Genomic DNA, 230686 nt, shown 5'->3' on the forward strand with positions numbered 1-230686 from the left:
ACTCTCGAACGATCCGCCCAAGGATTTCTGCCCCACTCACCCGCACCGTGCCATCCCCATCCACGATGGCGATCTCGGCCAGCTCCAACAGCCAGGCCAGGTTGATCTCCGGTTGTTCCGCCAGTCCGGAGAGAATGCTGCAGCGCACGAGCCAGGCACCATCAGCCTCAAAAGCAGTGCGAAGCAACGGCCAGGAGCGCTCCACGCCGTAGCTCACCAGGGCATTGGCTGCCTCAGCCCTCACATTGGCATCCTCATCGCTGCCAAGGAGCTGCTCCAGCACCATCCACCCCTGCTCGGTGCGTTTGTAGCCAAGACCGCTGCAGCTGAGAGAACGCACCAGAAACGCCTGCTGCTGCGTTCCCAACACCAGCAGGGGCACCGCCTCCTCGTCGCTGCAGAAGCGCAGCTTGGTGAGGGCGGGCATCGCTCGCGTGGGATCCCCAGAAGCAATGGCATTCCTGAGGGCCTCGAGATCAGGGGCGTCCCCTTGGGACGGTTCAGATGTGGATGCCATCGGATCAGGTTTCCTCGAATCGACTATCGCGGAGAGCAACCAGCAGCCGATGGCGCCGCCGGCGACGGCCCACCACCGCATGGATCACCAGGCCGGTTCCCACCAGAATGGCAGGGAGAGACTGATATTTGTCAGCTCCCTCTCGCTGAAACAGAGCAACCACTCCAAGAAGCACCAGCAGAGGCGCTGCCAGTGAGAGAAGCACATACAACCGGGTACGGGGGGGTTGATTCATGCCGGTGGCTCCCAGGCCAGCATCGCCGCTGTCAGTACACGAATCCCCACGCCCAGACAGGCCTCATCCGGCAGGAAATAGCCGTTATGCAGCGGTGCACAGCCCTCGGGCCCAGCCACTCCCAATCGGAACATCGTGCCTGGCACGTCCTTGAGCAGCTCGGCAAAATCCTCGGCCCCCAGGGAAGGCTGCTCCAGCCTCTGCACCTGACTCTGACCCAGGTGCTCGATGGCACTGCGTTCCAAGAGAGCCGTGAGGGTCGAGTCGTTATGAACCGGAGGTGAGATGCATCGGTAGTGCACCTGAGCGGTAGCGCCGAACCCCGCGCACAGGGCCTGCACCGTGTCCTCGATCCAGGCAGGCAGTCGGTCATGCACCTCTGTGCAGAGGCAACGCACGGTGCCAAGCAATCGCACCCGATCGGCGATCACATTGAAGGCCTTCCCCCCCTCGATGCGTCCGAAACTCACCACCACCGGATGCAGCGCATCCAGCCTTCGGCTGATCGCCTCCTGCAACCCCGTCACCACCCGCGAGGCGATCCAGATTGCATCTACCGATTGATGGGGACGGGCGCCATGCCCCCCCTCACCGATCACTTCGATCTCCAGCTCACCCGCTGCGGCGGTCAGGCTGCCGCTGCGCACACCGATGCTCCCCGCCGGAAGGGACGGGAACACGTGCACGCCGAACAACCCATCCAGCCCTTCAGTGGCTCCGGCCTCCCGCATCCAACGAGCCCCCATGGCCAGTTCCTCAGCGGGCTGAAACAGCAGGCGAAGGCCCACTGGCCTCTCGGGCTCACCAGCCAGTAGCCGGGCCACCCCGAGGCCGATGGTGCTGTGCAGGTCGTGCCCGCAGGCATGCATCACCCCCTGGCGCAAGGAGGCGTAAGGCAGCCCCGTGTGTTCCTCCACCGGCAGAGCGTCCATGTCCACCCGCAGACCGAGCTTGGGGCCCTGCTCCGGGCCGAGATCCGCCACCACACCGGTGCGACCCACGCCTTCGCGCACCCGCCAGCCGGCCTCCCGCAAAGCACCCGCAATCAAGGCGGCGGTCTGGTGCTCCTCACCGCTCAGCTCGGGATGGGAGTGGAGATGGCGGCGGAAGTCGATCAACTCCGGCAGCATCGCCTCCAGGCGCTCAGTCCAGGGCAACACAGAGGTCATGACACCTCCAGGGCGAGAAAGCGCTCGAGATCAGCGATCGGCGTCGGCGGCCAGCGCCGCACCTGCGCTAGCCAGGCGGAATCCCGGTAATTGGGATCCAGTCCGGCAGCCGCGGCCCAATGGCTTTCGGCTTCACCACGAGAGCCTTCGCGCCAGAGCAGTGCGCTGAGTGCGGCGCGGGCATCAGCGAACAAGGGATAGCGGCGGATGAGGTTGCGCAGCTGACGTTCGGCTTCAGGAAGATCTTCGAGCTGATAGAGGGCCAGAGCATCGCTGGAGCGGGCCATGGCGAAGCCTGGACGGGCATCGGCGGCCTGGCGATACAGACGCTGGGCTTGGGCCCAGTCGCCCTCAGACCCACGCACATTTCCGAGGTTGTAAAGGGCCGAGGCATCGAGGGGATCGCGCTGGAGGATCCAGTCGTAATCAGCCGCGGCCTCAGGCCATCGCTGCAAGGCTTCCTCAGCAGTGCCGCGATTGAGGTGGGGATCGGCATCCTCCGGTGCCAGGGCGATCGAGCGGGTCTGATCGGCAATCGCACCCTCAGGATCCCCCAGCATCAAGCGGATGTTGCCGCGGTTGCTCCAGGCAGCAGCATCCCGCGGCGCCATCTCCAGCACTTCATCCCAGAGGGGCAGCGCCGCCTCCGGATCGCCCTGGCGGCTCAGGCTCAAGGCCCGCTCGAACAGACGCGGCAAGTCTCCGGCCTCAGGATCGCCTGCCGCCATTACCGGCCCGGGCAGAAGCAGCAAGGCGAGCAGCACCAGCAAGGTCAAACAATGGCGCAATCGCGTCATGCCACCTGCTCCTGACCCTCTGGCCAACCGAGATGACCCCGACCCGCAGCGGTCACCACCCGGCCTCGGGGGGTGCGCTGCAGAAAACCGAGCTGCAGCAGGTACGGCTCCACCACCGACTCCAGGGTGGACGGGTCCTCACCCAAGGCGGCCGCCAGGGTGTCGAGGCCGGCGGGACCACCGCCATGGGACTGCAGCAGAAGTTCCATCAAGCGGCGATCACTGGCATCCAATCCCCGGCCATCAACGCGATGCAAGGTGAGGGCTTCATCCACGAGGTGTTGATCGATGCAGCCCTCGCAAGCCCGCACGCAGGCCACGTCGCGCACCCTGCGCAGCAGACGGTTGGCGATTCGGGGGGTGCCCCGGCAGCGGCGGGCAATCTCCGTGCAGGCCGCCTCACTGAGTTCGAGATTTAGCAGTCCAGCGGCCCGTTCCACGATGGCCTGCAGATCCTCCAGGCCGTAAAACTCGAGCCGTTGAATCAACCCGAAGCGATCGCGCAACGGCGAGCTCAGAGCACCGGCCCGGGTGGTGGCCCCCACCAGCGTGAAGGGAGGCAGATCGAGGGCTCGGGTGCGCGCCGTGCTGCCCTTGCCCACGGTGAGATCCAGGCGGCGGTCTTCCATGGCCGGATAGAGCAGCTCTTCGGCCACCCGGCTCAGCCTGTGAATCTCATCGATGAACAACAGATCCTTGGGCTGCAGGTTCACCAGCAGCCCCACGATGTCGCGGGGACGCTCCAACGCAGGCGCACTGGTGATCCTGCAGGTCACGCCCAGCTCTTCGGCGAGCACCATGGCCATGGTGGTTTTGCCCAGGCCAGGGGGGCCGTAGAGCAGCACGTGATCGAGGGCCTCGCCGCGGCCGACGGCCGCCTGAACAGCGATGCCCAGCACCTGCTTCAGTTCTCGCTGGCCGATGTAATCCGCAAGCCGCTTGGGCCGCAGGCTGTCCTCCTTGACACCAGCCCGTGCGAGATCGACGTCATCCCCATCCTGACGGGCCCCATCCACCACCCGATCCGGGACCCGATCCGGCCGCGGACACTGAGATGCGGCGTTAGAGGAAACGATCGCCATGATGGAAGGGTACCGACCTCTGGATAGGGTCGGGGAATCAAGCGGCTGAGAGGCCTAAAGGGGGATGGCCAAAGGAGGAGGCAAGAAGAGTGCCGCTGCAGCGCGCGCCGCAGCCAACCGGCTGCTGGCGGATAACCGCCTAGCCCGGCATCAGTACGACATCCTCGAAACATTGGAAACCGGCATCGAACTGGTGGGCACCGAGGTGAAATCAATCCGGGCCGGGCAGGCCAACTTGCGCGACGGGTTCTGCCTGATCCGCAATGGAGAACTGCAGCTGCACAATGTGCACATCTCCCCCCACACCCATGCCAGCGGGTACTTCAACCACGACCCACTGCGGGTGAGGCGCCTGCTGGCGCACCGGCGGGAGATCGACAAACTGCGCGGCCAGCTGGACCAGAAAGGACTGACGCTGATTCCCCTTAACCTGCATTTGCAGGGCTCCTGGATCAAACTCACCCTGGGCTTGGGCAAAGGACGCAAGCTCCACGACAAGCGTGCCGCAGAAAAAGACAAGCAAATCAAAAAAGAGACCCGAGCAGCACTGTCGCGTTACTGAATCGACGCAAAATCGTTACTAGTTCGTGTCAGAAGACGTGGACTGCGCGTCTGCGTCCACCAACGGCTCTGACTCCTCCGCTGCCGATGGCTCCTCCACCCCTGCCGGTTTCGGCCCTGGCGGTTCCGGCAAGGCCTCCACGGGCCCCTCGGCCCCGGTGGCCGGATCGGGAATGGGATCGGGATCCACAGCGGGCAGGGGCTTCGACGCCGGGCGATCCGCCCGGCAGGACAGCGTGAGCAAACCGGAGGACACACCGTCATTGGTCACCAGCACCTGCAACGGCGATCCGGCGTCTTCCGGAAGGGTCACCACCCGCAACGGCCCGCGATCCGCCGCCACGTCCCCGTCGGAGCCATACACCGTCATCTGCATCAGCGGTGTGCCGTTGATCCCCAGCACCAACCGGCGTCCGGCGGGAACAGTGATCGAAATCAGGCGAGCCCCACCTGCGGGCACCCGGCTCGAGAGCACCGTTGGCGCCCCTGCACGGGCTTTCACCGATTCGATGCGCACATCCTCCAGGCTGCGCAGTGCCGCCGCAAACCAGAGTTGCCGGAATGGCTCTGGCGGCTTCACACCCGTAGCGACACCGGGCAGGAGCGTCTGGGCCGACGCACTCACCAATTGCTCCACCACCTTGGCATTCACCCCCTGCTGCACGAGCGTCTGTCGCTGTTTCTGCCAATCAGAATTGTTGAGCCGGCCCAGTCGGCCGCGAAGCATGGGAGGAAGCTGCTCAACACGGGCCAGCCATTCCTCCGCCAATTCATTCCAAACACGCCTAAGGGGTGCATCCTCAAGTGAATCGCTGGGCAGGCGTCCGCCACGCTCTGGGAAACGAGCCAGCAAACTGGCATCCACAAGCTGCAGAAACCAGCTGCGATCCACCTGCAGGGCCCTCAGGCGGCTCAGCAGCAGCTGACGCTGATCCACCTCTGCAGGCGGAAGGCTGGCCGTGGGGGAGCGCCCAATCACATCGGGCTCCGTTGAGGGTGCACCTCCAGGGGGATTGCTGCGGCTGAGAAGAAACCAGCCGATCGCCGTACCCACCAGCGCAGACACCAACAGAGCTCCCACAACCGGCCAGATCCCGCCCTCAGCCGCCTGCAGGCGCTGTTCAGCACGAGGACGCGTCCGGTCGTCACCCCCCCGGGACGCAGTCGCTTGAGGCTGAGGCAGCAGATCCGGAACTGGTTGCGGAGCCTGAGGAGCCACCACCACCGGCGCCAGCACCACGGTGCGGTCGATCCGAGGCTGGGGACCAGTGGACTCGGGCATGGTGACTCGCTGAAGCGCCTGAAGTGCCTCGCTAGAGGTGGAAAAGCGTTGATCGACCTGCTCCGAAAGCAGGCGACCCAACACCTCGCGATAGGACGGCTCAAGATCCAAATCTGCCGGAACGCTCCATTTGTCCCCTTGAGCCGCCAGCAACTTCTCGGGTGGACGTCCACTCAAGAGCGTGAGAGCTGTCACCCCCAGGGCATGCAGGTCCATCCAGGCCTCAGCGGGCTCTTGCCGACCCTGAGCTCTCGGGGCATAGCTTGCCGAAGCCCCGGGAACCGGCTGCTCACCGCTGCGCTGAAGCAAACCGAAATCAATCAGCACCGGCAGACCGTCCTGGTCACGCCGAAGCAGATTGCGGGGGTTGAGATCACCATGCACCAGCTGCTGTGCATGCAGCACGGCCAGAGGCGACAGCAGCTGACGCAACAGCAGCAGCACTTCTCCCGGCCCGAACACCAGCTGGCGCTCCAGGCGCTGCTCTTGGATCTGAAGCAGACTTGATCCTTCCTGCCATTCCCGCACCAGCCACAGGCTGCCTTGCTCTTCAAGCAATCCGCCGAAGCGGGGGATCTGGGGATGCAGAACCGACTGCATCGCCGGCCAGAGCGCACGGATGCGCTCCGAGGCCTCAGCATCCTGGAGCCGACGGACCGCAACCGGTACTCCGCCAGCCATCTGATCCTCCGCACACCAAAGTGCTCCCTGGGGATGGCTGGGATCGGCGGTCAGGCAGCGATCCAGGCGGTACCGGTCAGCCAGCAGGGTGCCGATCACAACATGGAGGCGATGGTTGGCTGATGGTAAAGGCTGTGTCCTGCTGACACCTGGGTGTGTAGCCCCTAGGGTCACCGCCAGTGCGCCCACCCGCTATGGCCTCCGGCACGCTTCTGAACCGGTTGATGGCCGTGCGGCATACCAGTGAAGCCCTGATCGAACCGCTGGACACTGAAGATCTCAACCTTCAGGGGATGGCCGATGCCAGCCCCCCCAAATGGCATCTGGCCCACACCACCTGGTTCTTCGAAACCTTTGTGCTGCGGCCCCACCAGCCGAGCTATGAACCGGCCGATGCCCGCTGGAGTTACCTGTTCAATTCCTATTACGAAGCCGTCGGTCCGCGCCAACCACGTCCCCAGCGGGGCCTGTTGAGTCGTCCGCCGATGCGGGAGGTGAGCCAATGGCGGAGCCGGGTCAACGCGGCTCTCGAACGCCTGCTGGAGAGCTGCGACGACGCGCCCTGGGTAGACCTGGTGGAACTGGGACTGCAGCACGAGCAACAGCATCAGGAGCTGATGCTGATGGATCTGCTGGACGGCTTCAGCCGCCAACCCCTCGAACCGGTTTATCGAAGGGACTGGCAGGAGCCCGCATTAATCCACACCGATGACGTCAGCCCCACCTGGCTGGCCTGCACAGGCGGCCTGGTGGAGGTGGGGCATGCGGAAGCCAGCTTTCACTTCGACAACGAAACGCCCAGACACAAGGTGTGGCTGGAACCGTTCCAGATCGCCGATCGCCTCGTGACCAACGGCGACTACCGGCAGTTCATCGACGCTGGTGGCTACGACCGCCCCGAGCTCTGGATGAGCGAAGGCTGGACGGAATGCTGCCATCGTGGCTGGAGGGCACCCCGCTACTGGCGAGGGGATCCCACCGGCGAGGGTCCCTGGCACTGGGAGTTCACCCTTGGAGGACGCTGTGCCCTGGCAGAGCACAGGCCAGTACGTCATCTCAGCTGGTTTGAAGCAGATGCCTACGCCCGCTGGGCCGGGGCTCGCCTGCCCAGCGAGGCGGAATGGGAACGAGCCAGCCACACCCATGGCGAGCAGCTGCAGCAAAGCCACGGTGAGCTCTGGCAATGGACGTCGAGTCCTTACCGCCCCTACCCGGGATTCCAGGCGGCCAGCGGTGCAGTAGGCGAATACAACGGCAAGTTCATGACCTCCCAATTCGTACTGCGGGGCAGCAGTCAACTCACACCCAGGGGCCATTCCCGCGACACTTACCGCAACTTCTTTCCCCCGGCCAGTCGCTGGATGGCGGCAGGTCTGCGCCTGGCTCGATGACCACCCTCACGCCCTCGAGACCAGAGCTGATCGACCTACATCCACCGGCGGCGGACATGCTCCGGATGGTGCGGCACGGCCTGCGACAGGAGCCACGCCAGCTCCCAGCCTGGTTCCTCTACGACACGGAGGGGTCGCGGCTGTTTGATCAGATCTGCGAGCAGCCCGAGTACAGCCTCACGCGCACGGAAATTGGGCTGCTGGAGCGCTCGGCGGCAGCGATCGCCGCCGCCCTGGGAGACGGGGTGATCGTGGAGTTCGGCGCTGGCAGTGCCCGCAAGGTCGGCCCCCTGCTCAACGCCCTCCAACCTTCCGCCTACGTCGCCCTCGACATCAGCGCCGCCCATCTCCGCCAGGCCACAGCCGCACTGCAGAGCCGCTATCCAGGCGTGCCCATGCTGGGCATCTGCTGCGATCACAGCGAACTGGAAGCCCTGCCGGAGCATCCTCTGCTGCAGAACCAGCGCCGCATTGGCTTTTTTCCGGGCAGTTCCCTGGGAAACTTCACCCGCCTGGAGGCTGTTGCGCTGCTGCGGCGCTTCCGGCAGCTTCTTGATGGCGGGCCCCTGCTCCTGGGCCTGGATCAGCCCAAGACACCCGCACGGCTCGAGGCGGCCTACGACGATGCCGCCGGCGTGTCCGCCGCCTTCGCCCGCAACCTGCTGCATCGGCTGAATACGGAGCTGGGGGCCACATTCGACCCGGAGTGTTTCCGCTACGAAGCGCTTTGGCAGGCTGCTGAGCACCGGGTACGCATGGCCCTCGTGAGCCGGGAGCCTCAGTCGGTGACGATCGCCGGTGAATGCTGGGGTTTCGCTGCCGAGCAACCGCTGGTCACCGAATACAGCGTGAAATACACCCCGGCCATGGCCCGCGCCCTGGCCGCGGAAGCGGGCTGGTGTTGGAGGCAGCGCTGGCACGACCCGGCCGACGATCTCTCCCTGCACTGGCTGGAAGCGGCAAACTGAGCCCAGAAACCGAGCGAGGCACCGCCATGAGTCGAGAAGAGCAACGGCGCACGGTGCGACTGCAGCGGGAATCGCTGATGGAGGAGCTGGAGACGGTGTACCGGCAAGCCTTCGAGCGCCTCAGTGAGCTGGAGCTCGGGGACGGATCGGTGGCCCGACTCACCCAGCTGCTGCTGCGCTCGCGGGATGGGGCGATCACCCCCCTGCAGGAAGAGATTGAAGCGCCCCTGATCACCCGTGCACCGGATGAGATCGTCGACGAGGCTGTGGACTGATGGCTCCGACCTGGCTGGATCAACTGGAACGCAACCTGGAGGATCGGCTCAATGCCTTCCTTCAGGCGAACCCGGATCAGGATCGCTTGTTGCGCGAGCAGCATCTCCAAGACCGCCAGCATGACCTGAACCGTCGCCGGGATCAGATGCAGAGTCAGGCCAAAGACCTGCGCCGGCAGCTGTTATCCCTGGCGGAACAAGTCCAGGCCTGGGGTGAACGCAGCCGCAAGGCTCACGCCGCCGGGGAGCAGCAACTGTCGGTTCGAGCTGAACGCCACGTGCAGACGTTGATGGAGCAGGGCCGAGCTCTCTGGAGTGAACTGGAGACACTCGGACGCGATTTTCAAGGCCTGGATCAGCAGATCAGCGATCTGCGCCGGCAGGCCACAAGTCAATCCAAAGGACGCAGCCTTGATGAAGACTGGGCCCTTTTCGAAGCCAGACAGGAGCTGGAAGAGCTCCGGCAACGCCAAGGTCTCAACTGACCGCCGTCTTGAGCGCTTCCTTAATCAGGCCTTGGGAGCAGGAGGCACCAGGCTCACATTTTCCGGCGGAGGGGTGGGATCGGGATCGGCGATCAGCATGTGCTGGAGCACAATCTCAGGGCGCTCACTGTCGCGCCAGCGAATCCGATAGGCGGGCATCTTGGTGCCCCGGCTGGTGGTCTGCTCCACAGGCTCCATCACCCAGCCGCGGCGGGAACGGCCTTGGGGATTGCGCTTGACCACCGCATCGGCGTGCTTGAAGCGGAAACCTACGCGCTCACCACTCATTGGAAAGGGACCATGCCACTGTTGACCATTATCCACCCCGAGGGTGCCCAAACGCTCGCCCGGTGGTCCAGCTTGATACTCACCCCTCCGGACGCAGCAGCGGGAAGGCGATCACATCACGGATGGAGGGACTGTCAGTGAGAAGCATCACCAGGCGATCGATGCCGATGCCAAGGCCTCCTGTGGGAGGCATGCCCACTTCCAGCGCCTGCAGAAAGTCCTCATCCACCCCCTGGGCTTCCTCATCGCCAGCCGCCCGGCGGGCCTGCTGATCCTCCAAGCGCCCGCGCTGGTCGACCGGATCAATCAACTCGCTGAAAGCATTGGCAGTCTCCCGTCCAACGATGAACAACTCGAAACGCTCCACCAGGCCGGGCTTGCTGCGGTGTTTGCGGGCCAGAGGTGAAATCTCCTCGGGATAATCGAGCACGAACGTGGGCTGGGTCAGGTTGGCTTCCACGGCATGCTCAAACGCTTCATTGAGCAGACGACCTACGGAATCGGCCTTCTCTGGAACGGGAAGCCCCTTGGCCGCCATGGCCTCAGCCGCCGCCTCACGATCGGAGAAGGTCGTGAAGTCGAGGCCTGTGGCCTCTTCCACCAACTCATGCATCGTCGCCCGGCGCCAGGGCGGGGTGAGATCGATCTCCGTACCTTGATAGGCGAGCCGCGTGCTGCCACAAACCTGCTGGCAAACCGACGCAATCATCGACTCGGTGAGGTCGATCATTCCCAGGTAATCGGTATAAGCCTGATACACCTCCACCGAGGTAAACTCAGGGTTGTGGCGGGTGCTCATCCCCTCGTTGCGGAAGATACGACCCAGCTCGTACACCCGCTCAAAACCGCCCACCACCAAGCGTTTGAGATGCAACTCGGTGGCGATGCGCAGGTAAAGCGGCAGATCCAGTGTGTTGTGGTGGGTGATGAACGGGCGCGCATCAGCTCCACCCGCCTCCGCCTGCAACACGGGCGTTTCAATCTCCAGGAACTCGCGCTCGTCGAGCCAGCGCCGGATCGCACTCACGGTCAACGCCCGGCGACGGAAGGTCTCGCGCGACTGGGGCGTGACGATCAAATCCAGATAGCGCTGGCGGTAACGCTTCTCCACGTCCGCCAAACCATGCCACTTATCCGGCAGGGGCTGCAGGGACTTGGCGAGCATGGTCCACTCCGCCACCTTCACCGACAACTCCCCCCTGTCGGTACGGCGCAACGTGCCACGCACGCCGATCAGATCGCCGGCGTCGACAAGAGACGTGATCTGAGCAAAGGCCTCGCCGAGCGCCGCCTTCTCCAGAAACAGCTGGATCGTGCCGGTTTCGTCGGCAAGGGTGAAGAAAGCAAGCTTGCCCATCACCCTCCGGGTCATCACCCGACCGGCAACAGCCACAGCGCAATCCCTCTCCTCTCCCTTGGGCAAATCGGCATGATCGGTCTGCAGCCGAGCCATCCGGTCGGTGGGGTCAAAGGTGAGGGCGTAGGGCTCCCGGCCCTGGTCGCGCAGGGCAGACACCTTCTCAAGGCGGGTCTCACGCAGATCAGACACGGAGCAGAATGCAGTCGGCGCCATCCTGCCGGTCGACGGGACCCAGGTCGATAATCAGCCTGCGACTGCTACCGGTGCGTTATCACCCATCCGCTGGGATGAGTAACCAATTCCACGCACAGTGAGAATCAGCTCAGGATTGCGGGGGTCGGGCTCGAGTTTGCCCCGAAGGCGAGCCACATACACATCGACAACGCGCAGGTCGGCGGATCGGCGGGGAGGATAACCCCAGAGTTGTTCAAGAATTTCAGCACGGGGAACCACCCGCCCTGGCTCACGGAACAGCAGTTCCAGCAGGCTGAATTCGGTATAAGTCAGCGCAATACGCTCGCTGCCTCGGGTGACTTGCCGGCGATTGGTGTCCACGACCAGCTCTCCGACCCTCACAACGCCTTGACCAGTCGGTAGTTCTCTCGGCTCTGCACTTGCCGAACCGCGGCCTACACGACGAAGGATGGTCGCGATCCTCGCTTCTAGCTCTTTTGGGCTGAAGGGCTTAGGTAAGTAATCATCGGCACCGAGGTCTAGGCCGGCCACCCGCTCTGAGATGGCTTCGAGGGCCGAGAGGAAAATGATCGGCACACAGGATTCAGCCCGCAAACGGCGGCACACGGCGAAACCGTCAAGCTTTGGAAGCATCACATCGAGCACTACCAAATCGGGAGACTCCCGATGGAAGAGTTCAAGTGCTTCTTCACCATCCTCAGCGCAGACCACGCGATAACCAGCCAACTGGAGACGCATCACCAAGACGCGACGAACAGCAGGCTCGTCATCCACCACCAAAAGGGTTGCTTTGTCTGCTGCCGGTCCGCTGTTGACGGGGCCCTGGCCACTTAAAAGCTGGGATGGCCCGTCTGACATCAAATGGTCAATGAAGAAACGCAACCCTACCGTTCAACCTGAACGGATTGAGGCCAAACCCTCTCCCCAAATCCAGCCTTTGGGTTCTTTTAAGAATCTGACGACACAGGGCGCTCCCTATCAGTGGGTCGCGGATCAAGGCCAGCGGGAGCTGGCGTAGCGATTCCATTGTTGCTCCGCTTCCAGCAAAGCCTGCTCACTGCTGATCTGAGCAAGCATGGCCCTCTGCAGCTGCGTGTAAATGATGCTCTGCAGCCGTTTGATGCCTGGCGTGGCCGGCACCAACACCCGTGCGCGTTTCAGGGTGTCGGCGGACAGCAAACGGGCTTCACGGATCTGTGCCTCGTCCGCACTGGCCGGTTGCTCGGACTTCAGCTCAGCTCGCACTTGTTCAAGGGCCTTCAGAGACGAGGGCAGCACTCGCGCTTCCTTAGCGAAACGGGCCTGGTTGGGGCCATTGGTGAGGAACAGAGCTAGCTCCACAGCCTCTTTTGCCTGGTCGCTCTGGCGCGGCACCGCCAGGGTCATCAACGCCACATTGGCCGTTCCATCGGCACCGGTGAGCGGCGGTTGAGGCAGGGTGACCGCCGCCACCCCAGGAGCATTGGTCTGGATGCTGCGCAGAAACTCAGCACCACTGGCCAGCAGCGCCAACTCCCCGCTCTGATACAGCTCGATCGCCCGTCGCTGCCCTTGGCTCACCACTTCCCTCGGCAGCAGGCCTTCCCGGTAGAGATCCGTCCAGAACGCAAAAGCCTTGCGGCCGGCCGGGGTGTTGAAGGCCGCACGCTGGCGATCATCGAGCAGGGTCACACCCATCTGCACCATCGACTCCAAGAGCTCAGCGGAGTCATCCGGCACCACGGTCACAAACAGCCCATAACGCCCAGTCCGCTCGCGGATCGCCCTGGCATAGGCGGGTATTTCCTCCCAGCGCCGGGGTGATTGGTCCAGGCCTGCTTCGCGCAGCAGGTCGCGGTTCACCAGGCTCAGGCGCACCGTGAGGTACCAGGGGATTGCGATCTGTCCGGCCTCTGGATCCCGAGCCGCATCCCAGACCGACGGCAAGTAGCGCTCTGCCGCACCATCGGGCAACAGCGGCGTGAGATCCGCAAGCCCTCCCTTACTGGCCAGATTGGCGGCAAAGGGGGGGTTCAAATTCACCACATCCGGGGCCGTGCGCGCGAACACTGCTGCCAGCAGCTTGCGTTCCACCGATCCCCAAGGCAGATCGGTCCAACGCACCGGTGCTTCAGGGTGGCTCGTGTCCCAGGCCTTGATGACCGAGGTCATATATGGATTGAATTTGGGTGCCAGCTGCAGGGTCCAGAGCTGAAGCGTCCCCTCCGGTGCCGCCGGCCTTCGGCATCCCCAGCCGAGCGTCGCCACACCGGCGAGAGCCAGGCCCACCAGCCATTGCCGCGTCCGCCGTCGTCGTTGCTTAAAGGTCATGCAGGTGCGCGGCGTCGCCAGAGGAGCAGTTGCCAGGATCCGACCATCGGCGCCAACAGTCCAGTGATCAGGGCTTGGGCCAGGGTGGTGTGCAGGGCCCAGGCCTGAAGCAGCGCGTCGGCCGATCCCAGCATCAGCAGCTGCAACCAGAGGCTTAACCCCAGCACCAGGGTGCCGATCCAAGCCAGCAATCCGATGTTGAGACTGCGCTGGATCGGCTGACCGCGTCGCCCGAGGCGGCCCCACCACCATCCCATCAGCACCAATGCAGGAATCTGGCTGCTATCCCCCAAGCTGAGGCCATCGAGCACCAGACCGAGCGCAGCACCTGCAATCCCACCGGACACCGGGCCATCCACAAGCGCCCAAGGCAGCAACCAGAGCATCGCCCAGCTGGGCCCTACCCCATCCAACACCAACCAGGAGGGAGCCACCAACTGGAACAGGGGAACCAGGAGGGCGGAGGCCACACAGATCGGTTGACGGTGCAATCGAGCCATGAATCAACGCACCTGCACCTGCACCCAGTCGATGGCATCGGGAGGAGCAATCAACTGCACCAGGGCGGTCGGAGCGGGAACGCCGCGCAGGTTGATGGACTGCACGACGGCCACCGGCAGATTTGGGGGGAGCAGGGTGCTGGCCGGGGATGTGCTAACGAGATCACCAGGCCGCACCTGCACCTCTTTGTCCAGAAACTGCAGCTGTGGGCGTGCCGTGCCAAGGCCTGCCAGCAGACCGTGCTGACGGGTTCTCGGCAACCAGACGCCGATGCGGCTCCCCGGTGCCGTTAGCAAGCGCACCCGACTGGTGGCCGGGGTCACGCTCTGAACGCGGCCGACCAATCCACCGGGGCCAATCACCGCATCATCCTTAGCGATGCCGTTGAAGGACCCTTTACCAAGCTCCAGTTGCTGCCACCAGCCCGATGGCGTGCGTGAAATCACGGCCGCCTGCACCCGATCGCCCGAGGACAACCGGTCGAGCTCCAGCAGGCCGCGCAGCCGTGCATTGTCCTGTTCCAGCAACTGAAGGCGGGACGTAGCGTCTTGACGGACGGCCGACTCAATCCACTCCCGCTGCGCTGAGCCAGGCCAGAAAGGCCGGCTGAGCAGAGCAAAGGCGTCAGCGAACCCGGCGCCCTTGCTCAGCCGCACCAGGCCGAGAACCACAAGAAGGATGAACCAGGGCCAGAGCCGGCGAAAAGAGCGCAATCGAGACCCCTGAGGCCTCTGGGACAACCCCATGACGATCAGACGGCAGCCGCTGCTCTCACGAATTCAGGGGTATCCAACACGCGCTGCAGACGTTTGTAATCCTCGAGCACCTGCCCGCACCCCTTCACCACGCAGAGCAGAGGGTCTTCGGCGATGTGGGTAAAGATACCGGTCTCATGGCTGATCAGGTCACTGATGCCACGCACAAGTGCTCCGCCTCCGGCCAGCATGATGCCGCGATCCACAATGTCGGCTGCGAGCTCCGGAGGGGTGCGCTCAAGTGTGCGCTTGACGGCTTCCACAATCACATTCAAAGGCTCGGCAATGGCCTCGCGCAGATCACCGGCCTGCAACTGAAGGGTGCGGGGAAGCCCGGAGAGAAGATGCAGACCACGCACATCCATCACGGTCTGATCGAACTCGTTGTCAGGGAAGGCCGAACCGATCCGAATTTTGATGTCTTCAGCAGTGCGTTCACCCACCACCAGATTGTGCACTTTTTTGAGATAAACACCGATGGAATCGCTGATTTCATCACCAGCCACCCGCACCGACTCGCTCAGCACCGTGCCGCCAAGACTGAGAACAGCCACCTCGGTCGTGCCACCGCCAATATCCACAATCATGGTGCCAACGGGCTCGGTGACCGGCAATCCGGCACCGATGGCAGCCGCCACTGGCTCGTCAATCAGATGCACTTCCCGAGCACCGGCGAGACCAGCCTCCCGGACGGCACGGCGCTCAACCCCGGTCACACCGCTGGGGATGCCGACCACGAGCCGAGGGGCCACAATGCCGCGCCCCTCATTGCCCTTCTGAATGAAGGTTTTGAGCATCTGCTCAGCGGCGTCAAAGTCGGCGATCACGCCATCGCGAAGCGGACGCACAGCTCGAATGTTGCCTGGGGTGCGCCCAAGCATCAACTTGGCTTCATCGCCCACGGCGAGCGTTGCACCCCGCTCGAGATCCAGCGCTACCACCGATGGTTCCTGGAGCACAATGCCTTTGCCTGAAACGTAAATCAGGGTGTTGGCTGTGCCGAGGTCGATACCGATGTCGCGGGACAGTTGGAAGCGACGGAAGAGCACTGGCTGAGACATCGTTCGAAGAATCATAGGGGCAGTTTCCAGGCCCATCTGTTACATCAACCGATGAAGGTGGAACTCCTTGAAGGCAGCCACGACAACCGTCAGTTCTGACAGCCGTGGCGCATCATTGACCCACTAACAGGAGAGATTCAATGGGAGTCAATTCCGTGACCCTGGTCGGCCGTGCCGGCCGCGACCCCGAAGTCCGTTATTTCGAATCGGGCAGCATGGTCGCCAACCTCACCATCGCGGTGAATCGCCGCAGTCGTGATGACGAACCCGACTGGTTCAACCTGGAGATCTGGGGCAAGCAAGCCCAGGTGGCCGCCGACTACGTGAAGAAAGGGTCCCTCCTGGGGATCATCGGCAGCTTCAAGCTCGACCGCTGGACCGACCGCAACAGCGGAGAGGAACGCAGCAAACCCGTGGTGCGAGTGGATCGGCTTGAGCTGCTCGGCTCCAAGCGTGACAGCGAATCGGGCGCTGGAGCCTTCGGTGGTGGGAACAGCTTCGGTGGTGGCAGCGCTAGCGACGAGGACGTTCCCTTCTGAGTCGCGGTTCAGTCGGCGGCGTTGCGCCGCCGCCAGACCCTCAGGCCCAGCCAGATGCCACCGGCGATCACCGCGATCACCAGCAGCACTTTGATCACCTTGCTGACGGGATCAATCCACAGCTCAACATTGCTGTACCCCTCTCCCAAAACCATGCCGGCAATGGTGAGCAGCAAGGTCCAGATCAGGCTCCCTGCTGTGGTCCAGATCAGAAAGGGCGTGATCGGCATCAGTTCAATTCCTGCCGGAACTGAAATCAGTGTGCGAATGCCTGGAACCAAGCGACCCCAGAACACGAGTGCTGTGCCGTAACGGCTGAACCAGCGTCGGCTGCGGGCCAGTTCTTCCGGGCTGATGCCGATCCAGCGGCCATGGCGCCCGAGCCATTGCTCGATGCGCTCCTCATTGATCAGCCTGCCGATGCCGTACCAAGGCAGTGCACCGATCACGGTGCCCAGAAGCCCGGCAAGCACAACGGGAATGAACTGCAGCTGGCCCTGCTGCACATAGAACCCCCCGAGGGGCATGATCAATTCGGAGGGAATGGGCGGAAACAGGTTCTCGAGGAACATGGCCGCAAAAATCGCTCCATACCCAGCCAAAGGATTGGCGGCAACGGCCTGACCGATCCATTCCGGAAGCTGGGTGACGAATTCAGAAAGCCCCATGGAGCCTGCGCAAGCTCGCGCAAGTCTTCCATGGGGCACGCGGGCAACCGAGCAGAAGGATCAGTAGCGGTAGTGGTCGGGCTTGTAGGGACCCTCCACCGGCACATTGATGTAATCGGCCTGATCCTTACTCAACTCGGTGAGCTTGGCGCCGATGCGATCAAGGTGCAGACGGGCCACCATCTCATCGAGGTGCTTGGGCAGCACATACACCTCCTTGCCGTACTCATTGCACTTAGTGAAGAGCTCAATCTGAGCCAGCACCTGGTTGGTGAAGGAATTGCTCATCACGAAGCTGGGGTGACCGGTGGCGCAGCCGAGATTCACCAGACGGCCTTCGGCCAACAGGATGATCCGGTTGCCGCTGGGCAGGGTGATGTGATCCACCTGGGGCTTGATGTTCTCCCACTCGTACTCCTTGAGGGAAGCGACATCGATCTCATTATCGAAGTGGCCGATATTGCAGACGATGGCTTCGTCCTTCATCTTCTTGAGGTGCTCATTGCGGATCACCTGGTAATTGCCGGTGGCAGTCACGAAGATGTCCATTTCCCCGACCACGTCCTCGAGACGGACCACGCGGTAGCCCTCCATAGCCGCCTGCAGGGCACAGATCGGATCCACTTCAGCGATGCACACAGTGGCGCCAAGACCGCGCAGGGACTGGGCTGAACCCTTACCCACATCGCCATAGCCCATCACCAGGGCCTGCTTACCGGCCACCATCACGTCGGTCGCCCGCTTGATGCTGTCCACCAGCGACTCGCGACAGCCGTAGAGGTTGTCGAACTTGCTCTTGGTGACCGAGTCGTTGACATTGATGGCAGGGAAGGGCAGCTCACCGCTCTTCTGCATCTTGTAAAGACGGGCCACACCTGTGGTGGTCTCCTCGGTCACGCCTTGAATCTGAGCCTTGGTGCGGCTGTAGAAGCTGGGGTCCTGGGCCAGCTTCTTCTTGATCGAGGCGAACAGGAACGTTTCTTCCTCGTTACCAGGGTTATCGAGCACGGTGATGTCCTGCTCGGCCTTGCTGCCCAGCATCACCAGCCCGGTGGCATCGCCGCCGTCATCCAGAATCATGTTGGGTGAGCCACCGTCGCTCCACTCGAGGATGCGGTGGGTGTAATCCCAGTACTCCTCAAGGGTCTCGCCCTTGACGGCGAACACCGGGATATCTCGGGCAGCCATGGCGGCCGCCGCATGATCCTGGGTCGAGAAGATGTTGCAGGAGGCCCAGCGCACCTCGGCGCCGAGCTCCACCAGGGTCTCGATCAGACAGGCCGTCTGGATGGTCATATGCAAGGAGCCGGCGATGCGGGCGCCCTTCAGGGGTTTCTCCTTGCCGTACTTCTCACGCAAGGCCATCAGACCAGGCATCTCGGTCTCAGCGATGTCCAGCTCTTTGCGGCCGAACTCCGCCTGATTGATGTCCGCGATAACGAAATCCGCGCCGAGCTTCAGTTCCGTCGCGGTTGTGGGCGCTGCCACCATGAGTTGTTGCTCCCTGGGAAACGTGGAGGTGAATCTCTGCAGAGACGCCGAGGCTTCGGGCTCGCTCGATTTGGACTTTACACAGAGTGTTTGGGACCTTGAGACCCTTGAGACGACGCAACGGCTTGGACAGCACTTGGTCAAGCATTTGCCCAGGGGAAGCATCTTGCTCTTGCAGGGCCAACTGGGAGCGGGCAAAACCTCTCTGGTGCAAGGCCTTGCGAAGGCCTGTGGCATCACTGAACCAATCACCAGTCCAACCTTTGCCTTAGCCCAGCACTACCAAGACGGGAATCCGCCCCTCATCCATCTGGATCTCTACCGACTGGAAGCTCCAGGGTCAGCCGATGAGCTGTTTCTGCAAGAAGAAGAAGAAGCCCGCGCGATAGGAGCCCTGATGGCGGTGGAATGGCCGGAACGCCTCAATCTTTCCCTTCCTGAAGCCTGGCGCTTGGACATCACCTATGCACCAAGCGGCGGACGCAGCGCCAAGTTGCATCACCCGACGTTGCCCATGGATGCTGAATCGAAGAACAGCATCTAGACCGACAGCAGGAGTTGTCCAAAAAATATGCCCCCTGAAGCTCTTGATGAAAAGCGCGTACATGGTCTGCGCTGGTTGTTACTGACTGGATGGCTGGGTTTGCTGTTGATGATGGTGCTTCCCACTGGCTATGTGGCACGCCCTGCGATTTGCAGCGACCTCAGCATCTGCAGCGACAGCGTTGCCAATGACATTTTCTGGAATATCGGCCTGCCTGCCGTGTTGCTCTGCGTGGTGTTCAGCCACGCCCTTTGGCGTCGACTTTGCCCACTGTCCTTCGTCTCTCAGCTGGCCAAAGCCCTTGGGATTCAGCGCACCGTCACCGATCAGCGCGGCAAAAAAAGGCTGGTCTTCGTTGACGAATCATCCTGGCTTGGCCGCCATCACATCCAGTTGCAGTGGAGCCTGCTGATCGCCGGTCTGAGCATGCGCATCCTCATCGCCAACAGCAATGGCATCGTCCTTGCCGTGATGAGCGGAGCTGTGCTTCTCGGTGCCCTCGTCACTGGATGGGCTTATGCAGGTAAGTCGTGGTGCCAATACATCTGCCCCTTTGGAGTGGCACAGCAGGTGATTACCGGTCCGCGAAGCCTGCCCGGCAGCGATGCCCATCTCAACCCAACATCACGAACGACACAATCGATGTGCCGTACAAAGGCAGACGACGTTGGGCAAGCCGATGCCAGTGCCTGTGTGGCTTGCATCAAACCATGCATGGACATTGACTCTGAGCGTCATTACTGGGCCAATCTCCAAAGGAAGCGAGGCCTCAACTGGGCCTGGTATTCGTATCCAGGCTTGGTAATCAGCTTCTTTCTAATCATCGAAAGCTATGCGCCAACAGACCCATCAATCAGTTATCTCGACTACTTAAAAAGTCACCTTTATTCCTACGACAACCGTCTGGCCTCAATGGCATGGGAGTCGATTCTTCCGGATGGCTGGCCCACAGTTCCGAGGCTGATCGCCGTTCCGATCATTATTTCGGCCGCTGCCTTGATCTCCCGGCTCCTGTTTCAGCAGATCCAACAGTGGCAGGAAAACTACTTCCTGCATAACGATCTTCCAGATGCCAAAACAACCGCAATTCATCGAACCCGATTGCTGAGCACCGTCATCGCGGTGAATAGCTATTTCCTTTTCAAGGGCAGTCCGTTGCCGTTGACCGGACCACGGGGACATGCGGTCTTCAAGCTGGGAGTCATGGCGATCATGGCCATGTGGCTCTACCGGGGTTGGAACCGAAATCAGCAGCTTTATGAACGCGAAAGCACAAGTACAAGCCTGCGCAAGCAATTGACGAAACTTGGCGATCAGCTCTCCGAGTGGCTCGGAGGGCGTCGTCTCGACGATCTAACTCCCTCTGAAGTGTTCACCTTGGCGAAGGCACTGCCTGCTAACGCCAAAAGCGACAGACGAGCCATCTACAGCAACGTGTTGAAAGAGCAGCTGGAGCAGGGGCGCCTGGATCGCCGCACCGCCTTCGTAAAACTCGAAGAACTCCGACTAAGTCTTGGTCTTAGCCAAGACGAACACCGCGCGGCCATTGAAGTGCTGGAGGCAGAAAATCCAAGGCTGCAGCAACTCAGCGCAATGGATCTTGCAGGACTGAAGCTCCGCCGCAGTGCCGCCGTGGAAGAAATTGAACATCTGCTTCGCATCAGCCACTGCAGAACGATCACACCCGACTTGATCCCAGAGGCTGTCAGTCAAGAACTCGAGCGCATCCGAATCGAAAGCGGCCTCGACAACGAGAGCTGGCAGGAAACGATCCTTGAGTTCTCCCCTGACTCAATCCGTAGTGAACGAGAGCTGGATCAGCTTTACCAAGCCATTGAGGGCCATCTCAGCGAACGCTGGGTTCTTCGCCAAAAAACGAAGAACAGTCCCTTTTTACTTCCGTTGCTCCTCAGCATTGACAACCACATTGCGAGGCTGATGCCGCCCTTGGTCGAGCTTCAGCAACGCTTCCTCAATGCCAAGTCTCTGGAGTGGCCCAAAGAGGATCAACTCAACCTGCTGGCCTCGATCCCAGACACCGTCTACACCTTCCTCAGCAGTGAAGACAACACGACCCTTGCACTCAGTCATTGGTTAAAACAACGACCACAGGCCACTCTCAATTTTCAAAACCTTCCCTCGCCTGAAGGAGTGCTCGAAAGCGTTGCCAAGTCATCGTTTGATCCCTCAACGCGGCGTTGGGCCACCGCAGTGCGCCTTGGACAAACTCCCGACGAGAATGAAGAACTGACCCGATTGGCGAAACGACCAGCGGGACAAAAACTCCTGAGTCTTCTGGAGCCAAGAACACTGAGCAGACTGCCCACACTCAGTTCGATTCAGGCCTGGAAACAAGGCGAAGAAATCACACTTTCAGAAGACGGCGTCTTTATTTTGCTCAGCGGTGGTTGTGAACTCAATAACCAAACAGTGCTTTTAGCACCAACAACCAACGACTCACCCCTGAGATTTCTCGGATTGCTGGATTACCTAGGTGGTTCAGGTACCAGTGGTGGCCGTGACAATATTCACGCCTGTGAGCTTGGCCTTGTGGCCTTAACCTTTCATGGCTCAGACTTTCGAGAACTGCTTGATGTCGCCCCTGTGCTTGAGGCTGAACTGACCCGACAACTGGCCTGGGCCTGCAGTCCTAAAAAAACGCTTCAACTTCACTAAGATCCGATCAGATTTCAGCAGAACTTACAGAGCGGGTGATTATGTAATCCACTCCTAAAATCATGCATGCCACAACAAGTGCTGGGATTAGAGGAAGGAAACCTCCTTGTATCGATTCAGGAATTAAGCCTGTTGCAAGCCCCAACAGAATCAATTCCCCCGAAATCACCGACGCGATGGCAGCGAAGGTGGACCATCGCAAGCCATAAACAGCACCCACAAGCATCGGGAACAGCACTGCGAGACCTGAAAAGGCATGGGTTGCCAGCGACAGAATCGCCTCTGGCGGACGCAGAGCGATCGCCAGACCAGCAACAGCAAGGCCAATCACCACAAGCTGGCCGACACGCACCTGCTCCTGCAATGAAGCTTGCGAACGCCAATACCTTTTGTATAGGTCGCGCGTGAGCATCGATGAGAGTGCCAACAACTGCGAGTCCAGGGTGGACATAAACGCAGCCAAGGCGCCCACCATCACCAGTCCTGTCAACCACTCCGGGCTGTAACGACCCAACATCAAGGGCATGATCTGATCGGAAGCGCGACCCACAAGATCAGGAAAAGCAAGATGCCCCCACATCCCGATCATCACAGGACAAATGAACAACACTCCCGCCACGACGGGGTAAAGCACCATCGATTGCTTCAGCGAGCGGTCATCGCCAGCAGCGAAAAAACGCATCTGCATCTGCGGAAACATCGGCACACACAAAGGCCAAAGCAGCAGGTAGCTCACCATCACGCGGGACCTCAAAAAATCATTGCGTCCAGCAGCGCTAAACAGATCAGGAAGCTTTTGCAAAAGCGTGCGATTTGCAGCTTGAACTCCACCCACACCGTTGGAAATTGCCACAAAAGCCATGAGCATCAGTGAAAACATCAAGACGCCTTGAAGCACATCAGTCCGCGCTACAGCTCGCATTCCGCCGCCCACGACATAGAGCACAATCACGACCGTCAGCAGCACGGCTCCCACTTCGAAAGGCACGACGCCTCCAGTAAGACTCTCCAGCAAATAACCGGCACCCAGTGGTTGGAGAGCTAGATAGGGAAGGGTGAACAACACCATCACCACAAGCACCAACAGGCGCACTCCCTCCCCCGGCAAGAGATGGCCAATCAATTCGGAAGGAGTAATCAGGCCATGTTGAGCGCTGAGTTTGCGGAGCCGACAGCCAAGACTGCCAAAGCTCAAAGCCGCGAAACTTGTCCCAAAAGCCATCATTGGGTAATACGCGATCCCGATGCGATACCCCGCGCCGGCAAAACCAAGAAAAAAGAAAGCACTGAAATTCGTGGCGATCAGCGTAAAAAACAACACACCAGCACGCAGACGGCGATCGGCCAAAAAATAGGAGTCGGCGCTGTTGGTTTGGCCTCCAAGACTCTGAGCACCAAGCCAGAGCAATGCAAGGAGATACACAGCAAGAGCGATCAGCGCGGAGATCAGGGTGATGCTCATGGGCGGACGATCCAGGCAGCGATCATGGTGAGTACTGCCGGCAGAACGATGAACATCCGCACCGAAGCCGGCACGCCGGCCCAAGACAGCACAGTTGATAGTAATCAATTGTCTTCCTCCGAGACAGCTTCAAAGTGCACATCTTGCAGTTATTGATCAATTTTTCGCCGACAGCGGCAGGCCTGGATACAGCAACGGAGTTTTTATGCACAGGCATGATTGATTGACTCAATACCTACGCCATCAAGATCATCAGTTTATTGCTTCCCCACCAAGGCTATTCACGTCATACTGACAGCCTTTGCACCGCACTTATTTCGCAGCGATGATCCATTGATTTCGCAGCATTACTGCGAAAGTCGGGGCCTTTCATTTTCATTGATCTCAACCGAATCATCGAGCTTGGACCACTTGGAACAGTAGCCTCGAAAGGACGGATGTCCGTGCTCGATCCAGAGAAAATCACGATCCTTCCAAGCTGGTTTCAACACCAAATACCGACGCAAAACCGTCAGCGTTGCCGCTGTTTCCAGTGGACCAATAAATCCATGCACAGGTTGCTCCAGCGTTGCCAATTGTTTTGCTTGTACTCCACTGATACAAAAGAGTCCCGAATGTGGATTGTCAGATTGATCAAAAATGACGCCTCGGCCTTTAAATGTCCCTTGGGCAGCATTACATTTCGGTGTATAAAATCGCTCGATAAACTCTTTTTTTAATGGTCCATCTACGAGTAGTCGTTGCCCATTTCCATTGGGAACCCATTCTGTGCGGTGCGGCATTAGCACAGCTCTATGTTCGCTTTCTTTGATGAACCAGATTTGCTTATCCAAAAATTCGCTGTCGCGAATGATCAGGTCATCTTCCATGTACAGGCAGAGGTCATAGGCATGTCCGTTCTCAATGAGATGATCTCGGGCTTTTAGGGGTAGGTGGCGACTATTGGCAAGCTCGAATGTATGCACGTTGATGCCCTCTTTGTATATGTTCAGGACGGAGTTGATCATATTGATCCCGTCCGTAAACACATGAATCTCGAGAGTGACTTCACGACGTTCAGATAACGAGCCTGCACTCTGTAGCCCCTCGGCACTTATATTTAAGATCAAGTCGTCTGCATTCTTTTGCATCGCAAGCAAGCTGTTGAAGCATTGGAACAGTGCAATGCTTCGTGCTTGGCGCTGGCCCCGTCGGTCTGATCCATAGGTTGCTTGGTCAACTTCTTTGAAGTAGTGCGGAAGAGCGATAAGGACATTCATAAATTAATAATTAAAGAAACAATTCTCAGCTGCTTTTAACTCTAATAGTCAAGCACAGCGCTCGTCATGTGTATGTTGTCAACAGCCATTCTTTAATATTAGCCGAGATTGCCTCAATTCACAAAAGAAACTACCTTGCTATTGTGAGCTAAGGCACTAATCGTAGCAACCCAACAATGAAGCCACTTGTCGTATTTTTATTAACCGAATATCCACAGCTCTCTCAAACCTACAAAGAGAACGAAGCCAGAGCTCTCATGCCATATTGTGAGGTCAAAATCATAAGTCTTGCTAGTCACGACACTCCCTACCAAGATCACCTGCCATTTGAGCATGCGAAAAGCAAACAAGAAGCATTACGAATATGTCAAAAACTTAAACCACATATCATTCATAGCCACTACTTGCACCTAACCCACCTCGCACACCAAGCCGCTTTATTGTGTGGCTGCAAATACAGTGTCAGAACACACTCATTTGATGTGATCGGGAAGCACATCGACTACCTTTCACAGTACAAAGATGCCATCAATTCAGACCGATGCTGTGGAATCATTTGCTTCCCATTTCTGAAAAAAAAATTCGTGGACGCCGGGATAAAAAGCCATAAAATATTTACCTCCTACCCAGTTGTCGATGTCAAACGATTTGCCAATAGAGGCGAAAACGGACAAAGCATTATGAATGTGGGCGCAGCCACACCCAAGAAGAACATGCAAGAATTCTTCCTCATTGCCGACAAAAATCCGAGAATGACTTTCAATCTCTACGCGGTAGGATATAATATTGAAGAATTAAAGCAACAAAATAATTCAATCCGAAACAAAGTTAACATCAAGAAATGCGTCGAGCCCTGGCTGATGGCAAGGGAGTACAAACAACATCATTGGCTTTTGTATACAGCATGCCCTTATCTCAAAAATGTTGGCTGGCCAATGGCCATTGCGGAAGCGCAAGCTTCCGGACTTGGAATCCTAATGCGCAACATTCGACCAGACTTGAAGGACTATATTGGCGGTGCTGGCTTTCTTTACAATACTCCAGACGAAGCAAGCAAAATTTTGCGAAATAAATATCCGGAAGACATGCGCGAAGAGGGATTCAAGCTCGCTGAAAGGTCTAGCCTCAACACACATTTGCAATTGCTGCAAACAATATGGTCGCAATAGAAAGCAACCACTAATTATTGATTAACAGTCGGGCTTCGACCAAAGTATCAGGCCCTTCATAAACACACGTTCGACGATCACCCGTCAAACAATAATCAGGAAATTTCTGTAGAGCCAAATGTATTAATTTGTACTCCATAGAATTACGATAATATTGAGACTGCTGAATAGCGTCAACAACTTTGTGTATAAAGCCAGGAAAAAACTTGAAATGCACTAAAGCCAATCCTTGTGGAATGGAGGGAGGACGGGTCGCCTCATGTTTCATAATTCTTTTCACACCTTGACCGTGCTTCAGCAAAGGCACTTTCCACATTTTAGGTGGCTGATAGCGATAGCCCGCCGATACAATTTGCTCAAAATGCTCTGGATACTGGCTTTGAACTTTTTCAAAGAGTCTTTGTCTAATTCCTGCGTAGATAGGTTTTGGACTTTGCTGATCAGGAGACCATTCATAGTAAGGACCACAGTCAAAATATTGACATGCAGAAAAAGGATCGACACTAGAATCCAAATGATCCAATTGAGCTAAAGTTTCCGAATAAAACTCAATCATTGGAGCACCAACATGAACAACATCCAATCCATCGAGATAGTGGCAATAGTGGTCTAATGTTAAAAACCGACCAGGGAGCACTGCAAACTCATCAACATCAACAGATAATGTCCATTTTTTAGAAAAAAGCTTTTCGGTAAGCATGTCATTCAGCAAATGATGCCAACGGAAAAGCGCTCCATTGGAGTATTTGCCCATGACAGTCCCAAAGGACATTTTTGAGGTGAACGCCGTTACATCTGGCTGATTAATGACGTATTGATAGAGGTCCTCACTTGGACGATCTAAATAAAATATGAATCGTGAGGCCCCTAATTTTCGGTAATGCTTCAAAAAGTGGGGCACGAAATAAGGTTCATTTCCCACCACCGAAAATACTTTGCAGTCTTCTCCCTTCAAGGACTTCAACGTGCCACAGAGCAGTTCAATGGGAACTTGTCCCCGTGGGGTGGTGACGGTGAATGCGTATGGCACGTCCAAGTCCAATCAGGAGCGATCATGGTCGGGCCTGAAGGAACCGTCCACAGGCACGTTAATGTCATCGGCCGGATTGATGTCCGCGATGGCGTAACCATGAGTTGAAACGTCCTGAGAAACGTGGAGGTGAAACTTTGCGTAGTCTCCGAAATTTCTGGCTTGCGTGAAGCGAACGAGGGCGCGTATCCCGCTCAAACAGGGCAGCACAGCATGTCGTTGTGCCAGCAGCCCAGTAGCTGATACAAGTGAACAAAGTGTCAGGATCCACCGTGCTGTGATCACCCCCGCACGTGGATTGCCTCTGCCTCGGCCTGCTGTGTGCTGATTTGGTCTGTCATCCGGTTCCGGCGCTGCCCAACCAGGGGCAACTGATGGAAACAGAACGCATGGAGCTCAGCCTGGGGGGCTGCGCCGCCAACACCGCCTTCGATCTATCCAAGCTGGGCGTGAACACGGGGATCAGCGGCTGCGTCGGCAACGACGTGCTGGCTGACTTCATCGTTCAAACCCTGAATGCTGCAGGGGTGGACACGCGCGGTGTGGTGCGCTCAAACGAGGAGGCCACCGCCTCCACCGCGGTGATCAACGTGACCGATCAGGACCGGCGCTTCATCTCCTATGCCGGCGCCAACAAAGCGATGACCGCCGCATTGATCCCAGACGGACTGCTGGAAGCGGTCTCCGTGCTCTATATCGGCGGATTTCTGATGCTGGATGGCCTCGAAAGCGAAGCCATGCTCCAGCGCCTGGCCCAGGCAAGGGAAGCAGGAACCCGCATTCTTCTCGATGTGGTGCAGGTGGGCGATGCCAATGCCATGGAGCGCCTGCAACGGTTTCTTCCTTTCACCGATGTGTTTCTTCCCAATAACGACGAAGCCGCCCTGCTCACAGGCTTCAGCAATCCCTGGGAGCAAGCCGAAGCCTTCCGCTCCGCCGGCGCACGAACCGTTGTGATCACCGAAGGAGATCGGGGCGCCCATCTGCTGAATGATCAGCTGAAGCTGCGTGCCAGTGCGTATGCCACCGATTTCCAGGGAGGCACCGGCGCCGGAGATGCCTTCGACGCCGGCTTCATCGCCGCTCTGCTTCAGGGCCATGATCTCCCCACCTGCCTGCGCTGGGGCAGCGCCCTCGGAGCCAGTTGTGTACGCAGCACATCAGCCACCGGCAGCGTGTTCAATCGGGAGGAAGCCCTGCAGTTCATGGGGAGCCACGCGATCACGGTTGAATCCTGCTGATCTGGCAGAACAACGGATTGAGTGCTGGATAAAGCTGCTGATAGAACACATGTCTGGCCTGCAAGCCTGGCTCCTCAGGTCCCGGCAACAGTGGTGCTACGTAAGCCGTGGCATCCACCACCAGCCCTTTCGTGGAACTTGTGCCCAGATCAATGCCAAGAACCGCCGTCGCTACACCTGCTCCAGAAACTCCAGCACCCGGGACGGCAGCGGCTGGGGATCAATGCCACCGGCACCGGTACAAACCAGAGCACCGCAGGCGGCGGCGTAGCGCACCACCTCCTTCACCGCGGCATTATCCAGCTGATGGGGTTGACCTGTCCCCGGCGCCAGGCACACCAATTGATGCAGCAGGCCGGCGGTGAACGCATCACCCGCACCGGTGGTGTCCACCACCTGTGGCGGCGCCAGAACCGACATCGAGCCGCACTGTCCGGCGATGCACCACTGCACGGGTTCACCACCATCAGTGACGACCACATCCGGGTGCCGAGGCAGGGCCGAACTGATCTGATCCGGCGTGTTGGTGTGGAACAGCCACTCGGCCTCTTCCCGGGCCAACTTGAGCAGATCGGCCTGCTGCACCAGAGGCTGCATCAGAGCGAGGGCCTGGGCATCGGGTCCAGCCGCGGGATCGGCGCCAGGGTCCCAGAAGGTGGGTCGCCAGTTCACATCGAGGGCCACCCGCACGCCATCCCGCTGCGCCTGAGCCAAAAGCGATCGCAACGCCGCCGCCGATGCAGCGCTGGCCAGTGGAATGGTCCCGATCAGCAGCCAGCGGGCTGCTTTCGCCAAAGACGACCAGTGCGGATCCAACACGGCCTGATCCAAAGCCTGGTCGGCGAAGCCGGCACCACGATCGCCTGCGAATCCTTGAAACACCCTTTCACCACTGGCGTCGCGTCGCACCAGCACCACCCGTGACGGCCGCTGATCGTCGTGCTGCAAACCGCGCAGATCCACCCCTCGATCATTCAATAACTCCAGAAAGCTGTCACCGATCGCATCACGACCCAACCGTCCGATGAAGGCCACAGGCGTCCCCAAACGAGCCAAGGCACAGGCCACATTGGCCGGAGCACCACCGAGGCGATCGTCGCAATCACTAGGCGCAGCGGTGTCCGGATCGCCCCCCAGAGGACCAAGCCGATCCACCAAGGCCTCTCCAACGCAAAGAACCTGAGGAGGCGAGCTCACCATCAAACATCCTGCAGATCTCTGCAGGATGGCCATGGCTCATGTTGCTGCCAATTCTTTGAAATGCCCATGCAGCGCCTCAATGATGCAGGCATTGGCTGCTGGAAAGGGGTACTTGCCGAGCTCTTCGGGCTTCACCCAGAGCACCTGCTGACTGGCCAGAGGCTGGGGCTCACCCGACACCCAGCGGCAGAGATGCACGATGAAGCGCAACTTCTTGTGGCTGTAGGCGTGGTCAACGGTGATCAACTCTTGATCCACCGCCACCTCAATGGCCAGCTCCTCCCGCAGCTCTCGGGCAATGGTGTCCGTAATGACCTCCTCAGGCTCCTGTTTCCCCCCAGGGAATTCCCAAAGCCCACCGAGCAAACCTTCGTTGAGGCGCTGATCAATCAGCACCTCCCCCGCCTGGTTAAGCACCACACCCACACCAATCACGGAGAACGGAAGGCTACGGGGAGCGTCGGTCACGGGATAAGCCTCAGAGGTGCCGGCAGCGTAAGCAGCGCAATGGTCACTCCAAGGACAGATCCCACAACTGGGATTGCGGGGCGTGCAAAGCGTTGCCCCCAGATCCATCAAGGCCTGATTGCAGTCACGGGCGCGGCCAGGTGCAGCTGCAATCAACGCCTCACTCCAGAGCCAAAACTGCGCCTGAGCCCGCATCGGTGGCATGGAATGGGCTTGCAGCCGAGCCAGCACACGCCGCACATTGCCATCCAGAATCGCCATAGGAGTGTTGAAAGCCGACGAGAGGATGCCGCCAGCGGTGCTGCGGCCAATCCCCGGCAAGGCCAACCAGCTGTCGAGTGCTCGCGGCCAACCACTGGGGTCAGCACCGCTTGCTCCCATCGCCACGAGCATCCCAGCGGCAGCGTTCAATCGTCGGGCTCGGGAGTAGTACCCAAGCCCCTGCCAGCGCAGGAGCACATCCTGCTCATCCGCCTCGGCCAGAGTGTCGAGCTGGGGAAACCGCTCCATCCAGCGAGTCCAGTAAGGAAGCACCACCTGCAGCTGGGTCTGCTGCAGCATCACCTCAGCCACCAGAACGCCGTAAGGATCCAAGGGCTGCGACGGTTCGGGCCACCTGACGTCCTTGGTGAACATCCACGGCTTCAGCGCAGGGTCCTTGCGGCCATGCACCTCCCACCAGGCCAACAAAGACTTGCTGAGTTCAGGCGCTATCGCATTGAGGTCGCAATACTCAGCCTCTCTACGTTGCCCCATCAGGCAGCAACCCAAGCCTGATCACTGACCAGAAACTTTCCCGATAAGCCGAAGCGCTGGAGGATCCGACCGATCTGTGCCGGAGCGAGAGGACGACGTCCTGTACTGCTGAACTTGCCGACAACTGCGCGCGCATCAGCCATGGCCCCGTAACTCAAACCAGCACGCACCATTGGCTCAAGGACTCCACACAAACCGTCAGTCTCAGCAATGGACTTCTGCTTAAGCTCCGAAGCCTTCTCAGCAGCACCTTCCCGAAACCCCCAAGACAAACTCCTCTGGCCTTTGCAGCCGCCAAGACTTCCTTAGTGCGCTCGCTGAGCCAACGTGTTTCAAACTCAGCAACATTGGCCATCATCGTGAGCACCATCCGACCAGCACTGGTAGTGGCAATAACTTAAAACAAGTCAATAAGCATCGAACAACTCGCAAGGTCATTGCCGAGTTGGAAGCCCGCAATAGCTTCGAGAGCTTCAACAACAGTTGGTGCCTACGTGGCCGCCGTCAAGAAGATGATTATCGCTTCCGCGCTCTAAAGGAACTTGAGCACCAAAGCGCTGCAAGAAATCGAACAGGGTGAAGCATTACTCCTAGAGAACGCTCGCTGGAAGCAGGAGAAACCTTTTGATCGAAAGCTCTACATCGTCTAGCACTAAGAACCTTGGATCTCGCCAACGAGCAACATGAAGCTAAACGACTGATTACAGGAGAGTAATTTCTTGATTTTGCAGAAGTCGATCTGAGCGAGATTTACTCAAATTTTATAAGAGTTAAAACGCAAAGATCTGAACAGAGCAACCATAATCTCGAACCACAACACAATGCTCAGAACAGTCTGGGAATAACTTCAATCCTTGGATCCATCCGGCGTGAAGTTAGTTACCTGGGCACTGGGATAGAGAGCAGCGACTTTCAGGCCCGATGAACTAAATCGACATACGCAAGATTTAGCCCTTGATTAGAAAACTAGGTCTTAATGAGCAGTGAAGACCCCAAACAAGACACGACGGCAAGATCTGGTCGATTGAATCAATCGACGTCAGCCAGAAATCACCATCATTGATCGGGTATGAAGTTGTATACCCTCGTCATGTCAGACGGTCGCCCATCTGAATCTGTCGGTCACGGTTGACACCAACTCAATCTGGGTGTCGCTTTAATATGATCCAAACCTGAAATCAAATTTTCGGGGTATTTCTTATCACCATTCGAAAAATCCAAGATTTAGCATTTAGCTTGCGCTTGATTCTGGGATTTGGGTTAAACCTTTTGGCGTAGGGCTCCGGCAGGAGCTGTGTGACCTATTTTCTGTTTTTGGATTCCCCCGCCTGCGCCCTACAGCTACAGATCGAACTCCAATATCCCCACCTGACCATAGGCTGTAATGATAAAATTATTTTTAGCTAAAGTCATGAATTTTGGTTATCAACGACAATTATAAATTTATTTTTGTACACGTCCCGAAGGTTGCAGGATCAAGCCTTACTCATGTTCTTAGGAGTCTTCCGGGAGATAATCGTTTCCTTTTGGCGAAGACTAAGCATGAAACCCTTCAAGAGTTTTGCTCCATGCATGAGTGTCGCTTTTCGGGAAAAGGTAAAGAGCCGTCTAAAGAAATCAGTAGCTATTTTAGGTTTGGATTCGTTCGAAATCCATGGTCTCGCATGTATTCGCTCTATCGATACCTTGACGAATCACGCCCCAGGAAGGAAATTGATACAATTAAAAGCTTCAAAAATTTTCTTGTTCTCAGCGAAGCAGGGGAAAAATGGATTAACAAGCTGCATTCCATGCGCTCTCAATTAGATTTCTTTGTTGATGGGAACAACACGATCAATGTTGATTTTTTAGGGCATTATGAATTTCTAAAAGAAGACTTTAATTACGTCTCTAAACTCTTGCTTTTACCGGAGTATTTATCGCTTCCCAGAAAGAATTCTTCATCTTCTTCAACGGCTAACTACATTGATTTCTATGACGATGAAATGATCTCTATCGTTCAGAGAAGGTTTGCATATGAAATAGATTTATTTGGGTATAAATTTAATTCACCTTTTCCTACCAATCGCTTTAGCGGAGCCGTGGCACCTTGAAGCTCCGGGGTGACATTTTCTTTGGCATTCGACTTGTACTGCATTTGCCGATCTTTAAATGTTCGAGACCAGCCCACACATACTTGTCGCAAGAGCTCGTCGCTGTCATACCTGCAGGCCAGGTATGTCGGAACTAAAGCAATACTGAGGTGAGAAAATATTTACTTGCTGGAGGAAGGCAAGTTGGTCCTATGTGCCCGAATAATTGCCGACAAAGAACCGCCGACATAAAAAAGTAACCCCAGCATAAGTGATCTAAAGATCAGCAACTCCTCAAGTTCCATAATTTTCTCAGGGTGCAGGGAGAGGAAGAGAAGAGTTAGCAGGGGTCGCCTTTGCGTCCTCAAATCATCGACCAATTTCTTGATTTATTTTTTCCCTAATCTTTTGATGTGAAGGAACAGCAGGAATCCTATGGGTCTCCTCTAATTCATCCGCCTCCAGTTCTCCACAGCATCAGCCCTCGAGTGAGTGATCTCTTGCTTGTTCCTATCCCCTTTACTGATTTCCAGTACGCAGACGATCACCTCTGTCTTGGAACCATTCCACTCTGATTCGTGGGGGAGTTCTTCTTCCCAAAGACAAAAGAACCACATGGGGTTCAAGCAGACGAAGACATCAATCCAGTTCCTCTGGTTCTAGTTGTTCACTTTGGAGAATTGAAGGTCCTGGTATTGCGAGACTAATAGATCTGTTCGTGCTCCTCCTTTAAAAAGTTCCATCACCTTCTTCAACAGTCGGTCCCATTGCTTCCTGGTGAGGTATCGGACCTAGTGCTTCTAAAGGGAGGTATTCGGGGTAGAGAATCGAGAACGTCCGACTTCTTCAGTCCCATTTCACGGACCACATTGAGGGTGTTGAGCATCCCGTTAGTCCATTCGTCGGGTAAGTCCTTCGCCAGCTGTTTCCCCCCTGCTTATTCATCGCTACTCAGGAGTGAGCCTTCGATAAGTTTTAATCCGACAAGTAAGGCATGAGCTTAAAAAAATCATCTGGCTTGTATCAGTTAGCGAAAAACATGGAGGTTTTTGGATGTCTTTGGCGGTTTTTACCAGATCTTCTCCAATTGGAATGCACGGAAACGAGCGATCTCTTGGAGACCAGCAGAAGCTTCTGGGGGGAAAGATAGGCCGCAGGAACTTGCCACGCTTTTTCCGTACACTTGCCTTGCCTGTCATCATTTGATTGAACTTATTCTTGCCAGCAAACAAGAAGACAAAGCCGCCCTCATAACTCAATCATACGAAGGGCATGCTGCTCTTCAAAAGCAGTCCCCTAGGAATCCGTCGGGAACCCGTTGGGAACAGGCCCGTTGGAGTGGAGCTGAATCAGCGTCACCACCCATGACCCACGCGATACCGAGATGCTGCTGCCAGGACAAGAACTGCATCCATTTGGGAGCCTCTTGACGCCCATGTTGAAGAAACTGAGACACCCTCGACAGTGTCGTGCGCCTTCGGCACAGGGTCTTGTGGGCATAACTCACGGAGCCTCTAGACCATCTCAGAGATCTCTCTCTCAAGTTCTATAACTTTCTCCAGAGGCTGAAACATGGCATCAATCAGAACAATTTGAATTCTGCAAACCCTATGGGGTGAATTATCTGTGTGGCGTCGTGAAGTCGCGCAGAACCGTGCCGATCGCATCCACGGCTCCACTGGCCCCTCCAGCCTCTGCAGCCTCCTTGGCTAGTGCAGCCGCTGCAAGGCTGAATGATGGGTCATCGAGAACCTGGCGAACAGCCGCACGGATGGATGCCGGCTCAGGATTGGCCGTCGCCAGATCGATCGAGGCGCCGGTTCGCAGCAAACGCGCACAAACCTCGGGTTTGTCTTCACTCTCACCAGCCGTAACCATCGGGATCCCATGGGACAGCACGGCCTGCACACCCTGAAACCCGCCGTTACTCACCACCAGCGATGTTTTGGGCAGCAAGGCGGCATAAGGGATGTAGCCGGCCGCCCTGGCATTCGCAGGCAAGGGGCCCAGCGATGCGAGGCCACCATCAAGCCGCCCCGTGCAAGCCACGACCAGGACAGGCTCATCAGCCAGTGCGTCCAATGTGGGGCGCAGCAATTGGGCGGGATCATTGCTGATCGTGCCCTGCGTGACATGTACAACCGTGGCGTGGTCGAGGTCAGTCCACCACGCTGGAGGCGTGAATGCTTCATCGCTGTTCTCCAGCAAAGGGCCGGCGAACAGGACCTGCGGCGGACAGTCGGGCCTGGGGTACTCGAAGCTCCGCACCGTTCCGCTCAGCACGAGATGAGGCGACACAACATCAAACAGCCAAGGACGGACCGAAGGCAAAGACAATGCCTGCCGAGCCTGATCGGCGCGCTTGCGAAGCGATCGAAACAACACCGATCGCGTGATCCGCTGCAACAGGCGATTGCGAATCCGACCCGACCAAGAATCATCCGGAGGCAGCGCAAGCCCGAACGGCGCCAAGGCACGACTGGGCAAGGTCAGCACCGTGCAGCACAACTGAACCCAAGGTCGACCGGTCTTTTCCGCCCACCAGGCACCGGCCATCAAAAAGCTGTCGCACACCAGCAGTTCAGCGGGAGTCTCCTCATGGAGGCGGAGCAAATCCTTGCAATACCCTTCGCATGGCCCGATGAAAAAAGTGGCGAGATCGAAGCGCAACTTGTTCAGGCCATGCAGGCAGTCACGATCAGCCTGCAGGTGATCAGGCACCAGCTCGGGGCGTGAGTAATCAAAGCCCTCCTGAAAAGCGCAGTAGTCCGCACCGGTTCCCTCGACACGCTCCCGGAAGGCAGCGCCTGTCAGCCAGCGCACACGATGACCACGCCTGACGAGCTCTCTGGCAATCGGCAGCATGGGCTTCACGTGACCGAAAACCGGAACTGATAACAGCAGAATCTCAGCCACAACTGCTTGATCCAAATGCAGTCGATCCTGGCTCAGCGATTGATGCAGCGCCTGGCTGGACGAGCGCTGCCGGCCTTAATTCCAGTTGCCCTGCATGCCGTGGTCACCCCTAAAGAACATCGCAAACAGTTTTTCGTGGCGAACGAGCTGCTGGGCTCTTTCCGCCAAAACCTGAAACAACGAACCGAAAGCACTTTCTCAAGCGTTGGATTGGAACAGCCAAGAACAGAAAGAAACTACCAAATTCAACATCTTTTTAGTCAGCTCGACCGCAATCGTGATGGCAATCTTAGTCTTGAAGAACTGCGTCATGCACTGGCAATAAACGAGGCAAGCAATGGCACCCAACCACGACGGACATCAGCCCTGAATGATCAATTAGAGGCAACGATAGCTTCGATGGATCTCAATGCTGATGGACGAATCGACCACAATGAATTCAATCTACTCATCCAACGACGTCAACGACTGCGACAGGAAGAGGAGCGCTTACTGCTGTACTTAATGCCAGTAGATACCAATGGCAACGATCGTCTCGACTACGACGAACTCGACCGACTCCTGACGAGCATCGGCCAGTCACCACTCACGTCAAAAGAACAAGCATTTGTTTTCATGGGCGACAAGCAAAGCATAAGCTGGCATGATTTTGTCGATCGCCTTCTATTGAGCTAAATCGTGGAAGAGCCTAAAACGTTGAGCGATTGCTCGCAGAGCCTGGACCTGCGAGCGCTTCATTGCGAAGCTGCTGGACCAAACCGTTGCGCTTGAGCTGGCTAATCGAAAGGTTGATGCGCTTCACCGTTTCAGGATTAAGCTTGGGGGACAAGGCAAATCCCTGAAGTTCTGGGCGAATGCCAGACATCGACAAAACAGGGATGATTCCGGAAGAATCCCCATGCGACTGGAGATAACGAAGTTGCAACTCATCTGCCAGCACCGCATTCACGCGACCCTCTTTGAGAGCAAACAAGGAATCACGAATTGAATCAATCGGAACACGTGAAGACTGGGACTGACGCGAAGAATCAGCCAACTGCATTCCAAGCTCTTTCAATAATTCCTCGCTGACAGTTCCAGACTTATAACCAACGCGCATCGCTGATAATTCATCAAAAGAGTTCAAACGACGACTCGCCAAACCTTGCGCTTCCTGAACCAATTCAACAGTGAGAAATCCCACCAGAACCGCACTAGAAATATTCCGAACAACATAAGCCGCCATCAATACAGCGCGACCTCTCGTCGTATCAACAATCTCCGCATCACCCTCACCAGTAAGAATAATCGTAAAGACTTTGACAAAGCGATGCAAGGGACTCTTCCCCCGAGGCTCAACCAAACTCGAGTAATCCTCAACCCACCAAACCAGTGCACTCATCACAAACAACAAAAGCATCAAAAGAGCGACCATTCGCACCAACGAAGGACTGAGCATCGCCGCAAGAAAAGCTCGACTCAAACTGAAAGGATCATTGGCGACCATGACAGCCTGACCATCCTCCTGGAAAGGCAAACTAAATTGATATTCACGAAGCCGACCAGGACTTAAATTGATACATTCAACAGCGACATCAAGTTCATTCAAGCGTGTCGCTTCCAACATCGACTGAATAGAAGACATCGGCAACAGCCTGTAATGCAGATTTTCGCGTTGCGCAACTTGCGTCCAAAGCTCAACAGCCAGTCCCTTCCAAACACCAGCTTCGCGATAACTACAAGGCTGGCTCCCCTCAACCACGCCAACCCTTAAAACACGAGGCTTTGCCAATGCAACGGCTGGAGCGCAAAAACCCCAACCAATCAACAGCAGATTAGCAATCAAGAAAAGACGCTTACAGCGCTGATTCCTTCGCAGCAAACCAGTTACTTTCCCATTCATTATCATGGCTGAAAAACTCTAAGCTGCAAAACATTCATGAACGCAGTTCTTCGCTAAAACCTCACAATCCGCGTGATCGCCTCATCAACGGGCATCACAGCGATGCACTTCCTCAGCAGTGTGAGCCCCCGTCACCATCCAAACAATGGCGAAGCAAGATCGTGGATGTCGATACCCTCCCTTCGGGATCTCAAAACTCAGCGAGGACTATCGATTGTGGGATCGACGTGCTGCGAGGGTTCGGGCCAGCCGCCGTCCTCGGTGAACATCTACAGCTTCAGAACAGGGTCCATGCGGCCATGAACCTCCCACCAGACAGCATCGTGCGATTGGGTTCAGGCGCGATCACACGGAGAGACGCCCTCCCTACCCCTGCACGCCGATGCATTGAAGCCATCCGCTCACTGACATACACCGCCCATGGGCGCATGAGTGCGGTGCTGTGCAAAGCCGGACGATCAACAAGGTCCCCCAGTGCCGGGGCCGCGCACGTTGCCGAACAAGCAGATCTCTTTCGTCATTCCTATGGCTACGCAGGGCGCTACAGCCTCACGGCTGCAGGCGTTGTCCATCACGTGGAGGTTGCTGCTGATCCGAACTGGATCGGCACAAACCAGCACCGCATCACCCACCTCGAGAATGATCAATTGACCATCACCACAACAGCCATTCCCAGCGTTGTTTCTCCAGATCCTGTGTCCTACGAGGCGATCTAGAGAAAACTTCCATCCGCCCAGGCCGCCATTGCCACCCCGAGGTAGGTCCCCAGTCCATATCCCAGGAGGCCAAGGGCCACGCCTGCCACCGCAAGATCATTCCGATGGATGGCCGTGGCCAAAGCGAGGGCAGTACTGGGGCCCCCGATCGCAGCCTGGGAAGCCACAAGCATGTCTGCAAGCGGAACGCGCCAGCGCGCTAACACCAGCACGAGGACACCATGCATGCCGACCACAATGGCGGCGTAAAGAAGAATCCAGACGCCCTCCGTCAACACCCCAGCGAGTGGCGTCCCCAAGCCCACCACAGCGAAAAACGGTTGGATCAGAAACTGACCAAATTCGCTGCAAGCACGCCGCGACTCTGCGCCTGGACCCTGGGCCAGCACGACAGCAACCGTGGTGAGCACAAGGATGGAGGGGGCCGCAAACCCAATGCCAGCCAGACCCTTGCTGAACAGATCACTCAGCCCGAGGGCGACCAGACCCCAGAGCAGTGCCGCTGGCCAGACCCACCCTGCAGGCTGCGCCGGAGAGGCTGACGGAGAGAGCGCCAACGACGGCGGCCGACCGACCGATCGCTTCAGACGATCACTGCGGCCGAACCCAACGCTCAACGCGAACCAGAGCGTGAACACAATCTGATCAGCAGCTGTCGCCAAGGCCAGCAACGCATCCGGCGGAGACAAGATGCGCCCCACCGAGACAAGGTTGAGGCTTCCACCAGAAAACGTTGCGGCATACAGGCCCATGAGCTCAGAACGCTGATCTCCAAGGGGTTGCGCCAGCGCGACCGCACCCACTAGAACACCCACCACGGTGGCCAGCACAGCAAGGCCAAAGAGGAGCAGCAAAGGCCGAGCCCGCTGAAGCAGGGACTTCAGCCTGATGGCGAGCAACAGCTCAGCGATGGCCAGCGACGTCAGTGGACCACTGACCCAGCCTGAAACCCGCGCGTCCGGTTGCCAGCCGAGCCCATTGCGGACCGCCACACCGAGCAGGAGCACCAGCATGGTGACACCCAGCCTTTGCCCCCAAACCCAACGATGCGACAAACACCAGGCCAGGGCCACGATCCCGGCGATTCCAATCAAAGACAGAAACAATGGATCGACCTGGGTCATGGCTCAGGCTGCTCCTTCCAGGTGTCAACGTGGCAGCGCGTCATCACCGACGCCATCCTCGTGTCAGCAACGAAGACCCGACCGACTCTCCCCCTGCTCGAGTGGTAAGAGTTCGCCATTGACGGCCATCTCGCGCAAGCGCTCGGCGATGCCTTCTTCCCTGCTGAGTCCAGCTCTGCAGCACTGATGGTGATCCTGGGCAGCCAAGGATTACTGGGGGTGACCATTGCTCCGCTGGAGCAACGCTGCAGAGTCTTTTCGTTCGCCTAGTCCATGTCGGTAGCGCTCTGCGGAGGAACAGCTCCATTCATCGCAACCTGGATGGTGGATCAAAGCGTTCCCTACGGAATGATTGCGCTGTATCCCCTGCCTTTTGCGGCAGCAAGCTGTTGGGCACTTTGGCAAGAAAGGACACGAACTTCATCTGAATTTTGAGTCATTTCAGCAGGAGGGTTCCACCCGATGGGAACTGGCGTCACGCCGGAACAGACCTCCCAGGTAGTGGCGAACAACCGCGCGGTCCTTGCAACCCTGTTGAAAGAGGAAGCCGGCAATGGCGGCCTGAACCAAACGGTACTGATCCCACTGGGGGTGCTCCTCGATGAACACCCCCATGGCGTGATGCAAATCCTCAGGCATTTGGTTTTCCACACTCACGTGGACAGGCATCGCATCAGGGGTCTCGCGCAACTCAGGCTTTCGCTGTCAACCCATCCATCACGCCATGGCAACCGCGGCGATGTCAAAAAAACGGAACAACTTCGACTTAGCCCCTTAGTGATTCAGCAAAGCCTGTGCACCACAGGGTTATCACGGATAAAATGTGTCTTGCGTTACAACACCTAGAGGTCGTCCAGCCCGTCGTCAAGGGGAAAAAAGCTTTTCCCCGTCAGGCAGGCCTAGGCCTCATCTGGCGGAGGATTCGCACGAACAGGCCTGTGGAAAAGCTGTGAAGAACGTTGTTGTCAGCGTGGATACAACGTCTGTTCACAGCTGCTGATCAATCACGAATCACTGACGAGCAAGTCCCATCAACCAACGCTTGCCAAAGCACAAACACAACAACCGACGGCCCAAGAAAAAACCAGTAGGTTCCGAGCAGCTGGGACATCACACTGTGCGGCGAACACTGGCGCTGACCCTCACCACTGCAACGTTGCTGGCTGCCTGTGGAGCGCCCAAGCCAGAGGCAGGACAAATCCTGACGGTCAAGACGGCCCGTATCGCCGAAGCCAACTTCCAGCCGAGCATTGAAGCGATCAGCATGCTGGAATCCACCACCACAGTGTCGCTAAGACCTGAAACCGATGGTCGTGTCGTGAAGGTGCTGGCCAAAGACGGTGAACGGGTAGAGGCCGGGCAGCCGATCCTCGAGCTCGACAATGTGCAACAGAGTGCAGCTCTGAACGCTGCCCGGGCCCAAGCGCGCACCGACAAGCTCAACGCCGAGCGCTACGAGTTTCTCTTCAAGAACGGGGCCTCTTCCGCCAAACAGCGTGATCAGTACGTCACCCAGGCGATCTCCTCCCGCGACAAGGTCCTGGCCGATGCCGCCACCCTTGGCTACAAGTTTGTGCGCTCACCGATCGATGGCGTGGTTGGCGACCTCGACTCAGTCAAGCTGGGCGATTACGTAAAGGCCGGTCAAGCGATCACGGGCATCGTGGACAACTCCACCCTCTGGACCCTGATGCAGATCCCCGCCACGAGAGCGGGCGAAGTCAAAATCGGCCAGACCGTGAACGTGACCTCCCAGACCAATCCTCCGGTCAAAGGGGAAGGGGAAGTGTCCTTTATTTCCCCCTATTTCGGCGTCAGCGGCTCCAACAGCTCCCCCAACGCACTGATGGTGAAGGCCACCTTCCCCAATCTCACCGGCCAACTGAAGACCGGTCAGTTCGTGAAGAGTCAGATTGTCGTAGGGGAACAGCAGGCCCTAGCCGTGCCTGTGCAGGCGGTGTTCATGCAGGCTCAGCAACCTTTCGTTTACGTCACGGTTCCCTTGAGCCAGGCCCTGCCGAAGATCAAGGCCTCCGCCTCTGTTCCAGACAAGCAGAAGAAAAAGCTCGAGAAACTTCCCCCCACCACTCCGATCGTGGTGCAGAAACCGGTGCAACTGGGTGAGTTGCAGAACAATCTCTATCCCCTGAAGTCAGGACTGAAGAAGGGTGACACCGTCGTGGTGAGCAACACAGCCCTGCTGAGCAACGGCATTCCTGTGAAGACCGCGCACTGAACGATCCATGGCCTTCTCCGACAAGTTCATCAAGCGGCCTGTTCTCACTACGGTCTGCAGCATTCTGATCGTGCTGATGGGCGTGATCGCGATCCCCACCCTGCCGATCGCCAATCTCCCCAACATCGCCCCGCCCCTGATCCAGGTCACAGCCAGTTACGGCGGTGCCAATTCCCTGGTCACCGAACAAGCGGTGACCAATCCGCTTGAACAACAGATCAATGGAGTTCCTGGAGCCTCCTACATCTCCTCTACCAGCAACATGGAGGGGCAAAGCATTATCTCGGTCTACTTCGACGAGACCACCGACATCGACATCGACCAGGTGAACGTGCAAAACCGCGTATCCCTGGCGATGCCCCAGCTTCCCAGCCAGGTGTCGGATACGGGCGTCTCCGTGAAGCAGTCAACCCCTTCGATCCTGCTGGCTTATCAGGTGTCATCGACGGATGGCCAGTTCGATGCGGCCTATCTCAATGGGCTGGTGTATCAACAGCTGTATTACCCCCTGGAACGGGTTCCCGGCGTTGCCACAGTGAACATCCTGGGGGGAACCAACCCCGCCTACTGGCTGTTCATCGACCCCGACAAGCTCGCGGCGAACAATCTCACCGCCAACCAGGTGGTGGATGCTGTGCAAGCGCAGAACACGACCGCCATCGGTGGTCTGGTGGGAGGACCGCCCGCGTCCGGTGACCAGGCCTACACCTACCCGCTACTGGTGCAGAACAACGGCAATCTGCTCAGCCTGGAAGACTTCGAGAATCTGATCATCAGCCGCACCGAAACAGGCAATCTTCTGCTGCTCAAAGATGTGGGCGAGGTGCAATACGGCTTCAACAACTACACAACAGCAGCAGTTGATGTCTCGAACCACGACACGGTCTCCGTGGCGGTGTTCCAGACCCCGGACAGCAATGCTCTGGATGTGGCGAATGCCGTCGTGAAACAGATCGATGCCTTTGCCGCCACCGCGCCTCCAGGCGTGACCGTGTCGCAGGTGTACAACATCGGCCAGTTCATTGAGTCCTCCGTGGAGGGCGTTGTGGATGCTCTCGGCTTGGCGATCGTGCTGGTGCTGCTGATCCTGTTCATCTTTCTGCAGAACTGGAGGGCCACGGTGGTGCCCAGCCTGGCCATTCCAATTTCCCTGGTGGGCACCTTCGCCTTCATCAAGGTGTTCGGGTTCTCCATCAATCAACTCACCCTGCTTGGTCTGGTACTGGCCACAGGCCTAGTGGTGGACGACGCCATCGTGGTGATTGAAGCGGTGTCGAAGAACATCGAATCAGGCATGAAGCCCAGGCAGGCAGCGCTGGCGTGCATGGGAGAGCTGTTTGGCGCCCTCGTGGCCACGGCTCTTGTGCTGATGGCGGTGTTTGTTCCTGTGGCGTTCTATCCGGGAAGCATCGGCATCATCTACCAGCAGTTTGCGCTCACGATCGCCTTTTCAATCGCCATCTCCGCCTTCAACGCCCTCACCTTCTCGCCCATGCTGTCGGGCCTGATCCTCAAACCGGGTGAGACCGCTCCGCCGAAGGGCTGGATCTGGCCCGTGGCCGGAGTGATCGTTGGTCTGGCCTTCGGACGTTTCAGCTCCGCCGCCTTCGGCAACTGGACTTATGTTCTGGGCGTGGTGGTGGGAGGCATCGCAGGAGCGAACCTTTCCTTGATCTTCAGGGTGTTCAACACCAATTTCTCCCGGCTCCAGAACGGCTACGCCCGGCTCATCCGCACCTTGATCAAGGCCCGGCGCTGGGTGATGGTGACCCTGGCCGGCGGCATTGTGCTCACGGTTTTGGCCTTCACGGCCCTTCCCTCAGCGTTCATTCCCGATGAAGACCAGGGCTATCTGGCCGGCTTCTACCAGCTGCAGAACGGTGCATCGCTCAGCCAGACCGAAACAATGGCCAAGCAGATTGCGGCAATCCTCAAAGAAGAAAAGGATGTGCTCAATGCCAACGTTGTCAGCGGTTACGGCTTCAACGGGTCCAGCCCCGACCAGGGAACGATCCTGATCGGTCTGAAGCCGCTCAGCGAACGACCTGGTGCAGCGAACAATTCCTTCGCCATCGCTGATCGACTGAACGCCAAGCTCTCGTCATTGAGCAGCGGCTTGGCAGTTGTAGGCCAGCCTCCTGCCGTTCCAGGGTTCTCAGCCCAAGGTGGTTTTTACTTCCAGTTCAACGATCTCACCGGCAATTACAGCTTCAACCAGCTCGATGATCAGGCGCAGACGCTGATCAAGGCCGGAAAAGCCAGTGGTAATTTTTCGAGTCTGTACACCCAGTTCATTCCCAGTGCCCCGGCCTTCGGACTGAAGGTGGATCGGGCCGTGATGGGAGCGCTGAATGTGGATTACAAGGAGGCAATGAGCACGATCGCCGTACTGGCCGGTGGCTCCTACACGGGCCTCACTTACGAGAATGGACAGGTGCGGAATGTGTACGTACAGGCCGGCGAAGAGCGGCGCGACACCGTTGAAAAAATTCTCAGCTATTACGTGAAAAATCGCGATGGCGATCTCATCCAGGTGTCACAGTTCGCCAAGTCGGAACTGTCAAGTGCACCGCCGATCATCAGTCACTACAACCTCTACCGCACCGTTTTGATTCAGGGTGCCCAGGCAGTCGGCAAAAGCTCCGGGCAAGCTCTGAGTTCAATTCAAGCCTTGTTTAAAAAAGAGAACTTCAACAACATCGGCTACGCCTTCACGGGCCTTGCCGCCCTGCAACTCTCAGCCGGCAGCGCCAGTGTGCTCGTGTTCGGCTTCGGCATCCTGATCGTGTATCTGGTGCTCTCAGCGCAATACGAGAGCTACGTCACCCCGGTGATCATCCTGATGACCGTGCCCCTGGCCATGCTTGGCGCCCTGGTGTTCCTTGCCATCCGCTCCATCGACCTCAACATCTACGCCCAGGTTGGACTCGTAACCCTGATTGGTCTAGCAGCCAAAAATGGCATCCTGATTGTTGAGGTGGCCGAGCAACACCTCGAGGAGGGCATGAGTGCCAGCGATGCAGTGATTGCATCAGCTGAATCAAGACTGCGGCCGATCCTGATGACGGCCATCGCTGCTCTCGCGGGCTTTCTACCCCTGGTGGTGGCCAACGGCGCCGGCGCTCAAAGCCAGCAATCCCTGGGCACCGTGATTTTCGGCGGATTGGTGGTCGCCACCGTGCTCTCCCTCGGCGTGGTGCCGCCTTTCTATGTGGTGATCAAGGGTCTGGAAGAACGCTTCTTCGGCAGAAAACAAGGAGACGGTGATGAGGATGAATCCTTTGCCAGTGCCACCTGACTCGGCCCACTGGACCTGGCAGCAGCCCGATGGCTGCGATCTCGACGTGGCCTGGTGCCGGCAGGGCCAAGACAACAGTGCATCGCCGGCTGTGGTGCTGGTGCATGGTTTCGGTGCCAGCAGCGGCCACTGGCGTCACACCATGCCGTCGCTGGCAGAGCGAACCCCCACCTTCGCCCTCGATCTGATCGGCTTCGGCGGCAGCAGTCAGCCAAGGGCCGTGCTGCCCAGCGATCCCGATGCCGACCTCCAGGCACCGAGCGATGAAGCGCTTGTGTATGGCTTCGATCTCTGGGCTGAGCAGGTGGAGGCCTTCTGCCGGCAGATCGTGCAGCGCCCGGTGCTGCTGGTGGGCAATTCGATCGGCGGTGTAGTGGTGCTTCGCGCAGCCCAACGGCTGGGGGTGCACTGCAAGGGCGTGGTACTGATCGACTGCGCCCAGCGGCTGATGGATGACAAACAGCTGGCCAGCCAACCGGCCTGGATGGCTTGGATCCGGCCGTTGCTGAAAGCCCTGGTGAGCCAACGCTGGCTGAGCACAGCTCTGTTCCGCAACGCGGCCAGGCCCCGGGTGATCCGCAGCGTGCTCGGCCAGGCCTACCCGAGCGGAGCCAATGTTGACGACCAACTGGTTGACCTGCTGTACCAACCAACGCAGCGACCCGGGGCCGCCGAGGCTTTCCGAGGCTTCATCAACCTCTTCGATGACCACCTGGCTCCAGAGCTGCTGGCGAACCTTGAACAGCCGGTGCATCTGATCTGGGGGGAACGGGATCCCTGGGAACCCGTGGCAGAAGCCCGCGATTGGGCTGAGCGCTTTGCCTGCGTCGAATCACTCACGGTGCTTCCTCTGGTGGGACACTGTCCGCACGACGAAGCACCGCAGGCTGTCAACGACCGGTTGCTGGAGATTCTCCAGGCGCAGGGAGCATGACCGACACCACCACCCAGGCTCGCCTGGATCAACTGGCTGTCCAGTGGAACGAAGCGGAAATTCCCCGACCATCCCTCGACCGTTGGCTCGCGCAATTTGAAGCGGACGACCACAGCATCGCCCTGCGGCTGCTGGAGTGCATCGAGATGCACAGCTGGGCCAGGCTGCTGCGTGAATGCCGGCTGCTCCACCAACGGCTTTGCAGGGATCTGGCCAGCGATGGCTTTGACGTGGCCAGCTTCCATGACATCGACTTCACGCGAGTCTTCGTGTGCAAAAGCGGTGATCTGATTGCCTACGCCTATCGCAAGGCCAACCGCTTGCCGGTGACCTGTTTCCGCAGCATGGAGTCCTTACTGGCCCATCCGCCAGAAGACCACGAACGTCGGGTCCTGGTGGTGCTGGATGACTACATCGGCACCGGATCGCAGTTCCTGTTTCATTTCCTGGCGCGGAAACCGGCCCATCTCAACCTGCTGCAGCGCTACGCCAAGGTGCGGGTCGGGGCGATCGTGGTACACGACGATGCTCGGCACAAATGGAAGTTGCTACAGCACCGCTGCTTCCACGATGTGATGGCCATTGAAGAGCGAGAGCTGGCCTGCATCGATTTCTCTGGCGAACGGGAGCAACTCATCGAGGCCTTGGCTCAGCTCGACTGGACCAATTGCGGATTAGTGGCAGCCCAAAAAGACTTTCCCGTCACCGCCCATCCCTGCCTCACACAAAACGAACGGCGTTCCTTGCAGCACTTCCTCAGGAAGCAACAACAAAAGGATGGAACCGGCACCACCGAATTTCTGTTGGGCCACCACTCATTTTTTTATGGAGCTCCGAACGCTCTAGCCCGAGTGCTCCTCCCCCTGTTCAAACGGGTGGAGGATTTCACCGCTTACGACAACAGCACTCTGGTGGGATTGCCCGCAGCGATCATCGATTACGACATCGACAATGTTCAGGCAATCTCTTATCTCAGTTGAAACCGAAGCGAGGAGGAATCCTCAGCAAGCGACATACGCCTCAACTTGATCACTGAGACGGCGCAGTCCAGCGAGACCATCTCGCTCAAGATTGCGAACGCGATCCCGGCTGATTCCGATGACACGGCCGATGCCGGTGAGACTCATCGGCTCCTCGCCATCCATCCCATACCGCATCCGCAGCACACGCTCCTGCAATTCAGGCAGTTGGCCCAGCAGATCCCTCAGATCTCCCTTCAGGCACTCGCCCTCCACCTGCTCACTCGGCAGTTCTCCATCGCCAGCCAGCAGATCCAGCAGCTCCGTATCATCTCCATCCCCAACCTTCATCTCCAGGCTCACTGGCTGACGGGCACGGCACATCAGCTCTTTCACCTCATCCTCCGGCAACTCCACAAATGACGCCAACTCCGTCACTGATGGCGTTCGCCCCAGTTCCTGGCTCAACTCACGCTGACCTTTCTTCAGTTTGTTCAGCATCTCGGTGATGTGGATCGGCAGCCGGATCGTCCGGCTCTTCTCCGCAATTGCCCGGGTGATTCCCTGACGGATCCACCAGTACGCATAGGTACTGAACTTGTAGCCCCGCGTTGGGTCGAACTTCTCCACACCACGCACCAGGCCGATCGTCCCTTCCTGGATCAGATCCAGCAGCTCCATATTCCGCTTCGTGTATTTCTTCGCGACGCTCACCACAAGCCTCAAGTTGGCCGCCACCATCCGCTCTTTGGCGCGGCGACCGGCCTGCAACTTGCGCTTCAGTTGCACAGCACTCAATCCCGCAGCCTTGGCCAACTCCGCTGCAAGCACCGATTCACCACCGCGTTTCTCCTGCAACTCGGCTTCCACGGACTCCAGCTCCATCAGCTCCTGCACCTGACGGCCCAGGGTGATCTCCTGCTGATGACTCAACAACGGCACACGACCGATATCACGCAGGTAGGAGCGCACCAGGTCAACATCTGTGCCGGATGGGCGAGACGCAGTCGTCTTTGCAGGACTGCTCTTAGGTGACTGATTTTTTGAGGAAACCGTCTGAAGGACGAGTGTCGAAACAGGGACGGAAGCTTCGGCAAGGGCGGGGGCCATAGTGCTTCGTTTAGTTGTGTGAAGCGTACTCCTAAGAAACGTAAACGAGCTCTCAGAAAAGGGTTGCCGCCAAGAAATGAGCAGAAATACCTGTGGACTGAAGCAGCTGGGGCATATGCACGAGCAACCACTGCGCTGTTTTTAAATAGATCAGGGTTCCCACCACATCCGTGCAGGTGGTGATGAAGGGTGTGGACATCAAGGCCGGATCCAACCCCATCCGATCGAAGAGCAACGGGAAGCCTGCTCCAGCCGTGGCGGCCAGGGTGGTAATCGCCAGAAGGCTGGTTCCCACCGAAAGGCCCACCAGCGGACTCTCGCCTCGCCACCAGGCAAAGGGCACCACCAAGATCATCATCAGTAATCCCAACAGCAATCCCGCCGTGGCCTCACGCACGACAGCCTTGATGCGCCCGAGAGAGGCAATGCTCTGGGTGCTCAAGCCGCGGATCACCACAGTGGAGCTCTGGGCACCCACATTGCCTCCGGTGCCAGCCAAGAGTGGAATAAATGCCGCCAGCAGCACCACCTCTTTAAGCACCTGCTCATTGAGAGCAATCACTTCCGATGTAAAGAAGCTGGCCACCACCAGCACCGACAGCCACACCACCCGGCGCCGGGCCACGGTGAACAGATTGCTCTGGAAATAATCGTCTTCATCCCCGGCTTCCACAGCACCGGCGGCATAAAGGTCGCGGGTGGCCTCCTGCTCGATCACATCGATCACGTCATCCACGGTGACGATCCCCACCAAGCGTCGCTCACGATCCACCACCGGCACTGCCAGAAAGTCGTAACGCTGAATCGCCCGCGCCACGTCTTCCTGATCCGTGTCAGTGCCCACGCTCACCACCTCCCGAGTCATCACATCACCGATCCGGTCTTCAGGGTCGGCTGTGACCAGATCACGTAGCGACAGGATGCCCGTGAGATGACGCTCCCCATCGGTCACATAAAGGCTGTAGATCGTTTCGGTCTGACGCGCCCGGCGTCGAACGATCGTGAGGGCCTGGGCCGCACTGTGAAAATCTTTGAGATCGATGTATTCCGTCGTCATCAGACGGCCGGCGGTTTCCGGGGCATAGCCCAGCAACTGGGCGGTGACTTTGCGCTCCGCAGGACTGAGCTCCGCCAGGAGACGCCGCACCACCTTGGCGGGGAGTTCATCGAACAACCGAACCCGGTCATCCGGAGACATCTCCTCGACCAGCTCCAACACCTCGCCGGAGCGCAGCCGTTCCAGAAGGCTCTGCTGCACCGCTGGATCGAGATACTCGTACACCTCGATCGCTTCATCCTTGCTGAGCAGCCGGAAGGCCAGGGCCTGAAGGGTGCGCGGCAGGCTGCCGATCGCTTCGGCGACGTCCACGGGCTGCACTGGCGCCAGCAGCATTTTGACGCCGTCGTAATTGCCCACGCTGAGCATGGATTCCAGCTGACGGGTCACCACCTCCGCCAGCATCGGATGGGCCAGCGTCGTTCCACTGCCGGCATTGAGAGTGCGGCTGTCCGGTGCTTGATCCATGCCCCGTACCCAGCAAATCCAAGTGTATGTCGATTCCAGAGGGTTATCGTCTGCGCCGAATGCTTCGTTCAGCCATGGCTCCCAGCGTCAGCAACGTGTCCGTCCGTACCCCAGACGGCAGTGAAAAATCCCTCGGCAGCTATGCAGGCCAAGTGCTGTTGATCGTGAATGTGGCCAGCCGCTGCGGATTCACCAAGCAGTACGCCGGTCTGCAGAGCCTGCAGGACACCTTCGGGCCCCGCGGCCTGCAAGTGCTGGGCTTCCCCTGCAACGACTTCGGCGCCCAGGAGCCCGGCACCCTCGACGAGATCAAGAGCTTCTGTTCCACCACCTACGGCGCCAGCTTCGAGCTGTTCGACAAAGTGCATGCCACCGGCAGCACCACCGAGCCTTACACCACCCTCAACCAGACCGAGCCGGCCGGTGATGTGGCCTGGAATTTCGAAAAGTTCCTGGTAGGCAAAGACGGCACAGTGCTTGCACGCTTCAAGAGTGGCGTGGCCCCTGAGGACGCCGAACTCAGCGCCGCGATTGAAGCGGCTCTGCAGGCCTGAGCCAGCGGGCGCTCACGCCGCGGCCAAGCACAAGCCCAAGGGCTGCGCCACCCAGGCCCAGCCCGAGGGTGGCGCCGATCAGACCGATGGCGGCCGCAGCTTGCCCCGCTGCGATCAAACTCACACAATCCACCATCCAGCTGCTGAAGGTGGTGAGCGATCCACAGAAGCCGATCCCGATCAGCAGCTGCAGCCGCGGCCGAAAGGGAAGCCCAAGCAGTAACCCCAGCACAAGCGATCCGAGCACATTCGCCAGCAGGTTGCGATCTGGTGCCAACACCGACAGCTGCCAACGCAATAAAGCCCCGGGAATGGCACCAAGGGCTACCAGCAGCAATTCCTGTATCTCCTGACGGGCCGTAGGCTGGAATTGTTCAGCCATGAGCCAATCCCAGGCCGTAGCCAGCAGCAGCCACCAACAGACCGGCCAGCACTGAACCGGCCGTGAGCAAGAGCGCTTCACCCCACTGGCGATCCCGCAGGGTGACCAGCACCTCTACAGCAAAGGTGGAGAAGGTACTGAGGCTTCCGAAGAAACCAACGCCGATCAAAAGAATCAACGACGACGTCGAGCCAGGAGGAGTGCAGCGGACGGACGGCTGCAATCCCAGCACAAGGCCCAGAGCGAAGGCCGCCACCAGGTTCACCAGGAAGGTGCCCCAGTGCTTGCGAGGCACCATCGGCTCGAAGTGGTTCACCACCCGCAGACGCAACCAGGCACCGGGAACTGCACCCAGACCCACCAGAAGCGCCTGGGAGGGAACGATGTCAGCCATGAATCCAGCCCCGTTGCCGGTCGGTCACCCCAGGAAACGCTGGATGAGAGGACACCTGCACCTGAATCCAATCGCGGCCATCGGCGCTGCGCCAGTGACGCAACAGCTGCAGGGGGGTACCGATTTCCAAGCGACGCAGCGATGGAGCCGCCAGGCCAGGACCGGCTTGCAACAGACAGTCACTGCCGCTGAGCAGGGGCCCTTCGCCATCCTGACGGCGGATCTGGGGCAGACGCCGTTCGGCTCCACCAGCCGGCAGTGCTGCAGGACCGAGCAGGGCCACACCCAGCAGCCAGCCCCAGCGGAGCACGGAGGAAGCGGAACGCGGCATCAGATATCAAGGGCCGCCATATCGAGCTCGGCGCTGTGGGTTTCGATGAATTCGCGGCGAGGGGCCACCTTGTCACCCATCAGGATCGTGAAGATTCGATCGGCCTCCAGGGCATCCTCAATCTCCACCCGTTTCATGGTGCGAGTGGTGGGATCCATGGTGGTTTCCCAGAGCTGCTTGGGCATCATTTCACCAAGTCCCTTAAAACGCTGGATGTTGTAGTTGGCTTTCTCGCCAAATCCTTCCAGAGTTTTCTGTAGCTCTGATTCGTTGTAGCAATAGGTGTGGTTCTTGCCGCGCTCCACTTTGTAAAGGGGCGGGCAGGCGATGTAGATGTAACCACCTTCCACAAGTTCTTTCTGGTAGCGATAGAAGAAGGTGAGCAAGAGGGTGCGGATATGCGCACCATCCACGTCAGCGTCAGTCATGATCACGACCCGGTGATAGCGCAGGTTTTTAACATCAAAATCCTCGCCTTTAATCCCGAGGCCTAGCGCCGTGATCAGGGACTGAATCTCTGTATTCTTGTAGATCTTGGCATCATCAGTTTTCTCAATATTGAGAATCTTTCCGCGTAGGGGAAGAATCGCCTGGAAGCGTCGATCACGACCCTGTTTGGCCGAACCACCAGCAGAATCACCCTCAACGATATAAATCTCCGATTCGCTGGGATCTCTGGAGCTGCAATCAGCGAGCTTGCCGGGCAGGGTTGAACTTTCCAGAACACTCTTGCGCCTCACCAACTCGCGAGCACGACGGGCGGCTTCGGCAGCATTGAACGCCTGAATCGCCTTCTCCAGGATCATGTCAATCACACCCGGATTGAACTCCAGGTACTGACTCAGAGACTCGCCCACCAGGCTGTCAACAATGCCGCGCACTTCGGTATTGCCGAGCTTGGTTTTGGTTTGACCCTCAAACTCCGGCTCGGGCACTTTCACAGACAGCACGGCCGTGAGGCCCTCGCGGATGTTTTCACCGGCGAGGTTGGAATCCGACTCCTTACGCTTGCCGCGCTTTTTGGCAAACGTGTTGAGCGTACGCGTGAGCACAGTTTTCAACCCCTCAATATGCGTTCCCCCATCAACCGTTCGAATGTTGTTGGCAAAACCCAGGATGCTGTCGGAATACGCATCCACACACCACTGCAACGCCGCTTCAACAGACACCCCGTCTTTCTCGGCATCCACATAAATGATCTCGGGGTGAAGGGCATCCTTCTCGGCGTTCATGTAGGCGACGTATTCCTTAATGCCGCCCTCGTAGAAATAGATCTCCTCGTGAGGATTGCCCTCGGCATCGCGGGCGTTCTCGCGCTCATCACGGAAAACGATGCGCACCCCACCATTGAGATAAGCCAGCTCGCGCAGACGAGCCGAAAGGGTGGCGTAATCAAAAACGATGCCGACGGTGAAAATCTCAATGTCGGGCTTGAAGCGCACGCTGGTGCCGGTGCGACCTTCCTCCTCGGCCGGCTGGGGCTCGGACACCAGGCTGCCGATCGGAGCACCCCGCTCAAAGCGCTGACGGTGCACCTGAGCCTGACGGCGCACGGTGACGTCCACCCATTCACTCAGGGCGTTGACCACCGACACGCCCACCCCGTGAAGGCCCCCGGATACCTTGTACCCACCGGCGCCAAATTTGCCGCCAGCATGCAGCACGGTGAGCACGGTTTCCAGAGCACTCTTGCCAGTGCGGGGGTGAACATCCGTTGGAATTCCACGTCCATTGTCGGTGATGCAAGCGGAGCCGTCCTCCCCCAGCACCACCTGGATCTCCGTGCAATGCCCCGCGAGGGCCTCATCCACCGAGTTGTCCACCACCTCATAAACCAGGTGATGAAGTCCACGCGGCCCTGTTGAGCCGATATACATGCCCGGCCGCTTGCGGACGGGCTCAAGGCCCTCAAGAACTTGAATCTGTTCGGCACCGTAGGCCGCTTGAACTTTCGCGGCTTCGCTCATGCGATTTAGGTCGGCCAGGCTTCCTGTCAGGCTGAATCTACCACCGGCGTGCCAGAGGCGCTCACAGAGGCCTCTGAGGCGTCATTTTTCCTGGGGGTGCACCCCCTTTGATGTGCGATGCCCCATACCAACTCTGAAGCGGAGGGCAGCAGCGATAGCAGCGCTCCCCTCGTGGTGGTGCTGCTTGGCCCCACCGCAAGCGGCAAAACCGCCCTGTCTCTGGACCTGGCGGAGCGATTCAATCTGGAGATTCTCAACGTGGATTCCCGCCAGCTTTATCGGGAGATGGATGTGGGCACGGCCAAGCCCAGCCCAGATCAGCAGGCGCGCATCCGCCACCATCTGCTCGACCTGCGTGACCCCGACCAACCCATCACTTTGCAGGAGTTCCAGCAGGAGGCACTGAAGGCTGTGAATCACAGCCTGACCAAGCGTGGCGCCGCTTTTCTAGTCGGCGGCAGCGGGCTCTATCTGAAAGCGCTCACCGGTGGGCTGCGTCCCCCCGCCGTGCCCCCCCAACCGGCACTGCGCAGGGAACTGGCGAATCTGGGCCAACCGGTGTGCCACCAGCTACTGACGCATGCCGATCCAGATGCGGCCATGCGCATCGCCAGCGCTGATGCGGTGCGTACCCAACGCGCTTTGGAAGTGCTCTATGCCACGGGAGCACCAATGAGCAGCCAGACCAGTGCCAGCCCACCGCCCTGGCGCGTGCTGGAGCTAGGCCTCAACCCCGCCGATCTGAAACAGCGCATCGGCCAGCGCACCCAGTCGCTTTACAGCGGTGGTCTTCTAGAGGAAACGCAACGCCTGCGGGAACGCTATGGCCCCGACCTGCCCCTCCTCCAAACCATTGGCTACGGGGAAGCCCTGCAAGTGCTCGATGGCACTCTGAGCCATCAAGCAGCAATCGCCCAAACCACCCGGCGCACCCAGCAATTCGCGAAGCGGCAACGCACCTGGTTCCGGCGCCAGCATCAGCCCCATTGGTTGCCCGATAACAATCCCCTGAGTGAAGCCGGACACCTGATCGAGGCGGGTCTAGGGTGAAGAATGCAACCGCAGCGGGTTCTCTTTCCAACGGCCCGCGGCCCCTTCCCTCACTGAATGCCACCACGTCCCCGTTTTGATCGCCGTGCTCCCGTCCGGGAGCTCCCCAACATCAACGACCGCATCAATTACCCCCAGCTTCGGGTGGTGGATGCCGACGGCACCCAGTTGGGAGTCATCGACAGGGAGAAAGCGCTGGAGGTAGCGCAGGAGAGGGAACTCGATTTAGTGCTGGTCAGCGAGAAGGCCGATCCGCCGGTATGCCGGATCATGGATTACGGCAAATACAAGTTCGAACAGGAGAAAAAAGCCAAGGAGGCCAAGAAGAAATCGCACCAGACCGAAGTCAAAGAGGTCAAGATGCGTTACAAAATCGATCAACATGATTACGACGTGCGTATTGGTCAGGCCCAGCGTTTCCTTAAAGCTGGCGACAAAGTGAAGTGCACGGTGATCTTTCGCGGTCGGGAGATTCAGCACACCGCTCTCGCAGAAACGCTGCTGCGGCGCATGGCCAAGGATCTCGAGGAACCTGCTGAGATCCAGCAACCCCCGAAGCGGGAAGGCCGCAACATGATCATGTTCCTCACACCGCGGAAGACCCCGCTGGCGAAAAAAGACGACAAAGAGCAGAGCGCCACCAGGGCCGTGCGCACGATCACGGCGCCGCCCCGGCCCACATCCGCCCGACTAACGAACAAACAGGGTTGAATCGAGAGGTACTCAGACCTGAGGCTTAATTATTTTCTGCAAGCTCCAAGGTGAATCAAGAAACATCACCCTTACCCCTTACTTTGCTGTTAAAACGTAATGCCTTTCAGCTCGATCCAAACAAGCCCTTGGGTCGTCAGTCAGCCGGAAAGTCATTCCTAGAAGCTTATCTCCATTACTCCGGCAATACGAATCACAGCCTGGTTGTAAAAAATCGATCTGACGCCGAATGGTTTCACAACGAAGCATGTTCAGTTCATGTCGACCCGCTCACGGAAGCAGTAAGCGAGGAGCAATGGGGGAATGCGGCGAGCACTACCGGCGCATTCCATGTTCCAGACCCCCGCATCAATAACTGGGCCTGGAAGCGGATGCCATGGGGAGACGGGGCCTACTCCATCATCGGCATTGTTCATACTCTCTGCAGCTACGGCGTTCAGTACGCGTTGGGTCAGTACGCCAGCGCACCCGTTCGGTCCTGGGATGCCCTGATCTGCACCTCCCAGGCAGCTCGCCAAGTCGTCGAGGGCTTCCTGGATCGTCAAGAAGCTTGGCTTCGAAGCCGAAATGAAGCCTGTCGCTTCGAACGGCCTCAACTTCCCGTGATCCCACTGGGCATCCACTCTGACGTCTGGGCACCTCCGGTGAGCAAAGCAGATGCCTGCCGAGCCTCCCGCAGCCGACTTGGAATTCGCCCAGAGGCCCAAGTTGTTCTCATCGCAGGCCGCCTGGACCTGCTCACAAAGTTTCATCCAGCACCACTGATTCAATGCCTGGGAGAGCTGCAACAAGAGCAACACCCCGAACTTGAACTGCTGGTGTACGGAGAGGCTCCAAATGATCGAATGCTCCAGCTTTGGAAAGAAGCCACAAGAGAGCTGGCCCCATCTCTAACAATTCACTGGGTGCCTGGCCGAGAGATTGACTTGGCCTGCCCTGTTCGCTGGGCTGCTGATGTCTTCGTCAGTTTGTCGGATAACCCTCAGGAAACCTTTGGAATCACTCCTTTGGAAGCGATGGCAGCAGAACTTCCCTGCCTCGTAAGCGACTGGAATGGTTACCGGGAAAGCGTGTTGCAGCCGGGCGAGAACGGCGAGGCCACTGGCCTGAGGGTCACCACACGAATGGTTTCGGGCCTTGGGGAGCACGAGGCACGGTGCTTGCTGATTCAAGAAAAGAACGAGTACAGCCAAATCATGGGACGCGTGGCCCAAGGCATTGCCGTCGACCCTGATCAGTTCAAAAGACACTTATCCACACTTCTTAACTTTCCGGACTTGCGCGCTGCCATGGGGGCTGCGGGACGCAGACGGGTGAAAGCGCACTACGAATGGCGGCACGTGATCGAACAATGGCGCTCTCTGATTACGGATCTGAGAGCACGACGTCATCAAGCCATTGGAATGGGACTGCAAACACCACCACAACTCCCCCCCTGGATGCCCAACACCAGCACAGCGTTTGGATGTTTTGCCAGCGAAGTCCTGCCCGCAAGCTGGGGGCCCACTCCCCCGGCTGCCGATGTTGAACGACACCTAATGAGAAACCGATTCCAGTCTTGGGACAAAGATTTGCTGAATCACAGCGATGCTCGACGGCGTGGCTGGTGGCTGAAGAATGGACTAATCAAGTTCCAATAGAGCCCAGCAGCACCTGCCAACCCTGCGCAGCAGCCTCCGGCTGATACGCAGCGCGCGCATCACACATGAAACCGTGATCGGCGTCGGGAAAGCTGACGCAACGCAACCTCGCACCGGACGGATCCGCCTGGCGCAGAGCTGATTCGATGGCATCCCGATCCACCTTGGGGATCAAAGGATCGTCCAAACCGAAAAGACAAGTGAGCTCCCCTTGCACCTGGGGCAGACTGTCCAGGGTGGGCGCACCACCTCCCGGACGGCCCTGCACCACACCGGCACCATAGAAATCGAAGGTTCTGGTTACCTCAGGCAGGGAAGCCATGAGCAGGGCCACATGCCCTCCGAAACAAAATCCCACCACAGTGATCTCCGCCTGAGGATCGTTGAGTTGTCTGCGCAGCCAACTGATCGCGGCCGTTCCATCGGCCAGAAGCGCAGCCGCGGTCGTGGCGATCTTGTGACCACGGCCTTCGGCCAGTTGCATCTCGCCATAGCTCAGATCGAGCTCTGGAGCCGTGCGGGCGAACAGAGGCATCGCCAGAGCAGGCACTCCCGTAGCGGCGATGCGATCAGCCACCGACCTCACCCAGGCGTTGACGCCAAACACTTCGGGCAGAACGAGAACAGCACGTTTTCGCTCCTGATATGACTCAGTTTCGTTACGGTTACGTGCATCCCGACCGACTGCACCTGTTTCGATTCCTTTGGGTGCCCACCAGCAGCGCAAGGGCACAGGCCCGTCATTGACGTAACACCAACCCCGCACTTGAGGCTCAGCCGAAGAAATTGGCATAAGGACACGGACCACCCGGACAATTGTCACCAGGCCATCCTGTCCTTAAGGTGGCCGCATTCAGACCTGGCCCACCGGCGTGCGATTCCACATCCAACAGGAAAGCGACATACCGGCATCGACCCAGCTCTACAACCAGATCTGCTTTGCCATTGCCGCCCGGCACTATCCGCCGGGACATCGCCTACCAAGCACCCGCCAACTGGCGATGCAGACCGGACTGCACCGCAACACCATCAGCAAGGTGTATCGCCAGCTGGAAACCGATGGAGTGGTGGAAGCCATGGCCGGCTCGGGCATCTACGTGCGCGACCAGCAGAAACCCCGGGAGATCCGCACGCCGATGACGCCACGCAACCGCGGGGTGACAGACCTCGACCGGGAGGTGCGCAAATGCGTTGACGGACTGCTGAACGCCGGATGCACCCTTCAGCAGACCCGGGATCTGCTCACCCGCGAGATCGACTGGAGGTTGCGCTGTGGTGCCCGGGTCTTGGTCAGCACTCCTCGGGAGGACATCGGCGCCTCAATGCTGATCGCTGAGGAACTCGAGCCAAGCCTGGATGTGCCGGTGGAGGTGGTGCCAATGGAGGAACTGGAGAGCGTCCTGGATAGCGCCAGCAATGGCACGGTCGTGACCAGCCGCTATTTCCTCCAGCCCGTGGAAGAACTCGCCAAGCGACACGGAGTGCGCGCCGTGGCGGTGGACCTCAACGACTTCCGGGCCGAACTAGCGATGTTGAAAGAGTTACGGCAGGGAAGCTGCGTGGGCCTGGTCAGCATCAGCCCAGGCATCCTGCGGGCCGCCGAAGTCATCCTGCACAGCATGCGCGGCAACGAACTGCTGCTGATGACCGCCACTCCAGACGTGGGCAGCCGCTTGCTGGCTCTGCTGCGGGCCTCCAGCCATGTGCTCTGCGATAAGCCCAGCCTGCCACTCGTTGAGCAAAGCCTGCGCCAGAATCGCTCCCAACTGATGCGCATGCCCCAGGTGCACTGCGCCGAGAGTTACCTGAGCGGCGACACGATCGAATTGCTGCGCAAGGAAATCGGTCTGCAAACCGCTTGATGAAGACCAACTGCCAAAATGACGCCCACGAGCGCTGAGGGCGCGGCGAGCAGGCATGTTGAACCACATCCGCGCCGACCTGGCGATCATTCGTGAACGGGATCCAGCAGCCCGTGGCCCCCTGGAGATCCTCCTCTGCTATCCAGGCTTTCAAGCCCTGAGCTTGCACCGGTTAAGCCACAGGCTCTGGCGCTCCAAGCTGCCCCTGAAACTGGCGGCCCGGCTGCTCAGCCAAATGGGACGCAATCTCACCGGTGTGGAGATCCATCCGGGCGCCAGAATTGGCCATGGCGTGTTCATCGACCACGGCATGGGCGTGGTGATTGGCGAGACTGCCGAAGTGGGTGATCGCTGCCTGCTCTACCAGGGGGTGACCCTTGGTGGAACTGGCAAGGAGCACGGCAAACGTCATCCCACTCTTGCCACCAACGTGGTTGTGGGGGCAGGCGCCAAAGTTTTGGGGGCAATCTCAGTCGGCCCCAACACCAGAATCGGCGCTGGGTCCGTCGTTGTCCGCGACGTGGAAGCCGACTGCACCGTTGTGGGAGTTCCAGGAAGGGTCGTCCATCAGAGTGGCGTAAGGATCAATCCATTGGCCCACTCCGCCCTTCCGGATGCCGAAGCCAATGTGATTCGCAACCTGATGGAGCGCATTGACCAACTGGAAGGACAGGTACGCAACTTGCAAGACCATCTCCGAGCCATCGCCACGATCAAGGGAGAGCCGATCATTGACAAGCGATGCGGCGAGGCTCAGAGCCTCAAAGATCGAGAAATTCTCGAATTCATTGGCGACCAATCAAATTCAACTTATTGACCGAGAATGTTTATTTTAGGCTGCCATCGATCGGGCACTTCTCTGCTCACAAACATACTCAAATCAGCACTTGAGCGTCATAACACTGAAGAAGCTAGAACCGCACAACAAACCATTGAATCAAATATCGACAATCCAGAAGGCCACCATGAAAGCGTTGCCATCGTTGACCTCAACGAACGATTACTGACAATCACGAATGCAAGCTGGAATCACCCATTCCTACTCACTCCCGACTGGACCGATCTCGAACACTATCTATCACTGAATGAAACGCGACAAACGCTGAGGCCATGGGCACTCAAAAGCAATTGGATTGACAAAGATCCGCGCTTATGTCTAACAAGAGAAGCCTATTTCCATCTCCTGCTCAAGGAAGTTCCATCGATAGCCATTATCAGACATCCCTTCGCAGTGGCCAACTCACTCCTGGCCAGAGACGGGATGCATTCCGACCGCGCTTTAGCACTCTGGATGTGCTACAACCATCATCTATTCAATAGCTGCAGAAGCCTGCCAAACGACGTTCTCAGCTTCGCATTTTTAAGGCATTATCCAAAAGAAAGCTCTCAGAGATTGAGCAATGCCGTGGCCAGCACGGCCACAATTCCAGACTGGGCGATCGAACAAGAGCTCGAGCAAAAGTTCGTCGGAGACCTCATCCGATCCAGACCGGACCAGCTTCTGTCAGATCGTGCTTCGAATTCACTACGCGAAAGCTGCATAACTCTTTACGATTTTTGCCAGAATGCATCGAAATCGAAACAAGAAATCCAAGACATTGCCAATGAATTCAAAACGCATTTTGCGGCAAACTTAGATGAATTAAATATAATTTTTCCTGCTAATAAGATTTCTGAAATAAAAACTATTCATTTAGAACGTTTAAACCTCGAAAACCAAAGACTGCACCAGGAGTTGCAACATTCGAGAACGAGGTACAGGCGAAAAGCCGTTGAGCTCATACGCTCAGCATCACATTGGCTGAACAGATCTCACAAGCAATCGCACTAAGCGATTGCTTCGGACACTGACTGTGGCTTCGCAGGCTGGAACATGAACATCGAATAGATCACGTTGCGGCGCATGTTGGTCATCATGTCGAGGAACATGTCATAGCCCTCGTTCTTGTATTCGATCAGGGGGTCTTTCTGGCCATAACCACGCAGGCCCACTGACTCACGCAGGGCATCCATCGATTGAAGATGCTCGCGCCAGAGGGTATCAATCTGCTGAAGGATGAAGAAGCGCTCAGCTTCACGCATCAGGCCAGGACGCTGCTGTTCAATCTGGCCTTCCTTGAGGTCATAAGCATTACGCAATTGCTCCTGCAGAAAAGCTTTGAGCTCCTCCATCGACAATCCCTGGAGCTGATCAGGCTGGAGGTCGTCGAGCAGATACACGAACTCCTGCACCTTGCTCACCAGCTGGGTCACATCCCATTCCTCTGGAGGCAGGTCCGGATTCACATAGGCCTCAACGATCTCGTTCATAGTGCGCTCGCCGTAGCCAATCACCTGCTTCTTCAGTTCGCGACCCTCCAGCACCCGGCGCCGTTCGGTGTAAACAGCCTTGCGCTGATTGTTCATCACCTCGTCGTACTCGAACACCTGTTTACGAATGTCGTAGTAATACGTCTCGACCTTCTTCTGAGCCCCCTCCAGGGAGCGGGTGAGCATGCCCGATTCGATTGGCATGTCTTCCTCGACCCGGAAGGCATTCATCAGTCCGGCCACCCGGTCCCCACCAAAAATGCGCAGGAGGTTGTCGCCCAGGGAGAGGAAGAAGCGGGTGGAGCCAGGGTCTCCCTGACGCCCGGCCCGACCACGCAATTGGTTATCCACCCGACGGGATTCATGGCGCTCGGTGCCGATCACGTGCAGACCACCGGCCTCCCGCACCCGTTGTTCTTCCTGCTTCACCACCTCGTCGTATTCCCCCTTCACCCGGGCGATGGCCGCGCGCAGAGCCGCAATCGCAGGATCGTCGGTGGGGGCCTTCTCCGCCGCCGTAGCGATGTGATCTTCCAGTTCAATCACCGTGAGTGCCCGGTCACCCCAGGCCTTCACCAGATCCCTGGCCAAATCGGCCAGAGCCTGATCAGTGCCCTCAGTGAGCTGGCAGGGATAGAGGCTGCCGATGGCACGGGCTTCGCTGGGGGCATGGCCATGGGGGCCACTGGCGGGGGCTGCCTTGGCAGCAAAACCTCCACCACCCTCAGCGCCGCTGCGTTGCAGAGGCACGGGCGGACGATGGCCCTCCTCCGGACGCACCAACCGAGACAGCAACACCTCGCGCAGTTTCAAGCGAGCCATGTAATCGCTGTTGCCACCAAGGATGATGTCGGTGCCACGACCCGCCATGTTGGTGGCGATGGTCACCGCCCCGGAGCGTCCGGCCTGAGCCACGATTTCGGCTTCCCGCTCCACATTCTCGGGTTTGGCATTAAGGAGGTTGTGAGGAATGTTCTCTTCTGCCAGAAGGGCACTGAGTAGCTCACTCTTCTCCACACTGGTGGTACCCACCAGCACTGGCCGGCCCTGCTGGTGCACCTCGGCGGTTTCCTTGGCCACGGCTCGCCACTTGGCCTCTTCCGTTTTGTACACCTGGTCCACCCAGTCCTGCCGGGCCCGGACCCGGTTGGTGGGCACGATGGTTGTTTCGAGTTTGTACGTCTTCTCAAACTCGGTTTCCTCTGTTTTGGCCGTGCCGGTCATCCCGGCGAGGCGGGGGTAGAGCAGGAAGAAGTTCTGGTAGGTGATGGACGCCAGGGTCTGGGTTTCGGGCTGAATCGGCAGGGCCTCCTTGGCCTCGATCGCCTGGTGCTGGCCATCGCTCCAGCGGCGTCCTGGCATGACGCGGCCGGTGAACTCATCGACGATGACCGCTTCGCCGTCGCGCACGATGTAGTTCACATCGCGGGTGAACAGATCCTTGGCCTTGAGGGCGTTGGTGATGTAGTGGGCCCAGGGATCCTGAGGGTCATAAAGATCGGCCACACCGATCATCTGCTCAGCCTTGGCAAAGCCCTCATCAGTAAGGGTGCAGCTGCGCTGCTTTTCATCCACTTCGTAATCACCCTCGGGATCGATCCCGTCCTTGCCCATCTCGGCCGCCCGGGTGAGTGCTGCAGCCACTTCCGCCGCCTTCTGATACTTCTCTTGAGGCCGCTCCACCTGACCAGAAATAATCAGTGGCGTTCGGGCTTCATCAATCAGGATCGAATCGACTTCATCGATCACGCAGTACTGGAACTGCCGCTGCACCACCTCATTGATGTCAGCAGCCATGTTGTCGCGCAGGTAGTCGAACCCGAGCTCTGAGTTGGTGGCATAGGTGATGTCGCATCCGTAATTACGGCGACGCTCGGCGGGGGTCATGTCCTGCTGGATCAGACCCACGGAGAGGCCGAGGAAACGATGCACCTGCCCCATCCACTCCGCATCACGGCGTGCCAAGTAATCGTTCACGGTCACCACATGGACACCGCGACCGGTCAGGGCATTGAGGAAGCTGGGCAGCGTGGCAACCAGCGTCTTGCCTTCGCCGGTTTTCATCTCAGCGATTTGCCCCTCATGCAGCACCATGCCGCCGATCAACTGCACATCAAAGTGGCGCATGCCCAGCACTCGCTTGCCAGCTTCTCGCACCACAGCGAAGGCCTCCGGCAGCAACTCATCAAGCACGGGTCGCTGATTTTCGAGGCTTCCGGCGTTATCAAGGCGCTGACGGAACTCGGCGGTACGCCGGCGCAGGTCCTCGTCGCTTAGAGGAGCCACCTCCTCTTCGAGGAGGTTGATATCGGACACGATCGGCTGATAGCGCTTCAGCTTGCGGGCATTGGGGTCACCCAGCAGCAGCTTGAGCATGGAAAGCGCTAAATCAACTGGGGGACAGCCTACTGAGGCCGCCAAGGGGCGATGCGCCGGCGATCCGTACCACTGGCTGCATCCCTACAAAGACAGGTGCCCGAACCTCTGCAGAGGCTTCAGGCAAGCGCTACACCGGCACTCATGACAGCCAGAAGCAGCATCGATCGAGGCGACGGATCAATCGGACCTATTAACGAAGGGTGAGCACCCTTCGGGATCGCAGGCAAATGATCAATCAGACATTCCTCACAGCTCTGCCAAAAAGCTTCTCGGAATTAAAACGTTGTCTTCAGCACGAGCCAAGCAAAATACGCACTTGAACTTGAAAACTAAATCTGCATTAATTCGATCACTTTTGAAAAAAATAAAAGAAGAGAATCAAGACAAAAGAAAAGTAATGATGTAGCGCAAGACACACGTTATTAATTGATTATCTCAATGATAAAAAAGGACAAAAAAACTTTAAACCAGCCTTAGCCGCAAATCAGACTCTCAATTTTAGGTTAAATATGTTATCGAATTAATTCTTTCATGGCTTCCGAGACAGGATCCCACGCCGTTGAAGAAAATTTCACCTTTGAGTTGTTTCACCTGGGCGATCAAGAGCCTCTCAATGTTGGAGGCCTGACTGATATCACAGGTGCATCGGCGGTCCTGAATGCCTTGAGAAATCAAGATCTCGGCAATGACGGCATTGAAGACAACACTCTGGTTCTTTCCTCTGGAGATATCTTCATCCCCGGGAACTTCTACAGCGCCTCGGAAGCCGCTTTCGGTTCCAGTGGCATCGCCAGCATCACCATTCAAAATCTGCTCGGCATTCAAGCCAGTGCACTCGGCAATCACGAATTTGATGATGGCACGGCCAATCTGGCAGGCCTGATCGATGGTTCAGCACCCGGCGAGATTCTGGGTGCTGATTACGCCGGAGCAGACTTCACATACCTGGCCACCAATCTGGACTTCAGCACCGATATCAATCTGGCACCCCTTGAAGTCGCCGCTGGACAGGCACCAATCCCACGCACCGTCACATCCTCGGTGGTGTTTGATGTCAACGGTGAGCAAGTCGGTGTCATTGGCGCCATCACACCCACCCTTGCATCTATTTCCAGCCCAGGAGATCTAGCCATCAGCCCTGGTGGTTTTGACACCAATCCAACGCCCGAACAGTTGGATGCTCTGGCCGCTGTAATTCAAGCCGGCGTTGATGAGTTGCTGGCAGCCAATCCCGGCTTGAACAAGGTTGTGCTGCTGTCACACTTCCAGCAAATCAGCATCGAGCAGGCCATTGCAGAACGGCTGACAGATGTTGACATCATTGTTGCCGGTGGATCCAATACTCGCCTCTTTGATAACAACGATCGCATTCGCGAAGGTGACACCAGCCAAGGCGAGTACCCCACCTTCATCACCAATGCTGGTGGAACGCAAACCGCATTAGTCAATACTGACGGCAGTTACAAGTACCTCGGACGTTTAGTTCTTGAATTCGATGCCGATGGCAACATCATTCCTGAGAGCTACAACCCCGAGGTGTCCGGTGCCTATGCCACTGATGCACAAGGCGTTGCCGATTTGGGCGCCGAAGATCTGGTCGATCCTGGCATTCAGGAGATTGTCGATACCATCGAAGAACAGATCATTCTTTCAGAATCCAATGTTCTCGGCAATGCTGATGTTTTCCTAAACGGCAACCGCTCTGGTGATTTCACCGCCGACAACACCGACGGAGTCCGCACCCAGGAAACCAACCTCGGCAATCTCACCGCCGATGCCAATCTGGCCGCTGCACAAGAGTTGGATGAAACCGTTGTTGTCTCCCTCAAAAATGGCGGCGGCATTCGCGCCTCCATCGGCGAATCAGTTGTGCCAGCAGGTGGGGGCGCTTTCGTACGAACTCCCAATCCGGAAATCGTCGATAGCAATGGAAACGTAGTGAAGCCTGAGGGCGGTATCAGCGAAAACGACATTGCTGCAACCCTCGCCTTCAATAACGGGCTCACCCTCCTGACACTGACGAAGCAGGAACTGGTGGATCTTCTCGATTACGGCGTTTCCATCCTTCCTGAGATTGGTGGACAGTTCCCACAGATATCAGGTGTCAAGTTCTCCTTTGATCAAGACGCTCCAGCAGGAAGCAAAATTCAGAGCGCCGCAATTGTTGACAGCGACAACAATCTCATTGCTGAACTCGTACGCGATGGTGCACTTGTCGGTGATCCCAACCAGGAATTCCGGACCGTCACTCTGAACTTCCTGGCCGAACCACGATTCGATGAAGAAACCGGTGCATTCATCGGTGGTGGTGATGGCTATCCATTCCCCAACATTGACGATCCTGCCATTGCAGCACGGGTGAATCCTGTCTTCCTGGAGCAAGAGGGAGTTCGCACCGGTGATGCCACCTTTGCCGATGACGGCACTGAGCAGGATGCTCTGGCCGAGTTTCTTCTCGATAACTTCGCCACAGCAGAAACCGCTTTCAACCAGGAAGACGTTGGTCCAGCCCTCGATGAGCGCATTCAAAACCTGGCATTCCGGGACGACACCGTTCTGGATAATGCCGAACCAGTCGTGGGTGAGATTTCAAGCAACGACAATGGAAGTGTTGTGGCAGTGACCCGGGGGGGTGACTTCAATTTCACAATTCGTGCCAATGCCAATGCCGCGGCAACGCAAGATTTGGTCGCAGTCTCCACCACTAGGGGAGAAAGCCGATCAATCATCCTCTCGACATTGGGAACAGCCTCAGGCACACCGGCTGGCTTCGACTTTGACTACTCATCAACAGAAAATCTGGAGGCAGACAGCTACAACTTTGCCCTACGCGATAGCATCACAGGGGATCTGAACTTCCTCACAGCAACAGCAGTAGATGATGGAGAATTTGAATTAAATGGCGATGGTATTGCGGTTACCACAACAACCGATCTTCTTTCCAGCACGACCGAAGAGTTGACGCTCTTGGGTGAAACCGCTGAAGCCATCGACTTGTCTGACTTGGCTAATCCCAGTGGAGACTTCACACTGCAGCTGGATGCGACCCTATTCCGTGAAGCAGCCTTCGACAATCAAGTGGGCTTCTATCTCGCCAATCGCGCTGGGAGCGTTCTTGATCCCTTGACCGGAGAAGAAGTGGCAACACTCGAGGGCGATCGTTCAACGTATCTCGATGCAGTCGTCAACAACACTTTGTTCTCCGGGCAAATTGCCAACAACAACAGTGGCGGCCTCGATACTTCTGAAGCGACGATCAGTGGCAACATCGACTTCAACGATGCAGTTCTCCTGCCCTTCCTGGTCAGAAACGGCACTTTGAGCGATGTCGCTTCGAACTTCAACAACCTCTATGTTGCACCAGCCAGCCTCAACGCTGACAACGGAACAGACCATATCCGCCTGCTGGGTGGCAACACCTTCGGGTTTGAAGATCAACGCAATGCTGGCGACTCTGACTTTGATGATGTGGTGGTAGTGATCAACAACCTCAACATCGTCTAAGCCGGTTCGTCGACAACAAAATTTGGGAAACCCACTGCCTGTGATGTCGATGTCCATCGCAGGCAGTTTTTGTGTCTTCAAGTCACCCCATGGCACAACGCATTGATTGAACAATGTCACCATCTCAACCGCTGCACACACTCTGCGGCGATTGTTGAGCATCAATGTGCGCGATCTGAGCCTCAACGTTCAACGACCGTGCCACAGCAAGGCCTGCACGCGACAAGGGAAGCAAATCCCAGCTCTCAGTTAGAGGCATAGGGATGTCACAGCCGTGATTGCTGCACCATTCCGCCAGCGCCATGTCCCTTGCAGGGTCAAACCTACCGACAAGCCCAGGAAGCGGTGCACCTGGCCCACCCACACCGCATCACTGCGAGTAAAATAATCTTTCACGTCAACACGTGAACGCCACGGTCCATCAAGGCATTGTGAAAACTGGGAACCGTAGCCACCAGGGTCTTGCCCTCGTTCGGCACCATGCCGCCGCTTAGCTGCACATCAAAGTGGCGCATACCGAGCACCCATTTGCCCGCTTCGCGCACCACCGCAAACGCTTCCGCCAGTCGCTCATCCAGCCAGGGACATTGATTGTCAACCGTTCCCGCTGATCAGAAAACAAGTGATGTTGAATCTGCCCTCACTCGATGGCTTAAACACCAACCCACTGACCGAACGCAAAGAGCACCTCACCACAGCGGAGCCAGACCTGCTCTACAACGTTGAAGAGCTGCCGCGATCGAAACTCATGAGTACTTGATATCGTCAGCAATCCACCGTTCAGGTACGTGCATCTCTCGATTCTGGCGTTATCACTCACGGCCGACCTGGGGAACAGGCTTTGTTCAGGGCTAAATCAAGCGTCAAACTTTACGCCTGCCCATAAAGCTGAAATCCTCTGCTTCTGGAATGGGTCCAAGGACGATGAGCAGCGTCTTAATCACACCAACCGCTACGACTGCCACGTTACCCAACATAGAGCAAGTCATTTCATTTCTCCGGCAACATGAATGGATTGGCCAACAAAGCGACAGGAGATGTGTTAATTTTTGCGAAAGACGACCTATTCATATATCCAGGCTGCGTCGATGAGATCATCGCCGTGTTTGCAAACCAACCAAATGTGGCTCTGGTCGGTACAAGGCTGCGCGATAAAAACGGACTACTCACCCAGGCAGGGATTCAGTTCGACAGCCAAGATTCCATTTATCACCCTCTCGATCGACTGGTCGAATCATCTAAACCCAGGTCGAGCCCGAGGAGCCCGCTGGCAGCTGTCACAGGAGCCTTGCAGGGGATCCGGCGCGGAGCATTTCTGAAACATCCCCTCCACACTCGCCACCACATCTGCGATGAAGATGTCAAGCTCTGCCTTGATATTCAGCAGTTCCTAAACCAAGTGGTGTTGAAGTGCAATCAGGCAACAGCAATCCATGAGTGGGGTACAACCCGCAGTCAACAACCTGACCAAGAACAAAACAGCGAAGACTTGCTCAGGCTTAGAGCATGGACAGAAAAACTTCTCAATCAGGCGTGCGCCGATTAATTGAGAGTGCTTCTAGAACAGCAACAACGAGAATTACAAACCCTCAGAGACCCGGTTCGCAATGAGCTCCCGAGACTTAAAGCCCAGAAGGCCGAGTTTTTTAAGCAACGCCAGTTCTATGACAACATGGTGAACACCCGAGACCTTGAGCAAGAAGGGAAACAAGTATTGTTTGATTTACCCGAAAAGCGATTGCGACTGAAGCAAGACCTGGAACTCCTACCCGGAGATCATCAATGACACGCCCTCTGAAAGGGCTTCGCCTGGTCGTCAGTGGATATGAATTTGAGCAGCAAGAGCATCGCGGCATTGCTGTTTTTAGCAAAGGACTGCTGCGAGCCCTGAAAGAATCCGGAGCCGAAATATGGCTACTGACGGGATTCCAGGCTCCCATGCAAGATATTGCGAAAGCACAGCTTCCAAAAAACGTTCAAAAACGCATCAGAGCCGCACGAATCCTGGACACTCTGAACAGTGCAGAATCAATGGATGATGAATCAGGCCTCCTGATTAAGCTGCTTCAACTGCTCCCATTGACCAAGCAAATCCTTAATACACTCAAACAGATCCACCGCCTAAAGCAAAAACTCTTTCCAAAACGATGGATCACACGTCAAGAATTGCAATTGTTACCACGCTCTGAACTAATCAACAGTCCCTACCAGCGTTGTGAACGACTGTCCTATCTGAGTGAAATCGACGGCTTGATCTGTGCCAACAACTGCTTTCTAAATTCGATCGAATTAGCCAAACGAAAGCACCCCCACACCTTACACATCGATCTGCGGGGATTCGATGGGCTCATCACCACAAGTCCGTTGAACATCAAGCCTGTGAATACCCGTCTGTTTGTTCAAACAGTTCACGACCTGATTCCCCTTGATTATCAGCGTACCCGCGATCACCTGCCCTGCTTCACACGCAGGCTGCAGGCGGCAGGGCCAGCTAGGCGATTCTTCGTGTCTGAGGACGCAAGGCAACACTATGAACTAAGCATCCTTGGGACGCTGTCGAATCCGAATCGGTTGCAACGCGTCGTGACACAGTCTCCCTCGCTGCAATTCCCGGGAGATTGCCTTGACTGGGAAGCCCGCACCCGACAAGTGCGCGTGCTGTCGAGCAATCAAAGCCAATTGCATGCTCTCAAACCATGCAGCTACTTCTTGTTCAACTCGTCGGTTGTACCGCACAAGAATCTCTTGTTCGCACTCAAAGCATTCATGGAGTCGGACCTTGAGCAAAAAAATATTCGGTTCTGCATCACCGGCAAACCTCAGAATGATGAATACAGCGAAGCGGTTCGAAGTGTGGCTGCAAAACACAAGAGTGTGATTTTTACGGGATATGTGGACGAAGCCACGAAACGACAGCTCTATCTGAATGCTCTTGCTCTTCTCAGCCCGTCCCTGATCGAAGGATTCGGAATCCCAGTGCTGGATGCTGCTTGCCTTGGACTTAGCGCCATCGCCAGTCCACTCGGCTCACACCGGGAGATTCAGGCCATGCATGACTTCAAAGACCATGTGATGCTGTGCTCAACACTGGTCACCAGCGACTGGGCAAGTGCCATGCGTCTGATCGCTCTCAAAAACGAACTCTCGTTATCTGAATTGTCGCCAAAGCGTCAACGCAAGAGACTGAATCAAATGCGTGCCAAACGCATTCAGCGCTACCGCCACTACCAGACGCTGATCGACGAAGCTTTTCAATCAACAATCTGCGATCTACTCACTTCAGAAGAAATAACGGTCGCGTAGAGCAATCCTCCACTTCATCTCACCAAACTGGCGAGCTGACTAACAATGGCCGACTGCTGAGCATCCACAGACAATCGCTCCGCCAAAGTCCATCCATCGCGCGACAACTGGCTCCAAAGACTGGAGTCAACCAACAGGGTGCGCACTTGCTCAGCGAAGCCAACTCCATCATCAACACCGGAAAACAAGAGGGATGAGGTCTCGTGAAACTCTCGATGAACAGGGATGTCGCTGACGATGGTGGGAATGCCCTCAGCCTTCGCCTCAAGAACGGGATAATCGAATCCTTCCTCACTGCTGGCAGAAATCAGGGCCAAAGACGACCGCATGCAGGCCATGAGCTCTTGCAGGGGCATTGAATCGATCAACTTCACTTGCGCTGGAGCAGGCAACTGCCTATGCAGACGCTGTATGAGTGATGACTGCCGACCGCTCCTACCAACAATCCGCAGTACGCCTTTCCACTGGGGGCACAACGTCTGCAACTGCCCCACACCTCGCAACAGCGCCGGAATATTCTTGTTCACATCGTGGCGAGCCAGCGCTAGAAGATCCTCACTTCCTGGCGAAAGCACACGAGGGCGTTCAATGGTGATGCCGTTTGGAATCACCTCAATACGCTCTGCCTCCACACCGAACTGCACCAGCTGATCGGCCACATAGCGACTGATCGCGATCAGCCGGGTGGCGACCCTGCAATGGCGCGGCTGCCAGAGGCGGTAGCGCAACCAAGCCTTGCGGCTGTTGGAAGCCACCAGCGGTGTTAGGTCGTGGCAGGTAATCAGTTGCGGCACTTGAGGCCAGCAGAGCAGGGCATCAAAGAAGGGGGAATAGATCGCCTCCAGCTGATCCAGCTTGATCCCATTTCTGTGGAGCAGAGCCGGCAAGTCGAGCCCATGCTGCACCAGGCTGTACCTCTGCAAAAAACGCATGCGCCGTCCTGGCGCCCAAGCCGGAGGATCGGCCAACCACTGCTCAGGCCTCAGCAAGGCGCCTTGGCCATCCGCTCCAAGCTGCAGGCGCATTCCGTCCAGACCAGGCACCACCCGCTGCACATAGCTGCCGAAACCTGAATGCCCGGGCAGCCAGGAGAGCAGGTTGATCAGATGCATCAGATCAGGAAGGGAAGAGTGCGGCGTTCACTGCTGAGCAGCCGGATCGCGATCCAGATGCCCAGTGCATTCGCAGCCAAAAGCACAAAACCAACACCCCACTGCACCTCTCCAACCATCAAGCTATGGCGAATTGGAGACAGAACCCGGTAAAGGGGATTGATGTTGGCCGTCCAGGCCATCGCCCCAAGGTTCTTTTTCTCATAGAGAATCGGGGAGAGCAGAAACACCAACTGCAGCACAATCGGCACCAGCTGATAGAGATCCCGAAAACGAGCCCCCAGAAGACAGGTAAGCATCGGAAACCAATAGAGAAACAAAAACAGATTCAGCAAAGGCAACCAACCACAAAGAATCAGATTGAAAAGCAGGTTGTGTTGAAAGAAACTCAGCGCCAACAACACCATCAAGAACGATTGAAGAAACGTTTGCAACTGAAAAGCCCATTCCTCCAAGGTGTAAAAGATCGGATGCAGGTTAATGTTGTGCAGGTGATCACGATTATGCTCAAACAGATTAGGAGCACCACTCACCGCCCCACTGATGGTGTTCCACACCACTAATCCCAAGCCGAGATAAACCACATAAACAGTGAAGTTCTGCACCTTGAACACCGTGCCATACACAGCAGCCAGAACAGCGATTGAAAACAAATTGGACAGTCCAAGCCAGAAGCTCCCCAAGGTGGTTCGTGCGAAACGGGCTCGGGTCCGTGCCGTTGCAGTGAACCACCACACCCTGCGGCTCTCCCAGGCATGACGCAGGATGCGGCGCACCGACTCACGCCGGGGACGAATAGAGGCAGACATGTCGGACACGCTCATCAACGCCGGGTCGCGTGATAGTGATTGAGAGCCTGGTCGAGGGGCCCGTCAAAGACGATGCTGCCCTCACTGAACACCAGCCCACGTCGGCAAAACCGCTTCAGCAGTGCGTCTGAATGAGATGCCAATAACAACGTGCCAGCAGAGGCCAGGAATGACTCCAGGCGAACTTTGGCCTTCTCGTAGAAGCTGCTGTCTCCAGCACCAAAGCCCTCATCCATGGCCAGACAGTCGTGGCGGGATCCTGTGAGCACCGCAAACATCAATCGTGCCGCCATCCCTTGGCTGTAGGTCTTCACAGGGAGATGCACGAAATCACCGAGGCCGGAGAAGGTCACCACGTCATTGCAGAAGGCCTCAAAGCCACGAAGATTGCCGTGGGTGAGCAGGTAGTGGGCTTTGATCGCTTGCTGACCACTGAGTTCAGGACTGGTGATGAAGCTTTTATGGATCATCGGATGCACAGTCACATGGGCCCGAAAGACCCCCGCTGAATGCTGGTAGATCCCGGAAACGAGGCGAAGAAACGTTGATTTGCCGGCGCCGTTGTGACCGATCAAGGCCACGCGCTCACCTTCCCGCACGGTGCAGCTCACATTTGCAAGGGCCGTAATCACCGCGCCACCACGCCTGCGATTCAAGCGCCCACCTGTCACCGAACGAATCAGAGAAGCCTTCAAACTACGGGTTTCCGTGGTGGCCACAGGGATATCAAGACGCACATTCTCCAAGTGCAAAACCAGATTAGAGTTCTCACCGGTGTCGCAAGCCTGAGTGGTGTGGACTGTGTCAATCATAGAGTGATACTACCGTTGACTCCAAACAAAGAGATTCTCTGGCCAGTGCCAGCAAGACGCAAACGGCAAAACGTTCATCAGGAATTAGGGTCAACACATCACAGGCATCAGCGAAGCTGTCCTTCCTCGAGCAAACATCCCCTTCTAAAGCCCTCCAAATAGGGATACCAATAAGACCCTGTCATTTCATCCCAAAACAAGAATGCGATGAACGTACTCTTCATTCACCAGAACTTTCCAGCACAATATCTACACATTTGCCAACAACTGCTTCGACAGGAATGTCATACGATAGTTTCAATTGGGATGGGGAAAAGCCCCTTCAAAAATAGCCAAAACTACGCGCACATACAATACTCGGCTGAACGTTCAAGCACCAGGGGGATTCATCCTTGGGTCACTGACATCGAAACGAAAAGCATCCGCGCTGAAGCCTGCGGAAAAGTATGCCAAAAATTGAAGTCACAGGGCTTTGTTCCTGACATTATCTGCGGCCATCCTGGCTGGGGAGAGCTCCTTGGCATCCCCTACGTTTGGCCCCAATCACCAATCCTGATGTATCAAGAATTTTATTACAATGAATACGGATTCGATAGTGATTTCGACCCAGAATTTGCAAAGCAGCAAAGCGATTGGTCAAAAAAAACGCAAACGCATCTGAAAAATGCCAATTCACTACTTAACCTTCAACACGCAACTTGGAATGTCACACCAACAAACTTCCAACGGAGTTCTTTCCCAATCCAGTTTCACCAACGATTCTCCACCATTCATGATGGAATTTCCAACCATGCACAACCCGCACCAGACAAAAGCAACATCAAAGTCCAGGCAGGAAAGCAGACCATTCTCAGTGATCAGGATCAACTCATCACGTTTGTGAACCGCCGCGTCGAGCCTTACCGCGGTTGTCACTCCTTCATCCGTTCTATTCCTCTCATTCAGGAAAGAAACCCCAACGCCATCATCGTGATTGTTGGCATTGCCAAGGGCGTGAGCTACGGGAGCCCCTGCCCCCAGGGCGAGTGGAAAGACGTTTTCCTCAAGGAAATCGAAGGTCACTACGATCCTGAAAAGGTTCTTTTTGTGGGTCAGCTTCCCTACCAAGACTTTTTAAACCTGCTGAAGCTGAGTCGCGTTCATGTATATCTCACCTATCCATTTGTGCTCAGCTGGAGCCTGCTCGAAGCCATGAGCACAGGATGCGCGATTGTCGGATCCTCCACTGCTCCGGTAACAGAAGTGATTGAGGACAACGTGCACGGTCTTCTCGTCAACTTCTTTGACCCCAAGGCCATCGCTGCAGGCATCACTGATCTTCTTCACGATGGCGACCGCGCAGCCAGACTGGGAAAAAACGCCCATCAGCGTGCTGTTGAGCAGTACAGCCTTGAGCGATGCCTACCGCGCCAGCTTGAGCTGATCAATCTGGTGGCCAGAAAGGTAATCGGAGCCTGAATTCAGCGGCCACCAGCTTTGAGAACAGTTTTAATTGTGCGGAAAAGGATCACCAGATCCAACCATGTGCTGAAGTGCCTTAAGTAGTAAAGGTCGTACGACAATTTCAGGTCGGAGTCTTCGATGCTGCTGGCATAGGGTGCACAGACCTGAGCCCAACCACTCAATCCCGGTCGCATCCAATGGCGTTTGCGATAGTGGGGGATGTGCCGCTCCAGCTCGTGCTCCAGCTCCGGACGCTCCGGACGCGGACCGATCAGGCTCATCTCACCGTTCAGCACATTCAGCAGCTGTGGTAACTCATCGAAGCGCAAACGGCGCAACCACAGCCCCACCCGGGTGATGCGCTGATCACCGGGCTGAGTCCAGAGCGCTGGTGCATGAGCCGGTTGGACAGACATGGTGCGCAACTTGAACACGCGGAAGGGTCGACCCAGCCAACCACTGCGCCACTGCACATACAGCACGGGCCCGCGATCTTCCAGCCAGATCAGCAAGGCAGCCAAGCCCACAAAGGGAATACTCAGCAACAGCAGACCACCAGCCACCACCAAATCGGCCATCCGCTTGAGCTGGGCCTGCACGCTGAAGGCTGCAGCCCAGGGAAGATCGTCGTAGCTAAGGCCGCCCTCGGGCAGAAAGGCCGGTGGCAACCGTTCCTGCTGCTGTTCAAACAGACTCAGAGGTGAAACCACCCTGACCTGGCGCGGGTCGAGGGTCTCCAGTGTTTCCTGAAGGGAAACCCAGCGGGGATCGCCCTCCAACCCGGGCGCCAGGGCCACCAGGAAGGGACGATCCACGTCAGTCAACACCAACTGCAAGTGCTCAACACTGACCAGCTCCAGGCGCTCTCGCTGCGGCACCCGTCGCCAGCTCACCAACATCGCTTCTTGATCGTCCGGGCCAGCCAGCAACAACACACGAGGCCGGTCAGGCATCAGCACACCACGTCGCAGGCCCACGCGCACCAAGAGCGACCAAACGAACAGCAGACCCAACCAAAGGAACTGCACCCGCCGCTCCACCAGCCACACCTCCTCTCCAGGGTTGATCAGCCAGCGAGCGATCGCCACCACCATCAGGGTCACCACGCTGGTCAGCAGCAGCCGCTGCAGCAACACTGGCAACGCCAGCTGTCGCCAGCGCAGCACGGTGTACCCACCAAATAACCAACCCAGGAGGGGATAGAGCAAAAAACTAAACACCAGCCAGGCCCTCTGACCCTCCAGATCCGAGCTGCCCGTGGGGGCCGCCGACAGTGCATCAGGGGCTACCACGATCACCAGCAGAATCAGCAGCTGTCCAAGCCAATCGAGCAGAACTGCCCGCAGCAGCAACGAGCGAGGATCACATCCCCACATAGCGATCACCTCCTGCACAGCGGCGCAACAAAAGCCACTGATCATCCAGCAGACATGGCCACAGCCTCCATGGGGTGAAAGGATCGTCAGTCAAGACTTTTGGTTCAGAAACATCAGCCTCCGCCCGCTGAATGAGGCACTTGCGGGCCATGGCAACCCAGTTCCGGATTGCCATTGTCTCAGTGTGAACGTTCAGATCGACTCTCTCATCAGATCCCACACGGCAACGCTTGAGGCAAGCGTTTGAAGTTGTTGTTAAGAGTGCGTTGAACGCCAAGACCTTTGCCCAGGCCCATGGCCGCCACGATTTACCTGCACTGGACTGCCACCGGCTACGACTGGATCCGCCCTGGTCACTATCACGCGATCATCAGCGGTGATGGGCGGGTGCACAGGCTGCATGCCACAAGCGTGGATCTTCCGGCCCACACCTGGGCGCGCAACAGCAATGCCGTGGCCCTTTCTTGCGCCTGCATGGGCGGCCAGCCCGACCCCTGGACTCTGCCGCCCACGCCTGCGCAGCTCATGAGCCTCTGCGCTGAAACCGCCTCGATCGCGGCCAGCTGGGGCTGGACAGCAGCGGACATCACGGTCCAGCGGGTCATGACCCACGCCGAGGCGGCCTCCAACAAAGACGGACGCATGATGCACGACAACTACGGGCCGGTGGTCTGGGGTGGCACGGGCGAGCGCTGGGATCTGCTGCAGTTAGCCAAAAACGGCCCCATTGATGGCGGTGAACAGCTTCGAGCCCGGATCCGGGCACTCATGGATGGACATTCAGTGAGCGACGCCGTCAGCGATCGTTTGGGTTTCAAAGGGGAAACCACGATCCAGGCCCGGAGCGAAGCGCTAACCGTGACGATTGACGGCGAAGGCCGCTCCTGGGCCCCGGCAACCGATCTCCTGGAACGCTATGGCATCCCCTATGCCTGGAACGCCAGTGAGCGACAGATCATGATCGGCGCCTTGGATGTTGCGCCCACCTACCGGGACGACAGCGTGCAAGCCTCGGTGGGTTGGCCCCTATTCACCATGACCATGCAATCGGGCAATGCACCGGTGATCCTCACAGGCATCGTGCGGCCATCGGAATCAGGGGATCGGGCCTGGTGCCGGGTGCTGGAGTTCGCCGAAGAGTTCGGCATCTCCATTCACTACAACCCGTTCACGCTGCTGGAGCGGCGGGGCGGCTGAAGGCCGAACTGCATCAGAGGATGACCGAATGACCCGCTACCGCCTGGTGGAACATGCGTCCGGAGCACCTGGGCTGCGATGGTTCGGAATGGGCCCGGATCTGAAGCCGACCCGCGGCTTACTGAAGCTGCAGCGTCTGTTTGACAAACACGCCTTCTGGGCTCAACAACGCAACCAACGGCAACTCAAACGCATGCTGGCGGGCAGCACGGTGGTGGTCAGCCTCTGGAGAGGCAAACGTCTCGTTGGATTCGGCCGGGCAACGAGTGACGGCATTCACCGTGCGGTGCTCTGGGATGTGGTGGTGGCCGGCGACCTTCAGGGCCGTGGGCTAGGACGACGGGTGGTGGAAGCTCTGCTCAGCACACGATCCATTCGTGGCGCAGAGCGCATTTATCTGATGACCACCAATAGCGCGGGCTTCTATGAACAACTGGGATTCGAAGCTGCTCAGCAGCAGAAGCTGTTGATCAGAAAACAATGATCAATGCAAGCGGATGAAGAGATTCGAACTCTCGACCCTCTCCTTGGCAAGGAGATGCTCTACCACTGAGCTACATCCGCATGTCAGTCGCGTGGGATGTGTCCCTTGCGACCTGGCAAGCATGCACTACAAGGGGGCCCTGGGTCAATCCACTGACAACGAGGTGGGCAGAGTCTTCATCAAGGACCCCATTTCCAGGGCCTGCAAGCCATAACTCCAGCCCAGATTGCTCTTGATGCCCGCCCGCTCAAGCGCCTGTTGCATGGTGTCGGTGGTCAGCACTCCGAAAATCACCGGCACACCGGTGTCCCGCGCCACAGCCGCAATCCCTTTGCTGGCCTCCGACACCACGACATCGAAATGTGGAGTATCTCCGCGGATCACAGCACCCAGGGTGACCACCACTTGATAGCGCCCACTCCGCGCCAGTTGCTGCGCCACCAAGGGCAACTCGAACGACCCCGGCACCCAGGCAACATCCAATTGCTCACTGTCAGCAGCCGTATTCACGCCATGCCGACCGAGACAGTCCAAGCAACCACTTAACAATTTGCCAGTGACAAGGTCATTGAATCGAGCAATCACGACTGCGATGCGCAGTCCCTGCACATCAGTGAAACGCCCTTCAAAAGTGGCCATGGAGTGGCAGTCGGCTCATTCAATGCTCCCATTGAGCGTGACCGCCAGCAGGTTCAGACCACGAAGAAGCTCATGCCCCAGTTCACTAGAACCAAAGCCACCCAGACAATGCCACCCAAAAGGATCAAACGATTGGAGCGGCCGCTGTCCTCATTGGAGGCATAAAGCACAGGAACGGCCACAATCAGGGCAAACGACATCACCACCAGCGCCAGAACGGTGAGTGTGTTGAGGATCTGCATGGGGTTTCGGTCGACGCCTGGTCGGTCGGCCAGATTCTCCCACGACGATGACACCCCTGTTCACGATCACTGCACCAACCTTCACAGCCTGTGGTGATCCTCGCGGCGACAGGACCAACCGACCATCGGTACGATCCCGAGCAGGGTGAATCGTCCAATGCCGCGCTCCGCTGCCCAATCCGAAGCGCAAACCCTTCAGGGAAGTCTGTTCGGAGCTCCTGAATCCTCCGAGACCTCAAAAAGGCGTTCGGCGCCGTCCGCTGCAACAGAGCTGGATGACCTGACGGATGCCAGCCTCAGCGCCGATGCCGCCGCCCGGCCCCGGCAACGCCAGGAGCGCGATGCGTTCACCAACGATGGAAACGAACAAGACGCAGATGGCTCGGATCCAGACGACAACGACGATGAACCGGCCTGGGCCCACCACAACCAAGTGGATCTGGCCCAGCTCACGCCGATGCTGCGCCACTACGTAGAGCTCAAAATTGAGCATCCTGAGCGCGTTCTGCTCTACCGCCTCGGTGACTTCTTCGAGTGCTTCTTTGAGGATGCTGTTGAGCTCTCACGGGTTCTGGAGCTCACCCTCACCGGCAAAGAAGGGGGCAAAGCGATCGGCCGCGTGCCCATGGCCGGCATTCCCCATCACGCCGCTGAGCGCTACTGCGCCGACCTGATCCGACGCGGCTATTCGGTGGCCCTTTGCGATCAGCTCGAAACAACCCCCAGCAAGGGTGCCCTGCTCAAACGCGGCATCACCCGCGTGCTCACTCCCGGCACGGTGCTGGAAGAAGGCATGCTCAGCGCCCGCCGTAACAATTGGCTGGCCGCCGTGGTGGTGGAGCCCTCCACCAGTAAAAAGCCCTTCCGTTGGGGACTGGCCAGTGCCGACGTGAGCACCGGCGATGTGCTGGTGCTGGAGCGCAGCGGCAGCGATGCCCTTCACCAGCAGCTGGCCCAGCTCGAAGCATCTGAACTGCTTTGGGCCGCTGAGGACGACACCGAGCCAGCGCGACCGGCCTGGTGCCCCGATCGCCTGCGGCTCAGCCCCATGGCCCGCACCCCCTTTAGCGCTCCCGAGGCGGAACAGACCCTCAAGGCGCACTACAAACTGACGAGCCTTGATGGCGTGGGCCTGCCGGAGCTACCCCTGGCCCTGCGGGCCTTCGGAGGGTTGCTGCAGTACGTCAACGACACCCAGCCCCTGGAAGACAACGCCCGTGTACCTCTGGATGTACCCCGGATCGTGCACAGCGGCGAGACCCTGGTGCTCGACGCCCAGACCCGCCGCAACCTGGAGCTCACAGCCACCCAGCGGGACGGACAGCTGCAGGGATCGTTGCTTTGGGCCATCGACCAGACCCTCACGGCCATGGGCGGCCGCTGCCTGCGCCGCTGGCTGGAGGCGCCACTGATGGACCTCACCGCCATCCAAAAGCGCCAGGCGGTGGTGAGCCTGCTGGTGGATCAGCGTTCTCTGCGCCAGGTGCTGCGCCGCCTGCTGCGCCCCATGGGCGATCTGGAGCGCCTGGCAGGGCGGGCCGGTGCAGGCCATGCCGGTGCCCGCGATCTGGTGGCCATCGCCGATGGCCTCGAGCGGCTCCCCCAACTAACGGCCCGCCTGCAAAGCAAGCTGACGCACTGGCCCGAGGAGCTCACAGCTCTGCATCAGCCTGAACCAGCTCTGGTCGAGCTGGCCGCTGACATCCGCCAGACCCTCATCGCCGCCCCTCCCCTCTCACTCAGCGAAGGCGGCCTGATCCACGACGGCGTCGACCCCCTGCTCGATGGCCTGCGCAACCAACTCGACGATCAGAACGCCTGGCTGGCCGAGCAGGAGCGTCTGGAGCGTGAGCGCAGCGGCAACAACAACCTGCGCCTGCAGTACCACCGCACCTTCGGTTACTTCCTGGCGGTCAGCAAAGCCAAGGCTTCATCGGTACCGGACCATTGGATCCGCCGCCAGACCCTGGCCAATGAGGAGCGCTTCATCACCCCAGAACTGAAAGAGCGGGAAGGACGCATCTTTCAACTGCGAGCTCGGGCCTGCCAGCGGGAATACGAATTCTTCTGTGGCCTGCGTGAGCAGGTGGGGGCGATGGCCGCACCGATCCGCCAAGCGGCCCGAGCAATAGCCAGTCTCGACGCCCTCACCTCGCTGGCAGAGTCAGCCGCCACAGGCGGCTGGTGCGCCCCAGTGCTCAGTGACAATCGCCAATTGGAGATCCGCGCAGGTCGTCATCCGGTGGTGGAACAGCTGCTGGTTGAGTCCGCCTTCACCCCCAACGACCTCGCCCTGGGCAATGGCACTGATCTGATCGTGCTCACAGGCCCCAATGCAAGCGGCAAGAGCTGCTATCTACGCCAGATCGGTGTCATTCAGCTGCTGGCCCAGATCGGCAGCTGGGTGCCTGCCGCCTCAGCCGCCATCGGCCTGACCGATCGCATCTTCACCCGGGTGGGCGCCGTGGATGATCTCGCTGCGGGCCAGTCCACCTTCATGGTGGAGATGGCGGAAACCGCCAACATCCTGCACCACGCCAGCGAACGCTCCCTGGTGCTGCTCGATGAGATCGGCCGGGGTACGGCCACCTTCGATGGCCTTTCCATCGCCTGGGCCGTGAGCGAACACCTGGCCGGCGATCTCAAAGCCCGCACCGTGTTCGCCACCCATTACCACGAGCTCAACAACCTGGCCGCAGAGCGCTCCAACGTGGCCAACTTCCAGGTCATGGTGCAGGAAACCGGCGCCGATCTGGTGTTCTTGCATCAAGTGCAGGCTGGCGGAGCCAGCCGCAGCTACGGCATCGAAGCCGCGCGCCTCGCCGGCGTGCCCGCACCCGTGGTGCAACGCGCTCGGCAGGTGCTCGATCAGCTGGCGGCCTGAGCGGCCCGCAGCAATGCATTCACGGCTGCAGCCACCAAACCGGCGCCGCCACGGGTGCCCTCTAAGCGGATCTGGGCCAGACCACTGGCGGCCAGGCGTCGTTTGCTTTCCGGCACTCCCACAAACCCCACCGGCATGCCGATCACCAGCGAAGGGGTATCGGCCCCTGCCTGCACCTGATCGAGCAGCTGCTCCAACGCGGTGGGGGCACTGCCCACCAGCACCAACGGCAGGGCAGAGCCGGATGCGCGAGCCGCTGCGCTGAGTTCAGGCCAGGCTCTTTGCATCGCCGCTGCTGATCGAGTGGATCCCTGCGGCGCGAGCGGCGGAGCCCAGTCGAGCAGGCAACGCACTGCGCTGCCCAGGGTTCGAGCCGCCATCGGTGACACCGCCGCCGCGGCCATGGCCGTGTCCGTGAGAATCACAGCCTTACCCGTAAGCGCCTCCACACCGCGAGCGCAGGCGCCATCACTGAACTGAAGCAGGGACATCAGGCCGGGATCACCGCTGCTGTGCACAAGCCGCTCCAGCACCTGCTGCTCCAGGGTGTCCAAATCCGTCTCCCCCAGCAGGGCACGAATGCGCCGAATGCTCTCCGTGAAGATCGGGTGATCGGCCATGGCGGCGCTCTCCTCAGACAGGCACTGCCCACACAGGGCAGACTTCAGCATCCTCTGACGCCCCGTCACCATGCCGATCCAGCTGCTGTGGGGCGATGATTCCGCGGCATTGCAGCGGGCCATTCAGTCAGTGATCAACAGCGCGCTGGATCCAGCCTGGGCCAGCGTGAACTTGAGCAGGCTGGATGGCAGCGAGAGCGGGCAGGCCCGACAGGCTCTGGAAGAGGCACGAACGCCGCCGTTTGGCGGCGGGGCGCGGGTGGTGCTGCTACAGCGCTCACCCTTTTGCAATGCTTGCCCCAGTGAGCTGGCCGATCGCTTTGAAGCGTCCATCGACGCCATCCCCGACAGCACCCAGTTGCTGCTCTGCAACCCCACCAAACCCGATGGCCGGCTGCGCACCACCAGGGCCCTGCAGAAACGGGTGAAGGCAGGGCAAGCCAAGGAACTCAGCTTCAAACTGCCGGCTGTCTGGGATGGCGCCGGTCAGCGGCAGCTGGTGGAGCGCACTGCTGACGAGCTCTCTCTGACCCTGGAGCCCAACGCAGTGGATGCCCTCATCGATGCCATCGGCAGCGACAGCGCCCGGCTCACAATGGAGTTGCAAAAACTGGCCCTGCACGCCGAGAGCACTGGCAGCGATCGCATCAGCGCTGCAGCCGTGCAAAGCCTGATCGACGGGCTGAGCACCAATGCCCTGCAGGTGGGCGATGCCCTTCTCGCCGGCGATCCCGGGGAAGCAATCGCCCTGCTCGATGCTCTGATCGAAAGCGGCGAACCAGCCCTGCGCATCGTCGCCACCCTCTCTGGGCAGATTCGCGGCTGGCTCTGGGTACTGCTGCTGGAACAGGAAGGAGAACGGGATGTGGCCGTGATCGCCAAGGCCGCCGGCATCGGCAATCCCAAGCGGATCTACGTGATGCGCAAGCAGCTACAGGGCCGCAGCCCGGAGCGCTGCCTCAAGCTGCTCGGCCGGCTTCTGGATGTGGAAGCAGCGCTCAAACGCGGCGCTATTCCAGGCGATGCCTTCCGTGATGGGCTGCTTGGTTGAGAAACCTTTTCAGTCCAATCAAGCCTGACAAAAGAATCAAAAAGCTAGCAATTTTCGCAATTATCCAATAACAATCAATGAAAATGCCATCCGACTTAGCAGAAAAAGGCACACGATTCACGCTCAACCGTTACCAGCGTTTTTTCAATAGAAAATTAACAATCAAAAAGCCCACAACATTCACAGAAAAAATACATCACTTCATCATAGCCGCCCATTGGCAAGACATTCAAATTGTGACCGAAATGACTGACAAAATCAATGTACGCACGTATGTAGCCTCCCAAATTGGCCTCGAATACCTCAACGAAGTAATTTGGACAAGCAGCAAAATAGACGATGCTCCATTACAAAATTACGCCTGTGGCAATTGGATTCTCAAAACTAATCATGGCTGTGGTGGTCATCAAGTGATCAGGCAGAATCACCTGAACGAGATTCGACAAGCGATCAAGAATTTACTTACAAAAAACTACTACTTTGCCGCAGCTGAACCACAATACTTTTTTATCGAACCCAAAGCTTTTATTGAAAAACTTGTCAAAAGTGACCGCAATAAGCCTCCACTCATGTTTCGTCTTTGGTGCTTCACAGGATCAGTGGCACTCATCCAAGCAGACGATGGCAATCCAGTCAGTCCCTTCTACAATCGTCAATGGCAAGATATGCAGATCTCAAGAGTTAACGGAAAGCCCCCAGAAATTCAGATCAAAAGACCCGAAAATTTAAACGAGCTAATTCGAATCGCAGAAAAACTAAGCAAGCCTTTCAGATTCGTGCGCGTTGATTTATACAATGAAAATGGGATAATCCGCTTCAGCGAGTTAACATTTACGCCCCTTGCAGGGAATATATTTTTTAATCCAAAAATCTGGGATCTTATACTTGGCAAACTCTGGCAATAAGCTCCAATATTTCTCATTCTAAATCGCTTCGTCTTTCTAATGTCCCCGGCAGTCGACGACTCAATGAGACAATCGCCTCCGGTATGAAGCGGCAAGGATGGCTCTGCTGGTGCAGAAATTTGGCGGCACCTCCGTTGGCAGCGTTGAGCGCATTCAGGCCGTTGCCCAGCGCATCGCCGCCTGCAAGGAAGACGGCAATGACCTCGTGATCGTGGTGTCGGCCATGGGCCATACCACCGATGAACTCACCGCCAAGGCTCGTGCCATCAACAGCAACCCGCCCCAGCGGGAGATGGACATGCTGCTGGCCACTGGCGAACAGGTGTCCATCGCCCTGCTGTCAATGGCTCTGCACGCCCTAGGCGTGCCAGCGGTCTCGATGACCGGCTCCCAGGTCGGCATCGTCACCGAGTCAGCCCATGGCCGGGCCCGCATCCTCGATGTACGCACCGACCGTCTGCGCAGCCGCCTGGCCGAAGGGCAGGTGGTGGTGGTGGCCGGCTTTCAGGGCACCAGCCTGAGCAGTGGCGGCACCGCCGAGATCACCACCCTGGGCCGCGGTGGCTCAGACACCTCGGCGGTAGCCCTGGCGGCAGCCCTCGGCGCCGACGCATGTGAGATCTACACCGATGTACCCGGAGTCCTCACCACCGACCCGCGCAAGGTGGTGGATGCTCAGCTCATGCCGGAGGTGAGCTGCGATGAAATGCTCGAGCTGGCCAGCCTCGGGGCTGCCGTCCTCCATCCCCGCGCCGTGGAGATCGCCCGAAACTATGGCGTCACCATGGTGGTGCGCTCCAGCTGGAGCGATGACGCCGGAACCACCCTGACCAGCCGCAGCTCCCGGCCCATTGGCCGCGAGGGACTGGAACTGGGGCGGCCGGTGGATGGAGCCGAATTGGTAGAAGAGCAAGCGGTGCTGGCTCTTTCTCATGTGCCGGATCAACCCGGCGTGGCCGCCCAACTCTTCGAAAGCCTCTCCAAAGGCGGGGTGAATGTGGACCTGATCATCCAGTCCACCCACGAGAACAACAGCAACGACATCACTTTCACCGTGGCCGAATCCGAACTGGAAAAGGCCCGCTGCATCTGCACCGCCCAGCTCCAAACCCTGGGCGGTGATCTCGTTGCAGAAGCCGGCATGAGCAAACTCAGCATCAGCGGCGCGGGGATCATGGGTCGGCCCGGCATCGCCGCCGGCCTGTTCCAGACCTTGTCACGGGTAGGCATCAATCTGCGTTTAATCGCCACCAGCGAAGTGAAGGTGAGCTGCGTGATCGAGGCATCCGCCGGTGCTAAGGCCCTGCAAGCCACCCAGGAAGCGTTCGAACTCGACAGCGCTCTGATCAGCCTTAATCCCCTGCCCAGCGGCGAGGGCGAACCGGAAGTGCGTGGTGTGGCCTTGGACAGGGATCAGGCCCAGGTGAGCGTGCGACACGTGCCTAACAAACCCGGCACTGCCGGTGCTCTCTGCCATGCCTTGGCGGACGCAGGCATCAGCCTCGATGGCATCGTGCAGTCGGAGCGGCAGCACGCCGATGGCAGCCGCGACATCAGCTTCACGCTCAAGCGTGACGACCGCGCAGCCGCCGATCGCGCCCTGAGAGGCCTGCTGGCCCAATGGCCCGGAGCACTGCTGGAGGATGGTCCCGCCATTGCCCGCGTCAGCGCCGTGGGTGCGGGGATGCCGGCAACGGCCGGCACCGCTGGACGCATGTTCCGCTACCTGGCGAACGCGGGGCTGAACATTGAGATGATCGCCACCAGCGAAATTCGCACCAGTTGCGTTGTGGCTGAGTCCGACGGCATTGCCGCCCTTCGGGCTGTACATACCGGATTCCAGCTGGGTGGATCAACCCACCACGAAGCCCAGGGAACGGAATCACCTCTGGAGAAATAACTTTTAGAGGCGCGAAAAATCGACCAAGTTCACGATTAAAGCCTGCAGTCGATCATTAAGACGACCCGATTTGGCTCATGACTAATGACTAATTACTGAGGTTTGCAATCTTTACTTGAGCCTGATCCAAAAGGTAAGACGCCGTATGAGACTTCTCAGCAAGCAATGAGCGATGATAGTCAGAACAGTAATCCTGCACTTTATCAAGCGAAGTATTTGAAGACGACAGGCTTGATACATTCCGCTGCTCTGATTCCAATGGAAAATCCTCTTGCCAATCAGACTTCAAATTTAAGAAGCTTAACCGACCAGAGCTTGCATATACATAAAAATCATTATTCAATGTTGACGTCCTAATAACAACCTCTGGCAAAAAAGGATTCAAAGCTTTAGCCATAGAATCGTAAGACAAATTGCCTGAAATTGTTTCATTAAATTCGGGCAGCTTCTCCGCAGGGACGAGCATAGTTAGTATTCTAGAAGTATAAACATCGCACGAAAATGGTAAACGCGTATTTTGATTCGACGCGGGACTGATTAAATTATGAGAGAGGGTGAAATCAAGAAAATACGAGAAACTATCTTTTGACTTTGAACCGTAAGCGAGACTAGCAGACTTGGGATGTAGTTTCGTGAACGATCGGAAAAACTTGCCGCATCCATCCAATCCATAAGACCAAAGCGAAAAATACCACAAAAAGGGTTGTCGAATTGTCAGAATTTTTGGGCTACTATCAACAACTTTTGGGCGTGAGTGCTTTTTTTCTTTCACAAATTTTGCACCCTCGCATATTCTTCGCAGCTTACGAGTCAGAAAAGAGCATCCGGTTTTTTCTAAATCTAAGTAAGTCCAATCAGCTGTTCTAAGCATAGAAATACGTAATTACCAGTCAGACTTTAAACGTCCAACACACCTCGACGCAAACCCCCAAAATCAAGATTCGATTAAACACCTCTGCAACAAAATGTTGTTTAATTTTGACCCACCAGCTTCTGACGCAGCCGCTTGATGCGATCCCGCAAGTTCGCCGCCTCTTCGAAGTCGAGCTTCTTGGCTGCGTCCTTCATCTTCAGCTCCAACTGATCGATCAGCTCCGGTAAGGCATCCAAAGCCATGCCATCGGCATCGTCCTCAAGAGCTTCCACCGCCTTGCTGGCCACCTTCACTAGATCGGCATCCGGGCCGTCAGTCTTGAGCTTGCGGCTCAGCTCCAAGAAGCTGAGGATCGAATTGCTGGCCTTCTTGCCCGCAGCCGTCGGCACAATGCCGTGCTTCTCGTTGTAGGCCTGCTGGATGCTGCGTCGGCGCTCGGTTTCGCTGATCGCCTTGGCCATCGAATCAGTGAGATTGTCTCCGTAAAGCAACGCCTTACCCTCCACGTGGCGCGCCGCCCGGCCGATGGTCTGAATTAACGACCGCTCAGCCCGCAAAAAGCCCTCCTTATCCGCATCGAGAATCGCCACCAGACTCACTTCCGGTAGGTCCAGGCCCTCCCGCAGCAGGTTCACCCCCACCAGCACGTCGTATTCACCCAAACGCAGGTCCTGGATGATCTCGATGCGCTCGATGGAGTGAATCTCCGAGTGCAGATAGCGCACCCGCACGTCGTTCTCCGCCAAATAGTCGGTGAGATCCTCCGCCATCCGCTTGGTGAGGGTCGTCACCAGCACCCGTTGCTGTTTGCTGGCCCGGTCACGGATCTCCCCGAGCAGATCATCCACCTGGCCGTTAGTGGGCCGCACCTCCACAATCGGATCGAGCACGCCAGTGGGCCGGATCACCTGCTGAGCCACCCCATCGCCGCTTACCTCCAGCTCCCAGTTCCCCGGCGTAGCACTCACAAACACGGTCTGGCGTGCCTTCGTCCAAAACTCTTCCCCCTTCAACGGGCGATTATCCGCTGCACTGGGCAGGCGGAAGCCATGGTCAATCAGAACTTTCTTGCGGGCCTGGTCGCCGTTGTACATCGCCTGCAACTGGGAGCAAGTCACATGGCTTTCATCCACGATCAACAGCCAATCGTCGGGGAAATAATCAATCAGGCATTCCGGTGCTGAGCCCGGCTCACGACCGGCCAAATGGCGGGCGTAGTTCTCCACGCCATTGCAGTACCCCACTTGCCCCAGCATCTCCAGGTCGTACTTCGTGCGTTGCTCAAGCCGTTGAGCCTCCAGCAGCTTGCCCTCGGCATTCAAAAAATCCAGACGTTCGTTGAGCTCCGAGCGGATCGCCCGAACCGCAGTGTCCAGACGGTCTTTGGGGGTCACAAAGTGTTTGGCCGGATAGATGTTGATCGTCTCCAGGCTCTGAAGAATCTCCCCGGTGGTGGGGTCCACATAGCGGATCGCCTCCACCTCATCGCCAAACAGCTCCACCCGCACCAGCCGGTCTTCATAGGCGGGGCCGATTTCCAGCACATCGCCCTTCATGCGGAAGCGACCACGGGCAATTTCAGTGTCGTTGCGGCTGTACTGGTTATTAACCAGCTCCCGCAACTGACCGCGGATGTTCAGCGTCTCGCCCACCTCAAACTTCACAGCAGCCTTGAGGTATTCACTCGGTATTCCCAGCCCGTAGATACAGCTGATCGAGGCCACCACAATCACATCGCGCCGTTCAAACAACGACCGCGTTGCCGAGTGGCGCAACATATCGATCTCTTCATTGATCGATGCCGTTTTAGCGATGTAGGTGTCGCTCACCGGAACGTAAGCCTCCGGCTGGTAGTAGTCGTAGTAGGAGATGAAATATTCCACGGCGTTGTGAGGGAAAAACTCCCTCAACTCGTTGCAGAGCTGGGCCGCCAGGGTTTTGTTGTGGGCCAACACCAGGGCCGGCCGGCCGGTTTGGGCAATCACATTGGCCATCGTGAACGTTTTGCCCGTGCCCGTCGCGCCCAGCAGAGTCTGATAACGCTGCCCGTCATTCACCCCCGCCACCAGCTGCTTGATCGCCGTCGGCTGATCACCCTTGGGGCTGTAGGGAGCTGTGAGGTCGAAGGCGGGCATGGTCCTTGCGTCTGTCGCCCGGAATGGCCAACTACCTTACGGAGAACTGCCTTGGCTTCGAGAAAGCGGGCAGCAGACCTACGCACCAGGCCCCAACAAAGCCCGCACCGCCACGGTGCCGATCAGGCTGTACACCCCAGCGCCGAGAAGGGCACTGAAGAATCCGCGCTTGAGGGTGAATCCATCGATCAGCCAACTCGCCAGGGCGAACAGGATGGTGGCGATCAACCAGTTGAACAGGAACGACACAGGAAAAATCAAACCGCCCAGGGACGTCACCACCCACAGCGGCCCCAGCAGCAGTTTCAAGGGCAGGATCAGCAACGTGCCCAGCAAGCCGATCAGCACTGCGGCCCACAACGCTGTGCCGAAATTGGCCACTTCAACACCGAGAGGCAGAGCTGCCACCACCAGCAGCACCACAGCTCTCACGGGCCATTGGAGCAGCCAGGCGAGGGTTCCCATACCGAATGGATTGATCAGAGTTTCAACCTAGAAACCCTCGCCCGAACTGCCAAGGGCATGAATCACACGCGACTTGTGGCCGGGCTCGCAGTGAGAGCCTCACGCAGACTGCGCACCACAGCCACCATCGCCAACTCATCGCTGAGGCGATTCACCGCCGACCCCACACCCACACCGGAAGCACCGGCAGCAATGGCCATCGACACGGTGACGGCCGACAGTCCAGACGCGCAGAGCACAGGTGCACGCAGAGCGGCCTGTTGCAAGGCGACGCTAATGCTGTGGGCAGCAGCCAGGGTGGGTGCGGCCTTTTCAATCAAGCCAAGGCTGCCGGCACTGAAGGGCTTGGCGCTAGTACCGCCTTCGGTTTGGATCAGATCTGCGCCGGCGGCTACCAGCTCCACTGCCAGCTGTTCCTGCTGATCCATCGGCAGGATGTGGGGCACCGTCACGCTCATCACAACATCTGGAAGCAGAGCGCGGGTGCGGCGGGTGAGCTCCAGAACCTCCTCGGCACCGAAGACCCGACCCTTGGGATAGAAGGCGTCGTAATTGCCGATTTCCACCATCGCCGCACCGGCGGCCACTGCAGCCGGGAACTGCTCAGGTTCCACCGACGACACACACACCGGCACGCCACCGGACACCTCCAATGCCAGCGCCACCAGCTCTGGATCACAGGCCACATCGATCAGATCAGCCCCGCCCAGCCCCGCGGCGCGGGCCACGCGGGCCACCGAGGCCGCATCAAAGTTCATCAAGCCAGCAATCACTTTGAGCGTGGACCGCTGGTCCAGGCTGCGGCGAAGAGCGGCAGACAGCAGTGAAAGGCGGGTCATCCAGCTGAATGATCAGATCCAAGCATTCTCCCACCGCATGCGCAGGCAAGATCAGAAAGCCACTGCTCCAGCCCGATGACCGCCAGCGAGCCCTGGCTGCACTGGCACGACCGGCTGCATCGCCAGCTGCTTCTGAAACCCACACTTCTGCCCCGGGGCACCACTCTGCTGCTGGCGCTGTCCGGCGGACAAGACTCGATGGCCTTGCTGGGGCTACTGCGCGATCTCAGAAAACACCACCACTGGACCCTGCAGCTCTGGCATGGCGACCATGGCTGGCATCCCGGCTCAGCGTGCGTCTCCAAGGATCTCGCCAAGTGGTGCGCACAAGAGGCCCTGCCCTTGCGGGTGAGCCGCAGCACAGCCGAAATCACCGGCGGCGAGGCGGCAGCACGCGCCTGGCGTTACAGCGAGCTCAGCCAGTACGCCCAGCAGCTGAACCAGACGTGCGCATCCAGCAACTCCTGCACGGTAGTGACTGCCCACACCGCCAGCGACCGTGCCGAGACCCTGCTGATGCAGCTCAGCCGCGGCACAGATTTGGCAGGCCTGGGCAGCCTGCGTCAGAGCAGACCATTGCAGGCCAACGCCAGCAACGGCCCTCGGCTGGTCAGACCCCTACTCGATTTCACCCGGGAAGAAACAGCAGCGATCTGCCAAGACCTGCAACTGCCGGTCTGGCACGACCCCAGCAACAGCGATCTGCGCATCGAACGCAACCGCATCCGCCTGGAGCTGCTGCCCGTGCTCGAGTCCCTTCATGCCGGCTGCAGCCGGCGCATGGCCCTGCTGAGCGAACGGATCTCCCACGTGCACGACACGCAAAACGCCCTGGTGGATCTGAGCCTGCAGAGCATCAACAGCCCCGGCAACGGGCTGCAACGTCCTCCATTGCAGGCTCTGGCTCCTGATCCCAGGCGCACTCTGCTGCAACGCTGGCTTCAGCAGAGGGGAGTGCGATCTCTTCAAGCACGGCAGCTGGAGGAACTCAGCCGCGCCATCGGGCCCCAGCAGCCGCCTGGAGAACGCCATCTTTCCAGCGGCCATCGCCTCCACTGGTGCCGGAACTGGGTACAACTAAACAACAGAGATTAAACAGCGTGGACGCCGACTTTCAGACGCGCTATGTGGCGGCCGAGCAGGCTTACGGAGCAGGAGATTTTCAGACAGCCCAGGCCATCACCAGCGAATTGATGGCAGAGCTGGAGCCGCTGCTTGAGGCAGCTGAGGAACGAGATGCGGCGCTGGCCTGGCAAGCCTTCGTGGCCCTGCTCGCGGGCCATATCCAGCTCTATGGCCTGCATCAAACGGATCAGGCCCGCGCTTTTTACAACCTGGTGCTTAACAGCCATCCCCCCGACACACTTCAGGAATTAGCGGAGCAGGGGCTCGAGCGCCTATCGGAACAGACCACAACGCAGACAATTCAAACTGCGGAACCGGAGACGGCTCAAACCTCACTGATCAGAGACCCCTTTCTGTCAGCACCATCGGATCTGACAAATGCACCGGATTTCCAAGCGCAGACAACTTCCACACCCTGGCTCGACACCAGCTCACCTGACGTCAAGGGAAGAGCTCCCGACCTGATTTCTGAGCCTGGAGGCCCACCACTCTCTCTCCCTGAGGACGAAAAACATCTGGAAGAGAAAATTCTTGGAAAGGGAGAAAACCCCGACGAAGAAGCGATTCTTGAATCAGCGACTAACAAACCAGAGTTGATCTGCAGCACGTCCAATCCAGAAGGCCTGCTGCAGAAGCTGAAAGCTGGACGCTTGCGGGTCGACCTCTGAGATCAAACCGCAGCCGAGCGGCGGCGGCGGGTGCGTCCAGCGGGCATCTCCTGATCAACGGATGCAGGGGCCGGGGCGGACACAGCAGTCGTCGCTGCAGCAGGAGCTGGTGCTGAAAGCACAGAGGTTGACGCGGATGCAGGCGTGGCAACCGGAGACTTGGCTACCCGAACGGGTGCCGTATCGCGATTACGACCACCGCCAGCTGCGGCAGCGTTGCGTCCACCACCTCCATGGCCACCGCCACCATGGCGACCTCCGCGACCGCGGGGCGCCGGACGGTTGTCAGGTTCGGCATCAGCCCGGCCCTTGTACACCGGAGTGCCAGCCGGAGCCGGCTGCACCAAGCAGAGAATCAAGGGTTCCACCTGCAGCTCACGCCGCATGCGGCGACTAAGGCCCACTTCCACTTCACGCTGCACGCCCATCCAATCCACTTCGGGCGCTTTGCCGCCGGTATTGCGGGTGAGCTGCTTCCAGCGGTTCTCCAGCACCCAGTTGATTTCACGCTCGGTCCACAGCGACATCTTGCGGGCATCGGCTGTGGTCACAACACCGCGCAGATTCACCCGAGGGGGGGCCACCATCGCCCCATCGGTGCTGATCGCCGCCAAGATCGTAACAACGCCGTCTTCAGCGAGCTGCTGACGCTCCTTCAGCACCCGAGCGTCAACGATGCCATTGCGCGACTGATCCAGGAGCTCGATGCCGGCCTTCACCGGATCGCCTTTGCGCAGGGAATCTGGGGTGAGTTCCACCACATCACCGTTATCGATGATCAGGGTGTTGTCTTCAGGCACACCCATGGAATGCCCGGTGCGGGCATGACGCACCAGCATGCGGTGCTCTCCGTGCACGGGCACGAAGAACTTCGGACGGGTGAGCGCCAGCATCAGCTTCTGGTCTTCCTGGAAGCCGTGGCCGGACACGTGGATGCCCTCGCCTTTGCCGTACACCACCTTGGCGCCCAGCATCATCAGTCGGTCGATGGTGTTCACCACCGAGATGGTGTTTCCAGGAATGGGGCTGGCCGAGAAAATGATTGTGTCGGAGCTCTTCACCTTCACCTGAGGGTGATCGCCGCGAGAAATCCGGCTGAGCGCTGCCAGGGGCTCACCCTGGCTGCCGGTCATCAGCAGCAGGGTTTCCCGGTCGGGCACATCGTTGATCTGCTTGATCGGCACAAACAGCTCATCGGGGGCCCGCATGTAGCCCAGCTCGCGGGCCTTAGCGATCACATTCAGCATTGAGCGGCCCAGCAGGCCCACTTTGCGGCCGTTCTTGAGCGCAAGCTCAAGAATCATCGACACCCGGTGAATCGAGCTGGCGAAGGTGGTCACGATCACCCGACCCTCGGCATCAGCAATGTGGCGATCGAGATTCGGAAACACGGAGCGTTCAGGTGGGCAGAAGCCAGGCACCTCAGCGTTGGTGGAGTCACTGAACAGACAGAGCACCCCCTGATCACCGTGGTGGGCCAGGCGCGCCAAATCGAAGTGCTCCCCATCCACGGGGGTGTGATCGAACTTGAAGTCACCCGTGAAGATGATCGTGCCCACCGGGGTGCTAATGGCCAGCGAGAAGCTGTCGGCCATGGAGTGGGTGTTGCGGATGAACTCCACGGAGAAGTGCTGGCCGACTTTCACCACATCCCGCGGACCCACGGTCTGCAGGGTGGTGCGGTCGGTGACGCCTGCCTCGTCCATTTTTCCGGTGAGCATCGACAGCGCCAGGCGCGGGCCGTAGATCACCGGGATGTTGAAGTGCTTGAGGTGGTGCGCGATGCCACCGATATGGTCTTCGTGACCGTGGGTCACGATCATGCCGCGGATGCGCCTCTGGTTCTCGCGCAGAAAGCTGGTGTCCGGCAGCACCACGTTCACACCATGCATGCCGTCGCTGGGGAAGGCGAGGCCGGCATCCACCAGCATCAGGTCATCGCCGTACTCGAAGACGCAGGTGTTCTTGCCGATCTCATGCAGACCCCCGAGCGGAATCACGCGAAGACAGGGTTGCTTGGCATTGGCGGTGGAGGCGGTCATGGATTCAGTTCAGAAAAGGGAAGAAATCAATGGAGATGGCGCGCGCAGCGCTGTCAGCAGCCGTGGCGTCAGGTCGGACGCAGGGCAGCGAGGGTGTCGGAGAGGGCAGCGCGCATCGCGGGATCGAGGGGAAGAAGGGGACAACGGGGAGAACCCACCGGCCAGCCGCTCAGCTCGAGCGCCGCTTTCACCGGAATGGGATTGGTGGTGGCGAACAAAGCCTTGAACAGGGGGATCAATTGTTCGTGATGGCCGAGCGCCACAGCGGGCTGACCACTCAAATAGGCCTCCACCATGGCGCGCATCCGGCGGCCCACCAGATGGCTGGCCACACTCACCACACCCACGGCACCCACCGACAACATGGGCAACAGCAGACCGTCGTCACCGCTGTAGATCGCCAGTCGCGCACCGCAGGCCAGACGTAGCGCCGTGACTTCTTCAGTGGAGCCGCTGGCAGCCTTGAAACTAACAATGTTGCTGCAATCCATCAGGCGCGCAACGGTGGCAGGGTCGATGGAGCAACCCGTTCGACCGGGGATGTTGTAGAGCATCAGCGGAAGCTCGGGAGTGGCCTCGGCGATGGCACGGAAATGAGCCTCCAGGCCTTCCTGGGGAGGCTTGTTGTAGTAAGGCACCACAACCAGAGCCCCATCGGCACCAGCCGCAGCCGCCTCACAGGTGGCTTTTACGGCTTCCTGGGTACAGTTACTGCCTGTGCCTGCGAGCACAGAAACCCCGGGGCCAACGGCTTGACGCACTGCCTCCAGCAACTGGACCTGTTCACCCCAGCTGAGTGTGGGGGATTCACCGGTGGTGCCGCACACCACGAGACCATCCGATCCCTCATCTACAAGATGACGTGCCAGACGTCCGGCAAGGGCAAGATCCACCGCTCCCTCTGCATCGAACGGGGTCACCATCGCCGTCAGCAAACGGCCAAAAGGGGTGGGAGAGAGTTCTGCGGCAGGGCTCATAACGATTCAGGCGGGTAGCAGCAGTTCGGCGATCTGGATGGCGTTGAGAGCAGCCCCCTTGCGGATTTGATCCCCACAAAGCCAGAACTCGAGAGCCTTGGGCTCGCTGATGTCTTCACGCACACGGCCCACCATCACGGGATCTCGGCCGGCTACATCCGTGGGCATCGGGAAGCGATTTGCAGCGGAATCCTCCATCAGCTGCACCCCCGGAGCTGCAGCGAGCAGATCTCGGGCTTCCTGGACAGGGAAAGGGGCATCGAACTCCACATTCACAGCTTCCGAATGAGCCCGAAGCACGGGCACTCGCACACAGGTGGCCGTAAAGCGCAGATCCGGCAATCCCATGATCTTGCGTGTCTCGTTCACCATCTTCATTTCTTCCTCGCAGTAGCTGTTCGCCTGAAGCGGTGAATTGTGAAGAAACAGGTTGAAAGCAAGGGAATGGGGAAGCACTGCGGGGATGGGTGTCGTCCCAGCGAGCACTTGATGGGAGTGCGTCTTCAGCTCTTCCATGGCCTGGGCCCCCGCACCGCTGGCGGACTGGTACGTGCTCACCACCACGCGACGCAGCGCCCGTCGGGCCGCCAGAGGTGCCAAAGCCAGGGTGAGCAGGATCGTGGTGCAGTTGGGATTGGCGATCACACCCCGATGCTTGAACGCTTCCTCCGGGTTCACTTCAGGCACCACCAGGGGGACGTTGTCATCCATGCGGAAAGCACTGGAGTTGTCCACCATCACGGCCCCTGATGCCACGATCGCATCACGCCAATGCCGCGACACGGAACCACCGGCCGAAGCCAGCACGAGATCCACACCCTCGAAAGCGGACTCGCTGACCTCCTGAACCGTTAAATCCTGACCGTTCCATGAGCAGCGGGTTCCTGCAGACCGGGCTGAGGCAAGCAGGCGGAGCTCCTCGACAGGGAAACGACGCTCATTCAGCAATTGGAGGAGTTCCTGACCCACTGCTCCGCTCGCACCAAGAATGGCCACCGTGAGAGGTCGATTCGGCAGTGAGGCGGCAGTGGACAAGTGGGCGCGTATCGAAACAATTGAATCCAGCGATTCATCGCCGGGTGATTCAGCACCGCCTAAGCGGACTTGCAGCTTTTGCTGATCGTTCTGTCAGCTTACGCGGCAGAGCATGGTCAGGCACTTATTTAAGGTATTGGGCTGCTTGTACTGCGACCCGCCAATGAGTGCCGCCAGCCTGAAGGTCACCACCGCTTCCCGACCCGGCAGCCGCCTGGCCGTGGAGATGGCCGTTCCAGCGGAACGGAGTCAGGCAAGCTACGAGGAAGCGATCAATCGCCTGAGCCGCAGCGTGAACCTGCCCGGCTTCCGCAAGGGGAAAGTACCCCGCACGGTTCTGGTTCAGCAGCTCGGCGCCCTGCGCATCCGAGCCACAGCTCTGGAAACGTTGGTGGAAAGCATCTGGCGTGATGCCCTGGCCCAGGAAACGATCGAAGCCCTAGGCCAACCGGAACTGAGCGGCGGTTTCGAGGAGCTGCTTGACACCTTCAAGCCCGGTGAAGCCCTCACCGTGACGATGGAAACCGATGTGGCGCCGTCACCAAAGCTCAAGAGCACAAAGGGGCTGAAGGCGGAAGCGGAAAGCGTTGCCTTCGATGCCGCCAAGGTGGACGAGATGCTGGAACAGTCCCGCCGGCAAATGGCCACGGTGGTGCCTGTGGAAGGTCGCAAGGCTGAAAAGGGTGATATCGCCGTGGTGGGCTTCAAGGGCACCTACAGCGACGATGGCAGCGAGATCGAAGGCGGCAGTGCCGACTCGATGGATGTGGATCTCGAGCACGGCCGCATGATTCCCGGCTTCGTTGAAGGCGTCGTGGGGATGGCCGTGGGCGACAGCAAAACCGTGGACTGCACCTTTCCCGAGGATTACCCCAAGGAGGATGCCCGCGGCCGCAAGGCCAGCTTCGCCATCGAGCTCAAGGATCTCAAGACCCGCGAACTGCCCGAGCTGGATGACGCCTTCGCCAAGCAGGCCAGCGAACAGGAGACCCTGGCTGATCTGCGCAGCGACCTGGAGCAGCGGTTGAAAGATGACGCCGAGCGTCGCTCCCGCAGCAACCGTCACGACGCCCTCCTCGCGGCTCTGGTGGAGCAGCTCGAAGTGGAACTGCCTGAAAGCCTGATTCAACAGGAAGTGCGCAACCTTGTGGAACAGACGGCCGGCCAGTTCGCCCAACAGGGGATGGATGTGCAGTCCCTGTTCACCCCCGAATTGGTGCGCAATCTGATGGAGTCCTCCCGGCCTGAAGCCGAAGAACGCCTGCGCCGCAGCCTCGCCCTCACTGCTTTGGCTGAAAGCGAGAAGCTCAGCGTGGATGACACGGAGCTCAACACCAAGCTCAAGGAGGTGAAAGGCCAGCTCTCCGGTGAGCGAAACATCGACCCTGAACGTCTGCGTCAGGCCGTTCTCGACGATCTGCTTCAGGAGAAGCTCCTGGGATGGCTGGAAGAGAACAGCACAATCACCGAAAAAGCGGCAGAACCCGAAACAGCGGAACCCAAAGCCAGCAAGCCATCAGCCGCCAAAAAAAGTGCCAGCAAGGAAAAAACGGCAAAAGCCGACAGTGAAAACGCCGAATCCTGATCGGCGCCCATAGATTGCAAATCAAGAACAGCCCGCCAGTCGCCGCGTGATCGACGCCCTTACTTCCCATCCCATTCAGAACCGCTGGCGGGGCACTCAGCCCATGTCGGTCCATCCCCAGGCCGCACCGGGTGTGCTTCCAACAGTGGTTGAACAGTCCGGCCGCGGTGACCGGGCCTTCGACATCTACTCACGCTTGTTGCGTGAGCGGATCATCTTCCTCGGCACCGGCGTCGACGATGCCGTGGCTGATGCCCTAGTGGCTCAGTTGCTCTTCCTCGAAGCAGAGGATCCTGAGAAAGACATCCAGGTGTACATCAACTCCCCAGGCGGATCGGTGACGGCCGGCTTGGCGATCTACGACACGATGCAGCAGGTGGCTCCTGATGTGGTGACCATTTGTTATGGCTTGGCCGCCTCCATGGGCGCCTTTCTCCTCTCAGGGGGTACCAAGGGCAAACGCCTGGCCTTGCCTAACGCAAGAATCATGATCCACCAGCCCATGGGAGGAGCCCAAGGGCAGGCCGTGGACATCGAAATCCAAGCCAAGGAAATTTTGTTCCTGAAAGAAACGCTCAATGGCCTAATGGCAGAGCACACGGGCCAACCGCTCGACAAAATCGCCGAAGACACTGATCGTGACTACTTTTTGTCCCCCTCCGAAGCAGTTGATTACGGCCTGATCGACAGGGTGGTGGACAGTTTGAAGGACGGAGGAATCATTACGGGGGGCTGACATTGCTCTGTTCCGCCGCGATCCTTAGTGTTCCGAGCGATGATCCATCGAACGGGTTCTCTGTACTGACTGATCTGCGAAGCGCCCGATGGCCAAATTCGACGCCCATCTGAAGTGCTCGTTCTGCGGAAAGTCCCAGGAGCAGGTGCGCAAGTTGATCGCCGGTCCTGGCGTTTACATCTGCGACGAGTGCATTGATCTCTGCAACGAGATCCTTGATGAAGAACTGATTGATACCCAGGGCGGAAGCCGCCAGGGAGGGGAACCCTCCCGAAAAGGTGCTGCATCTCAGGCTCGCAAGAGCACAAAACCTGTCCCCACACTTGCGTCCATTCCCAAGCCACACACCATCAAGGGAGTTTCTTGATCAGCAAGTGGTTGGACAGGACGCAGCCAAAAAAGTGATGTCGGTTGCCGTGTACAACCACTACAAACGCCTGGCGTGGCAAGGCGATGGCAAAGGCGAAACGGAAGAAACCGCCACCCGTTTGCACAAATCCAACATTCTTCTAATCGGGCCGACTGGCTGCGGCAAAACCCTCCTGGCTCAGACGCTGGCAGAGATGTTGGATGTGCCCTTCGCCGTGGCCGACGCCACCACCCTCACCGAGGCCGGTTACGTGGGCGAAGACGTGGAAAACATCCTGTTGCGGTTGCTGCAGAAGGCCGACATGGATGTGGAGCTTGCTCAGAGGGGCATCATCTACATCGATGAAATCGACAAGATCGCCCGTAAGAGCGAGAACCCGTCCATTACCCGGGATGTTTCGGGCGAAGGGGTTCAGCAAGCGCTTTTAAAAATGCTGGAAGGCACCGTGGCCAACGTTCCCCCCCAAGGTGGCCGCAAGCATCCATACCAGGACTGCATCCAGATCGATACCAGCCAGATCCTGTTCATCTGCGGCGGAGCCTTCGTCGGGCTCGATGACGTGGTGCAGAAGCGTATGGGCCGCAATGCCATCGGCTTCGTACCCGCCGATGGCCGAGGACGCGGCAAAGCAACCCGTGACCTGCAGGCTGCTCAGGTGCTGCGCCATCTCGAGCCCGATGATCTTGTGCGCTACGGGCTCATTCCGGAGTTCATCGGCCGCATGCCTGTGAGCGCCGTGCTCGAGCCCCTTGATGAACACGCTCTTGAATCCATTCTCACCGAACCAAGGGACGCTCTGGTGAAGCAATTCAGAACCCTGCTGAGCATGGACAACGTTCAACTGGAATTTGAACCCAGAGCGATTGAAGCCATCGCCCAGGAAGCCCATCGACGCAAGACTGGAGCCCGTGCCCTGAGGGGGATTGTGGAAGAGCTGATGCTCGATTTGATGTACGAACTGCCCTCAAGCAAAAACGTGTCATCGTTCACCATCACACGCGCCATGGTGGAAGAACACACCGGAGGCAAGGTGTTGCCTCTTCCCGGTAGCGAGCGGCAACAAGAATCCGCCTGAAGCCAGCATGGCCGCTGCCGACCATCTTCGGGTGCCCCGCCAGCACGGACTCTTTCTCCACCACGGCATCGATCTGGGCGACGGCAGCGTCGCCCACTATCTCGAGGGGCGGGAGATCCTGCGCAGTCCGCTTGAGGAGTTCAGCCGCGGCCAGGAGGTGAGCGTCGTCAGTCACGATCAAGCCTCTCCAGCCGGAGTCACCCTGCGCCGGGCGATGAGTCGTATCGGCGAGCAGAACTACAACCTGCTCTTCAACAACTGCGAGCATTTCGCCAACTGGTGCAAAACAGGCCGGCATCGCAGCGGACAGGTGGAGGACTGGCTGCACACCGGCAGCCTCGGCGCCCTCGCCCTCGGTCAACTGATGCCCGCTGCACTGCTCACCGGGCTGGGCCTGCTGCTCCGAAAAGGTCTGATCGACGAGGCCTCGAAGGAACGAGCCCGTCAGGGACTGGTGCAGCTCCAGCGCCTACGTCAGACCCTGCTTGAGAAGCTGGAGTCCACCCTTGAGCAGGCGGAGGTCTGGCTGAAAGGCATGCCAGGCCAGGGTGCAGATGACCGCCTGGATCGCCGTGGACGCCAGCTGCTGCTCACCGGACGCACCATCGCCGACGAACTGGCTGCTGTGGAAGACCTGGAAACCCGCATCAGAACTCTCTTAGAGAGCCAGCCTGAAACCTAGGTAGCCTCAGCATCCCGCTGGCAGTGCATGAGTCAGGCTTACCAGCCACTGCATCACAAATACAGGCCCCAGCGTCTCGATCAACTGGTGGGGCAGGAGGCGATTGCCGCGACCCTTGGCCACGCCCTGCGGTCGGGACGCATCGCCCCGGCCTATCTGTTCAGCGGCCCCAGGGGCACCGGCAAAACCTCCAGCGCTCGGATCCTGGCCCGCTCCCTCAACTGCCTCAACAGTGAGGGGCCCACACCGGAACCCTGCGGCCACTGCGAGCTATGCACCACGATTGCCGCCGGCACGGCCCTCGATGTCATCGAGATCGATGCGGCCTCGAACACAGGCGTGGACAACATCCGCGATCTGATCGAACGCTCCCGCTTTGCCCCGGTGCAGGCGCGCTGGAAGGTGTACGTGGTGGATGAATGCCACATGCTCTCCACAGCGGCCTTCAACGCCCTTCTCAAAACTCTCGAGGAACCGCCGCCGAAGGTGGTGTTTGTGCTGGCCACCACCGACCCACAACGGGTGCTGCCCACGATCCTCAGCCGCTGTCAGCGTTTCGACTTCCGGCGCATTCCCCTGGAGGCGCTTGAACGGCATCTCACCTGGATTGCAGAGCAGGAAACCATCCCGATCCAGCCCGAAGCCTTGCATGTGGTGGCCCAACGGGCACAAGGAGGCCTGCGTGATGCCGAAAGCCTGCTGGATCAACTCAGCCTTCTGCCCGGACCGATTCAGGCCGATGCGGTGTGGGATCTGCTGGGTGCCGTGCCCGAACAGGAATTGCTGACGCTGGTGACGGCCATGAGCAGCGGCGAACCGGTAGCCCTGCTGGAAGCCACCCGAACCCTGCTGGACCGTGGTCGCGATGCTGGCTCCGTGCTGCAGGGCCTTGCAGGAATCCTGCGCGATCTGGTGCTGATGGCTGCAGCTCCGGACCGGCCGGAACTCACCAGCGTGTCGCCCCAGTTCCGCGACCAGATGCCAGAGCTGGCCAAAGCGATCGGCCGCAGCCGCTTGCTGCAGTGGCAATCCCAACTGCGCGGGACGGAGCAACAACTGCGCCAGAGCGTGCAACCCCGGCTCTGGCTGGAGGTGCTGCTGCTGGGGTTGCTCTCAGAGCCCACTGCCCCCCAAGCCACCGTCCCAACCTCCCGTCAGCCCCCTCGTCCATCCCCCGCAACTGCGGACCCAACCCCGCCACCGCAGGCCTCTACACCAGCTCCCATAAGCCTTCCGGACACCAGCACCCCGGCAGCAGAGCCTGCAGCGGCAGCAAGCCCATCGCCTCCTCAAGATCTCAAAGAGCTCTGGCAACAGATTCTGGCTGGCCTGGAACTGCCTTCCACGCGCATGTTGCTGTCTCAACAGGCCGAGCTGGTGAGGCTGGACAATCACCGCGCCGTGGTGCAGGTGGCCGGCAACTGGATGGGCATGGTGCAAAGCCGCGTGGCCTTGCTGGAGCAGGCCATCGCCCGGGCTGTTGGCGGCAGCCGCCAACTCGTGCTGGAGAGCCATGGGGGGGCTGCACCGATGGCCGCCACGCCGGCACCAGCACCGACTCCCACACCAGTTCCAGTTCCAGCAATCACGAGCAGCGAAGCGCAATTGCCGCCGCGACCGGTAGCCGCTCCACCAACACCGACATCGGCTCCTGCCCCAAAGCCGGAGTCCGACCCCCCACCTGCACAGCGACAGGAACCATCCGTGCTGGATGACAAAGCCAAGCGCCTGGCTGATTTCTTTAACGGTCAGGTGCTGAACGTGGATCTGGAGACTTGATCCACCTGAACGGCCTCAGGCTTGAACCGCTTCCTCCTGGCCGCGGTGGCTCGTCTTCGCCCACACCAACCGTTTGGGACGGAGAGCCATACGCAGAGTGACCCAGGGGATCACCACAAACCAGTGGCTGAGATAAGCAATACCAAGCAACAGGTTGAATAGACCTGGCTCAGGAAGATCAGGACCATCGCTGGCCCTGCGGCATCCCCGCCAATAGGCCACACCCGACACACCGAAGGCGACGATCGAGAGAGGCCAGTACGCCGGTGAGGTTCTGCTCAGCACACTGGTAATCAGATCCGACCAGGACACCACGGGGAGGGCGTACTGGAGAAGAAAGAAGCTGGCGAGATCGCGGCGCTGGGCCAGGGTGAGTCGGGATGAAAGCAAACCCGGCCAGTAATCCAGAAAACGCTGCAACCCCCCCTCGGCCCAACGTTGACGCTGCTTCCAGAGAGCCTGGAGTGTTTCAACCGCTTCTTCCTGGACCGGTGGATTCCAGAGGATGCCGATGCGAGCCTCATGCAGCAGCAGTCGGAAGCTCAGATCCAGATCGTCGGTAACCGTTTCCTCGTTGAATCCGCCGCAGGCCTCCAGCAGATCCCGGCGCAGAAGCTGACCATTTCCCCGCAGTTCCGCCACCCCACCACCGGCAAGACGTCCCTGCTGAATCTGGGAATCGAAGGCCATTTCCATGGCCTGCACCCTGGTTAGCCAGTTGTCCTCGGCATTGTTGACGGCCTTGCGCATCTGTACAGCCGACCAACCCCCGCCGCTGGCAAAGGGGATGAGCCGCTCGAGCTGATCTTCCGCGAGCTGGGCATCGGCATCAAGAATCAGCAACCACTCCCCCTGCGTTTGAGCCAGGGCTGCATTGAGGGCACCGGATTTCCCTCCACCGGCATTGCGGGGCCGGCGGATCACCCGCAGGGCTGGGAAGCGATCCTGCAGCACAGCCAATCGGTCGGGCGTGCGGTCTTCGCTGCCGTCATCCACAACGCACAAGCTGAGGCGATCAGCGGGGTAGCGCAGCGCACTCAATCGTTCTATGAGTCGGGTGACGACCGCCTCCTCATCCCTGGCAGCCACAACCACATCAACAGAAGGCCAACAGGCCGTTGCCGCATCTGGCAAATCAGAACTATCGGAAACGGTCTCAGAACCATCAGCAGACGCGGCCCTGCGAAGCACTGTTCGGAGGCCGTAGCCACCAAGCACGATCGCGAGCGTGAGTGCTGGGAGGAGACTTCGACTCGGATCCAGCCAATGGGGTGCCGCTCCGACCCAGCCGCAAGCAACAAGAAAGACAGCCGTCTTGCCGCGTCGGTGATCCCCTTTGCCTGCGGCCACGCCCCCTTCCCCGACCTCAATTGCCTCGAACTTTAAGGGGCTTGAACAGAAGGAGTCGCCGGTTTCGGCCTGAGTGGCTCTAGGAGAGTTCCGGGGTAGTAATGCTGAAGGATGCGCTGAGCATTCCAACCGCGGCCAGCCAGATCAATGGCCCCGGCCTGCGAGAGGCCGACACCATGACCGAATCCACCGCCCTGAAATTGCCAAACATCAGGTCCATCAGGCTGAAGCACAAACAGGGTGCTGGGTAGGCGGCGCAACGTGCGTCGGATCGCATCGAGGCGTAAAACCACAGGTGACGCACCCCCGTCTCGCTCAATCAGTAGGGTCAGAACGCGTCCGCTGGGGCCCCGGTTTTTCACACTGACTGCGGAGGGAAGAGCGTTGCCCTTGCCAGCGGCCGCCAGTGCTCGGGCCAGTTGGCCAGCCGAATAAGTGCGGGTCCAGCGGAAGCGTGGATGACCAGAGCCATAAGCCCCATCCCGGCGCTGCAGGAGCGCTTTCACGCCCTCCGACGACTGCAGCGGCAGCATCGTGGAATCGCGCCAGGCCTGAGATCCATCCAGTTGCACGCGCACGTAGGGCAGAGGGTCCATCGCCCAGGCTTCTTCTCCGCTGGCACTGATGCCGCCATTGGTGGCGTGATACACCGCATGGATGGGTTCGCCCTCCCAGCGGAGCACCTCACCGGATGTCGTACGGATGGCCTCGCGAACCGAGGCTGAAGCCTGCCGCGGATCGCTGTAGACCTGGCACTGGGTATCACTGCAGAGGTGATACCCGTCAATCGCGAATCGATGGCTATTGGCCAGGGCCCAGGTCCGGGCAAGAACCGCTTGGGCCTGAAGCGCTGCAGCAGGAGAGCCTGCGCCGATCTCATGGGGCACCACGCCCTCCAGGTAACGCTCCAAAGGGACCTGCTCCAGCAAGGTCCAGCTGCCATAGGCATCGGCCTGCAGCCGGAAAGGTCCACGCATCACACCGCCCTGCCAACGCAGTCCAGTCGGAGCTTGAACCTGCAGAGGTCCCTGGAGCGTGCGGCCACCATCAGTCCCCTCCAACACGGGTCGAACCACGGCCGCAATCGTGATGGTGACATCACGCAAGGCCACACCGGACAGATCCGGCGCATCGAGCGGTGCCCACACCTCCCACTCATCGGGGTGGGCGACCTTGGCCTCCACACCTTGATCCCGCCAACGATCCGCAAGCCGCTCGGCTGATTCGAAACTGGCCAAAGGCCCTGCCACCCGTCTGGCCACGGCAAGGGGGGTCTCCAAAGGCACCAATCGCCAGCTGAAGCGCAGGGTTGGGCCATCGGCCACAACCGTTCCACTGGGATCGAGAAGCTGCAGCGGCGCTTGGCCGGCACTGGTGAGCGTGAGCAGAGGCGCAGAACGCTGCGGACGAGTACCGCGGCCGAGGTGATCCGCGAGCGACACCCACAGAGTCCCCTGCCCCGCAGCGGGCGGCGCAGGCACGGAGCGATGGGTGGGAAGCACCGGAACCTTCAAGTCTGGAGGTAGGGACCTCAGGTCCTGAGCACGGCAACCGACCGTCGCGAAAACCGGCAGCACCAGCAGGTTGGCCAGAGATCTGACGCCGAACATTTGGCTGAAGGGCGGATGAAGTTCTATTGTCTTTGTTTGTGCCACGTGCCGCCAGAGACATGCCCAAGCTCAAGACCCGCAAAGCAGCCGCCAAGCGGTTCAAGGCAACAGGCACTGGCAAGTTCCTGCGTCGGCGCGCCTTCCGCAATCACCTGCTGGATCACAAGAGCCCGAAACTGAAGCGCCACCTGGCCACCAAAGCAGTGGTTGACCGGACGGACGAAGAACGGGTGTCTCTGATGATGCCCTACGCCTAATAGCGTCAGAGCACGATCGTTTCTTAATTACTCACCGAATCAATGGCACGCGTCAAGAGAGGCAACGTCGCCCGCAAGCGTCGCAACAAGATCCTCCGCCTAGCCCGCGGTTTTCGCGGCAGCAACGGAACTTTGTTCCGAACTGCCAACCAGCGGGTGATGAAAGCCCTGTGCAATGCCTACCGCGACCGGCGCCGGCGCAAGCGCGATTTTCGCCGTCTTTGGATTGCACGCATCAATGCGGCAGCACGTCTCAATGGTGTGAGTTACAGCCGCCTAATCGGTGGTTTAAAGCAGGCGGACGTGCGTATCAATCGCAAGATGCTGGCCCAACTCGCTGTTGCAGATCCCTCCAGCTTCGCAACTGTGGTGAATGCCACCCAGGGTTGAGTAGCGTCCCGCCCCGGGACCATTGCTCTCCTTTATGGAATCCCTCCTTCCGCAGACCTATCTGCTGGGCCTGATAGGCCTGCTTGCGATCGTTGCCGTTGTTGTTGGTCGCCAGCTCCTGCGCGTACGTCGCGATGAACAGAACCTCATCCGTCTCGAACAGGCGGATGCAGCTGGTTCTCGCGATGCCGGCGATCTGTACGAGCTGGCCTCTGTTCAATTACGCAAACGCCTCTATCCCCAGGCCACGGCCACCTTGCGGCAAGCCGTGAAACGACTGGGAAACGAGCCGCAGGAAGCTCGAGCACTGATCCAAAACGCTCTTGGCTTCTCTCTGGCCGCCCAGAAGGATTTTTCAACAGCCATCAGGCATTACAAATCGGCACTGCAAGCCAAAGCGGAATATCCCGTGGCTCTCAACAACCTGGCTTTTGCAGAAGAACGACTGCTCAACAGAGATGCGGCTTGTGAGTTGTATCGGAAGGTTCTCAGGCTCGAGCCGGACAATCAAACAGCGAAGAAGCGCCTCAAACGCTTAGAGAAAGCCGCCAAGCGTCAGCTCAGCAGCCGCTCTGAGACAACCCCGACGAACAAATCACCAGAGAGCTCGGATGGGAGGGGCTTCTGAAGCGGAGCAGCTGGGAGCCAGGCTGAGACTGCCGCCAAGGTTGGTGAGCCTGGGTGCTTGCCAGCTTGAAAGACTCATTCCCTGCAGTCCGAGAAAGTCACCACCAGCTTTGAGATCGTCAGCAAGCTCACCGGCCAAAGGAAGCAGATCGAGCTGGTCCGATGTGGCATTGAGATTGCCCTGCACGGGCGTGCTGACGCCAGCGATCACCATGTCACCTCGCAGATCCACCATTTGGCCGATCGGTTGCACGCTCGCCAGGGTGAGCTTCACATCAACAGTGTTGCCGGACGTGAACGACTTGTAGCTGCCGCACCATTGACGAGGCATGGTCGCTGCCAGATCAGCCGCACGCAGTACTGGATCGAACTGCTGAACAGCACCATTCAAAACCAGAGGCTCATCCAAAAGAGAGCTATCGAGGGGCAGAGACGGTTCGAAGGTCGCCGGAATCTCAATCGGCGCGTTCATGTCCATGGTGACAGACGTGACGAGAATGATGATGGGCGCACGGTAGTGCGCTCCAGCGTTACTCGTCCGTTTTCCGCTCCGGTTCCCTAACCAGTCCCTCCATTCTTTTTCATGGATTCGACCCCGACCAGTACCGACACGCTTCTGATCGGTGGCCGCCAGTTCCACAGCAGGCTGTTCACCGGCACGGGGAAATATCCAAACCTGGCGTTGATGCAACAGAGCCTGGAGCGTTCAAATTGCGAGATGGTGACCGTGGCCGTTCGCAGGGTGCAGACGGTGGCAGCTGGGCACGCTGGTCTGATGGAGGCGATCGACTGGTCACGGATCTGGATGCTGCCCAATACCGCTGGCTGTGCGACAGCAGAGGAAGCTGTCCGAGTGGCGCGGTTGGGGCGCGAACTGGCGAAGCTCGCCGGCCAAGAGAACAACAGCTTCGTCAAGCTGGAAGTGATTCCCGACAGCCGCCACCTGCTACCGGATCCCTTCGGAACCCTGGAGGCCGCTGAACAGCTGGTGAAGGAGGGATTCACGGTGCTCCCTTACATCAATGCGGATCCTTTGCTGGCCAAACGCCTCGAAGAGGTGGGATGCGCCACGGTGATGCCCCTGGGTTCTCCGATCGGATCGGGTCAGGGGTTGCGCAATGCTTCCAACATCGCTCTGATCATCGAAAACGCTTCGGTTCCCGTGGTCGTGGATGCGGGCATTGGCGTGCCTAGCGAGGCGGCCGCGGCTCTGGAGATGGGAGCAGACGCCGTTCTGGTGAACAGTGCCATCGCCCTTGCCGGTGACCCGCCTCTGATGGCCGAAGCGATGGCCTCCGCCGTCCTTGCCGGGCGCCAGGCCTATCAGGCCGGACGGCTGCCGACCAGGGCTCAGGCATCGCCAAGCTCCCCGACCACCGGCAAGGTCAACGACTGAAGCATCTGTTACGACAAATCAAGGCCTATGACGCTGCATTGAGGTACGAGGACACACCGCTACCAATTCCATAAGGTCCGGATCAGTTTCCGAGAAATTGCATGCAAGTCACTCAAGAGGACGGAGGTCGTCTCAATGCATTCGCCAAAGAACCTCGGATGGAAATTTTGAGCGAGGAAGCCAGACACAGCAACGGCTCCCGGCTGGCGATGATCGGTGGCTCCCTGCTCGTGGCCGTCCTGATGGCTTTCGCTGTGGCGATCAGCTGAAAAGCCTGTAGTAGCTTGCCTCAGATTGGCGGCTCGCACGCTTCAGCAGGAGTTTGAGGTGAAAGTTCTCGTTCTCGGTGGTGACGGCTTCTGCGGCTGGCCCTGTGCAGTGAATCTCGCTGATCAGGGCCACGACGTGTTGATCGTGGACAACCTCAGCCGCCGCAAGATCGACATCGATTTAGAGGTGGAATCGCTCACACCGATCGTCAGCATCGGTGAGCGGCTGAAAACCTGGGAGGAGATCGGCGGCAAGCCGATGCGATTCCTTCATATGGATATCGCTCACGAGTATCAGCGGCTGCTTGATCTGCTCTTAGAGGAAAAGCCGGATTCCATTGTTCATTTCGCCGAACAGCGGGCCGCGCCCTATTCAATGAAAAACAGCGCCACCAAGCGCTACACCGTCGACAACAACGTCAACGGTACCCACAACCTCCTTGCCGCCATTGTGGAGAGCGGGCTCGACATCCATGTGGTGCACCTCGGCACCATGGGCGTTTATGGCTACGGCTCCCACCGCGGCGCCACCATTCCCGAGGGCTACCTCAAGGTGGAAGTGCCCCAGCCAGACGGGAGCCGATTCGAGGAAGAAATCCTCCATCCCGCCAGCCCTGGCAGCGTCTATCACATGACCAAGACGCTCGATCAGCTGCTTTTCCTCTACTACAACAAGAATGACAAGGTCCGCATCACCGACCTCCACCAGGGAATCGTCTGGGGCACCAACACTGACGCCACCGACCGCGACCCACGCCTGACCAATCGCTTCGATTACGACGGCGATTACGGCACGGTGCTCAACCGCTTCCTGATGCAGGCGGCCATCGGTTATCCCCTCACCGTTCATGGAACCGGCGGCCAGACCCGCGCCTTCATTCACATCCGCGATTCCGTGAAGTGTGTTCAGCTGGCCTTGGAGAACCCCCCCACCCAGGGAGAGCGAGTGAAGATCTTTAACCAGATGACCGAAAGCCATCAGGTGGGCGAACTCGCCAAAAAGGTGGCTGCCCTCACCGGAGCACAGGTGAACAACCTGCCCAATCCCCGCAATGAGGCCGTGGAGAACGACCTGATCGTGGACAACCGCTGCTTCATCGAGCTGGGACTCAATCCCACCACCCTCGATGATGGGTTGCTCAAGGAAGTGGTTGAGATCGCAACGCGCTACGCCGACCGCTGCGATCGCAACCGCATCCTCTGCACCTCCGCCTGGACCAAGACCCAGGCCCAGGCCATCGCCACCGCTTGATCAGGGCACTCCCTTGAAAATCGCCTTCTTCACCGAGACCTTCCTCCCCAAGGTCGATGGGATCGTCACTCGTCTCACCAAAACGGTGAAGCACCTGGTAGAAGCCGGTGATGAGGTGATCGTGTTCTGTCCGGAGGGATGCCCAGAGGAATACATGGGAGCTCGCCTGATCGGCGTTCCGGCGATGCCACTGCCGCTCTATCCCGAACTCAAGCTGGCGCTTCCTCGACCCGCCGTCTCCGAAGCGATCGACAGCTTCGAGCCGGACCTGATCCATGTGGTGAATCCAGCGGTGCTGGGCTTGGGGGGCATCTGGCTAGCCAAAGCAAAATCGGTTCCGTTGGTGGCGAGTTACCACACCCACCTGCCCAAATATCTCGAGCACTACGGCATGGGGATGCTCGAACCCCTGCTCTGGGAACTGCTCAAGGCGGCCCACAACCAGGCTCTGCTCAATCTCTGCACCTCCACCGCCATGGTTCAGGAACTGAGTGAGAAAGGAATTCAGCACACAGACCTCTGGCAGCGCGGTGTTGACACCGAACTGTTCCGCCCTGAGCTCCGCAGTCCTGAGCTCCGGCAGCGACTGCTAGGCGGCTACGACGACCGCGGAGCCCTGCTGCTTTACGTGGGCCGTCTCTCCGCTGAGAAACAGATCGAGCGAATCAAACCGGTACTGGAGGCCTTACCCGACGCCCGCCTCGCCCTTGTGGGTGATGGGCCTCACCGTCAGCAATTGGAGAAGCACTTCGAAGGCACCGCCACGACTTTCGTGGGTTATTTGGCTGGCGAGGAACTGGCGGGTGCCTACGCCAGCGGCGACGCTTTCCTATTCCCCTCGAGTACGGAAACCCTTGGTCTGGTGTTGCTTGAGGCGATGGCGGCCGGATGCCCCGTGGTGGGCGCCAACCGAGGGGGCATTCCCGACATCATCACCGACGGAGTGAACGGTTGCCTTTACGAACCGGATGGCGCCGATAGTGGAGCCGCCAGCCTGATCGAGGCCACCCAACGCCTACTGGGTAACGACCTTGAACGCCAGGCCCTGCGCAACGCTGCGCGCTCGGAAGCCGAGCGCTGGGGATGGGCTGGAGCCACCGAGCAGCTTCGCGAGTATTACCGCCAAGTTCTGAAGCAACCCCAATTGAACGAGGCCGCCTGAATCAGGCGCTCACACTCCCGACGCCTCCGATTGACCACGGGTGCGGTTCCAAACCTCCATCACCTTTTTGGCCATCGGCAGCGCATGCACTGAGCCTCCCCCGGGAGTGTTCTGTGCAAAAGCCACGATCACGATCTCTCCTTCCGGATAGGGGGCGTAAGTGGCAAACCAGGCATGGTCCGGACCACCGGTGCTGTCCTCTGCGGTCCCCGTCTTGCCGCCTGCTGGAGGAATGCCTGGACCGTTCAGGCCAAACCCAGTGCCATCAGACACCACCTTGCGCAGACCTTCTCGTATTTTGGCGAGCGTGGAAGGCTTCAGGTCCACCTTGGTGCGACGGGAGGCATCGGTCCAGTCCAGCCCCTGATCCGCAAGGTGGGGTGTGACCAGCCAGCCACCGTTGGCGAACACCGAATACGCCCGGGCCAACTGCAGGGGGGTGATCTGAACCACCGACTGACCGATGGACGCACTCGCCATGTCCTCCGGAATCCATGGGGTCGTACCGGGCTCCGCCCAGCCGCGACCGGCCGCGGCCCAGTCTTCATCACCCACCAAACCGACACTTTCCTCCCAGCCGATCTCAATGCCTGATTTCTGCCCGAAACCCAGGGCTGTCGCCGCTTTCTGAAGAGCACGCGAGCCGGCTCCCACCCCCACTTGATAGAAAAAGGTGTTGCTGGAGAAGCGCAACGCATCGGCGTAACCGATGGTGCCGAAACCAGCACCATTGTGGTCGGGGAAGCAATGCCCCCCATAAGTAATGCAGGCCATGGTGGGCAACTTGGTGTCCGGAGGGAATTTGCCGGACTCCATAGCGGCCATTGCTGTCACCGCCTTCCAGGTACTGCCGGGGTCATAGGGGTTCATCGCCCGCGAGAGCAAGGGCTTCTTCGGGTTGGAGAACAGCGCGTCGTACTCCTTCTGTGTGGTGACGAGCTTGGAGAAGAAGTTGGGGTCGAAGGTGGGCTTGCTGGCCAACGCCAGGATGGCGCCGGTTTTTGGATCCATGGCGACGATGGCGCCCCCGGGTTTGTCCGCCAGGGCCTGCTCGGCCACCTTCTGCAGATCGAGATCCAGGGTGAGAGTGAGATCCTTGCCCGCCACCGACGGACGATCACCGAGGCGGCGCTGCACCTCACCCATGGCATTGACCTCAAGCATCTGGCCGCCCCAGGCGCCGCGCAGGTGGGATTCGTAGGCGGCTTCCACACCAATCCGGCCGATTCGATCACGGATCTTGTACCCCTTCTTGCCCAGGGATTTGTATTCGTCTTCTGTGATCGGCTGGGTGTAACCGAGGGCATGGGCTGCCAGAGTTCCATGGGGATAGGCCCGGAGGATGTCCACATCCACCTGCGCCCCCTTGAGCCCACGTGCCTGCTCCCGGAAACGCAGCACCTGTTCCGGCTTCAGATCCGTGGCCAGATTGATGCGGTAGCCATCCCTTGCCAGGCCACCACCACGACGCTGATCCAACACGTCCGCATCAAGGTTCAGAAGTCGGGCGAGCCGATCGCGCAAATCCGGCCATGACGCGTCATCCACAAGACGCGGTTCCACATACAACGAATAGGTGAGCTTGCTGGAGGCCAGCACCCGGCCTTTGCGATCCAGCAGTCGACCGCGGGTGGGCGACCGGGGCACCAGGCGAATTCGGTTCTCATCCGCGAGTTGGCGATAGCGCGGAGCTTCGAGCACCTGAAGCCAGACCAGTCGGGACACCATGGCGGTGCTCATCATCAACACCAGACCCAGGAGTACTAATGGCTGCTGCCGCAGCCCGGTATGACGCTGACCATCCCCCTGCGCGAAACCCGCCATGGCGTTAATTCCGTGGCGTGATCAGAGCATCGAGACGTTGCAGGCGCGTCTCAATGCGGGCCAGCACCTCCTGCAGCTCCTGAGGATCATTCGAGAGCGCAGGGGACTCCAGCGGCTCTACTGGCTCATCCACATGCACCTGTACCGACATCACTGGATTGCCAAGCCCCGGGCTGATTTGATCGAGACGCTCCCTCAGAACCCGTGCAGCCGGCTCACCCTCCCTGCGCAGGTCTTCCAACAGATCATCAGCTTGAGCCAATGACTCCACAGCGCGAGCCGGTCCATCGGAGCGCACCCGATCCACGAAGGCCAAACCCATCGGCAGCACGTCCTGCATCAAAGCCAGACGCAGCTCATCCAGCGGTTGGCTTTCAGCCATGGATTCAGAATGCCTTGATCAACGCAATCCAGTCTGCTGCTGCGGAGGCACAAGTGTCGGACAGCTGGATTGAGAAGAGCCATACGACCACCCCAAAACGGCGGACAGCACCAACAGCGCCACGATTGGCACCAAGGCCTGATGGGTCGTGTCCAAGGCGATCCATTCGCCCCATCCCTGCAAGAAACGGTTGCGGGCAAAACGCCGCTTTTTCTTGGTCTCTTCCCGGGACCTGCGGCGATAAGACTTCTCGACCCACCGCTCGAAAGACCGCTTCTTGGTGATCGCCATCTTGCGCTCCACCTCCAGAATCTGTCCGGAAGTCAGCTCAGGATGGAAAGTGCTGATCAGCTCCAGGCTCTTGAGGAACATCTCCACAGCACCATCCTTGATCTCCTGGTCGCGTTCATCAAGGAGCGCCCACTCGAGCTCCGGATAAAAACGGCTGCGGTTTTGCTGGATCTGCTCCTCACTGAGCTGGCCAGGCTCTCTGAGCCAGCGGTCGGTGTTGCTGTCAAACCTCCTCCAGTAGAGAAAAGGATTGATATAGATGGTCTTGCCTGCCAGCTGGATGCTGTCCTGCTGCAGACGACGCTGAGTTTGCAGGTCCTGCTGTTGAGCAGCGGTCACAGACTTGAGGCCGGGGGCTCAGGTTATCGGCACTGAGCACCGAGCACCAGCCCCTGCGCCTTTTGTTCCCACTTGATCAACCCATTGAACGGGAAGCCAGTCACGGTGAACGATCGGTACGGCTGTGATCAGACGAGAAACTTCATCGCCAATAGCACAGGAGATCGGATCGGCCTAGAACAAACTTGAAAACAATTGATACTAACTTGAACAGTAGAGATTTCGAATTTTTCCTATACTAAACAGTTATTCATTCTCAAAACAAGTAAAGCGATGAAGAGATTTTGGGATTCAAACGCATTTCGTCTCGTCAACAAGGTTGATCAAATTTATCGCTAAAGAGGGCTACAAATACCCACGCAACTGGTCGAGCTCAACTCTGAAAAATTTACAACCGTCTAAATAGGTGGCCCACAAAACCATGACTCGGGAGCGACACAGCGACTGAACATAACTCTATAGAAACCCAACCCCAGGAAGCTTGATCTCATAACGAACCATCAATGCACCATCAATTTCTGACCAATGAGAGGAAAGAGATCAATAGACATCTTATATTCACAATGCCTGCCCTGTTCACCTTAATGGAATAAAACAAATAAAATACGGTACAACTTGCAGGTGATCCTACGTTATCAAAATAAATCAATTCCACCTTAGAGTTGAATTCTTTTTTCTTCAACAGTTAAAGACTTCAACCCAGATCAACAATAATTTTTGTATCGTCATTGCGGCAGCCAACCGATGGGGTTGAATCAACATTCATCTTTTTAGAGATCATATTTGCACTGTCTGGATCTAGCCAAGAACAGAGATCTTTCTTGTTTTACAACAATCTAGGAGTTAACGCAACCAAGTTTCTGCAGCAGCACAACTTCAACGAAGACATCCAGTATTCGACTGGCAGGTTGTGGGAGAACCTATTGATCAATATAAAGATGCAGATGACTCAGAAAAGCAAAAACAAATTCAGATTATTTTGCATTTTTTAATTTTAATTGCAGCTTTCGCTTGTCACCCCAAAGAGATATGACCAGCTTCTCTAACAGCCGAGGATCAAGCTGAACTTCTGTTAAATTAATTTTTTTTTCGGCAAACTCTTTCTGATCATCAAACAATGATTGATTGAGAGGAAAATACTGAGAGCGCACGATTTCACAGGATTCATGAAAGTGGCTTTGATAGGCTTCAAATTCATCCCTGCATGGCAAAAATCTTGAGCCATCGTTTGTATTATTCATGATAAACCTCGAGATCTGCCCACGCATTTGATTTGACTTATTATCAACAAACTTAGGGTATTCCAAGTTGAGTTTGCGGAGCAACGCCATTCCACTCAATGAAAGGGTTTCATTAGAGCGATTCAAAAGTTCATATTCGTTTTCGGAAAACTCATCGATAACTTGGGAACAAAAATCGATTACAACATCTCCCTTTTCCAAAAAGCTTCTTTCAAATCTTCTAACAATAATTTCTGCATCAGGGAAGCATTCATGCCAACGCCCAATTGTTTGAGCATGGTTGCAGAGGTATTCAATGGATGGTTGCTGCGGAGAAGGAAGACCTACCCACGTACCACCGCCTTTAATTGCAGTTGACAAGAGTGACACTGCTGTCTGGAGGGGATCTCTTATATAAATAAGAATGCGCATGCTACTTGCAAGCTCTTCAACCAATTTTTTGAGTCTCTGAATTTCCTCTATGTCCCTTAATCGAGATTGAAAGTGCTCGGATGTGAAGATCAAAGTCTTGCATGAAGCGGCGGCATTTCGGCATTCATCGATCAGCTCATTTCTTTTTTTATTTATTCTGTCTTTCCTGTCTTCTAAGCTTTTAAATTCTTGAATGATAGCAAAATCATCAGAGAAATCATCATTGTTCGCGATCAATGGGATCCATCTATGATTTCCGTAACCCACCATGGGGGATTGCGGGATATAGACACCATTTTTCCTAAGTCTGACCATATTCTTCTTTAGAAATTCCTGGATAGATGTAGTACCTGTCTTTTCCGTTCCAATATGCAGCACTAAATCCACGTCTTCCTGAAAAGTCTTTGAATCAATTATAGACCTCTGCAACCGGAACCATGCAGCATTTAAATTTGTACTCCAACACCAACTGACATCTTCCATCGTTCTTATGGAACGTCTTTAGATTCAATCATTCATTTTAGCGAGTGATCAGGCAATCCAATGCCCCTCACAAGGTCGCCTGAGTTGATGGAATAAGAAATTAAACTTTTACAAAGTTAGCTGATTCCTCCTCGCATTGAATTAGGCCAAAGATATACTTAGCAAGTAATGTCAGACAGCAACGACCTTTAGCGAGGCGAAATGCTCCACTTCTCGTTGCGTTCTCACTCCATATCCGTGTTTCTACGGATGGCAGAAGGTTTTTAGCGGCTGGAACATCAGGTCATCCCCTTTAAAAAGTGAAGAGTGCGTTATCGAGGAAGGGACGAGGAAAACATCTTTAGTCGTTGGCTGTCTCAAAGCAGAGTCGTTTTGTCGTGATGGTGACGAATCGTAGGAATGTCTTCCATCACCTTGGTGCTGCTCCCGTTTGAAGAAGTGGCATTCCATGCCACCTCTTCTGATAATTCTCCTACTCCTCACAGGAGACCGCCAAGAAAAAGGTGATGACGGGTCAGAACAAGAGAGAAAAATCCCTGAGGAATACACATCTCAGAGGTTTTTTACCAACCTTCGGACACTGCGGTGAATAGGTTCAGCGCGTGAACACTACTCATTGCATCGAAAAGACCTAATCGAAAGGCATGCAGTCTGCTTCGAAAGTTTCCAGTCGGTCACTGCCAACGACAATGACCATCTTCTCAAAACCCTCTTTAATCACGATAGTCAGCTCATCCAGGGCAGTCCTCGCTCGCTCGTCGTCTACAAAGCATGACGCTATAGAAGGGAATGCAAACTACAGGAAGTATTGCTTCTGGTTTGGGTGGAAGTGTGGCTGTCTAGCATCCAGAGTTCTGGATGGATCGATTTTTAACACACCATCACCAGAAATGACTTCCACTTGCCCCCTGGTGCCTCTGATAGAGAAGAGAGCGAATAGTGCGCTCCTCGGCTGAAGACCTTCTGGACGGGTTGGCACTTGTTGATGGCAACAGGTTGGCGTGTTCGCCTCCACCCTCAAGTAAGGCAGTTACATCCACATCAGCACGTCGTCTCTTCCACCTAAAGACCTCCTCTTACGCACCGACCCCTGCGAAGAGAGAACAATGATCCACAGCTTTTTTTAGAGAAGCAAGGAAGCAATTGAAGAGTAATTGAGTTGTGAGGTCGTTGGTCACCCAAAACCCGGTGAAAGCGTTTCACACAACCTCAAAGGGTCATAGTGGGGAAGTACAACTCTTCAATGATTACGATAAGTTTGGTCCTTATAACTATTCCCACTCAATAGTACCCGGTGGCTTGCTGGTGATATCGAGAACCACCCGGTTCACGCCCTTCACCTCATTCACGATGCGATTCGAGATGGTCTCCATCAGGTCGTAAGGCAGACGCGACCAGTCCGCCGTCATGCCGTCCTCGCTGGACACGCAGCGCAGCACGATCGGCCAGGCATAGGTGCGTTTGTCGCCCATCACACCTACTGAGCGCACGGGCAGAAGCACGGCGAACGCCTGCCAGATCTCGTGATAGAGCCCCGCCTCTTTCACCTCTTCGCGGACGATCAAATCTGCGTCGCGCAGGCAATTGAGTTTCTCAGCGGTCACTTCGCCGAGGATGCGGATGGCCAGCCCAGGCCCTGGGAAGGGATGACGCCGAACAATCTCCTCCGGCAGGCCGAGCGAACGACCCACCTTGCGCACTTCGTCTTTGAACAACTTGCGTAGGGGCTCCACCAGCTTGAACTGGAGATCCTTCGGCAAGCCGCCAACGTTGTGGTGGCTCTTGATCTTCACCGCCACCCGCTCGCCGGTTTTCGGGTCAACGTTGGTGCCGGCGCTCTCGATCACATCGGGGTAAAGGGTGCCCTGGGCCAAGTAATCGAAGGGGCCCAAGCGGCGGCTCTCCTCTTCAAACACGCGAATGAACTCCGTTCCAATGATTTTGCGCTTCTGTTCCGGATCGGTGATGTCTTTGAGTTTTTCGAGAAAGCGCTGGCGAGCATTGATGTATTCAACGTGAATGTTGAATTTGCGATCAAAGAAATCCATGAGGAATTCCGGCTCCCCCTTCCGCATGAATCCCTGATCGATGAACATGCAAGTGAGCTGATCACCGATGGCCTTCTTAAGCAAAAAGGCGAGGGTGGAGGAATCGACACCCCCGGACAGGGCCAGCAGTACCCGCTTATCGCCGACCTGGGACCGCACTTGTTTCACGGCTTCTTCGATGAATGCCGCCGTGGTCCAATCCGGCTCGCAGCCGCAGATGTGATAGACGAAATTGCGGATCATCGCCATCCCGCAGGTGGAATGCACCACCTCGGGATGGAACTGCACGCCATAGAGCCTGCGCTGGTGATTGGCCACAGCGGCCTCGGGCGTGTTGGCGGTATGAGCCAAACGCACGAACCCTTCCGGCAGGGCCTCCACCGAGTCCCCATGGCTCATCCACATCGTGGATCCGTTGGCCACATTCGTGAGCAAGTCGGTGGGGTCATCCACCTCGAGCGGTGCCTTGCCGTATTCGGCTTTGCCAGTGGCCGCCACCACACGACCGCCCAGCTGCTGCACCATCAGCTGCATGCCATAGCAAACCCCCAGAACGGGAATGCCCAGGTTCCAGATCTCCGGGTCACACAGAGGTGCGTGCTCCGCGTAGACGGAGCTGGGTCCACCGCTGAGGATGATTCCCTTCGGAGCCATCCGGCGCAGTTCCTCTGCCGTGGTGCTGTAACCGAGCACCACGGAGAACACCTCGGTCTCTCGGACCCGCCGAGCGATCAGTTCCGAGTACTGAGAGCCGAAATCAAGAATGACAATGGCCGGCTGACGCTGACCTTCATTCGGAGCCTGTGACATCTCGCCCGTGAGCCGTGGAACGGGTGACCGCGCAATCGGCGGCCGATCCCTCAGCGTAGAGAAGGACCCCACAGCGCTTGAGCATCTCCTGCCCACAAGGTCCTGCCCAGCGCAACTGGCGTTGACGATCGAACAAAGCGGCGCCCACGCGCATGCCGCTGCAGCCATAGCGCACGAGGTAGGCCAGGCTTCGTTCTTCTACCGCAGCGGCCACGGCCTGCCATAACGCCACAGCCTGTTCACGATCCTGATCCGAAAGCCAGCGAAATGCCTCCTCCAGGGACGCAGCAGCCATCAATCCGCGCAGGCGATCACCAGACAGGCCCTGCTTCACCCCTTGAGCCACCAGCACCTCCAGACGACCATCCGCCAGATGGTGGTGGGTGTGGAAGATGCCGCCGGCCAGCTTCACCAGTTTCCCGTGATATCCGAAAAGAAGAAGCTCCTGCACCCCCGCTTCGGCGGCAGCCACCAACAGCGGACCCATCCAGTTGCCGGCCTTCAGTTGTGGCTGATGGGCCGCGAGGTCCAGAGATCGGGCCAGATCAAGACCGTTTTCGCCGATTACCAATGTGAGCCGCCCCTGAAAACCAGACGCCCCCGTCAGGGACTGAAGACGCACCAGAGCGGCCTGGAGCTGATCGGGAGAGGCACTGGCCTGCACCTCAGCCTGCGTGCCGATGAGCGCCAGGCCCTCCACCACACCGAAGGCGGCGTTGCTGGTGCGTTGCGCCAGCTCTCGGCCCCTGGGAAGCACCACCTCGAGCTGCAGACCTTGGCCGCTGGGCACGAGGTCCTGGAGATTGCACTCCAGGAGATCCCTCGCAAACCCTGAAATGCAAAGGGTGCCATCGCTCTCGAGACGACCAACCCCCGCCCCGGCCTTCAGCATCAGCCAACCTTGCTCAGCAGGGCCCCAGCAGGCATGCACCCAGATTTCCAGACCGCGGGTGAGATCGAGGCCAGGACCTGGATCACACACGCTGATGGCCAGCGCCTGCGCACCATCGCGAACACAACTCGCCGCGTGGACCGGCACGCTGCGGGAGTCGGACTCCCCAGGAATCTTCAGGCTGACCCGATCAGGCGCTGGATCCCCCAGCAACACCTGGGTAGCGGCACGGGCTGCCGCCGCCACCCACACCGGCAGGGTGAGCCCAGATCCGGAATCAACAACAGGGGCAGCGATAACGGGAAGGGCAGCGGATCATTTTTTAGGATGGAGGATTGGCACTCCAGAGGCCGTGCAGGACAAGCTGACCCTGATGATTCCCGGGCCTACCCCGGTGCCCGAAACGGTGCTCAAGGCCATGGGACGACACCCGATCGGTCACCGCAGCGGGGAATTCCAGGCCGTGGTGGAGCGCACCAACGCCCAATTGCGCTGGCTGCATCAGACCAGCAGCGATGTGCTGGTGATCACCGGAAGCGGCACGGCGGCCATGGAAGCCGGCATCATCAACACCCTGAGCCGCGGCGATCGTGTGCTCTGCGGAGACAACGGCAAGTTCGGTGAACGCTGGGTGAAGGTGGCGCGGGCCTACGGACTCGACGTAGACGTGATCAAGGCCGAATGGGGTCAGCCTCTCGACCCCGAAGCGTTCCGCACAGCTCTCGAAGCCGATACCGACAAAACCATCAAGGCGGTGATCCTCACGCACTCCGAAACCTCCACCGGAGTGATCAACGATCTTCAAACGATCAGCAGTTACGTGAAGGCCCATGGTGTGGCGCTCACCATCGCTGACTGCGTCACGAGCCTTGGAGCAACCAATGTTCCTATGGATGCCTGGGGCTTGGATGTGGTGGCCTCAGGGTCTCAGAAGGGCTACATGATGCCTCCGGGGCTGAGCTTCGTGGCTATGAGCGATCGGGCCTGGATCGCCTACGAACGTTCCGACCTACCCAAGTTCTATCTGGATCTCGGTCCGTACCGGAAAACGGCAGCCAAGAACAGCAACCCGTTCACACCAGCGGTGAATCTCTACTTCGCCCTGGATGCGGCTCTGGAGATGATGCAGTCGGAGGGACTGGAAGCAATCTTTGCCCGGCACGCACGCCATCGGGCTGCGGCGACTGCAGCGATGAAGGCCATCGGCTTGCCCCTCTTCGCGGCCGAAGGCTATGGCAGCCCTGCAATCACCGCTGTTGCACCCGATGGAATTGATGCCGAACAGCTTCGTAAAGCCGTGAAGGAGCGATTCGACATCCTGCTGGCTGGTGGTCAGGACCATCTCAAAGGTCACGTATTCCGGATCGGCCACCTTGGGTTTGTCTGTGATCGCGATGTGCTCACAGCCGTGGCCGCAATCGAGTCTGTTTTGCAATCTCTTGGTCTGCACAAAAGCGAGATGGGTGCAGGCCTCAGTGCAGCATCATTAGCGTTGGGCAAATAAAAAAACTCGTTCCAATGAACGATGTTTCAGGGCATGGGATACCATCATGCCCACAACGCGGGTGTAATTCAGTGGTAGAATGTCAGCTTCCCAAGCTGAACGTCGCCGGTTCGAATCCGGTCACCCGCTTGACCAAATAATTGCGATCAGATCTAGCTGCGATTGCCCCAAGATGAACGGGGCTTGATCAATTGAACAACTTGTGGGCCAACGCTTCTCGCACGACGTTCTTGGTCAAGAGCTTTGAGAATCATCTGAGCAGATTCAGAAACTTGACCCGCTTCAGCATTGGATCGAGCCTCCTGATAAAGCTGATCAGCTAGCTTCAAACATTGTTCGCGCGAAGCTCCAGGAATCGCTGCTTGGCTTACAGGCTTCAATAGCGTGGCGACCACGTCATTACTTTTTCCACTTGCCCAAATTATATCAACAAAAGATCACTAAGAACAACGCACAACAAAGATTCATCTCGAGCTACGAACACTCAGTCGTCCGACGATCAGTTTCAGAGAGAGCGTCAGGTTCCGGGTTCTTCGACGTTGCCGCCTAACTCGGCAATCTGAGCCCGAAGAAGTTCACATCGGTTGTCATCACCACGGGTGGTCGCAACGGCGAGGGCGAACTCCAGTTTTTCAAGCTGATGACCACCTTCAAAGAAGCTGCGACGGTTACCTGGCATTGGCAACCCAGACGAAGAACAGCCTGGTCGCGGAACGTTTCCGGAACCGCGAGTACCAGATGTGGGGAGAGTTGAAGATGCCATAGTTAGCTTTCTTTTTATTTTGCCACCCCTGGCCAGCTTTATGCGGCCAAATCCACATCCGGTTCATCCATCTGGTGTTCTGAACGACCGAGTAGCTCCTGACATTCAAGCAACAACTGATCGACACCATCAAGCCGATTCAGCTCTTCGGCCGGCAACGTCTGCGCTTCGCTGCGTTGCGTCTCCAACTGCAATTCAAGACTTTCCAAACGCTGCTCAAGCCTGATCAGGCGCTGAGACAGAGCATTGAGCGTTTGAGCAACATCCTCAGCCGTACGAGTGATGCGGAAAGATACGGATTGGCTCATCCGAAAACAGAGCAGCAATGGGCAGATCACAACACATGCAAGACAGACCCTCAAGTCGCGGATCAGGTGATGCCACTGTGGTTTGAGATCGAAACACCACCCGCTGGGAGTTTGACGTGCTGCCTTCTCTGCTGACTCTGCTGGTGTACCTCCTGGCAGGAACCATCTTTGGCCTGCTGGCGATCAAAACCGGACTCCCTGCAGCACCCCTCGCCGGAGCTCTGGTCGGAGCCGCCGTGGTGAGCATGAGTGGACGCTTGGACATGGCGCAGTGGCCTACTGGCACGCGAACAGCACTTCAGATCGGAATCGGCACAATCATTGGAACTGGTCTCACCACGGCTTCCCTCGATCAATTGAAGGATCTCTGGAGGCCGGCTGTGCTGATCACGGTCACCCTGGTGCTCACCGGTGTGGTGATCGGTCTCTGGACCAGCAGACTTCTTGGCGTGGATCCACTCATTGCTTTGCTCGGTGCAGCGCCGGGAGGCATCAGCGGCATGAGTCTGGTCGCAGCCGATTACGGGGTTGGAGCAGCCGTGGCTGCACTGCACGCCGTGCGACTCATCACGGTGCTTCTCGTCCTGCCCTTGGTCGTCAAAATGCTGGCGCCGCTTGGCCTCGGCAATTCCTGATCCAACTCTGGACAGAAAAATAAGAGTCGATACGTTGACGCAGATCGTCCGTAGTGTCTACGAATGGCCAGCCTTCCAACTCGCCTTGCCCTGCTGCTGCCGATAGCAGGCATGTTGTGGTCAGTCGCTCCTGCCAGGGCAGCGTCCAACAGTCCAGCCGAGAAGGGGGCACAGATTTATTGCTACATGCGCAGTAGCGGAAATGATCACATCGTGAGTTGGGAAGCCTCCTATTCGCTGATCAAGCGTCAGGGGAGTGGCCTATTCAAAACCTCCCCTAAGCATGCTGCCGTGATGATCACCGAAGCGGTGGTCGAAGATCCGACCAGCTTCCCTGATTGCGGGCAGTATCTGGGCGATCTGTTTGGCGGGTCCCAAAGGATTACTGAATCGCCCACCTCATCGACCCGCACCAGCGAGAGCAAAGAAACCTCCAACTGGGATGCTGATGAGCGTTACAGCTACTGAAACCAGTCGGTGATGAATCAGTCTCGGAATCAGATTCAACCTCCTCATCGGCTGGTTTCCGTTCTGATCCTTGGCGGGGTTCTTCTCAACAGCCTGGGCTGCGGCAGACAATCAGCTGAAATCAGCCCAACCTCAGGCGTTGATGTGCAGGTATCAGGATGTCTTGAAAATCTGAATCTCAAACAACTGGATGGAGCCCTGGAGCGTTGTGATGAGGTCGTCAAAATCCACCGAAGCAATCCGATTCCCCTTGTGGATCGCTCCTTGATCTACAACTTGATGAACCGACCGGATGAAGCCTGCCGCGACGTGGCCAAAGCTGCTGAATTACTCAAGCAGAGCCAGCAAAAACCCGACCCGATGGTGATGCACGAGCTGACTGTGCGTCAGCAGTCCTGCAAGCAGCGGGCGACCATGGTCGGCAGGGACTGACGTTCAACGCTCACCCGTCGCGGACCCATGAGCAACTCGATTCGACTGGCCTTGCTGGCCACCAGTCCATCCACGAGTTGGTCCGCTGGACCGAGCTGAAGCCAATGGCTCATGAGCTCCCCATCCATTCCCAGCCGATGACAACGATCCTCGGCCTGATCAACATCACCTGGAGTCCAGGGACGTTCGAGCAGAACCACCTGACGGGCCCTGTGGAGAGTGAATCCCAGGCCACCAGCGCCAAAGGTTGCTAGCAGCAGATCCGTCGATCCGTCCTGAAAGCGATCCACAGCCATCTGACGCTCCTCCGGTTTCTGCCGACCGCTCAGCAATTCCCCACCCAGACGTTGCTGCAACAGTGCAAGAGGAGCCACGAACGAGCTGAAGAGAACGACCGATTCACCTTGCGCGCGGAGTTGCTGCACGAGCCGTTCAGCGGCCGGCAGCTTGAATTCAGCAGCGATCAAACGCAATGACGTCAACACCGCAAGGGATTCGGCATCAGACCGCACCTCACCGGCCCTGACACGGCGGCGATAGTCCTCGACCACCAACGCCAGCCGGTGGTCAAACCCTCTGGACTGGTTGTGCTCCAGTGTCACTGGGATAAAGGAGCGACGCTTGGGCGGCAGACCCAGCACCCGCTGTTTACGGCGATGTAGCACCAGTGGCGTGGTGAGCCGCCGCAGCTCATCAAGACGGCTAGCACCATCCACACGCCAGCGTCGCTGACCTCCACGCTCACTCCAGTGACCCTGACAAAACATCTCCTCAAAGGAGCGCTGATCACGAGCGAGTGGATGGTCAATCGCAGCCAACAGTGGATAAAGCTGAATTGGTCTGCCGTTGCGAACCGGAGTTCCCGTGAGCATCCAAATCGCTCGCAACCGCGGATGGCGAGCCAACCGCAACAGAGCCTGGGTGCGCTGCGCCTGCATCGTCTGGGCGTAGTGCGCTTCATCAACGATCATCAACGTTCCGGCTTCAGGAAGCTCACTCGGCAGACGTGCCCAGCTGTGCAGGCAAACCTCGAGATCAACGGCCGACGCTTCCCGTTGCCAGTGGGGATGCAATCCCACCGGCGCAACGACAAGCAGGCGAAGAGGCACCACGCGCAGAAGGGCTCGCGCTGCCAACAGGGCCGTCAGCGTTTTACCCAGTCCCATTTCATCGGCCAGAAGAGCTCCACGGCGTGCGAGGAGCCAACGGGCACCAGATCGCTGATGGGGAAGAGGCCTGCGACCGTCAGCTAGCGATTGATTCAGATCAGCCTGCGCAATCAACTCGCGGTGATTAGGCAACGGCGGTAGGGGATGCCGATGCCAATGCAGCCAGCGCAAGAGCTCATCATCCACACGAAAGCGGTCTCCAAAACGCTCCAGCAGAGTCTCTGCAGCCGCAAGCGGAAACTCCCAACCCAGGGATGAGCCACGCCAGAGCCCCCGAGGACGAATGCGACCCATTTGCGCATGAGTGACCGCATCAAAGGGATACGTTGCATGCACAAGACCCGATGGGGTCAGTCCGAGACTGCAACCAGGAGGAGATCCTGCCGTGGATCCAAATCAGCAAACATCATCCTATGTCTCTCAGCGAGAGACACAAGGGGGCCGACGCCCCAACCTAAATCTACAGAACGAAATCGCGAAAATGCAGTCTTGAACACATTGACGACGGTGTCGGTCACGGCAAACTTCGATCAACCGAACGATTCGGATGCATAACAGAGATGCGGTTTTTCTCGAAGATCTCTGTCCTAAATTGCGTGTCCGAAGGTGGCGTCAATCACTCCACACTTACACCGGCAAAAGTTGCATCTATTGCGGCAAACCCTCAGAATCAATTGATCATGTTTTACCGAGAAGTCGCGGAGGGTTGAGCATTACTGAAAATTGCGTACCTGCTTGCTTGTCCTGTAATGGTCACAAGTCAGATGCTGATGTATTCGATTGGTATCGGCGTCAGCGTTTTTATGATCCGCGACGAGCCATGGCGATCCGAGCTTGGATGGATGGCGACCTCCGCTTGGCACTGCGGCTGCTGCAATGGGCACAACCTGAGCTTCAAGAAGCGATGACCGAGCCCATGGACGCCGACACGCTCATGACCAATCAGGACGACAGCGACTGGGCCTTCCAGATGGCCTGATCACCAGACCCGGCAAGCATCAGCTGAATGGTGCTGTCGGCAGATGGAAGCCTGCTCCTCTGGGTGCTCTGGAGCCAGCAGAAAGGCGCTACTGACCAGAGCAGCAGCAGCCACGGCTATGACACCTCGGAGCAGGCCTGTCTCTTGTCGATCTGCCGCACGAGCCCTGCTGACCGGCTCACGACGAGGCAGCATGGAGCCTTGGGATGACACCAAAGAAAGACAGGAACCGGTCACGACCGAATGGCGAATAATACGTTTGTACTCATGCATGATTCGTTTGTCAACCGCTGTCAACCCCTGCCTGCGGGTTCCAAACTCTGCATCCTCGGCGCCGGTTTCAGCGGCAGCCGCCTCGCTTCTCTGGCTTCTGCCCTGCAGATCCCTGTCATCAGCACCCGGCGTAAACCCTCGCCGGACAGCGAACACCTCGCCTTCGACACGGCTACGGGTCAGGCGCCCGATCGTCGCCAACTTGAAGGCATCACCCATCTGCTCAACACCATCCCACCCGATCGCGATGGCAACGATCCGGTCCTGAAAACGCTCGGCGATCAGATCCAGCAGTGGCCGCTGCGCTGGGTCGGCTATCTCTCGACTACAGGGGTGTACGGCAACACCGACGGTGCCTGGGTCTGTGAAGACGACCCTCCAGAACCCACCCAAGACCGAAGCCGGCGTCGGCTGGCGTGCGAGCAGGAGTGGCAGGCCAGAGGACTTCCCCTACAGATCCTGCGCTTACCGGGAATCTATGGACCTGGCCGCTCCGCTCTCGCTGCGGTGAAAGCAGGAACGTTGCAGCCGGTGGACAAGCCTGGACAGATGTTCTGTCGCATTCATGTGGATGACGTAGCCGCGGCCTGCCTCCATCTCATGCATCGATCCGCTCAGGGTCAGCACCCAGAGATCGTGAACGTCTGCGATGACGAACCAGCCGCGAGTGTTTCAGTGCACCGCTATGCCGCATCCCTGCTGAACTGCGAGCTTCCGCAACCAAAACCATTCACCGAGGCGGAGGCCAGCATGAGCGCCATGGCCAGGTCGTTCTGGGCGGACAACCGAAGGGTCAGCAACCAGCGCCTCCGCCAGGATCTCGGCTATGAGCTGATTTATCCGACCTACCGCAGCGGGCTGGCGCAATGCCTTGAGATCGAGACCCTCACGGAGTCGAGGACTCCGTCCTCTCCGGCTTGAACATGGGCAGTTCATGCAGTTGCAGAGGCTGGTCGGGATCGATGAACGTGAGACCGGCGTCATAAAGAAATTGGCTCCACTGAACCTCCAGCCATCCCTGCTTCAAAGCAGTCCCCAGGCCGTAGAGCAGCAACCCGATCAACAGCCAGCGCAGCATGATCCCACTCCATCAACTCACCGACGCTAATCAGCGTCTGGTCATCGCTTTAGGGGATCCCGCCGGTATCGGCATGGAAGTCACAATCAAAGCCCTTGCAGATCCCCGCTGTCCGCGTGACATGAAACCGTTGCTAGTGGGCTGCAGAGCCAGCCTTAAACGCACGCATCAGCTCCTGCACAATCTGAAGAACTTTCCCCTGGTGGATCCTGATGACCTTGAGATTGAAGACCTTCCCATCCCGGGCGGCCCGCTGGATCCAGGCGATGCAGGGGTCACAAGTGGGGAAGCCAGTTTCCGCTGGCTGAGTCGAGCTGTGGAGCTCGTCCAAGGAGGGCACGGGCGGGCCCTGGTCACAGCGCCAATCGCGAAGCACACCTGGCATGCAGCAGGTCATCCCTATCCCGGGCAGACCGAGCGATTGGCCGAACTCGACGGAGCAGACTCCGCATCGATGCTGTTCACCGCCGTATCGCCCAGCACCGGATGGCGACTGAACACCCTTCTGGCCACCACACATATCCCTCTGCAACAGGTATCTCAAGCCCTCACACCGGCTCTGGTGACCACCAAATTGAAGACCCTGGCCAGGTTCTGCCAGCGCTTCAACCCCTCACCGGAGCTTCTGGTGGCCGGTCTCAATCCCCACGCCGGCGAACAAGGTCAGCTCGGCACAGAGGAAGAGCAATGGCTCACGCCTCTGCTGCATCGCTGGGCTGAGGCCAACCCCACGATCCGGCTCAGAGGACCTCTACCTCCAGATACCTGCTGGCTCAGCGCAGCGCAGGCATGGAGCAGAAACAACAGTCCCGGGCCTGACGGGATTTTGGCCCTGTATCACGATCAGGGACTGATTCCCGTGAAATTGCTCGCCTTCGACCAGGCAGTCAACACCACACTCGGCCTTTCGTTTCTGCGGACATCGCCCGATCATGGAACCGGATTTGATATCGCCGGACAAGGAATCGCACGCTGCGACAGCATGCTCTCCGCCATCGCAGCGGCCTGGACGCTTAGCCAGGCTTAACGCGCATCAACACCTGACCAAATTCCACCGGTGTGCCGTTATCCACAAGGATTTCCACCACTTCACCACTCAGCTCAGCCTCCAGCTCGTTCATCAGCTTCATGGCTTCGAGGATGCAGATCGTCTGACCAGCAGAGATGCGGTTGCCGATCTCCACAAAGGAAGGTTCTCCAGGTGCAGGAGCCCGATAGAAGGTGCCCACCATCGGTGCGGTGACATCCACGAGATCCGAGCGAGTTCCTGCAGCTGCTGGAGGGGCTGCGGACGATGACTCGCTCTGAGTCTTGATCTCCATCGCTGGCACAGGAGCAGCTGCGACAGGCACCATCTGGGTGGACGCAGCCGGAACAGGAAGATTCCGGCAAACCTCTAGGCGGAAATCATCCCCCTCGAGCCGGAATTCCTGAATGTCGCTCTCCGCCAGCTTGTCGAGAAGCTGATTCAACTGATCGTGGTCGAGATGCATGGTCAGCTGTTCTCCCGACCCAGGTAGGTGTCGTTGCGGGTGTCGACCTTGATCTTCTCACCAATAGAGAGAAAGAGAGGCACCATCACTTGGGCACCGGTCTCGAGAATGGCCGGCTTGGTGCCACCAGTCGCGGTGTCGCCTTTCACACCAGGATCCGTCTCCTTGATCTCGAGCACAACCGAATTGGGCAGCTCAACTTCCAGGGGCTTGTCATTCCAGGAGACGACATTCACCTCCATCCCTTCCTTGAGATATTTGCGGCTCTCTCCGATCTGCTTCGCAGACAGGCGGGTTTCTTCGTAGGTGCCCATATCCATGAAGACATAGTCCTCACCTTCCATATAGGTGTGCTGAAGCGTGGCTTTCTCAAGAATGGCCTGAGGCAGCATCTCGCCAGCGCGGAAGGTTTTCTCCACCACGTTGCCGCTCTGCACCGCCTTGAGCTTGGTGCGGACAAAGGCGGAACCCTTGCCGGGCTTGACGTGCAGGAACTCGACCACACGCCAGACGGCACCGTCCAGCTCGATGGTGGTGCCAGTGCGAAAGTCGTTGCTGGAAATCATTCCCGCTGAACGGTTCAGGGGATCATACGGCTGTGCCAAAGTCCTTTCAGCACCTGGGGTTCTCCTTGGCGATTCGGTTGGCTTTTCAGCGTTTGAGCACTGGCTTGCTCGGCCTTCTGATGGTGGTCGGCTTGGTCTGGGCCGAACCCGTCTGGGCCGGACTGCCTCAGGGAAATGCCGTGAAGGATCCCGCTGCGATCCTGCGGGATTCCCTGCCGATGGACCAAGAGGATCTGCGTGAACTGCAGCACCGACTGGAAGGCACCAGTGACGATTTGCGGGCCAAGCGCTGGAGTGCCCTCGGACGCAGCATCAGCCGCAGCGAAGCGTTGCTGAACACGCGCCGCAACACCATTCTCAACGCCGTGCCCAATGCCGAGCGTCAGCAGGCCGAACAGCTGCTCGACACGGTCAAAGACGACTTGGTGCAACTGCAGGAACGGGTGGATGCCGCCGATAAATCAGGATTCATCCAGACCCGCCGGCAGACGCTGACCACAATTGGCGATCTCGAATACCTGCTGATTGATGACCGGATCCCTGCCATTCCCGCGGAGTTCGATGACCTGCCCCGCCTCAATGGGCGGGCCACCGTGGTGATCAGCACCACACAGGGCGATCTCACAGCCGTGGTGGATGGATACAACGCACCCCTGACGGCCGGCGCCTTCATTGATCTGAGCCTCAAGGGCTTCTACGACGGCCTTCCCTTCACCAGGGCCGAGGACTTCTACATCCTGCAAAGCGGCGATCCTGAAGGTCCTGCAATCGGTTATGTGGATCCAACCAGCAAGCAGGAACGGCATGTGCCGCTGGAAATTCGTGTTCCAGGCGAGCCGGACACCTTCTACAACGAGACCTTTGAAGATGTGGGCCTGTACAAGGCCACGCCCGTTCTGCCCTTCTCCACCCTCGGCACCCTCGGCTGGGCCCATTCCGATCAGGCGCTCGATGATGGCTCATCCCAATTCTTCCTGTTTCTTTACGAAGCGGAGCTCACCCCTGCCGGTCTGAATCTGGTGGATGGACGCAATGCCGCGTTCGGATACGTGGTGGATGGCTTCGATGTTCTCGAGGAACTCAGCGTGGACGATCAGATCAACCGTATTGAAGTGGTGGATGGAGCCGATCGGCTGCAGCCCCACGCCTGACCTGCCGTGACGCAGACACTGGCTGACTTGGGAGAAGCGGAGCTCCTGAGGCGCCTTGCGCGCTTCGCTCCGCCGGGTCAGCTGGATGACGACACCGCGCAATTGCAACAGCCATCAGCGGATCTGCTAATTAATACCGACGTACTGGTGGAGAGCATCCACTTCAGTGATGCCACCACCGCATCAGCCGATGTGGGCTGGCGTGCGGTGGCTGCCAACCTCTCCGACCTTGCCGCCAGCGGGGTGGATCAGATCCTGGGGATCACTGTGGGGCTTGTGGCGCCGGGACACACCCCCTGGAGCTGGGTGGAAGGGGTCTACCGCGGCATCGACTCCCTGCTTGAGGTGAGTGGGGGCGTGCTATTGGGAGGCGACTGCTCCCAGGGACCCGTCAGGATGATTTCGATCACTGCGATCGGGACACTCGGGCCCTTGCGGCTGCATCGTTCCCAGGCAAGGCCTGGAGACTGGATCGTGGTGAGCGGAGCTCATGGACTGAGCCGACTGGGATTGGCTCTGCTTCTCGAGGATCCCTCGTTGCTGGGTGTCACCCTGCCAAGTGCACTCAAAGAACAAGCGATTCGACAGCATCAGCGTCCACAGCCGAAGCTTGATGCACTCAAAATGCTTGTGACCTGCAAGCCAGAGGAGCTTCCCTGGAGAGCCGGTGGGACCGACAGCAGCGACGGTCTACTTCAAGCCATCGACTGTCTCTGCCGAAGCAGTGGCTGCGGCGCTGTTTTGGACAAAACAAAGTTGCCTCAAGCATGCGGATGGCCGGATGGTCCGCACTGGCAACGCTGGTGCCTGAGCGGTGGTGAAGACTTCGAACTGGTGGTCACGCTGCCCCCAGGATGGGCCAAAGCCTGGATTGACCTGCAACCGTCCAGCCGGGAGGTGGGAGTCATCACGGATCAAGCCGAAACGATCGTCTGGAGCGACGACAACGCACCCGTGGTCTCTGAGGGTTTCGCCCATTACAGAGCGTCCTGACCAACAAAAATCCCCCCTTTGCAGGGGGGATGAGAACGCTCAGATCAGTGAGCTCTACTGGATCACTTCCAGTTGCGGGCCACCACTTCGGCAAGATCCACCACGCGCTGGCTGTAGCCCCACTCGTTGTCATACCAAGCAAGGATCTTCACCGCCTTGTCACCCATGGCGTAGGTGAGGTCGGCATCAAAGATGGTGGATTCGTTGGTGCCGGCGTAATCGGTCGAGACCAGGGGCAGGTCGCTGTACTTGATGATGCCCTTCATTCCATTCTCGGAAGCGGCCTTGATCACAGCCTTCACTTCCTCAACGTTGGTGGCGCGGGAGGGTCCGAAGGTGAGGTCAACAGCGGACACATTCGGCGTGGGGACACGCATGGCGAAACCGGTGAGCTTGCCCTTCACCTCGGGGTAGACCAGAGCCACAGCCTTGGCAGCACCAGTGGTGGTGGGAACCATATTGAGCGCAGCGGCACGAGCACGGCGTAGATCCCTATGGCTGTTGTCGAGGATGCGCTGGTCACCGGTGTAGCTGTGGATGGTGGTCATCAGACCCCAGTCCAAACCAAAGCTCTGATCGAGAACCTTGACGATCGGAGCCAGGCAGTTGGTGGTGCAGCTGGCGTTAGAGAGGATTTTCCAGTCTTCGTGACGGTACTGATCGTCATTCACGCCCACCACGAAGGTGCCCACACCGTCACCTTTGCCAGGCGCCGTCAGGATCACCTTGCTGGCACCGGCCTCAAGGTGCATGCTCGCTTTCTCATCGGTGTTGAAGACACCGGTGGACTCGATCACAAGGTCCACACCCCAATCCTTCCAGGGGCAGTTGAGGGGATTGCGATCGGCGAAGAATTTGATCTCCTTGCCATTGACGATCATCGTTTCGTCAGTCGTCTCGATCTGAACGCTGCGGTCGATGTGACCAAGGATCGAGTCGTAGGTGAGGAGGTGGGCACTGGTTTTGGGATCGGATGTGGAGTTCATCCCAACGATCTCGAGACCAGTGTCAGCGCCGCGGCTGAGCCAACCCCGCATCACATTGCGACCAATCCGGCCGAATCCATTGATCGCAACGCGCAGGGTCATAACAAAAGCGGATCGTCCGCTATAGGTGTTTGGCCGCCGATCATACAGAAATCTTCAGGATTTACTCTGCTAACGGGGGTTTTGGGGTCACGGAAAGACCAGAGCTACAAAATTCCTGAACCACTGGTCAGCTTGGAAAGCTGATTTATCGTGCGCATCCACGGTGATGGTCATTGGTCTGCACGCTTGACATTCACGCGCCTGTGCATTTCATCGGTGCCGGCGGCATTGGCATGTCTGCCTTGGCGCGGATTCTGCTCAGCCGCGGTCATCGCGTCAGCGGCTCGGATCGGCGCCTGACGCCGGCGATGGAGAATCTCAAAAGGGCAGGAATGGTGGCTTTTGAGTCACAGGAGGCCACCAACTTCCAGACCTTGGATCATCTGAACCGCTCATCACCAATCGTGGTGATCAGCAGCGCCATTCCCGAACACAATCCGGAATTGGTTGCCGCCAGACATCAACAGCTCGAGGTGTGGCATCGCTCGGATCTTCTTGCAGCCCTGATCGACCAGCAGCCGTCGATCGCCATCGCTGGCAGTCATGGCAAAACCACCACCAGCACGGTGGTGACAACACTTCTTCATGGTGCTGGCGAAGATCCAACGGCTGTAATCGGAGGCATCGTTCCCTGTTACGGAAGTAACGGCCATGCCGGCCAAGGACGCCTCCTCGTGGCTGAAGCCGACGAATCCGACGGCTCGCTCGTGAAATTCAGAGCCTCCTTGGGTGTGATCACCAATCTCGAACTGGATCACACCGACCATTACCGCGACCTTGACGACCTGATCGAAACCCTTCAGCGCTTCGGAAATGGTTGCAAACGCCTGCTGGCCAATCAAGACGATCCCATCCTCAGCGAGCACTTCCAAGCCGATGCCTGGTGGTCGATCCAGCGCAGTGACAACGTGGATTTTGCAGGCTTGCCAGTGGCTCTGGAAGGAGATCGCACCATCGCCGACCTCTATGAACAGGGGACCTTCGTGGGGCAGATCACCCTGCCCATGCCCGGCCTGCACAACCTGAGCAACACCATCGGAGCCCTCGCCGCCTGCCGCATGGAGGGTGTGCCCCTCGAACGCTTAGTCAGCCATCTATCAGAGCTGAAAACCCCAGGACGCCGGTTCGATTACCGAGGCGACTGGCAGGGCCGGCAGATCGTTGACGACTACGCCCATCACCCGAGTGAAGTGGCAGCAACGCTGGACATGGCCAATCTGATGGTGTCCAGCGGTCGCAGCCCTCTGCCTCGATCACCCCAGCGGTTGGTGGCTGTGTTCCAACCCCATCGCTACAGCCGCACCCAGGAATTCCAACACCAATTCGCCGAGGCACTGCTCTCCGCTGAACTAGTACTGCTGGCTCCGATCTTCTCCGCTGGTGAAGCTGAAATACCAGGGGTAAACAGTGAAGCGCTGGCCAGCGTCATGCAGGAACTGTCAACGCAGCAATCCGTTCTGGTGGCGTCAACGATGGATGAACTCGTCACCCTCGTGAAGGAGCACAGCCTCCCCGATGATCTGGTGCTGGCCATGGGCGCTGGTGATGTAAACAGCCTTTGGTCGCGGTTGTCGCAGTCTTCAACAGAGGGTCAGGCGTCATGTCCACCGGCACTGGCGGCCTGACGGCTCTGCAGGATTGCGGTGTCCTGCAACAGGAGGTGCCGCTAGCGGAGTTCACCACCTGGCGCGTCGGAGGTCCGGCGCAATGGCTGGCTGAACCCATCAGCACCGAGCAGATCCCAGAGCTCCTGCAGTGGGCGAGGGAGGAAGGTCTGCCCGTTCACATCATCGGAGCCGGCTCGAATCTGCTCATCGCCGACGGCGGCTTGCCCGGACTCACCCTCTGCCTAAGACGGTTGCAGGGCAGTGCGTTGAATGCAGAAACGGGCCGCATCCGTGCCGCCGCTGGAGAGCCGCTGCCCACCCTGGCCAGGCGTGCTGCCAAAGCTGGCTTGCAAGGGTTGGAATGGGCTGTGGGGATCCCCGGCACTGTGGGGGGTGCCGCCGTGATGAATGCCGGGGCGCAGGGAGGCTGCACGGCTGAACAGCTGATCAGTGTGGATGTGATCCGGTTAAGCGACCCAAAACCCACCCTCGCCAACCTCAGTCGGGAAGACCTGGCGTTCAGCTACCGCCACAGTGCACTCCAAACCAACCCGCACCTGGTGGTAGCCGCCGAATTTCAGCTTGAACCCGGTCACGACTCGGCCGAACTGCAGCGCCGCACCAGCGGCAATCTCAACCATCGCACCTCCACGCAGCCCTACAAACTGCCCAGCTGCGGCAGCGTCTTCCGCAATCCCGAACCGGAAAAAGCCGGGCGGCTGATCGAATCCCTGGGGCTCAAAGGACGGGCCATCGGTGGTGCCCAAGTGTCTGAGCTGCACGCCAATTTCATCGTGAACACCGGTGATGCCACAGCGGAGGACATCCGCGCCCTAATCAGCCTGGTGCAAGGCGAAGTGATGGAGGCCAAAGGCATTGCGTTGCATCCAGAAGTGAAACGCCTGGGCTTCGAGACGCCCGATTAGCCTTCCAGTTCCTTCAGCAGTTCCATGGCCGGTTTCGGACTTCCCAATTTCGGACAGCTCACCGAAGCCTTCCGCAAGGCCCAGCAGATTCAGCAAGACGCCCAGAAACTGCAGGAAGAGCTGGATGCCATGGAAATCGAGGGCAGCAGTGAGGATGGTCGGGCCAGCATCTGGCTCTCCGGCAATCAACAACCCCTGCGCGTGAAGCTGGATCCGAGTTTGCTGAGCGAGGGGCAGGACACCGCCGAAGCCGCCGTTCTCGCTGCTCTCCAATCGGCCTATGAACGCTCCACCGCCACCATGAAGGAACGCATGCAAGACCTCACCGGTGGCCTCGATCTCAACCTCCCCGGGATGGGCGGCTGATCCCTAGTAATTCCTCCACCGCTCCGCGATAAAAGGTATAGCGCTCCCAGTCGCGACTCACCCCGCAGCCGGGTTCATCGCGATGGAGACAATCGCGGAAGCGACAGGGATGGATGGTGAGCTGGTCCCGAAGTTCCGGGAACAGCACTTCAAGATTGCGGGCATCCCCAGGCAGGTCCGGTCGGTTGAAGCCGGGCGTGTCAGCCACACGGGCACCTGGGGCGAAGGGATGCAACTCCACGTGCCGCGTCGTATGCCGGCCCCTCTGCAGCCTTCCCGACACGGCGCCAACCCTGAGTGCAAGACCTGGAAGCAACGCATTGAGCAACGAACTTTTGCCCACCCCTGAAGGACCGCAAAGCACGGTGATGGCCTGGGACGCGAGCACGGCGCGCAACGTGTTCAAACCTGCGCCTGTCTGCACAGACACCAACACGGGCGAATAGCCCCAGCCATGCAGACGCTGCTTCAAGGCCAGCTGATGCTCAGGCGCAAGGAGGTCGCTCTTGGTGAGCACCAGCTGCACCCGCAGACCAGTCTGTTCCGCAGTGAGCAGAAAGCGACTGGCCTGATCGGCATCGAAGGCAGGCTGCTCCACAGCCAGAGCAACGAGCACGCAGGAGGCATTGGCGACAGGAGGCCGCACCAGGAAACTGCTGCGTGGTTCTACATCAGACACGACAGCTCGGGCCTGAAGGGGATCGATCGCCTCCACCGTGACCCGATCCCCCACATGCACAGCAGCGCCGCGATGGTGAAGCCTTGTCCGGCGAGTGCAGAGAAGACGGGCCGGCGTTCCGGGGGATGGGACATCCAGTTCCACCTCCAGGTAATTGGCCTGCAGCGCAACCACCATGCCGCGATGGGGTGCAGCCTCACTCACCGCTGCAGATCACCAAAAGGCGGACCCGATCAGGCCCCAGGCGTTCCACCGTGACCGCATGGCCATCCCGGCGCAATCCTGGCACCACCATCTCTTCAGGCTCTCCGGGATCGAGATCCACCTGCAGGCACTGCCCTGAGGCAAGGGTTTCCAGGGCAAGCCGGCAACGGATGAAGTTAAGCGGACAGGGCGTACCGCACAGATCCAGCACCTGATCAGGCTGGCGGGCTTCCATGGTCAGCGCTGACCAAAGAGACGCGCAAACAGTCCGCTCTTGTGATGGTGATGCTGTTCCCCCCTCGCGGAGTGATGACCCGCAAGCTCCTCAAGCAGCCCACGCTCCTCGTTATTGAGCCTGGTGGGAAGTTTCACCGTAACGGCGACCCGCTGATTTCCCCGAGCCACAGGGTTGCCCAACTTGGGAATGCCCTTGTTCTCAAGGGTGATCACGGCATTGGGCTGGGTACCGGCGGGAATCTCCAGGCTGGTGGGGCCATCCACCGTCTCCACTTCGATGGTGTCGCCGAGGATCGCCTGCAGATAACTCACCTTCACCTCCGACAGCACGGTGAGTCCGTCGCGACGGAGCGTGGGATGGTTCTTCACGGTGAGGAACACATAAAGATCCCCGGAGGGACCACCGCGGAGACCAGCATTGCCCTCACCGGCAACGCGCAGTCGCGTTCCCGTATCGACTCCGGCAGGAATATTGATCCGCAGTTTTTTGCGTACCTGCACGACACCTTGTCCTCCACAGGCATTACAGGGATCGGCGATCACCTGTCCGCTGCCGTTGCAGGTTGGGCATTCAGCCACCTGGGTGAAACTTCCAAAGGGGGTACGGGTGGCCCGGCGCACCTGGCCGACACCTCCGCAGGTGGAACAGGTGGTTGGGCCACTGCCGCTCTTGGCCCCACTACCACCGCAGGTGGTGCAGGTTTCGAGATGGGGAACACGAATCTCTCGTTCCTGGCCGAACACCGCCTGCTCGAAATCGATCGTGAGGTCGTAGCGGAGATCGTCACCCTGCTGGGGGCCGCGGCGACGCTGCTGACGCCCTCCGCCTGCCGCACCACCGAAGCCGCTGAAGAAGGTTTCGAAAAGGTCTGCGAAACCACCCATGTCGCCCATGTCGGGCATGCCGGCGGCACCACCGAGTCCCGCCTCTCCGAACTGGTCGTAACGACCCCGGGTTTGAGGATCGCTGAGCACCTCATAGGCGCGGCCGATCTCCTTGAAACGGTCTTCGGCTCCGGGCTCCTTGTTGATATCCGGGTGGTATTGGCGAGCCAGACGGCGGTAGGCACGCTTGAGAGTGTCAGCATCGGCATCCCTGCTGACACCGAGAAGCTCGTAATAATCGGCCATCAGCTGGTAATCCCGAAAGTCACAGTAAGGGGAAGCGTCTGATCATCGGATCAACCGTTGCCATCGCCTGAACCGCCTTCGTCAGCGGCAGAATCATCCGGTGTTGCTCCGGCCTCGGCAGGCGCATTCTGCGGGCCTGGGCCCATCGAAACCTTGACCATGGCGTGGCGCAGCACCTTTCCGTTGAGGTGGTAGCCGCGCTGCAACTCCTCAATCACCACATCCTCAGCATGGGCATCGCTGGGTTCTCGAAGAACCGCTTCGTGCAAGGTGGGATCGAACTCCTGGCCGACCACACGCATTGGAGCCACGCCAAGCTGCTTGAGCACATCGACCAGCTGTTTGTAGAGACCCTGGTAGCTGCGGTGCAGAGCCTGTGCCTCCTCTCCCTGAGGATCAAGCTGCTGGCGGGCACGCTCGAAGTTGTCGACAACGGGAAGAATCTCGCTCAGCGTGCTGCAGGTGAGCTGAATCTTGAGCTCGTCCTGATCTCTGCTCTGGCGCTTGCGGAAGTTGTCAAAGTCGGCGGCGATGCGCATGTACTGACCTCTCAGCACATCGTGCTCATCCCGCAGGCTGTTGTGCTCCCGCTCAAGTTGCTCCAGTCGGGCTTCATTGTCACCGCTTTGCGGTACCTCAGGCACGGTGCCGGAATCAGGAGACGCAGCGGCCTCCACTGAATCGGTGGGATTGACAGCAGGCTTCTGACCGTCGGAGACAGCCTGGGCGGGTTCCTGCTCAGGGGTGGAGACGTCGCCACTCATGCTGACCGGTTGCGAATTCACGTCTAGACATGTTGAAGGGTGAGGTACGCCTCCCACAAGCGGCGGAAGCCCGCACCTTTTCGATTGGATGAACTGTGAGTGACGTTCGCCGACGTTTGGAACTGGAACTGCTGCTGAAGCGAGCGATCCCTGGGACTCTCAGCAGCGCTGACGAACCGGATCTTCTGAACGATCTCACGGCGATGGGACTGGATCCCACTCGCCATGGCGAACTGACTGCGGCGCTTAGCAGCCTCCTCAAGCCAGCAAGGGCGGAACCCGGTCAGGCACCAGACGACAACGACGAAAACACGGAGAGCATCGCCGACACGGCCACCTCCTATCTCGCGGAATTCACCGTGGACGGGGTACTGGAAGACGACCCCGATCAAGCCGCGCTGCAGTCTTCCTCCATCGTGGATCTGGAAGACGGACTGAACGATGCCGATCGTTCACCGGTGATCAATCTCGTGGACCGGATCCTGATGCAGGCGCTGCAGCTGGGAGCCAGCGATATTCACGTGGAGCCCCAGCAGGCTGGGCTGCAATTGCGCTTCCGCCAGGACGGCGTTCTGCAGAGCAGCATCGAACCTCTGCCGAGCCGCTTGGTACCGGCAGTGACCTCCCGCTTCAAAATCATGGCGGACTTAGATATTGCTGAACGGCGCATGGCCCAGGACGGGCGAATCCGGCGCAGATTCCAGCACCGCACCGTGGACTTCAGGGTGAATTGCCTGCCCAGCCGATTTGGGGAAAAGATCGTGTTACGCCTGCTGGATAGCTCCGCCACTCAGCTGGGCCTCGACAAGCTGATCACGAGTGAGTCAACGCTTGACACCGTGCGATCCCTGGGTTCCAAACCCTTCGGAATGATCCTGGTGACCGGGCCCACCGGATCGGGGAAATCCACCACGCTCTATTCCCTGCTGGCGGAACGCAACGACCCCGGGATCAATATCTCCACAGTGGAGGATCCGATCGAATACACCCTCCCAGGCATAACCCAATGCCAAGTGAACCGGGAGAAAGGTTTCGATTTCAGCCAGGCGCTGCGGGCCTTCATGCGCCAGGACCCGGATGTGCTGCTCGTGGGGGAGACCCGTGACTTGGAAACAGCCAAGACGGCCATCGAAGCAGCACTGACAGGTCACCTCGTGCTCACCACGTTGCATTGCAACGACGCTCCCAGTGCCATCGCCCGGCTGGATGAGATGGGCGTTGAACCCTTCATGGTGAGCGCATCACTGATCGGCATCGTGTCCCAGCGATTGCTGCGGCGTGTCTGCCCGGACTGCCGCATTCCTTACCACCCGAAAGCCGAGGAACTTGGTCGGTTCGGCTTGATGACCAGCAATGAGGAGGGCGTGACGTTCTTCAAACCCAACCACCGAGAAGGGCATTCGGACGCATGTCCCACCTGTCAGGGGAGCGGCTACAAGGGCCGGGTGGGGGTTTATGAGGTGCTGCGCATGAATGAAGTGATGGCTGCTGCGGTGGCCAAGGGAGCCACCACCGACATGGTGCGCCAGCTGGCCCTGGAATCAGGGATGAAAACACTGTTGGGCTACAGCCTTGATCTGGTTCGCGAAGGGCGCACCACCCTGGAGGAAGTCGGCCGCATGGTGCTCACTGATGCAGGCCTCGAATCCGAACGCCGGGCCCGAGCCCTGAGCACGCTCAGCTGCAGCGGATGTGGTGGCGGACTTCAGGAAGGTTGGCTGGAATGTCCGTACTGCCTTACCCCACGCCAATGAGGGCCACATCATGGAACTGATGATCGAGGACCTGATGCAGGAGCTGGTGGAGGCAGGCGGCAGCGACCTTCACATCGCCAGCGGTCAACCCCCCTACGGACGATTTAGCGGTGAGCTACGACCCATGCGGGACGATCCCCTGATGGAGGAAAGCTGCAACCGGCTGATCTTCTCCATGCTTAACAACAGCCAGCGCAAAACACTCGAACAGACCTGGGAGCTCGACTGTGCCTACGGACTCAAAGGCGTGGCCCGCTTCCGGGTGAATGTGTACCGCCAGAAAGGCAGCTATGCCGCCTGTCTGCGCGCTCTCGGTAGCAAAATCCCCAGCATCGAGCTGCTGAATCTTCCTCCCGTTGTGGTGGAAACGAGCAAACGCCCCCGGGGATTAGTGCTCGTGACCGGCCCGACTGGGTCAGGCAAAACCACCACCCTGGCGGCCCTGCTGGATCACATCAACCACAGCCGGGCGGAACACATCCTCACAATCGAGGATCCGATCGAATTCGTGTACAAGAGCGATCAGAGCCTGGTGCATCAACGCCAGCTCAACGAAGACACCCGCAGTTTCGCCAATGCACTGCGAGCAGCCCTGAGGGAAGACCCCGACGTCATCCTGGTGGGAGAAATGCGCGATCTGGAAACCATCCAGCTGGCGATCAGCGCTGCTGAAACCGGGCACCTGGTGTTCGGCACGTTGCACACCAGCTCAGCGGCCCAGACCGTGGACCGCATGGTGGATGTGTTCCCTCCCGCTCAGCAGACCCAAATCCGCGTGCAGCTCTCGGGGAGCCTGGTAGCCGTGTTCTCTCAAACCCTATGCCGCCGCCGCAACCCGGCACCTGGACAATTCGGCCGGGTGATGGCGCAGGAAATCATGATCAACACGCCGGCCATCGCCAATCTCATCCGCGAAGGAAAAACCGCCCAGCTGTATTCACAGATTCAAACCGGTGGCGAACTGGGCATGCAGACCCTGGAGAAGGCGCTAGCAGATCTGATCAATCGAGGAGACATCACCCTTCAGGAGGCGCGGGCAAAGGCGAGCAAACCCTCCGAACTGGATCGGCTCGCGGCTGGTTGAGGCGCTGCCGTTCGCTATGGCCAAATTCACCGCCAACTACACCTCCGCCACCGGTCAGACGCGCTCGGTAATCATTCGGGCGAAGGATGTTCAGACGGCACGCAAACAACTCCGCCGCCGTGGCATTAAGGCAACAGAACTGAAGGCTGCCGAAACTTCAGCAAAACGCCCGCAAGAGACCAAGGCCAGCGGTGGGATCCTGTCCGTGGATCTTGGGGAGATGTTCCAAAAGCCTCCAGGTGTGAAAGACAAAGCGGTCTGGGCCAGCAAACTGGCTGCGCTGGTGGATGCCGGTGTGCCGATCGTGCGCAGCCTCGATCTGATGGCCACCCAGCAGAAGCTGCCGATGTTCAAGAAGGCGCTCACCGCCGTGGGACTGGAAGTGAACCAGGGCACAGCCATGGGAGCTGCCATGCGCCAGTGGCCGAAGGTGTTTGATCAACTCACCGTCGCCATGGTGGAAGCCGGTGAGGCTGGCGGCGTGCTGGATGAGTCGCTGAAGCGCCTGGCCAAGCTGCTGGAAGACAACGCCCGATTGCAGAACCAGATCAAGGGAGCGCTTGGCTACCCGGTGGCCGTTTTGGTGATTGCGATTCTGGTGTTCCTGGGAATGACCATCTTCCTGATTCCCACCTTTGCGGGAATCTTCGAAGACCTGGGGGCTGAACTACCGCTGTTCACACAGCTGATGGTGGACCTGAGCAAACTGCTGCGCTCCTCAGCCGCAATTCTTTTCGCCGGTGCACTTCTGGTAGGCATCTGGCTGTTCAGCCGTTACTACAGCACCCACAAGGGCCGCCGAGTGGTTGATCGACTGATGTTGAAAGTTCCACTATTTGGCGACTTGATCATGAAAACCGCCACCGCCCAATTCTGCCGAATCTTCAGTTCGCTTACCCGCGCTGGCGTACCGATTCTGATGTCGCTGGAGATCTCCAGCGAAACAGCCGGCAATTCGATCATCTCCGACGCCATCCTTGAATCGCGCGCACTTGTTCAGGAGGGAGTGCTGCTGAGCACAGCGCTCACTCGCCAGAAAGTGTTGCCGGATATGGCCCTGAGCATGCTCTCAATCGGCGAGGAAACCGGTGAGATGGATCAGATGCTGAGCAAAGTAGCCGACTTCTACGAAGACGAGGTTTCGGCATCCGTGAAGGCGCTCACCTCAATGCTTGAACCCGCCATGATCGTGGTGGTGGGCGGAATAGTGGGCTCAATTTTGCTGGCGATGTACCTGCCGATGTTCACCGTGTTTGATCAGATTCAATAAGCAGAAGTAAGAAAGCACTTGATTGCTTCAGTGATTAGCAATCAGCTTGATTAACACCTGCAATCGCCATCCCAGCCAGCCAGCCGCCGCTCCAGCAGGCCTGGAAATTGAAGCCACCGGTCACGCCATCCACATCCAACAATTCACCTGCCAGATACAAACCAGGGCAGCGGCGGCTTTCCATTGTGGCCAGGTTCACCTCACCGAGATCCACGCCGCCAGCCGTTACAAACTCCTCTCCAAAAGGGCCACGTCCCTGGATGGCCAGCCGCTGCGCGCAGAGAATCTCCACCAGCTGTCGCTCGGCCTTCATCGGCAGATCCGCCCAGCGCCGCTCAGCCTCCACTCCAGCCAGAGCCAGAAAGGCCTGCCACAACCGACGCGGCAGGTGATCCAAAGGCTTGGCGGCTGACACGGTTCGCCGGGCCTGCTCCTGGCGCCACTGCTGCAACCGCTGGACTACTCCGGAGCGGCCCAGCCCAGCACTCCAATCCACCTTCAGATCCCCCTTGTAATGGCTCTGATGCAGTGCTCGGGCTGCAAACGCCGAAAGACGCAGAGTGGCAGGACCGCTCAAACCCCGGTGGGTGATCAGCACCCGACCGGTCTGGCGAAAACGCTGATCACCCAGCTTCAGATCCAAGCCCACATCATCAAGGGCGATGCCGCTGCAAGCTGTGAGCTCGCGGGCCTGCAGCGAGAGGCTGAACAGCGACGGCACCGGTGGCACCACCTGATGGCCAAGCCCAGTAGCCAGTTTGCGACCACTGGGGTGACCACCGGTGGCCAGCATCACGCTGCGGGCCCGCAAGGGCTGCTCCAGGCCGCGGCCCTCAATCAAAAAGCCACCCTGAGGATGGGGTGTGATCTGCTGCACCATGGCCCGCAGCCGCCATTGCACTCCGGCTGCTGCTGCTGCCTGCTGCAGGCAGCGGATCACCGCCTCGGATCGGTTCTCCTGGGGGAACAGGCGTCCGTCGGGCTCCTCCACCAGCGTGAGACCACGTTCTTCAAACCAGGCGATGGCATCACCGCAAGCGAAGCGACTGAACGGACCGCGCAAGGGCCTGCTGCCGCGCGGATAGTGGCTGGCCAACTCGCGTGGATCCCAGCAAGCATGGGTCACGTTGCAGCGGCCGCCGCCACTGATGCGCACCTTCTGCAGAGGCTCCGGAGTGCCTTCCAGCACCAACACCTGAGCCAGGCCCTGCTCAGCGGCGGTGATCGCTGCCATTGTTCCGGCAGGACCACCACCAACAACGATCAGATCAAGCAGGCTGGAAGCGCAGGGCAACACCGTTGTTGCAATAGCGCTTGCCGGTCGGCCGGGGGCCGTCATTGAACACATGGCCCTGGTGTCCGCCGCAGCGGCTGCAGTGGTATTCCGTGCGCGGAACGATCAGTTTGAAATCTACTTTCGTGCCGATCGCACCCGGCAAAGGCTCAAAGAAACTGGGCCAGCCGGTGCCACTGTCAAACTTGGCCTTTGAGGAGAACAAAGGCAGATCGCACCCGGCGCAGTGATACGTGCCCGTTCGTTTCTCGTTGTTCAATGCACTCGTGAACGGACGTTCAGTGCCCTCCTTGCGCAGCACTGAATAGGCCTCTGGTGTGAGGCGCTTCTTCCATTCCGCATCCGTCAGATCCCAGGCCGAATCAGACGCCTTGGAGGCCGCCAACACCCGGTCTGGAGCTCTGAACACCCCAAACAAACCCGCTGCCGTCGCCACCATCAGGGACCGTCTGCTCAGCAACCAATGCTCAACGGTGGGAGTCATCGCTGTCATCTCCGGGTGATATGGGTCTGTTCTAAGCAAACTGAACCCCAAGGCCAGGCACCATGGGGGGATGGCTTCCCTCACTGATGCCGATCGGGAACCCCCCTGGCGTTTCAGCGTCGCCCCGATGCTGGACTGCACCGACCGGCATTTCCGCCAGTTAATGCGGCAGATCAGCCGCCATTCACTGCTGTACAGCGAAATGGTGGTGGCCCAGGCGCTGCACCACAGCAACCGCAGGGAACGACTGCTGGGTTTCGATCCAGAAGAACATCCGATCGTGCTGCAGGTGGGAGGTGACGAACCCCAGCTGCTTGCCGAAGCCACCCGAATGGCTGCGGACTGGGGCTACGACGAGATCAACCTGAATGTGGGCTGCCCCAGCCCGAGGGTGCAAGCCGGCAATTTCGGCGCTTGTCTGATGGCGGAACCAGAGCGTGTAGCGCAGTGCGTGGAAGCCATGGTGTCGGCGAGCGATCGGCCCATCACGGTGAAGCACCGCGTGGGGATCGATGATCTCGACAGCGATGATCTGCTCACTGCTTTCGTGGACCGGGTGGCTGATGCCGGTGCCTCTCGCTTCAGTGTGCATGCGCGCAAAGCGTGGCTAGAGGGTCTTGACCCCAAACAGAACCGCACGATCCCACCCCTGCAACACGACCGGGTGATTGCCCTGAAAAAGCGCAGACCGCAGCTCACGATCGAACTGAACGGAGGCCTCGACACCCCGGAACAGTGCCTTGATGCCTTGCAGCACTGTGACGGTGCCATGGTGGGCCGTGCGGCCTATGCCCACCCCCTGCGATGGGCTTCAGTGGATGCGCTCATCTATGGAGATGTTTGTCGCACCGTACGGGCATCCGACGTACTGATCGGCCTAATCCCCCATGCCGAACGACACCTCCAGCGCGGAGGCCGTCTCTGGGACATCGGCCGTCATCTCGTGCAACTGGTGGAAGGGGTTCCTGGAGCCCGTCATTGGCGCCGTGACTTGGGCCAGAACGCTCAGCGTGCCGGCGCCGATCTCACAGTGCTGGAGTCATCAGCCCGGCAGCTGATCGATGCCGGGCTGTAACGAGACAATGCGGAAGAGTCAGCCTTCAGCGCCGCCGTAACCGCTGTAGTCATCTCCGCCGCCCTCACTGGGTGCAGCTCCCCCACGCCGGCGACGGCTGCGGCCGTCATCTCCGCCGCCGCCATCGCTGTAACCACCGCCACCAGCAGCTCCACTGCCGCCGCCATAACTACGATCTTCCCATCCGCGGGCGCCCGAGCGGCGCTCACCGCCACCGCCGTAGCCGCCACCGCCGTAGCCGCCACCACCACCGCCGCCGTAGCCACCACCGCCGCCGCCGTAGCCGCCGCCACCGCCGCCGCCGTAGCCGCCGGCACCGCCACCGCCGTAGCCGCCACCACCACGACGAGGTGCGCTCCCGCGAGGCTCTGCCTTGTTGATTCGCAGAGGACGCCCCATCAGCTCAGCACCCTGGAGGGCTTCGATGGCAGCGGCTTCGGCCGCTTCATCAGCCATTTCCACGAAGGCAAAACCGCGTTTGCGACCGGTGTCGCGCTCAAGAGGGAGGGCACAGTTCGTGACCTCTCCGAAAGCAGCGAATAATTCAATGACGTCTTCCTGCTCAGCGCGGAAGGGCAAATTGCCTACAAAAATGCTCACGTTCCTGATGAACCTGAATGAAAGAGACCCTTGGGATCAGACAAGCCATCGGGTCAAGGTCCAGTGAAGGAACGCGTCACCTCCGGCTTGCTCAGCGTAGACCCGTCCACGCGAAATGTTCATCCATTCGTTAATTCCAACCGCTCACTCCAAACTGACAACTGTTCCTCCACGCGATCGAAGCCCGTTCCGCCTTCACTGGTTCGCGCCGCCACAACCTGGCGAGGAGCCAGTGCCTCAAAGAGATCAGATTCAATCGCAGGGTGAAAATTTTGCCAGCGATCCAGGCTGAGGTCCCGCAGCAACAGCCCCTCACTCAGACATTGCTTCACTACCGAGCCAACGATCTGATAAGCCTCCCGGAAGGGAACCTGGCGAGCCACAAGGTAATCAGCAACGTCAGTGGCATTGGAGAAGTCGGAAGCCACTGCTGCTTCCAAACGGTCTTCCCGGAAGCTGAGGCCCTCGTCCATAAGGATGGTCATCGCTTCCAAGCACTGGGAACCTGTGGAGACCACATCGAAAAGGGCCTCTTTGTCTTCCTGGAAATCCTTGTTGTAAGCCAGAGGCAAGCCCTTGATCATCGTCAGCAGGCCCTGGAGATGACCAAAGACCCGTCCGCACTTTCCCCTCACCAATTCGGGCACATCCGGATTTTTCTTCTGAGGCATCAGGCTGCTTCCAGTCGCACAGCGATCACTGAGCCGAACAAAGCCGCATTCCTCGGAAGCCCAGAAGATCACCTCCTCCCCAAGGCGGCTGAGATGCACCATCACCAAGGAGATGGCAGCAGAGAATTCCACTGCAAAATCCCTGTCGCTCACGGCATCAAGGCTATTGGCATAGAGGCTGTCAAAACCAAGAGCCGCGGCAGTGTTTCGCCGATCGATGGGCACAGGAGTGCCGGCCAGCGCAGCTGCACCCAGTGGTGAAACATTCACTCGCTTGCGCGCATCCTCAAGACGCTGCCGATCTCGCTCAAGCATCTCCACGTAGGCCAGCAGATGATGGGCCAAGCAAACAGGTTGCGCGCGCTGCAGATGGGTGTAACCAGGGATCAACGTCTGACGATGGTTGAGGGCCTGACGTAAAAGGGCCTTTTGCAATGTCTTCACCTGAGGAATGAGCTCATCGATGCGTCGTCGCAGCCAGAGGCGCAGATCCGTTCCCACCTGATCATTGCGACTGCGGCCGGTGTGCAGTTTCTTGCCAACAGGTCCAAGCAGAGCAATCAGACGGCGCTCCACCGCAAAGTGCACATCCTCATCCTCCAGGCCAGGTTGGAAGCGGCCCTCGGCCGCCTCAGACCGAATCTGCTCCAATCCACCGCAAAGTTGATCCCCCTCAACCTCACTGATCACGCCACACTGCGCCAACATGCGGGCATGGGCGATTGATCCGTCGAGATCCTCTTGCAGGAGATTGATATCAAAGCCAATCGAGGCATTGAAGCGCTCAATGACCGGATGCAATCCCTGCTCGAAACGATCACTCCAGGTTGCGGAGCCTCCTCCTGTCACTCCGCCAGCCATCACCTCACCTCAGTACAGATGCTCTCAGCTTGTCAGGCCGGAGAACGGGATACCGAGGGGAGCATCACCTCCTCGCGCACCTTCAACACCACCATCGACGCATCATCTTCCAGCTGACGATCGGCCCCCACAAAACGATCCAGGCGATCGAACAACTGATCGAGAATTCCCTGAGAGCCTGAACCTGAACGGCAGGCTGATTCCAGGCTGCGGATCAACCTTGCTTCATCAAAACGATCCCCGGTGATGCCTGGAGCTTCGGTCACCCCATCTGTGTAATACAGCAGCACATCTCCTGGTTCCAAAACGACGGAGCCTGTGCCGTAATCCGCCTCGGGCTGCAAGCCAATCAACAATCCGGGCGCATCCAGACGGCTGATCGTGCGTTGCTGAGCACGCCAGATCAAAGGCGGATTGTGTGCGGCATTGGCAAAGCGCAACCGACGGGTCCGCGGATCGAAATCCGAATAAAAGAGAGTCACGAAGCGATGGGACTGGGACAGATCCTCAAGAGCCAGCTGATTGAGATCGTGAAGAATCCGATCCGGCGGTAATCCACTCAGCACCTCGGCCCGCAACATGCCGCGAAGCATGGTCATCAGCAGCCCCGCGGGTACCCCCTTGCCCATCACATCACCCATCACCAGGGCCCAGCGACCCCGTTCCCGGCGACGTCCGATCAACTCCGGGCGCGTTGGAATGAAGTCGTAGTAATCGCCACCCACTTGAAATGCCGGCCGACAGCGCGCCGCCAGCTCCACCCCTTCAATCACCGGGCAATGATCCGGCAGGAGCTGGGCCTGGATCTCCGCGCCGATGCTGAGCTGACGATCCACGCGCTCATGGCGCCTGGCTTCCTGCAGCATCTGGTCATTTTCAATCGCGACACCGGTGAGATCAGCAACCAGTTGCACCTGCCGGCGATGCACGTCGCTCCACACCAGAGACCCTTTGGGCTCAAACACGTAAAGACGACCCCGCTGCCGGCCTCTCGCCACCACAGAGGTGGCGAACATCCCGGCAGACCCCAACTGACCCTGAACCAGCCGATCCAGCGCCAGCACAAGAGCGTCATCAGAGCCGAAGCCTGCAGACCGGCCAGGTTCGTGCTGGCTCAACGTCTGGAGTAGCGACGCCGAACGCACGCCGGGGAGCATTTGAATCTGATCCGCCCAGAGGCGGCCATCCCCCTGAAACGGCACCAGAAGTGCGCCTTCAACGCCAACAAGACGGGCTGCCACAACGGGGACGAGTTCGAGAAAACGGTTGAGATTGGTGAAACTGCGCAGAGCAAACCCGAGCGACACCAACAGCTCCTGGTTGGAGCGTTGTTCGCGAACCAAGCTGTCGAGAAGCTGACGCAGTGATGCCGTAGCCGTCAGGGGCTGCTGACTAGCACTACGGGCAGGAGAGGCCGGATGTCGCCGTGGTGGCTTGCTGCTCACGGCACCACCATGGCAGGGCCTGCAACGTAGCAAGGTTTACTGAGGGCTACTGCAGCCCAAGGGCAAGTGACCACTCAGCGACCGGCGAGCAGCGCTTCAACGAATTCGAAACTGTTGAAAGGCCGCAGATCACGGATTCCTTCCCCGGCACCGATGAAACGGATGGGAAGCCCGGCTTCCGAAGCAACAGCCAGAGCAACACCCCCCCGAGCCGTGCCATCAAGTTTGGTGATCACCACCCCGGTCAGCCCGGCTGCGCGAGCAAAAGCCATGGCTTGTTTGAGACCGTTCTGACCTTGGCTGGCATCGAGCACAAGCAGGGATTCCACGATTGCGTCAGGGGCCAAGCGATCCACAACCCTGCGAATCTTGTTGAGTTCTTCCATCAGGTTGTGTTTGGTCTGCAGGCGACCGGCGGTGTCCACCAGCACCAGATCCGTGCTTTTCGATCGGGCAGCCCCGATGGCATCAAACACCACGGCTGCAGGATCCGCATTCGCCGAAGGGTTGGCCACCACCGGAACATCGCTGCGATCACCCCAAACCTGCACCTGCTGAACCGCCGCCGCCCGGAACGTGTCGGCGGCAGCAATCATCGCGGAATAGCCGCTGCGTACCGCCAGATTGGCCAACTTGCCGAGGGTTGTGGTCTTCCCCACGCCATTGACACCGACCATCAGCCAAACATTGAGCTGACCACGCTGAGGTGCGAGAAGTTCAACGCCGCTGGACTTGATCGGAGCATCTAAAAGATCTCGAAGCTGCTCCTTGAGAAAACGAATGCCTTCGCTTGGATCCACCACCTGCTCGTTCATGCGCTTGCGCAACGCATCCAGCACCTGGTCGGTGGCCTTCACCCCGGCGTCGGCGCGAAGCAGCAATGACTCCAGATCATCGAGCACCTCAGGGGTGAGGGGGTCATCACCCAGATTCTCCAGAAGCCCGGTAACAAAACCCTGTCGAGTTTTCTCCAGGCCTTGCCGCAAACGACCGAGCCAGTCGATCTCCTCCAAGGTGACCTGCCCTGCCTGACGGCCCTGGGCGGCCAGCACCTCCGCAGACCAAGTGAAGGTGTCGTCGAACTCACCGAGACTTGGCTCCTCGTCGCGATCGGCGTTATCGGTTGCCTCAGCAATCGGTTGAGCGGCAACCTCCGGCTCCTGTTCGAGTTGCTGTTGTCGTTCTTGGCGTTGGGCCGCGGCCTGCTCGAGCAGGGACAAACCAGCAACGGGTGCTGGCTCTACCTCGGCTGGCTCTGGCTCTGCTGCGGATTCAGGTTGGGATTCAGATTCAGCTGCGGGGTTTGATTCAGGAACCGGTTCCGCAACGATCGATTTGGCCTGCTCTTTCTGCGCTTTCAAGCGGGCGTAAGCCTGCCGTGCCCACTCCAGAGGATCGTCGTCGGCATTGGCAGCCGTTTCCTGCTGCGATTCCTGCGATGTTGCGTCGGAATCTGCCGGGGGTTGAGTTGGGGCAGTCTCAGACTGCCGGTTGAACCAGTCGTAGACCATGAGGGTCAGGACACTGCCTGGGAAGAGGCATTCTGCAGGCGGCGCAGCACGCCATTGATCATGCGGCGACCCTGCTCATCGCTGTAACGATTGGCAAGCTCAACGGCTTCACTGCAAGCGACAGACGCAGGCGTCTTCATCGTCTGCAGATCAACAACAGCAAGCCGGAGGATGTCGCGATCGATGCGGGGAAGGCGGCTGAGACGCCAACCCTCCATTACCCCATCCAGCTGGTCATCAAGGGATGCACGGGCATCGAGGACCAGTTGAACCCTGCGCATCGCCTCCTTCTGCACCATCTCCTGATCAGCCAGAGCCAACAATCTGGGCAACTCAAGGCTTGCCGAGAGACCATTCAGCACCTGCTCCGCATTGGATAAGGATTCACGCAAATGATCACGGACCGGCATGACTGCAGCCTTTGAACCCTCCTGCAGCTCACTGTCTAACAACGACTGCTGGGCCTTCTCCAGATCGGCAGCACATCGATCGAGAACCTCGCGCCAGTGCTGCATCAAACTCTCAAGGGCCTTCTGAAGAAGAGCCTCGAGAGAATCCAAAGAAAGGGAACGGTCCCGCTCGGCGCACTGGCTGAGCACAAGCAAGGCGAGCTCACGGGAGAGGGAACGGGTTTGCATGGATCTTTAACGAACGACTCAAGACGAAGACGGTGCAACAGAAGCTCTGAGCTGGGCGATCAGGCTCGAAAAGCTGCGGCCAGCTGGCGCCTCCCTGGCATCAGGGTTCACGATTCCAGCCGAAATGATCGTTTTAAAAGCATCCTCAACGGAAAGATTCAGATCTCTTACCGACGATTCAGGGACGAGGGTGTACCAACCGGTGGTGGGATTGGGAGCTGTGGGGATAAACACACTCAGCAAACGTTCTTCAAGCTCCGATTGCAACGTGGGACCAACTTCTCCTGTGACAAACCCAACGCTGTAAAGACCCTCCCTGGGATATTCCACAAGAACGACCCTGCGAAAGCGTTGTGAGTTATCGCGCAGAAAGGTTTCAAGAAGTTGTTTGAGGGTTTTGTAGACCGAACCTGCAAGCGGAATGCGCTGGAGCGTTCCCTCACCGAACTCCAGCAACCAACGCCCCACGATGTTCCTGGCCATCAGACCGATCAACAGAATTCCCAGCAAAGGAACTGTGAGCCCAAGGGCCAAGTTGATCAGATCCTGCAGAAGCGGATTGAGCGTGATGAACGGATTGAACTGCTTAGGGATCGACGTGAGGAAGGCCAGAACGAAGCGGCTGACGATGGTGGCAAGCCAAATCGTGGTGGCCAGAGGAATCACCACAAGCAGACCTGCGATCAGGTCATTCTTGAGATCCTGCTGAAGCCTGGCGCCAAGAGGCAGATCAGGTCTTGGATTGGACTGGACCAAGGAACGCCCGGGGCCTGCGGCCAACGTGTTCCACTAACTTAACCAGCGATCAGAGGACAGCGGTTATCGCAAGCAGTGCCAAGGCCACTGCGAGCACAACTGCACTGAGGGTGCCTCCAAAACGGCGCTGATTCACGGCCAGGTTGCGCTGGCGTTCGGCCTGTTGAATCTGCTGATCCATCTGTGACAACTGCTTGTCGATGAACTCCTGCGCCGCCTTGGACTTGTCCTCATCGGTTGCATCAGCAGGAAGCTGCCCAGCCTGAGCGAGCTGCTCCCCGAGAATCTTCACGTTGTCGGGATTGGCGGACTGCTGTCTCGCCATCTCTAATTGCCCACGCTTTTGATTCAGGCTTTGATCGGCTTCAACAGAGAGAGACTGATTACCACTGATACCAAGTGGAATCACAGCGATCATGGCCAGAGCGAGCAGTGCCGCAAGCACGCAGACCACAATCCGGATCGGCGTCCGCGCTGATCGGGGCTGGTCCAAACGCGAAGAGATCAGCATGAGTAACAGACCGATGAATCCCATCGGTGCCTGACTGACCAAGCGTTCGATCAACAGTTGTTGATAAACCTCATCGCTCCAATCCGCAGCGCTGAGCACCACACCGAGCTGCAAAGCGAGAAGCAGAACCAGGGTGAGCCCAAGCCAGCGCAGAAGCGGCGCAAGCCGAGGTGAGGACTCCTGGTGGGATGCGGACACGTCACGATGTCAAAAGGTGTCCAACTTTACGGTTAGTTTTCGTGAACGTCCCTGACGACGGTGCGCAGCTGAGCCTGTCCCTCAAGGAGCGGGCCAGAGCGGAAGGATTCGAACCCGTCGGCATCGCCACGCTCCCCGGCAGTCCCCGCCTGCGCTTGCGCACGGACGCTTTGCAACGTTGGCTAGATGCAGGACACCAAGCCGACATGGGCTGGATGGCAGCGCCCAGACGCAGGTCCGCTGACACCCTCTTGGAAGGAGCCCGAAGTTTGCTAGCCGTTGGGCTCAACTATCACGTTGCTCATGAACGCCGCCACAACCGCCTGGCAGTGGCTCGCTACGGCTGGGGCCGCGATTATCACCGGGTGGTGAACCAGCGCCTGAGGAGGGTGGGTCGCTGGCTGCAGAATCAAAGACCGAACTGCCGCTGGCGTGCGTGCGTGGATGCAGAGCCCCTGCTCGATAAGGCTTGGGCGGAAGAAGCTGGACTGGGCTGGATCGGAAAGCACAGCAACGTGATTCACCCCACGCGCGGGTCGTGGATGGTGATCGGGCATCTGCTCACCAGTGAACCCCTCGTTGCTGATCAACCGGCTGCGTCCCGTTGCGGTCGTTGCCGCGCCTGCATGGACGCCTGCCCGACGCAGGCGATCACCGAACCATTTGTGGTGGACTCCAGGCGATGCATCGCTTATCACACGATTGAAAATCGCAATGGGAAGCTCCCGGCACCGATCGCCAACGCCTTGGGGGGCTGGGTCGCCGGATGCGATATCTGTCAGGACGTCTGCCCGTTCAATCAGACCGATGTACTGCCCTCCAGTGATGATCCCGACATGCAGCCAAGACCCTGGCTGCTGGATCTGACCCCGGAGATCATCCAGAGCTGGACGGATCAGGACTGGGCGGAACGGCTGAAAGGGTCAGCACTGAAACGCATCAAACCCTGGATGTGGCGTCGCAACGCTGAAGCCGCACGCCTCGATGGCGGACCTAACCTGAGTTGAACTCATGGTTCAACAATGGGACCGGCTCGTTCCTGGAAGCTCTGGCAGAAGTCCCTGGTGATGTCCCTGATGCTGGGATCGGTTGGTGCCACGACAACGGCCCCTGCCAGGGCCTTGGTTCCCTACGTGTACACACCCAGCACCCAGGAACTGGAAGGTGCAGGCATTGGCATCGGCCGTACAGCCGCACAGCTGCTGAGGCTTGGTCAGCCTGAGGAAGCCTCCCGTCTGGCGGCCCTGGCAGTTCGACTGCAACCGAACGACGAACGCTTGTGGTCTGTGCTTGCGGAAGCGCAGCTCCGCAGTGATCAACTCAACGATGCAGCGGGATCCCTAGCCAAGGCCAAATCTCTGAATCCAGGAAAGGCAGGGCTCTGGTTCGCTGAAGCATCGCTGGCCCTCAGAGACAACCGTCCTGATGACGCTGTTCCTTTGCTGGATGAAGGCTTGCGTCTTGATCCCAAAAATGCAGGGGCCTACTTCGATCTTGGGAATGCCCGAGTGATGCAGGACAACCTGCGCCAGGCCTTGCGTGCGTTTGAAAAAGCCACATCGATCAAGCCAAGTTTTTGGGAAGCTCTCAACAATCAGGCTCTTGTGCTGTTCGAAATGGGCAACACAAGCGAGGCGATCAAGCGTTGGCGTTCCGTCCTCAAGATCAAAAGCAACGCTGAGCCGATGCTGGCGCTGGCCGCGGCTCTCAACAAGCAGAAACCTGGTGACACTGAATCCATCGAACTGGCTCGCAAGGCCCTTGCAGAGGATCCCAATTACGTTCTTCCGGGTCATCAGGAAAACCAACTCTGGGGTCTGAAACTGCGCCAAGCAACAGAAACTTTGCTCTCAGAGGGGGCTTTAAAAAGCGCCGTTGAACGGGCAGAAGCCAATGCCGATCCCAAAACCGCAGAATGATTCGATGCAATTTCGGCATGATTTGGGCTGGTCAAGCGAAAGAAGATCTGTAGGCTGAGCCCCTTCTGCCTTCTTGATTCCAAACCGGATGGCCGAGGAGCGCGTTCAACCGATTGCCCTGCATCAGGAGATGCAGCGCTCTTACCTCGAGTACGCCATGAGCGTGATCGTGGGCAGGGCCCTGCCTGATGTCCGCGATGGACTCAAACCGGTTCAACGCCGCATCCTCTACGCGATGCACGAACTGGGTCTCACTCCTGACCGGCCATACCGCAAATGTGCACGGGTGGTTGGAGATGTTCTGGGCAAATACCATCCCCACGGCGATCAAGCGGTCTATGACGCCCTTGTTCGTCTGGTACAAACCTTTTCCAGCCGTCATCCACTGCTGGACGGTCACGGCAATTTCGGCTCGGTTGACGACGATCCACCGGCAGCCATGCGCTACACGGAGACCCGTCTGGCTCCGATTGCCCATGAAGGCCTTCTGGATGAAATCGGCAATGACACCGTCGACTTCGCCAACAACTTCGATGGATCCCAGCAGGAACCCACTGTTCTGCCTGCCCAGCTGCCTTTTCTTCTCCTCAACGGATGTTCAGGTATCGCTGTGGGCATGGCCACCAGCATCCCGCCCCACAACCTCGGAGAGGTGGTGGATGGACTGATTGCCCTAGTGCGCGAACCGGATCTGAGCAATGACAAGCTGCTCAAGCTGATCCCAGGACCCGATTTCCCCACCGGTGGTGAAGTCCTTCTGGGCAGCGGAGTTCGGGACACCTACCTGCGCGGGCGCGGAAGTATTCCGATGCGCGGTGTGGCCCATGTGGAAGAGGTGCAACTGGGCAAGGGGCGTCATAAACGCAATGCAGTGATCGTGACCGAACTGCCCTACCAGCTCAGCAAAGCCGGATGGATCGAAAAGCTGGCCGAACAGGTCAATGACGGCAAAATCGGCGGCATCGCCGACATCCGAGATGAAAGCGATCGCGAAGGAATGCGCGTCGTGGTGGAACTTCGCCGAGATGCCGATCCAGACGCGGTTCTGAAAGATCTGCAACGACGGACGTCTCTACAGAGCAATTTCGGGGCCATCATGCTGGCCCTGGTGGATGGTCAACCCCAGCAGCTGTCCCTGCGCCAGCTTCTGCAGACGTTCCTTGACTACCGGGAACTGACCCTGATCCGCCGCACAACCCACGCCCTGCGCAAAGCGGAAGACCGTCTCGAGGTGGTGGAAGGTCTGATCACGGCACTGCAATCCCTCCAGCGGGTGATTGCCATGATTCAGGAGGCACAGGATGCCGCTGCCGCGAGGGCCAGCCTGATGGTGCATCTCGATCTCAGCGAACGTCAGGCCGACGCAGTCCTGGCCATGCCCCTGCGACGCTTGACCGGTTTGGAGCGGGAGAGCCTCCGGCAGGAAGCGGAAGAGCTACGGGCCCAACGCCAGCGCCTGAAACTACTTCTGGACAACCGCGATCAGTTGCTGGATGCGCTCACCAAGGAACTGCGTCAACTCAAGAAGCGTTTTGCCACTCCTCGCCGCACACGCCTGGTGGAAGGGGGTGATCATCTCCTGGCAGAACGGGCTGCCAACCAGCGCCCCAATGCAGAACTGCAGCGCCGACAGGCTCTCGACGCCCTCCCACCTGATTCGCGCATCCTGATTCAAGACGACGGTCAGGTAAAGGTGATCAGTCCTCAACTGATGGGCCGGCTGCATCTCAATGAGCCAACGGCACTGGGTGATGAGCCATCCCCAGCAAGGGTCATCCTGCCGATCAAACCGGTCGCCAAACTTCTGGCGGTCACAGCCAGCGGACGAGTTGCAGTGATCCGCTGGGAATTCGCAGGGCAGCAACCCGGAAGCCTGGAACGATTTCTCCCAACGGCCCTGCAGGGAGATCCTGTTGTATCGGTCTTGCAGCTGCCCGACGCCGATGCCGACAGCAACAAGGCAGCGGTCTCATCGCTCGGACTTCTGAGCAGTGACGGCCGTTTCAAACGGCTGCCGATGCAAGAACTTCTGGACCTCTCCGGACGGGCAGCCAGTGTGGTGAAGCTCAAGGAGGGCGTTGAACTCAAAACCGCAGTGATCTGCCGGGAAGGAGGGACTCTGTCTCTGATCAGTGATCTCGGTCGCGTCTTGCCTCTCCCAGTCACGGAAAACAATCTTCCCTCGATGGGAAAGCTGGCTCAAGGCCCAGTCACCATGCGCCTGCTACCCGGAGAAACATTGATCGCGGCCGTCGCGACAGACCCCGAACAACAGGACCCGCTGCTGCTGTTCAGCCGTCACGGCAGGATCAAACCGCTGTCTCTCGACACTGTGCGCCTTTGCCAAAGGGGGGATTTGGGTGTGATCGGTTGGCAACCCGAACAGGATGGAAACGAAGGGGAGGATCGACTTTGTGCTGCCTGCGTCGGCTCCGGACTGGTCGGCATCGTCACCTCTTCAGGCCGTCATGGCCGTCTGCTCACGCGTGAACCGAATGATCTAACGCTCAAATCCGGAGAAACACTCGAACGCATTGTTCCACTTCTGAACTGATCTCAACTCAGGTTGGCAGCCACACCGGCAGGTTCCAGCATCAGCTTGCTGGATCTGATGGATTCATCCATCGGCACGGGGTAATCACCATCAAAACAGGCGGTGCAAAAGTGTTTGGCATCGGCTCCAGCCGCTTCCAACATTCCTGCCTGACTGAGATAAGCCAGTGAATCAACCTTGAGATGGGCTTCAATTTCCTCCAGGGTGTAGCGAGCAGCGATCAGTTGATCCTGGGTATCGGTATCAATGCCGTAAAAGCAGGGATGGGTGACGGTGGTGAGCTGATACGCATGTGCACCTCCTTGGCTCCAGCATCGCGAAGAGCCTGAACAAGCTTGCGACTGGTTGTTCCACGCACAATCGAATCATCGATCACCACGACGCGCTTTCCGTTGAGCACATCAGGGAGGGGATTGAGCTTCACCCGGATGCCGGCTTCGCGCATCGCTTGGGTGGGCTGGATGAAGGTGCGACCGACGTAACGGTTCTTGATCAGGCCATCGGCGTAGGGCAGTCCCGTGGCCTGGGAGTATCCGATCGCAGCAGGAATCCCTGAATCAGGCACGCCGATCACGAGATCAGCCTCCACTGCCGATTCCCTGGCAAGAATCTGACCGATACGCTGGCGATAGCTGTACAACGATTCTCCGAAAAACCGACTGTCCGGCCTGGCGAAATAGATCATCTCGAACACGCACATGCGCGTGGTGGGCTCAATCCAGCACTCCCTCTGGGGGGTTGGATCACCGGGAAGGAAGGTCACGAGCTCACCGGGCTGCACATCGTCAACGAAGGAAGCCCCGATGATGTCGAGCCCACAGGTTTCACTGCTGAGAACCCACTGCCCACTGGAATCCTCACCAAGAGAACCGAACACCAACGGTCGGATGCCGTAGCCGTCGCGCAGGCCATAAAGCGCTTCCGGAGTGCCGATCACCAGACTGAAGGCCCCCTGGCAGAGCGACACCGCAGACGTGATCGCAGCCTTCCAGTCGAGCCCACGATCAACAGCCTGCTGAAGGGCGAAGGCAATCAGCTCGGAATCAGTGGTGGAGGTGAATTCAACCTCTCCATCATCAATGCGTTCCCGCAATTCAGCGGCATTGACCAGATTGCCGTTGTGGGCCAGCGCGAAGGGACCAAGGCGAGTCATCAGAACCACCGGCTGGGCATTGCAGACCCTGCTGCTGCCAGTTGTGGAATAACGGTTATGGCCAATGGCGAGATCACCGGGCATCCGGGCAAGCACGTCTTGATCGAACACCTGACTGACCAGGCCCATGTCTTTATGAAGACGAACCTTTCCCTGGTTAAACACAGCGATGCCTGCGGATTCTTGGCCGCGATGCTGCAGTGCATACAGACCGAAATAAGCCAGGTTGGCCACCGGTTGCTCGGAAGCCTGAACGGCGAACACACCGCAGGCTTCCTCCATCCGATCGGGACGCTCCGCCTCGAGCTGATGCACGCTCCGCCTCGACTTCGGATTTCCTTCAGAATTCTGCATCACGCTGTTCCCAGCCGACGGGGGAGAGCCTGCTCAAAACACTCCGTCAGTGTTTGCACCGCCTGATCCAGCACCGGGTTTGATCCCAGGGAGAGTCGGAAGCGTCCGTGATCCGCAACGGCTCCGAGAGTGGTCACCGGAACACCAACATGGGCATCAGAGGCCAGCAGCGACATCCAGGCGTCCAGGCACTCTGCCCGCACGGACACGAGAATGCGGGCTCCTCCTTCAGCAAAAAGACTCCGCTCCGGACGCACGCCATCACCAGGCAACGACCCATCCACACCGAGGCCCGAAGCGATCGAACATTCAGCCAAAGCAACAGCCAGTCCACCATCACTGCTGTCGTGGGCAGACGCGAGCAGCCCTTGAGCCAGAGCCTGCCGAACCAGAGCCTGAACGCGCAGCTCCAGATCAAGGTCAACCTTCGGAGGTCTGCCGGTCAACAGACCATGGATCACCCCCTGATAGCTGCTGCCGGCCAATCCGACCCGGTCGTCCTGGCGTTCATCAGTGGAAACCCCAAGAAGCACAACGGCATCGCCCGGTTGACGCCAGGCCAAACCACCCACCAGGCGAAGATCCTCAACCAGTCCCACCATGCCCACAACGGGCGTGGGATGTATCGGTTGCAGGCTGCCATCGTCGGCGCGGGTCTCGTTGTAAAGCGACACATTCCCCCCGGTCACTGGGGTGCCCAGCACCCGACAGCCCTCCGACAGCCCTCGGCAGGCCATCGCCAATTGCCAGTAGCCCTTTGACGTTTCTGGAGACGGAAAATTGAGGTTGTCGGTGACAGCCACCGGGACAGCCCCAACGCAACTGAGATTGCGGGCAGCCTCCGCGACGGCGGCCATCGCCCCACGTTCAGGGTCCAGAGCCACCCAACGATTGGGACAGTCGACCGTGGCCGCTACCCCTCGGTTGGACCCCCGAAGCGCTCCATCCCCTTGCTGAGGTCTGAGCCGCACCACAGCAGCATCCGCTCCACCAGCGGGCACAACGGTATTAGCGAGCACCTGCTGGTCGTATTGGCGATAGACCCAGCGTTTGCTGGCGATGGTGGGGTCATCAAGGAGAGCCAGCAGATCCGCTCCCCAGTCGTGATCGCTGGGAACTTGCGGAAGATCAGTCTCAGACCAGCACCAATGCTTTTGGATGTCCTCTGGAGGCTCAGAGATCAAGGTGTGCTGATTGATGGGAGTGTCTTCCGCAAGAGCCCGGGCAGGAACCTCAGCAGCCACCGATCCATGCTGAAGCACACGTACAACAGGCTCCGCGAGAACCTGACCCACAACGGCCGCCTGCAAGCCCCAGCGGCGGAAACGCTGCATCAACGCCTCCTCACGACCGGCCTTCACCACAAACAGCATCCGCTCCTGCGATTCAGACAGCAGGAACTCGTACGCAGTCATGCCCTGTTCACGGGCTGGAACCCTGTCGAGATCCAGCTCAACCCCCACATTCCCTTTGGCGGCCATCTCTGAGCAGCTGCAGGTGAGTCCCGCAGCCCCCATGTCCTGGGCGGCCACCACATCCCCGCTCTGGAAGGCTTCGAGGCAAGCCTCAATCAGTCCCTTTTCAAGAAAGGGATCGCCCACCTGAACCGCAGGGCGATCATCCAAGGAATCGGCGCTGAGTTCGGCACTGGCGAAGCTGGCACCCCCCATCCCGTCGCGGCCCGTGGTGCTGCCTACATACACCACAGGATTGCCAACACCGGACGCCCCCGATTTCACGATGTCTTCCGTTTCCATCAGGCCCAGAGCCATGGCATTCACCAGGGGGTTGCCGCGATAAGCAGGGTCGAACGCAACTTCCCCACCCACGGTCGGCACTCCGACGCAATTGCCGTAATGGGAGATCCCCGCCACAACACCTTCCACCAATCCGTGGGTGATGGGTTCATCGAGGGGACCGAAACGCAGGGCATTCAGCAAAGCGATCGGTCGGGCTCCCATGGTGAAAATGTCCCGAAGGATGCCTCCAACTCCTGTTGCGGCACCTTGAAAGGGCTCCACCGCCGAAGGATGGTTATGACTTTCAATCTTGAAAGCCAGGCGGTGTCCCTCCCCCAGATCCACCACTCCAGCATTCTCGCCGGGGCCAACCAGGATGCGCGGTCCTTCCGTGGGAAAACCACGCAGGAGTGGCCTGGAATTGCGGTAACAGCAATGCTCGGACCACATCACACCGAACATTCCCAACTCCGCCCTGTTGGGATCTCGCCCGAGTCGTCGCTGAATTTCGCCGTAATCCTGCTGCGTCAGCCCTTCCTGGCGCAGTGCTGAGGCCACATCAAAGGAACCTTCTACTGAAGGGGACTGAGTCACAGCCAACCGTTCATCTCTCCCCAGTGTTGCCGACGGCCTGCAGACCATCCGCATTCAAATCCAGGGGTCTTCGTCGTGCGCAGAACGGGATTGATCCCTGCGAAGCTCACCGGGATCAGACCAGTCCTCATCATCCCAGGCTTCGCGTGAGTCCGAAGGGCTTGACCGTGACTCGGACCATTCATCGTTGCGGGCATCACGCCGTGTCGGCTCATCCCAAGGCGGTTCCTCCAGCCAGCCTTCGAGCCGTTCTCCAGCGCGATCACCCAACTGCTGGAGCTGCTCACGCCAGTGACGAGACCGACGCACGAGATCCTGACGGACACTGGCGCGAGCCTGAGGAAGATCATCCAGGTCCTGAAGGGCCGTGAAGACCCGTCCGGGTTGCTGATCGACGATGCGATCGGGGCTGAGACGCCAACGGCTGCTCCCAGGAAGCCTTGGATCGCTGCGGGCGACGAGGTAATAAAGAATCTCACCGGTCGTGGGAACAAACGCGAGATCGGCAACCTGCCCCATCCGCTGACCATCCCGATCGAGGAGATCCGCATCCAAAAGCGTGGGCAGGCGATCCAGAGTCGTCTGATCGGTCTCCGCCGGGAGCCCTTTCACAAACACCTGTTGATCATCCACGCCGCGGCATTGATCCAACCTCCAGACGTCTCGACTGCTGCGCAGAGCTGAGGGACGGCTAACCCAACCCAGAAGACGATGCACTGGAGGGTGCATCCAAGCCATCACGCCAGGTCCGTGATCAAGTCCCTGATCGCAACGCACGCGATGGCGAAGCAGATCGCTGAGAAGAAACGGATCGGGCAGGGGCAAGGCTCAGGAGCGAATCTGCACGGGCATCACGAGGTAGGTGAGGCCGGAACCATCATCCTCCGGAGAGAGGATGGCTGGGGTGGTCGGTGCATTACAGGACAGGACAATGCGATCACCATCCATGGCCTTGAGGCCATCAAGGACGTAGCGCACGTTGAAGGCAATTTGCACCTCGTCACCTTCGATCTGGGCAGGCAAAGACTCAGATCCACTGCCCACATCTTGAGCATCGGCAGAGATCTGAATCAGCCCCTTGGAGGGATCACTGCTGATCCTGACGACGTTGTTGTGCTGATCTGCAAGAACGGCAATGCGCTCTAAAGAGGCAACGAATGCCCGTCGATCCAGACCGATGGTGCGGCTGAAAGACTCGGGAATCAGTTGTCGATAGTTGGGATAAGTGCCTTCAAGCGTACGGCTGGTCACCATCTGATCGGCCGCTAAAACCACCACCTGGCCGCGCTCGAAAAAGAGACTGACAGGGTCGTTGCCTTTCCAGCCGGCCATTAAGCGTTCCACCTCACGCAGGGAACGGGCGGGGAGGGTGACAGCCAAGGCTGCGCTCTCATCAGCTTCGGCGGAATCGTCAGCAGCGATGGCGTCCTTTAGGGCATCGTCGACACTCAGCACAGCGAGACGGTGCCCGTCCGTGGACGCTGCCTCCAGGCGGGTTTGATCGAAGCGCAGATGCACGCCCGTGAGCAGCTGCTTGGCTTCGTCGGAACTGCTCGCAAACAAGGTGCTGCGTAGTGCTCGAACCAACGCAGCAGGATCAAGTTTGATCGCTGTGCCGTTTTCCACCAAAGGCAGATCGGGGAAATCATCAGCCGGCATGCCACGCATCTGATAACTGCCGCTCAGGCTGGTCAGTTCCACCTGCTCGCTGGTGTCATCCGTCGCCAAGGTGATGGGGGAGTCACTGGACAGACGGGAAACAATCTCCCCGAAGAGGCGGGCGGGAAGCGTGACCGCCCCGCTGGTGTCTACGGATGCGGGGAGAGACGTCTGAATGCCTAGGCTGAGGTCAAACCCGGTCAAGCTGAGCCGATCCGTGCCGGCATCGGCGGTGAGCAGCACATTGGCAAGCACCGGATGGGTGGGACGGGACGCCACGGCCCGACTGACCAGCTGAAGTGCGGTGTTGAGTTCCGTCTGGGAACAGACCAGTTTCATCGCGTTGGTAACCGCAGCTGGAGAAGAAGATCTCCCAAGGTTTCACAGGCGGGCAGGAAGTGCAATGGCTGTGAGCAAAGGCCTCTCGATCCTGTTCTACTGGATTAAAAAGGTTCTTAGAAAAGAACTACTGAACAGCCGTAGAAGGGGGTGGGGAAAACGTGGAAAACCCTTCATTCATGGTTTGGACACTGGGTTTCACTTTGCACAGGGATGGGGGAATAGGATCGACCTGTGAGGAACTCTTGTCGTTCTCCACTGTTTCAACAGGCTGAGGAATTCTCTCCGGTGCTGGGATTGTGGACTTCGAGGATGTTTCTCCCCATGGATTGGCAGGTTCTGCCTGGATGTCCCCAGGCAGTTCTTCATCTGGTTACGGCTGATTTGGAGGGGCTGAGGTCTCTTCAACCCATAAAAAACCCCCTGTCATAAGGGGGAATGGCTCCAGTTGACGAGTGAATGACCCTGGATCGGGATCAGAAGCCCATCACACGGGCCACAGTCTTTAGATCGGGATCCAGGTCGGTGTGGAAGGCCGCATCATTGTTGTTAATGGCGCAATCCGGATCTTTCAGTCCATTGCCGGTGAGCACGCACACCACCGTGGCTCCCGATGGCACCTCTTCTTTCCTTTTGAGCAGACCTGCCACTGAGGCAGCGCTCGCTGGCTCACAGAACACCCCTTCCTGCCCGCCGAGCAGCTTGTAAGCCTCAATGATCTCAGCATCGGTGACATCCAGGAAGTCACCATCGCTGGCTTTGCGCGCGGCAATCGCTTTCTCGCGATTCACAGGGTTACCGATGCGGATGGCTGTGGCGATCGTGTCCGGGTCCGTCACCGTGGTGTTGTTCACCAGAGGCGCGGAGCCACTGGCTTGGAAGCCCATCATTCTGGGGAGCTTGCGGCTGCGCCCTGCCTGGTTGTACTCCTGGAAGCCCATCCAATAGGCCGTGATGTTGCCTGCGTTGCCCATGGGAATGCAAAGCCAGTCAGGTGCATCGCCCAGCGCATCGATCACCTCAAAGGCCGCTGTTTTCTGTCCCTGCAGGCGGTAGGGATTCACGGAGTTCACCAGGGTGACCGGGAACTGATCAGACACCTCGCGGACGATGTCCAGAGCTCGGTCGAAATTTCCGCGGATGGCCAGAACTTCTGCGCCGTACACGAGGGCCTGAGCCAGCTTTCCTTGGGCCACGTATCCGTCGGGGATCAGCACGAAGGCCCGCATGCCGGCGCGGCGTGCGTAAGCAGCAGCAGCGGCTGAAGTGTTACCAGTGCTGGCACAAATCACGGCCTCGCAATGGGCTTCTTTCGCTTTGCTGATGGCCATGGTCATGCCCCTGTCCTTGAAGGACCCCGTGGGGTTCAGGCCGTCATATTTGACGAACACCTTCACATCGCGGCCTATGCGTTCTGCAACCGATGGCACTGGGATGAGGGGAGTGGCGCCTTCGCGAAGGGTGACCACTGGGGTCGACTTCGTGACTGGTAACCAAGGCCGATAGGCTTCGATCAGCCCTGGCCAGTCTTGGAGGACTGGTGCCGGGGAGAAACGGCGGCGGAAGGCGTTGATTACTGACACCTGCGGAGGGCATTCGTCCAGAGGAATCTATGTGGCGATACTCGCCAGCGGGTTTACTGACCGCTCTCTTTCAGGCCATCCAGAGGGGAGTCAGAAAAGAATTTCACCAGCCCGGCAATCGATTCGGCCTTTTCGATGGCGGCCATGAGGGCAGGAAGATTGATCTCCATCACGTCCGCGGGATAGGCCTCCAAGAACTTGATCATGTTGAGGCCACCGTCTCCAATCTGCAGACCGTTGATCACTCCGGCTCGCAACGCTGGAACACTCACCGAAGGCTCTGGAACACGCAGTGGGTAAATGATTTGGGCGACGCGCCTGAGGATCACATCGCCGATCTTGGTGGACATCAGACGGCTGGTGAGCACCAGCGGAACGTCCAATTCCTGATTCAACAATTTGGCGACGTTTTCTGGGTTCTGCTGACCCAGGCGCAGAAGATCGGAGAGCAACCCGCGGGCTTTGCCGGTTTCAGCCAGGTATTCGAGATCGGCCACGCTGATGGATCGGATGAAGGCACCGCTCACCAGAGCAATATCTTCCGCGGCGTTCAGAGGTTGAAAACAGTTCAGCAGTGTGAAAGCCAGGGCTGAGCCCGTAGCCAGTGCGTAGTGACGCAGACGTGAATGTGCGGGCATTGCGGAGTCTCAGCGTTTGGAATTTAGGGGGAGACCCCAGCGGCTGCCTTCACCAGACGGACAACTCCTCGTTCGGCTAAACCCTGGGCCAGCTCCACTCCCATTCGTCTTGCATCCGGTTCACGGATCAGACGGGGCAGACGGCTGAACACGAGATCAGGACTGAAACCAGGCAGTTGCTGCAGAACGGCGATCAGTTGCCTGATCGGCTCAAGATCGAGGTAGGTGCTCTGGTCGAAGCTGTCGCTTGCCTCCAGAAGCAAGGGCGGTTGCAACGGGCGTGGCAGGCGTCGTCCGATGCGTTGCAGGGTCATCCAGCTCAAGGCATCGAGGCGATCAGCGATGGCATCCACCAGCTGACGGCGCAGCATCCCTCCATTGGGTGAGAAAAGGAAGTCGAGAACCTGATCCAGAAGCGTGTCTAGATCGAGTTGATCCTGGCTTGCGGCGCTGGCAACCAGATTTTCAAGACGGGTCCAACGGAAGATGTCGCCATCGAACAGCATCTCCCGAAGACTCAATCGCAGTTGTGGATCGGGATCTTCCATCAGTCGCCTCGCGAAATAAGGGTAGGCGGCACCGAGAATTTTGAAGTCCGGATCCACGCTGAGGGCGATGCCTTCGAGGGTGACCAGAGAACGGATGATCAGTGCGTAATAGGGCGGAACCCTGAAGGGGAATTTGTACATCACCCCCGAGAGGTCGTCGGTGACTGCTTTGAAATCCATCCGGCTCACACCGGCTTCTAGAGCCTGGCTGAACACAGTTTCAAAGGCAGGAACGATCGGTTCGAGGTTCACATCCTCTGCAAGGAATCCAAGGCTGACGAAATCCTTCGAGAGCTTTCCGAAATTGCGGTTCACAAGGTGCACCACGGCCTGGATCAGTCCGGTGCGTGATTCCCTGGTTACTTCGCTCATCATCCCGAAATCGAGGTAACAGAGCCGGCCGTCCTCAAGGGCAAGCAGGTTGCCGGGGTGGGGATCGGCATGGAAGAAGCCATGCTCCAGAAGTTGCTGGAGGCTGCAGCTCACGCCCACCTCCACCATGTCATCGGGATCGATACCCAGCTGGCGTACCGCTTCGAGATTGGTGAGCTTCACCCCATCAATCCATTCCATCGTGAGCACGCGGCGGCTGGTGGCTTCCTTGAAGATCAGGGGAACGGCGATGCGTGGGTTATGCCGATGCAGTTCGCTGAATCGTTCGGCGTTACTGGCCTCATTCAGGTAGTCCATCTCCTCGAAGACTCGGCGCCCCAGCTCATCAATGAGGGCTACGAGATCACTGCGGATCAGACCGACGTTGGTGTTCAACCAGGCAGCGATATTGCGCACGATGTAGAGATCAAGAGTGATCTGCTCGCGAAGGCCTGGTCGCTGCACCTTCACGGCCACCCGTTGGCCGTTTTTCAGTACTCCCCGATGCACTTGTCCGAGTGATGCCGCGGAAATCGGCTCCCGTTCAAGGGATTCATAGATGTCATCCACCGGCGCTCCGAGATCGTCCTCGATGCAGGCCATGGCCAAGGCGCTATCGAAACCTGGAAGTTGATCCTGCAGCTGGGCGAGTTCCTCCAGCAGAACAGGAGGAATGATGTCCGGTCGTGTGGACAACGCCTGGCCCGCTTTGATGAAGGCGGGGCCCAGATCCACCAGCAGGTTTGCAAATTCCCTTGCCCGAGCGCGCGCACGCTGTTGATCGTTCAGTAGCCCGAGCACTTTGTCGGTACCGACGCCCAGTAGAAACAGGCCGATGGGCACAAGGGTTTGCCAGAGACGCTTCAGCAGACGCTGCGGGTGACCGGCATAGATACGGGTAATCGCTGCAGGGTCGTAGGTGAGTAGACCCGAGGCTTCGATGAAATCTCCAAGTTCCTGTGGGGCCACGGGCCGAGTTGCCAGGTTCACACCCCTTCTAAACGAGCTGAGCCGCCGCTACGGTCGGCACGACCACCGGGGCTTGCCGTGCTCACCGGTTTGCGACTCCAAAACATCGCATTGATCGACAGCCTGGATCTGGCGTTTGATCAGGGTTTTTCCGTGCTCACCGGCGAGACCGGCGCTGGTAAATCCATCCTTCTCGATGCCCTCGATGCCGTGCTTGGCGGCATGCAGGCAACCGCTGCATCGCGACTGCTGCGCACCGGTTGCGATCGGGCTCTGATCGAAGCCAGTTTCCGGGTTGGAGACAGTGGACAGCGTTGGCTCAAACGCCATCAGCTCGATGATGGAGAGCCTGAGCTGGTGGTCACGCGCGAATGGCGTCGGCAGGACGACCGTCTCAGCAGTCGATCCCGCCTGAATGGAGTGGTGGTCAACCGGCAACAGTTGCTCGAGTTACGCCCTCTGTTGATCGATCTCACGGTGCAAGGTCAGACCCAGGAGCTGGCGCGACCTGGTCAGCAGCGTCGCTGGTTGGATCGTCTCGGTGGTGCGGAGTTGCAGTTGGAGCTCGTCGAGGTGCGACGCAACTGGCTCAACTGGCAGCAATGTATTGATGCGTTGAACCGAGCCGAATCGGACCATCTGCAACTGGAACAGCAACGCGATGAGCTTCAGGCGTTGCTCATGGAGCTTGAACAGGCTTCTCTCGACGATCCAGAAGAAATTGCTCAGTTGGAGTTGGAGCAGGACCGCTTGGTGCATGGAGTGCGCTTGTTGGAGGGTGTCTCCGTTTTGATTGGTCGTTTGCAAGACGGTGCTGATCAGGCTCCATCGGTTCTGGATCATCTCCTTGCCTGCACCCACGAATTGCAGTCGATGCAGGCCATGGACAGCTCTCTGCAACCTTGGACGGAACGCTGTCTCGATCTCGAAGCTGGTGTTCAGGATTTGATTCGCTCGTTGGAGCGTTATGGCACGTCGTTAGACAGCGATCCCGAACGTCTGGCGGTTCTTCAGGATCGGTTGTCGCTGCTTAAGCGACTGGAGCGTCGTCACGGTCAGGATCTGGCGGGTCTGATCCAGCAGCGTGATGCGTTGCGACAACGCCAGGAGGCTGATGGTTCGCATGGGCATCTTCGTCGTTTGCAGGAGCAGGAGCTGGCAGCCCGCGCGGCTCGCGATCACAGCAACGCGTCTTTGACGTGCTCACGTCAGGCCGCGGCCCAACAGCTCCAGACCGATCTCATGGCCTATCTGCGTCCGATGGGTCTGGCGAATGTGCGCTTTGAAGTGAAGATCGAGCCGGTCGACCCCGGGGAATTCGGTGCAGATGCTGTTTGTTTTCTGTTTTCGGCCAATCCCGGTCAGCCGATGGCTCCACTGGCGGAGGTGGCTTCGGGGGGTGAGATGTCACGTTTTCTGCTGGCTCTCAAAACTTCATTGGCCATGGTCGATGGATCCAGCACTCTTCTTTTTGATGAAATCGACACCGGTGTGAGCGGCAGGGTCAGTGGGGCCATGGCCGATCTGCTGCGCACCCTTTCACGCCATCGTCAGGTGTTTTGTGTGACCCATCAACCGCTCGTGGCTGCGGTTGCTGACCATCATTTCCGCGTCAGCAAGGACGTTTCCGCTGGAATCACCCGATCACGAGTGTCCCACCTGCGGGACACTCAGGAGCGCCAGCGGGAGCTGGCGGAACTGGCCGGCGGCGACCGAGAAGAGGCTCAGGCCTATGCAGCCAGCCTTTTGGATCAGAACGTGGCCTGAATCCGATTCGATCTTCGTAGAATCCGATGCTGCCGAGGTTCCTCCCTATGGGGCGTCCTGCTCCCAAACCCAAGGCCCCGTCGGGTTCCAGGCCCGTCAATCTCAGTGGTGGAACCCTTGAGGATGTGATTCGGGTGCGTGGTGCCCGTCAGCACAATCTCAAGAATGTCGATGTCACCATCCCCCGCAACAAGATGGTGGTGTTCACCGGTGTGAGTGGCAGCGGCAAGAGCTCCCTTGCATTCGACACGATTTTTGCTGAGGGTCAGCGCCGATATGTCGAGAGTCTGTCGGCCTATGCCCGCCAGTTTCTGGGTCAGGTGGACAAGCCGGATGTGGATGCCATCGAAGGGCTTTCACCGGCAATTTCGATTGATCAGAAATCCACGAGTCACAACCCCCGTTCCACAGTGGGAACGGTTACAGAAATTCAGGACTACCTCAGACTTCTCTTCGGTCGGGCCGGAGAACCTCACTGTCCACAATGTGATCGGGCGATTCGGCCTCAGACCATCGATGAAATGGTCGATCAGATCCTCACGCTTCCTGAAGGCACCCGCTACCAGCTGCTGACGCCGCTGGTCCGAGGCAAAAAGGGCACCCACAGCAAGCTGATCAGTGGTCTTGCGGCTGAGGGATTCGCTCGTGTGCGCATCGACGGCGAAGTGCGGGAGCTTGGCGACAATATTGAGCTCGACAAGAACCATCAGCACAGCATTGAGGTGGTGGTAGATCGCTTGGTGGCCCGTGATGGCATTCAGGAGCGACTCACGGATTCCCTGAGAACGGCGCTGAAACGCGGCGATGGTCTTGCCATCGTTGAGGTGGTTCCCAAGAAGGAGGAGGAGCTTCCCGAGGGTGTGGAGCGGGAGCGTCTTTATTCTGAAAACTTCGCGTGTCCTGAGCATGGGGCCGTGATGGAAGAACTGTCACCACGACTGTTTTCGTTCAACAGTCCTTACGGAGCCTGTGAGGCTTGTCATGGCATTGGGCATCTGCGCAAGTTCACAGCAGAGCGAGTCATCCCTGATCTTTCTCTGCCCGTGTATGCAGCCGTTGCACCCTGGGCAGAAAAAGACAATTCCTATTACTTCTCTCTGCTCTATTCAGTAGGAGAGGCATTCGGATTTGAAATCAAAACTCCATGGAAGGACCTCACTGAAGAGCAGCAAGACGTGTTGCTAAATGGAAGTCGGGATCCGATTCTGATTCAGGCGGATACTCGCTATCGCAACGGTAAGCCCGGGTATGAGAGGCCTTTCGAAGGCATCTTGCCGATTCTTGAGCGTCAGTTACGCGATGCCAGCGGTGAGGCCATGCGCCAGAAGCTGGAGAAATATTTGGAACTGGTGCCTTGTGCAAGCTGTGCTGGTCAACGGTTGCGGCCCGAGGCCTTATCTGTTCGGGTCGGGCCTTACCGAATCACGGAACTCACCGCCGTCAGTGTTGGTCAGACCCTTGAGCGCATTGAGCGGCTGATGGGTGTGGGGGCTTTCGAAGCCAGTGAACCGTTGCTCACGGATCGCCAGATTCAGATCGGTGACCTGGTGCTGCGCGAGATCCGTATGCGTCTGCGTTTTCTCCTCGACGTGGGGCTGGATTACCTCAGCCTCGACAGGCCAGCGATGACCCTCTCCGGTGGAGAGGCCCAGCGCATCCGTCTCGCTACTCAGATCGGCGCAGGACTCACCGGTGTTCTTTATGTGCTCGATGAACCGAGCATCGGTCTCCACCAGCGCGACAACGACCGCTTGCTGGCCACCCTCGAACGTCTGCGAGATCTCGGAAACACGTTGGTGGTGGTGGAGCACGACGAAGACACCATTCGTGCCGCGGATCATCTGGTGGACATCGGACCCGGAGCCGGTGTCCATGGTGGTCACATCGTGGCTGAGGGGTCCCTCGAGGATCTTCTGAGTGCTGAAGAATCGCTAACCGGTGCTTATCTCAGCGGCCGTCGCAGCATTCCTACACCCTCCGAGCGGCGTTCGGCCGGCACGCGCAGCCTCAAGCTTCTCAACTGTGCTCGCAACAATCTCACCGATCTGAGTGTTGAATTTCCGCTGGGTCGACTGGTGTCGGTCACTGGGGTGAGCGGTAGTGGAAAGAGCACTTTGGTCAATGAATTGCTGCACCCTGCCCTGGAGCATGGTCTCGGTCACAAGGTGCCGTTTCCCAATGGCCTTGGTGAACTTCGGGGCATTAAATCGATCGACAAGGTGATCGTGATCGATCAGTCACCGATCGGCCGCACCCCCCGCTCCAATCCAGCTACCTACACCGGAGCTTTCGATCCGATCCGTCAGGTGTTTGCCGCCACGGTTGAGGCCAAGGCCCGTGGTTACCAGGTCGGTCAATTCAGCTTCAACGTGAAGGGAGGGCGTTGTGAGGCCTGCCGAGGTCAAGGGGTGAATGTGATTGAGATGAATTTCCTCCCGGACGTGTATGTGCAGTGTGACGTTTGCAAGGGAGCTCGCTTCAACCGCGAGACCCTTCAGGTCACCTACAAGGGCTTCACGATTGCTGATGTTCTGCAGATGACGGTGGAACAGGCAGCGGAGGTGTTTTCAGCGATTCCTCAGGCGGCGGATCGCTTGCGCACGCTCGTCGATGTCGGTCTCGGTTACGTGAAATTGGGTCAGCCTGCACCCACCTTGTCTGGCGGTGAAGCCCAGCGGGTGAAGTTGGCGACTGAACTGTCCAAACGTGCCACGGGCAAGACGCTTTATCTGATCGATGAGCCCACCACGGGCCTCAGCTTCTATGACGTCCACAAGCTGATGGATGTGATGCAGCGTTTGGTGGATAAGGGCAATTCCATCATCTGCATTGAGCACAATCTGGATGTGATCCGTTGTTCGGACTGGTTGATCGACCTCGGTCCGGAAGGGGGTGACAAAGGGGGACAGATCGTGGCTTGCGGAACTCCTGAAGAGGTGGCCCAGCATCCAACCAGTCACACGGGTCGTTATCTGGCCAAGGTTCTCGAGCAGCATCCCTCTGAAGTTGACGTTCCCCTCGCCGCCTGATGTCCCGCATTCGCTCCATCATTGCGGCGGCCGCGGCCAGCGCCGCTGTTCTCCTCACTGGGTCTCCAGCTGTTGCATTGGAGCGGCTCGTGCTGCGCCTGCCTGTTCTTGATGTGGATTTCACGATCAATTTGGGCGAAGGGCGGTCCGTTGCAGAGGTCATTCAATCCAGTCCGGATCTTGCTGATCTGGAATCGGCTTCGGATGGTCGATTGCTCGCTCTTCTTCAGAAGATTTTTCTGACTCCGTTACCGATTGAGCTGCGAGGGCTTCTGGAAGGATCGACCGGCCAGCCCTTGCTGGAGCAGGCACTCAAGGCGGCCGCTTACATCGTCAATCTCGAGGGCGTTCCCACCGATACCAGTGGATCGATGCTGACAAAGGCGTTGATTCGCGCTTACGACAACGGTCAGGACAATCTTCTCGGCTTCCTTCATCAACTGCCTGGAGAGGAGGCTTCCATCGATCTCTCCAAGCTTGGAGAGGCGGTGAACCGCTTGATGGCCAATCAAAAAGACGGCCTGGAGCTTGTGAAGGTGGGCTCTGCTGCCCAGGTGTCGTCTGAGGTTTTCGAGTCTCTGCGTGTTGAGACTACGAGTCGAGAAATCATCCGCGTGTCTGTGCAGCACCGTCAGGAGCCTCTGGGCGTTCTCGTTGTGAAGCCACAGGGTGCGGGAAACCAACGGCTGGTGGTCATTTCCCATGGTCTCTGGGATGACCCGGAGTCGTTTGAAGGCTGGGCCGAGGTTCTCGCTGCCAATGGCTACGTCGTTCTGCTGCCGGACCATCCAGGCAGCAATTTCAATCAGCAGAGGGCGATGCTCGCGGGTGATCAGCCGCCACCGGGTCCCGAGGAGCTGCGTTTGCGTCCTCTGGATGTGTCAGCGCTGCTGACGGCTGTCGAGAAAGGTCGGGTTCTCGCTGATCGGGACCTCAACACCAAAGACGTGGCCGTGGTCGGCCATTCCTGGGGAGGCACGACGACGCTCCAGTTGGCGGGTGGTAGTCCAACGGATCAGAAGTTGAAAGCCCGTTGCAGCGATCTCAAGAATCCTGAGCGCAACATCAGTTGGGTTTTGCAGTGCAGTTGGCTCTCGGGGATCAACAAAGCAGGCGTTGCCGATGCAAGGGTGAAGACGGTTGTGGCGGTGAGTCCTCCCCTGCGGCTTCTGTTCGATCCAGACAAGTCGCTGGACCGGGCGGATCCGACTCGATCCTCTCGCCCGAAGATTTTGTTGATCAGTGGAACGCGTGACTGGATTGTTCCTTCAGGCCCGGAAGCTGTGTTCCCCATGCGTGACACGCAGGCAGCCCGACTTGGCCATCGCCTGGTGCTTGTCGATAGTGGAACCCATTTCAATTTGCGCAGTTTCCGCGGGCAGGCTCTGCAGGCGGTAATCGGCCCTTTACTTCTGGCCTGGATCAATCAACAGTTGCAGGTCACGTCCTCGCCCACCTTTGAGGAAGGTCGCTGGGGCCACCCTGATCGACGACTTGTGGATGTCAGCGGTCAATTCTGAGCATCTTCTTACCACAAACTATGCCTGTTGGTATTTCGATACTTGAAGTGATCGTCGTTTTGATTTAATTCGCGCAAATTCCTTTTCAGCACAGGCTTATGGCCTGATTTGAGTCAGTGATCCGTGCACTTTCTCAGATTATTTTCATCTTTGTTGTTGGTTAAACCCCTTATCCATTGATCAGTCCGTCAGGGCTCTTTCCTGTCTGCTGCGGAGGATGGATATGGGACTGAATCTTCTTCATCTTCATCTCCATGGTCTGTTCCGTTCCCATGATCTGGAGCTTGGACGGGATGCTGACACGGGTGGTCAGACCCTTTATGTTCTCGAACTTGTTCGAAGTCTCGCGTCTCGCGCTGAGGTTGATCACGTCGAAGTGGTCACTCGTTTGATTCAGGACCGTCGCGTGTCTGCGGATTACGCCCGGCCTGAGGAATCGATTGCTCCCGGGGCGAGCATTCGCCGCTTCAGTTTTGGTCCAAAACGCTATCTGCGTAAGGAGCAGCTTTGGCCCCATCTCGATGAGCTGGCGGATCAGCTGGTGCTTCAGCTGCAAGCTGCGGATCAGCGTCCGGACTGGATTCATGCCCATTACGCCGATGCCGGATATGTCGGGGCCTTGGTGAGTCGACGTCTCGGCTTGCCCCTGGTGTTTACCGGTCACTCCCTGGGACGCGAAAAGTTGCGCCGTCTGCTTGCAGCAGGCGGTGATCGTGAGCAAATCGAGCAGACCTACTCCATCAGTCGTCGCATTGATGCGGAGGAACTGGCGCTTGCCCACGCGGATCTGGTGATCACCAGCACCCGTCAGGAGCGAGATCATCAATATTCCCGTTATGGGCGTTTTGAAGTGGGTCGCGCTGATGTGATTCCTCCGGGTGTGGATGCACGACGGTTTCATCCCTGCAGCACGCGGCAGGAATCAGCGGATGTTTCGGCCATGGTGCAGTCCTTTCTGAGAGAGCCGCAGCGCCCCCCGCTTCTGGCCATCTGCCGGGCTGATCGCCGCAAGAACATCCCGGCACTGGTTGAGGCCTACGGTCGGTCCTCGGTTCTGCGAGAGCGTCACAATCTCCTTCTCGTGCTGGGGAATCGGGATGACTCCCGCCAGATGGATCGGCAGCAGCGGGAAGTGTTTCAGCAGATCTTCGATCTGGTGGATCGTTATGACCTCTATGGATCGGTTGCGTATCCCAAGCACCATCGCCGTGATCAGGTGCCGGCGATTTATCGCTGGGCTGCCGAGCGCAAAGGGCTGTTCGTGAATCCAGCCCTAACCGAACCGTTTGGCCTGACGCTTTTGGAGGCCGCTGCCTCCGGGCTGCCCATGGTGGCTACAGATGACGGAGGTCCCCGCGATATTCACCGTCGTTGCGAGAACGGGCTGCTGGTGGATGTCACTGACCGCGAGTCCCTGCAGGATGGCCTCGAACGTGCTGGATCAGATCCCGGACGCTGGCGGCGCTGGAGTGACAATGGGGTGGAAGCCGTCAGTCGTCACTACAGCTGGGACGCACATGTCTGTAGTTATCTGGCGTTAATGCAGGGGCGTCTCAGCCCCTCTGCTGCGTCGGTGAAGCTGCTTGACCGCTCTGTTGCTCAAGCCAACCCTTTGGGTGATCGCTTGCTCCTGCTCGACCTCGACAGCAGCCTCGAACAACCCGACGCTGAGCCATTGCAGGCTCTGCGTCATCAGCTCACAGCATCTGCTGAGCGGTCCATTAGGCCCGGGCTTGGCATCATCACCGGTCGGTCCCTGGCGGCCGCCAGGCAGCGATTCACCGAATTGCAGCTATCGGATCCATGCGTCTGGATCACCCAGGCCGGAACAGAGATTCACTACGGCCAGGAGGATCAGTCCGATCGTCTCTGGGCCGCTGAGATCGGTGTGGACTGGCAGCGTGAGGGTGTGGAGCAGGCGCTGGCCGATTTAGGGGATCACATCACGCTGCAGGCCGATGACCATCAAGGTCCTTTCAAGGTCAGTTACCTGCTCAGGCAGCCAGGACCTTCCGTGCTTCCTTTGATCCGTCAGCGTCTTCGGCAGCAGCATCAAGCGGCCCGTCCCAACCTTCGCTGCCATTGGTTTCTGGATGTGCTTCCGCTTCGGGCGTCCCGCAGCGAAGCCATCCGTTTTCTTTCCCTGCGTTGGTCTCTGCCATTGGACCGGTTTCTGGTTGTCGCCAGTCAGCAGGGGGATCTTGAGTTGGTTCAAGGCCTCCCTGCCGCGGTGATTCCCTCGGATCATGACCCCTGCCTCGACGGCTGCCGCCAGCTGCAGAGGGTGTACTTCGCCGATCGAGCACGTTTATCTGGTGTCCTGGAAGGACTCCAGCACTACCGCTTTCTCAGTGCACGTTCTCGTGCGGATCAGTCTTCGATCTGAAGGCGTACGGCTGCAGCACTGCGGTCTGCTTTGGCACGGGCCTCGGCCTGATGCTCGCCTCGGGCTAACGCCACTCCCATCCGCCGTCCCGGTCGGGCGTCACGTTTGCCGAACAGAAACACACTGGTTTCGCTTTCTTTGAGGGCCTCCTCCATGCCGCTGTAGGTCACTCGGCTGCCGTGACTGTCGGCCAAGATGACGCGGCTGGCCGCGGCATCGGCGCAACGGATCGTCGGGATCGGCAGCCCCAGAACTGCGCGCAGGTGCAGTTCGAATTCGTTGAGGTTTTGGCTGATCAAGGTCACCAGGCCGGTGTCATGGGGGCGGGGCGACAGCTCTGAGAAAATCACTTCATCTCCACAGAGAAAGAATTCCACACCGAACAGTCCGGCGCCTCCGAGGTTGTCTGTCACAGTGCGCGCCATGGCTTTGGCCTCATTCAGCTGTTTGTCGCTGAGAGCAGCTGGTTGCCAACTGCATTGGTAATCGCCGCGGGCCTGTTTATGTCCGATGGGCGGGCAGAACACTGTGGAGCCATCCTTCTGACGGATGGTGAGAAGGGTGATCTCCAGATCGAAGCGCAGGAATTCCTCCACAATCACGTGGGTGGACGTCCCCCGGGCATTGGCCATGGCTGCCTCCCAGGCCTCATTCAGTCCCTCCGGTTCATCCACAACGCTCTGGCCTTTGCCGGAGGAGCTCATCACCGGTTTCACCACCACAGGCCAGCCGAGGGCAGGGGCTTCAGCCTGCAGTTCTTCAGCACTGAAGGCGTAGGCGAAGCGCGCTGTGCGCAAGGCCAGTTCACCTGCTGCCAGATCTCGGATGCGGTCGCGATTCATGGTGACTGCCGTCGCACGCGCAGTTGGAATCACCGTGATTCCCTCATCCTCCAGTTCAGCAAGGGCATTCACCGCCAGTGCTTCGATTTCAGGGATCACAACCGTGGGCCTGTGCCGTCGCACCACCTTCAGCAGCGCTTCTTTGTCGGTCATCGCCAGCACCTCCGACACATCCGCCACCTGCATGGCTGGTGCGTCGGCGTAGCGATCGCAGGCGATCACTCGGCAGCCCAAGCGCTGGGCTGCGATGGCTACCTCCTTGCCCAGTTCACCGCTCCCCAGCAGCAGGATGGTGGCAGGCAATGTCGTCATGGAAGATTCCCCGGCAGCATGAACCCATCCTCTCCCTCTGCCTGATGGCCAATTCTCTGAGCTTCACCACCACTGGCTTCACAACAGCTGGGGATGCGGCGGATGGTCTTCTGTTTGGTTGGGAGATCGCCACGGTTCAGAAGTGGGCGTTGATTTATCTCGGGGTGTCGCTTCTGGCGTTTGTTGTGGTTTGGCTGGTGGGAGCCTTCAGAACGAGGTCATAAGGCTGAGAGAGCGATCAGCGGGTCGCTCCGTTCAGGAATTCAGGTCCTGCATCAGCGTGAGTTGACGCACGGCCGGTTCCTCATCCACGAATCCCCATGCGTTGAATACCTCCGCATCGCTGTGGTTGATCCGTTGTGCTCCGTTGTGACGTTCCAGAACGAAGCCTTGGTCAGCCATCCGGCGCATCAGTCGAGCGGCTTCCTCAAAGCGGGAGGCCATCGCTTCGAGACTGGCGCAGTCGGAGGTCAGACCGGCATCCTTCCAGGTGAAATAACTCATGGGTGTTGGGATCAGTTGGGGTGAAGCCCCAGCCCCAGCATGACCAGACCTGCCGTAACCAGCCAGAACAAGGGCACCACCACCTGTTCAGGTGTTCCTCCCAGTTCGAAATGGTGATGCAGCGGCGCCATGCGGAAGATGCGCCGCCCTTGACCATCGGCTCCCTTGGTGGCTTTGAACACCCACACCTGCACAATCACTGAAAGGGACTCGGCGAGAAAGACCCCGCCCATCACAAGAAGGGGCCAGAGACTGTCGGAGAGAAGGGACACGGCGGTGAGCGCTGCTCCCATCGCCAAGGAGCCTGTATCGCCCATGAACACCTTGGCGGGATTGCGGTTGTGGATCAGAAATCCCAGCCAGCATCCAGCCATGGCCATGCAAAATCCCGCCAGCGCAGGATCGCCGCCATTGCCTCGAAGCATCAGTTGCAGGGCTAGCCCTGCGAACACCAGAGCTCCGCAACCGGATGCCAGACCATCGAGTCCATCGGTGAGGTTGGTGGCATTGCTCTCGGCAAGAAACACAAACAGAGCCAAGGGCCAGATCAGCCAATGGAGTGAAAGCTCCTGATTGAACGGAAGACTCACTGTGTTTGCCATCCAGCCCTGCCATCCAGCCCAGCCCAGGAACAGCACAGCTGCAGTGGCCTGAAGCAGCAGCTTGCCCCGGGGTGTGAGTCCGGTGTTGGTGCGTTTGGTCAGGCTGCTCCAGTCATCCACACCACCGATGACCATGTACGCGAGGGTGACCAGGGCGATGGCGAGAAGCTGCTGAGCGCTGCGCCCTTCGCTGCTCACGAGGCCCCCGATGATCACGCCCACGGGAACAACGAGTAACCCGCCCATCGTGGGAGTGCCTGATTTGCTGAGGTGGCCCTGAGGGCCTTCCGTTCGAATCACCTGACCCATCTTCAGGGCGCGCAACCTGGGGACTCCCCACCAGGTGATCAGTGTTGACACCAGCATCGCTGCCATGAGCGGCAGGCTCAACAGGCTGTTGGGGATCAAGCGGTCCGAAACAAAGGCCGCGGTGCTGACCGCGCCGATCAGAACAGTGGCCGGCCAGCGACCATCTAGACGAGATGTCTGGTCCGAAGCGTCGCTCAAAACCCAACCGCAAATCGGCTGGACGTTAAATCAGTCTTCCCAGTTTTCTTCGTTCTGCTCGTCGGCAGCGTTGTAGTCCTCTTTCTCACCCATGAGAGCTGACAGCTCCTCTTCTTCCACAGTGCTCACTTCAGGAGAGCTGGATTCTTCATCCTCCACCAGTCGCCCACTGGTTTCGAGCCAGCTCAGCAGATCAGGCTCTTCCCTCAGGGGGAGCACCGGAGCGGGTTCCTTTCGGCCGTAGCGGGTGAGAGCTGGATTGACGCCGTCAAGGGCGCTCATGTCCGTGAGGGCTGAGGACAAGATCTCGCAAGCCAATCCGCCATCATAGAAGACAGTCCGTGACAGTTCCTTGAACAAAGCGGCGTTGCTTGGATTCCTGTGGGCAGGAGCACTGCTCCTGAGTGCAGCACTGCGCTTTTGGGGTGCGCGTCACCCCGAGCCTCTCCAGGCCCGTTCTGGTCCGGTGCTGCTGCTGGTGCTGGCCCCTGCCCTGTTGATCACCATCTGGTTGCTGTGGTCGTCCCGCGGGAGTGGAGAATCGGAGCAGTCCGATACAGATCAGGAGTCCGCTTGATGGGACGCGCCAAGAAGGTTGTGCTTGCTTATTCCGGCGGCGTGGATACGAGTGTCTGCATTCCGTACCTCAAGCAGGAGTGGGGTGTCGAGGAGGTGATCACGTTTGCAGCTGATCTCGGCCAGGGCGATGAGCTGGAGCCGATTCGGCGCAAGGCGCTTGATGCCGGTGCCAGTCAGTCTCTTGTGGGCGATCTCATTCGGCCGTTCATCGAAGAATTCGCCTTTCCCGCCATCAGGGCCAATGCCCTCTATGAGGGTCGCTATCCCTTGTCGACCGCTTTGGCACGTCCGTTGATTGCCCGGCGGCTTGTGGAGGTGGCGCGCGAGGTCGGTGCGGATGCAGTAGCCCATGGATGCACCGGTAAGGGCAATGATCAGGTGCGGTTTGATGTGGCGATTGCCGCTTTGGCTCCCGATCTGAAGGTGCTCACGCCGGCCAGGGAATGGGGAATGAGCAGGGAGGAAACGATTGCCTATGGCGAACGCTGCGGCCTTCCAGCACCGGTGAGCAAGAAATCTCCCTACTCAATCGATCTCAATCTTCTCGGCCGCAGTATTGAAGCCGGTCCTTTGGAGGATCCGATGCAGGCTCCTCCAGAAGAGGTGTTCGCCATGACGGTGTCGATTGATGCGGCACCCTCAGCAGCAGAGGAGATCGAGATCGCATTCGAAGCTGGTGATCCGGTGAGCATCAACGGCCAGCGTTTGGATCCTGTCGCCTTGATCCGAGAAGCCAACCGTTTGGCTGGATCCCATGGCATCGGTCGCCTCGACATGATCGAGAACCGGGTGGTGGGCATCAAGAGTCGGGAGATTTATGAAACGCCCGGTTTGCTTTTGCTGATCCAGGCCCATCAGGAACTGGAGAGTCTCACCCTCGCAGCTGATGTGCTCCGTACCAAGCGACAACTGGAGATGCAGTGGGCTGATCTGGTGTACCAGGGACTGTGGTTCGGTCCGCTCAAGGACGCCCTCGATGGTTTCATGGACCGCACCCAGACCTATGTGAACGGTGTGGTCCGGCTGCGTCTGCATAAGGGCAATGCCATTGTCACCGGCAGGGGGTCCAGCGATAGCAGCCTCTACGCTCCAGAAATGGCGTCCTACGGCAGCGAGGATCAGTTCGATCACCGCGCTGCCGAAGGGTTTATCTACATCTGGGGTCTTCCCATTCGTCTCTGGTCAGCAGCTCGCCGTCGTTGATGCCTGTGGTGTGAATGCCGCCTGACTTAAGCCGCCGCATCCACATCCGGTTGCTGCCTGCTGCGACGCTGATCCGAGCGCCAGCGGAACAACGATGGCGACTGCTCACTATCCGGAGACTCATCGATCAACTCAGCCGCTTTGCTGTCAAGCAGTTGCTGGGCTCTGGCGAGAAGTCGATACCGTTCCAGCAAAGGCTCGAGCCTTTGCTGGAATTTGCGTTCAAACATGTCCGGCAGTTCTTTGAGCAGCACTTCGTAGTCACTCACGGTCTGCTCGAGATCGACGATGCGTTGCTTCAAGCCACTGATCGTTAGATCTTCGCTGGTCTCTGCTTCAACGGCATCAGGCTTTGGACGCCAAATGGGTACCGGAGCTTGGTGGGAGGGGTCCTGGGGGTGCATGACCGGACGCTATCGCCCGGTCACGACTTCCACAATCCCTTGTTCAGGCCGTGGTTTCAGCGGGTTCTGGTTGGGGAGCAGCAGGTTCGGTGCCGGGCACAACGCGGGGTGCGGGCAGAGGACCTTCCTGCTTGACTGTGAGATAGCGAATCACATCTTCGCTGAGACGCATGGCTTTTTCGAGCACGGCCACCTGCTGACCATCGCCGTTGTGGCTGAGCTGCACGTAGATGCCTTCTTTGTGCTTCGCAATTGGATAGGCCAGGCGCCTTTTGCCTCTCATTTGGTTGTCAAGTACATCGGCGCCCGTTTCGACCAAAATGTCGCGGTACTTGGTGAGATGGGATTCAACCTCCTCCTCCGGAATGTCCGGGCGGAGGATGTACATGGTTTCGTAGTAAGGCTGCTGGGTCATGGAGACAGCTCCGACAGGGACTGATGGCTCACCTTGGTGAGCGACGGATCTAGCAGCCTATCTCCTGAGGGTTGATGTCTTCAGTAGAGCTGCATTCGTACAGCCTGGCTCAAGCCCGGCAGATCTGGCTCTCTGCCGCGGATGCATTCCACGAGAGCGAAAATCACCACGGCCAGCACGGCAATTACCACAGTGCTGGAGAGGGTTCTCAGCATCAAACCGCTGCCCAAAGGCTGCAGGAGAATCATGAAGGCATATCCGAGCAGCACAACGATGATGTCCACCAGCAACGCCTGCAGCGTGTTGAAGCGAATGAAATAAGGCACAGCCGGGTTGCGGACCACGGCCAGGAACAGCAGGAAGAAAATCAGAAGGTTGCCGAAGGGGATTCCCTGCTCGAGGAGAGCGATCGGCAGAGCGGGCAGCGTCAGCCACTGCAGCCAAGGAAATTGCCCCATCAGGTGACGTCCGAAGGGAATCGCGTCACTCCAGGGGAGTAAATACGCCAGTAGACCCAGGAACCGTTGCCAGGGAGGGATGGACATGACCGCGGTTCAAACGGTTTGAGCGTAGGCCCGGAGTCTGGGGATGCAGAGGCTCAGCGTCTTGTCGAGGCAAGGCTGTCGAGAGCCGCCTCGCGCATGACCTCCACCGGCACGTCCGAGCAACCGCTCCAGCGGCGAAGGGATGCTGCGCCTTGTTGGATGAGCATCTCCAAGCCATCAATCGTGAGGCAACCTCGTTCTGCTCCCAGCGACAACCAAGGCGTGGGCCTTGGCGTGTAGATGAGGTCGTAGAGGGTTGTGCTGGACGTGAGATCGGTCCAGATCTCCCGATCGAGGGGCATGCTTGAACTGTTCTGGTGTCCCTCCATCCCCAGTGGGGTTGTGTTCACCACAAGGCAAGCCTGATCGAGGAGCTCCCTAACCCGGCTTCTTTCGAGGGGCATGCCAAACAGAGGGACCCGCTCCTCTCCGACGGGTTGGCGCAGATCGTTCAGGAAGGCAGCCAGGACTGCATCCCGTCGTCCGGCGATGTGAATGGCCTTCAGAGGCAGTTGCTGAAGTCCTGCCACGACGGCACGGGCACTGCCACCGCAGCCCAGCACGATCGCTGTGCTGTTGTTCCAAGCCTCCGCCGCAGTCTGAAGAGGTGCCAGGAATCCCTCAACGTCGGTGTTGTGACCATGCCACCCGCCGTTGTCGGTGGGGATGAGGGTGTTCACGGCTTGGAGACGCGAGGCCAGAGCACTTAGCTCTGTGCAGTAGGACGCCACGGCTTGTTTGTGCGGGATGGTCACGTTCAGGCCGCGGCAGTTCACGGCTCTGAGGCCGGTCAGCACACACTCCAGATCGGACTCCGCACAGGGCAAAGCCAGGTAACGCCAATCAAGCCCCATGGCCTCGAGGGCGGCGTTCTGCATCACCGGCGAAAGCGAGTGACGCACCGGTTGCCCCAGCAGGCCGATCAGACCGGTGGTTCCGCTGATCATCTTGCCGTTCTGTGTCTGGCCACCAGCCTGCCTGTTCGGGAACCACACCTCGCCTGCAGGCGTTTCCTCTGACGAAGATGCGAAGGATCTAATCAGTCATTTCGCGGAGACAGGAGCCACCGAATGGGAAAAGTTGTCGGCATTGATCTCGGAACCACCAACAGCTGTGTGTCGGTGATGGAGGGCGGCAAGCCCACCGTGATCGCCAACGCCGAGGGCTTCCGCACCACGCCATCGGTGGTGGCGTACACCAAGAACCAGGATCAGCTGGTGGGTCAGATCGCCAAGCGTCAGGCGGTAATGAATCCAGACAACACTTTTTATTCGGTGAAGCGCTTCATCGGCCGGCGGGTCGATGAAGTGAATGAGGAATCCAAGGAAGTGAGCTATTCGGTCGAGAAGGCCGGCTCGAATGTGAAGGTGAAGTGCCCGGTTCTCGAGAAGCAATTTGCTCCTGAAGAGGTCAGCGCTCAGGTGCTGCGCAAGTTGGCTGAAGACGCCGGCAAGTACTTGGGTGAAACCGTGACCCAGGCCGTGATCACTGTTCCTGCTTACTTCAACGACTCCCAGCGTCAGGCCACCAAGGATGCCGGCAAGATCGCCGGTCTCGAGGTGCTGCGCATCATCAACGAGCCCACCGCAGCTGCTCTTGCCTACGGCCTCGACAAGAAGAGCAACGAGCGCATCCTGGTGTTTGACCTCGGCGGCGGCACCTTCGATGTGTCCGTGCTCGAAGTGGGCGACGGAGTGTTCGAGGTGCTTTCCACCTCCGGTGACACCCATCTGGGCGGTGATGACTTTGACAAGGTGATCGTCGATCACTTGGCCGACAGCTTCAAGGCCAACGAAGGTATTGATCTGCGTCAGGACAAGCAGGCTCTTCAGCGTCTGACCGAAGCGGCTGAAAAGGCCAAGATCGAGCTCTCCAGTGCTACGCAGAGCGAGATCAATCTGCCCTTCATCACGGCCACTCCCGAGGGACCCAAGCATCTCGACCTCACCCTCACCCGTGGAAAGTTCGAAGAGCTCGCCTCTAACCTGATCGACCGCTGCCGCATTCCTGTGGAGCAGGCGCTGAAGGATGCCAAGTTGTCCTCCAGCGAGCTCGACGAGATTGTGATGGTGGGTGGCTCCACCCGCATCCCCGCCGTGCTGGAGCTGGTCAAGCGGACCACCGGCAAGGACCCCAATCAGACGGTGAATCCTGATGAGGTGGTGGCTGTGGGTGCTGCCATTCAGGGCGGTGTCCTCGCCGGTGAAGTGAAGGACATCCTTCTTTTGGATGTCACCCCACTGTCCCTGGGTGTGGAAACCCTCGGTGGTGTGATGACCAAGATGATCACCCGCAACACCACGGTTCCCACCAAAAAGTCCGAGACCTACTCCACGGCCGTGGACGGCCAGACCAATGTGGAGATTCACGTGCTCCAGGGTGAGCGCGAGATGGCCTCCGATAACAAGAGTCTTGGAACCTTCCGCCTCGACGGAATTCCTGCAGCTCCCCGCGGCGTTCCCCAGATCGAAGTGACCTTCGACATCGACGCCAACGGCATTCTCAGCGTCACCGCCAAGGACAAGGGCAGCGGCAAGGAGCAGTCCATCTCCATCACCGGTGCCTCCACCCTCAGTGATTCCGAAGTGGACAAGATGGTGAAGGATGCGGAAGCCAACGCCAGCGCAGACAAGGAGAAGCGCGAGAAGATCGACCTGAAGAATCAGGCTGAAACCCTCGTGTATCAGGCCGAAAAGCAGATGGGCGAGCTCGGCGACAAAGTGGATGCGGATGCCAAAGCCAAGGTTGAAGAGAAGCGCACCAAGCTCAAGGAGGCCACCGAGAAGGAGGACTACGACGCGATGAAGACCCTGCTCGAGGAACTTCAGCAGGAGCTCTACACCGTGGGTGCTTCTGTTTACCAACAGGCCGGAGCGGAAGCCGGCGCTGCACCTGGTGGCGATGCTGGTGCCGGAGCCGATGCAGCCAGCGGATCATCAGATGCTGGTGATGATGTGATCGACGCCGAATTCACTGAAACCAAGTGATTCCAATCAAGTGATCAACAAAAAAGGGGGCCGTTAGGCCCCCTTTCTGTTGATCACTTGCTGATCTGGGCCACGGCAGCCTTGGATTTCTCCACAACCTCGGCCGGCAGGGAGACGTAGCCCAGTTCCGGAGCCTGGCTCTGGGACTTCTCCGAGAGTATGAAGTTGAAGGCCTTTTGCAGACGCTCGGTCTTGTCGGCGTTGCCTTCCTTGTAGGCAAGGATCCAGGTGAAGGTCACGATCGGATAGCCCTTGGGAGGATTGGGATTGCCCCCGATCAGATCGGGACCCAGGTCGATCGAAGCCAGAGCTGTGCTCTCGCTCTCGTTGGTGGGCTTCACCTGCTCACCGGATGCATTGGCCAAAGCAGCGGCCTGCAGCTTTCCTTTCACGTAGGCCACTTCCACATAGCCCAGTCCACCATCGATCTGATTCAGCTGGGCGGCGACACCTTCGTTGCCCTTGGCACCGACGCCTGTGGGCCAGGCCACGGATTTGCCGCTTCCTGGACCGTTCTTCCAGGCATCGCTGATGGCTGAGAGATGTTTGGTGAAGTTGTAGGTGGTGCCGGAGCCATCGGAACGACGGACCACGGTGATGGCTTTGTCGTCACAGCCCACGTCGCTGAAATTCTTGATCTTCCCGAGGAAGATGTCGGCCAGTTGCTCCTGGGTGAGCTTCAGGTCGCAATCTGGGAGGTTGTAGGCCACGGCGATGGCGCCAGCGGTCATTGGGATTTGCAGAACTCCACGGCTCACCTTGGCGATGTCCTCGGGCTTCATCGGCGCGTCCGAGGCTCCGAAGTCGACGGTGCCGGCCTGGAATTGGCGCACTCCAGCGCCGGATCCAATCGACTGGTAGTTCACCTGAATGCCCTCGGGAGCCAGTTCCTGGAACCAACGGGTGTAGATCGCTGCTGGGAACGAGGCGCCAGCCCCAGACAGCTTGCCCTTGACTTGGTCTCCACCACCGCCGGAAGAGCAGGCGGCGAGGCTGACGCCAGCGGTGAGTCCTGCAATGGCAGTGAGTGCTCTGGCTTGAAAGGAACGACGCATGATTTCGATGACGAAAACGGCTTGTCAAGAGGTCGAGCTCCGTTCGGATCCTATGGGCACCTGTTCAGCGACGAATTAAGGGCCGGTAAGGATTGATGCATCAATCTGCTGGCCCACCCATTCGGCGCTGGCTGGAGCCAGCAGCACACCATTGCGGTAATGACCTGAGGCCAGAATCAGGCCTGGTTCCAGTGTCTCCAGTAGCGGTGCCGGGCGGCCCTGCGGGCGCGCCCGCAGTCCTTGCCATTGGCCGATCCGCTCTGCCTCACGCAACCATGACGGTGCCTGGTTGTTCAGCGTTGTCATCGCAGACACGAGGGAGGAATCAGCCACCGTGCCTGGTTCCACGGTGGCTCCCAACCACAGCTGCTGATCGCCGTGGGGGATCAGATTGATGCCGCCACAAGTGAGCACAGCTGGCCATCCCGTCCAGCCGGGTTGAGGGTTCGGCAGTTTCAAATCCAGCACCTGCCCCAGCACAGCCTCCATCGGTCGGTGGTGTCCCAGGGGCTCAAGCAATTGCGAACTGCCTAGGGCCGAGCAGATCACCACGGCATCAACGTTGAAGCGATCGCCCTCGGCTGTGATCACCTGCCATCGGCCTCCCCTGGCAGCGTCGGAGCGTTGCAGATGCTCAACACGGGTTGCTTGAGTTGCCCCACCCTCGGTGTCGAATGCACGACGCAGGGCCCTCAGCAACCCCAGAGGATCCACGCGTCCATCCCGTTCCGACAGCAGAGCCCCATGGCCTGGCCTTGGCCAGGGATGCGGTGCTGGCGTCAGGGTTTGTTCGTCAAGAAAACGCAGCCCTGCGTGCGGTCTGGCTTCAGCGAGCTGTCGCATGCGTTCGGCGTCCTCGTCGCTGCTGGCCAGCTGAACCAGAGGGGTCTGAAGGCTGAGTGGTGAGGTCGGATCGTCAAGCTGCACGACCCATTCAGGCCAGAGCGCCATGCTTCGTTGGCGAAGCCGCCAGCCCCGGCCGCTGGAACGGCGAAAGGCATGGCCCATCAGAACGCCGAGGGACGCTGTGCTTCCGTTCAAGCAGCGTTGGTTCGACGCTTGCGGAACGGCGGATGCCACAGAGGGATCCACCAGAACCACTGCATATCCCCGGCGCCTGAGATGCCAGGACGTGGCAGTGCCGACAATGCCGGCACCAATGACGGCGATGGAGGCTGTCAGCTCAGAGCTTGGGCAGGGATCACCTTGGAATAGTTGGAGAAGCCGGTGGCCACGGCCACATAGGCCTTCTGGAGGCGAGCACCATCCTGAAGACGGGCTGCTTCGTCAAGATCGGCCATGGCTTCCTTGAGGTCAGCGGCCAGAGCATTGGCCTGGTCACGATCCTGGGGAAGTAGGCGCTGGTTGATGTACAGCATCTCGCGGCCCACTTCTTGCATCGGCCCGTGGATCAGATTGCGGGTGAAGGTCCAGTCGCGCTGATTCACGAGTTGGGCCAATTCCGGAAGGCGCTCTTTGGCCGCCGTGAATCCCTCAACCTGGCGACGAATCACCGCCATGTCGTCAGGACTGATGGTGGCAGGCTTGGCATTGGCACCGCCACTGCAAGCGGCCAGGCCGAAGCAGAGAGCGAGACAGAGGCAGAACGCAGCAAGGCGACGCAGGGCGCTCAGCATGGAAGCAAAGAGAAGTGCAATGAGCTTAACCGCGACCTTCAGTGGTCATCTTCACAGTTGCAATGGGTACGGTTGGGCAATCTTGAGTGCCAGCTCCAGGGGTTCAACGGATGTCACTGGGCCACACCACGGGCCCTCATCCCGCACCATTGCAGAGCCCATCGGCTCTTCCAGGCTCAGAATCAGGGTCATTCACCATGTCATCTGTGTCTTCCGCTTCGGTCATCCTGCATTTGATCTGTCCGGATCGTCCGGCGCTCGTCAGTGACATTGCCGGCTGGGTGGCTGCCAACGGCGGCAATATTCGTCACGCCGACCACCACACGGATCTTGAGGCTGGATTGTTCCTAAGCCGGATCGAATGGGATGTTGAGGGGTTCGGGTTACCCAGGGATGCCATTCCTTTGGCGGTTAAGGCTCTGGCGGAGCGTCTGGGCGGTGACGCCAATGTTCATTTTTCCGATGACCACCCCCGGGTAGCGATCCTGGTCAGCAAGCAGAACCACTGTTTACTGGATCTGCTTTGGCGGGCACGCAGCGGGGAGCTGCCGATGCAGGTTCCCCTGGTGATCGGCAACCATCCCGACCTTGAACCCTGCTGTGCTGATTTTGGTGTTCCTTTCGTCTGCGTTCCTGTGACGAAGGACAGCAAGCCGGAGGCAGAAGCCACCATTCTCAACCTGTTGGATGAGCACCAGATTGATCTGGCTGTTCTTGCCAAATACATGCAGGTGCTGAGCGGAGACTTTCTGGAACGCTTTCCCGAGGTGATCAACATTCACCACTCCTTCCTGCCGGCCTTCAAGGGCGCGCAGCCTTATCACCGGGCCTGGGAGCGCGGTGTGAAGCTGATCGGAGCCACGGCGCATTACGTCACCGAAGAACTCGATGATGGGCCGATCATTGAGCAGACGATCGCCAACATCAGTCACCGTGATGAGGTGGGGGATTTGATTCGAAAAGGCCGTGATACTGAGCGGCTGGCCCTTGCCCGAGCTCTGCGTCTCCACCTTCGTCGTCAGGTGATGGTGTACCGAGGACGTACAGCTGTGTTTGCATGACCGTCTTCCTGCCCATGGTCACGGCCTGGCTGGACGGAGAAGTTCCTAATTCGGCGTCCATTTGGGGATGGCGTTGCTTTCAGTTGGGGCTCTTTCTGCTTCCATCCAGTGCGCTGCTGGGTGGCCTTCTGCTCTTTCCGGCATTGATTCTGGGAAGCCTGGGCCGGGCGCGGCCGTTCTGGCGTGATCCCTGGAATGCGCCCTTGCTTCTGGCTGGATCGCTCATGGTGGTTGGTTGTTTTCGGTCGTATTCAGGCGTGCTGGCCTGGGCAGGTCTGGCCAACTGGATTCCCTTCTTCTGGGGGTTCTGGGGGTTTCAGCCCTACTTGGCTCTTCGGCAATCCCGCCGGCGCTGCAGTCTCTGGCTTGTGGCCGGGAGCGTTCCAGTGGTGGTGACCGGCCTGGGCCAGCTGTGGTTGGGATGGCAGGGACCCTGGCAGTTGTTTGGCGGCTTGATCATTTGGTTTGTGTCCGCCGGTGGCCGCCCTGAAGGACGATTGTCGGGACTGTTCGATTACGCCAACATCGCTTCGGCCTGGTTGGCGATGGTCTGGCCACTAGTGCTCGCGGCGTTGGTTCAGCCCGGTCTCAACCGCACGCGTCGTGGGGTGGTTCTCACGTTGGCCACGTCCGTGGTGCTGTCTTTGGTGCTCACAGAGTCCCGGAATGGCTGGGGAGCGTTGGTTTTGGCTGTTCCGCTGGTGCTCGGGCCGCCGAGTTGGCCTTGGCTGCTGCCTCTGCTTGCGTTGGCCCTGTTGCCTGTACTGGTGGCTGTTGTGCCGGGGCTGCCGCCTGCGCTCCAGGATCCCGCCCGCACGCTTGTGCCTGAGGGGGTCTGGGCTCGTCTCAGCGATGCGCAGTACGCCGGCGAGCGTGCGTTGGCGTCCACACGGCTCAGCCAGTGGGGGCTGGCCATGCAGTTGATTGCGGAACGCCCCTGGTTTGGCTGGGGTGCTGCAGCTTTTTCAGTGATCTATCCCCTGAGAGCGGGTAAGTGGCATGGTCATGCCCACAATCTTCCGCTTGAACTGGCCATCAGCCATGGCGTGCCGGTGGCTTTGTTGGTGGTGGGTCTGGTGTTGGTGTTGCTGGTGGTGAGCCTGCGCCGTGGTTTGTCGACCTTGTTTGATCGAGCCTGGTGGACAGCCGTGCTGGTGCTGGTGGTTCTGCACGCCACGGATCTACCGTTTTTCGACAGCCGTCTGAATATTGCCGGCTGGATCCTGCTGGCGGGGTTACGCAGCGGTATTGCAAACTATAAGGATATTGATCGATGATTACGCCTTGAACGTGCTGGTTTCAAGGAAAGGAATAAGGCTCCGCGTGGTTGTGTCATGCAACAATTCGGGGTAGGCATAGCTCAAATTTGTTCCTAAAGAGTCAAGGCTTTGAGCAATGAATTCTGTTGGGTCCAGTGCTGAAATCATCGAGAAGCTTGAAATGCCATTTTGGGCATTAAATGTCTGGCTCGTTATGGAATCAGAAACCCCTAATTCCGAAGCACGCATGATCTGATCTTGTGGCCCTTGGGTTCCGATTAGCCAATCCCCAGTAGCTTTCTCGGGTGATTCAGCAAGCAGATCTTCGATGTGGCTGAGATAACTCGACAGGCCTTCAATCTGCTCGAGTGCTTCTTTCGAGGCGTAGGTCATTCCTGATGCACCGGTGAACGTCTCCAGTTCGTTGCCGGTGATCGAGTCGGTGGTTGCTGCGTTGAAGTTGGTTCCCTGGGTTCCGTACAGATTCAAGCCCCACTGGTCGAGTGTGCCTGTATCAAGGCTTGCCAGGTCATTGATGGTGAGCGTCCAGACTCCCCTGCTGCTCTCTCCCCAGAAGGTTTTGGCACTGAAGTTGAAATTCAGCGTGCTTGTGTCCCGTCGATTTCCTTCACTGAGGATGGCAGTGGTTCCTTCCGGAGAGGTGAGCGTGATGGTGAGATCGCCGGCATAGGTATGGTCCGACAGAATTGGAATCACCACGGACTCCAAGGTGATGTCTTGTGAGATGGTGATCGTGCTGCTGATCGATCCGCCACCGGCATCGGGAATGGCGATTCCTGGGGTGATGCTGGCGGAATAGGAGACTTCGTCACCCACGTTGTTCCACGTTTTGGCCAAGGCGACCGCTGCTTCTGCATTGATGCGGCCAAATCCGTAGTCATGGCTGAAGTCGTGCTCGGCTCCATTAGTGAACCATCCATTGCTTTTGGCATCCACCACATCCGAGCTGTTGACCAGCACATGTTGCACATCTCGCCAAGTGAGATTGGGGTTGGCTTCCAACATCAAGGCGATCACGCCTGATACCAATGGAGTGGCAGAGGAGGTGCCACCAAAGTTGTCGATGTAGCTGTTGTTGGTACTGGTGGTGGTGATGGCATCGGTGCCGCCATTGGATGGTGCGCTGACCAGAACATTCGCACCCGGTTCGCTGTATCCGGAATACCGTCCTCGATTGGTCATCGCTGCCACCGAGATCACATAGCGGGAGTTGGCATAGCCGTCGTAGTTCGAGTTGTCGTTGCTGTTCCGTCCATTTCCACCGGCCCAGGTGTAAATCGCGCCTTTGCCATCACGGCCATTCGTGACCCCATCCTTCAGCGCAGCAAGAACCCGAGCCGGTGCTGCCTGAAGCCTGCCGTTGTCATTCGGTCCCCAGCTGTTGCTGTAGATATCCACAGCATTCATCGTTCGCGTCAGAGCAGACGCTTCATTCCTTGCTGTTCCTGCACCGAGCAACCGTTGCCCGCTGATGTTGGCGTTCGGCGCTGCTCCTGTGATGCCAATGCCGTTATGTCCATAACCGGCGGCGACCCCAGCAACGGCTGTGCCATGGTCGTCCCGGGAGTCAGTGGGTGTTGGATCGTTATCTCCGCCGACATAGTCATAACTTGATGTTGCGATGTAATTCTGATTCAGGTCTTGATGACGCCAATCAAGACCATCATCAATGATGTTGATATGAACTCCAGTGCCATAGATGTTGTTTCCAGATTTGTTTTTCAACAACCATGCCGAAGCAACATTGGCGCCTCCGACTGATGAGCCTTGCAGGTGCCATTGGTCGTTAAACCGAGCTTCCAGGGTGGGGGAAGACAGTGTGGTGGGTGGGCTTATCAAACCATCGCTATTAAGGTCAAGATTGAAGATTTCTTCCCAGCCTTTTGAGGTGGCGTCTTCTGCTGAGATCCAACCGCTGAATTGGGTGATGACGCCGTCTGCGTTGGTGTCCCAGACATAGAACTGATTTTCATAGGTGACTGCGCCATCGAGGAGAACCTGGAAGCCGGTGTTCGTTTCGATGGCAGCAACGACATCCCAGTTAATGGTTGAGTTGTCGTTATAGGTCTGTCCGTTTCTGTTTTGGATGGTGATGGCAGCATCCTCTGAGAAAATCTTGTAAGCGGAGAGCTCTGAACCATCAACGATGCCGTTTTGATCGTCATCTGCAAGTGGAGCCCCGATCAGACCATCGCTATTAAGGTCAAGATTGAAGATTTCTTCCCAGCCTTTTGAGGTGGCGTCTTCTGCTGAGATCCAACCGCTGAATTGGGTGATGACGCCGTCTGCGTTGGTGTCCCAGATATAGAACTGATTTTCATAGGTGACTGCGCCATCGAGGAGAACCTGGAAGCCGGTCTTCGTTTCGATGGCAGCAACGACATCCCAGTTAATGGTTGAGTTGTCGTTATAGGTCTGTCCGTTTCTGTTTTGGATGGTGATGGCAGCATCCTCTGAGAAAATCTTGTAAGCGGAGAGCTCTGAACCATCAACGATGCCGTTTTGATCGTCATCTGCAAGTGGAGCCCCGATCAAACCATCGCTATTAAGGTCAAGATTGAAGATTTCTTCCCAGCCTTTTGAGGTGGCGTCTTCTGCTGAGATCCAACCGCTGAATTGGGTGATGACGCCGTCTGCGTTGGTGTCCCAGACATAGAACTGATTTTCATAGGTGACTGCGCCATCGAGGAGAACCTGGAAGCCGGTGTTCGTTTCGATGGCAGCAACGACATCCCAGTTAATGGTTGAGTTGTCGTTATAGGTCTGTCCGTTTCTGTTTTGGATGGTGATGGCAGCATCCTCTGAGAAAATCTTGTAAGCGGAGAGCTCTGAACCATCAACGATGCCGTTGCCATCATTATCTTTCGCTAGTGTTGCGGTTTTAATATCGAAGGAGTTGTTAGTTGTAACAGACCCGCCCTTGGAATCGATGACTTCATAGGTGAGAGAGATCGTTCCCGAGAAGTTGTTATTTGGCGTGTATGTCCAAGTGCCATTATTGTTGTCAATGACCGTTCCATTGCTGGCGGACAGATTGACAATCGAGAGTGTGTCACCTTCCGGATCGGAGAATCCTTGAAGAAGTTCCTCTTCGGTGAGAATGACTGTGCTGTTGAATTCAGACGATCCGAGTGTGGCTTGTGTGCCACTCAGGATCGGCGCATCATTGCTGCCGTTGATCGTGATGGTGACCGTGGCTGGATCACTCTCGGTATCGCTGCTGTCGGATGCGATGTACTGAAAGACAACGTCGGTTGAGTCTCCATCGCCGAGCGATTGGAAAACGTCGCCGAAGTTGTAGGTGAAGCTTCCGTTGCTGTTAATGCTTACTAATCCGATGGATGGTGTCGTTGTGATCGTGTATGTGAGTACATCGTTGCTGTCGGGATCGTCGGCATTGAAGTTTCCGTAGATACTATTGCTGTCTTCTGATGTAGAGATGAAAACATTGCTAGCTGTGGGAGGGGTATTGCTAGGCGTTATATCGGCTAAAAGTTCCTGATAAGTTTTGATGACGTCGTCATTGAAATAAACAAGCTCGATGTCATTCCAGATCAGATCGGTGTCACCCAGGCCCGAATTGTTTCGGCTAAAGGCTAAGGATGTTCCCAGGTTTTCAATGGAGAAATCGCTGTAGCTTTCAGAGAAGTAAAGAGCATCGAAGCTTCCGGATCCTCCGTAATACGTGTCGGATCCGAAGCTGTCGTAAAACCTGTCTCCGCCACTGCCACCTCTGAACACGTTATCTGCAATATTTCCAAGGAATGTGTCATTGCCGCTGCCGCCAATGGCTTCCTCAAGGATGGTGCCAACTCCAATCGTTAGATTGTTAACGAGGCCGCCAATGCTTGAGCTTGATGGAAGGGTGCCATTGAGTTCTGATGGCGCTAAATTGATAAACTGATCATCAGAATAATTGCTGACGTTCAAGATGTCATAACCTGATCCATCAACAAGTGTGTAAGCTGTATCGCTAATCATCGTTGCGAAATTATTCATAATTTCGCTGGTACCGCTTGAGATATTTGTGCCTACGCCGTAAACCGTGTTGCCGTTGAAGGCGTTGAATGATCCATAGCCCTGTGATCCGTAGAGTTTATCTAGCGCAATCCAATCCACCGTCATCGGTGTCTGTAGATATGCTCCTGAGGCATTGACATTCGTATTGGTTGTTTGAGACCAATACGACATCATGGTGGTCAGCCAGGTGTCATTGCCATATTGCGCACTGTTCTCATAGGTGGGATTTCCATTGCCAGCGTTGTATTGCCCCTGATGTCCTAGGCCAAGAGCATGTCCGATTTCATGAAAAATCGTTTGTGGTGTGTAGCTGTTGTAGCTTGAATCTCCGTAAAACCAGGATGACGCAACGTTGATAACGCTGTAGTCGATAATGGCTGCGTTGTAATCAATGGTTCCTGTGTTTGGGTCTTGGTCATACCATCCGCCACCAAGATAGGCATAGGCTCCTGAATCATTATCTGTAAAGCGAAAATCACCTTCGGTTGCGACCTCAACAAATGAGATGCCAGTGATGGCTTCGTAGACTTTAAAAACCTCTCGGGTGAGATTTTGACGTTCCGCAGACAATCCGTTTGAATCATCCGCCCATCCGGTGATGTTGTAGGTCAATTGACCGTTTTTGGCGCCTAAACCGCTGCCACCTAAGTTGAATCGCCTTGTGTATGTTCCTGCCTCTTCCCAGAATCCGGTGGTCAGATAATCCGATAGTTCGTTGAGTGTTCCAAAGGCAATCGTTGGATCCGCATTCGATAGGGTGTTATTTAGTTCAGCATTGCTTTCACGATCAGTTTCTAATGAATCCCGGCTATAGCTACAAGCAAAGCAGGCACACCGTCCTGCATGCAGATATTTCGATTCAATTCTGAACTCAATATTGGTGGTTTCATTAGCTTCTTCCTCGGTTGTTATGGAGTTATTTCCATGGATTGCTTCGCTGAAACTCTCAGTTGAATTAAGTTGTTGACTTAGCGGAGTGGTGGCACCGTTTTGGAGCAAGCCACGCGCCACTGTCAGGGGTTGATCAATGGGGGTGGGTGCCGGGTTGTTGTCGATTGAGCCGATGTCTGGGTCTGGCCCCTCAGGTTGATTGAGGCTGGTATGCAGAGAACGCGCCCGATAGGCACTCAGTGATTCAATCAGGTTAGATAAGTTCATTTGCCTAAGCCTGATGAGGCCTTGTTGTGTTCAAATCATACGGAAACCGCAAGGCTTTGTTCGCTTTACAACATCAAATGTATGTGAGGGCATCGCATTCTCATTGCATTATCATGTTTCCTCATTAAATCCTCATTTAATTCCTAGACTCTCGTTTTGATGATGTTGAAGGGTTTCTTTCTTCAGCGCTGTCCTGAGGTGCTCCCACGGCAGCACCGTGTCGTCGGGCCAGGTGTCGTGTACGACCCTTTCCCATGCTGGAGGGAGGGGTAGCTCCACTCCCGCGCTTTTGGCTGTTGGTAGTTCCCCGGCTCTGGCTGCCCGGTAGGCCTTCTTCCAACCACCCAGACTGTCTTGTGTTCCGCGAACAGCCACGATCACCGCAGCCAGTCGACGATCACTCCGCGACAGCAGCGCCTGGATCACGCTCCAGCCATAACTCTCTGGTCGCAGATCAATGCCTTTGGGTTTGAGTCGTTTGCCGAGGCGCTTCAAGCGTTTGTCGGCCTCCGGCCGTACCCCCTGCCATTGGAACGGCGTGTGGGCTTTGGGCACGAATGTGCTCACCCCCAGGGTGAAGCGCAGCCCAGGTGTGGCTTTCTTCAGCTGTAGGAGCAGATCGGCGGTCGCCTCCACATCCTCATCGTCTTCGCTGGGGAGGCCCACCATTCCATACAACTTGAGGGCGCTCAGACCACCCTGCTTGGCATGGCGTGCCGCTGCGTCAATCTCTTCGCTGCTCAACTTCTTGTTCACGACGCGTCGCATCCGTTCACTGCCGCTTTCAATTGCGATGGTCAGCGATTTACTGCCTCGATTGGCAAGCCCAGAGGCGAGGGCAGGGGTCACGGTGGCGGCCCGCACGGAGCTCACACTCACGCGTACATCGTTGAAGCGATCGGTATTCAGCCAGCGGAGCAGTTCATCGAATTGCGGGTGCTGGGTGACTGACGCTCCCAACAGTCCCAGACGCCGGGTCGCCTTGAGGCCTCGTTCGACCGCTGGGATCAGGCCGTCATCCAGCGATGGTGTGCGGAAAGGAAGCGTGAGATAACTGGCCAGACAGAAGCGGCAGAGTTCAGGGCAGCTGCGCACCACTTCCACCATGTGGATGTCCGGCCATGCGGCCGCCGGCGTGATCACAGTGGAATGGCTGAGGGTGTTGCCGCGCCAGGTCTGCTTGGTCACGGTGGCAGGCAGATCCGTTTCGATCGGTTCGATCGATCGCAGTGATCCCTCGGCATCAAAGCTTGGGGCATAGAGCGCCGGCACATAGATGCCGGGAACCTTCGCCAGGTGCCGCAGACGCACGGCCCGTGGTTCATCGCGCACCGCCTGCAGGGCGTCGATGAAGGTCGGAAGCAGTTCCTCCCCATCCCCCAGCAGGATCACATCGAAAAATGGCGCCAATGGTTCGGGGTTCGCGGTCAACACAGGCCCCCCTCCGAACACGACCGGGTCAGTGTCCGTTCGTTGTTCGCTCCAGATCGGGATGCCCTGGTCTTCGAGCAGATCCAGCAACACCGGACCATCCAGTTCCCAGCTCAGGGACAGGCCGAACAGATCGCAGCGGCGGTGCGGGGGATCCCCCTGATCGGTGAATAGCCGGCGCACATCCAGATCGGATCGCGAGGCCAGCGTGGCCCAGACGATTTGGTAACCGAGGCTGGTGATTCCCACGGTATAGGTGCTGGGGAACGCCAGGACCGTGCGCAGGGCACCGGGTTCCGGAACAGCCGGATCGAACAGCAGCGTTTCCTGATTCAGGGGTCTTCATCCGGGTTGGGATTGGCCTTGGCTGGTGGCGGTGGCGGTGGCGTGAAGGCCCGGCGACGGATCGAACCTCCCCAGGCGTGATGAATGCCGCCATGTCGATTCAGGCGTGCCTCCCGGTGATCTTCTTCCTTCAGCTCCATGCCCAACTGTCGCTCGTAGATCGAGCGCTCATCAAACAGTCTGGCCACCAGAAAACTGGCCAGACAGGCCACCAGGATCGGTTTGAGGATCAGTAGGTCCTTCGTCAGTGCAAAGGCCAGGAACATGGCGCTGATCGGGGTGCGGGAACAGCTGGCAACAAAGGCCCCCATCCCTGCAAATACATAGGTGGTCGGAACGTGCCCGGTGAGGGCTTCCACCCAGTAGCCACAGGCCAGACCGATTGCTCCGCCGAGGGTGAGCATTGGATAAAACAGTCCCCCCGGTGCGCCTGATGCCGCGGCCAGACCAGTGCTGAAAAAGAGCACGATGAAGGTGCCGAGCGCCATCGGAATGTCGGCTTCACCGTCGGCGATCAGATGTTGCAGTCCCTCCAGATTGTGGAACTCTTCAGGAAGAGAGGCATAAACGCTTCCAAGCACTGCTCCACTGAGCACCATGCGCAGCACCAGCCGATCGCCGAACCAGGCATCCCCCTTCCGCTGCATGGCCAGCACATAGCGGCAGTAGAGCTCGGCCAGCAGCCCAACCACTACACCGAGCCCGATCAGGTAGCCCAGATCGATCGGTAGAAAACTCACCAGGGGGGTGTATTCCCGTTCCAGCTGGAACCCCTGGGTTGCATCCAGACCGCTTCCACTGGGACTGAGCCCCGCTAGCCCGAGCACATCGGCCCAGGCATCGGCCCAGAAGGTGGTCACGATCACCAGCAGCAACACCACGGGCCTGGCGGAGTGCAGCAGCTCCTCAACGGCGTAGACAAACCCACCGATGGGTGCACTAAACACGGCGGCGATGCCCGCACCGCCGCCGGCGGCCACGATCACCCGCCGGAAGGCCACAGGGGCCTTCAGCCAGCGAGCCATCTGCCAGGCAACAGATCCCCCCATCTGCACCGACGGGCCCTCGGGGCCAAGGGGGAAGCCACTGCCGATGGCCACGATTCCTGCCACCAGTTTCACCAGGCCCACCTGCAGTCCCATGGGAACAGCCCGGTGTTTGAGAAAGCCCATGATGTGGGTGATGCCTGATCCGCCAGCTGCAGGGGCCAGGCAGGTGACGAGCAGGCCTGACACCAATCCACCGGCGGCCCCGAGCCCTGGCAGCACTGCCCAGGCGGGGAGATCGGCCAGCAACTCCAGGCGCCATGCCCCCAGGGTCTTGATGCCGGCCTTAAACAGCACGCCTGTCAGGGCCGCCCCAAGCCCAGTGAGCATCAGGGCGAGCACCACCACCCACCAGCGCCGTTCCAGGAGGCGACGGATGCTGCGGCTGGAGCCGAGTTGGTGGCGTCGTTGTTTCAGTTCACTCAGGACGGTCATGGCTGTGCTGAACCGGGTCAGGACCCAGCCAGCACTGCGGCTTCATCGTCCGCGCTGATGGTTCGGCCCTGATCCTCGAAACCAGAGATCTGGTCGAAGTTGAGGTAGCGGTAGAGCTCATCGGAGAGCGGATCGATCTTCTCTGCCGCGATGCTGCGGTAGTCGTCCGGGGTGGGGATCCGTCCCAGCTGAGCACAGACCGCCGCCAGTTCGGCACTGCCCAGGTAAACCTGGGCGCCCTTGCCAAGACGGTTGTTGAAGTTCCGGGTGCTGGTGGAGAACACCGTGGTGTTGTCGTCCACCCGCGCCTGGTTGCCCATGCAGAGAGAGCAGCCCGGCATCTCCATCCGGGATCCGGCGGCTTCGAAGGTGGCGTAGTAGCCCTCGGCTTTGAGGGTTTCTTCGTCCATGCGCGTGGGGGGACAGACCCAGAGGCGGGCCTGGTTCGGGCCGGCGCCTTCCAGCACCTTGGCCGCAGCACGGTAGTGGCCGATGTTGGTCATGCAGGAGCCGATGAACACCTCCTGCACCGGATCACCGGCCACCTCGCTCAAGAGCTTCACGTTGTCGGGATCGTTGGGGCAGGCCACCACCGGTTCGGTGAGCTCGTCGAGGTTGATTTCCAGGATCTCGGCATACTCGGCATCGCCGTCGGCACTGAGAAGCTGTGGATTAGCCAGCCAGGCTTCCATCTCCTTGATGCGGCGGGCCAGGGTGCGGGCATCGCTGTAACCGCGGGCAATCATGTTCTTGAGCAACGCCACGTTGCTGCGCAGGTATTCGCTCACGGTTTCTTCCGAGAGCTTGATGGTGCAGCCGGCACAGGAGCGTTCGGCGCTGGCGTCGGTAAGTTCGAAGGCCTGCTCGAGCTTGAGGTCGGGGAGACCTTCGATCTCCATGATCCGGCCATTGAACAGATTCTTCTTGTTGGCCTTCTCCACGGTGAGCAGTCCGCGTTGAATCGCCACCCAGGGAATGGCATTCACTACATCCCGCAGGGTCACACCCGGTTGCAGCGAGCCGCTGAAGCGCACCAGCACCGACTCGGGCATGTCCAGGGGCATGGCGCCGATGGCTGCAGCGAAGGCCACCAGGCCGGAGCCGGCGGGGAAGGAAATGCCCAGGGGGAAGCGGGTGTGACTGTCACCGCCGGTGCCCACCGTGTCGGGGAGCAGCATGCGATTCAGCCAGCTGTGGATGATGCCGTCACCGGGGCGCAGGGCCACACCACCGCGTTGGGCGAAGAAATCAGGCAGATCCTTCTGGGTCTGCAGGTCCACCGGTTTGGGGTAGGCCGCGGTGTGGCAGAAGCTCTGCATCACCAGGTCGGAGGAGAAGCCCAGGCAGGCCAGCTCCTTCATCTCGTCCCGGGTCATGGGCCCGGTGGTGTCCTGAGAGCCAACGGTGGTCATCAGCGGTTCGCAGCTGGTGCCGGGGCGCACACCGGGCAGGCCGCAGGCCTTGCCCACCATCTTCTGGGCCAGGGTGAAGCCTTTGCCGGTGTCGGCCGGTGCCGTGGGACGGATGAACAGATCAGAGGGTGCGAGGCCGAGTTTGGCGCGCACTTTGTCGGTGAGGGCGCGGCCGATCATCAGGGGGATTCGCCCACCGGCTCGCACTTCGTCACTGATGGTGCTGGGCTTGAGTTCGAAGCGGCTCACCACCTCACCGTCCCGTTCGATCGTGCCGGCATGGGGCCGGATGGTGATCACATCACCGGTGTTCAGTTCGGTGACATCGCATTCGATCGGCAGGGCGCCGGAGTCTTCCGCAGTGTTGAAGAAGATCGGCGCGATCTTGCCGCCGAGGATGACGCCGCCGCCCCGCTTGTTGGGCACATGGGGAATGTCGTCGCCGGTGTGCCAGAGCACGGAGTTGATGGCGCTCTTCCTGGAACTGCCAGTGCCCACCACGTCGCCCACGTAGGCCACGGGGTGCCCTTTCTCCTTGAGGGTGGCGATCGTCTTCAGGCCGTCTGGATCGCGGGTCTCCAGCATTGCCAGGGCGTGCAGAGGGATGTCCGGACGGGTGGTGGCGTGGGTGGCGGGCGAGAGGTCGTCGGTGTTGGTTTCTCCTTCCACCTTGAACACCGTCACCGTGATCGTGTCGGCCAGCTCCGGCTTCGAGGTGAACCATTCAGCTGCTGCCCAGCTGTCCACCACCTGCTTGGCAAAGCGGTTGCTGGAGGCCAGCTCCATCACTTCATTGAAGGCGTCATAAACCAGCAGAGTTCGGCTGAGGCCTTCAGCGGCGCAGCCGGCCAGCTGCGCGTCGCTGTGTTGGAGCAGCTCGATCAGGGCCGCCACGTTGTATCCCCCCACCATGGTTCCGAGCAGGCGGGTGGCTTCCAGCGGCGAGACCAGGGGACTGCTGGCCTGCCCTTGGGCGATGGCGCTGAGCCAGGTGGCTTTCACATAGGCCGCTTCGTCGACGCCGGGCGGAATGCGTTCGATCAGCAAGTGCAGGAGCTCCTGCTCTTCCCCTGATGGTGGATTCTCCAACAGTTCTGTGAGTGCCTTGGCCTGGCTTGCCTCCAGGGGCAATGGCGGAATTCCCAGGGCCAGACGTTCGGCAGCGTTCTCTCGGTAGGTGCTCAGCATCAAAATCTGCTCAGGAACGGACTTGCAGGCCATTCTCCTGCGTCACCGTTCCGTTCCGGAAGCCGGCGGGTTTCCATGGTTTGCGTACCCTGGAGCGAGGTAATTGTTTGGGTATGACCACCACACACGACCTTCATGTGGTGGACACCAGGCCTCTGGTTCCTCCCGCCTTGCTGCATGGAGATCTGCCGATTGATGCCAGGGCGACGGAGACCGTGGCCACCTCGCGCAGCCGAATTCAAGCCATTCTCAGGGGTCTGGACCGGCGACTGCTGGTGATCGTCGGCCCCTGCTCTATTCATGATGTGGATGCAGCGAGGGAGTACGCCAGCAAACTGGCTCCCCTGCGTGAACGTCATGCCTCTGAGCTCGAGGTGGTGATGCGTGTGTACTTCGAGAAGCCACGCACCACAGTGGGATGGAAGGGCCTCATCAATGATCCGAACCTCGACGGCTCCTATGACATCAACACGGGCTTGCGAATGGCTCGGTCGTTACTGCTCGATTTGGCCAGGGATGGAATGCCCTGTGCCACTGAACTGCTCGATCCTGTGGTTCCTCAGTACATCGCTGATCTGATCAGTTGGACGGCGATCGGCGCCCGGACCACCGAAAGCCAGACGCACCGCGAAATGGCTTCAGGCTTGTCGATGCCGATCGGCTACAAAAACAGCACCGACGGCAGTGCAACCATTGCCATCAACGCCATGCAGGCCGCGTCCAAACCCCATCATTTTCTTGGGATCAATCGCGAGGGGCATGCCTCGATCGTGAGCACCACCGGAAATCCGGATGGTCATCTGGTGCTGCGGGGAGGGAACCGAGGCACGAATTACCATCTCGAGGCGATTCAGGATGCTGCTGAAGAATTGAAAGCAGCGGGACTACCCGACCGGTTGATGGTCGATTGCAGTCATGGCAACTCCAACAAGGATTTTCGCCGGCAAGGTGAAGTTTTGAAAGCTGTGGCAGCTCAGGTGGAACAGGGGTCAGCGCATGTGATGGGTCTGATGCTCGAAAGCCATCTTGTTGAGGGGAACCAAAAGATCAGTTCGGATCGTTCTGCACTGACCCATGGCCAAAGCGTCACGGACGCATGCATCAGCATTGAGACGACAGCGGAACTACTGGAGGGTTTGGCTGATTCGCTGAAGAAAGTTGGCACTCGTGTTGCTTGAGTGCCAAGTGTTTGAGAGCTTCAGGCTTGAAATAAACCTTCGTTTTAATCAGTTCACGGCGAACTTTTGATCTGATCGAATATTTTAATTTTGGGCAACTTCTGCCTGAAGCTGTCGTCATGTTTGGGATCAGAATTCTCGGGTTTGGTGATTTGATGCGTCTGTATGAACTGGAGCGGGAAACGGAGCTCTGGGTGCAGGGTTTTCGTCCGCTTCAGCTCGATGCTCTGCTCGATTGGTCTGGTGGCGTTGCCGATCAACAGCATTGGGATCTGGATGCTTTGCATCAGCAGGTGATGCACTTCTGGGTTGATCAGGCAGGGCAGATTCAGACGTGGCAGGCCAGGCTTCGCTCGATGCCGGATGATCAGTGTCTTGTGGCTGCTCTCGGTAGCAGGCATGACTGGTGTCGGCACATGGAACGGTTGCTGCGTGCTTAGGCGATCATCCAAGACCAGCACAAGCCAACAGCGATTGGCACGCTGAGGTTGTCGATGCCCCATCGGCTCAGTTGCTCAAGGCCAACAGCAAGCACGCATACGCTCAGCAGGCGCATTGGCTGGAATGGGCTGTGACTGACCATAACAAGCACAGTCAGCACAACTCCCGTGACCAGGGCCATCGTGAGGGTTCCAGCTACAGATTTCCGCTGTTGACAAACGCTCCAGGTTGGTGATTGAACGCCTCGCCCAATCAAGCCTGCAAGGCCATCGCCAAGAGCCATCACCAGCACTCCAGCGCAAGCCGCGATGGCCTGTTCAGGCCAGAAGAGAATGAGAAGTAGAGAGATAGCCACTCCATACGCCACAGTTCCGTAGCTGTGGCGCTCGATATCCTCGACGGCTGGTAGTAATCGCCAGCGATGGTTAATGGCGGTGATGACGGTAATTGAGAGTGCTGCTGGAACAGCTACCCATGCCGGAAGTTGCAGCCACCAGGCCAGCGGCACGACGGGTCCGGTACCGATATGCACGATTTTGCGGCTGAGCTCCTTGTGCTCCGGCAAAACGCCTCGGCAAAGCACCGCTGCCAAGAGAACCAGAGCCATCCAGGCTCCAATCACGAACAGCGAGAGCAGCAAGGGATCAGGCGGCCTGCTGCTGATCGGTCATGGTGCGCAACTTCAGAATTGCTTTTGCTTCAAGTTGGCGAACGCGTTCCCGGGACACGTTGATCTGACGACCGATCTCGGCCAAGGTCAGTGGCTCGGCTCCATCGAGTCCAAAGCGCAAGCGAAGAATCTTCTGCTCCCGCTCGTTGAGCTGGGACAGCCAACCGCCGAGATGCTCCTTCTGAATACTGCGATCCATTCCCTCCATCGGCTCATCACCGTTGGGGTCTGGGATCAATTCTCCAAGTGTGCTTCGGTCCTCTTCCCCCCTTGCGTGGGCATCGAGGGATGCACAGGGAGCACTCTGAGCGATCAGTTCTTCGAGATCGCGTGGTGCGATCCCCATCGCGTTGGAAAGTTCCAAGCGATTGGGTTGACGGCCGAAGCGATGGGAGAGTTCTCTGGTGATGCGACGCATCTTCGAGAGCTTCTCGCTGATGTGAATCGGCAAACGGATGGTCCGTGCGCTGTTGTCGATGGCCCGGGTCATTCCCTGACGGATCCACCAGTAGGCATAGGTAGAAAATTTGTACCCCATAGCGGGATCAAATTTGTCTACGGCTCTCTCCAGGCCAATGGCACCCTCTTGGACAAGGTCCAGGAGTTCAAGACCCTGATTCTGATATTTCTTGGCAACACTCACCACAAGGCGAAGGTTGGCCGCCATCATCCGATCTCTGGCCCGTTTGCCCATGCGAATGCGATGACGTTGCCGCGGTGTGCGTTCGTCCTCTGGAACATCCAACAGCTCCTTCATGGCCTGAACGTGGTGTGCCAGTTCGATCTCCTCTGCAGCGGTGAGGAGAGGCACACGGCCGATGCTGCTGAGGTAGTAGCCAATTGAATCAGTGGAGAGACGACCAACTTGTCGACTCGATCGATTGGCGGTTTGACGTGAGCGCAGACTTGTATTGCGCTGGCTTGTAGCCGGCAATGCAGGTTCCGTGGACGAGGACTTGGAAGCCTCGACCTCGGATTCCAGAGGGATCCCCATCACCCTGAACTCCTTAATTAGATTTGAGCGCAACTTAGCACTCGCCGGCGAGTGCAGCCTCGATAAAACGAAAGTTTTTCTATAGCTGTAAATTAACAGGATAAGCGCGTTGCAAGAGCTAAGAAAGAGGCGAGGTTTTCATCATTTTTTGTGACTGATTTGACCGAATTTCAAGTCAGTCATCCGAGGCGGGAACGCCTTTCTTCCAGGTTTCGATGAGTTGAAGTTGGGAATTTCTCTCGATGTCCTCGGGATTTCGTTGTGTGAAATCACCGTTGCTTTGCATATCAAAAGCTCCGCGGTTGTCATCGAGATACACCTGCAGCAGTCGTTCGAGTTGTTCGCGCAATGCCGGCTCTTCGATCGGGGTGACCGCTTCCACACGTCGGTCCAGGTTGCGGGGCATCCAGTCAGCACTGCCGATGAAGACCTCAGGGCTACCGCCGTTCCCAAACCAGAAGATGCGTGAGTGTTCCAGGAAGCGGCCGATAATGCTGACCACGTGGATGGATTCACTGAGCCCTTTGCGGCCAGGGTAGAGGCAACACATTCCGCGGATGATCAATTCGATCGTGACGCCTGCTTGTGAGGCTTCATACAGCAGGGCAATGATTCCAGGATCCACTAGGGAGTTCATCTTGGCTCGGATGTGGCCTCCCCGACCCTGCTGGGCATGTTCGATCTCTCTGCGGATCAGATTCTCCATTCCCTTACGCAGGGAAACGGGAGCGACAAGAAGCTTGCGGAACCCTTGTTGTTTGGAGAAACCAGTGAGGTAATTGAACAGCTCCACGAGGTCTTGGCCCAGCTCAGGTCGCGCGGAGAGAAGACCGAGGTCTGTGTAGAGCCGTGAGGTTTTGGAGTTGTAATTTCCTGTTCCAATATGCACGTAACTCCGCAGGCGTTCTTTCTCCTTACGGACCACCAGAACAATTTTGGTGTGGGTCTTCAGACCCAGAACTCCATAGACAACATGCACGCCGGAACGTTCCAGGTGCTTCGCCCATTGAATGTTGTTGTCTTCATCGAAGCGGGCCTTGAGTTCCACCAGGGCCATGACCTGTTTTCCTTTCTCGGCGGCACGAATCAATGCGGCGATGATCGGTGAATCCTTGGAGGTGCGATAGAGGGTCATCTTGATGCCCATCACCAGTGGATCGTCGGCCGCCTGGTTGATGAATTCCTCCACGGATGTAGAAAACAGGTCGTAGGGATGGTGCAGCAGAACGTCGCGGCGTCGCACCACCGAAAAAATGCTTTCGAACTCCTCTTCTTTGAGGGAGCCGTCCTCCAACATGCTTCGCTGGGCACGCCCGAGGATGGCGGGAGTCAGTCCTGAGTGGCTTTCATCCTTGAGTTGCGGAAGAGGAATCGCCATCAGGGCGAAGAGGTCATCCAGGCCAAGGGGGCCATCAATTCTGTAGAGGTCCTCCTCCTCAACGGACATTCCCTCCATCAGCATCTCGACCACGTCCTGGGGCATTTCATCGGCAACCTCCAGGCGCACGACCTCGCCGCCCATTCGGCGTTTGCGCAAGCCCTGCTCAATGGCGATCATGAGGTCATCGGCCTCGAGATCCCTCAATTCCAGGTCCGCATCGCGGGTGACTCGGAAGAAATAGTGTCCTTCGATGGACATCCCAGGGAAGAGCAAGCTCAGGTTGAACGCCACCACCTGCTCCAGCGGCACGGCGGTGTGAAGCGGTTCACAGTCACCGCTGGCGAGATCGGCGGGAATGGTGACGAAGCGGGGCAGGATCTTCTGAGGCACCTTGACCCGGGCGAGCTGCCGTTGACCGCTTTGGGGGTCGTGGATCAGAGCTGCCACATTCAGGCTCAGATTGCTCACGAACGGGAAGGGATGAGCCGGATCAACGGCCAGGGGGGTGAGGACAGGAAAGATCGCTGTCTGGAAGTAGTTGTCAACCCAGAGCCGTTGACGTTCGTTGAGCTGTTCGTAATCCAGCAGATGGGCACCATGCTCGAGAAGCTGGATCTTCAGGCGGGAGCGGTAATGCTCCTGTTGTTTGTGCAGCAGTGGGGTGAGGTGCTCGCGGATCGTGTGGAGCTGCTCGATGGGTGTGTGTCCGTCTTCGCTGAGTTTTTCGATGCCTGCTTCAACCTGGGCCTTCAGGGAGGCCACCCTCACCATGAAGAATTCATCGAGGTTGTTGCTGAAAATGGCGCTGAATTTTGCTTGTTCCAGCAGCGGTGTCCGCTCGTCCAATGCCTGAACGAGAACCCTTTCGTTGAAAGCGATCCAGCTGAGCTCCCGGTTGATGTAAAGATCGGGGGAAAGCACTTTGTCACTCATGGCGTGACCAGTCGAGGAGCCGGCTCGCGCAACGTAGCAATCGTGAACCCGCTGGAATGTGTTCTGGAAAGCGTGCTCTGGGATGTGGTGCTGTCCCGTCAGTCACTTCGACGGAGGCGAGGCGTTCCCCCTACCAGCAGGGTCACAGCGATCAGCAGGCCGGCACTCCCCAGAAAAGGACTGGTCTGTCCCAGCAGGTCATAGCTGAGTCCTGCTAGGGGTGGACCCAGAAAACTGCCGAGACTCTGAAGCGCTTGCAGGCTGCCGAGGGCTGCCCCCTGACCTTCTGAGTTCAGTCGCCTGGACACCAGGCTGCGCAGGCTTGGCGTCACCAACCCGGTGCCAGTTGCCAGAATCGCCACAGCACTGAAAATCCCTGCTTGCGCTTGTTCCGCCGACGTTGCTGGAATCAGCAAGCATCCCGTGACCACAAGGCTTAAGCCGATCAAGGTGAGTCGCCACTCGCCCAGACGTTTCACTAGCGGGCCGATCAATCCACCCTGAACCACGGTGGCCACGATGCCAACGATCAGAAATGCTGTGCTGGCCAATTCGGGGCCCCAGTTGAACCGCTGTTTGAAATAGAGCACCAAGATGGCGGTGAAGCCGTTGAACGCCAGGAAAAAAAGGAAGAAGCTTAGGCAGAGCCGCCCGACAATGGGATTGGCTGTGACCTTGGCGACCTGGGCAAAGGGATTGAGATCCCGTTTGCGCGGCATGGCCTTGCGTTCCTCTGGAGGATGGGTTTCTGGCAGCAGTCTCAGAACCATGAAGAGGTTGACGAGCGCGAAACCGGTGGCGGCCCACACCGGCACGGTCACGTTGATGCGTGCGAGCTGTCCGCCCAGGAAGGGCCCCACGATGAATCCGAGCCCGAAGGCCACACCGATGAGGCCGAACGCCCGGGCCCTCTGCTCGGGAGGCGTGATGTCGGCCAAGACGGCACTGGCGGTGGCGGCGGTTCCACCGCTCACGCCATCGATCAACCGCGCTAGAAACAGCAGCATCAAAGGCAGGGAGGCACCGGCTGGCCAGTCGAGGCTCACAGTGAGGGCGAACAGACCCAGGCCCAGCACCGATCCACTGACGCATGTGGCGATCACAGGCCGACGGCCGAAGCGGTCACTCAGGGCTCCGATTAATGGGGTCGCGGCGAACTGGGCGAGGGCATAGCTCCCTGCCAGCAGTCCAAGGGTGCGCCCGTCGGCATTGAAGCTCGCCAGCAGGAAGGGCAGCAGCGGAAACACGATGCTTTCGCTCAGCCGGTCGTTCAGGAGCGTGAGGAATGCACTCAGCAGGGTGGGGATCCGGGGACGCTGCAATCTGGCTGCTTTTCACAGGAGACTCACATTCCCACAGGCCACGGCGATGGCTTTACGACCCATTCGTTCCGCGGATGCCCCTTTGCTTCGAGAGATCTTTGCGGACGCTATTGAGAGCCAGGCCCCAGGCCTGTACACACCAGATCAAATCAGAGCTTGGACGTCTCTGGCCTGGCTTCCTGGGGTGCTGGATCGTTTGTTTCGAGACGGTGACGGTTGGATCAGCGGAGAGGGTGCGGCTTTTGCCATGCGTCAGCCGCAGGACCGGCTGGCTTTGCTGTACTGCCGCGGACGGGCGTCACGCCAGGGCCATGGCACGACACTTGTGAAAAGGATTGAGTGCGATGCCCGTGCCGATGGGCTGGCGCACATTCACGCAGAGGCGAGTCTGTTGAGTCGTCCCTTGTTGGAGCGATGTGGCTGGCGGTTTCTGAGGCACGAGACCTTCACGGTCGCAGGCGTGCCATTCGAGCATCACCGGATGGAAAGGCAGCTGCACAGCTGATCGAGTTGCTGCAGGGCTTGGCCCTTGTCCATCACGGTGGTGGCCATGTCCAAAGCCCTTTCCAGGCTATCGCTGAGGCCAGCAAACCAGAGATAAACACCGGCGTTCCAGCGCAGAGAGTCTCGAAGTGGTCCGCGGTTTTGCAATGCGTCCATGGCCTGGGCCTGCCAGGTGGTGAGGTCAGTCCACTCCACATCGGTGGCATGACAGCCGTGATCCCTTGGATGCAGGATCAATCGTTGTGTTTGGTCCCCATGCACCCGGGCAGTGATGCAGGCCCGACCAATGGGCAGATCGGTGCCACCTTCCAACCCTTTCACGGTGAAGAGATCCGTTTCACCGGCCAGTTTTAGTGCCTCCCATGCCCGGCTTTCGGTGGGGGGGTGGACGAATCCACTGATCAGACGATGATCGCCTTGATGGGCGGTCCAGAGCAGTTCGAGACTCGCCACTGGGGGGCGTTTGCCCAGTTCATCCCTGTAACTGATCAAACTCTCGGCGATTGCAAAGTGATCGGGCTGGTGGATCAGGGCAAACCCTTGGTTATGCAAGCCGTCCTGAACAGTCTCCAGCGGCAGTCCACGAAGATCGAGCCCGAGGCTTCGAAACAGCTCGATCGCCGTGATGCCGTACTTGATCGGCATGCGCTCACCGCCTTGAAGCACCACAGGCTGGTTGCAGCTCAACAACACGAGGGTGGTGAGGGGATAAATCGGTGCTGTCCGAGTGCGCCCGTCATAGGGCATGCAGAAGCACATAGGCGATCGTTGTCCCGGGGCACTGTGCAGAACCGGACCAAGTTTCCGGTATGTATCGAGCATTCCAGTGAGTTCCTGGGGCTCGGGACGGCGGATCCGATGTGCAATTAAGAAGGCACCGATTTGGGCCGGTGTTGCCTCCTGGTACAGCATGAGTTCAAGGGCATCAGCCGCTTCTTCGCGGCTCATGCCCTTGCTGGTGTGTTCACCGCTCCCAACTTTGCGAAGGTGTTGCTTAAACCGTTCACGACCACTGGGAACAGTGCTTGTCACGTGTGGTCAAGCGGATTAGTTGAGTGTTGAGCAGCGCGGAGGCCGTAGAGGTAGTTGTTGATACCAAATGCGACAGGGGCGATCATGGAGAGTCGAAATACGACAATCCGGCGAAACTGCCGTGAAGCGGGTGGTCAGGATTTTGGCGACCTTCGGCGTAATACAGCCGTTCAAGAATCAGGCTGGATGCCCCACTGGATTCAAGTTGTTGGCTGAAAAAAAGTGAACTGAAAGAACGGAAGAGAGTGCTCATTCTATGAAGTCGATGACTTTCAATACAGCAGATCTACGTGAGCACTGATGTGCTCAATGCTTCAAAACTGGATTGTCGTTTTGGTCGTCATTGATGCTTTTTGGGGGCCATGGCTGCGGGATTCTGTTTTTGTAAATGTCTTGTTGACATGACCTCCTCCACACTGACGACGGCATCTCTCTCTGCGCCTTCGCCGAGCACTGTCACAGCCAGTTTGATGGCAGCAAAGAAATCCAAAGGCATGAGCTTTGCTGATCTGGGATCCGCGCTCGGGCTTGATGAAGTTTGGGTGGCTTCTTTGTTTTACGGACAAGCCACCGCATCACCAGAGGAAGCTGAAAAGCTGTCGTCACTGCTCTCTTTGGATCCTGCAATCACCGCAGCAATCCAGGAGTTTCCCACGAAAGGCAGTCTGGAGCCGGTGATTCCCACCGATCCGCTGATCTATCGCTTCTACGAAATCATGCAGGTGTATGGAATGCCGCTGAAGGATGTGATTCAGGAAAAATTCGGTGATGGCATCATGAGCGCCATTGACTTTACCCTTGAGGTTGACAAGGTTGAGGATCCTAAAGGTGATCGAGTGAAGATCACCATGTGTGGAAAGTTTCTGCCTTATAAAAAGTGGTGATCGCTTATGAAATGAAGTGAGCCTTTAAGGACAGCGAGTGGATTGATGCCCGGCACTGCCGGGCTTTTTATTGTCAGCTGCGGAATTGTTGGTTGAGTTGACGATGAGCTAGTTCTTGGCGTGTTGGATCCTCAGGTGAGGTACTGAGCTCTTGCAGTAACCGTTGACTGACTGGAGTGGCAATACAGCCGAGTGCTCGGAAGGCTGCTTCAGCAATCACCAAGGAATTGCTCCGACACAGTTCTGCCAGGCATTCGCTGATTGCTTCACCATCCCGACGCTGAAGTACACGAATGGTGGAGATCACGAGTGGATCGCGACAATCATTCAGCAGATCTGCGCAATAAGCGAGGAGCTGTTGATCCGTGAGTGTGTGAGCACGGAAGCTGATCAGCTGCAGGCCGGTCAGACGATGTTGGAGTCCGGGGTGCTGCAGGCAGGCATGCAGAACTGATTCGGGAACGTCGGCTCCCCAGCACGCCAGGGCCTGAAGCACACAGAGATGATCGTCGTTCAGATGACTGGGTTCATGCAGTCTCTGAAGGAGCCAGTCCCGGGCCTCGCGTTGATGGCACAAGCCTGCAGCGAGGATTAACTCGTTCTGGTCACCGTGGCGATGCAGGAGACGCAGGATGATCGGCCAGCCACGGTCAGCGAGGGATCCCAGTTTTTCGCAGAGCGCTCTGCGTAGATCAGCAGAAAGGCTGGAGGAGTAGGACTCCTCCAGCCAGGAAGGCTCCACTGGAGCCCTGCGTGATCGTGACAGCCGCTCCCAGAGAATGGCTTCGTCAACACTCATTGGGCTCAGCGCGCTCCCAGTTCTGCTGCGAGTTCGCGCTCCAGTTTCTCATCGTGTTCCTTCGGAAGCACGTTGTCCATGGTGGTGCGGTGGGTGCTGTAGAAGAGCATGCCGATGAACACCATGCCGCCCACGATGTTACCAAGAGTGACGGGAAGGAAGTTCCAGAAGATCACCTTGGTGTAAGGAACGCCAGAGCCAAGGATTGGTCCCGCTGTGTGCAGAAACTGATTCACCACGATGTGTTCCATTCCCATCGATTGGAACGCAGTGATTGGAAGCCAGCAGGCCAGGATCTTTCCTGGAACGCTTTTGCTGACCAGTGCCATGGTGACGCCGAGGCATACAAGCCAGTTGGCAATCACGCCGCGAAGGAACGCCAGGAAGAAGCCCATGCTTCCCAGTGCTTCATACTTTTTCTCAACGTTGATCTTATTAAGAGCCATGATTTTCTGAGCCACAAGGTCCCAGATCGGCGCGCCGACATTATCGGCTGCTCCATCCATGGTCCCGCTGGTCAGGCTGATCGCCATGATCAGTGCGACGACAGCAGTACCGATCCAGTTACCGATCCACACCCAAGTCCAGTTGCGGAATGTGGCTCCCCAAGTGCAGCGACCGGCCCAGGTGGCCATGGGCAGCAGAGCGAAATTACCGGTGACCAGTTCCATGCCGAAGAGCACGATGCTGGCGAAGCCGAAGGGAAACAGCAAGGAGCCGACAAAGGGCGCCTTCACGGTGATGCCAACGGTGAGTGCCAGGATCACTGCCAAACCAAGGATGGCGCCTGAATAAAAACCACGCAGCAGCAGATCTTTGACGCTGACGCTCGACTTTTTGCCGCCGGCGGCAATCATGCCGTCGACAAGTTCATTGGGGAGAACGTAATCCATCAGTCTGTTTCAGAAGTTAAGTGTGTGAAGTCAGCTAGAGATGCGGTTCATCAGTTTTGAGAAGAAGTCCTTGCCACCATCGTTGTGAGTGATGGTTTTGGGCGCAGTTCCTTGGGCGCTCAGCCAGTTAACAAACTTGGAAAAGATGTCGGTTGGTTCTGCCATTGTTAGAGAAGGTGATACGTTTTGAAGTGTGACGGCCGTGACTTCAAAAGGAAGCGTCACGGCCGTGCAGATTCAATCAAAAGGGGCCTCAGCTTTTGGCTGTTGCTCCGAATTGCTCGACCAGAAGATTCTTCAAAACGGTTTTGATTTGGTCGGCAGGAATCGCTTTCTGTTTCACTTCACCCACTGTTGGATTTTCCCCTTGGGATCCACCAGTGGTGAGCATGTAACCCTCACCCATCACACCGTCGCTGTTTTTGGCTTTGGTTCCGGTGAGTCCGATGGCGCCCATAAAGGCCTGACCACAGGTGTTTGGACACCCTGTCCAGTGGATTTTCACTTCTTCAGAAAGGTTGAGCTCCTGGTCAAGCTCTTGGGCGATCTTTAGGGCCTGGTCTTTGGTGTTGGTCAGGCCGAAACTGCAGTATGTGTTTCCTGTGCAGGACACCGTTCCCGCTGCAATGGACCCTGGCTCTAGTGGAAACCGTTGCAGTAGAGGATCAGCTTTGAACGCTGGAATGGCCCCATTGGGCAGGCCCACCATGATCACGTTCTGATCTTCGGTGAGCCGCACTTCTCCACTGCCGTACTCAAGGCTTGCAGCGGCGAAGTCCTGCAGATCCTGAGCCGTTAGGCGACCCACTGGGACATGAAGGCCTGCAAACGACAATCCTTCCTGTTTCTGGGGATGGATTCCGTAATGAGAACGGGGCGTGGTGGCAAAAACAGAACCTGGATCCGGGGTTAAAGGTCCAAACAGTGTTTCGACTTTCGATCGGAAGGCGTCAATTCCCAGTGCATCCAAGTAGAAGCGGAAGCGACCTCTAGGACGTTTATCCCGTTCACCGTTGTCTCTCCAGAGTGAAATCACAGCATCGGTGATGCGGCAGATTTCATCCGGCCTCACCCAGGCATTCAAGGGTATGGCGTAGGCGTTCATTTGAGATGAAAGGATGCCACCGACCCAGACCCCGAAGCCCATCTCGCCATCCCGCTCGACGGGATGGAAGACAATGTCGTTGTGGAGGAGAAAATTATCTTTGGCGCCTGCGACGGCTGTATTCCATTTACGCGGCAAGTTGGAATAGTCGGGATTGCCTTGACAGCTGTTGGTTAGAAAGTTCTGAAGTTCAGTGGTGTATGGACGGGTGTCGACAATCTCACTGGGATCGATTCCAGCGAGAGGGTTTCCGGTGACATTGCGGGGGTTGTCAAAACCTGATTGGATCGAGCTGAGTCCTGCTTCCTTCAGGCGTTTCAGGATTTCGGGTAGGTCATTGAGCAATACTCCGCGAAGTTGCAAATTCTGACGCGTTGTGATGTCGCAACTGCCGCTTTCGCCGTAGCGCTCAACGATGGATGCGACGACACGAAGCTGTTGGGCTGAGAGAACACCATTTGGAACTCTCAGGCGCAGCATGAATTGCCCAGGGGTTTTGGGTCGCCAAAACATTCCATACCATTTCAAACGCAGTTGGAGGTCAGTTTCGTCAACCTGTTCCCAACCAATTTCGGCAAATTTTTCGATCTCAGGTCCAACTAAAAGACCGTCTTTGGTTGCCTTGTTCTGCTCGATCTTATTGAGCTTCTTGCCGTCCAGATAGGGTCTAGAGGGAGAGCTGATCGTCATGATCTTTTAAAAGAAAGGACGGACTGATTACTCCAAACAATGCGTGAATCAATCGATAATGGACCCATGGTCCAAAAGCGTGTCAGAACGAAAGTGACGCTTAGATGTAGTGAACTGGTTCGTACCGTTGCTGTCGGTAGCAATTCGAACAGTTTTTAAGCCCTGCTCAGCTCTGGGCTGGCAGACCAAAGTGTTGCTTCGGCTACACCTTGGAAGCATTGGCAGCCGTAGAAGGCTTTCCTCTGCTTCTTCAGTATTGGCGTCCAACTTCGCCAAGCATTCGCACAGCTCCGTGCCTCAGCATCTGCCACACCCGTTTCATGGCGGCGAAGTCCCGGTCCAGTTCGCTTTGAAATCGGTCCCCGTCCTGCCGTCGCTGGCTGTTCGGGCGATAACGTTTATCAATACGCTTTCGTTCGAAACGCGCCTCCATTGCGGCACGGTTGGAGTATCGACGGGAGGGCATGGAGGTCAACTTGGTCATTACACACCGATGACAACAGCCGCCCCTGCATCGAGGGCGTGGCCATTGCTACCAAACAGTGTTTCGAAGCCTCAACGTGCAATCCGTTTGGTTGTTCATGGCCGTGCCGGTGGCGACGTTCCAGTCGCACTGCGACGGCTTTGTCAGTCCGTGCACTCGCGTCGCCAGGCTCCTGTCGAGCTTGAGGTCCTCACCGGGGGTCCAACCCCCGCCCGATCAGACGAGTCCCTTTGGCTTGTGCCGATGCTGCTTTGGCCTGGTTCGCATGCGCGTATTGATGTTCCGATGATCCGCACTCGCCTCCGGACGGAGGGCCAGAACGTCACACTCCTGCCGTTTCTGGGTGCGTGGACCAGCTGGTGGACCTTGGTGGCTCGTGCGCTTCAACTGCATCCATCAACGGGTGTGCTGATTCATCACCCACTCCGCCCAGGCTTGGCTGACCGCTTCTTGGCCCAGCTATCGGTCCGTTTGGGACGTCCACTGGTGTCGTTTGATCAATGGCCCGAGTATGAACGGCAGCACCCAGATGCTCAGCCGCTCACCCTGGCGCTGGCTCCAAACCGGATGACGGAGTCCCTGGGGGAGGCTGGAGAATGGCCCCCTCTGCTGGACCATCCCCTGATCCGTCAGGGCCTGATCGATTTGCTTGTTTCCCTGCCGTGACCGCTGCTGACCGTTCTGGAATTGTCTATCTCGTTGGTGCTGGTCCGGGAGACCCCGAGCTGCTCACGCTGAAGGCGCACCGTCTACTGCAATCCTGTGATGCGTTGGTGTACGACTCGCTCGTGCCACGGGAGGTTCTGGATCTTGTGCCAGAACACTGTGAACGTCACTTCGTGGGGAAGCGGAGGGGTCACCACTCCGTCCCGCAGCCGAGTACGAACGCCGTGCTGGTGGAGCTGTCGGCACGTCACGCCTGTGTGGTTCGCCTCAAAGGTGGGGACCCTTTCCTCTTCGGTCGGGGTGGCGAGGAAGCGGCGCATCTCGTCAAACATGGCGTGCGGGTGGAGGTCGTGCCTGGTGTGACCGCTGGGATTGCTGCACCGGCCTATGCGGGTATTCCCGTCACCCATCGGCGCGCAGGGTCTTCGGTCACGTTCGTGACGGGCCACGAAGAGATTGACAAGCGACGCCCGTCGGTGAACTGGCGTTCCCTGGCGTCTGCGAGTGATGGTCTCGTGATCTACATGGGGCTTCATAACCTGCCGCGCATCGCTGATGAGCTGATGGCTGGTGGGCTCAGTCCCGACACTCCTGTCGCCGTGATTCAACAGGGAACCGTGGCCGGACAGCGTTGTCTTCAGGCCATGCTGTCGCAGATCGCAGAGCGGGTGCGCCAGGAACAGTTCGCGTCCCCGTCCATCGTGGTGGTCGGCGATGTGGTGAAGGAGCAGATCAGCGCCTGTGCTCCCGAGCCTGCGGCCGTCACGATGCCAATCCCCTTTTAAAGAGATCAGGCTGGATGGTCGGATGATTCTTTCAGGCGCGTCCGGATCTGCGCCAGGTTGCAGGGTCGAGTTTCCGGATCGAGCTGCGCTGCGATCAGTCGGTCCCAGGCTGTGGTGACGGCATCCAGGGATCCCGGCAACACGAACACAAACGTACCGTTGGCGACCCCAGCGAGACAGCGGCTCTGCAGTGTGCTGGTTCCGATGGATTCAAATGAGAGCACACGGAAGAGTTCGCCAAAGCCTTCCATGCGTTTGTCCAGAAGCGGGCTGATCGCTTCCGGGCTCCCATCCCGTCCCGTGAGCCCTGTGCCACCGGAGGTGATCACCACATCCACGATCGGATCAGCGATCCACTGGCTCACCGTTGCTCTGACCCGATAACGGTCGTCAGCACAGAGCTCACGGCAACACAGTTGATGGCCTGCGTTCACCAGACGTTCCTGCAGTCGGTCTCCGCTTGGATCCGTTGCAAGAGTTCGGCTGTCTGAGATCGTCAACAGGGCGATGGACAGCACGCGGATTCTGCAGGGCATCGGACGCGGTTAACGCTAGAACCTTGACGGTGAACCGTTCTGGTCATGGGTGAGATGCGAGTCAGTGGTGCGTGCACGGTTCAGGTGCTGCTCTTTGCGTCTTTGCGTGACAGGGCCGGCTGGTCGAGCCGACCGTTCACCCTTTCATCGCAGACGGGGTGCACAGCACGCGACATCTGGCAGCTGCTCGATCTCGGTGCTTGGCCCAATGGTGTGCGTGTCGCCGTCAATCAGAGCTTCGTCTCCGAGCATCATCCGCTCGCGGAGGGAGACGAGCTGGCGTTTCTTCCCCCATTCACGGGAGGTTGAAGGATGGACATTCCATCCGATGAAGTGCATGTCGCCATTCATGCCCAACCGTTTTCCGGAACGGATCAGCTGCATGACTGGCTTCAACGCGCAGCCTCAGCCGCTGCGGCCACGGCCGTGTTCATGGGGCATGTACGGCCTGAAACCATGGACGGTGCTCCGCTAGAGGCTCTGGAACTCAGCCACTACCCAGGCTTGTGCGAGCGCCTGCTGGTGAGCCTGGTCCAACAACAACTGCGCGATCACGGTGCACAGTCCGCCCTGGTGTTGCATCGAGTCGGCCGGCTGTCCCCGGGCGAGCTGATCGTGTTGGTGGCTGTCAGTGGAGATCGTCGGGGACCGGTGCAACGCTGCTGCTCTGACTTGCTCGAGTCGTTGAAACACAAGGCACCGTTTTGGAAACGGGAGTGGAGTGGTGGTGTTGGCACATGGCTTGCGGCGAATACTCCGCTCTGATCCCGTTGACATGTCAAAGAATTCGTCGCCGCAGCAGTTGGGCCCATAACCGTTGACCGGTCTCTAATGGGCCCGAGTCCGCGGGAATTTCCACGAGGAGATCCGCGTTCTGCAGAGATCCAATGCGCGAAGAGGCTTGGGACCCATCGATGCGGGCGAGCAGTTGTCCATCTGGGCTGCAGTCCAGTGAGGCCCGAGCTAGTTCCGGTCGTCCGGGTTTGCGCCGGTAGGGCGCGGCCAAGTGCACGTGCACCCTGGGCAACAGTTCAGGATTCTGCTGACCTTCAAGGATTTGCAGGGCTGGCCAGAGCAGCTGCAGAGCGGTGATGGTTGCTGCGACAGGGTTACCCGGCAAGCCGAACAATGGCACTGCATCGCCGACCCAACCGAAGGCGAAAGGGCGCCCTGGCTTCAGAAAGAGTTTCCAGAACTCCACCTGGCCAAGTTCCTGCATCAGAGGTCGGATCCAGTCACTGTCTCCTGCCGAGACGCCACCGGTACTCACGATCACGTCGCAGCTCGCGGCCAGATCCAGGATGGCTTTTTTGAGAAGGTGGCATTCATCGGCGACCAGCCGGCACTCCACCGCTGGGTAGCCGAGACGTTCAAGCATGCCTCGGATCAGCGTGCTGTTGCTCTCCCAGATCGCTCCGTTGCTGCGTTCCTCCCCTGGTGGAACCAGCTCATCGCCCGTGACCAGAACGCCGATCTGAGGTCGTCGATGCACGTTCACGTGGGAGATGCCGCAACTCGAGGCACGTCCAATGTCGGCCACACCGAGCCGTTCCCCAGGGGCAAGGAGCAGGGAACCCTGGCTGCATTCATCATCTGCGGGTCTGATCCACGGGTTGGACGATGCCTCCCTGATCAGGCGGATGGTGCTGTTCTGATTGGCAACCAATTCCTGGGGAAGAACCCATGCAGCTCCTTGCGGAAGCGGCGCCCCCGTGAGGATCCGGATCGCTTCGCCGCGATGCAACGTTTGCTGGTAGGGATCAGCAGGCGCCGAGCGCCCTACCACCGTCCAGCTGTCTTCGGCGTTGGGTTGGCAGTCTTGGCCCAAGGCATACCCGTCCATGATCGACGCGCGAAACCCAGGCACATCGGCCGGAGCCAGGACAGCGTCGGCAATCACCCTGCCTAGAGCGTCTTGGAGAGGCACCACCTCGGAAGTGACTGGTGTCAGCCGGGTTCGGCTGGCTCTCAGTGCATCCAAAATCCGTTGGCGTGCTTCGTCGAGTGGAAGGCCTTCACGGCCATAGGGTTCAGCGCTTCCAGTGGCCATGGCGACCCCCGTCTTTCTCGAGCAAGTGAATCTGTCGGATCGACATGCCTGGATCCACCGACTTCAACATGTCGTAGAGGGTGATCAGCGCGGTTGAGACCGCTGTGATTGCCTCCATCTCCACACCGGTCTGCCCTGTGGTGCTGCAAGTGGCCTGGACACGCAGTCCAGGTAACTCCTGGGCAGGTTTGATCTCCACCGTCAGTCCACTAATCGGAAGTGGATGACAGAGAGGAATCAACTCAGCTGTTTTCTTTGCCCCTTGAATGCCAGCGATGCGGGCCACCGCAAAAACATCCCCCTTCGGAGTGGTGCCGTTGAGGACGGCCTCCAACGTTGAAGTGAGCATCAGCAGTTCGCCAACTGCGGTCGCCGTGCGTTTGGTGACGGCTCTGTCGCCGACATCCACCATGCGCACCTCACCGTTTTCGGTGAGGTGCGTGAGTCGCTCAGACATGCAGGCCGAAGGCTGATCGATTTCAGTTTGATTCGGTTGTGCCCAGAACGGACCACATTGCGGCCTGTGAGGCGATCACAGGCTCGACATTGCTTGCTTGGCCAGCGTTCAGGGAAGTGCGAGCTGCCGAGGCTTGGCTGCGAACCATCTGAACAGCAAGGGAAGCGACGATGAAAGCTCCGATGAATCCAGCAGCGATGGTGATCGGGCTGCGAACGACTTGGCTGGAGGAGGCGCTGAAGGTCATCCTTGAATTGACGCGAATTAGAGCATCATGGAGACAGGCTGTAAGAACCGTTACCGAACGCACTGAAAGTTTTCAAAGTTGTTCCCTGCTCCTGGTTGATCACAAGCAGGCCGGAGGCCAGCCCTTCGGATGCGAGCCAGCCATGGGCAGAGCCAAACAACAATCCAAGGGAGAGGGCGAAACGCATCCGATTGGTCAGTGAATGAACGAAGCTTCGATGGTGCTGATCAAACGCTTCGTCGTGGATGTCACTGTTTTGAGCTAAAGAAGAAAAAACGGTTGTTCCTGATACCAATGCGCCGGCAACCTGATCAGTCGCGGCATTGTTATGCCTTTGAACAGGATTTCATTGGTTCCTGGCGCTGCATTCCTCTGTGTGTCCGCCGCAAACTCGATCTGGCCGGCGTCAAGCTCAAGCTCAGCCACTGGCTTGCGATGTCTCAGGAGCAACGCCAGGCGTTGGTGGATTGGAACGATGGGGCCCAAGAGCTGACGCGGATGCGCGATCACTTGCGCGTCTGCACCGCTGCCATGGCTGATGGGGTTGTGAAGGATCTCCCGCCATGCACGCAGGAACCCTGGCAGCAATCAGATGCTTTGCCTGAGTCTCTGCTGGAGGCTGCGAGGACGCGGCAGGTTCAACTGTCACTGCATCACTGGAGGGATCTCTGCGAATTGGACCGTTTTGCGCTCTGCAAGTTGGCGCGGCCCGGCCATGATCACCACAACCTGGACGCCGCATTCAACGAAGTGCTGGGGTGAGCAGCCGCCGCAGGTTCTCCAGAACGCCTGTGTCCTGTTCCGTCGGTTTCACAAGCGATACCGCTGGAGCGACTACCACGGCAGAGGCTTTTAGTTCCGGTTGTTTGGAGATCGGACAGGCCTGATCGTGCATGAGGGCATTGGCTTCGCAGGCTTCGGCCTGAGTGAAGCCCCAATGCATTGGTAGGAACACTGATCCCACGCGGATCCGCTCCGTCACGCAAACCCGCGCGGTGAGCGTGCCTCGACGGGATGTGATGGCTGCCAAGCCGTTGTCTTCCAGACCAAAGCGCTTGGCATCGCTGGGATGCATTTCAAGGCTGGGTTCGGGATGCATGGCGTTCAGGCGTGCGACCTTGCCCGTGCGCGTCATTGTGTGCCATTGGCCGAGATAGCGACCCACTGTGAGCACCAGCGGGTACATCTCGCAGGGGGGTTCTGCCAGACCCAGGGGACTGTCCTTTTGAAATCTGGCCCGACCACTGGCAGTCGGGAATCGTTTCTTTTCGTAGAGACGCTTGGAGGTTCTGGTTGGGCCTTCACCCTTGGGATAAGGCCATTGCTGCGGGCCATGCTCCTTCAGCAGGGAGTGACTAAGACCCGACATGTCGCAGACGCGGGCCGCCGTGAGAGAGGTGAACTCCTCATAAACCTCTGCGGCGGAGTTGTAGGAAAACTGGTCGACGAAGCCGAGTCGTCGTCCGAGTTCTGCAAACACTTCCCAGTCCGCTCGGCTGTCGCCATGGCGGGGCCTGAACGCTGGGCACAAGGTGACCCGCCGCTCTGAATTGGTCATCGCTCCGCTCTTTTCACTCCATTGGGCTGCCGGCAGAAGCAGATGGGCGTAATGAGACGTTTCAGTGTCGGCATAGGCTTCGCTCACCACCACGAGCTTGCAGCGTTGCATCGCGGCTTTGACGCGTTCGAGGTCCGGCATGCTGACCAGTGGGTTCGTGGCAGCTACCCACCAGAGATCGAGCTCCCCCCGTTCCATCGCTTCCACTTGTTTCCATGCGTCCAGTCCTGGTTGGGCAGCAATGGATCCAGGGGCAAACCCCCACGCTTTCTCAACCGCGTGGCGGTGCTCCGCATTGGTGACCAATCGGTAGCCAGGAAGCAGATGGGCGAGGCCGCCGGCTTCGCGTCCACCCATGGCATTCGGTTGACCCGTGAGTGAGAAGGGGCCTGCACCAGCTTTGCCGATCTCCCCGGTGAGCAGGTGCAGGTTGATCAGCCCTCCCACAACGGCGGTTCCCTCTCGCCGTTGGTTCACGCCCATCGACCAAAGGCTCAAAATCCCTTCCTTTCGGCTCCAAAGCCTTGCCACTGAACGCAGGTCTTTTTCGGCGATGCCGCAGAACTTGCTGGTTTTTCCTGGTGTCCAGGCCTTGATTGTTTGGGTGAACGCTGCGAAGCCTTCTGTGGCGCTATCGATGAAGTCGCTGTCGAAGCCATTGTCCTGAAGCACCAGGCGCGCCAGGCCATGCAGCAAGGCGAGGTCGGTGCCGGGGGCAAGCGCGAGGTGGTAATCGGCAATTTTTGCTGTATCGGTGCAGCGGGGATCAATCACAACGATGGTGAGTCCCTTGGGATCACGCTTTTTGCGTTTCAACAGGCGTTGGAACAGCACCGGATGGCAGTCGGCTGTGTTGGTGCCGATCAAGAAGGCTACGGAGCAGTGATCGAGATCCTCGTAACAGCAGGGCGGACCGTCGGAGCCGAGACTGCGGGTGTAGCCAGCTACGGCTGAACTCATGCACAGCCGTGAATTGGCATCGAAATTATTGGTGCCGAGGGCGCCCTTCAGCAGTTTCTGAGCGATGTAGTAATCCTCGGTGTGAAATTGCCCGGAGCCGTACATGGCAATGGCATCAGCCCCCTTGCTGGCCAAGGTGGAACGAATGCGCTCGGTGAGCAGGTCGAAGGCGCTGTTCCAGCTGATGGCCTGGAACGGATCTGCCAGTGTTGCTCGGTATAGAGGCTGGCTAAGGCGACCTTGTCCCAGGGTCTCTCCAACCGTGGCACCTTTAATGCACACCTGTCCGTGGCTGGATGGGTGCTCGCGATGACCGCGTGCACTCCACATCGGATTACCTTCGGCGTCCCGCTTTACCGCTTTTCCGGCTTCTCCTGGAGGCAAGAGGTCCAGACCGCAGCCAACGCCGCAGTAGGGACACTGACTTTGCACAGACGCGGTGGTAGGCGACATGGCAGCAATCCGATGAATTGAGAAACCCCCGATGCCAGCGGCATCGGGGGTGATCACCATCCGAAGATGGAGCTGAGTTGTTAACCAGCCATCGAGGGAGTGCCCTCAGTGGCGGTTTCACCTTCGTGCAACTCAGCGAAGGAGCCCTTGGGTTCCTTCAGGAAGAAGAAGCAGAAGAACGCGACGATCAAACCAGCAATTCCCAGGATCTGGAAAAAGGCACTGTTGGATGCTGCAATCGTTTCTGGAGTTGGTTCACCAGCACCGCCCATCCAAAGCGGCAGCAGGCTGAAGATGGTGAGATAGGTCACCGCACCAACGTTTCCGTAGGCACCAACCAAGCCAGCCACCTGTCCGGTGACGCGACGTTTGACCAGGGGCACCAACGCAAAGGTGGCGCCTTCTCCGGACTGCACAAAGAAGGAAGCGAGCATGGTGATCAAAACGGCGATCACGATGCCGGTGCTGCCAGTAAAAGTTCCGGGCTTGATCAAACTCATGATCAGATAACCAATACCCAGCCCTGCGGTGAGGAAACCCATGGTGTTTTTGCGGCTGCCGAGTTTGTCAGAAATCAGACCGCCAGCTGGACGAGCCACCAGATTCACAAAAGCGAAGCAGGAGGCAAGAATTCCAGCCGTTGCTTTCGGCAGATCAAACGTGGTTTCGAAGAACGTGGGCAGCATGGAAACCACGGCCAGTTCTGAACCGAAATTCACGATGTAAGTCAGCTCAAGAATGGCAACCTGTTTGAACTCATAACGATCCTCCTTGGGGTACACCTTGGTCCCCATGATCAACTCTCGGTTGGTGCGGACGATGCCCCAGGTTTGAAAAACAAACCAGACCAAGACCGCAAGCAGAGCGAGAGGATAGGTGGATGCGTTGAGGAATCCAACTTTTTGAAGTCTCCAGCACAACACGCAGAGAATGGCTGCGAAGGGAACATTCATTCCCAGAAGTCCCCAGAAATCACGCATGCTGGTTACTTCAAGGCCTGCCGTTCGCTCAGGGCGCTGATAGACCTTCCCGGGTGGTGTGTCAGCCACATTGAAGTAGTAGATCACGCCATAGATGGCTGAGATAATTCCCGTCAGAGCGATGGCACCGCGCCAGTTCAGAACGGCTCCGGTTGGCAATTCGAAACCACCGGAGAAGGAGAGCCATCCAGCCAAGCCGACCAGTGTCAGTGCAGAGAATGCGGATCCGAAGTTTCCCCAACCCCCATAAATGCCTTCAGCGAGACCAATTTCTTTGGGGGGAAACCATTCGGCCACCATGCGGATGCCGATCACAAATCCAGCGCCAACGATTGACAGCAGCAGACGAGCCACCACCAACTGATTGAAATCCTGCGCAGATGCAAACATCAGACAGGGGATCACCGAAAACACCAACAGCGTGGAATAGGTGAGCCGGGGACCAAATTTGTCGAGCAGCATGCCGATCAGCACACGTGCAGGAATGGTGAGGGCCACATTGCAGATAGCCACAGTTCGAATCTGACCAACCGTCAGGCCAAGATCGGCTTTCACGGTGGTTGCTAGAGGAGCGAGATTGAACCAGACAACAAAAGTAAGAAAGAATGCAAACCAGGTGAGATGCAGTGTCCTATATCTGCCCTGGAATGACCAAAGTTCGCCAAGCATGGGGTTTGGTTGGGATGAAGAGTCAAACCCCGGCTTCGAAAAGAATGCGCTCAGGATTCAAAATGCGGCGCTAATGCAGACCGCGTCTTCATTGCACCATTCGCAGTGCCTCCATCCGGTTGTATTTGCTACTAAAAATTGGGTGTTGCTAAGTCGCTGCAAGCGTCACAAAAGACCTTGATGACAAAAAGTAGTTGTTGTTACAGAAGTGTCTTCCCAGGGAAGTGATAGGTGGCTCATTCATTCCTTGTCGATGGCTCGTTCGCTTCGTGCTGTGGTCTTTGCAGGAGGTGCCAGCGAGAGAATGGGAACAGATAAAGCCCTGCTTCGCCATCCCAATGGCGACAGCTGGTTGGTTACAACGGTCAGCCTTCTGCGCTCAGTGGATCTTGAGGTAACGGTGCTCAGTGGTCATGGCAGCCACCGGAAATGTCTTGCCGGTCAACCCGGCGTGACTGTTCAAGCTGAGCCTTGGGCACCGGCAGGCCCTTTGCAGGCCTTCGGTTGTGTGTTGTCCGAACGGGAGGATGAAGCATGGCTCACGCTTCCTGTGGATATGCCTGGTCTTCGCCGCAGCACGCTTCTGTCCCTCTTGCAGCATTGGCGCCGGGCCGAAGGCCTGGCCTTGGTGGCAGAGGGTGGTGATCGCTTACAGCCGTTGTTCGGTGTGTACCCCTGTGGAGCGAACAACAGAACCGCACTCGATCAGGAGCTGGCCGAGGGACGCGGCAGATGGTTCGGTTGGTTGGAACGAATTGACTACACCACGTTCCTTTGCCCAGACCAGGATCTAATCAATGCGAACGGGCCAGATGATCTGGCAGCGTTGATGCGATGAGCGACTTACCAGCTGAGTTCGATCAATGGAGCCGACCATTCGGCGTTCTGAGGATCTCCTTGACGGCCCGCTGCAACTTGGCCTGCCCGTATTGCTGCCCGGACCAAAAGGATCCACCGGGATTATTGAATCTTGATCAGCATCTTCGTCTGATTCGTGTTGCCAGCGGTTTAGGCATCCAGACGTTGCGCCTGACGGGAGGTGAACCCCTTCTCAGCGATCGCTTGTTGCCACTGCTTGAGGCGTTGGCGGCAGGCCGTGCTGACGCCGCCGATCCCCTTTCTCGGTTGCGAGACGTGGCGTTGACCACGAATGGGGTGCTGCTGACGCCGGAGAAAGCCCTGGCCTTGCGGGCCGCCGGTTTGGATCGCATCACGGTGAGCCTGGATGCCCTCGAAGGAGCGGTGGTGGCCAAGATGGCTGGTCTGCGTGGTGGGCAAGGCGCCGGTGATCGGTTGGTTGAGCAGGTTCTCGGAGGACTCACCGCTGCGCGCCGCGCTGGCTTTGACCCTGCAAGCGGAGGGCTCAAGCTCAATGCCGTGATGCGACGAGGACTGAATGACTGCCAATTGCTGCCACTGGTGAAGCTGGCGCGGGACCGAGGGGTGGAGCTTCGTTTGATCGAATACATGGACGTGGGGAATCGCAATGGCTGGACTTCAGATCAGGTGATCTCAGCGGAGGAGATGATTCAGCGCATCGATGCGCATTGGCCTTTGCAGTCGATGTCGCGGCAGTCGGGTGCTACAGCCCGCCGATGGCGTTACGTGGATGGTCGAGGTTGCATCGGGGTGATCGCTTCGATCACTGAACCCTTCTGTGGGGACTGCAATCGTTTGCGTGTGACGGCCGATGGTCAGGCCTACACCTGCCTGTTTGCCCCTGAGGGCACGGACCTTCGTCCTTTTTTGCAGAGCGAGGAGGCCTTGAAGGCTGTTCTTCGTGGGCTCTGGCGGCAACGCCGTGATCGCTACAGCGAGGAGCGTCACTGGAGCAACGAATCAGCCCGTCATGCGGAGATGGCCTATTTGGGTGGCTGAAGCGTTGCCGATGCCACCGTTTTCCTTGGTTGAGGCCACTACAACTCACTAGTTGTTGTTTGCCGTCAAAAGACGCATCGGGGATGTTCGAATTGCTGTCCTATGAGCGCTTCCGCGACACACCAGCGGTGCGTTTCTTTGACGTGACGGTGGAAACGTCCAATGCCCGTGATCTGGTGATTCACAGCGGGCCTGCAATCAGTCCGCCCGATGATCCAGACAGCGGGGCCTGGCAGTTCTATTTGCATCCTCATCAGGAAGACAATCTTTTAGCGGCCAGTGGTGGCCGTACTTTTTATCTGGTGAATCTGGCTTGGACGAAGCCGTTTCACATCGTACGTCTCCAAAGTGGTGGCGACATCTTGCGCATTCCACCCGGTACCTTCCATCGCTCGGTGTCGGACCCAGATGGTTCCGTGGTCCTCAACCAAGCGGTTCGGGAGGAAGGGGTGTCGTTGGTGCAGGAGTTCCGGGTTTACAACAGTGCACGCATTCCGGCTCTGATGGCTGTGACATCGATCCAGGCCCCACCGCCGCGTTTTCACGGCGTGGAACCCTTGGCTCAGGCAGCCTGAATCAAGGGTGCGACGGGTGCTGATAGGGGTTCGGGCTCCACAACGGCTTCAATGGTCCAGGTGAGTTTGCTTTCAGTGGCCACAGGGCCACTGAATGTTCCCTGAACGGCTGCGGTGAGATCGGGCTTCGAGGAACTGGCCAGCACGATGTAGCGCGAGGTTATTTCCCCACCGGCGCTCGGATCAAAGCCACGCCATCCGGCACCTGGTAGATAGATCTCGGTCCAGGCGTGCAGGTCGTACTGCTCAGGGGCAGGTTCAGCCAGGTGATAACCGCTGACAAATCGAGCCGGAAGGCCGACGCTTCGGCAGCACTCCATCATCAGCATCGCTAGATCGCGGCAGGACCCAACGCGTTCGCGCAGGGTGCGGCCCGCCGGCCAGGCCGGGCCTATGTGGCGCTGGGTGTACTTGACCCGGTCGCGAATCATTTCCATCAGTTGCTGAAGAAAGGGCAACGCCTGCTGGTTGCCTCCCATCAACGCGTCCTGAGCCAGTTCCACCGCTGAAGGATCATGTTGGCCATTGGGTAACCAACCCTCCAGGGCACCTAATAGGTCGTGGTTCAACTGGCCCCTTGGGTAGGGAAGTGGCGGCTCAAGGCCGTTGAAGCAATCGAGAAGAGGAGCTGCTTGCCGGGTTTCCACCAGGCTCCTGGCGTCGATCTGAAGCGAGGCGGTCGACCCTTGGAAGCGCACTCGCTCGATTGCATCACCACTGGCTGCCAGAAGCTCATGGCTGTGAACAGGAACCGGTGAGATCTGCAGCGAATGCTGAATCAGGCGTTGATGGCCCTGAGCACGGGGTCGCAGACAGAGGCGGTGTTCCCCCAGTTGTACCGGAGCCTCATAGCGGTACGTGAGACGGTGGATCAGCTCAGCGCGCATGACGGGTCGGTGGGAATGGAGCCGAAGTCGGTGGTCGTGAAGTAACGACGGTGGATGAGTTCATGCAGCTTGTTGAGGTCGCTTTGCAGTTGATCCACGGCCTCATGCAGTCCCCGTTCAATCACAGCATCGATGCGGACAAAGCTCCATTGGGCCAACAGTTGGCCACGCAGGCACTCCAGATCATCCGGGGGGCCTGCATGGGGACCCGCATGAATGCGCTCCAGCGTGGCGTTGATCTCCTGCAGACAGAAGCGGACCGAGCGGGGAAAGATTGGATCCAGTAGCAGAAATCGCGCCACCGACACTGGTGTGATCGCCTGCTGAACGCTCTGGCGGTACATCTGATAGGCCCCAGCTGTCCGCAGCAGGGAGATCCACTGCAATTCATCGAGAACCCCGCCCACCTCCGTTGGCGTCGGCAACAGCAGGAAGTACTTCACATCGAGGATGCGGGAGGTTTTGTCAGCCCGTTCGATCAGCCGCCCCAACTGGCTGAACAGCCAGGCCTGATCGCGACTGAGAGTCACATCGGTAATGCCATAGAAGAGCTGGCAACCGCGACGGATACTGCGCAGTTGCTCCTGATCCGGTTCCTGCCAGAGCGCCTCGCCGTCTTGAACATTCCAATAAAGATCATTGAGTTGTTCCCACATTTCTGTGGTGATCACATCGCGGATCTGGCGAGCGTTCTCACGGGCATTGGCGATGCAACTCACGACGCTGTTGGGGTTGTTGCGATCCAGTAGCAGAAAGCCAACAACATCCCTTGGACTTCCCAGGGGATAGCTTTCGTCAAAGCGTTGACGGTCTCCATTGGCATCGACCAATGGAAGCCAAGGCTCAGCGCTGCCGGGGGGGCAGTCTAGGGCCATGGCTTCGCTCACTTCTAGAAATCGGGAGATGTTTTCGGCCCGTTCGACATACCGGTTGATCCAGTACAGCGAATCGGCCACACGGCTCAGCACGGTACGAGCTCCGGTTTCTCGGCCGTTACGGCACTGTCGCTGACCACCCAGGTGTCCTTGCAGCCACCACCCTGGGAAGAGTTCACCACCAGGGAACCGCGTTTCAGTGCCACTCGAGTCAGGCCGCCGGGGCTGACCCAGTCGCTCTTACCTCGCAGTACATAGGGGCGCAGATCCACATGGCAGGGGTACAGCTCTCCTTCACTCAGGGATGGAACTGTGGACAGCTGCAGGGTGGGCTGGGCGATGAAATTGCGCGGGTGTGCCTTGATCTTCACCGCGAAGCTCTCAATCTCCTCAGTGCTGGCGTGAGGCCCGATCAACATTCCATAGCCGCCGGCTTCGGCGACTGATTTCACCACCAGCTCGTTGAGATGCTCAAGCACAAAACGGAGGTCGTCGTCCCTTGAACAGAGATAGGTGGGGACGTTGTCAATGATCGGTTCTTCGCTGAGGTAATACCGGATCATGGCCGGCACGTAGGCATAGATCAGCTTGTCGTCGGCGACCCCGCTCCCAGGGGCGTTGGCGATGGCCACCCGACCAGAGCGCATGGCATCGATGAGCCCGGGGACACCGAGCATCGAATCACGCCGGAAGACGTTTGGATCGAGGAAATCGTCATCGATGCGCCGGTAGATGACATCCACAGGTTCCCGGCCAGCAGTGCTGCGCATCCAGACGCGTCCGTCCTCGCAGATCAGATCGCGGCCTTCCACCAGGGCAATGCCCATCTGCTGGGCCAGATAGCTGTGCTCGAAGTAGGCGCTGTTGAACACGCCGGGGGTGAGCAGTACCACCCTGGGGGCATCACTCCAGGGGGCCAGATCCTGCAGCGTGCGCAAGAGATGGGAGGGGTAATCGTCGATCGGCTGCACTGTGCGGCCCGCAAACAGGCTCGGGAACAACCGTTTCATCACCCGGCGGTTCTCAAGGAAATAAGCCACGCCGGAGGGGCAGCGCAGGTTGTCCTCCAGAACCCTCCAGGTGCCGTCGCCATCGCGGATCAGATCCAGACCGGAGATATGGCACCAGCGATTGAGCGGCACGGTGATGTCCTGCATCTGGGGCCGCCAGCCCTGGGAGCTCTCCACATCCTCACGCGGGATCACGCCATCGTTGAGGATCCGTTGGGGTCCATAAACGTCCGCCAGAAACTGATCAATGGCCTCCAGGCGTTGCACCAATCCGCGCTCCAGAACGGACCATTCCTGGCGGTGAATGAGTCTTGGCAGCGGATCGAAGGGCAGAATCCGCTCTCCGCCATGCAGACCTGATCCGTTGAGTCGGAAGGTGGCGCCGAGGCGTCGTAACAGGTTGCTCGCTGAGGCGTGACTGCGATTTAGCTCCGCCAGCCCCATAGCGCCGAGGGAGGACAGAAGTGGCTCCAGATCAGCACGGGGAGCGGACTGTTCGCGGCAGAAATATTCGTCGTACCCCTCGGTTGGTCGGTACTGGGTGAACATCGCCTGAGTAATTAACACCCTCATCCAAAAACTCGAGCAGGCCCCTGCTGGTTGTGATTGCTACACATTTCGAGATTGGATGCATCAAGCCACTGGCAGCCTGTGATTCAGGTAGCCCTGGCGACTTTGTTATCAGTCGGTGGAAGATTGCGAACACCGCGATTTGCTTGTCTTAGATCTGCTGAAGAGGACATTCGCTTTGGATGACAATCTCTGGGCTGGAATGATCTTTGCCCTTGGTGCTGCGGTGACCCTGGCCACTGTGTTGATGATTCTTTCCGGTCATCTTCGCTGCCGTGATCGGGGAGCGTCGGATGTCCGCTGACGCTGCCCGTTTTCTGTCACCAGGGATTGCATGGGCGCTTGTGGTGCTGTTCTCCGTGTTGTGGATTGCGTTAGGGATCGCCTGGGGCCGCCGCGGTAAAGGAGATGCGGACGATTTCATGCTGGCGGGCCGCAACATCGGGTTGGCCCTGAGCACAGCCACCTTGATGGCGTCTTGGGTGACGGGCAACACGACCCTTCTGGCCCCGGAATTCGGCTACAGAACAGGCCTCTGGGGCATGTTCAGTTACGCCCTGGCAGGACTGGGGTTGATTTTGTTTGCGCCGCTGGCCGCTCGCATCAAGCAGTTGATGCCCAACGGACGCACCAGTGGTGATTTCATTCGGCTGCGCTACGGACGCTTGGCTTGGTGGGTGTTCATGGTGATCACCGCCGTGTACACCCTTGGCTTTCTGATGACCCAAGCCATGGGGGCTGGGCTGTTACTCCAGGCTCTATCTGGGTTTGACTACCACGTGGGCATGGTGGTGGTGATCGGTGTCGCAACGGTTTACACGTTGTTTGGTGGCATGCGGGCGGTGATTGGAACCGATTTCATCCAATCGCTGCTGATCATGGTGTTGCTGGCAGTGGTGGCGGTACTTGCTTTTCGTCAGTTCCCGATGCCGGAGGTGCATGCTCGCTTGATCGCTGAGCATCCCGACCGTCTTGATCTGCTGCTCCCCGCCGGTCTGTTGATCGCCTGGAATTCAGCTCTGTTCTCGATGGGTGAGGTTTTTCACAACAACATCTGGTGGTCCCGAGTGTTCGCCAGCCGTCGCAGCGTGGTGATGACATCTTTTCTGTTGGGGGGGCTGGCCTGGATGAGTGTCCCCTTGGTGACGGGCTCGATCGGTCTGGTCGCACTGGCCAGAGACCTGCAGCTGGAGCAGGTGAACATGGTGTTCCCAGTGATGGCGGCCGATCTTCTTGGGGCTGGTGGGGCTGCATTGGTGTTTGTCGTCGTCTTCGCGTCACTCACCTCCACTTTGGATTCTCTGTTGGCGTCCACCGCGGATCTGCTGGCTGAAGACGTCTATTTCCGTCTGCTGCGTCCCCAGGCCAATGATGCGCAGCTCAAGCAGGCGGCACGGCTGATGGTGGTCGGTCTGGCCGTGGTCACTGTGGCCCTGTCCTGGCCGCGGCTGGACTCGCTGGCGTCGGTGTTGTTCTTTACCGGTGCGTTGGTGGCCTCCACGGTCTGGCCTGTGGCTTGCGGTCTCTACTGGTCATCCGCCAATCGTTGGGCAGCGATCGTCGCCATGGTTGCCGGTAGTGCTGTCGGTCTGACGGCCTACGTTCTGATTGCCCCTTATTGCGCGGCAGTGTTCTCCGCGGCGGTTTCGGCCGTCGTGATGGTGGTGGGCAGTCGTCGGAAGCCCGAACGGTTTGATTTCAATCTCTTGAAGGAGGAGGGATAACGCCATGGTGATGTCGGTGTTGCTCATGGTTCTGGTGGACCAACGCTGGTTCCGTGTCGTCCTGGTGGGAAGTCAGGTGGCGCTCGTTTGCTCTGTGCTAGCGCTGTTGTTGATTTGGTTGATTGAGTGGAGAAGCGGACGTGCCTGGTAAGTGTTCGTTTCGAACATATTTGGGGTGTTTTGTATTAAATCAAACTATTTTTTGAGTCTTTTTCTAAAGAACGTGTATCGAGCTAGACGTTCGCACTCAACTCTTGTTATCGAGAGAGGGTGTGATTCACAGCACAAGCACGCGATTTACACGTCGGGTGTTGATGCACTTGCTTATGGCAGATCCCGGCACAGCAGTGATTGAGGAGGTATCGGCGCCGCTCCGCTTCCGGCCGATGGGTCCCGATGTGTTCGGTCATGACCAGCCTCAGGCGCTTCTGGCTGCCATCGCTGAAGATGGCGAGCCCTTGTTGGATCTTATCGACCAGCATGTTGTGTCGATGCAGGCGTTCCGACCCGAAACTCTGCTTCAGCTGTTTCGATTGGCTGCGAAATTCGAGAGCAACCCTGACCGTTACTGCCGTCACAACACGCCGCTCACCGGCAAGATCCTGATCAACGCTTTCTACGAGCCCAGCACGCGCACACGCCTTTCCTTCGACAGCGCCTGGCATCGCCTCGGCGGCGATTCGATCAACATCACCGACCGCAGCACCACCGGGATCGCCAAGGGGGAGTCGCTGGAGGATGTGGCGCACATGTTTAACAACTACGGCGACTGTGTGGTGCTGCGCGACAGCAATCCGGATGCTGTTTATGCCATGACTTCGACTCTGCGGATTCCGATCATCAATGCCGGCAATGGCATTGATGAGCATCCGACGCAGGCGATGGCGGATCTCTACACGATTTTCAAGTGGCGTCCCAGTCTGGCTTTGACTGAGGTGTTGCCCAAGGATCGGATCCGCATCGGGGTGA

At 58.4% G+C, this 230686-nt stretch carries 215 protein-coding genes, 2 tRNA genes and 4 pseudogenes (2 of these 221 only partly in view); 96 read left to right on the plus strand and 125 right to left on the minus strand.

Translation table 11 applies throughout. The annotated features are described in order from the left end of the window. The 5 genes in view from ACLM45_RS08560 to ruvB are tightly spaced (at most 4 nt apart) and all read right to left on the minus strand, a layout consistent with a single transcriptional unit that may run on beyond the window. A protein-coding gene (locus tag ACLM45_RS08560; RefSeq protein WP_415408796.1) for a HEAT repeat domain-containing protein crosses the window boundary here: on the minus strand, positions 1 to 517 show its 5' portion. The gene continues 110 nt to the left of window position 1, outside the view; only the first 517 of its 627 coding nucleotides appear in the window; the start codon lies at positions 515 to 517; its stop codon lies off the left edge, out of view. Positions 518 to 521: 4 nt separating this feature from the next. After that, positions 522 to 752, minus strand: coding sequence for a DUF3188 domain-containing protein (locus tag ACLM45_RS08565; protein WP_415408797.1), 231 nt, complete (start codon positions 750 to 752; stop codon positions 522 to 524). Beyond that, positions 749 to 1921, minus strand: coding sequence for an amidohydrolase (locus ACLM45_RS08570; protein ID WP_415408798.1), 1173 nt, complete (start codon positions 1919 to 1921; stop codon positions 749 to 751). The genes ACLM45_RS08565 and ACLM45_RS08570 overlap by 4 nt, the downstream gene beginning before the upstream one ends. Beyond that, positions 1918 to 2718, minus strand: coding sequence for a tetratricopeptide repeat protein (locus ACLM45_RS08575; protein ID WP_415408799.1), 801 nt, complete (start codon positions 2716 to 2718; stop codon positions 1918 to 1920). The genes ACLM45_RS08570 and ACLM45_RS08575 overlap by 4 nt, the downstream gene beginning before the upstream one ends. Further along, the gene (gene ruvB / locus ACLM45_RS08580) at positions 2715 to 3800 is read right to left on the minus strand and encodes a Holliday junction branch migration DNA helicase RuvB (RefSeq protein WP_415408800.1); all 1086 of its coding nucleotides are present in this window, start codon (positions 3798 to 3800) and stop codon (positions 2715 to 2717) included. The genes ACLM45_RS08575 and ruvB overlap by 4 nt, the downstream gene beginning before the upstream one ends. Before the next feature lie 64 nt (positions 3801 to 3864). Between ruvB and smpB the strand changes: the two genes are divergently transcribed. Continuing rightward, positions 3865 to 4362 (plus strand): SsrA-binding protein SmpB, encoded by a 498-nt coding sequence (smpB, locus tag ACLM45_RS08585; protein ID WP_006042526.1) that lies wholly within the window; start codon positions 3865 to 3867, stop codon positions 4360 to 4362. A gap of 18 nt (positions 4363 to 4380) precedes the next feature. On the opposite strand, the gene ACLM45_RS08590 is transcribed toward smpB, so the two are convergent. After that, positions 4381 to 6423 carry a serine/threonine protein kinase gene (locus ACLM45_RS08590; RefSeq protein WP_415408801.1) on the minus strand — a complete coding sequence of 681 codons (2043 nt, stop codon included), beginning with the start codon at positions 6421 to 6423 and terminating at the stop codon, positions 4381 to 4383. A gap of 95 nt (positions 6424 to 6518) precedes the next feature. Here ACLM45_RS08590 and egtB point away from each other — a divergent pair, with 95 nt between their 5' ends. The 4 genes from egtB to ACLM45_RS08610 are packed head-to-tail and all read left to right on the plus strand — an operon-like array spanning position 6519 to position 9443. Then, positions 6519 to 7715 (plus strand): ergothioneine biosynthesis protein EgtB, encoded by a 1197-nt coding sequence (egtB, locus tag ACLM45_RS08595; RefSeq protein ID WP_415408802.1) that lies wholly within the window; start codon positions 6519 to 6521, stop codon positions 7713 to 7715. Beyond that, positions 7712 to 8683, plus strand: coding sequence for an L-histidine N(alpha)-methyltransferase (gene egtD, locus ACLM45_RS08600; protein ID WP_415408803.1), 972 nt, complete (start codon positions 7712 to 7714; stop codon positions 8681 to 8683). Before egtB ends, egtD begins: the two co-directional genes overlap by 4 nt. Before the next feature lie 26 nt (positions 8684 to 8709). Further along, positions 8710 to 8958: a hercynine metabolism small protein gene (locus ACLM45_RS08605; protein ID WP_006042530.1), complete on the plus strand. Its 249-nt coding sequence runs from the start codon at positions 8710 to 8712 to the stop codon at positions 8956 to 8958. Further along, on the plus strand, positions 8958 to 9443 hold the full coding sequence (locus ACLM45_RS08610) for a hercynine metabolism protein (RefSeq protein ID WP_415408804.1): 486 nt from the start codon (positions 8958 to 8960) through the stop codon (positions 9441 to 9443). Before ACLM45_RS08605 ends, ACLM45_RS08610 begins: the two co-directional genes overlap by 1 nt. 24 nt (positions 9444 to 9467) lie before the next feature. On the opposite strand, the gene ACLM45_RS08615 is transcribed toward ACLM45_RS08610, so the two are convergent. The 7 genes from ACLM45_RS08615 to ACLM45_RS08645 all read right to left on the minus strand — a co-directional run bounded on the left by ACLM45_RS08615 (position 9468) and on the right by ACLM45_RS08645 (position 15901). Further along, a complete protein-coding gene (locus ACLM45_RS08615; RefSeq protein WP_131455631.1) occupies positions 9468 to 9731 on the minus strand; it encodes a hypothetical protein in 264 nt (87 codons plus the stop codon). Positions 9732 to 9810: 79 nt separating this feature from the next. Beyond that, on the minus strand, positions 9811 to 11280 hold the full coding sequence (gene lysS, locus ACLM45_RS08620; protein WP_415408805.1) for a lysine--tRNA ligase: 1470 nt from the start codon (positions 11278 to 11280) through the stop codon (positions 9811 to 9813). 54 nt (positions 11281 to 11334) lie between these two features. After that, positions 11335 to 12144, minus strand: coding sequence for a response regulator transcription factor RpaB (rpaB, locus tag ACLM45_RS08625; RefSeq protein ID WP_038005264.1), 810 nt, complete (start codon positions 12142 to 12144; stop codon positions 11335 to 11337). Between the two features lie 135 nt (positions 12145 to 12279). Then, on the minus strand, positions 12280 to 13596 hold the full coding sequence (locus ACLM45_RS08630; RefSeq protein ID WP_415408806.1) for an ABC transporter substrate-binding protein: 1317 nt from the start codon (positions 13594 to 13596) through the stop codon (positions 12280 to 12282). Next, positions 13593 to 14096 (minus strand): rod shape-determining protein MreD, encoded by a 504-nt coding sequence (locus tag ACLM45_RS08635; RefSeq protein WP_415408807.1) that lies wholly within the window; start codon positions 14094 to 14096, stop codon positions 13593 to 13595. The genes ACLM45_RS08630 and ACLM45_RS08635 overlap by 4 nt, the downstream gene beginning before the upstream one ends. Positions 14097 to 14099: 3 nt before the next feature. Continuing rightward, positions 14100 to 14843: a rod shape-determining protein MreC gene (mreC, locus tag ACLM45_RS08640; protein ID WP_038004551.1), complete on the minus strand. Its 744-nt coding sequence runs from the start codon at positions 14841 to 14843 to the stop codon at positions 14100 to 14102. A 5-nt stretch (positions 14844 to 14848) separates the two neighbouring features. Beyond that, the gene (locus tag ACLM45_RS08645; protein WP_006042538.1) at positions 14849 to 15901 is read right to left on the minus strand and encodes a rod shape-determining protein; all 1053 of its coding nucleotides are present in this window, start codon (positions 15899 to 15901) and stop codon (positions 14849 to 14851) included. Positions 15902 to 16053: 152 nt separating this feature from the next. Between ACLM45_RS08645 and ACLM45_RS08650 the strand changes: the two genes are divergently transcribed. Further along, the gene (locus ACLM45_RS08650; protein WP_415408808.1) at positions 16054 to 16452 is read left to right on the plus strand and encodes a single-stranded DNA-binding protein; all 399 of its coding nucleotides are present in this window, start codon (positions 16054 to 16056) and stop codon (positions 16450 to 16452) included. Positions 16453 to 16460: 8 nt separating this feature from the next. Here ACLM45_RS08650 and ACLM45_RS08655 read toward each other — a convergent pair whose 3' ends face one another. Beyond that, positions 16461 to 17120 carry a DedA family protein gene (locus tag ACLM45_RS08655; RefSeq protein ID WP_006042540.1) on the minus strand — a complete coding sequence of 220 codons (660 nt, stop codon included), beginning with the start codon at positions 17118 to 17120 and terminating at the stop codon, positions 16461 to 16463. Between the two features lie 60 nt (positions 17121 to 17180). Beyond that, positions 17181 to 18611 carry an adenosylhomocysteinase gene (gene ahcY / locus ACLM45_RS08660; RefSeq protein ID WP_415408809.1) on the minus strand — a complete coding sequence of 477 codons (1431 nt, stop codon included), beginning with the start codon at positions 18609 to 18611 and terminating at the stop codon, positions 17181 to 17183. On the opposite strand from ahcY, the gene tsaE reads away from it, so the two are divergent. Together tsaE and ACLM45_RS08670 are read left to right on the plus strand one after the other, a co-directional pair. Then, positions 18610 to 19155 (plus strand): tRNA (adenosine(37)-N6)-threonylcarbamoyltransferase complex ATPase subunit type 1 TsaE, encoded by a 546-nt coding sequence (gene tsaE / locus ACLM45_RS08665; RefSeq protein ID WP_006042542.1) that lies wholly within the window; start codon positions 18610 to 18612, stop codon positions 19153 to 19155. The genes ahcY and tsaE overlap by 2 nt on opposite strands. Before the next feature lie 27 nt (positions 19156 to 19182). Beyond that, on the plus strand, positions 19183 to 21831 hold the full coding sequence (locus tag ACLM45_RS08670; RefSeq protein ID WP_415408810.1) for a 4Fe-4S binding protein: 2649 nt from the start codon (positions 19183 to 19185) through the stop codon (positions 21829 to 21831). Between the two features lie 7 nt (positions 21832 to 21838). Here ACLM45_RS08670 and ACLM45_RS08675 read toward each other — a convergent pair whose 3' ends face one another. Together ACLM45_RS08675 and ACLM45_RS08680 are read right to left on the minus strand one after the other, a co-directional pair. Beyond that, positions 21839 to 23293, minus strand: coding sequence for a sodium:solute symporter family transporter (locus tag ACLM45_RS08675; protein ID WP_415408811.1), 1455 nt, complete (start codon positions 23291 to 23293; stop codon positions 21839 to 21841). 347 nt (positions 23294 to 23640) lie between these two features. Next, entirely contained in the window at positions 23641 to 24552 is a 912-nt protein-coding gene (locus tag ACLM45_RS08680; protein ID WP_415408812.1) for a hypothetical protein, read from the minus strand. Between the two features lie 176 nt (positions 24553 to 24728). Between ACLM45_RS08680 and ACLM45_RS08685 the strand changes: the two genes are divergently transcribed. Then, positions 24729 to 25721 carry a hypothetical protein gene (locus ACLM45_RS08685; protein ID WP_415408813.1) on the plus strand — a complete coding sequence of 331 codons (993 nt, stop codon included), beginning with the start codon at positions 24729 to 24731 and terminating at the stop codon, positions 25719 to 25721. Positions 25722 to 25731: 10 nt separating this feature from the next. On the opposite strand, the gene ACLM45_RS08690 is transcribed toward ACLM45_RS08685, so the two are convergent. Next, positions 25732 to 26751 carry a glycosyltransferase family 2 protein gene (locus ACLM45_RS08690; RefSeq protein WP_415411392.1) on the minus strand — a complete coding sequence of 340 codons (1020 nt, stop codon included), beginning with the start codon at positions 26749 to 26751 and terminating at the stop codon, positions 25732 to 25734. 293 nt (positions 26752 to 27044) lie between these two features. On the opposite strand from ACLM45_RS08690, the gene ACLM45_RS08695 reads away from it, so the two are divergent. Next, a complete protein-coding gene (locus ACLM45_RS08695; RefSeq protein ID WP_415408814.1) occupies positions 27045 to 27992 on the plus strand; it encodes a carbohydrate kinase family protein in 948 nt (315 codons plus the stop codon). Here the strand turns inward: ACLM45_RS08695 and ACLM45_RS08700 are convergent. The 5 genes from ACLM45_RS08700 to ACLM45_RS08720 are packed head-to-tail and all read right to left on the minus strand — an operon-like array spanning position 27973 to position 30786. Next, complete coding sequence (locus ACLM45_RS08700; protein WP_415408815.1) at positions 27973 to 28110, minus strand: hypothetical protein; 138 nt, start codon at positions 28108 to 28110, stop codon at positions 27973 to 27975. The genes ACLM45_RS08695 and ACLM45_RS08700 overlap by 20 nt on opposite strands. A 53-nt stretch (positions 28111 to 28163) precedes the next feature. After that, positions 28164 to 29192: a carbohydrate kinase family protein gene (locus ACLM45_RS08705; RefSeq protein WP_415408816.1), complete on the minus strand. Its 1029-nt coding sequence runs from the start codon at positions 29190 to 29192 to the stop codon at positions 28164 to 28166. 36 nt (positions 29193 to 29228) lie between these two features. Further along, complete coding sequence (gene mutT, locus ACLM45_RS08710) at positions 29229 to 30416, minus strand: 8-oxo-dGTP diphosphatase MutT (protein ID WP_415408817.1); 1188 nt, start codon at positions 30414 to 30416, stop codon at positions 29229 to 29231. Then, on the minus strand, positions 30416 to 30589 hold the full coding sequence (locus ACLM45_RS08715) for a hypothetical protein (RefSeq protein ID WP_415408818.1): 174 nt from the start codon (positions 30587 to 30589) through the stop codon (positions 30416 to 30418). Before ACLM45_RS08715 ends, mutT begins: the two co-directional genes overlap by 1 nt. Beyond that, complete coding sequence (locus ACLM45_RS08720; RefSeq protein WP_415408819.1) at positions 30571 to 30786, minus strand: recombinase family protein; 216 nt, start codon at positions 30784 to 30786, stop codon at positions 30571 to 30573. Before ACLM45_RS08720 ends, ACLM45_RS08715 begins: the two co-directional genes overlap by 19 nt. A 1048-nt stretch (positions 30787 to 31834) precedes the next feature. On the opposite strand from ACLM45_RS08720, the gene ACLM45_RS08725 reads away from it, so the two are divergent. Next, on the plus strand, positions 31835 to 32509 hold the full coding sequence (locus ACLM45_RS08725) for a sulfotransferase family 2 domain-containing protein (RefSeq protein ID WP_415408820.1): 675 nt from the start codon (positions 31835 to 31837) through the stop codon (positions 32507 to 32509). A gap of 1599 nt (positions 32510 to 34108) precedes the next feature. Here ACLM45_RS08725 and ACLM45_RS08730 read toward each other — a convergent pair. Continuing rightward, positions 34109 to 35404, minus strand: a complete 1296-nt coding sequence (locus ACLM45_RS08730; RefSeq protein WP_415408821.1) for a glycosyltransferase — start codon at positions 35402 to 35404, stop codon at positions 34109 to 34111. A gap of 15 nt (positions 35405 to 35419) precedes the next feature. Here ACLM45_RS08730 and ACLM45_RS08735 point away from each other — a divergent pair, with 15 nt between their 5' ends. After that, positions 35420 to 36079, plus strand: a complete 660-nt coding sequence (locus tag ACLM45_RS08735) for an EF-hand domain-containing protein (RefSeq protein ID WP_415408822.1) — start codon at positions 35420 to 35422, stop codon at positions 36077 to 36079. 13 nt (positions 36080 to 36092) lie between these two features. Here the strand turns inward: ACLM45_RS08735 and ACLM45_RS08740 are convergent, their stop codons facing one another. After that, a complete protein-coding gene (locus ACLM45_RS08740) occupies positions 36093 to 37286 on the minus strand; it encodes a substrate-binding periplasmic protein (protein ID WP_415408823.1) in 1194 nt (397 codons plus the stop codon). A gap of 299 nt (positions 37287 to 37585) precedes the next feature. On the opposite strand from ACLM45_RS08740, the gene ACLM45_RS08745 reads away from it, so the two are divergent. Further along, positions 37586 to 38002, plus strand: a complete 417-nt coding sequence (locus ACLM45_RS08745; RefSeq protein WP_415408824.1) for a lipocalin-like domain-containing protein — start codon at positions 37586 to 37588, stop codon at positions 38000 to 38002. Here the strand turns inward: ACLM45_RS08745 and ACLM45_RS08750 are convergent. From ACLM45_RS08750 to ACLM45_RS08760, 3 genes are all read right to left on the minus strand, one after another. Beyond that, entirely contained in the window at positions 37999 to 39126 is a 1128-nt protein-coding gene (locus tag ACLM45_RS08750) for a DUF819 family protein (protein ID WP_415408825.1), read from the minus strand. The two genes, ACLM45_RS08745 and ACLM45_RS08750, sit on opposite strands and share 4 nt — an antisense overlap. Positions 39127 to 39189: 63 nt before the next feature. Next, a complete protein-coding gene (locus tag ACLM45_RS08755; protein ID WP_415408826.1) occupies positions 39190 to 39333 on the minus strand; it encodes a hypothetical protein in 144 nt (47 codons plus the stop codon). Positions 39334 to 39567: 234 nt separating this feature from the next. Then, positions 39568 to 39795: a DUF2811 domain-containing protein gene (locus ACLM45_RS08760; RefSeq protein ID WP_415408827.1), complete on the minus strand. Its 228-nt coding sequence runs from the start codon at positions 39793 to 39795 to the stop codon at positions 39568 to 39570. A gap of 448 nt (positions 39796 to 40243) precedes the next feature. Here ACLM45_RS08760 and ACLM45_RS08765 point away from each other — a divergent pair, with 448 nt between their 5' ends. Genes ACLM45_RS08765 through ACLM45_RS08780 form a run of 4 tightly spaced genes read left to right on the plus strand, consistent with a single transcriptional unit; the run spans position 40244 to position 46574 of the window. After that, on the plus strand, positions 40244 to 41362 hold the full coding sequence (locus ACLM45_RS08765; RefSeq protein ID WP_415408828.1) for an efflux RND transporter periplasmic adaptor subunit: 1119 nt from the start codon (positions 40244 to 40246) through the stop codon (positions 41360 to 41362). A gap of 7 nt (positions 41363 to 41369) precedes the next feature. Then, on the plus strand, positions 41370 to 44660 hold the full coding sequence (locus tag ACLM45_RS08770; protein ID WP_415408829.1) for an efflux RND transporter permease subunit: 3291 nt from the start codon (positions 41370 to 41372) through the stop codon (positions 44658 to 44660). After that, on the plus strand, positions 44635 to 45594 hold the full coding sequence (locus ACLM45_RS08775) for an alpha/beta fold hydrolase (protein ID WP_006042572.1): 960 nt from the start codon (positions 44635 to 44637) through the stop codon (positions 45592 to 45594). The genes ACLM45_RS08770 and ACLM45_RS08775 overlap by 26 nt, the downstream gene beginning before the upstream one ends. Beyond that, positions 45591 to 46574: a hypothetical protein gene (locus ACLM45_RS08780; RefSeq protein WP_415408830.1), complete on the plus strand. Its 984-nt coding sequence runs from the start codon at positions 45591 to 45593 to the stop codon at positions 46572 to 46574. Before ACLM45_RS08775 ends, ACLM45_RS08780 begins: the two co-directional genes overlap by 4 nt. 21 nt (positions 46575 to 46595) lie before the next feature. On the opposite strand, the gene ACLM45_RS08785 is transcribed toward ACLM45_RS08780, so the two are convergent. Both ACLM45_RS08785 and mgtE read right to left on the minus strand, forming a co-directional pair. Beyond that, entirely contained in the window at positions 46596 to 47663 is a 1068-nt protein-coding gene (locus ACLM45_RS08785; RefSeq protein ID WP_415408831.1) for an RpoD/SigA family RNA polymerase sigma factor, read from the minus strand. Between the two features lie 52 nt (positions 47664 to 47715). Next, the gene (gene mgtE, locus ACLM45_RS08790; protein WP_415411393.1) at positions 47716 to 49125 is read right to left on the minus strand and encodes a magnesium transporter; all 1410 of its coding nucleotides are present in this window, start codon (positions 49123 to 49125) and stop codon (positions 47716 to 47718) included. A gap of 137 nt (positions 49126 to 49262) precedes the next feature. Here mgtE and ACLM45_RS08795 point away from each other — a divergent pair, with 137 nt between their 5' ends. After that, positions 49263 to 49742, plus strand: a complete 480-nt coding sequence (locus tag ACLM45_RS08795; protein ID WP_038005277.1) for a glutathione peroxidase — start codon at positions 49263 to 49265, stop codon at positions 49740 to 49742. Here the strand turns inward: ACLM45_RS08795 and ACLM45_RS08800 are convergent. Genes ACLM45_RS08800 through gyrB form a run of 4 tightly spaced genes read right to left on the minus strand, consistent with a single transcriptional unit; the run spans position 49708 to position 52816 of the window. Continuing rightward, on the minus strand, positions 49708 to 50124 hold the full coding sequence (locus ACLM45_RS08800) for a fluoride efflux transporter FluC (protein WP_415408832.1): 417 nt from the start codon (positions 50122 to 50124) through the stop codon (positions 49708 to 49710). The two genes, ACLM45_RS08795 and ACLM45_RS08800, sit on opposite strands and share 35 nt — an antisense overlap. Then, positions 50117 to 50518, minus strand: a complete 402-nt coding sequence (locus tag ACLM45_RS08805) for a fluoride efflux transporter FluC (RefSeq protein WP_415408833.1) — start codon at positions 50516 to 50518, stop codon at positions 50117 to 50119. Before ACLM45_RS08805 ends, ACLM45_RS08800 begins: the two co-directional genes overlap by 8 nt. Continuing rightward, entirely contained in the window at positions 50511 to 50849 is a 339-nt protein-coding gene (locus tag ACLM45_RS08810; protein ID WP_415408834.1) for an SH3 domain-containing protein, read from the minus strand. The genes ACLM45_RS08805 and ACLM45_RS08810 overlap by 8 nt, the downstream gene beginning before the upstream one ends. Then, positions 50849 to 52816, minus strand: a complete 1968-nt coding sequence (gyrB, locus tag ACLM45_RS08815; RefSeq protein ID WP_415408835.1) for a DNA topoisomerase (ATP-hydrolyzing) subunit B — start codon at positions 52814 to 52816, stop codon at positions 50849 to 50851. Before gyrB ends, ACLM45_RS08810 begins: the two co-directional genes overlap by 1 nt. 117 nt (positions 52817 to 52933) lie before the next feature. Here gyrB and miaA point away from each other — a divergent pair, with 117 nt between their 5' ends. The 3 genes from miaA (at position 52934) to ACLM45_RS08830 (ending at position 56217) form a co-directional block, all read left to right on the plus strand. After that, positions 52934 to 53866 (plus strand): tRNA (adenosine(37)-N6)-dimethylallyltransferase MiaA, encoded by a 933-nt coding sequence (gene miaA / locus ACLM45_RS08820; RefSeq protein ID WP_415408836.1) that lies wholly within the window; start codon positions 52934 to 52936, stop codon positions 53864 to 53866. A 57-nt stretch (positions 53867 to 53923) separates the two neighbouring features. Beyond that, on the plus strand, positions 53924 to 54577 hold the full coding sequence (infC, locus tag ACLM45_RS08825; RefSeq protein ID WP_415408837.1) for a translation initiation factor IF-3: 654 nt from the start codon (positions 53924 to 53926) through the stop codon (positions 54575 to 54577). Between the two features lie 83 nt (positions 54578 to 54660). Continuing rightward, positions 54661 to 56217 carry a glycosyltransferase family 4 protein gene (locus ACLM45_RS08830; RefSeq protein WP_415408838.1) on the plus strand — a complete coding sequence of 519 codons (1557 nt, stop codon included), beginning with the start codon at positions 54661 to 54663 and terminating at the stop codon, positions 56215 to 56217. Here the strand turns inward: ACLM45_RS08830 and ACLM45_RS08835 are convergent. Next, the gene (locus tag ACLM45_RS08835) at positions 56204 to 57010 is read right to left on the minus strand and encodes a dienelactone hydrolase family protein (protein ID WP_415411394.1); all 807 of its coding nucleotides are present in this window, start codon (positions 57008 to 57010) and stop codon (positions 56204 to 56206) included. The genes ACLM45_RS08830 and ACLM45_RS08835 overlap by 14 nt on opposite strands. 79 nt (positions 57011 to 57089) lie before the next feature. Here ACLM45_RS08835 and ACLM45_RS08840 point away from each other — a divergent pair, with 79 nt between their 5' ends. From ACLM45_RS08840 to ACLM45_RS08850, 3 genes are read left to right on the plus strand one after another with little or no spacing between them, the layout of a single operon-like run. Then, positions 57090 to 58079, plus strand: coding sequence for a GntR family transcriptional regulator (locus tag ACLM45_RS08840; protein ID WP_413331159.1), 990 nt, complete (start codon positions 57090 to 57092; stop codon positions 58077 to 58079). 55 nt (positions 58080 to 58134) lie between these two features. Then, positions 58135 to 58896 (plus strand): serine O-acetyltransferase, encoded by a 762-nt coding sequence (gene cysE, locus ACLM45_RS08845; RefSeq protein WP_006042585.1) that lies wholly within the window; start codon positions 58135 to 58137, stop codon positions 58894 to 58896. Between the two features lie 6 nt (positions 58897 to 58902). Next, entirely contained in the window at positions 58903 to 59910 is a 1008-nt protein-coding gene (locus ACLM45_RS08850; protein WP_415408839.1) for a hypothetical protein, read from the plus strand. Here the strand turns inward: ACLM45_RS08850 and secA (ACLM45_RS08855) are convergent. After that, positions 59907 to 62765: a preprotein translocase subunit SecA gene (secA, locus tag ACLM45_RS08855; protein ID WP_006042587.1), complete on the minus strand. Its 2859-nt coding sequence runs from the start codon at positions 62763 to 62765 to the stop codon at positions 59907 to 59909. The genes ACLM45_RS08850 and secA (ACLM45_RS08855) overlap by 4 nt on opposite strands. A gap of 534 nt (positions 62766 to 63299) precedes the next feature. On the opposite strand from secA (ACLM45_RS08855), the gene ACLM45_RS08860 reads away from it, so the two are divergent. Further along, entirely contained in the window at positions 63300 to 66272 is a 2973-nt protein-coding gene (locus tag ACLM45_RS08860; protein ID WP_415408840.1) for a 5'-nucleotidase C-terminal domain-containing protein, read from the plus strand. A 262-nt stretch (positions 66273 to 66534) separates the two neighbouring features. Here the strand turns inward: ACLM45_RS08860 and secA (ACLM45_RS08865) are convergent. Next, positions 66535 to 66850 (minus strand): annotated as a pseudogene (gene secA / locus ACLM45_RS08865) (preprotein translocase subunit SecA); the annotation flags it as partial. A gap of 47 nt (positions 66851 to 66897) precedes the next feature. Between secA (ACLM45_RS08865) and ACLM45_RS08870 the strand changes: the two are divergent. The 3 genes and pseudogenes from ACLM45_RS08870 to ACLM45_RS08880 all read left to right on the plus strand — a co-directional run bounded on the left by ACLM45_RS08870 (position 66898) and on the right by ACLM45_RS08880 (position 69575). Then, on the plus strand, positions 66898 to 67032 hold the full coding sequence (locus ACLM45_RS08870; RefSeq protein WP_415408841.1) for a hypothetical protein: 135 nt from the start codon (positions 66898 to 66900) through the stop codon (positions 67030 to 67032). A gap of 243 nt (positions 67033 to 67275) precedes the next feature. Further along, a pseudogene (locus tag ACLM45_RS08875) lies at positions 67276 to 67818 on the plus strand (hypothetical protein); the annotation flags it as partial. Between the two features lie 392 nt (positions 67819 to 68210). Further along, positions 68211 to 69575 carry a glycosyltransferase gene (locus ACLM45_RS08880; protein WP_415408842.1) on the plus strand — a complete coding sequence of 455 codons (1365 nt, stop codon included), beginning with the start codon at positions 68211 to 68213 and terminating at the stop codon, positions 69573 to 69575. 14 nt (positions 69576 to 69589) lie between these two features. Here the strand turns inward: ACLM45_RS08880 and ACLM45_RS08885 are convergent, their stop codons facing one another. From ACLM45_RS08885 to ACLM45_RS08895, 3 genes are read right to left on the minus strand one after another with little or no spacing between them, the layout of a single operon-like run. Beyond that, positions 69590 to 70687 carry a glycosyltransferase gene (locus ACLM45_RS08885; protein ID WP_415408843.1) on the minus strand — a complete coding sequence of 366 codons (1098 nt, stop codon included), beginning with the start codon at positions 70685 to 70687 and terminating at the stop codon, positions 69590 to 69592. Continuing rightward, positions 70687 to 71511 carry an ABC transporter permease gene (locus ACLM45_RS08890; RefSeq protein WP_071933696.1) on the minus strand — a complete coding sequence of 275 codons (825 nt, stop codon included), beginning with the start codon at positions 71509 to 71511 and terminating at the stop codon, positions 70687 to 70689. The genes ACLM45_RS08885 and ACLM45_RS08890 overlap by 1 nt, the downstream gene beginning before the upstream one ends. Further along, the gene (locus ACLM45_RS08895) at positions 71511 to 72308 is read right to left on the minus strand and encodes an ABC transporter ATP-binding protein (RefSeq protein WP_415408844.1); all 798 of its coding nucleotides are present in this window, start codon (positions 72306 to 72308) and stop codon (positions 71511 to 71513) included. The genes ACLM45_RS08890 and ACLM45_RS08895 overlap by 1 nt, the downstream gene beginning before the upstream one ends. Before the next feature lie 306 nt (positions 72309 to 72614). Here ACLM45_RS08895 and ACLM45_RS08900 point away from each other — a divergent pair, with 306 nt between their 5' ends. Continuing rightward, positions 72615 to 73766: a glycosyltransferase gene (locus ACLM45_RS08900; protein ID WP_415408845.1), complete on the plus strand. Its 1152-nt coding sequence runs from the start codon at positions 72615 to 72617 to the stop codon at positions 73764 to 73766. Positions 73767 to 73768: 2 nt separating this feature from the next. Here ACLM45_RS08900 and ACLM45_RS08905 read toward each other — a convergent pair whose 3' ends face one another. After that, on the minus strand, positions 73769 to 75127 hold the full coding sequence (locus ACLM45_RS08905; protein WP_415411395.1) for a sugar transferase: 1359 nt from the start codon (positions 75125 to 75127) through the stop codon (positions 73769 to 73771). 294 nt (positions 75128 to 75421) lie between these two features. Between ACLM45_RS08905 and ACLM45_RS08910 the strand changes: the two genes are divergently transcribed. Both ACLM45_RS08910 and ACLM45_RS08915 read left to right on the plus strand, forming a co-directional pair. Continuing rightward, complete coding sequence (locus ACLM45_RS08910) at positions 75422 to 76324, plus strand: N-acetylmuramoyl-L-alanine amidase (RefSeq protein ID WP_415408846.1); 903 nt, start codon at positions 75422 to 75424, stop codon at positions 76322 to 76324. Positions 76325 to 76352: 28 nt separating this feature from the next. After that, the gene (locus ACLM45_RS08915; protein WP_415408847.1) at positions 76353 to 76808 is read left to right on the plus strand and encodes a GNAT family N-acetyltransferase; all 456 of its coding nucleotides are present in this window, start codon (positions 76353 to 76355) and stop codon (positions 76806 to 76808) included. Between the two features lie 8 nt (positions 76809 to 76816). Here ACLM45_RS08915 and ACLM45_RS08920 read toward each other — a convergent pair. From ACLM45_RS08920 to psbZ, 3 genes are all read right to left on the minus strand, one after another. Beyond that, positions 76817 to 76888 (minus strand) — tRNA-Gly (locus tag ACLM45_RS08920). Between the two features lie 64 nt (positions 76889 to 76952). Beyond that, entirely contained in the window at positions 76953 to 77447 is a 495-nt protein-coding gene (gene ribH, locus ACLM45_RS08925) for a 6,7-dimethyl-8-ribityllumazine synthase (RefSeq protein ID WP_006042605.1), read from the minus strand. 53 nt (positions 77448 to 77500) lie between these two features. Then, the gene (gene psbZ, locus ACLM45_RS08930) at positions 77501 to 77689 is read right to left on the minus strand and encodes a photosystem II reaction center protein PsbZ (RefSeq protein WP_038004565.1); all 189 of its coding nucleotides are present in this window, start codon (positions 77687 to 77689) and stop codon (positions 77501 to 77503) included. A gap of 157 nt (positions 77690 to 77846) precedes the next feature. Here psbZ and mutS point away from each other — a divergent pair, with 157 nt between their 5' ends. Beyond that, positions 77847 to 80573, plus strand: coding sequence for a DNA mismatch repair protein MutS (gene mutS, locus ACLM45_RS08935; RefSeq protein ID WP_415408848.1), 2727 nt, complete (start codon positions 77847 to 77849; stop codon positions 80571 to 80573). Here mutS and ACLM45_RS08940 read toward each other — a convergent pair. Continuing rightward, positions 80558 to 81244, minus strand: a complete 687-nt coding sequence (locus tag ACLM45_RS08940) for a precorrin-8X methylmutase (RefSeq protein WP_415408849.1) — start codon at positions 81242 to 81244, stop codon at positions 80558 to 80560. The genes mutS and ACLM45_RS08940 overlap by 16 nt on opposite strands. Positions 81245 to 81263: 19 nt before the next feature. Here ACLM45_RS08940 and holA point away from each other — a divergent pair, with 19 nt between their 5' ends. The 3 genes from holA to ACLM45_RS08955 all read left to right on the plus strand — a co-directional run bounded on the left by holA (position 81264) and on the right by ACLM45_RS08955 (position 85049). Beyond that, a complete protein-coding gene (gene holA, locus ACLM45_RS08945; RefSeq protein ID WP_415408850.1) occupies positions 81264 to 82244 on the plus strand; it encodes a DNA polymerase III subunit delta in 981 nt (326 codons plus the stop codon). Positions 82245 to 82321: 77 nt separating this feature from the next. Then, a complete protein-coding gene (locus ACLM45_RS08950) occupies positions 82322 to 83149 on the plus strand; it encodes an ATP-grasp fold amidoligase family protein (protein WP_415408851.1) in 828 nt (275 codons plus the stop codon). 97 nt (positions 83150 to 83246) lie between these two features. Beyond that, positions 83247 to 85049 carry an aspartate kinase gene (locus ACLM45_RS08955; RefSeq protein WP_415408852.1) on the plus strand — a complete coding sequence of 601 codons (1803 nt, stop codon included), beginning with the start codon at positions 83247 to 83249 and terminating at the stop codon, positions 85047 to 85049. An 88-nt stretch (positions 85050 to 85137) separates the two neighbouring features. Here ACLM45_RS08955 and ACLM45_RS08960 read toward each other — a convergent pair whose 3' ends face one another. The 4 genes from ACLM45_RS08960 to ACLM45_RS08975 form a co-directional block, all read right to left on the minus strand. After that, a complete protein-coding gene (locus ACLM45_RS08960; protein WP_415408853.1) occupies positions 85138 to 85515 on the minus strand; it encodes a hypothetical protein in 378 nt (125 codons plus the stop codon). 506 nt (positions 85516 to 86021) lie between these two features. Further along, on the minus strand, positions 86022 to 88058 hold the full coding sequence (gene uvrB / locus ACLM45_RS08965; protein WP_415408854.1) for an excinuclease ABC subunit UvrB: 2037 nt from the start codon (positions 88056 to 88058) through the stop codon (positions 86022 to 86024). A 78-nt stretch (positions 88059 to 88136) separates the two neighbouring features. Then, positions 88137 to 88523 carry a phage holin family protein gene (locus tag ACLM45_RS08970; protein WP_006042614.1) on the minus strand — a complete coding sequence of 129 codons (387 nt, stop codon included), beginning with the start codon at positions 88521 to 88523 and terminating at the stop codon, positions 88137 to 88139. Positions 88524 to 88585: 62 nt separating this feature from the next. Further along, a complete protein-coding gene (locus ACLM45_RS08975) occupies positions 88586 to 89362 on the minus strand; it encodes a DUF561 domain-containing protein (protein ID WP_415408855.1) in 777 nt (258 codons plus the stop codon). Between the two features lie 75 nt (positions 89363 to 89437). Here ACLM45_RS08975 and tilS point away from each other — a divergent pair, with 75 nt between their 5' ends. After that, positions 89438 to 90457 carry a tRNA lysidine(34) synthetase TilS gene (gene tilS, locus ACLM45_RS08980; RefSeq protein ID WP_415408856.1) on the plus strand — a complete coding sequence of 340 codons (1020 nt, stop codon included), beginning with the start codon at positions 89438 to 89440 and terminating at the stop codon, positions 90455 to 90457. Positions 90458 to 90462: 5 nt separating this feature from the next. Further along, positions 90463 to 91155, plus strand: a complete 693-nt coding sequence (locus ACLM45_RS08985; protein WP_415408857.1) for a hypothetical protein — start codon at positions 90463 to 90465, stop codon at positions 91153 to 91155. 2 nt (positions 91156 to 91157) lie between these two features. Here ACLM45_RS08985 and ACLM45_RS08990 read toward each other — a convergent pair whose 3' ends face one another. From ACLM45_RS08990 to ACLM45_RS09000, 3 genes are all read right to left on the minus strand, one after another. Next, the gene (locus ACLM45_RS08990; protein ID WP_415408859.1) at positions 91158 to 93197 is read right to left on the minus strand and encodes a ribonuclease J; all 2040 of its coding nucleotides are present in this window, start codon (positions 93195 to 93197) and stop codon (positions 91158 to 91160) included. Between the two features lie 68 nt (positions 93198 to 93265). Continuing rightward, positions 93266 to 94174: a 4-hydroxy-tetrahydrodipicolinate synthase gene (gene dapA / locus ACLM45_RS08995; protein ID WP_415408860.1), complete on the minus strand. Its 909-nt coding sequence runs from the start codon at positions 94172 to 94174 to the stop codon at positions 93266 to 93268. 6 nt (positions 94175 to 94180) lie between these two features. Next, positions 94181 to 95209 (minus strand): aspartate-semialdehyde dehydrogenase, encoded by a 1029-nt coding sequence (locus ACLM45_RS09000; protein WP_415408862.1) that lies wholly within the window; start codon positions 95207 to 95209, stop codon positions 94181 to 94183. Positions 95210 to 95372: 163 nt separating this feature from the next. On the opposite strand from ACLM45_RS09000, the gene tig reads away from it, so the two are divergent. The 5 genes and pseudogenes from tig to ACLM45_RS09025 all read left to right on the plus strand — a co-directional run bounded on the left by tig (position 95373) and on the right by ACLM45_RS09025 (position 101436). Further along, a complete protein-coding gene (gene tig, locus ACLM45_RS09005) occupies positions 95373 to 96794 on the plus strand; it encodes a trigger factor (protein ID WP_415408863.1) in 1422 nt (473 codons plus the stop codon). Positions 96795 to 96840: 46 nt separating this feature from the next. Continuing rightward, positions 96841 to 97530 (plus strand): ATP-dependent Clp endopeptidase proteolytic subunit ClpP, encoded by a 690-nt coding sequence (clpP, locus tag ACLM45_RS09010; RefSeq protein WP_006042622.1) that lies wholly within the window; start codon positions 96841 to 96843, stop codon positions 97528 to 97530. A gap of 88 nt (positions 97531 to 97618) precedes the next feature. After that, positions 97619 to 98975 (plus strand): annotated as a pseudogene (gene clpX / locus ACLM45_RS09015) (ATP-dependent protease ATP-binding subunit ClpX). Positions 98976 to 98982: 7 nt separating this feature from the next. Continuing rightward, positions 98983 to 99657, plus strand: a complete 675-nt coding sequence (locus tag ACLM45_RS09020; RefSeq protein WP_415408865.1) for a lecithin retinol acyltransferase family protein — start codon at positions 98983 to 98985, stop codon at positions 99655 to 99657. A 27-nt stretch (positions 99658 to 99684) separates the two neighbouring features. Next, complete coding sequence (locus ACLM45_RS09025) at positions 99685 to 101436, plus strand: DNA polymerase III subunit gamma/tau (RefSeq protein WP_415408867.1); 1752 nt, start codon at positions 99685 to 99687, stop codon at positions 101434 to 101436. Positions 101437 to 101451: 15 nt separating this feature from the next. Here ACLM45_RS09025 and ACLM45_RS09030 read toward each other — a convergent pair whose 3' ends face one another. Together ACLM45_RS09030 and ACLM45_RS09035 are read right to left on the minus strand one after the other, a co-directional pair. Then, positions 101452 to 102786 (minus strand): glycosyltransferase, encoded by a 1335-nt coding sequence (locus ACLM45_RS09030; RefSeq protein WP_415408868.1) that lies wholly within the window; start codon positions 102784 to 102786, stop codon positions 101452 to 101454. 32 nt (positions 102787 to 102818) lie between these two features. Then, complete coding sequence (locus tag ACLM45_RS09035; RefSeq protein ID WP_415408870.1) at positions 102819 to 104396, minus strand: SpoIID/LytB domain-containing protein; 1578 nt, start codon at positions 104394 to 104396, stop codon at positions 102819 to 102821. A 59-nt stretch (positions 104397 to 104455) separates the two neighbouring features. Between ACLM45_RS09035 and rpmI the strand changes: the two genes are divergently transcribed. Genes rpmI through ACLM45_RS09050 form a run of 3 tightly spaced genes read left to right on the plus strand, consistent with a single transcriptional unit; the run spans position 104456 to position 105671 of the window. Then, on the plus strand, positions 104456 to 104653 hold the full coding sequence (gene rpmI, locus ACLM45_RS09040; RefSeq protein ID WP_006042628.1) for a 50S ribosomal protein L35: 198 nt from the start codon (positions 104456 to 104458) through the stop codon (positions 104651 to 104653). A 42-nt stretch (positions 104654 to 104695) separates the two neighbouring features. After that, a complete protein-coding gene (gene rplT, locus ACLM45_RS09045; protein ID WP_006042629.1) occupies positions 104696 to 105043 on the plus strand; it encodes a 50S ribosomal protein L20 in 348 nt (115 codons plus the stop codon). Between the two features lie 34 nt (positions 105044 to 105077). Next, positions 105078 to 105671: a hypothetical protein gene (locus tag ACLM45_RS09050; protein ID WP_415408872.1), complete on the plus strand. Its 594-nt coding sequence runs from the start codon at positions 105078 to 105080 to the stop codon at positions 105669 to 105671. On the opposite strand, the gene ACLM45_RS09055 is transcribed toward ACLM45_RS09050, so the two are convergent. After that, a complete protein-coding gene (locus tag ACLM45_RS09055; protein ID WP_415408874.1) occupies positions 105639 to 106148 on the minus strand; it encodes a hypothetical protein in 510 nt (169 codons plus the stop codon). The genes ACLM45_RS09050 and ACLM45_RS09055 overlap by 33 nt on opposite strands. A gap of 105 nt (positions 106149 to 106253) precedes the next feature. Between ACLM45_RS09055 and ACLM45_RS09060 the strand changes: the two genes are divergently transcribed. The 4 genes from ACLM45_RS09060 to ACLM45_RS09075 all read left to right on the plus strand — a co-directional run bounded on the left by ACLM45_RS09060 (position 106254) and on the right by ACLM45_RS09075 (position 109749). Next, positions 106254 to 107066: a thiazole synthase gene (locus tag ACLM45_RS09060; RefSeq protein WP_415408876.1), complete on the plus strand. Its 813-nt coding sequence runs from the start codon at positions 106254 to 106256 to the stop codon at positions 107064 to 107066. Between the two features lie 101 nt (positions 107067 to 107167). Beyond that, a complete protein-coding gene (gene psb34, locus ACLM45_RS09065) occupies positions 107168 to 107335 on the plus strand; it encodes a photosystem II assembly protein Psb34 (RefSeq protein ID WP_006042633.1) in 168 nt (55 codons plus the stop codon). A gap of 58 nt (positions 107336 to 107393) precedes the next feature. Then, positions 107394 to 108587 (plus strand): NAD-dependent epimerase/dehydratase family protein, encoded by a 1194-nt coding sequence (locus tag ACLM45_RS09070; RefSeq protein WP_006042634.1) that lies wholly within the window; start codon positions 107394 to 107396, stop codon positions 108585 to 108587. 13 nt (positions 108588 to 108600) lie between these two features. Beyond that, entirely contained in the window at positions 108601 to 109749 is a 1149-nt protein-coding gene (locus ACLM45_RS09075) for a glycosyltransferase family 4 protein (RefSeq protein WP_415408878.1), read from the plus strand. A gap of 9 nt (positions 109750 to 109758) precedes the next feature. Here the strand turns inward: ACLM45_RS09075 and mrdA are convergent, their stop codons facing one another. From mrdA to cbiD, 6 genes are all read right to left on the minus strand, one after another. Further along, positions 109759 to 111573 (minus strand): penicillin-binding protein 2, encoded by a 1815-nt coding sequence (gene mrdA / locus ACLM45_RS09080; protein ID WP_415408880.1) that lies wholly within the window; start codon positions 111571 to 111573, stop codon positions 109759 to 109761. 4 nt (positions 111574 to 111577) lie between these two features. Then, a complete protein-coding gene (locus ACLM45_RS09085) occupies positions 111578 to 111955 on the minus strand; it encodes a hypothetical protein (protein WP_415408882.1) in 378 nt (125 codons plus the stop codon). An 18-nt stretch (positions 111956 to 111973) separates the two neighbouring features. Then, entirely contained in the window at positions 111974 to 112585 is a 612-nt protein-coding gene (locus ACLM45_RS09090; protein WP_415408883.1) for a hypothetical protein, read from the minus strand. Positions 112586 to 113559: 974 nt separating this feature from the next. Beyond that, positions 113560 to 114720: a hypothetical protein gene (locus ACLM45_RS09095; RefSeq protein ID WP_415408885.1), complete on the minus strand. Its 1161-nt coding sequence runs from the start codon at positions 114718 to 114720 to the stop codon at positions 113560 to 113562. A gap of 1271 nt (positions 114721 to 115991) precedes the next feature. Next, entirely contained in the window at positions 115992 to 117578 is a 1587-nt protein-coding gene (gene guaA / locus ACLM45_RS09100; RefSeq protein WP_006042640.1) for a glutamine-hydrolyzing GMP synthase, read from the minus strand. Beyond that, complete coding sequence (gene cbiD, locus ACLM45_RS09105) at positions 117559 to 118767, minus strand: cobalt-precorrin-5B (C(1))-methyltransferase CbiD (protein ID WP_415411396.1); 1209 nt, start codon at positions 118765 to 118767, stop codon at positions 117559 to 117561. The genes guaA and cbiD overlap by 20 nt, the downstream gene beginning before the upstream one ends. Positions 118768 to 118822: 55 nt before the next feature. On the opposite strand from cbiD, the gene ACLM45_RS09110 reads away from it, so the two are divergent. Both ACLM45_RS09110 and ACLM45_RS09115 read left to right on the plus strand, forming a co-directional pair. After that, entirely contained in the window at positions 118823 to 119974 is a 1152-nt protein-coding gene (locus ACLM45_RS09110) for a pyridoxal-phosphate-dependent aminotransferase family protein (protein WP_415408887.1), read from the plus strand. Positions 119975 to 120031: 57 nt separating this feature from the next. Beyond that, positions 120032 to 120103 (plus strand) — tRNA-Gly (locus ACLM45_RS09115). Between the two features lie 388 nt (positions 120104 to 120491). Here the strand turns inward: ACLM45_RS09115 and ACLM45_RS09120 are convergent. Together ACLM45_RS09120 and ACLM45_RS09125 are read right to left on the minus strand one after the other, a co-directional pair. Beyond that, positions 120492 to 120737, minus strand: a complete 246-nt coding sequence (locus ACLM45_RS09120) for a hypothetical protein (protein WP_415408889.1) — start codon at positions 120735 to 120737, stop codon at positions 120492 to 120494. 38 nt (positions 120738 to 120775) lie between these two features. Then, a complete protein-coding gene (locus ACLM45_RS09125; RefSeq protein WP_415408891.1) occupies positions 120776 to 121045 on the minus strand; it encodes a chemotaxis protein in 270 nt (89 codons plus the stop codon). 119 nt (positions 121046 to 121164) lie between these two features. On the opposite strand from ACLM45_RS09125, the gene ACLM45_RS09130 reads away from it, so the two are divergent. The 3 genes from ACLM45_RS09130 to ACLM45_RS09140 all read left to right on the plus strand — a co-directional run bounded on the left by ACLM45_RS09130 (position 121165) and on the right by ACLM45_RS09140 (position 122580). Further along, positions 121165 to 121680, plus strand: a complete 516-nt coding sequence (locus ACLM45_RS09130) for an AbrB family transcriptional regulator (protein ID WP_038005290.1) — start codon at positions 121165 to 121167, stop codon at positions 121678 to 121680. A gap of 63 nt (positions 121681 to 121743) precedes the next feature. Beyond that, complete coding sequence (locus ACLM45_RS09135) at positions 121744 to 122148, plus strand: DUF6554 family protein (protein WP_415408893.1); 405 nt, start codon at positions 121744 to 121746, stop codon at positions 122146 to 122148. A 12-nt stretch (positions 122149 to 122160) separates the two neighbouring features. Beyond that, complete coding sequence (locus ACLM45_RS09140) at positions 122161 to 122580, plus strand: hypothetical protein (protein ID WP_415408895.1); 420 nt, start codon at positions 122161 to 122163, stop codon at positions 122578 to 122580. Here ACLM45_RS09140 and ACLM45_RS09145 read toward each other — a convergent pair. Next, positions 122535 to 124043 carry an SNF2-related protein gene (locus tag ACLM45_RS09145; RefSeq protein WP_415408897.1) on the minus strand — a complete coding sequence of 503 codons (1509 nt, stop codon included), beginning with the start codon at positions 124041 to 124043 and terminating at the stop codon, positions 122535 to 122537. The genes ACLM45_RS09140 and ACLM45_RS09145 overlap by 46 nt on opposite strands. 253 nt (positions 124044 to 124296) lie before the next feature. Between ACLM45_RS09145 and ACLM45_RS09150 the strand changes: the two genes are divergently transcribed. Genes ACLM45_RS09150 through ACLM45_RS09160 form a run of 3 tightly spaced genes read left to right on the plus strand, consistent with a single transcriptional unit; the run spans position 124297 to position 125922 of the window. Beyond that, positions 124297 to 124728 carry an HNH endonuclease gene (locus tag ACLM45_RS09150; RefSeq protein ID WP_415408899.1) on the plus strand — a complete coding sequence of 144 codons (432 nt, stop codon included), beginning with the start codon at positions 124297 to 124299 and terminating at the stop codon, positions 124726 to 124728. Positions 124729 to 124755: 27 nt separating this feature from the next. Next, on the plus strand, positions 124756 to 124938 hold the full coding sequence (locus ACLM45_RS09155) for a hypothetical protein (protein ID WP_415408901.1): 183 nt from the start codon (positions 124756 to 124758) through the stop codon (positions 124936 to 124938). Between the two features lie 57 nt (positions 124939 to 124995). Then, positions 124996 to 125922 carry an SDR family oxidoreductase gene (locus ACLM45_RS09160; RefSeq protein WP_415408903.1) on the plus strand — a complete coding sequence of 309 codons (927 nt, stop codon included), beginning with the start codon at positions 124996 to 124998 and terminating at the stop codon, positions 125920 to 125922. Here the strand turns inward: ACLM45_RS09160 and ACLM45_RS09165 are convergent. Next, on the minus strand, positions 125888 to 126079 hold the full coding sequence (locus tag ACLM45_RS09165; RefSeq protein ID WP_006042654.1) for a hypothetical protein: 192 nt from the start codon (positions 126077 to 126079) through the stop codon (positions 125888 to 125890). The two genes, ACLM45_RS09160 and ACLM45_RS09165, sit on opposite strands and share 35 nt — an antisense overlap. On the opposite strand from ACLM45_RS09165, the gene pdxA reads away from it, so the two are divergent. Beyond that, complete coding sequence (gene pdxA, locus ACLM45_RS09170) at positions 126078 to 127106, plus strand: 4-hydroxythreonine-4-phosphate dehydrogenase PdxA (RefSeq protein WP_415408905.1); 1029 nt, start codon at positions 126078 to 126080, stop codon at positions 127104 to 127106. The two genes, ACLM45_RS09165 and pdxA, sit on opposite strands and share 2 nt — an antisense overlap. Here pdxA and accB read toward each other — a convergent pair. Both accB and efp read right to left on the minus strand, forming a co-directional pair. Further along, on the minus strand, positions 127093 to 127572 hold the full coding sequence (accB, locus tag ACLM45_RS09175) for an acetyl-CoA carboxylase biotin carboxyl carrier protein (RefSeq protein ID WP_006042656.1): 480 nt from the start codon (positions 127570 to 127572) through the stop codon (positions 127093 to 127095). The two genes, pdxA and accB, sit on opposite strands and share 14 nt — an antisense overlap. 2 nt (positions 127573 to 127574) lie before the next feature. Continuing rightward, positions 127575 to 128138: an elongation factor P gene (gene efp / locus ACLM45_RS09180; protein ID WP_006042657.1), complete on the minus strand. Its 564-nt coding sequence runs from the start codon at positions 128136 to 128138 to the stop codon at positions 127575 to 127577. A gap of 32 nt (positions 128139 to 128170) precedes the next feature. On the opposite strand from efp, the gene ACLM45_RS09185 reads away from it, so the two are divergent. Both ACLM45_RS09185 and thiL read left to right on the plus strand, forming a co-directional pair. Next, positions 128171 to 129289, plus strand: a complete 1119-nt coding sequence (locus ACLM45_RS09185) for a peptidylprolyl isomerase (RefSeq protein ID WP_415408907.1) — start codon at positions 128171 to 128173, stop codon at positions 129287 to 129289. A 6-nt stretch (positions 129290 to 129295) separates the two neighbouring features. Next, the gene (thiL, locus tag ACLM45_RS09190) at positions 129296 to 130282 is read left to right on the plus strand and encodes a thiamine-phosphate kinase (RefSeq protein ID WP_415408909.1); all 987 of its coding nucleotides are present in this window, start codon (positions 129296 to 129298) and stop codon (positions 130280 to 130282) included. Positions 130283 to 130344: 62 nt separating this feature from the next. Here thiL and gap read toward each other — a convergent pair whose 3' ends face one another. Then, positions 130345 to 131370 carry a type I glyceraldehyde-3-phosphate dehydrogenase gene (gene gap / locus ACLM45_RS09195; RefSeq protein ID WP_415408911.1) on the minus strand — a complete coding sequence of 342 codons (1026 nt, stop codon included), beginning with the start codon at positions 131368 to 131370 and terminating at the stop codon, positions 130345 to 130347. A 233-nt stretch (positions 131371 to 131603) separates the two neighbouring features. Between gap and murC the strand changes: the two genes are divergently transcribed. From murC to ACLM45_RS09210, 3 genes are read left to right on the plus strand one after another with little or no spacing between them, the layout of a single operon-like run. Beyond that, on the plus strand, positions 131604 to 132995 hold the full coding sequence (gene murC, locus ACLM45_RS09200) for a UDP-N-acetylmuramate--L-alanine ligase (RefSeq protein ID WP_415411397.1): 1392 nt from the start codon (positions 131604 to 131606) through the stop codon (positions 132993 to 132995). Beyond that, entirely contained in the window at positions 132971 to 133903 is a 933-nt protein-coding gene (gene murB, locus ACLM45_RS09205) for a UDP-N-acetylmuramate dehydrogenase (protein WP_415408913.1), read from the plus strand. The genes murC and murB overlap by 25 nt, the downstream gene beginning before the upstream one ends. A 24-nt stretch (positions 133904 to 133927) precedes the next feature. Further along, positions 133928 to 134269 (plus strand): YbaB/EbfC family nucleoid-associated protein, encoded by a 342-nt coding sequence (locus tag ACLM45_RS09210; RefSeq protein ID WP_006042663.1) that lies wholly within the window; start codon positions 133928 to 133930, stop codon positions 134267 to 134269. Here the strand turns inward: ACLM45_RS09210 and rsgA are convergent. Genes rsgA through grpE form a run of 4 tightly spaced genes read right to left on the minus strand, consistent with a single transcriptional unit; the run spans position 134244 to position 137284 of the window. Continuing rightward, positions 134244 to 135125, minus strand: a complete 882-nt coding sequence (rsgA, locus tag ACLM45_RS09215; RefSeq protein ID WP_415411398.1) for a ribosome small subunit-dependent GTPase A — start codon at positions 135123 to 135125, stop codon at positions 134244 to 134246. The two genes, ACLM45_RS09210 and rsgA, sit on opposite strands and share 26 nt — an antisense overlap. Positions 135126 to 135144: 19 nt before the next feature. Then, positions 135145 to 135387 carry a sulfurtransferase TusA family protein gene (locus ACLM45_RS09220; protein WP_006042665.1) on the minus strand — a complete coding sequence of 81 codons (243 nt, stop codon included), beginning with the start codon at positions 135385 to 135387 and terminating at the stop codon, positions 135145 to 135147. Between the two features lie 2 nt (positions 135388 to 135389). Beyond that, positions 135390 to 136520 (minus strand): molecular chaperone DnaJ, encoded by a 1131-nt coding sequence (dnaJ, locus tag ACLM45_RS09225; protein ID WP_006042666.1) that lies wholly within the window; start codon positions 136518 to 136520, stop codon positions 135390 to 135392. A 50-nt stretch (positions 136521 to 136570) separates the two neighbouring features. Further along, positions 136571 to 137284, minus strand: a complete 714-nt coding sequence (gene grpE, locus ACLM45_RS09230; RefSeq protein ID WP_415408915.1) for a nucleotide exchange factor GrpE — start codon at positions 137282 to 137284, stop codon at positions 136571 to 136573. Between the two features lie 95 nt (positions 137285 to 137379). Between grpE and ACLM45_RS09235 the strand changes: the two genes are divergently transcribed. Genes ACLM45_RS09235 through ACLM45_RS09245 form a run of 3 tightly spaced genes read left to right on the plus strand, consistent with a single transcriptional unit; the run spans position 137380 to position 141392 of the window. Then, positions 137380 to 139038 carry an ATPase, T2SS/T4P/T4SS family gene (locus tag ACLM45_RS09235; RefSeq protein WP_415408917.1) on the plus strand — a complete coding sequence of 553 codons (1659 nt, stop codon included), beginning with the start codon at positions 137380 to 137382 and terminating at the stop codon, positions 139036 to 139038. A 10-nt stretch (positions 139039 to 139048) separates the two neighbouring features. Next, positions 139049 to 140122 (plus strand): type IV pilus twitching motility protein PilT, encoded by a 1074-nt coding sequence (locus ACLM45_RS09240; RefSeq protein WP_415408919.1) that lies wholly within the window; start codon positions 139049 to 139051, stop codon positions 140120 to 140122. Between the two features lie 16 nt (positions 140123 to 140138). Then, complete coding sequence (locus tag ACLM45_RS09245) at positions 140139 to 141392, plus strand: type II secretion system F family protein (protein WP_415408921.1); 1254 nt, start codon at positions 140139 to 140141, stop codon at positions 141390 to 141392. 34 nt (positions 141393 to 141426) lie between these two features. Here the strand turns inward: ACLM45_RS09245 and ACLM45_RS09250 are convergent, their stop codons facing one another. Next, positions 141427 to 142689 (minus strand): NAD(P)/FAD-dependent oxidoreductase, encoded by a 1263-nt coding sequence (locus tag ACLM45_RS09250; RefSeq protein WP_415411399.1) that lies wholly within the window; start codon positions 142687 to 142689, stop codon positions 141427 to 141429. Next, positions 142661 to 143179, minus strand: coding sequence for a peptide-methionine (R)-S-oxide reductase MsrB (gene msrB, locus ACLM45_RS09255; RefSeq protein ID WP_415408923.1), 519 nt, complete (start codon positions 143177 to 143179; stop codon positions 142661 to 142663). The genes ACLM45_RS09250 and msrB overlap by 29 nt, the downstream gene beginning before the upstream one ends. A gap of 61 nt (positions 143180 to 143240) precedes the next feature. Between msrB and dusA the strand changes: the two genes are divergently transcribed. Next, positions 143241 to 144245 carry a tRNA dihydrouridine(20/20a) synthase DusA gene (dusA, locus tag ACLM45_RS09260; protein WP_415408925.1) on the plus strand — a complete coding sequence of 335 codons (1005 nt, stop codon included), beginning with the start codon at positions 143241 to 143243 and terminating at the stop codon, positions 144243 to 144245. Between the two features lie 18 nt (positions 144246 to 144263). Here dusA and ACLM45_RS09265 read toward each other — a convergent pair whose 3' ends face one another. The 7 genes from ACLM45_RS09265 to ACLM45_RS09295 all read right to left on the minus strand — a co-directional run bounded on the left by ACLM45_RS09265 (position 144264) and on the right by ACLM45_RS09295 (position 151436). Continuing rightward, complete coding sequence (locus tag ACLM45_RS09265; RefSeq protein WP_415408927.1) at positions 144264 to 144845, minus strand: RNA recognition motif domain-containing protein; 582 nt, start codon at positions 144843 to 144845, stop codon at positions 144264 to 144266. Between the two features lie 119 nt (positions 144846 to 144964). Further along, a complete protein-coding gene (argH, locus tag ACLM45_RS09270; RefSeq protein WP_006042675.1) occupies positions 144965 to 146377 on the minus strand; it encodes an argininosuccinate lyase in 1413 nt (470 codons plus the stop codon). A gap of 32 nt (positions 146378 to 146409) precedes the next feature. Next, complete coding sequence (locus tag ACLM45_RS09275) at positions 146410 to 147822, minus strand: PP2C family protein-serine/threonine phosphatase (protein WP_038004583.1); 1413 nt, start codon at positions 147820 to 147822, stop codon at positions 146410 to 146412. A gap of 74 nt (positions 147823 to 147896) precedes the next feature. Beyond that, entirely contained in the window at positions 147897 to 149333 is a 1437-nt protein-coding gene (ftsY, locus tag ACLM45_RS09280; RefSeq protein ID WP_415408929.1) for a signal recognition particle-docking protein FtsY, read from the minus strand. Positions 149334 to 149338: 5 nt separating this feature from the next. Then, the gene (gene nusB, locus ACLM45_RS09285) at positions 149339 to 149971 is read right to left on the minus strand and encodes a transcription antitermination factor NusB (RefSeq protein WP_006042678.1); all 633 of its coding nucleotides are present in this window, start codon (positions 149969 to 149971) and stop codon (positions 149339 to 149341) included. 18 nt (positions 149972 to 149989) lie between these two features. Next, complete coding sequence (locus tag ACLM45_RS09290) at positions 149990 to 150727, minus strand: DUF502 domain-containing protein (RefSeq protein ID WP_038005298.1); 738 nt, start codon at positions 150725 to 150727, stop codon at positions 149990 to 149992. Between the two features lie 49 nt (positions 150728 to 150776). Next, positions 150777 to 151436 (minus strand): HpsJ family protein, encoded by a 660-nt coding sequence (locus ACLM45_RS09295; protein WP_415408931.1) that lies wholly within the window; start codon positions 151434 to 151436, stop codon positions 150777 to 150779. Between the two features lie 41 nt (positions 151437 to 151477). On the opposite strand from ACLM45_RS09295, the gene queG reads away from it, so the two are divergent. The 3 genes from queG to ACLM45_RS09310 all read left to right on the plus strand — a co-directional run bounded on the left by queG (position 151478) and on the right by ACLM45_RS09310 (position 155909). Beyond that, positions 151478 to 152443, plus strand: coding sequence for a tRNA epoxyqueuosine(34) reductase QueG (gene queG, locus ACLM45_RS09300; protein ID WP_415408933.1), 966 nt, complete (start codon positions 151478 to 151480; stop codon positions 152441 to 152443). Between the two features lie 60 nt (positions 152444 to 152503). After that, positions 152504 to 153355, plus strand: a complete 852-nt coding sequence (locus ACLM45_RS09305) for a tetratricopeptide repeat protein (protein WP_415411400.1) — start codon at positions 152504 to 152506, stop codon at positions 153353 to 153355. Between the two features lie 88 nt (positions 153356 to 153443). Beyond that, complete coding sequence (locus ACLM45_RS09310; RefSeq protein WP_415408935.1) at positions 153444 to 155909, plus strand: DNA gyrase/topoisomerase IV subunit A; 2466 nt, start codon at positions 153444 to 153446, stop codon at positions 155907 to 155909. Positions 155910 to 155911: 2 nt separating this feature from the next. Here ACLM45_RS09310 and purF read toward each other — a convergent pair. The 7 genes and pseudogenes from purF to ACLM45_RS09345 form a co-directional block, all read right to left on the minus strand. Then, positions 155912 to 157416, minus strand: a pseudogene (gene purF / locus ACLM45_RS09315) (amidophosphoribosyltransferase). Then, complete coding sequence (gene purL / locus ACLM45_RS09320; protein ID WP_415411401.1) at positions 157416 to 159713, minus strand: phosphoribosylformylglycinamidine synthase subunit PurL; 2298 nt, start codon at positions 159711 to 159713, stop codon at positions 157416 to 157418. Before purL ends, purF begins: the two are co-directional and overlap by 1 nt. A 90-nt stretch (positions 159714 to 159803) precedes the next feature. After that, complete coding sequence (locus tag ACLM45_RS09325) at positions 159804 to 160574, minus strand: RNA methyltransferase (RefSeq protein WP_415408937.1); 771 nt, start codon at positions 160572 to 160574, stop codon at positions 159804 to 159806. A gap of 3 nt (positions 160575 to 160577) precedes the next feature. Continuing rightward, positions 160578 to 161747, minus strand: coding sequence for a DNA polymerase III subunit beta (gene dnaN, locus ACLM45_RS09330; protein ID WP_006042687.1), 1170 nt, complete (start codon positions 161745 to 161747; stop codon positions 160578 to 160580). Positions 161748 to 162223: 476 nt separating this feature from the next. After that, positions 162224 to 163330, minus strand: coding sequence for a threonine synthase (gene thrC / locus ACLM45_RS09335; RefSeq protein ID WP_415408939.1), 1107 nt, complete (start codon positions 163328 to 163330; stop codon positions 162224 to 162226). 53 nt (positions 163331 to 163383) lie between these two features. Next, positions 163384 to 163968, minus strand: coding sequence for an alpha/beta hydrolase (locus ACLM45_RS09340; protein WP_415408941.1), 585 nt, complete (start codon positions 163966 to 163968; stop codon positions 163384 to 163386). Between the two features lie 23 nt (positions 163969 to 163991). Then, entirely contained in the window at positions 163992 to 165857 is a 1866-nt protein-coding gene (locus ACLM45_RS09345) for an ABC1 kinase family protein (protein WP_415408943.1), read from the minus strand. 78 nt (positions 165858 to 165935) lie between these two features. Between ACLM45_RS09345 and recN the strand changes: the two genes are divergently transcribed. From recN to ACLM45_RS09365, 4 genes are all read left to right on the plus strand, one after another. Further along, entirely contained in the window at positions 165936 to 167624 is a 1689-nt protein-coding gene (gene recN, locus ACLM45_RS09350) for a DNA repair protein RecN (RefSeq protein ID WP_415408945.1), read from the plus strand. Between the two features lie 47 nt (positions 167625 to 167671). Next, positions 167672 to 170653 carry an excinuclease ABC subunit UvrA gene (gene uvrA / locus ACLM45_RS09355; RefSeq protein ID WP_415408947.1) on the plus strand — a complete coding sequence of 994 codons (2982 nt, stop codon included), beginning with the start codon at positions 167672 to 167674 and terminating at the stop codon, positions 170651 to 170653. Beyond that, positions 170653 to 172173: an alpha/beta hydrolase family protein gene (locus ACLM45_RS09360; RefSeq protein WP_415408949.1), complete on the plus strand. Its 1521-nt coding sequence runs from the start codon at positions 170653 to 170655 to the stop codon at positions 172171 to 172173. Before uvrA ends, ACLM45_RS09360 begins: the two co-directional genes overlap by 1 nt. Before the next feature lie 205 nt (positions 172174 to 172378). Beyond that, positions 172379 to 174559 carry an HAD family hydrolase gene (locus tag ACLM45_RS09365; protein WP_415411402.1) on the plus strand — a complete coding sequence of 727 codons (2181 nt, stop codon included), beginning with the start codon at positions 172379 to 172381 and terminating at the stop codon, positions 174557 to 174559. Here the strand turns inward: ACLM45_RS09365 and purT are convergent. Next, complete coding sequence (gene purT, locus ACLM45_RS09370) at positions 174544 to 175713, minus strand: formate-dependent phosphoribosylglycinamide formyltransferase (RefSeq protein ID WP_415408951.1); 1170 nt, start codon at positions 175711 to 175713, stop codon at positions 174544 to 174546. The genes ACLM45_RS09365 and purT overlap by 16 nt on opposite strands. Before the next feature lie 44 nt (positions 175714 to 175757). On the opposite strand from purT, the gene ACLM45_RS09375 reads away from it, so the two are divergent. Further along, positions 175758 to 175937 (plus strand): cytochrome B6, encoded by a 180-nt coding sequence (locus ACLM45_RS09375; protein WP_415408953.1) that lies wholly within the window; start codon positions 175758 to 175760, stop codon positions 175935 to 175937. A 31-nt stretch (positions 175938 to 175968) separates the two neighbouring features. Here ACLM45_RS09375 and ACLM45_RS09380 read toward each other — a convergent pair whose 3' ends face one another. The 3 genes from ACLM45_RS09380 to ACLM45_RS09390 all read right to left on the minus strand — a co-directional run bounded on the left by ACLM45_RS09380 (position 175969) and on the right by ACLM45_RS09390 (position 177608). Continuing rightward, entirely contained in the window at positions 175969 to 176217 is a 249-nt protein-coding gene (locus tag ACLM45_RS09380; protein ID WP_415408955.1) for a hypothetical protein, read from the minus strand. A gap of 11 nt (positions 176218 to 176228) precedes the next feature. Continuing rightward, complete coding sequence (mraY, locus tag ACLM45_RS09385; protein WP_369776014.1) at positions 176229 to 177269, minus strand: phospho-N-acetylmuramoyl-pentapeptide-transferase; 1041 nt, start codon at positions 177267 to 177269, stop codon at positions 176229 to 176231. A gap of 87 nt (positions 177270 to 177356) precedes the next feature. Then, a complete protein-coding gene (locus tag ACLM45_RS09390; RefSeq protein ID WP_038005302.1) occupies positions 177357 to 177608 on the minus strand; it encodes a DUF3134 domain-containing protein in 252 nt (83 codons plus the stop codon). A gap of 85 nt (positions 177609 to 177693) precedes the next feature. Here ACLM45_RS09390 and ACLM45_RS09395 point away from each other — a divergent pair, with 85 nt between their 5' ends. Together ACLM45_RS09395 and ACLM45_RS09400 are read left to right on the plus strand one after the other, a co-directional pair. After that, on the plus strand, positions 177694 to 177903 hold the full coding sequence (locus ACLM45_RS09395; protein ID WP_415408957.1) for a hypothetical protein: 210 nt from the start codon (positions 177694 to 177696) through the stop codon (positions 177901 to 177903). Next, positions 177903 to 179108 (plus strand): argininosuccinate synthase, encoded by a 1206-nt coding sequence (locus ACLM45_RS09400; protein WP_415408959.1) that lies wholly within the window; start codon positions 177903 to 177905, stop codon positions 179106 to 179108. The genes ACLM45_RS09395 and ACLM45_RS09400 overlap by 1 nt, the downstream gene beginning before the upstream one ends. A gap of 26 nt (positions 179109 to 179134) precedes the next feature. On the opposite strand, the gene ACLM45_RS09405 is transcribed toward ACLM45_RS09400, so the two are convergent. From ACLM45_RS09405 to ACLM45_RS09420, 4 genes are all read right to left on the minus strand, one after another. After that, positions 179135 to 179512: a hypothetical protein gene (locus ACLM45_RS09405; RefSeq protein WP_415408961.1), complete on the minus strand. Its 378-nt coding sequence runs from the start codon at positions 179510 to 179512 to the stop codon at positions 179135 to 179137. Between the two features lie 43 nt (positions 179513 to 179555). Then, the gene (rpsF, locus tag ACLM45_RS09410; RefSeq protein ID WP_006042703.1) at positions 179556 to 179927 is read right to left on the minus strand and encodes a 30S ribosomal protein S6; all 372 of its coding nucleotides are present in this window, start codon (positions 179925 to 179927) and stop codon (positions 179556 to 179558) included. A gap of 80 nt (positions 179928 to 180007) precedes the next feature. Beyond that, complete coding sequence (locus ACLM45_RS09415; protein ID WP_415408963.1) at positions 180008 to 180472, minus strand: Tic20 family protein; 465 nt, start codon at positions 180470 to 180472, stop codon at positions 180008 to 180010. 53 nt (positions 180473 to 180525) lie between these two features. Further along, the gene (locus ACLM45_RS09420; protein WP_415411403.1) at positions 180526 to 181419 is read right to left on the minus strand and encodes a shikimate dehydrogenase; all 894 of its coding nucleotides are present in this window, start codon (positions 181417 to 181419) and stop codon (positions 180526 to 180528) included. Between the two features lie 123 nt (positions 181420 to 181542). Here ACLM45_RS09420 and dnaK point away from each other — a divergent pair, with 123 nt between their 5' ends. After that, positions 181543 to 183459: a molecular chaperone DnaK gene (gene dnaK, locus ACLM45_RS09425; protein WP_006042706.1), complete on the plus strand. Its 1917-nt coding sequence runs from the start codon at positions 181543 to 181545 to the stop codon at positions 183457 to 183459. 53 nt (positions 183460 to 183512) lie between these two features. On the opposite strand, the gene pstS is transcribed toward dnaK, so the two are convergent. From pstS to ACLM45_RS09445, 4 genes are all read right to left on the minus strand, one after another. Further along, a complete protein-coding gene (gene pstS / locus ACLM45_RS09430) occupies positions 183513 to 184514 on the minus strand; it encodes a phosphate ABC transporter substrate-binding protein PstS (RefSeq protein WP_415408965.1) in 1002 nt (333 codons plus the stop codon). 75 nt (positions 184515 to 184589) lie between these two features. Continuing rightward, positions 184590 to 185675: an NAD(P)/FAD-dependent oxidoreductase gene (locus tag ACLM45_RS09435; protein ID WP_415411404.1), complete on the minus strand. Its 1086-nt coding sequence runs from the start codon at positions 185673 to 185675 to the stop codon at positions 184590 to 184592. Positions 185676 to 185692: 17 nt separating this feature from the next. Beyond that, positions 185693 to 186151, minus strand: coding sequence for a photosystem II protein PsbQ (gene psbQ, locus ACLM45_RS09440; RefSeq protein ID WP_006042709.1), 459 nt, complete (start codon positions 186149 to 186151; stop codon positions 185693 to 185695). 51 nt (positions 186152 to 186202) lie between these two features. Next, positions 186203 to 186343: a hypothetical protein gene (locus ACLM45_RS09445; protein WP_415408967.1), complete on the minus strand. Its 141-nt coding sequence runs from the start codon at positions 186341 to 186343 to the stop codon at positions 186203 to 186205. Positions 186344 to 186348: 5 nt separating this feature from the next. Here ACLM45_RS09445 and purU point away from each other — a divergent pair, with 5 nt between their 5' ends. Together purU and ACLM45_RS09455 are read left to right on the plus strand one after the other, a co-directional pair. Further along, a complete protein-coding gene (gene purU / locus ACLM45_RS09450) occupies positions 186349 to 187212 on the plus strand; it encodes a formyltetrahydrofolate deformylase (RefSeq protein ID WP_006042711.1) in 864 nt (287 codons plus the stop codon). Beyond that, positions 187209 to 188489, plus strand: coding sequence for an O-antigen ligase family protein (locus ACLM45_RS09455; RefSeq protein WP_415408969.1), 1281 nt, complete (start codon positions 187209 to 187211; stop codon positions 188487 to 188489). The genes purU and ACLM45_RS09455 overlap by 4 nt, the downstream gene beginning before the upstream one ends. Here ACLM45_RS09455 and ACLM45_RS09460 read toward each other — a convergent pair whose 3' ends face one another. From ACLM45_RS09460 to acnB, 4 genes are all read right to left on the minus strand, one after another. After that, entirely contained in the window at positions 188490 to 193523 is a 5034-nt protein-coding gene (locus tag ACLM45_RS09460) for a S8 family serine peptidase (RefSeq protein ID WP_415408971.1), read from the minus strand. 279 nt (positions 193524 to 193802) lie between these two features. Next, positions 193803 to 195350 (minus strand): B12-binding domain-containing radical SAM protein, encoded by a 1548-nt coding sequence (locus ACLM45_RS09465; RefSeq protein WP_415408973.1) that lies wholly within the window; start codon positions 195348 to 195350, stop codon positions 193803 to 193805. A gap of 83 nt (positions 195351 to 195433) precedes the next feature. Further along, positions 195434 to 196927, minus strand: a complete 1494-nt coding sequence (locus tag ACLM45_RS09470) for a ClC family H(+)/Cl(-) exchange transporter (protein WP_415408975.1) — start codon at positions 196925 to 196927, stop codon at positions 195434 to 195436. A 17-nt stretch (positions 196928 to 196944) separates the two neighbouring features. Next, positions 196945 to 199527, minus strand: a complete 2583-nt coding sequence (acnB, locus tag ACLM45_RS09475; RefSeq protein WP_415408977.1) for a bifunctional aconitate hydratase 2/2-methylisocitrate dehydratase — start codon at positions 199525 to 199527, stop codon at positions 196945 to 196947. Between the two features lie 113 nt (positions 199528 to 199640). Between acnB and ACLM45_RS09480 the strand changes: the two genes are divergently transcribed. Together ACLM45_RS09480 and ACLM45_RS09485 are read left to right on the plus strand one after the other, a co-directional pair. Next, a complete protein-coding gene (locus ACLM45_RS09480; protein ID WP_415408979.1) occupies positions 199641 to 200705 on the plus strand; it encodes a 3-deoxy-7-phosphoheptulonate synthase in 1065 nt (354 codons plus the stop codon). 119 nt (positions 200706 to 200824) lie between these two features. Beyond that, complete coding sequence (locus ACLM45_RS09485; protein ID WP_006042718.1) at positions 200825 to 201145, plus strand: hypothetical protein; 321 nt, start codon at positions 200825 to 200827, stop codon at positions 201143 to 201145. Here the strand turns inward: ACLM45_RS09485 and ACLM45_RS09490 are convergent. The 4 genes from ACLM45_RS09490 to ACLM45_RS09505 all read right to left on the minus strand — a co-directional run bounded on the left by ACLM45_RS09490 (position 201142) and on the right by ACLM45_RS09505 (position 206446). Continuing rightward, positions 201142 to 201786, minus strand: coding sequence for a diacylglycerol/polyprenol kinase family protein (locus ACLM45_RS09490; RefSeq protein ID WP_415408981.1), 645 nt, complete (start codon positions 201784 to 201786; stop codon positions 201142 to 201144). The two genes, ACLM45_RS09485 and ACLM45_RS09490, sit on opposite strands and share 4 nt — an antisense overlap. A gap of 4 nt (positions 201787 to 201790) precedes the next feature. Then, positions 201791 to 202810: an RpoD/SigA family RNA polymerase sigma factor gene (locus tag ACLM45_RS09495; RefSeq protein ID WP_415408983.1), complete on the minus strand. Its 1020-nt coding sequence runs from the start codon at positions 202808 to 202810 to the stop codon at positions 201791 to 201793. 175 nt (positions 202811 to 202985) lie between these two features. Then, on the minus strand, positions 202986 to 205124 hold the full coding sequence (gene ppk1, locus ACLM45_RS09500; protein WP_415408985.1) for a polyphosphate kinase 1: 2139 nt from the start codon (positions 205122 to 205124) through the stop codon (positions 202986 to 202988). 98 nt (positions 205125 to 205222) lie between these two features. After that, positions 205223 to 206446, minus strand: coding sequence for a tetracycline resistance MFS efflux pump (locus ACLM45_RS09505; RefSeq protein ID WP_006042722.1), 1224 nt, complete (start codon positions 206444 to 206446; stop codon positions 205223 to 205225). 46 nt (positions 206447 to 206492) lie between these two features. Here ACLM45_RS09505 and ACLM45_RS09510 point away from each other — a divergent pair, with 46 nt between their 5' ends. After that, positions 206493 to 206951, plus strand: a complete 459-nt coding sequence (locus tag ACLM45_RS09510) for a GNAT family N-acetyltransferase (RefSeq protein WP_415408987.1) — start codon at positions 206493 to 206495, stop codon at positions 206949 to 206951. Here the strand turns inward: ACLM45_RS09510 and ACLM45_RS09515 are convergent. Then, positions 206921 to 207982: an anthranilate phosphoribosyltransferase family protein gene (locus ACLM45_RS09515; RefSeq protein WP_415408989.1), complete on the minus strand. Its 1062-nt coding sequence runs from the start codon at positions 207980 to 207982 to the stop codon at positions 206921 to 206923. The genes ACLM45_RS09510 and ACLM45_RS09515 overlap by 31 nt on opposite strands. An 82-nt stretch (positions 207983 to 208064) precedes the next feature. Beyond that, entirely contained in the window at positions 208065 to 208235 is a 171-nt protein-coding gene (locus tag ACLM45_RS09520) for a hypothetical protein (RefSeq protein ID WP_006042725.1), read from the minus strand. Positions 208236 to 208383: 148 nt separating this feature from the next. Between ACLM45_RS09520 and cynS the strand changes: the two genes are divergently transcribed. Continuing rightward, positions 208384 to 208866, plus strand: coding sequence for a cyanase (cynS, locus tag ACLM45_RS09525; RefSeq protein WP_415408990.1), 483 nt, complete (start codon positions 208384 to 208386; stop codon positions 208864 to 208866). Positions 208867 to 208939: 73 nt separating this feature from the next. On the opposite strand, the gene ACLM45_RS09530 is transcribed toward cynS, so the two are convergent. The 5 genes from ACLM45_RS09530 to ACLM45_RS09550 all read right to left on the minus strand — a co-directional run bounded on the left by ACLM45_RS09530 (position 208940) and on the right by ACLM45_RS09550 (position 212819). Then, entirely contained in the window at positions 208940 to 209665 is a 726-nt protein-coding gene (locus ACLM45_RS09530; protein ID WP_415408992.1) for a HEAT repeat domain-containing protein, read from the minus strand. 5 nt (positions 209666 to 209670) lie between these two features. Next, positions 209671 to 210558 (minus strand): formate/nitrite transporter family protein, encoded by an 888-nt coding sequence (locus tag ACLM45_RS09535; RefSeq protein ID WP_415408994.1) that lies wholly within the window; start codon positions 210556 to 210558, stop codon positions 209671 to 209673. 30 nt (positions 210559 to 210588) lie between these two features. Continuing rightward, the gene (locus ACLM45_RS09540) at positions 210589 to 210783 is read right to left on the minus strand and encodes a hypothetical protein (protein ID WP_415408996.1); all 195 of its coding nucleotides are present in this window, start codon (positions 210781 to 210783) and stop codon (positions 210589 to 210591) included. Between the two features lie 28 nt (positions 210784 to 210811). Further along, positions 210812 to 212353: a ferredoxin--nitrite reductase gene (locus ACLM45_RS09545; protein ID WP_415408998.1), complete on the minus strand. Its 1542-nt coding sequence runs from the start codon at positions 212351 to 212353 to the stop codon at positions 210812 to 210814. A gap of 250 nt (positions 212354 to 212603) precedes the next feature. Further along, positions 212604 to 212819, minus strand: a complete 216-nt coding sequence (locus tag ACLM45_RS09550; RefSeq protein WP_415409000.1) for a hypothetical protein — start codon at positions 212817 to 212819, stop codon at positions 212604 to 212606. Positions 212820 to 212846: 27 nt separating this feature from the next. On the opposite strand from ACLM45_RS09550, the gene ACLM45_RS09555 reads away from it, so the two are divergent. Continuing rightward, positions 212847 to 213503, plus strand: coding sequence for a DNA mismatch repair protein MutS (locus ACLM45_RS09555; protein ID WP_415409002.1), 657 nt, complete (start codon positions 212847 to 212849; stop codon positions 213501 to 213503). Continuing rightward, the gene (gene cobA / locus ACLM45_RS09560; protein WP_415409003.1) at positions 213500 to 214288 is read left to right on the plus strand and encodes a uroporphyrinogen-III C-methyltransferase; all 789 of its coding nucleotides are present in this window, start codon (positions 213500 to 213502) and stop codon (positions 214286 to 214288) included. The genes ACLM45_RS09555 and cobA overlap by 4 nt, the downstream gene beginning before the upstream one ends. A gap of 5 nt (positions 214289 to 214293) precedes the next feature. Here the strand turns inward: cobA and moaB are convergent, their stop codons facing one another. Further along, positions 214294 to 214824 (minus strand): molybdenum cofactor biosynthesis protein B, encoded by a 531-nt coding sequence (moaB, locus tag ACLM45_RS09565; RefSeq protein WP_415409005.1) that lies wholly within the window; start codon positions 214822 to 214824, stop codon positions 214294 to 214296. A 45-nt stretch (positions 214825 to 214869) separates the two neighbouring features. On the opposite strand from moaB, the gene ACLM45_RS09570 reads away from it, so the two are divergent. Beyond that, positions 214870 to 215133: a MoaD/ThiS family protein gene (locus ACLM45_RS09570; protein WP_006042736.1), complete on the plus strand. Its 264-nt coding sequence runs from the start codon at positions 214870 to 214872 to the stop codon at positions 215131 to 215133. 3 nt (positions 215134 to 215136) lie between these two features. Then, complete coding sequence (locus tag ACLM45_RS09575) at positions 215137 to 215589, plus strand: molybdopterin synthase catalytic subunit (protein WP_415409007.1); 453 nt, start codon at positions 215137 to 215139, stop codon at positions 215587 to 215589. A gap of 13 nt (positions 215590 to 215602) precedes the next feature. Here the strand turns inward: ACLM45_RS09575 and glp are convergent, their stop codons facing one another. Genes glp through ACLM45_RS09595 form a run of 4 tightly spaced genes read right to left on the minus strand, consistent with a single transcriptional unit; the run spans position 215603 to position 217765 of the window. Beyond that, positions 215603 to 216874, minus strand: a complete 1272-nt coding sequence (gene glp, locus ACLM45_RS09580; protein ID WP_415409009.1) for a gephyrin-like molybdotransferase Glp — start codon at positions 216872 to 216874, stop codon at positions 215603 to 215605. Further along, the gene (gene moaC / locus ACLM45_RS09585) at positions 216855 to 217331 is read right to left on the minus strand and encodes a cyclic pyranopterin monophosphate synthase MoaC (RefSeq protein ID WP_006042739.1); all 477 of its coding nucleotides are present in this window, start codon (positions 217329 to 217331) and stop codon (positions 216855 to 216857) included. Before moaC ends, glp begins: the two co-directional genes overlap by 20 nt. Before the next feature lie 22 nt (positions 217332 to 217353). After that, positions 217354 to 217578: a hypothetical protein gene (locus ACLM45_RS09590; protein WP_415409011.1), complete on the minus strand. Its 225-nt coding sequence runs from the start codon at positions 217576 to 217578 to the stop codon at positions 217354 to 217356. A gap of 25 nt (positions 217579 to 217603) precedes the next feature. Further along, positions 217604 to 217765, minus strand: a complete 162-nt coding sequence (locus tag ACLM45_RS09595; RefSeq protein ID WP_006042741.1) for a hypothetical protein — start codon at positions 217763 to 217765, stop codon at positions 217604 to 217606. A 107-nt stretch (positions 217766 to 217872) separates the two neighbouring features. Between ACLM45_RS09595 and ACLM45_RS09600 the strand changes: the two genes are divergently transcribed. Beyond that, the gene (locus ACLM45_RS09600) at positions 217873 to 218340 is read left to right on the plus strand and encodes a nitrate reductase associated protein (protein WP_415409013.1); all 468 of its coding nucleotides are present in this window, start codon (positions 217873 to 217875) and stop codon (positions 218338 to 218340) included. Here ACLM45_RS09600 and ACLM45_RS09605 read toward each other — a convergent pair. Both ACLM45_RS09605 and ACLM45_RS09610 read right to left on the minus strand, forming a co-directional pair. Beyond that, positions 218321 to 220549, minus strand: coding sequence for a molybdopterin oxidoreductase family protein (locus ACLM45_RS09605; RefSeq protein WP_415411405.1), 2229 nt, complete (start codon positions 220547 to 220549; stop codon positions 218321 to 218323). The two genes, ACLM45_RS09600 and ACLM45_RS09605, sit on opposite strands and share 20 nt — an antisense overlap. Positions 220550 to 220629: 80 nt before the next feature. Continuing rightward, positions 220630 to 222198, minus strand: coding sequence for a NarK family nitrate/nitrite MFS transporter (locus tag ACLM45_RS09610; protein WP_415409015.1), 1569 nt, complete (start codon positions 222196 to 222198; stop codon positions 220630 to 220632). A 253-nt stretch (positions 222199 to 222451) separates the two neighbouring features. Between ACLM45_RS09610 and ACLM45_RS09615 the strand changes: the two genes are divergently transcribed. From ACLM45_RS09615 to ACLM45_RS09625, 3 genes are all read left to right on the plus strand, one after another. Then, positions 222452 to 223036, plus strand: coding sequence for a molybdenum cofactor guanylyltransferase (locus ACLM45_RS09615; RefSeq protein WP_415409017.1), 585 nt, complete (start codon positions 222452 to 222454; stop codon positions 223034 to 223036). After that, entirely contained in the window at positions 223033 to 224076 is a 1044-nt protein-coding gene (gene moaA / locus ACLM45_RS09620) for a GTP 3',8-cyclase MoaA (protein ID WP_415409019.1), read from the plus strand. Before ACLM45_RS09615 ends, moaA begins: the two co-directional genes overlap by 4 nt. An 83-nt stretch (positions 224077 to 224159) precedes the next feature. Then, positions 224160 to 224651, plus strand: a complete 492-nt coding sequence (locus tag ACLM45_RS09625) for a hypothetical protein (protein WP_006042749.1) — start codon at positions 224160 to 224162, stop codon at positions 224649 to 224651. Here ACLM45_RS09625 and ACLM45_RS09630 read toward each other — a convergent pair. Genes ACLM45_RS09630 through ACLM45_RS09640 form a run of 3 tightly spaced genes read right to left on the minus strand, consistent with a single transcriptional unit; the run spans position 224639 to position 227972 of the window. Then, positions 224639 to 225538 carry a transglutaminase family protein gene (locus ACLM45_RS09630; protein WP_415409021.1) on the minus strand — a complete coding sequence of 300 codons (900 nt, stop codon included), beginning with the start codon at positions 225536 to 225538 and terminating at the stop codon, positions 224639 to 224641. The two genes, ACLM45_RS09625 and ACLM45_RS09630, sit on opposite strands and share 13 nt — an antisense overlap. Beyond that, positions 225523 to 226506, minus strand: a complete 984-nt coding sequence (locus ACLM45_RS09635) for an alpha-E domain-containing protein (RefSeq protein WP_006042751.1) — start codon at positions 226504 to 226506, stop codon at positions 225523 to 225525. The genes ACLM45_RS09630 and ACLM45_RS09635 overlap by 16 nt, the downstream gene beginning before the upstream one ends. After that, positions 226500 to 227972: a circularly permuted type 2 ATP-grasp protein gene (locus ACLM45_RS09640; RefSeq protein WP_415411406.1), complete on the minus strand. Its 1473-nt coding sequence runs from the start codon at positions 227970 to 227972 to the stop codon at positions 226500 to 226502. Before ACLM45_RS09640 ends, ACLM45_RS09635 begins: the two co-directional genes overlap by 7 nt. 199 nt (positions 227973 to 228171) lie before the next feature. On the opposite strand from ACLM45_RS09640, the gene ACLM45_RS09645 reads away from it, so the two are divergent. The 4 genes from ACLM45_RS09645 to ACLM45_RS09660 form a co-directional block, all read left to right on the plus strand. Next, positions 228172 to 228297, plus strand: a complete 126-nt coding sequence (locus tag ACLM45_RS09645) for a hypothetical protein (protein WP_415409023.1) — start codon at positions 228172 to 228174, stop codon at positions 228295 to 228297. Continuing rightward, positions 228287 to 229717, plus strand: a complete 1431-nt coding sequence (locus ACLM45_RS09650; protein ID WP_415409025.1) for a sodium:solute symporter family protein — start codon at positions 228287 to 228289, stop codon at positions 229715 to 229717. Before ACLM45_RS09645 ends, ACLM45_RS09650 begins: the two co-directional genes overlap by 11 nt. Before the next feature lie 4 nt (positions 229718 to 229721). Next, a complete protein-coding gene (locus ACLM45_RS09655) occupies positions 229722 to 229868 on the plus strand; it encodes a hypothetical protein (protein ID WP_415409026.1) in 147 nt (48 codons plus the stop codon). 175 nt (positions 229869 to 230043) lie between these two features. Further along, positions 230044 to 230686: the 5' portion of an aspartate/ornithine carbamoyltransferase family protein gene (locus ACLM45_RS09660; RefSeq protein WP_415409028.1), read on the plus strand. It continues 473 nt past the right edge of the window; the window shows 643 of its 1116 coding nt (coding positions 1-643); it begins with the start codon at positions 230044 to 230046; its stop codon lies off the right edge, out of view.

Source organism: Synechococcus sp. A10-1-5-9, assembly GCF_047716785.1.
Classification (GTDB): Bacteria; Cyanobacteriota; Cyanobacteriia; order PCC-6307; family Cyanobiaceae; genus Synechococcus_C.

Coding starts and splice junctions, on each gene's coding strand:
- ACLM45_RS08565 (WP_415408797.1), bottom strand. CDS start 752: ATGAATCAACCCCCCCGTACCCGGTTGTATGTGCTTCTCTCACTGGCA.
- ACLM45_RS08570 (WP_415408798.1), bottom strand. CDS start 1,921: ATGACCTCTGTGTTGCCCTGGACTGAGCGCCTGGAGGCGATGCTGCCG.
- ACLM45_RS08575 (WP_415408799.1), bottom strand. CDS start 2,718: ATGACGCGATTGCGCCATTGTTTGACCTTGCTGGTGCTGCTCGCCTTG.
- ruvB (WP_415408800.1), bottom strand. CDS start 3,800: ATGGCGATCGTTTCCTCTAACGCCGCATCTCAGTGTCCGCGGCCGGAT.
- smpB (WP_006042526.1), top strand. CDS start 3,865: ATGGCCAAAGGAGGAGGCAAGAAGAGTGCCGCTGCAGCGCGCGCCGCA.
- egtB (WP_415408802.1), top strand. CDS start 6,519: ATGGCCTCCGGCACGCTTCTGAACCGGTTGATGGCCGTGCGGCATACC.
- egtD (WP_415408803.1), top strand. CDS start 7,712: ATGACCACCCTCACGCCCTCGAGACCAGAGCTGATCGACCTACATCCA.
- ACLM45_RS08605 (WP_006042530.1), top strand. CDS start 8,710: ATGAGTCGAGAAGAGCAACGGCGCACGGTGCGACTGCAGCGGGAATCG.
- ACLM45_RS08610 (WP_415408804.1), top strand. CDS start 8,958: ATGGCTCCGACCTGGCTGGATCAACTGGAACGCAACCTGGAGGATCGG.
- ACLM45_RS08615 (WP_131455631.1), bottom strand. CDS start 9,731: ATGAGTGGTGAGCGCGTAGGTTTCCGCTTCAAGCACGCCGATGCGGTG.
- rpaB (WP_038005264.1), bottom strand. CDS start 12,144: ATGTCAGACGGGCCATCCCAGCTTTTAAGTGGCCAGGGCCCCGTCAAC.
- ACLM45_RS08630 (WP_415408806.1), bottom strand. CDS start 13,596: ATGACCTTTAAGCAACGACGACGGCGGACGCGGCAATGGCTGGTGGGC.
- ACLM45_RS08635 (WP_415408807.1), bottom strand. CDS start 14,096: ATGGCTCGATTGCACCGTCAACCGATCTGTGTGGCCTCCGCCCTCCTG.
- mreC (WP_038004551.1), bottom strand. CDS start 14,843: ATGGGGTTGTCCCAGAGGCCTCAGGGGTCTCGATTGCGCTCTTTTCGC.
- ACLM45_RS08650 (WP_415408808.1), top strand. CDS start 16,054: ATGGGAGTCAATTCCGTGACCCTGGTCGGCCGTGCCGGCCGCGACCCC.
- ACLM45_RS08655 (WP_006042540.1), bottom strand. CDS start 17,120: ATGGGGCTTTCTGAATTCGTCACCCAGCTTCCGGAATGGATCGGTCAG.
- tsaE (WP_006042542.1), top strand. CDS start 18,610: ATGAGTTGTTGCTCCCTGGGAAACGTGGAGGTGAATCTCTGCAGAGAC.
- ahcY (WP_415408809.1), bottom strand. CDS start 18,611: ATGGTGGCAGCGCCCACAACCGCGACGGAACTGAAGCTCGGCGCGGAT.
- ACLM45_RS08670 (WP_415408810.1), top strand. CDS start 19,183: ATGCCCCCTGAAGCTCTTGATGAAAAGCGCGTACATGGTCTGCGCTGG.
- ACLM45_RS08675 (WP_415408811.1), bottom strand. CDS start 23,293: ATGAGCATCACCCTGATCTCCGCGCTGATCGCTCTTGCTGTGTATCTC.
- ACLM45_RS08680 (WP_415408812.1), bottom strand. CDS start 24,552: ATGAATGTCCTTATCGCTCTTCCGCACTACTTCAAAGAAGTTGACCAA.
- ACLM45_RS08685 (WP_415408813.1), top strand. CDS start 24,729: ATGAAGCCACTTGTCGTATTTTTATTAACCGAATATCCACAGCTCTCT.
- ACLM45_RS08705 (WP_415408816.1), bottom strand. CDS start 29,192: ATGGTGAGCTCGCCTCCTCAGGTTCTTTGCGTTGGAGAGGCCTTGGTG.
- mutT (WP_415408817.1), bottom strand. CDS start 30,416: ATGGGGCAACGTAGAGAGGCTGAGTATTGCGACCTCAATGCGATAGCG.
- ACLM45_RS08715 (WP_415408818.1), bottom strand. CDS start 30,589: ATGGTGCGTGCTGGTTTGAGTTACGGGGCCATGGCTGATGCGCGCGCA.
- ACLM45_RS08720 (WP_415408819.1), bottom strand. CDS start 30,786: ATGGTGCTCACGATGATGGCCAATGTTGCTGAGTTTGAAACACGTTGG.
- ACLM45_RS08735 (WP_415408822.1), top strand. CDS start 35,420: ATGCAGTCGATCCTGGCTCAGCGATTGATGCAGCGCCTGGCTGGACGA.
- ACLM45_RS08740 (WP_415408823.1), bottom strand. CDS start 37,286: ATGAATGGGAAAGTAACTGGTTTGCTGCGAAGGAATCAGCGCTGTAAG.
- ACLM45_RS08745 (WP_415408824.1), top strand. CDS start 37,586: ATGAACCTCCCACCAGACAGCATCGTGCGATTGGGTTCAGGCGCGATC.
- ACLM45_RS08750 (WP_415408825.1), bottom strand. CDS start 39,126: ATGACCCAGGTCGATCCATTGTTTCTGTCTTTGATTGGAATCGCCGGG.
- ACLM45_RS08760 (WP_415408827.1), bottom strand. CDS start 39,795: ATGCCTGTCCACGTGAGTGTGGAAAACCAAATGCCTGAGGATTTGCAT.
- ACLM45_RS08770 (WP_415408829.1), top strand. CDS start 41,370: ATGGCCTTCTCCGACAAGTTCATCAAGCGGCCTGTTCTCACTACGGTC.
- ACLM45_RS08775 (WP_006042572.1), top strand. CDS start 44,635: ATGAATCCTTTGCCAGTGCCACCTGACTCGGCCCACTGGACCTGGCAG.
- ACLM45_RS08780 (WP_415408830.1), top strand. CDS start 45,591: ATGACCGACACCACCACCCAGGCTCGCCTGGATCAACTGGCTGTCCAG.
- ACLM45_RS08785 (WP_415408831.1), bottom strand. CDS start 47,663: ATGGCCCCCGCCCTTGCCGAAGCTTCCGTCCCTGTTTCGACACTCGTC.
- mgtE (WP_415411393.1), bottom strand. CDS start 49,125: ATGCTGGCGGAGGTGGTGACCCGTCAGCTGGAATCCATGCTCAGCGTG.
- ACLM45_RS08795 (WP_038005277.1), top strand. CDS start 49,263: ATGGCTCCCAGCGTCAGCAACGTGTCCGTCCGTACCCCAGACGGCAGT.
- ACLM45_RS08800 (WP_415408832.1), bottom strand. CDS start 50,124: ATGGCTGAACAATTCCAGCCTACGGCCCGTCAGGAGATACAGGAATTG.
- ACLM45_RS08805 (WP_415408833.1), bottom strand. CDS start 50,518: ATGGCTGACATCGTTCCCTCCCAGGCGCTTCTGGTGGGTCTGGGTGCA.
- ACLM45_RS08810 (WP_415408834.1), bottom strand. CDS start 50,849: ATGCCGCGTTCCGCTTCCTCCGTGCTCCGCTGGGGCTGGCTGCTGGGT.
- gyrB (WP_415408835.1), bottom strand. CDS start 52,816: ATGAGCGAAGCCGCGAAAGTTCAAGCGGCCTACGGTGCCGAACAGATT.
- miaA (WP_415408836.1), top strand. CDS start 52,934: ATGCCCCATACCAACTCTGAAGCGGAGGGCAGCAGCGATAGCAGCGCT.
- infC (WP_415408837.1), top strand. CDS start 53,924: ATGCCACCACGTCCCCGTTTTGATCGCCGTGCTCCCGTCCGGGAGCTC.
- ACLM45_RS08835 (WP_415411394.1), bottom strand. CDS start 57,010: ATGCCAATTTCTTCGGCTGAGCCTCAAGTGCGGGGTTGGTGTTACGTC.
- cysE (WP_006042585.1), top strand. CDS start 58,135: ATGTTGAACCACATCCGCGCCGACCTGGCGATCATTCGTGAACGGGAT.
- ACLM45_RS08850 (WP_415408839.1), top strand. CDS start 58,903: ATGTTTATTTTAGGCTGCCATCGATCGGGCACTTCTCTGCTCACAAAC.
- secA (WP_006042587.1), bottom strand. CDS start 62,765: ATGCTCAAGCTGCTGCTGGGTGACCCCAATGCCCGCAAGCTGAAGCGC.
- ACLM45_RS08860 (WP_415408840.1), top strand. CDS start 63,300: ATGGCTTCCGAGACAGGATCCCACGCCGTTGAAGAAAATTTCACCTTT.
- ACLM45_RS08870 (WP_415408841.1), top strand. CDS start 66,898: ATGTTGAATCTGCCCTCACTCGATGGCTTAAACACCAACCCACTGACC.
- ACLM45_RS08880 (WP_415408842.1), top strand. CDS start 68,211: ATGCAAGATATTGCGAAAGCACAGCTTCCAAAAAACGTTCAAAAACGC.
- ACLM45_RS08885 (WP_415408843.1), bottom strand. CDS start 70,687: ATGCATCTGATCAACCTGCTCTCCTGGCTGCCCGGGCATTCAGGTTTC.
- ACLM45_RS08890 (WP_071933696.1), bottom strand. CDS start 71,511: ATGAGCGTGTCCGACATGTCTGCCTCTATTCGTCCCCGGCGTGAGTCG.
- ACLM45_RS08895 (WP_415408844.1), bottom strand. CDS start 72,308: ATGATTGACACAGTCCACACCACTCAGGCTTGCGACACCGGTGAGAAC.
- ACLM45_RS08900 (WP_415408845.1), top strand. CDS start 72,615: ATGGGGAAAAGCCCCTTCAAAAATAGCCAAAACTACGCGCACATACAA.
- ACLM45_RS08905 (WP_415411395.1), bottom strand. CDS start 75,127: ATGTGGGGATGTGATCCTCGCTCGTTGCTGCTGCGGGCAGTTCTGCTC.
- ACLM45_RS08910 (WP_415408846.1), top strand. CDS start 75,422: ATGGCCGCCACGATTTACCTGCACTGGACTGCCACCGGCTACGACTGG.
- ACLM45_RS08915 (WP_415408847.1), top strand. CDS start 76,353: ATGACCCGCTACCGCCTGGTGGAACATGCGTCCGGAGCACCTGGGCTG.
- ribH (WP_006042605.1), bottom strand. CDS start 77,447: ATGGCCACTTTTGAAGGGCGTTTCACTGATGTGCAGGGACTGCGCATC.
- psbZ (WP_038004565.1), bottom strand. CDS start 77,689: ATGCAGATCCTCAACACACTCACCGTTCTGGCGCTGGTGGTGATGTCG.
- mutS (WP_415408848.1), top strand. CDS start 77,847: ATGCCGCGCTCCGCTGCCCAATCCGAAGCGCAAACCCTTCAGGGAAGT.
- ACLM45_RS08940 (WP_415408849.1), bottom strand. CDS start 81,244: ATGCTGAAGTCTGCCCTGTGTGGGCAGTGCCTGTCTGAGGAGAGCGCC.
- holA (WP_415408850.1), top strand. CDS start 81,264: ATGCCGATCCAGCTGCTGTGGGGCGATGATTCCGCGGCATTGCAGCGG.
- ACLM45_RS08950 (WP_415408851.1), top strand. CDS start 82,322: ATGAAAATGCCATCCGACTTAGCAGAAAAAGGCACACGATTCACGCTC.
- ACLM45_RS08955 (WP_415408852.1), top strand. CDS start 83,247: ATGGCTCTGCTGGTGCAGAAATTTGGCGGCACCTCCGTTGGCAGCGTT.
- ACLM45_RS08960 (WP_415408853.1), bottom strand. CDS start 85,515: ATGCTCGTCCCTGCGGAGAAGCTGCCCGAATTTAATGAAACAATTTCA.
- uvrB (WP_415408854.1), bottom strand. CDS start 88,058: ATGCCCGCCTTCGACCTCACAGCTCCCTACAGCCCCAAGGGTGATCAG.
- ACLM45_RS08970 (WP_006042614.1), bottom strand. CDS start 88,523: ATGGGAACCCTCGCCTGGCTGCTCCAATGGCCCGTGAGAGCTGTGGTG.
- ACLM45_RS08975 (WP_415408855.1), bottom strand. CDS start 89,362: ATGACCCGCCTTTCACTGCTGTCTGCCGCTCTTCGCCGCAGCCTGGAC.
- tilS (WP_415408856.1), top strand. CDS start 89,438: ATGACCGCCAGCGAGCCCTGGCTGCACTGGCACGACCGGCTGCATCGC.
- ACLM45_RS08990 (WP_415408859.1), bottom strand. CDS start 93,197: ATGACCGCCTCCACCGCCAATGCCAAGCAACCCTGTCTTCGCGTGATT.
- dapA (WP_415408860.1), bottom strand. CDS start 94,174: ATGAGCCCTGCCGCAGAACTCTCTCCCACCCCTTTTGGCCGTTTGCTG.
- tig (WP_415408863.1), top strand. CDS start 95,373: ATGAGTGCCGCCAGCCTGAAGGTCACCACCGCTTCCCGACCCGGCAGC.
- ACLM45_RS09020 (WP_415408865.1), top strand. CDS start 98,983: ATGGCCGCTGCCGACCATCTTCGGGTGCCCCGCCAGCACGGACTCTTT.
- ACLM45_RS09025 (WP_415408867.1), top strand. CDS start 99,685: ATGAGTCAGGCTTACCAGCCACTGCATCACAAATACAGGCCCCAGCGT.
- ACLM45_RS09035 (WP_415408870.1), bottom strand. CDS start 104,396: ATGTTCGGCGTCAGATCTCTGGCCAACCTGCTGGTGCTGCCGGTTTTC.
- rpmI (WP_006042628.1), top strand. CDS start 104,456: ATGCCCAAGCTCAAGACCCGCAAAGCAGCCGCCAAGCGGTTCAAGGCA.
- rplT (WP_006042629.1), top strand. CDS start 104,696: ATGGCACGCGTCAAGAGAGGCAACGTCGCCCGCAAGCGTCGCAACAAG.
- ACLM45_RS09050 (WP_415408872.1), top strand. CDS start 105,078: ATGGAATCCCTCCTTCCGCAGACCTATCTGCTGGGCCTGATAGGCCTG.
- ACLM45_RS09055 (WP_415408874.1), bottom strand. CDS start 106,148: ATGGACATGAACGCGCCGATTGAGATTCCGGCGACCTTCGAACCGTCT.
- ACLM45_RS09060 (WP_415408876.1), top strand. CDS start 106,254: ATGGATTCGACCCCGACCAGTACCGACACGCTTCTGATCGGTGGCCGC.
- psb34 (WP_006042633.1), top strand. CDS start 107,168: ATGCAAGTCACTCAAGAGGACGGAGGTCGTCTCAATGCATTCGCCAAA.
- mrdA (WP_415408880.1), bottom strand. CDS start 111,573: ATGGCGGGTTTCGCGCAGGGGGATGGTCAGCGTCATACCGGGCTGCGG.
- ACLM45_RS09085 (WP_415408882.1), bottom strand. CDS start 111,955: ATGGCTGAAAGCCAACCGCTGGATGAGCTGCGTCTGGCTTTGATGCAG.
- ACLM45_RS09095 (WP_415408885.1), bottom strand. CDS start 114,720: ATGGAAGATGTCAGTTGGTGTTGGAGTACAAATTTAAATGCTGCATGG.
- guaA (WP_006042640.1), bottom strand. CDS start 117,578: ATGTCACAGGCTCCGAATGAAGGTCAGCGTCAGCCGGCCATTGTCATT.
- ACLM45_RS09120 (WP_415408889.1), bottom strand. CDS start 120,737: ATGGCATCTTCAACTCTCCCCACATCTGGTACTCGCGGTTCCGGAAAC.
- ACLM45_RS09125 (WP_415408891.1), bottom strand. CDS start 121,045: ATGAGCCAATCCGTATCTTTCCGCATCACTCGTACGGCTGAGGATGTT.
- ACLM45_RS09135 (WP_415408893.1), top strand. CDS start 121,744: ATGGCCAGCCTTCCAACTCGCCTTGCCCTGCTGCTGCCGATAGCAGGC.
- ACLM45_RS09140 (WP_415408895.1), top strand. CDS start 122,161: ATGAATCAGTCTCGGAATCAGATTCAACCTCCTCATCGGCTGGTTTCC.
- ACLM45_RS09145 (WP_415408897.1), bottom strand. CDS start 124,043: ATGGGTCGCATTCGTCCTCGGGGGCTCTGGCGTGGCTCATCCCTGGGT.
- ACLM45_RS09150 (WP_415408899.1), top strand. CDS start 124,297: ATGCATAACAGAGATGCGGTTTTTCTCGAAGATCTCTGTCCTAAATTG.
- ACLM45_RS09155 (WP_415408901.1), top strand. CDS start 124,756: ATGGTGCTGTCGGCAGATGGAAGCCTGCTCCTCTGGGTGCTCTGGAGC.
- ACLM45_RS09160 (WP_415408903.1), top strand. CDS start 124,996: ATGCATGATTCGTTTGTCAACCGCTGTCAACCCCTGCCTGCGGGTTCC.
- pdxA (WP_415408905.1), top strand. CDS start 126,078: ATGATCCCACTCCATCAACTCACCGACGCTAATCAGCGTCTGGTCATC.
- ACLM45_RS09165 (WP_006042654.1), bottom strand. CDS start 126,079: ATGCTGCGCTGGCTGTTGATCGGGTTGCTGCTCTACGGCCTGGGGACT.
- accB (WP_006042656.1), bottom strand. CDS start 127,572: ATGCATCTCGACCACGATCAGTTGAATCAGCTTCTCGACAAGCTGGCG.
- efp (WP_006042657.1), bottom strand. CDS start 128,138: ATGATTTCCAGCAACGACTTTCGCACTGGCACCACCATCGAGCTGGAC.
- gap (WP_415408911.1), bottom strand. CDS start 131,370: ATGACCCTGCGCGTTGCGATCAATGGATTCGGCCGGATTGGTCGCAAT.
- murC (WP_415411397.1), top strand. CDS start 131,604: ATGTCTGCCTTGGCGCGGATTCTGCTCAGCCGCGGTCATCGCGTCAGC.
- murB (WP_415408913.1), top strand. CDS start 132,971: ATGTCCACCGGCACTGGCGGCCTGACGGCTCTGCAGGATTGCGGTGTC.
- ACLM45_RS09210 (WP_006042663.1), top strand. CDS start 133,928: ATGGCCGGTTTCGGACTTCCCAATTTCGGACAGCTCACCGAAGCCTTC.
- rsgA (WP_415411398.1), bottom strand. CDS start 135,125: ATGGTGGTTGCGCTGCAGGCCAATTACCTGGAGGTGGAACTGGATGTC.
- ACLM45_RS09220 (WP_006042665.1), bottom strand. CDS start 135,387: ATGGAAGCCCGCCAGCCTGATCAGGTGCTGGATCTGTGCGGTACGCCC.
- dnaJ (WP_006042666.1), bottom strand. CDS start 136,520: ATGGCCGATTATTACGAGCTTCTCGGTGTCAGCAGGGATGCCGATGCT.
- grpE (WP_415408915.1), bottom strand. CDS start 137,284: ATGAGTGGCGACGTCTCCACCCCTGAGCAGGAACCCGCCCAGGCTGTC.
- ACLM45_RS09240 (WP_415408919.1), top strand. CDS start 139,049: ATGGAACTGATGATCGAGGACCTGATGCAGGAGCTGGTGGAGGCAGGC.
- ACLM45_RS09245 (WP_415408921.1), top strand. CDS start 140,139: ATGGCCAAATTCACCGCCAACTACACCTCCGCCACCGGTCAGACGCGC.
- msrB (WP_415408923.1), bottom strand. CDS start 143,179: ATGACAGCGATGACTCCCACCGTTGAGCATTGGTTGCTGAGCAGACGG.
- dusA (WP_415408925.1), top strand. CDS start 143,241: ATGGCTTCCCTCACTGATGCCGATCGGGAACCCCCCTGGCGTTTCAGC.
- argH (WP_006042675.1), bottom strand. CDS start 146,377: ATGGCTGGCGGAGTGACAGGAGGAGGCTCCGCAACCTGGAGTGATCGT.
- ftsY (WP_415408929.1), bottom strand. CDS start 149,333: ATGGTCTACGACTGGTTCAACCGGCAGTCTGAGACTGCCCCAACTCAA.
- nusB (WP_006042678.1), bottom strand. CDS start 149,971: ATGCAAACCCGTTCCCTCTCCCGTGAGCTCGCCTTGCTTGTGCTCAGC.
- ACLM45_RS09305 (WP_415411400.1), top strand. CDS start 152,504: ATGTCCCTGATGCTGGGATCGGTTGGTGCCACGACAACGGCCCCTGCC.
- ACLM45_RS09310 (WP_415408935.1), top strand. CDS start 153,444: ATGGCCGAGGAGCGCGTTCAACCGATTGCCCTGCATCAGGAGATGCAG.
- dnaN (WP_006042687.1), bottom strand. CDS start 161,747: ATGAAACTGGTCTGTTCCCAGACGGAACTCAACACCGCACTTCAGCTG.
- ACLM45_RS09340 (WP_415408941.1), bottom strand. CDS start 163,968: ATGCCCGCACATTCACGTCTGCGTCACTACGCACTGGCTACGGGCTCA.
- uvrA (WP_415408947.1), top strand. CDS start 167,672: ATGGGGCGTCCTGCTCCCAAACCCAAGGCCCCGTCGGGTTCCAGGCCC.
- ACLM45_RS09360 (WP_415408949.1), top strand. CDS start 170,653: ATGTCCCGCATTCGCTCCATCATTGCGGCGGCCGCGGCCAGCGCCGCT.
- purT (WP_415408951.1), bottom strand. CDS start 175,713: ATGACGACATTGCCTGCCACCATCCTGCTGCTGGGGAGCGGTGAACTG.
- ACLM45_RS09375 (WP_415408953.1), top strand. CDS start 175,758: ATGGCCAATTCTCTGAGCTTCACCACCACTGGCTTCACAACAGCTGGG.
- ACLM45_RS09380 (WP_415408955.1), bottom strand. CDS start 176,217: ATGAGTTATTTCACCTGGAAGGATGCCGGTCTGACCTCCGACTGCGCC.
- ACLM45_RS09390 (WP_038005302.1), bottom strand. CDS start 177,608: ATGAGCGCCCTTGACGGCGTCAATCCAGCTCTCACCCGCTACGGCCGA.
- ACLM45_RS09400 (WP_415408959.1), top strand. CDS start 177,903: ATGGGACGCGCCAAGAAGGTTGTGCTTGCTTATTCCGGCGGCGTGGAT.
- ACLM45_RS09405 (WP_415408961.1), bottom strand. CDS start 179,512: ATGCACCCCCAGGACCCCTCCCACCAAGCTCCGGTACCCATTTGGCGT.
- rpsF (WP_006042703.1), bottom strand. CDS start 179,927: ATGACCCAGCAGCCTTACTACGAAACCATGTACATCCTCCGCCCGGAC.
- ACLM45_RS09415 (WP_415408963.1), bottom strand. CDS start 180,472: ATGTCCATCCCTCCCTGGCAACGGTTCCTGGGTCTACTGGCGTATTTA.
- ACLM45_RS09420 (WP_415411403.1), bottom strand. CDS start 181,419: ATGATCAGCGGAACCACCGGTCTGATCGGCCTGCTGGGGCAACCGGTG.
- dnaK (WP_006042706.1), top strand. CDS start 181,543: ATGGGAAAAGTTGTCGGCATTGATCTCGGAACCACCAACAGCTGTGTG.
- pstS (WP_415408965.1), bottom strand. CDS start 184,514: ATGCGTCGTTCCTTTCAAGCCAGAGCACTCACTGCCATTGCAGGACTC.
- psbQ (WP_006042709.1), bottom strand. CDS start 186,151: ATGCTGAGCGCCCTGCGTCGCCTTGCTGCGTTCTGCCTCTGTCTCGCT.
- ACLM45_RS09445 (WP_415408967.1), bottom strand. CDS start 186,343: ATGACCCTGATTCTGAGCCTGGAAGAGCCGATGGGCTCTGCAATGGTG.
- purU (WP_006042711.1), top strand. CDS start 186,349: ATGTCATCTGTGTCTTCCGCTTCGGTCATCCTGCATTTGATCTGTCCG.
- ACLM45_RS09455 (WP_415408969.1), top strand. CDS start 187,209: ATGACCGTCTTCCTGCCCATGGTCACGGCCTGGCTGGACGGAGAAGTT.
- ACLM45_RS09470 (WP_415408975.1), bottom strand. CDS start 196,927: ATGACCGTCCTGAGTGAACTGAAACAACGACGCCACCAACTCGGCTCC.
- acnB (WP_415408977.1), bottom strand. CDS start 199,527: ATGCTGAGCACCTACCGAGAGAACGCTGCCGAACGTCTGGCCCTGGGA.
- ACLM45_RS09480 (WP_415408979.1), top strand. CDS start 199,641: ATGACCACCACACACGACCTTCATGTGGTGGACACCAGGCCTCTGGTT.
- ACLM45_RS09485 (WP_006042718.1), top strand. CDS start 200,825: ATGTTTGGGATCAGAATTCTCGGGTTTGGTGATTTGATGCGTCTGTAT.
- ACLM45_RS09495 (WP_415408983.1), bottom strand. CDS start 202,810: ATGGGGATCCCTCTGGAATCCGAGGTCGAGGCTTCCAAGTCCTCGTCC.
- ppk1 (WP_415408985.1), bottom strand. CDS start 205,124: ATGAGTGACAAAGTGCTTTCCCCCGATCTTTACATCAACCGGGAGCTC.
- ACLM45_RS09510 (WP_415408987.1), top strand. CDS start 206,493: ATGGCTTTACGACCCATTCGTTCCGCGGATGCCCCTTTGCTTCGAGAG.
- ACLM45_RS09520 (WP_006042725.1), bottom strand. CDS start 208,235: ATGAGCACTCTCTTCCGTTCTTTCAGTTCACTTTTTTTCAGCCAACAA.
- cynS (WP_415408990.1), top strand. CDS start 208,384: ATGACCTCCTCCACACTGACGACGGCATCTCTCTCTGCGCCTTCGCCG.
- ACLM45_RS09530 (WP_415408992.1), bottom strand. CDS start 209,665: ATGAGTGTTGACGAAGCCATTCTCTGGGAGCGGCTGTCACGATCACGC.
- ACLM45_RS09535 (WP_415408994.1), bottom strand. CDS start 210,558: ATGGATTACGTTCTCCCCAATGAACTTGTCGACGGCATGATTGCCGCC.
- ACLM45_RS09545 (WP_415408998.1), bottom strand. CDS start 212,353: ATGACGATCAGCTCTCCCTCTAGACCCTATCTGGACGGCAAGAAGCTC.
- ACLM45_RS09550 (WP_415409000.1), bottom strand. CDS start 212,819: ATGCCCTCCCGTCGATACTCCAACCGTGCCGCAATGGAGGCGCGTTTC.
- ACLM45_RS09555 (WP_415409002.1), top strand. CDS start 212,847: ATGACAACAGCCGCCCCTGCATCGAGGGCGTGGCCATTGCTACCAAAC.
- moaB (WP_415409005.1), bottom strand. CDS start 214,824: ATGCCCTGCAGAATCCGCGTGCTGTCCATCGCCCTGTTGACGATCTCA.
- ACLM45_RS09570 (WP_006042736.1), top strand. CDS start 214,870: ATGGGTGAGATGCGAGTCAGTGGTGCGTGCACGGTTCAGGTGCTGCTC.
- ACLM45_RS09575 (WP_415409007.1), top strand. CDS start 215,137: ATGGACATTCCATCCGATGAAGTGCATGTCGCCATTCATGCCCAACCG.
- glp (WP_415409009.1), bottom strand. CDS start 216,874: ATGGCCACTGGAAGCGCTGAACCCTATGGCCGTGAAGGCCTTCCACTC.
- moaC (WP_006042739.1), bottom strand. CDS start 217,331: ATGTCTGAGCGACTCACGCACCTCACCGAAAACGGTGAGGTGCGCATG.
- ACLM45_RS09590 (WP_415409011.1), bottom strand. CDS start 217,578: ATGACCTTCAGCGCCTCCTCCAGCCAAGTCGTTCGCAGCCCGATCACC.
- ACLM45_RS09595 (WP_006042741.1), bottom strand. CDS start 217,765: ATGCGTTTCGCCCTCTCCCTTGGATTGTTGTTTGGCTCTGCCCATGGC.
- ACLM45_RS09600 (WP_415409013.1), top strand. CDS start 217,873: ATGCGCCGGCAACCTGATCAGTCGCGGCATTGTTATGCCTTTGAACAG.
- ACLM45_RS09605 (WP_415411405.1), bottom strand. CDS start 220,549: ATGTCGCCTACCACCGCGTCTGTGCAAAGTCAGTGTCCCTACTGCGGC.
- ACLM45_RS09610 (WP_415409015.1), bottom strand. CDS start 222,198: ATGCTTGGCGAACTTTGGTCATTCCAGGGCAGATATAGGACACTGCAT.
- ACLM45_RS09615 (WP_415409017.1), top strand. CDS start 222,452: ATGGCTCGTTCGCTTCGTGCTGTGGTCTTTGCAGGAGGTGCCAGCGAG.
- moaA (WP_415409019.1), top strand. CDS start 223,033: ATGAGCGACTTACCAGCTGAGTTCGATCAATGGAGCCGACCATTCGGC.
- ACLM45_RS09625 (WP_006042749.1), top strand. CDS start 224,160: ATGTTCGAATTGCTGTCCTATGAGCGCTTCCGCGACACACCAGCGGTG.
- ACLM45_RS09630 (WP_415409021.1), bottom strand. CDS start 225,538: ATGCGCGCTGAGCTGATCCACCGTCTCACGTACCGCTATGAGGCTCCG.
- ACLM45_RS09640 (WP_415411406.1), bottom strand. CDS start 227,972: ATGTTCACCCAGTACCGACCAACCGAGGGGTACGACGAATATTTCTGC.
- ACLM45_RS09650 (WP_415409025.1), top strand. CDS start 228,287: ATGTCCGCTGACGCTGCCCGTTTTCTGTCACCAGGGATTGCATGGGCG.
- ACLM45_RS09655 (WP_415409026.1), top strand. CDS start 229,722: ATGGTGATGTCGGTGTTGCTCATGGTTCTGGTGGACCAACGCTGGTTC.